The sequence below is a fragment of the Lentibacillus cibarius genome (assembly GCF_005887555.1).
Lineage (GTDB): Bacteria > Bacillota > Bacilli > Bacillales > Amphibacillaceae > Lentibacillus > Lentibacillus cibarius.
Map to the genome: position 1 here is coordinate 2,766,639 of NZ_VCIA01000001.1, position 230,686 is coordinate 2,997,324.

The 230,686-nt window shown below is 42.0% G+C and carries 234 protein-coding genes, 2 tRNA genes, 7 pseudogenes, 2 riboswitches and 1 other annotated feature (2 of these 246 only partly in view); of the genes and pseudogenes, 156 read left to right on the plus strand and 87 right to left on the minus strand.

Annotation, left to right across the window (positions count from 1 at the left end):
- The 12 genes and pseudogenes from FFL34_RS13545 to FFL34_RS13600 form a co-directional block, all read left to right on the plus strand.
- Nucleotides 1-1,197, plus strand: a pseudogene (locus tag FFL34_RS13545) (ABC-ATPase domain-containing protein); it begins 509 nt to the left of the window's first position.
- Nucleotides 1,198-1,223: 26 nt separating this feature from the next.
- A complete protein-coding gene (queG, locus tag FFL34_RS13550; RefSeq protein ID WP_138603881.1) occupies nucleotides 1,224-2,366 on the plus strand; it encodes a tRNA epoxyqueuosine(34) reductase QueG in 1,143 nt (380 codons plus the stop codon).
- 27 nt (nucleotides 2,367-2,393) lie between these two features.
- The gene (locus FFL34_RS13555) at nucleotides 2,394-2,906 is read left to right on the plus strand and encodes a methylated-DNA--[protein]-cysteine S-methyltransferase (RefSeq protein WP_138603882.1); all 513 of its coding nucleotides are present in this window, start codon (nucleotides 2,394-2,396) and stop codon (nucleotides 2,904-2,906) included.
- Nucleotides 2,907-2,972: 66 nt separating this feature from the next.
- Complete coding sequence (locus FFL34_RS13560; protein WP_138603883.1) at nucleotides 2,973-3,821, plus strand: amidase domain-containing protein; 849 nt, start codon at nucleotides 2,973-2,975, stop codon at nucleotides 3,819-3,821.
- Nucleotides 3,822-3,875: 54 nt separating this feature from the next.
- Nucleotides 3,876-4,349: a tRNA (cytidine(34)-2'-O)-methyltransferase gene (locus tag FFL34_RS13565; protein ID WP_138603884.1), complete on the plus strand. Its 474-nt coding sequence runs from the start codon at nucleotides 3,876-3,878 to the stop codon at nucleotides 4,347-4,349.
- Nucleotides 4,350-4,908: 559 nt separating this feature from the next.
- A complete protein-coding gene (locus FFL34_RS13570; RefSeq protein ID WP_138603885.1) occupies nucleotides 4,909-7,776 on the plus strand; it encodes a 2-oxoglutarate dehydrogenase E1 component in 2,868 nt (955 codons plus the stop codon).
- Nucleotides 7,763-9,022 carry a 2-oxoglutarate dehydrogenase complex dihydrolipoyllysine-residue succinyltransferase gene (gene odhB / locus FFL34_RS13575; RefSeq protein ID WP_138603886.1) on the plus strand — a complete coding sequence of 420 codons (1,260 nt, stop codon included), beginning with the start codon at nucleotides 7,763-7,765 and terminating at the stop codon, nucleotides 9,020-9,022. Before FFL34_RS13570 ends, odhB begins: the two co-directional genes overlap by 14 nt.
- A 247-nt stretch (nucleotides 9,023-9,269) precedes the next feature.
- Nucleotides 9,270-10,460 carry a NupC/NupG family nucleoside CNT transporter gene (locus tag FFL34_RS13580; protein WP_138603887.1) on the plus strand — a complete coding sequence of 397 codons (1,191 nt, stop codon included), beginning with the start codon at nucleotides 9,270-9,272 and terminating at the stop codon, nucleotides 10,458-10,460.
- Nucleotides 10,461-10,700: 240 nt separating this feature from the next.
- The gene (locus FFL34_RS13585) at nucleotides 10,701-11,780 is read left to right on the plus strand and encodes an undecaprenyldiphospho-muramoylpentapeptide beta-N-acetylglucosaminyltransferase (RefSeq protein ID WP_138603888.1); all 1,080 of its coding nucleotides are present in this window, start codon (nucleotides 10,701-10,703) and stop codon (nucleotides 11,778-11,780) included.
- Between the two features lie 478 nt (nucleotides 11,781-12,258).
- Nucleotides 12,259-13,266: an ABC transporter substrate-binding protein gene (locus tag FFL34_RS13590; RefSeq protein ID WP_138603889.1), complete on the plus strand. Its 1,008-nt coding sequence runs from the start codon at nucleotides 12,259-12,261 to the stop codon at nucleotides 13,264-13,266.
- A gap of 66 nt (nucleotides 13,267-13,332) precedes the next feature.
- Entirely contained in the window at nucleotides 13,333-14,190 is an 858-nt protein-coding gene (locus FFL34_RS13595; RefSeq protein ID WP_138603890.1) for an ABC transporter permease, read from the plus strand.
- On the plus strand, nucleotides 14,190-15,398 hold the full coding sequence (locus tag FFL34_RS13600; protein ID WP_138603891.1) for a quaternary amine ABC transporter ATP-binding protein: 1,209 nt from the start codon (nucleotides 14,190-14,192) through the stop codon (nucleotides 15,396-15,398). Before FFL34_RS13595 ends, FFL34_RS13600 begins: the two co-directional genes overlap by 1 nt.
- Nucleotides 15,399-15,582: 184 nt before the next feature.
- On the opposite strand, the gene FFL34_RS13605 is transcribed toward FFL34_RS13600, so the two are convergent.
- Entirely contained in the window at nucleotides 15,583-16,137 is a 555-nt protein-coding gene (locus tag FFL34_RS13605; protein WP_138603892.1) for a beta-class carbonic anhydrase, read from the minus strand.
- Between the two features lie 235 nt (nucleotides 16,138-16,372).
- Here FFL34_RS13605 and FFL34_RS13610 point away from each other — a divergent pair, with 235 nt between their 5' ends.
- The 4 genes from FFL34_RS13610 (at nucleotide 16,373) to FFL34_RS13620 (ending at nucleotide 18,843) form a co-directional block, all read left to right on the plus strand.
- The gene (locus FFL34_RS13610; protein WP_138603893.1) at nucleotides 16,373-17,527 is read left to right on the plus strand and encodes an MFS transporter; all 1,155 of its coding nucleotides are present in this window, start codon (nucleotides 16,373-16,375) and stop codon (nucleotides 17,525-17,527) included.
- Between the two features lie 181 nt (nucleotides 17,528-17,708).
- The gene (locus FFL34_RS18950; RefSeq protein ID WP_325053276.1) at nucleotides 17,709-17,882 is read left to right on the plus strand and encodes a hypothetical protein; all 174 of its coding nucleotides are present in this window, start codon (nucleotides 17,709-17,711) and stop codon (nucleotides 17,880-17,882) included.
- Nucleotides 17,867-18,514 carry a S1C family serine protease gene (locus tag FFL34_RS13615; RefSeq protein ID WP_325053277.1) on the plus strand — a complete coding sequence of 216 codons (648 nt, stop codon included), beginning with the start codon at nucleotides 17,867-17,869 and terminating at the stop codon, nucleotides 18,512-18,514. The genes FFL34_RS18950 and FFL34_RS13615 overlap by 16 nt, the downstream gene beginning before the upstream one ends.
- Before the next feature lie 26 nt (nucleotides 18,515-18,540).
- The gene (locus FFL34_RS13620; RefSeq protein ID WP_138603894.1) at nucleotides 18,541-18,843 is read left to right on the plus strand and encodes a hypothetical protein; all 303 of its coding nucleotides are present in this window, start codon (nucleotides 18,541-18,543) and stop codon (nucleotides 18,841-18,843) included.
- 165 nt (nucleotides 18,844-19,008) lie between these two features.
- Here FFL34_RS13620 and FFL34_RS13625 read toward each other — a convergent pair whose 3' ends face one another.
- A complete protein-coding gene (locus FFL34_RS13625) occupies nucleotides 19,009-19,245 on the minus strand; it encodes a YhdB family protein (protein WP_138603895.1) in 237 nt (78 codons plus the stop codon).
- A gap of 163 nt (nucleotides 19,246-19,408) precedes the next feature.
- On the opposite strand from FFL34_RS13625, the gene FFL34_RS13630 reads away from it, so the two are divergent.
- From FFL34_RS13630 to FFL34_RS13660, 7 genes are all read left to right on the plus strand, one after another.
- Nucleotides 19,409-20,104 carry a YhcN/YlaJ family sporulation lipoprotein gene (locus FFL34_RS13630; RefSeq protein WP_138603896.1) on the plus strand — a complete coding sequence of 232 codons (696 nt, stop codon included), beginning with the start codon at nucleotides 19,409-19,411 and terminating at the stop codon, nucleotides 20,102-20,104.
- Between the two features lie 184 nt (nucleotides 20,105-20,288).
- Nucleotides 20,289-20,762: an S-ribosylhomocysteine lyase gene (locus FFL34_RS13635; protein WP_138603897.1), complete on the plus strand. Its 474-nt coding sequence runs from the start codon at nucleotides 20,289-20,291 to the stop codon at nucleotides 20,760-20,762.
- A gap of 463 nt (nucleotides 20,763-21,225) precedes the next feature.
- Entirely contained in the window at nucleotides 21,226-22,596 is a 1,371-nt protein-coding gene (locus tag FFL34_RS13640; protein ID WP_138603898.1) for a dipeptidase, read from the plus strand.
- A gap of 103 nt (nucleotides 22,597-22,699) precedes the next feature.
- Nucleotides 22,700-23,476, plus strand: a complete 777-nt coding sequence (locus tag FFL34_RS13645; RefSeq protein ID WP_138603899.1) for a C39 family peptidase — start codon at nucleotides 22,700-22,702, stop codon at nucleotides 23,474-23,476.
- Between the two features lie 64 nt (nucleotides 23,477-23,540).
- A complete protein-coding gene (locus tag FFL34_RS13650; RefSeq protein ID WP_138603900.1) occupies nucleotides 23,541-24,299 on the plus strand; it encodes a (S)-benzoin forming benzil reductase in 759 nt (252 codons plus the stop codon).
- 240 nt (nucleotides 24,300-24,539) lie between these two features.
- Nucleotides 24,540-25,292, plus strand: a complete 753-nt coding sequence (gene map, locus FFL34_RS13655; RefSeq protein WP_138603901.1) for a type I methionyl aminopeptidase — start codon at nucleotides 24,540-24,542, stop codon at nucleotides 25,290-25,292.
- A gap of 26 nt (nucleotides 25,293-25,318) precedes the next feature.
- Nucleotides 25,319-26,083 carry a cobalamin-binding protein gene (locus FFL34_RS13660; protein ID WP_138603902.1) on the plus strand — a complete coding sequence of 255 codons (765 nt, stop codon included), beginning with the start codon at nucleotides 25,319-25,321 and terminating at the stop codon, nucleotides 26,081-26,083.
- 172 nt (nucleotides 26,084-26,255) lie between these two features.
- Here FFL34_RS13660 and nhaC read toward each other — a convergent pair whose 3' ends face one another.
- Entirely contained in the window at nucleotides 26,256-27,656 is a 1,401-nt protein-coding gene (gene nhaC, locus FFL34_RS13665; protein WP_138603903.1) for a Na+/H+ antiporter NhaC, read from the minus strand.
- A 578-nt stretch (nucleotides 27,657-28,234) separates the two neighbouring features.
- On the opposite strand from nhaC, the gene FFL34_RS13670 reads away from it, so the two are divergent.
- The 8 genes from FFL34_RS13670 to FFL34_RS13705 all read left to right on the plus strand — a co-directional run bounded on the left by FFL34_RS13670 (nucleotide 28,235) and on the right by FFL34_RS13705 (nucleotide 35,473).
- Nucleotides 28,235-29,740: a nitrate/nitrite transporter gene (locus tag FFL34_RS13670; RefSeq protein WP_138603904.1), complete on the plus strand. Its 1,506-nt coding sequence runs from the start codon at nucleotides 28,235-28,237 to the stop codon at nucleotides 29,738-29,740.
- 123 nt (nucleotides 29,741-29,863) lie between these two features.
- On the plus strand, nucleotides 29,864-30,592 hold the full coding sequence (locus FFL34_RS13675; RefSeq protein WP_138603905.1) for an AzlC family ABC transporter permease: 729 nt from the start codon (nucleotides 29,864-29,866) through the stop codon (nucleotides 30,590-30,592).
- On the plus strand, nucleotides 30,589-30,882 hold the full coding sequence (locus FFL34_RS13680) for an AzlD domain-containing protein (RefSeq protein WP_138603906.1): 294 nt from the start codon (nucleotides 30,589-30,591) through the stop codon (nucleotides 30,880-30,882). The genes FFL34_RS13675 and FFL34_RS13680 overlap by 4 nt, the downstream gene beginning before the upstream one ends.
- Nucleotides 30,883-31,000: 118 nt before the next feature.
- Nucleotides 31,001-32,212 carry an MFS transporter gene (locus tag FFL34_RS13685; protein ID WP_234031508.1) on the plus strand — a complete coding sequence of 404 codons (1,212 nt, stop codon included), beginning with the start codon at nucleotides 31,001-31,003 and terminating at the stop codon, nucleotides 32,210-32,212.
- 160 nt (nucleotides 32,213-32,372) lie between these two features.
- The gene (locus tag FFL34_RS13690) at nucleotides 32,373-32,606 is read left to right on the plus strand and encodes an IDEAL domain-containing protein (RefSeq protein WP_138603907.1); all 234 of its coding nucleotides are present in this window, start codon (nucleotides 32,373-32,375) and stop codon (nucleotides 32,604-32,606) included.
- Between the two features lie 237 nt (nucleotides 32,607-32,843).
- Nucleotides 32,844-34,229: a class II fumarate hydratase gene (fumC, locus tag FFL34_RS13695; RefSeq protein ID WP_138603908.1), complete on the plus strand. Its 1,386-nt coding sequence runs from the start codon at nucleotides 32,844-32,846 to the stop codon at nucleotides 34,227-34,229.
- A gap of 266 nt (nucleotides 34,230-34,495) precedes the next feature.
- Nucleotides 34,496-34,702, plus strand: coding sequence for an alpha/beta-type small acid-soluble spore protein (locus tag FFL34_RS13700; protein ID WP_129675953.1), 207 nt, complete (start codon nucleotides 34,496-34,498; stop codon nucleotides 34,700-34,702).
- 408 nt (nucleotides 34,703-35,110) lie between these two features.
- Nucleotides 35,111-35,473 carry a YlbF/YmcA family competence regulator gene (locus FFL34_RS13705; protein ID WP_138603909.1) on the plus strand — a complete coding sequence of 121 codons (363 nt, stop codon included), beginning with the start codon at nucleotides 35,111-35,113 and terminating at the stop codon, nucleotides 35,471-35,473.
- A 57-nt stretch (nucleotides 35,474-35,530) separates the two neighbouring features.
- Here FFL34_RS13705 and FFL34_RS13710 read toward each other — a convergent pair whose 3' ends face one another.
- On the minus strand, nucleotides 35,531-35,716 hold the full coding sequence (locus FFL34_RS13710; RefSeq protein ID WP_138603910.1) for a YhzD family protein: 186 nt from the start codon (nucleotides 35,714-35,716) through the stop codon (nucleotides 35,531-35,533).
- A 211-nt stretch (nucleotides 35,717-35,927) separates the two neighbouring features.
- Between FFL34_RS13710 and FFL34_RS13715 the strand changes: the two genes are divergently transcribed.
- The 5 genes from FFL34_RS13715 (at nucleotide 35,928) to FFL34_RS13735 (ending at nucleotide 42,133) form a co-directional block, all read left to right on the plus strand.
- The gene (locus FFL34_RS13715) at nucleotides 35,928-37,160 is read left to right on the plus strand and encodes a metallophosphoesterase family protein (protein WP_138603911.1); all 1,233 of its coding nucleotides are present in this window, start codon (nucleotides 35,928-35,930) and stop codon (nucleotides 37,158-37,160) included.
- Between the two features lies 1 nt (nucleotide 37,161).
- Nucleotides 37,162-40,125 (plus strand): ATP-binding protein, encoded by a 2,964-nt coding sequence (locus tag FFL34_RS13720; RefSeq protein WP_171046381.1) that lies wholly within the window; start codon nucleotides 37,162-37,164, stop codon nucleotides 40,123-40,125.
- 78 nt (nucleotides 40,126-40,203) lie between these two features.
- Nucleotides 40,204-40,773: a GbsR/MarR family transcriptional regulator gene (locus FFL34_RS13725; RefSeq protein WP_138603913.1), complete on the plus strand. Its 570-nt coding sequence runs from the start codon at nucleotides 40,204-40,206 to the stop codon at nucleotides 40,771-40,773.
- 120 nt (nucleotides 40,774-40,893) lie between these two features.
- A complete protein-coding gene (gene yhaM, locus FFL34_RS13730) occupies nucleotides 40,894-41,841 on the plus strand; it encodes a 3'-5' exoribonuclease YhaM (protein ID WP_138603914.1) in 948 nt (315 codons plus the stop codon).
- Nucleotides 41,842-41,932: 91 nt separating this feature from the next.
- Nucleotides 41,933-42,133 carry a sporulation YhaL family protein gene (locus tag FFL34_RS13735; protein WP_138603915.1) on the plus strand — a complete coding sequence of 67 codons (201 nt, stop codon included), beginning with the start codon at nucleotides 41,933-41,935 and terminating at the stop codon, nucleotides 42,131-42,133.
- Nucleotides 42,134-42,195: 62 nt separating this feature from the next.
- Here the strand turns inward: FFL34_RS13735 and FFL34_RS13740 are convergent, their stop codons facing one another.
- Nucleotides 42,196-43,092 carry a peptidylprolyl isomerase gene (locus FFL34_RS13740; protein WP_138603916.1) on the minus strand — a complete coding sequence of 299 codons (897 nt, stop codon included), beginning with the start codon at nucleotides 43,090-43,092 and terminating at the stop codon, nucleotides 42,196-42,198.
- A 465-nt stretch (nucleotides 43,093-43,557) separates the two neighbouring features.
- Nucleotides 43,558-44,100, minus strand: a complete 543-nt coding sequence (locus tag FFL34_RS13750) for a DUF3267 domain-containing protein (RefSeq protein WP_138603918.1) — start codon at nucleotides 44,098-44,100, stop codon at nucleotides 43,558-43,560.
- A 175-nt stretch (nucleotides 44,101-44,275) separates the two neighbouring features.
- Between FFL34_RS13750 and FFL34_RS13755 the strand changes: the two genes are divergently transcribed.
- On the plus strand, nucleotides 44,276-44,623 hold the full coding sequence (locus FFL34_RS13755; protein WP_234031509.1) for a DUF1878 family protein: 348 nt from the start codon (nucleotides 44,276-44,278) through the stop codon (nucleotides 44,621-44,623).
- Nucleotides 44,624-44,665: 42 nt separating this feature from the next.
- Here FFL34_RS13755 and FFL34_RS13760 read toward each other — a convergent pair whose 3' ends face one another.
- Nucleotides 44,666-45,139: a GbsR/MarR family transcriptional regulator gene (locus FFL34_RS13760; protein WP_138603919.1), complete on the minus strand. Its 474-nt coding sequence runs from the start codon at nucleotides 45,137-45,139 to the stop codon at nucleotides 44,666-44,668.
- A 353-nt stretch (nucleotides 45,140-45,492) separates the two neighbouring features.
- Here FFL34_RS13760 and FFL34_RS18315 point away from each other — a divergent pair, with 353 nt between their 5' ends.
- From FFL34_RS18315 to FFL34_RS13775, 4 genes are all read left to right on the plus strand, one after another.
- Nucleotides 45,493-45,633: a hypothetical protein gene (locus FFL34_RS18315; protein WP_171046382.1), complete on the plus strand. Its 141-nt coding sequence runs from the start codon at nucleotides 45,493-45,495 to the stop codon at nucleotides 45,631-45,633.
- Entirely contained in the window at nucleotides 45,630-46,844 is a 1,215-nt protein-coding gene (locus FFL34_RS13765) for a quaternary amine ABC transporter ATP-binding protein (RefSeq protein WP_138603920.1), read from the plus strand. Before FFL34_RS18315 ends, FFL34_RS13765 begins: the two co-directional genes overlap by 4 nt.
- Nucleotides 46,837-47,679 carry an ABC transporter permease gene (locus FFL34_RS13770; protein WP_138603921.1) on the plus strand — a complete coding sequence of 281 codons (843 nt, stop codon included), beginning with the start codon at nucleotides 46,837-46,839 and terminating at the stop codon, nucleotides 47,677-47,679. Before FFL34_RS13765 ends, FFL34_RS13770 begins: the two co-directional genes overlap by 8 nt.
- A gap of 81 nt (nucleotides 47,680-47,760) precedes the next feature.
- Entirely contained in the window at nucleotides 47,761-48,717 is a 957-nt protein-coding gene (locus FFL34_RS13775) for a glycine betaine ABC transporter substrate-binding protein (RefSeq protein WP_138603922.1), read from the plus strand.
- An 88-nt stretch (nucleotides 48,718-48,805) separates the two neighbouring features.
- Here FFL34_RS13775 and FFL34_RS13780 read toward each other — a convergent pair whose 3' ends face one another.
- From FFL34_RS13780 to FFL34_RS13790, 3 genes are all read right to left on the minus strand, one after another.
- Nucleotides 48,806-49,171, minus strand: a complete 366-nt coding sequence (locus FFL34_RS13780; protein WP_138603923.1) for a YtxH domain-containing protein — start codon at nucleotides 49,169-49,171, stop codon at nucleotides 48,806-48,808.
- A gap of 129 nt (nucleotides 49,172-49,300) precedes the next feature.
- Nucleotides 49,301-49,822: a tryptophan transporter gene (locus FFL34_RS13785; RefSeq protein ID WP_138603924.1), complete on the minus strand. Its 522-nt coding sequence runs from the start codon at nucleotides 49,820-49,822 to the stop codon at nucleotides 49,301-49,303.
- Between the two features lie 127 nt (nucleotides 49,823-49,949).
- Complete coding sequence (locus FFL34_RS13790) at nucleotides 49,950-50,375, minus strand: HIT family protein (protein ID WP_138603925.1); 426 nt, start codon at nucleotides 50,373-50,375, stop codon at nucleotides 49,950-49,952.
- 713 nt (nucleotides 50,376-51,088) lie between these two features.
- Here FFL34_RS13790 and FFL34_RS13795 point away from each other — a divergent pair.
- Complete coding sequence (locus FFL34_RS13795; protein ID WP_138603926.1) at nucleotides 51,089-51,832, plus strand: ABC transporter ATP-binding protein; 744 nt, start codon at nucleotides 51,089-51,091, stop codon at nucleotides 51,830-51,832.
- Entirely contained in the window at nucleotides 51,825-53,039 is a 1,215-nt protein-coding gene (locus FFL34_RS13800; RefSeq protein ID WP_138603927.1) for an ABC transporter permease, read from the plus strand. Before FFL34_RS13795 ends, FFL34_RS13800 begins: the two co-directional genes overlap by 8 nt.
- A 300-nt stretch (nucleotides 53,040-53,339) precedes the next feature.
- Here the strand turns inward: FFL34_RS13800 and FFL34_RS13805 are convergent, their stop codons facing one another.
- Nucleotides 53,340-54,509: a M20 family metallopeptidase gene (locus tag FFL34_RS13805; RefSeq protein WP_138603928.1), complete on the minus strand. Its 1,170-nt coding sequence runs from the start codon at nucleotides 54,507-54,509 to the stop codon at nucleotides 53,340-53,342.
- 201 nt (nucleotides 54,510-54,710) lie between these two features.
- Complete coding sequence (locus FFL34_RS13810) at nucleotides 54,711-55,145, minus strand: ferritin-like domain-containing protein (RefSeq protein ID WP_138603929.1); 435 nt, start codon at nucleotides 55,143-55,145, stop codon at nucleotides 54,711-54,713.
- A gap of 107 nt (nucleotides 55,146-55,252) precedes the next feature.
- Here FFL34_RS13810 and FFL34_RS13815 point away from each other — a divergent pair, with 107 nt between their 5' ends.
- The 3 genes from FFL34_RS13815 (at nucleotide 55,253) to FFL34_RS13825 (ending at nucleotide 56,954) form a co-directional block, all read left to right on the plus strand.
- Entirely contained in the window at nucleotides 55,253-55,888 is a 636-nt protein-coding gene (locus FFL34_RS13815; RefSeq protein ID WP_138603930.1) for a phosphatase PAP2 family protein, read from the plus strand.
- A 129-nt stretch (nucleotides 55,889-56,017) separates the two neighbouring features.
- Nucleotides 56,018-56,446 (plus strand): disulfide oxidoreductase, encoded by a 429-nt coding sequence (locus FFL34_RS13820; RefSeq protein WP_138603931.1) that lies wholly within the window; start codon nucleotides 56,018-56,020, stop codon nucleotides 56,444-56,446.
- A gap of 1 nt (nucleotide 56,447) precedes the next feature.
- Nucleotides 56,448-56,954 carry a thioredoxin family protein gene (locus tag FFL34_RS13825; RefSeq protein ID WP_138603932.1) on the plus strand — a complete coding sequence of 169 codons (507 nt, stop codon included), beginning with the start codon at nucleotides 56,448-56,450 and terminating at the stop codon, nucleotides 56,952-56,954.
- A gap of 62 nt (nucleotides 56,955-57,016) precedes the next feature.
- Here FFL34_RS13825 and FFL34_RS13830 read toward each other — a convergent pair whose 3' ends face one another.
- Nucleotides 57,017-57,511 carry an antibiotic biosynthesis monooxygenase family protein gene (locus FFL34_RS13830; RefSeq protein ID WP_138603933.1) on the minus strand — a complete coding sequence of 165 codons (495 nt, stop codon included), beginning with the start codon at nucleotides 57,509-57,511 and terminating at the stop codon, nucleotides 57,017-57,019.
- Between the two features lie 215 nt (nucleotides 57,512-57,726).
- Here FFL34_RS13830 and FFL34_RS13835 point away from each other — a divergent pair, with 215 nt between their 5' ends.
- The 7 genes from FFL34_RS13835 (at nucleotide 57,727) to FFL34_RS13870 (ending at nucleotide 65,800) form a co-directional block, all read left to right on the plus strand.
- A complete protein-coding gene (locus FFL34_RS13835) occupies nucleotides 57,727-59,856 on the plus strand; it encodes a transglycosylase domain-containing protein (protein ID WP_138603934.1) in 2,130 nt (709 codons plus the stop codon).
- Nucleotides 59,857-59,977: 121 nt separating this feature from the next.
- Nucleotides 59,978-61,012: a uroporphyrinogen decarboxylase gene (gene hemE / locus FFL34_RS13840; RefSeq protein WP_138603935.1), complete on the plus strand. Its 1,035-nt coding sequence runs from the start codon at nucleotides 59,978-59,980 to the stop codon at nucleotides 61,010-61,012.
- A gap of 25 nt (nucleotides 61,013-61,037) precedes the next feature.
- On the plus strand, nucleotides 61,038-61,976 hold the full coding sequence (gene hemH, locus FFL34_RS13845) for a ferrochelatase (RefSeq protein WP_138603936.1): 939 nt from the start codon (nucleotides 61,038-61,040) through the stop codon (nucleotides 61,974-61,976).
- Complete coding sequence (hemY, locus tag FFL34_RS13850) at nucleotides 61,973-63,388, plus strand: protoporphyrinogen oxidase (RefSeq protein ID WP_138603937.1); 1,416 nt, start codon at nucleotides 61,973-61,975, stop codon at nucleotides 63,386-63,388. Before hemH ends, hemY begins: the two co-directional genes overlap by 4 nt.
- Before the next feature lie 937 nt (nucleotides 63,389-64,325).
- Nucleotides 64,326-64,604 (plus strand): hypothetical protein, encoded by a 279-nt coding sequence (locus FFL34_RS13855; RefSeq protein ID WP_138603938.1) that lies wholly within the window; start codon nucleotides 64,326-64,328, stop codon nucleotides 64,602-64,604.
- Between the two features lie 86 nt (nucleotides 64,605-64,690).
- The gene (locus FFL34_RS13860) at nucleotides 64,691-65,257 is read left to right on the plus strand and encodes a hypothetical protein (protein WP_138603939.1); all 567 of its coding nucleotides are present in this window, start codon (nucleotides 64,691-64,693) and stop codon (nucleotides 65,255-65,257) included.
- A 357-nt stretch (nucleotides 65,258-65,614) separates the two neighbouring features.
- Nucleotides 65,615-65,800 (plus strand): hypothetical protein, encoded by a 186-nt coding sequence (locus FFL34_RS13870; protein WP_138603941.1) that lies wholly within the window; start codon nucleotides 65,615-65,617, stop codon nucleotides 65,798-65,800.
- A 244-nt stretch (nucleotides 65,801-66,044) separates the two neighbouring features.
- Here the strand turns inward: FFL34_RS13870 and pepF (FFL34_RS13875) are convergent, their stop codons facing one another.
- Together pepF (FFL34_RS13875) and yhfH are read right to left on the minus strand one after the other, a co-directional pair.
- A complete protein-coding gene (gene pepF, locus FFL34_RS13875) occupies nucleotides 66,045-67,859 on the minus strand; it encodes an oligoendopeptidase F (protein ID WP_138603942.1) in 1,815 nt (604 codons plus the stop codon).
- Nucleotides 67,860-68,048: 189 nt separating this feature from the next.
- The gene (yhfH, locus tag FFL34_RS13880) at nucleotides 68,049-68,177 is read right to left on the minus strand and encodes a protein YhfH (protein WP_138603943.1); all 129 of its coding nucleotides are present in this window, start codon (nucleotides 68,175-68,177) and stop codon (nucleotides 68,049-68,051) included.
- Between the two features lie 111 nt (nucleotides 68,178-68,288).
- Here yhfH and FFL34_RS13885 point away from each other — a divergent pair, with 111 nt between their 5' ends.
- The 4 genes from FFL34_RS13885 (at nucleotide 68,289) to FFL34_RS13895 (ending at nucleotide 71,171) form a co-directional block, all read left to right on the plus strand.
- Nucleotides 68,289-69,032 (plus strand): MBL fold metallo-hydrolase, encoded by a 744-nt coding sequence (locus FFL34_RS13885; RefSeq protein ID WP_138603944.1) that lies wholly within the window; start codon nucleotides 68,289-68,291, stop codon nucleotides 69,030-69,032.
- Nucleotides 69,033-69,095: 63 nt separating this feature from the next.
- Nucleotides 69,096-70,091 carry a lipoate--protein ligase gene (locus FFL34_RS13890; protein WP_138603945.1) on the plus strand — a complete coding sequence of 332 codons (996 nt, stop codon included), beginning with the start codon at nucleotides 69,096-69,098 and terminating at the stop codon, nucleotides 70,089-70,091.
- Between the two features lie 294 nt (nucleotides 70,092-70,385).
- Nucleotides 70,386-70,526: a hypothetical protein gene (locus FFL34_RS18320; protein WP_171046384.1), complete on the plus strand. Its 141-nt coding sequence runs from the start codon at nucleotides 70,386-70,388 to the stop codon at nucleotides 70,524-70,526.
- A 171-nt stretch (nucleotides 70,527-70,697) separates the two neighbouring features.
- Entirely contained in the window at nucleotides 70,698-71,171 is a 474-nt protein-coding gene (locus FFL34_RS13895; protein WP_234031572.1) for a competence protein ComK, read from the plus strand.
- Here the strand turns inward: FFL34_RS13895 and FFL34_RS13900 are convergent.
- Nucleotides 71,068-71,508: a hypothetical protein gene (locus FFL34_RS13900; RefSeq protein WP_138603947.1), complete on the minus strand. Its 441-nt coding sequence runs from the start codon at nucleotides 71,506-71,508 to the stop codon at nucleotides 71,068-71,070. The two genes, FFL34_RS13895 and FFL34_RS13900, sit on opposite strands and share 104 nt — an antisense overlap.
- Before the next feature lie 195 nt (nucleotides 71,509-71,703).
- On the opposite strand from FFL34_RS13900, the gene FFL34_RS13905 reads away from it, so the two are divergent.
- The 9 genes from FFL34_RS13905 (at nucleotide 71,704) to FFL34_RS13945 (ending at nucleotide 84,725) form a co-directional block, all read left to right on the plus strand.
- Nucleotides 71,704-72,366 (plus strand): TVP38/TMEM64 family protein, encoded by a 663-nt coding sequence (locus FFL34_RS13905; protein ID WP_138603948.1) that lies wholly within the window; start codon nucleotides 71,704-71,706, stop codon nucleotides 72,364-72,366.
- A gap of 74 nt (nucleotides 72,367-72,440) precedes the next feature.
- Complete coding sequence (gene lepB, locus FFL34_RS13910) at nucleotides 72,441-72,989, plus strand: signal peptidase I (RefSeq protein WP_138603949.1); 549 nt, start codon at nucleotides 72,441-72,443, stop codon at nucleotides 72,987-72,989.
- A 102-nt stretch (nucleotides 72,990-73,091) separates the two neighbouring features.
- On the plus strand, nucleotides 73,092-76,583 hold the full coding sequence (addB, locus tag FFL34_RS13915; RefSeq protein ID WP_138603950.1) for a helicase-exonuclease AddAB subunit AddB: 3,492 nt from the start codon (nucleotides 73,092-73,094) through the stop codon (nucleotides 76,581-76,583).
- On the plus strand, nucleotides 76,583-80,299 hold the full coding sequence (gene addA / locus FFL34_RS13920) for a helicase-exonuclease AddAB subunit AddA (RefSeq protein ID WP_138603951.1): 3,717 nt from the start codon (nucleotides 76,583-76,585) through the stop codon (nucleotides 80,297-80,299). Before addB ends, addA begins: the two co-directional genes overlap by 1 nt.
- 230 nt (nucleotides 80,300-80,529) lie before the next feature.
- Nucleotides 80,530-80,673 (plus strand): cytochrome c oxidase subunit 2A, encoded by a 144-nt coding sequence (locus tag FFL34_RS13925; RefSeq protein WP_138603952.1) that lies wholly within the window; start codon nucleotides 80,530-80,532, stop codon nucleotides 80,671-80,673.
- A gap of 14 nt (nucleotides 80,674-80,687) precedes the next feature.
- Nucleotides 80,688-81,149, plus strand: coding sequence for a cytochrome c oxidase subunit II (locus tag FFL34_RS13930; RefSeq protein ID WP_138603953.1), 462 nt, complete (start codon nucleotides 80,688-80,690; stop codon nucleotides 81,147-81,149).
- A gap of 12 nt (nucleotides 81,150-81,161) precedes the next feature.
- On the plus strand, nucleotides 81,162-82,841 hold the full coding sequence (locus FFL34_RS13935; RefSeq protein WP_138603954.1) for a cbb3-type cytochrome c oxidase subunit I: 1,680 nt from the start codon (nucleotides 81,162-81,164) through the stop codon (nucleotides 82,839-82,841).
- Nucleotides 82,842-83,511: 670 nt separating this feature from the next.
- The gene (locus FFL34_RS13940; RefSeq protein WP_138603955.1) at nucleotides 83,512-84,150 is read left to right on the plus strand and encodes an SCO family protein; all 639 of its coding nucleotides are present in this window, start codon (nucleotides 83,512-83,514) and stop codon (nucleotides 84,148-84,150) included.
- The gene (locus FFL34_RS13945) at nucleotides 84,150-84,725 is read left to right on the plus strand and encodes a hypothetical protein (RefSeq protein WP_171046385.1); all 576 of its coding nucleotides are present in this window, start codon (nucleotides 84,150-84,152) and stop codon (nucleotides 84,723-84,725) included. Before FFL34_RS13940 ends, FFL34_RS13945 begins: the two co-directional genes overlap by 1 nt.
- A 124-nt stretch (nucleotides 84,726-84,849) precedes the next feature.
- Here FFL34_RS13945 and FFL34_RS13950 read toward each other — a convergent pair whose 3' ends face one another.
- The 8 genes from FFL34_RS13950 to FFL34_RS13985 form a co-directional block, all read right to left on the minus strand.
- Entirely contained in the window at nucleotides 84,850-85,068 is a 219-nt protein-coding gene (locus FFL34_RS13950) for a spore germination protein (protein WP_138603957.1), read from the minus strand.
- Between the two features lie 41 nt (nucleotides 85,069-85,109).
- A complete protein-coding gene (locus tag FFL34_RS13955; protein ID WP_138603958.1) occupies nucleotides 85,110-85,508 on the minus strand; it encodes a spore germination protein GerPE in 399 nt (132 codons plus the stop codon).
- Nucleotides 85,509-85,515: 7 nt separating this feature from the next.
- Complete coding sequence (locus FFL34_RS13960; RefSeq protein ID WP_138603959.1) at nucleotides 85,516-85,689, minus strand: spore gernimation protein GerPD; 174 nt, start codon at nucleotides 85,687-85,689, stop codon at nucleotides 85,516-85,518.
- Nucleotides 85,686-86,240 (minus strand): spore germination protein GerPC, encoded by a 555-nt coding sequence (gene gerPC / locus FFL34_RS13965; protein ID WP_138603960.1) that lies wholly within the window; start codon nucleotides 86,238-86,240, stop codon nucleotides 85,686-85,688. Before gerPC ends, FFL34_RS13960 begins: the two co-directional genes overlap by 4 nt.
- A 63-nt stretch (nucleotides 86,241-86,303) precedes the next feature.
- The gene (locus FFL34_RS13970; RefSeq protein ID WP_138603961.1) at nucleotides 86,304-86,510 is read right to left on the minus strand and encodes a spore germination protein GerPB; all 207 of its coding nucleotides are present in this window, start codon (nucleotides 86,508-86,510) and stop codon (nucleotides 86,304-86,306) included.
- Nucleotides 86,511-86,529: 19 nt separating this feature from the next.
- Nucleotides 86,530-86,745 carry a spore germination protein gene (locus tag FFL34_RS13975; protein WP_138603962.1) on the minus strand — a complete coding sequence of 72 codons (216 nt, stop codon included), beginning with the start codon at nucleotides 86,743-86,745 and terminating at the stop codon, nucleotides 86,530-86,532.
- Nucleotides 86,746-87,019: 274 nt separating this feature from the next.
- Entirely contained in the window at nucleotides 87,020-87,556 is a 537-nt protein-coding gene (locus tag FFL34_RS13980; RefSeq protein WP_138603963.1) for a CBO0543 family protein, read from the minus strand.
- A gap of 734 nt (nucleotides 87,557-88,290) precedes the next feature.
- Nucleotides 88,291-89,487, minus strand: coding sequence for an ornithine--oxo-acid transaminase (locus FFL34_RS13985; protein ID WP_138603964.1), 1,197 nt, complete (start codon nucleotides 89,485-89,487; stop codon nucleotides 88,291-88,293).
- Between the two features lie 384 nt (nucleotides 89,488-89,871).
- Here FFL34_RS13985 and FFL34_RS13990 point away from each other — a divergent pair, with 384 nt between their 5' ends.
- Entirely contained in the window at nucleotides 89,872-90,237 is a 366-nt protein-coding gene (locus tag FFL34_RS13990; protein ID WP_138603965.1) for a YisL family protein, read from the plus strand.
- 211 nt (nucleotides 90,238-90,448) lie between these two features.
- The gene (locus FFL34_RS13995; RefSeq protein ID WP_138603966.1) at nucleotides 90,449-91,942 is read left to right on the plus strand and encodes an alpha-amylase family glycosyl hydrolase; all 1,494 of its coding nucleotides are present in this window, start codon (nucleotides 90,449-90,451) and stop codon (nucleotides 91,940-91,942) included.
- A gap of 33 nt (nucleotides 91,943-91,975) precedes the next feature.
- Here FFL34_RS13995 and yppF read toward each other — a convergent pair whose 3' ends face one another.
- Nucleotides 91,976-92,161: a YppF family protein gene (gene yppF, locus FFL34_RS14000; RefSeq protein ID WP_138603967.1), complete on the minus strand. Its 186-nt coding sequence runs from the start codon at nucleotides 92,159-92,161 to the stop codon at nucleotides 91,976-91,978.
- Between the two features lie 205 nt (nucleotides 92,162-92,366).
- Between yppF and FFL34_RS14005 the strand changes: the two genes are divergently transcribed.
- From FFL34_RS14005 to narI, 7 genes are all read left to right on the plus strand, one after another.
- Nucleotides 92,367-92,783, plus strand: a complete 417-nt coding sequence (locus FFL34_RS14005; protein ID WP_138603968.1) for a hypothetical protein — start codon at nucleotides 92,367-92,369, stop codon at nucleotides 92,781-92,783.
- A 23-nt stretch (nucleotides 92,784-92,806) separates the two neighbouring features.
- Nucleotides 92,807-93,121 carry a hypothetical protein gene (locus FFL34_RS14010; protein WP_138603969.1) on the plus strand — a complete coding sequence of 105 codons (315 nt, stop codon included), beginning with the start codon at nucleotides 92,807-92,809 and terminating at the stop codon, nucleotides 93,119-93,121.
- Nucleotides 93,122-93,137: 16 nt separating this feature from the next.
- Nucleotides 93,138-93,431 carry a hypothetical protein gene (locus FFL34_RS14015; protein WP_138603970.1) on the plus strand — a complete coding sequence of 98 codons (294 nt, stop codon included), beginning with the start codon at nucleotides 93,138-93,140 and terminating at the stop codon, nucleotides 93,429-93,431.
- Entirely contained in the window at nucleotides 93,412-97,095 is a 3,684-nt protein-coding gene (locus tag FFL34_RS14020) for a nitrate reductase subunit alpha (protein WP_138603971.1), read from the plus strand. Before FFL34_RS14015 ends, FFL34_RS14020 begins: the two co-directional genes overlap by 20 nt.
- Nucleotides 97,085-98,581: a nitrate reductase subunit beta gene (gene narH / locus FFL34_RS14025; RefSeq protein WP_138603972.1), complete on the plus strand. Its 1,497-nt coding sequence runs from the start codon at nucleotides 97,085-97,087 to the stop codon at nucleotides 98,579-98,581. Before FFL34_RS14020 ends, narH begins: the two co-directional genes overlap by 11 nt.
- Nucleotides 98,582-99,175: a nitrate reductase molybdenum cofactor assembly chaperone gene (gene narJ, locus FFL34_RS14030; protein ID WP_138603973.1), complete on the plus strand. Its 594-nt coding sequence runs from the start codon at nucleotides 98,582-98,584 to the stop codon at nucleotides 99,173-99,175.
- Between the two features lie 99 nt (nucleotides 99,176-99,274).
- On the plus strand, nucleotides 99,275-99,970 hold the full coding sequence (gene narI / locus FFL34_RS14035) for a respiratory nitrate reductase subunit gamma (protein WP_138603974.1): 696 nt from the start codon (nucleotides 99,275-99,277) through the stop codon (nucleotides 99,968-99,970).
- 242 nt (nucleotides 99,971-100,212) lie between these two features.
- Here narI and FFL34_RS14040 read toward each other — a convergent pair whose 3' ends face one another.
- Nucleotides 100,213-101,073: a DegV family protein gene (locus FFL34_RS14040; protein ID WP_138603975.1), complete on the minus strand. Its 861-nt coding sequence runs from the start codon at nucleotides 101,071-101,073 to the stop codon at nucleotides 100,213-100,215.
- 106 nt (nucleotides 101,074-101,179) lie between these two features.
- Between FFL34_RS14040 and FFL34_RS14045 the strand changes: the two genes are divergently transcribed.
- Nucleotides 101,180-102,022 carry a YitT family protein gene (locus FFL34_RS14045; RefSeq protein ID WP_138603976.1) on the plus strand — a complete coding sequence of 281 codons (843 nt, stop codon included), beginning with the start codon at nucleotides 101,180-101,182 and terminating at the stop codon, nucleotides 102,020-102,022.
- 158 nt (nucleotides 102,023-102,180) lie between these two features.
- Here FFL34_RS14045 and FFL34_RS14050 read toward each other — a convergent pair whose 3' ends face one another.
- On the minus strand, nucleotides 102,181-103,410 hold the full coding sequence (locus FFL34_RS14050) for an IS110 family RNA-guided transposase (RefSeq protein ID WP_138601661.1): 1,230 nt from the start codon (nucleotides 103,408-103,410) through the stop codon (nucleotides 102,181-102,183).
- 380 nt (nucleotides 103,411-103,790) lie between these two features.
- Between FFL34_RS14050 and FFL34_RS14055 the strand changes: the two genes are divergently transcribed.
- The gene (locus tag FFL34_RS14055; RefSeq protein ID WP_171046386.1) at nucleotides 103,791-104,186 is read left to right on the plus strand and encodes a putative periplasmic lipoprotein; all 396 of its coding nucleotides are present in this window, start codon (nucleotides 103,791-103,793) and stop codon (nucleotides 104,184-104,186) included.
- 80 nt (nucleotides 104,187-104,266) lie between these two features.
- Here the strand turns inward: FFL34_RS14055 and FFL34_RS14060 are convergent, their stop codons facing one another.
- The 4 genes from FFL34_RS14060 to FFL34_RS14070 form a co-directional block, all read right to left on the minus strand.
- The gene (locus FFL34_RS14060) at nucleotides 104,267-104,530 is read right to left on the minus strand and encodes a NifU N-terminal domain-containing protein (RefSeq protein WP_138603978.1); all 264 of its coding nucleotides are present in this window, start codon (nucleotides 104,528-104,530) and stop codon (nucleotides 104,267-104,269) included.
- A gap of 191 nt (nucleotides 104,531-104,721) precedes the next feature.
- Nucleotides 104,722-104,922 carry a DUF3813 family protein gene (locus FFL34_RS14065; protein ID WP_138603979.1) on the minus strand — a complete coding sequence of 67 codons (201 nt, stop codon included), beginning with the start codon at nucleotides 104,920-104,922 and terminating at the stop codon, nucleotides 104,722-104,724.
- A gap of 2 nt (nucleotides 104,923-104,924) precedes the next feature.
- The gene (locus FFL34_RS18325; RefSeq protein ID WP_171046387.1) at nucleotides 104,925-105,071 is read right to left on the minus strand and encodes a hypothetical protein; all 147 of its coding nucleotides are present in this window, start codon (nucleotides 105,069-105,071) and stop codon (nucleotides 104,925-104,927) included.
- A 140-nt stretch (nucleotides 105,072-105,211) separates the two neighbouring features.
- Nucleotides 105,212-106,045: a Cof-type HAD-IIB family hydrolase gene (locus tag FFL34_RS14070; protein ID WP_138603980.1), complete on the minus strand. Its 834-nt coding sequence runs from the start codon at nucleotides 106,043-106,045 to the stop codon at nucleotides 105,212-105,214.
- 128 nt (nucleotides 106,046-106,173) lie between these two features.
- Between FFL34_RS14070 and FFL34_RS14075 the strand changes: the two genes are divergently transcribed.
- The 5 genes from FFL34_RS14075 to moaD all read left to right on the plus strand — a co-directional run bounded on the left by FFL34_RS14075 (nucleotide 106,174) and on the right by moaD (nucleotide 108,807).
- Entirely contained in the window at nucleotides 106,174-106,935 is a 762-nt protein-coding gene (locus tag FFL34_RS14075) for an alpha/beta fold hydrolase (protein ID WP_138603981.1), read from the plus strand.
- 145 nt (nucleotides 106,936-107,080) lie between these two features.
- Nucleotides 107,081-107,392 (plus strand): metal-sulfur cluster assembly factor, encoded by a 312-nt coding sequence (locus FFL34_RS14080; RefSeq protein WP_138603982.1) that lies wholly within the window; start codon nucleotides 107,081-107,083, stop codon nucleotides 107,390-107,392.
- Nucleotides 107,393-107,607: 215 nt separating this feature from the next.
- The gene (gene mobB, locus FFL34_RS14085; protein ID WP_138603983.1) at nucleotides 107,608-108,108 is read left to right on the plus strand and encodes a molybdopterin-guanine dinucleotide biosynthesis protein B; all 501 of its coding nucleotides are present in this window, start codon (nucleotides 107,608-107,610) and stop codon (nucleotides 108,106-108,108) included.
- Nucleotides 108,105-108,581, plus strand: coding sequence for a molybdenum cofactor biosynthesis protein MoaE (locus FFL34_RS14090; protein WP_138603984.1), 477 nt, complete (start codon nucleotides 108,105-108,107; stop codon nucleotides 108,579-108,581). Before mobB ends, FFL34_RS14090 begins: the two co-directional genes overlap by 4 nt.
- The gene (moaD, locus tag FFL34_RS14095; RefSeq protein WP_138603985.1) at nucleotides 108,574-108,807 is read left to right on the plus strand and encodes a molybdopterin converting factor subunit 1; all 234 of its coding nucleotides are present in this window, start codon (nucleotides 108,574-108,576) and stop codon (nucleotides 108,805-108,807) included. Before FFL34_RS14090 ends, moaD begins: the two co-directional genes overlap by 8 nt.
- A 137-nt stretch (nucleotides 108,808-108,944) precedes the next feature.
- Here the strand turns inward: moaD and FFL34_RS14100 are convergent, their stop codons facing one another.
- The 6 genes from FFL34_RS14100 to FFL34_RS14125 all read right to left on the minus strand — a co-directional run bounded on the left by FFL34_RS14100 (nucleotide 108,945) and on the right by FFL34_RS14125 (nucleotide 113,564).
- A complete protein-coding gene (locus tag FFL34_RS14100; protein WP_138603986.1) occupies nucleotides 108,945-109,247 on the minus strand; it encodes a metal-sulfur cluster assembly factor in 303 nt (100 codons plus the stop codon).
- Between the two features lie 21 nt (nucleotides 109,248-109,268).
- Entirely contained in the window at nucleotides 109,269-110,513 is a 1,245-nt protein-coding gene (locus FFL34_RS14105) for a hypothetical protein (RefSeq protein WP_138603987.1), read from the minus strand.
- Nucleotide 110,514: 1 nt separating this feature from the next.
- Nucleotides 110,515-110,730, minus strand: a complete 216-nt coding sequence (locus tag FFL34_RS14110; RefSeq protein ID WP_138603988.1) for a DUF2249 domain-containing protein — start codon at nucleotides 110,728-110,730, stop codon at nucleotides 110,515-110,517.
- On the minus strand, nucleotides 110,727-110,978 hold the full coding sequence (locus FFL34_RS14115; RefSeq protein ID WP_234031510.1) for a DUF2249 domain-containing protein: 252 nt from the start codon (nucleotides 110,976-110,978) through the stop codon (nucleotides 110,727-110,729). Before FFL34_RS14115 ends, FFL34_RS14110 begins: the two co-directional genes overlap by 4 nt.
- Before the next feature lie 290 nt (nucleotides 110,979-111,268).
- The gene (locus tag FFL34_RS14120; RefSeq protein WP_138603989.1) at nucleotides 111,269-111,961 is read right to left on the minus strand and encodes a Crp/Fnr family transcriptional regulator; all 693 of its coding nucleotides are present in this window, start codon (nucleotides 111,959-111,961) and stop codon (nucleotides 111,269-111,271) included.
- Between the two features lie 253 nt (nucleotides 111,962-112,214).
- Complete coding sequence (locus tag FFL34_RS14125; RefSeq protein ID WP_234031459.1) at nucleotides 112,215-113,564, minus strand: ISLre2 family transposase; 1,350 nt, start codon at nucleotides 113,562-113,564, stop codon at nucleotides 112,215-112,217.
- 442 nt (nucleotides 113,565-114,006) lie between these two features.
- Here FFL34_RS14125 and FFL34_RS14130 point away from each other — a divergent pair, with 442 nt between their 5' ends.
- Both FFL34_RS14130 and FFL34_RS14135 read left to right on the plus strand, forming a co-directional pair.
- The gene (locus tag FFL34_RS14130; protein WP_138604759.1) at nucleotides 114,007-114,237 is read left to right on the plus strand and encodes a DUF2249 domain-containing protein; all 231 of its coding nucleotides are present in this window, start codon (nucleotides 114,007-114,009) and stop codon (nucleotides 114,235-114,237) included.
- A gap of 146 nt (nucleotides 114,238-114,383) precedes the next feature.
- A complete protein-coding gene (locus FFL34_RS14135) occupies nucleotides 114,384-115,526 on the plus strand; it encodes a TIGR04053 family radical SAM/SPASM domain-containing protein (RefSeq protein WP_138603990.1) in 1,143 nt (380 codons plus the stop codon).
- Nucleotides 115,527-115,635: 109 nt separating this feature from the next.
- On the opposite strand, the pseudogene FFL34_RS14140 reads toward FFL34_RS14135, so the two are convergent.
- Nucleotides 115,636-116,459, minus strand: a pseudogene (locus tag FFL34_RS14140) (undecaprenyl-diphosphate phosphatase).
- Between the two features lie 182 nt (nucleotides 116,460-116,641).
- On the opposite strand from FFL34_RS14140, the gene FFL34_RS14145 reads away from it, so the two are divergent.
- Entirely contained in the window at nucleotides 116,642-116,974 is a 333-nt protein-coding gene (locus tag FFL34_RS14145) for a hypothetical protein (protein ID WP_138603991.1), read from the plus strand.
- A gap of 147 nt (nucleotides 116,975-117,121) precedes the next feature.
- Here the strand turns inward: FFL34_RS14145 and FFL34_RS14150 are convergent, their stop codons facing one another.
- Complete coding sequence (locus tag FFL34_RS14150; protein WP_138603992.1) at nucleotides 117,122-117,301, minus strand: DUF2929 family protein; 180 nt, start codon at nucleotides 117,299-117,301, stop codon at nucleotides 117,122-117,124.
- A 94-nt stretch (nucleotides 117,302-117,395) separates the two neighbouring features.
- Here FFL34_RS14150 and FFL34_RS14155 point away from each other — a divergent pair, with 94 nt between their 5' ends.
- The 5 genes from FFL34_RS14155 to FFL34_RS14175 all read left to right on the plus strand — a co-directional run bounded on the left by FFL34_RS14155 (nucleotide 117,396) and on the right by FFL34_RS14175 (nucleotide 121,749).
- On the plus strand, nucleotides 117,396-117,959 hold the full coding sequence (locus FFL34_RS14155) for a hypothetical protein (RefSeq protein ID WP_138603993.1): 564 nt from the start codon (nucleotides 117,396-117,398) through the stop codon (nucleotides 117,957-117,959).
- Nucleotides 117,960-118,287: 328 nt separating this feature from the next.
- Nucleotides 118,288-119,229, plus strand: coding sequence for a beta-ketoacyl-ACP synthase III (locus FFL34_RS14160; RefSeq protein ID WP_138603994.1), 942 nt, complete (start codon nucleotides 118,288-118,290; stop codon nucleotides 119,227-119,229).
- Nucleotides 119,230-119,260: 31 nt separating this feature from the next.
- Nucleotides 119,261-120,499: a beta-ketoacyl-ACP synthase II gene (gene fabF / locus FFL34_RS14165; RefSeq protein ID WP_138603995.1), complete on the plus strand. Its 1,239-nt coding sequence runs from the start codon at nucleotides 119,261-119,263 to the stop codon at nucleotides 120,497-120,499.
- A 123-nt stretch (nucleotides 120,500-120,622) separates the two neighbouring features.
- Nucleotides 120,623-120,829, plus strand: a complete 207-nt coding sequence (locus FFL34_RS14170; RefSeq protein ID WP_138603996.1) for a hypothetical protein — start codon at nucleotides 120,623-120,625, stop codon at nucleotides 120,827-120,829.
- A 158-nt stretch (nucleotides 120,830-120,987) separates the two neighbouring features.
- Nucleotides 120,988-121,749 (plus strand): YjbA family protein, encoded by a 762-nt coding sequence (locus FFL34_RS14175; RefSeq protein ID WP_138603997.1) that lies wholly within the window; start codon nucleotides 120,988-120,990, stop codon nucleotides 121,747-121,749.
- A 136-nt stretch (nucleotides 121,750-121,885) separates the two neighbouring features.
- Here FFL34_RS14175 and trpS read toward each other — a convergent pair whose 3' ends face one another.
- On the minus strand, nucleotides 121,886-122,887 hold the full coding sequence (trpS, locus tag FFL34_RS14180; protein ID WP_138603998.1) for a tryptophan--tRNA ligase: 1,002 nt from the start codon (nucleotides 122,885-122,887) through the stop codon (nucleotides 121,886-121,888).
- 111 nt (nucleotides 122,888-122,998) lie between these two features.
- Nucleotides 122,999-123,177 (minus strand) — a binding site (T-box leader).
- A 684-nt stretch (nucleotides 123,178-123,861) separates the two neighbouring features.
- Nucleotides 123,862-124,671 carry a nuclease-related domain-containing protein gene (locus FFL34_RS14185; RefSeq protein WP_318279684.1) on the minus strand — a complete coding sequence of 270 codons (810 nt, stop codon included), beginning with the start codon at nucleotides 124,669-124,671 and terminating at the stop codon, nucleotides 123,862-123,864.
- Nucleotides 124,672-124,986: 315 nt separating this feature from the next.
- Here FFL34_RS14185 and FFL34_RS14190 point away from each other — a divergent pair, with 315 nt between their 5' ends.
- Together FFL34_RS14190 and FFL34_RS14195 are read left to right on the plus strand one after the other, a co-directional pair.
- A complete protein-coding gene (locus FFL34_RS14190; RefSeq protein WP_171046388.1) occupies nucleotides 124,987-125,919 on the plus strand; it encodes a COX15/CtaA family protein in 933 nt (310 codons plus the stop codon).
- On the plus strand, nucleotides 125,909-126,289 hold the full coding sequence (locus tag FFL34_RS14195) for a hypothetical protein (protein WP_138604001.1): 381 nt from the start codon (nucleotides 125,909-125,911) through the stop codon (nucleotides 126,287-126,289). Before FFL34_RS14190 ends, FFL34_RS14195 begins: the two co-directional genes overlap by 11 nt.
- Before the next feature lie 54 nt (nucleotides 126,290-126,343).
- Here the strand turns inward: FFL34_RS14195 and FFL34_RS18330 are convergent, their stop codons facing one another.
- A complete protein-coding gene (locus FFL34_RS18330) occupies nucleotides 126,344-126,499 on the minus strand; it encodes a hypothetical protein (RefSeq protein WP_171046223.1) in 156 nt (51 codons plus the stop codon).
- A 301-nt stretch (nucleotides 126,500-126,800) separates the two neighbouring features.
- On the opposite strand from FFL34_RS18330, the gene FFL34_RS14200 reads away from it, so the two are divergent.
- Both FFL34_RS14200 and FFL34_RS14205 read left to right on the plus strand, forming a co-directional pair.
- A complete protein-coding gene (locus FFL34_RS14200) occupies nucleotides 126,801-127,823 on the plus strand; it encodes an asparaginase (protein ID WP_234031511.1) in 1,023 nt (340 codons plus the stop codon).
- 39 nt (nucleotides 127,824-127,862) lie between these two features.
- A pseudogene (locus FFL34_RS14205) lies at nucleotides 127,863-128,009 on the plus strand (molybdopterin-dependent oxidoreductase); the annotation flags it as partial.
- Between the two features lie 40 nt (nucleotides 128,010-128,049).
- On the opposite strand, the gene FFL34_RS18695 reads toward FFL34_RS14205, so the two are convergent.
- Together FFL34_RS18695 and folE are read right to left on the minus strand one after the other, a co-directional pair.
- Nucleotides 128,050-128,334, minus strand: a complete 285-nt coding sequence (locus FFL34_RS18695; protein ID WP_138604004.1) for a phospholipase — start codon at nucleotides 128,332-128,334, stop codon at nucleotides 128,050-128,052.
- Nucleotides 128,335-128,566: 232 nt separating this feature from the next.
- Nucleotides 128,567-129,136, minus strand: coding sequence for a GTP cyclohydrolase I FolE (folE, locus tag FFL34_RS14215; protein ID WP_138604005.1), 570 nt, complete (start codon nucleotides 129,134-129,136; stop codon nucleotides 128,567-128,569).
- Between the two features lie 351 nt (nucleotides 129,137-129,487).
- Between folE and FFL34_RS14220 the strand changes: the two genes are divergently transcribed.
- Nucleotides 129,488-130,864, plus strand: coding sequence for a DHA2 family efflux MFS transporter permease subunit (locus FFL34_RS14220; RefSeq protein WP_138604760.1), 1,377 nt, complete (start codon nucleotides 129,488-129,490; stop codon nucleotides 130,862-130,864).
- Nucleotides 130,865-130,992: 128 nt separating this feature from the next.
- Here FFL34_RS14220 and FFL34_RS14225 read toward each other — a convergent pair whose 3' ends face one another.
- Entirely contained in the window at nucleotides 130,993-131,880 is an 888-nt protein-coding gene (locus tag FFL34_RS14225; RefSeq protein WP_138604006.1) for a LysR family transcriptional regulator, read from the minus strand.
- A 128-nt stretch (nucleotides 131,881-132,008) separates the two neighbouring features.
- Here FFL34_RS14225 and FFL34_RS14230 point away from each other — a divergent pair, with 128 nt between their 5' ends.
- From FFL34_RS14230 to FFL34_RS14240, 3 genes are all read left to right on the plus strand, one after another.
- A complete protein-coding gene (locus FFL34_RS14230) occupies nucleotides 132,009-133,214 on the plus strand; it encodes an MFS transporter (RefSeq protein ID WP_138604007.1) in 1,206 nt (401 codons plus the stop codon).
- A gap of 22 nt (nucleotides 133,215-133,236) precedes the next feature.
- The gene (locus FFL34_RS14235) at nucleotides 133,237-133,662 is read left to right on the plus strand and encodes a universal stress protein (RefSeq protein ID WP_138604008.1); all 426 of its coding nucleotides are present in this window, start codon (nucleotides 133,237-133,239) and stop codon (nucleotides 133,660-133,662) included.
- A gap of 233 nt (nucleotides 133,663-133,895) precedes the next feature.
- Nucleotides 133,896-135,113 carry an MFS transporter gene (locus FFL34_RS14240; RefSeq protein ID WP_234031512.1) on the plus strand — a complete coding sequence of 406 codons (1,218 nt, stop codon included), beginning with the start codon at nucleotides 133,896-133,898 and terminating at the stop codon, nucleotides 135,111-135,113.
- Nucleotides 135,114-135,220: 107 nt separating this feature from the next.
- Here the strand turns inward: FFL34_RS14240 and FFL34_RS14245 are convergent, their stop codons facing one another.
- The 4 genes and pseudogenes from FFL34_RS14245 to FFL34_RS14265 all read right to left on the minus strand — a co-directional run bounded on the left by FFL34_RS14245 (nucleotide 135,221) and on the right by FFL34_RS14265 (nucleotide 140,010).
- On the minus strand, nucleotides 135,221-136,270 hold the full coding sequence (locus FFL34_RS14245) for a homocysteine S-methyltransferase family protein (RefSeq protein ID WP_138604009.1): 1,050 nt from the start codon (nucleotides 136,268-136,270) through the stop codon (nucleotides 135,221-135,223).
- 88 nt (nucleotides 136,271-136,358) lie between these two features.
- Nucleotides 136,359-136,463: riboswitch (SAM riboswitch) on the minus strand.
- Nucleotides 136,464-136,630: 167 nt separating this feature from the next.
- A complete protein-coding gene (locus FFL34_RS14250; protein ID WP_138604010.1) occupies nucleotides 136,631-137,854 on the minus strand; it encodes a dicarboxylate/amino acid:cation symporter in 1,224 nt (407 codons plus the stop codon).
- A gap of 182 nt (nucleotides 137,855-138,036) precedes the next feature.
- A complete protein-coding gene (locus FFL34_RS14255; RefSeq protein ID WP_138604011.1) occupies nucleotides 138,037-138,912 on the minus strand; it encodes a DMT family transporter in 876 nt (291 codons plus the stop codon).
- Nucleotides 138,913-138,958: 46 nt separating this feature from the next.
- Nucleotides 138,959-140,010: pseudogene (locus FFL34_RS14265) on the minus strand (AbrB family transcriptional regulator).
- Between the two features lie 183 nt (nucleotides 140,011-140,193).
- Here FFL34_RS14265 and FFL34_RS14270 point away from each other — a divergent pair.
- Nucleotides 140,194-140,517 (plus strand): DUF4870 domain-containing protein, encoded by a 324-nt coding sequence (locus FFL34_RS14270; RefSeq protein WP_138604014.1) that lies wholly within the window; start codon nucleotides 140,194-140,196, stop codon nucleotides 140,515-140,517.
- Between the two features lie 90 nt (nucleotides 140,518-140,607).
- Here FFL34_RS14270 and FFL34_RS14275 read toward each other — a convergent pair whose 3' ends face one another.
- Nucleotides 140,608-141,522: a LysR family transcriptional regulator gene (locus tag FFL34_RS14275; RefSeq protein ID WP_138604015.1), complete on the minus strand. Its 915-nt coding sequence runs from the start codon at nucleotides 141,520-141,522 to the stop codon at nucleotides 140,608-140,610.
- Nucleotides 141,523-141,716: 194 nt separating this feature from the next.
- On the opposite strand from FFL34_RS14275, the gene FFL34_RS14280 reads away from it, so the two are divergent.
- The 6 genes and pseudogenes from FFL34_RS14280 to pepF (FFL34_RS14305) all read left to right on the plus strand — a co-directional run bounded on the left by FFL34_RS14280 (nucleotide 141,717) and on the right by pepF (FFL34_RS14305) (nucleotide 149,098).
- Nucleotides 141,717-142,937, plus strand: coding sequence for a putative glycoside hydrolase (locus tag FFL34_RS14280; RefSeq protein ID WP_138604016.1), 1,221 nt, complete (start codon nucleotides 141,717-141,719; stop codon nucleotides 142,935-142,937).
- A 296-nt stretch (nucleotides 142,938-143,233) separates the two neighbouring features.
- A complete protein-coding gene (locus FFL34_RS14285) occupies nucleotides 143,234-143,818 on the plus strand; it encodes a GNAT family N-acetyltransferase (protein WP_138604017.1) in 585 nt (194 codons plus the stop codon).
- 391 nt (nucleotides 143,819-144,209) lie between these two features.
- A complete protein-coding gene (gene spxA, locus FFL34_RS14290) occupies nucleotides 144,210-144,605 on the plus strand; it encodes a transcriptional regulator SpxA (RefSeq protein WP_138604018.1) in 396 nt (131 codons plus the stop codon).
- Nucleotides 144,606-145,162: 557 nt separating this feature from the next.
- Nucleotides 145,163-145,858 (plus strand): adaptor protein MecA, encoded by a 696-nt coding sequence (mecA, locus tag FFL34_RS14295; protein ID WP_138604019.1) that lies wholly within the window; start codon nucleotides 145,163-145,165, stop codon nucleotides 145,856-145,858.
- Between the two features lie 164 nt (nucleotides 145,859-146,022).
- Nucleotides 146,023-147,222, plus strand: a complete 1,200-nt coding sequence (locus tag FFL34_RS14300) for a competence protein CoiA (protein ID WP_138604020.1) — start codon at nucleotides 146,023-146,025, stop codon at nucleotides 147,220-147,222.
- Between the two features lie 65 nt (nucleotides 147,223-147,287).
- Nucleotides 147,288-149,098 (plus strand): annotated as a pseudogene (gene pepF / locus FFL34_RS14305) (oligoendopeptidase F).
- Between the two features lie 573 nt (nucleotides 149,099-149,671).
- Here the strand turns inward: pepF (FFL34_RS14305) and FFL34_RS14310 are convergent.
- The 4 genes from FFL34_RS14310 to FFL34_RS14325 all read right to left on the minus strand — a co-directional run bounded on the left by FFL34_RS14310 (nucleotide 149,672) and on the right by FFL34_RS14325 (nucleotide 152,779).
- A complete protein-coding gene (locus tag FFL34_RS14310) occupies nucleotides 149,672-149,854 on the minus strand; it encodes a hypothetical protein (RefSeq protein WP_138604021.1) in 183 nt (60 codons plus the stop codon).
- A 913-nt stretch (nucleotides 149,855-150,767) separates the two neighbouring features.
- Nucleotides 150,768-151,664, minus strand: coding sequence for a ClpXP adapter SpxH family protein (locus FFL34_RS14315; RefSeq protein WP_138604022.1), 897 nt, complete (start codon nucleotides 151,662-151,664; stop codon nucleotides 150,768-150,770).
- A 91-nt stretch (nucleotides 151,665-151,755) separates the two neighbouring features.
- Nucleotides 151,756-152,136 carry a globin domain-containing protein gene (locus FFL34_RS14320; RefSeq protein WP_138604023.1) on the minus strand — a complete coding sequence of 127 codons (381 nt, stop codon included), beginning with the start codon at nucleotides 152,134-152,136 and terminating at the stop codon, nucleotides 151,756-151,758.
- Between the two features lie 58 nt (nucleotides 152,137-152,194).
- On the minus strand, nucleotides 152,195-152,779 hold the full coding sequence (locus FFL34_RS14325; protein ID WP_138604024.1) for a CYTH domain-containing protein: 585 nt from the start codon (nucleotides 152,777-152,779) through the stop codon (nucleotides 152,195-152,197).
- Nucleotides 152,780-152,961: 182 nt separating this feature from the next.
- Here FFL34_RS14325 and FFL34_RS14330 point away from each other — a divergent pair, with 182 nt between their 5' ends.
- Genes FFL34_RS14330 through FFL34_RS14340 form a run of 3 tightly spaced genes read left to right on the plus strand, consistent with a single transcriptional unit; the run spans nucleotide 152,962 to nucleotide 155,291 of the window.
- The gene (locus tag FFL34_RS14330) at nucleotides 152,962-153,567 is read left to right on the plus strand and encodes a GTP pyrophosphokinase (protein WP_138604025.1); all 606 of its coding nucleotides are present in this window, start codon (nucleotides 152,962-152,964) and stop codon (nucleotides 153,565-153,567) included.
- Between the two features lie 12 nt (nucleotides 153,568-153,579).
- Complete coding sequence (locus FFL34_RS14335; RefSeq protein WP_138604026.1) at nucleotides 153,580-154,386, plus strand: NAD kinase; 807 nt, start codon at nucleotides 153,580-153,582, stop codon at nucleotides 154,384-154,386.
- Between the two features lie 23 nt (nucleotides 154,387-154,409).
- Nucleotides 154,410-155,291, plus strand: a complete 882-nt coding sequence (locus FFL34_RS14340; RefSeq protein WP_138604027.1) for an RluA family pseudouridine synthase — start codon at nucleotides 154,410-154,412, stop codon at nucleotides 155,289-155,291.
- 188 nt (nucleotides 155,292-155,479) lie between these two features.
- Here FFL34_RS14340 and prpE read toward each other — a convergent pair whose 3' ends face one another.
- Both prpE and FFL34_RS14350 read right to left on the minus strand, forming a co-directional pair.
- Nucleotides 155,480-156,214: a bis(5'-nucleosyl)-tetraphosphatase PrpE gene (gene prpE / locus FFL34_RS14345; RefSeq protein WP_138604028.1), complete on the minus strand. Its 735-nt coding sequence runs from the start codon at nucleotides 156,212-156,214 to the stop codon at nucleotides 155,480-155,482.
- A complete protein-coding gene (locus FFL34_RS14350; RefSeq protein WP_234031513.1) occupies nucleotides 156,214-157,398 on the minus strand; it encodes an FtsW/RodA/SpoVE family cell cycle protein in 1,185 nt (394 codons plus the stop codon). Before FFL34_RS14350 ends, prpE begins: the two co-directional genes overlap by 1 nt.
- Before the next feature lie 297 nt (nucleotides 157,399-157,695).
- Between FFL34_RS14350 and mgtE the strand changes: the two genes are divergently transcribed.
- Together mgtE and FFL34_RS14360 are read left to right on the plus strand one after the other, a co-directional pair.
- Nucleotides 157,696-159,054, plus strand: coding sequence for a magnesium transporter (mgtE, locus tag FFL34_RS14355; RefSeq protein WP_138604030.1), 1,359 nt, complete (start codon nucleotides 157,696-157,698; stop codon nucleotides 159,052-159,054).
- 87 nt (nucleotides 159,055-159,141) lie between these two features.
- Entirely contained in the window at nucleotides 159,142-159,648 is a 507-nt protein-coding gene (locus FFL34_RS14360; RefSeq protein ID WP_171046389.1) for a CotO family spore coat protein, read from the plus strand.
- A gap of 486 nt (nucleotides 159,649-160,134) precedes the next feature.
- Here the strand turns inward: FFL34_RS14360 and FFL34_RS14365 are convergent, their stop codons facing one another.
- The gene (locus FFL34_RS14365) at nucleotides 160,135-160,590 is read right to left on the minus strand and encodes a CotY/CotZ family spore coat protein (RefSeq protein WP_138604032.1); all 456 of its coding nucleotides are present in this window, start codon (nucleotides 160,588-160,590) and stop codon (nucleotides 160,135-160,137) included.
- A gap of 210 nt (nucleotides 160,591-160,800) precedes the next feature.
- Between FFL34_RS14365 and FFL34_RS14370 the strand changes: the two genes are divergently transcribed.
- The 3 genes from FFL34_RS14370 (at nucleotide 160,801) to FFL34_RS14380 (ending at nucleotide 161,610) form a co-directional block, all read left to right on the plus strand.
- Complete coding sequence (locus FFL34_RS14370; RefSeq protein ID WP_138604033.1) at nucleotides 160,801-161,028, plus strand: hypothetical protein; 228 nt, start codon at nucleotides 160,801-160,803, stop codon at nucleotides 161,026-161,028.
- Nucleotides 161,029-161,114: 86 nt separating this feature from the next.
- Complete coding sequence (locus tag FFL34_RS14375) at nucleotides 161,115-161,306, plus strand: hypothetical protein (protein ID WP_138604034.1); 192 nt, start codon at nucleotides 161,115-161,117, stop codon at nucleotides 161,304-161,306.
- 61 nt (nucleotides 161,307-161,367) lie between these two features.
- Nucleotides 161,368-161,610: a hypothetical protein gene (locus tag FFL34_RS14380; RefSeq protein ID WP_138604035.1), complete on the plus strand. Its 243-nt coding sequence runs from the start codon at nucleotides 161,368-161,370 to the stop codon at nucleotides 161,608-161,610.
- Nucleotides 161,611-161,669: 59 nt separating this feature from the next.
- On the opposite strand, the gene FFL34_RS14385 is transcribed toward FFL34_RS14380, so the two are convergent.
- From FFL34_RS14385 to FFL34_RS14400, 4 genes are all read right to left on the minus strand, one after another.
- On the minus strand, nucleotides 161,670-162,371 hold the full coding sequence (locus FFL34_RS14385) for a YetF domain-containing protein (RefSeq protein WP_138604036.1): 702 nt from the start codon (nucleotides 162,369-162,371) through the stop codon (nucleotides 161,670-161,672).
- Between the two features lie 134 nt (nucleotides 162,372-162,505).
- Nucleotides 162,506-162,931, minus strand: coding sequence for a GNAT family N-acetyltransferase (locus FFL34_RS14390; protein WP_138604037.1), 426 nt, complete (start codon nucleotides 162,929-162,931; stop codon nucleotides 162,506-162,508).
- Complete coding sequence (locus tag FFL34_RS14395; RefSeq protein WP_138604038.1) at nucleotides 162,928-163,446, minus strand: YjcG family protein; 519 nt, start codon at nucleotides 163,444-163,446, stop codon at nucleotides 162,928-162,930. The genes FFL34_RS14390 and FFL34_RS14395 overlap by 4 nt, the downstream gene beginning before the upstream one ends.
- 98 nt (nucleotides 163,447-163,544) lie before the next feature.
- On the minus strand, nucleotides 163,545-164,270 hold the full coding sequence (locus FFL34_RS14400; RefSeq protein ID WP_138604762.1) for an alpha/beta hydrolase: 726 nt from the start codon (nucleotides 164,268-164,270) through the stop codon (nucleotides 163,545-163,547).
- A 224-nt stretch (nucleotides 164,271-164,494) separates the two neighbouring features.
- Between FFL34_RS14400 and FFL34_RS14405 the strand changes: the two genes are divergently transcribed.
- The 4 genes from FFL34_RS14405 to FFL34_RS14420 all read left to right on the plus strand — a co-directional run bounded on the left by FFL34_RS14405 (nucleotide 164,495) and on the right by FFL34_RS14420 (nucleotide 166,762).
- The gene (locus tag FFL34_RS14405; protein ID WP_138604039.1) at nucleotides 164,495-164,743 is read left to right on the plus strand and encodes a hypothetical protein; all 249 of its coding nucleotides are present in this window, start codon (nucleotides 164,495-164,497) and stop codon (nucleotides 164,741-164,743) included.
- Between the two features lie 129 nt (nucleotides 164,744-164,872).
- Nucleotides 164,873-165,550, plus strand: coding sequence for a DUF421 domain-containing protein (locus FFL34_RS14410; RefSeq protein WP_138604040.1), 678 nt, complete (start codon nucleotides 164,873-164,875; stop codon nucleotides 165,548-165,550).
- Nucleotides 165,551-165,711: 161 nt separating this feature from the next.
- Nucleotides 165,712-165,783 (plus strand) — tRNA-Val (locus FFL34_RS14415).
- Between the two features lie 67 nt (nucleotides 165,784-165,850).
- Entirely contained in the window at nucleotides 165,851-166,762 is a 912-nt protein-coding gene (locus FFL34_RS14420) for a tyrosine-type recombinase/integrase (RefSeq protein WP_138604041.1), read from the plus strand.
- An 827-nt stretch (nucleotides 166,763-167,589) separates the two neighbouring features.
- Here FFL34_RS14420 and FFL34_RS14425 read toward each other — a convergent pair.
- From FFL34_RS14425 to FFL34_RS14505, 17 genes are all read right to left on the minus strand, one after another.
- Entirely contained in the window at nucleotides 167,590-168,126 is a 537-nt protein-coding gene (locus tag FFL34_RS14425; RefSeq protein ID WP_138604042.1) for a site-specific integrase, read from the minus strand.
- A gap of 1,222 nt (nucleotides 168,127-169,348) precedes the next feature.
- Entirely contained in the window at nucleotides 169,349-169,555 is a 207-nt protein-coding gene (locus FFL34_RS14435) for a helix-turn-helix domain-containing protein (RefSeq protein WP_171046390.1), read from the minus strand.
- Between the two features lie 133 nt (nucleotides 169,556-169,688).
- Nucleotides 169,689-170,135: a FlaG family protein gene (locus FFL34_RS14440; protein ID WP_138604045.1), complete on the minus strand. Its 447-nt coding sequence runs from the start codon at nucleotides 170,133-170,135 to the stop codon at nucleotides 169,689-169,691.
- A 45-nt stretch (nucleotides 170,136-170,180) separates the two neighbouring features.
- A complete protein-coding gene (locus FFL34_RS18335; protein ID WP_171046391.1) occupies nucleotides 170,181-170,354 on the minus strand; it encodes a hypothetical protein in 174 nt (57 codons plus the stop codon).
- A gap of 218 nt (nucleotides 170,355-170,572) precedes the next feature.
- On the minus strand, nucleotides 170,573-171,859 hold the full coding sequence (locus FFL34_RS14445) for a type II restriction enzyme (RefSeq protein WP_138604046.1): 1,287 nt from the start codon (nucleotides 171,857-171,859) through the stop codon (nucleotides 170,573-170,575).
- On the minus strand, nucleotides 171,837-172,694 hold the full coding sequence (locus FFL34_RS14450) for a DNA adenine methylase (protein ID WP_234031514.1): 858 nt from the start codon (nucleotides 172,692-172,694) through the stop codon (nucleotides 171,837-171,839). The genes FFL34_RS14445 and FFL34_RS14450 overlap by 23 nt, the downstream gene beginning before the upstream one ends.
- Nucleotides 172,695-172,837: 143 nt before the next feature.
- Nucleotides 172,838-173,113: a hypothetical protein gene (locus tag FFL34_RS14455; RefSeq protein ID WP_138604048.1), complete on the minus strand. Its 276-nt coding sequence runs from the start codon at nucleotides 173,111-173,113 to the stop codon at nucleotides 172,838-172,840.
- A 53-nt stretch (nucleotides 173,114-173,166) separates the two neighbouring features.
- Nucleotides 173,167-175,575 (minus strand): phage tail tape measure protein, encoded by a 2,409-nt coding sequence (locus FFL34_RS14460; RefSeq protein WP_138604049.1) that lies wholly within the window; start codon nucleotides 175,573-175,575, stop codon nucleotides 173,167-173,169.
- A gap of 80 nt (nucleotides 175,576-175,655) precedes the next feature.
- Nucleotides 175,656-175,955 (minus strand): hypothetical protein, encoded by a 300-nt coding sequence (locus FFL34_RS14465; protein WP_138604050.1) that lies wholly within the window; start codon nucleotides 175,953-175,955, stop codon nucleotides 175,656-175,658.
- A 14-nt stretch (nucleotides 175,956-175,969) separates the two neighbouring features.
- A complete protein-coding gene (locus tag FFL34_RS14470; protein ID WP_138604051.1) occupies nucleotides 175,970-176,686 on the minus strand; it encodes a hypothetical protein in 717 nt (238 codons plus the stop codon).
- Nucleotides 176,687-176,698: 12 nt separating this feature from the next.
- Complete coding sequence (locus FFL34_RS14475; protein WP_138604052.1) at nucleotides 176,699-176,878, minus strand: hypothetical protein; 180 nt, start codon at nucleotides 176,876-176,878, stop codon at nucleotides 176,699-176,701.
- 107 nt (nucleotides 176,879-176,985) lie between these two features.
- Nucleotides 176,986-177,552 carry a hypothetical protein gene (locus FFL34_RS14480; RefSeq protein WP_138604053.1) on the minus strand — a complete coding sequence of 189 codons (567 nt, stop codon included), beginning with the start codon at nucleotides 177,550-177,552 and terminating at the stop codon, nucleotides 176,986-176,988.
- 74 nt (nucleotides 177,553-177,626) lie between these two features.
- Nucleotides 177,627-178,151, minus strand: a complete 525-nt coding sequence (locus FFL34_RS14485) for a phBC6A51 family helix-turn-helix protein (protein ID WP_138604054.1) — start codon at nucleotides 178,149-178,151, stop codon at nucleotides 177,627-177,629.
- Complete coding sequence (locus FFL34_RS14490; protein ID WP_138604055.1) at nucleotides 178,148-178,393, minus strand: hypothetical protein; 246 nt, start codon at nucleotides 178,391-178,393, stop codon at nucleotides 178,148-178,150. Before FFL34_RS14490 ends, FFL34_RS14485 begins: the two co-directional genes overlap by 4 nt.
- Nucleotides 178,394-178,421: 28 nt before the next feature.
- Nucleotides 178,422-178,661 (minus strand): hypothetical protein, encoded by a 240-nt coding sequence (locus FFL34_RS14495; RefSeq protein ID WP_138604056.1) that lies wholly within the window; start codon nucleotides 178,659-178,661, stop codon nucleotides 178,422-178,424.
- Nucleotide 178,662: 1 nt separating this feature from the next.
- Complete coding sequence (locus FFL34_RS14500; RefSeq protein WP_138604057.1) at nucleotides 178,663-179,346, minus strand: hypothetical protein; 684 nt, start codon at nucleotides 179,344-179,346, stop codon at nucleotides 178,663-178,665.
- Nucleotides 179,347-179,446: 100 nt separating this feature from the next.
- Nucleotides 179,447-179,677, minus strand: coding sequence for a helix-turn-helix domain-containing protein (locus tag FFL34_RS14505; protein ID WP_138604058.1), 231 nt, complete (start codon nucleotides 179,675-179,677; stop codon nucleotides 179,447-179,449).
- A gap of 1,414 nt (nucleotides 179,678-181,091) precedes the next feature.
- On the opposite strand from FFL34_RS14505, the gene FFL34_RS18700 reads away from it, so the two are divergent.
- Complete coding sequence (locus tag FFL34_RS18700) at nucleotides 181,092-181,793, plus strand: alkaline phosphatase family protein (protein WP_234031515.1); 702 nt, start codon at nucleotides 181,092-181,094, stop codon at nucleotides 181,791-181,793.
- Nucleotides 181,754-182,539 (plus strand): hypothetical protein, encoded by a 786-nt coding sequence (locus tag FFL34_RS18705; protein ID WP_234031516.1) that lies wholly within the window; start codon nucleotides 181,754-181,756, stop codon nucleotides 182,537-182,539. The genes FFL34_RS18700 and FFL34_RS18705 overlap by 40 nt, the downstream gene beginning before the upstream one ends.
- A 60-nt stretch (nucleotides 182,540-182,599) precedes the next feature.
- On the opposite strand, the gene FFL34_RS14520 is transcribed toward FFL34_RS18705, so the two are convergent.
- From FFL34_RS14520 to FFL34_RS14530, 3 genes are read right to left on the minus strand one after another with little or no spacing between them, the layout of a single operon-like run.
- A complete protein-coding gene (locus FFL34_RS14520) occupies nucleotides 182,600-182,797 on the minus strand; it encodes a twin-arginine translocase TatA/TatE family subunit (RefSeq protein ID WP_138604059.1) in 198 nt (65 codons plus the stop codon).
- A gap of 47 nt (nucleotides 182,798-182,844) precedes the next feature.
- Nucleotides 182,845-184,602 (minus strand): GMC family oxidoreductase, encoded by a 1,758-nt coding sequence (locus FFL34_RS14525; RefSeq protein WP_138604060.1) that lies wholly within the window; start codon nucleotides 184,600-184,602, stop codon nucleotides 182,845-182,847.
- A 23-nt stretch (nucleotides 184,603-184,625) separates the two neighbouring features.
- Nucleotides 184,626-185,480 (minus strand): gluconate 2-dehydrogenase subunit 3 family protein, encoded by an 855-nt coding sequence (locus FFL34_RS14530; RefSeq protein ID WP_138604061.1) that lies wholly within the window; start codon nucleotides 185,478-185,480, stop codon nucleotides 184,626-184,628.
- 160 nt (nucleotides 185,481-185,640) lie between these two features.
- On the opposite strand from FFL34_RS14530, the gene FFL34_RS14535 reads away from it, so the two are divergent.
- Nucleotides 185,641-185,931, plus strand: a complete 291-nt coding sequence (locus FFL34_RS14535) for a hypothetical protein (protein ID WP_138604062.1) — start codon at nucleotides 185,641-185,643, stop codon at nucleotides 185,929-185,931.
- Between the two features lie 461 nt (nucleotides 185,932-186,392).
- On the opposite strand, the gene FFL34_RS14540 is transcribed toward FFL34_RS14535, so the two are convergent.
- Nucleotides 186,393-187,622, minus strand: a complete 1,230-nt coding sequence (locus FFL34_RS14540) for an IS110 family RNA-guided transposase (protein WP_138601661.1) — start codon at nucleotides 187,620-187,622, stop codon at nucleotides 186,393-186,395.
- 415 nt (nucleotides 187,623-188,037) lie between these two features.
- Between FFL34_RS14540 and FFL34_RS14545 the strand changes: the two genes are divergently transcribed.
- The 13 genes from FFL34_RS14545 to FFL34_RS14600 all read left to right on the plus strand — a co-directional run bounded on the left by FFL34_RS14545 (nucleotide 188,038) and on the right by FFL34_RS14600 (nucleotide 200,818).
- The gene (locus FFL34_RS14545; RefSeq protein WP_138604763.1) at nucleotides 188,038-188,790 is read left to right on the plus strand and encodes a transporter substrate-binding domain-containing protein; all 753 of its coding nucleotides are present in this window, start codon (nucleotides 188,038-188,040) and stop codon (nucleotides 188,788-188,790) included.
- 145 nt (nucleotides 188,791-188,935) lie between these two features.
- Nucleotides 188,936-189,595, plus strand: a complete 660-nt coding sequence (locus tag FFL34_RS14550) for an amino acid ABC transporter permease (RefSeq protein ID WP_138604063.1) — start codon at nucleotides 188,936-188,938, stop codon at nucleotides 189,593-189,595.
- Nucleotides 189,595-190,317: an amino acid ABC transporter ATP-binding protein gene (locus FFL34_RS14555; protein WP_138604064.1), complete on the plus strand. Its 723-nt coding sequence runs from the start codon at nucleotides 189,595-189,597 to the stop codon at nucleotides 190,315-190,317. Before FFL34_RS14550 ends, FFL34_RS14555 begins: the two co-directional genes overlap by 1 nt.
- 313 nt (nucleotides 190,318-190,630) lie before the next feature.
- A complete protein-coding gene (ectA, locus tag FFL34_RS14560; protein ID WP_138604764.1) occupies nucleotides 190,631-191,161 on the plus strand; it encodes a diaminobutyrate acetyltransferase in 531 nt (176 codons plus the stop codon).
- A 4-nt stretch (nucleotides 191,162-191,165) separates the two neighbouring features.
- On the plus strand, nucleotides 191,166-192,446 hold the full coding sequence (gene ectB / locus FFL34_RS14565; RefSeq protein ID WP_411712679.1) for a diaminobutyrate--2-oxoglutarate transaminase: 1,281 nt from the start codon (nucleotides 191,166-191,168) through the stop codon (nucleotides 192,444-192,446).
- A gap of 133 nt (nucleotides 192,447-192,579) precedes the next feature.
- Nucleotides 192,580-192,966: an ectoine synthase gene (locus FFL34_RS14570; RefSeq protein ID WP_138604065.1), complete on the plus strand. Its 387-nt coding sequence runs from the start codon at nucleotides 192,580-192,582 to the stop codon at nucleotides 192,964-192,966.
- Nucleotides 192,967-193,222: 256 nt separating this feature from the next.
- The gene (locus FFL34_RS14575; RefSeq protein ID WP_138604066.1) at nucleotides 193,223-194,125 is read left to right on the plus strand and encodes a selenium metabolism-associated LysR family transcriptional regulator; all 903 of its coding nucleotides are present in this window, start codon (nucleotides 193,223-193,225) and stop codon (nucleotides 194,123-194,125) included.
- 307 nt (nucleotides 194,126-194,432) lie between these two features.
- Nucleotides 194,433-195,866 (plus strand): acylating sulfoacetaldehyde dehydrogenase, encoded by a 1,434-nt coding sequence (sauS, locus tag FFL34_RS14580; protein WP_138604067.1) that lies wholly within the window; start codon nucleotides 194,433-194,435, stop codon nucleotides 195,864-195,866.
- 12 nt (nucleotides 195,867-195,878) lie between these two features.
- A complete protein-coding gene (locus FFL34_RS14585) occupies nucleotides 195,879-197,006 on the plus strand; it encodes an ATP-grasp domain-containing protein (RefSeq protein WP_138604068.1) in 1,128 nt (375 codons plus the stop codon).
- Nucleotides 197,003-197,896: a succinate--CoA ligase subunit alpha gene (gene sucD, locus FFL34_RS14590; RefSeq protein ID WP_138604069.1), complete on the plus strand. Its 894-nt coding sequence runs from the start codon at nucleotides 197,003-197,005 to the stop codon at nucleotides 197,894-197,896. Before FFL34_RS14585 ends, sucD begins: the two co-directional genes overlap by 4 nt.
- Nucleotides 197,897-198,008: 112 nt before the next feature.
- Nucleotides 198,009-199,322, plus strand: coding sequence for an MFS transporter (locus tag FFL34_RS14595; RefSeq protein ID WP_138604070.1), 1,314 nt, complete (start codon nucleotides 198,009-198,011; stop codon nucleotides 199,320-199,322).
- Between the two features lie 505 nt (nucleotides 199,323-199,827).
- On the plus strand, nucleotides 199,828-199,971 hold the full coding sequence (locus FFL34_RS18955) for a hypothetical protein (protein WP_318279687.1): 144 nt from the start codon (nucleotides 199,828-199,830) through the stop codon (nucleotides 199,969-199,971).
- A gap of 34 nt (nucleotides 199,972-200,005) precedes the next feature.
- Nucleotides 200,006-200,818 carry an NAD(P)H-quinone oxidoreductase gene (locus FFL34_RS14600; RefSeq protein WP_318279688.1) on the plus strand — a complete coding sequence of 271 codons (813 nt, stop codon included), beginning with the start codon at nucleotides 200,006-200,008 and terminating at the stop codon, nucleotides 200,816-200,818.
- Nucleotides 200,819-200,918: 100 nt separating this feature from the next.
- On the opposite strand, the gene FFL34_RS14605 is transcribed toward FFL34_RS14600, so the two are convergent.
- Nucleotides 200,919-201,332, minus strand: coding sequence for a DUF4870 domain-containing protein (locus tag FFL34_RS14605; protein WP_171046392.1), 414 nt, complete (start codon nucleotides 201,330-201,332; stop codon nucleotides 200,919-200,921).
- A gap of 678 nt (nucleotides 201,333-202,010) precedes the next feature.
- Here FFL34_RS14605 and tatA point away from each other — a divergent pair.
- The 12 genes from tatA (at nucleotide 202,011) to fdhD (ending at nucleotide 213,978) form a co-directional block, all read left to right on the plus strand.
- Nucleotides 202,011-202,184, plus strand: coding sequence for a twin-arginine translocase TatA/TatE family subunit (gene tatA / locus FFL34_RS14610; RefSeq protein ID WP_138604072.1), 174 nt, complete (start codon nucleotides 202,011-202,013; stop codon nucleotides 202,182-202,184).
- A 42-nt stretch (nucleotides 202,185-202,226) separates the two neighbouring features.
- Nucleotides 202,227-202,883 (plus strand): TorD/DmsD family molecular chaperone, encoded by a 657-nt coding sequence (locus tag FFL34_RS14615; RefSeq protein ID WP_138604073.1) that lies wholly within the window; start codon nucleotides 202,227-202,229, stop codon nucleotides 202,881-202,883.
- A gap of 17 nt (nucleotides 202,884-202,900) precedes the next feature.
- Nucleotides 202,901-205,285, plus strand: coding sequence for a DMSO/selenate family reductase complex A subunit (locus FFL34_RS14620; protein ID WP_138604074.1), 2,385 nt, complete (start codon nucleotides 202,901-202,903; stop codon nucleotides 205,283-205,285).
- A gap of 17 nt (nucleotides 205,286-205,302) precedes the next feature.
- The gene (locus FFL34_RS14625) at nucleotides 205,303-205,881 is read left to right on the plus strand and encodes a DMSO/selenate family reductase complex B subunit (protein ID WP_138604075.1); all 579 of its coding nucleotides are present in this window, start codon (nucleotides 205,303-205,305) and stop codon (nucleotides 205,879-205,881) included.
- Nucleotides 205,882-205,897: 16 nt separating this feature from the next.
- Complete coding sequence (locus FFL34_RS14630; RefSeq protein WP_138604076.1) at nucleotides 205,898-206,746, plus strand: dimethyl sulfoxide reductase anchor subunit family protein; 849 nt, start codon at nucleotides 205,898-205,900, stop codon at nucleotides 206,744-206,746.
- 455 nt (nucleotides 206,747-207,201) lie between these two features.
- The gene (locus tag FFL34_RS18470) at nucleotides 207,202-207,786 is read left to right on the plus strand and encodes a molybdopterin-dependent oxidoreductase (protein WP_199799054.1); all 585 of its coding nucleotides are present in this window, start codon (nucleotides 207,202-207,204) and stop codon (nucleotides 207,784-207,786) included.
- Between the two features lie 48 nt (nucleotides 207,787-207,834).
- Nucleotides 207,835-210,276 carry a molybdopterin-dependent oxidoreductase gene (locus tag FFL34_RS14635; RefSeq protein WP_199799055.1) on the plus strand — a complete coding sequence of 814 codons (2,442 nt, stop codon included), beginning with the start codon at nucleotides 207,835-207,837 and terminating at the stop codon, nucleotides 210,274-210,276.
- Nucleotides 210,277-210,279: 3 nt separating this feature from the next.
- Nucleotides 210,280-211,122, plus strand: a complete 843-nt coding sequence (locus tag FFL34_RS14640; protein WP_138604078.1) for a 4Fe-4S dicluster domain-containing protein — start codon at nucleotides 210,280-210,282, stop codon at nucleotides 211,120-211,122.
- A complete protein-coding gene (locus FFL34_RS14645; protein ID WP_171046394.1) occupies nucleotides 211,115-211,804 on the plus strand; it encodes a formate dehydrogenase subunit gamma in 690 nt (229 codons plus the stop codon). The genes FFL34_RS14640 and FFL34_RS14645 overlap by 8 nt, the downstream gene beginning before the upstream one ends.
- 55 nt (nucleotides 211,805-211,859) lie before the next feature.
- Nucleotides 211,860-212,111: a twin-arginine translocase TatA/TatE family subunit gene (locus tag FFL34_RS14650; RefSeq protein ID WP_138604080.1), complete on the plus strand. Its 252-nt coding sequence runs from the start codon at nucleotides 211,860-211,862 to the stop codon at nucleotides 212,109-212,111.
- A gap of 241 nt (nucleotides 212,112-212,352) precedes the next feature.
- The gene (tatC, locus tag FFL34_RS14655) at nucleotides 212,353-213,105 is read left to right on the plus strand and encodes a twin-arginine translocase subunit TatC (RefSeq protein ID WP_138604081.1); all 753 of its coding nucleotides are present in this window, start codon (nucleotides 212,353-212,355) and stop codon (nucleotides 213,103-213,105) included.
- A 75-nt stretch (nucleotides 213,106-213,180) separates the two neighbouring features.
- Nucleotides 213,181-213,978, plus strand: coding sequence for a formate dehydrogenase accessory sulfurtransferase FdhD (gene fdhD, locus FFL34_RS14660; protein ID WP_138604082.1), 798 nt, complete (start codon nucleotides 213,181-213,183; stop codon nucleotides 213,976-213,978).
- A 384-nt stretch (nucleotides 213,979-214,362) separates the two neighbouring features.
- Here the strand turns inward: fdhD and selD are convergent.
- A pseudogene (gene selD, locus FFL34_RS14665) lies at nucleotides 214,363-215,408 on the minus strand (selenide, water dikinase SelD).
- Between the two features lie 107 nt (nucleotides 215,409-215,515).
- Here selD and selA point away from each other — a divergent pair.
- Nucleotides 215,516-216,910: an L-seryl-tRNA(Sec) selenium transferase gene (gene selA, locus FFL34_RS14670; protein ID WP_138604084.1), complete on the plus strand. Its 1,395-nt coding sequence runs from the start codon at nucleotides 215,516-215,518 to the stop codon at nucleotides 216,908-216,910.
- Nucleotides 216,911-216,944: 34 nt separating this feature from the next.
- Here the strand turns inward: selA and FFL34_RS18340 are convergent.
- Nucleotides 216,945-217,041 (minus strand) — tRNA-Sec (locus tag FFL34_RS18340).
- A gap of 152 nt (nucleotides 217,042-217,193) precedes the next feature.
- On the opposite strand from FFL34_RS18340, the gene selB reads away from it, so the two are divergent.
- From selB to FFL34_RS14700, 7 genes are all read left to right on the plus strand, one after another.
- Nucleotides 217,194-219,089 carry a selenocysteine-specific translation elongation factor gene (selB, locus tag FFL34_RS14675; protein WP_138604085.1) on the plus strand — a complete coding sequence of 632 codons (1,896 nt, stop codon included), beginning with the start codon at nucleotides 217,194-217,196 and terminating at the stop codon, nucleotides 219,087-219,089.
- Between the two features lie 303 nt (nucleotides 219,090-219,392).
- On the plus strand, nucleotides 219,393-219,611 hold the full coding sequence (locus FFL34_RS14680) for a WYL domain-containing protein (RefSeq protein WP_138604086.1): 219 nt from the start codon (nucleotides 219,393-219,395) through the stop codon (nucleotides 219,609-219,611).
- A gap of 2 nt (nucleotides 219,612-219,613) precedes the next feature.
- Nucleotides 219,614-219,787 carry an SUI1 family translation initiation factor gene (locus tag FFL34_RS18345; protein WP_171046395.1) on the plus strand — a complete coding sequence of 58 codons (174 nt, stop codon included), beginning with the start codon at nucleotides 219,614-219,616 and terminating at the stop codon, nucleotides 219,785-219,787.
- Nucleotides 219,788-219,833: 46 nt separating this feature from the next.
- Nucleotides 219,834-219,983 carry a small acid-soluble spore protein O gene (sspO, locus tag FFL34_RS14685; protein ID WP_138604087.1) on the plus strand — a complete coding sequence of 50 codons (150 nt, stop codon included), beginning with the start codon at nucleotides 219,834-219,836 and terminating at the stop codon, nucleotides 219,981-219,983.
- 66 nt (nucleotides 219,984-220,049) lie between these two features.
- Nucleotides 220,050-220,715, plus strand: a complete 666-nt coding sequence (locus tag FFL34_RS14690; protein ID WP_138604088.1) for a reverse transcriptase-like protein — start codon at nucleotides 220,050-220,052, stop codon at nucleotides 220,713-220,715.
- A 430-nt stretch (nucleotides 220,716-221,145) separates the two neighbouring features.
- Nucleotides 221,146-222,342 carry an exonuclease SbcCD subunit D gene (locus tag FFL34_RS14695; protein ID WP_138604089.1) on the plus strand — a complete coding sequence of 399 codons (1,197 nt, stop codon included), beginning with the start codon at nucleotides 221,146-221,148 and terminating at the stop codon, nucleotides 222,340-222,342.
- Between the two features lie 29 nt (nucleotides 222,343-222,371).
- Entirely contained in the window at nucleotides 222,372-225,464 is a 3,093-nt protein-coding gene (locus tag FFL34_RS14700) for an AAA family ATPase (protein WP_138604090.1), read from the plus strand.
- Nucleotides 225,465-225,749: 285 nt separating this feature from the next.
- Here FFL34_RS14700 and FFL34_RS14705 read toward each other — a convergent pair whose 3' ends face one another.
- On the minus strand, nucleotides 225,750-227,324 hold the full coding sequence (locus FFL34_RS14705) for an FAD-dependent oxidoreductase (RefSeq protein WP_138604091.1): 1,575 nt from the start codon (nucleotides 227,322-227,324) through the stop codon (nucleotides 225,750-225,752).
- 340 nt (nucleotides 227,325-227,664) lie between these two features.
- On the opposite strand from FFL34_RS14705, the gene FFL34_RS14710 reads away from it, so the two are divergent.
- Nucleotides 227,665-227,775 (plus strand): YjcZ family sporulation protein, encoded by a 111-nt coding sequence (locus tag FFL34_RS14710; protein ID WP_138604092.1) that lies wholly within the window; start codon nucleotides 227,665-227,667, stop codon nucleotides 227,773-227,775.
- 383 nt (nucleotides 227,776-228,158) lie between these two features.
- Nucleotides 228,159-228,581, plus strand: coding sequence for a YugN family protein (locus tag FFL34_RS14715; protein ID WP_138604093.1), 423 nt, complete (start codon nucleotides 228,159-228,161; stop codon nucleotides 228,579-228,581).
- Nucleotides 228,582-228,833: 252 nt separating this feature from the next.
- Here the strand turns inward: FFL34_RS14715 and FFL34_RS14720 are convergent.
- Nucleotides 228,834-230,176: pseudogene (locus FFL34_RS14720) on the minus strand (Na+/H+ antiporter NhaC family protein).
- A 150-nt stretch (nucleotides 230,177-230,326) separates the two neighbouring features.
- A riboswitch (SAM riboswitch) is annotated at nucleotides 230,327-230,440 on the minus strand.
- A gap of 139 nt (nucleotides 230,441-230,579) precedes the next feature.
- Here FFL34_RS14720 and FFL34_RS14725 point away from each other — a divergent pair.
- Nucleotides 230,580-230,686, plus strand: the 5' portion of a protein-coding gene (locus FFL34_RS14725) for a hypothetical protein (RefSeq protein ID WP_138604094.1). It continues 103 nt past the right edge of the window; only the first 107 of its 210 coding nucleotides appear in the window; the start codon lies at nucleotides 230,580-230,582; its stop codon lies off the right edge, out of view.

Consider the following 230,686-nt stretch of genomic DNA (forward strand, 5'->3'; position numbering starts at 1 on the left):
CGCTGTACAATTGGCTGATCAGCAAGAAGTAATTAGAAAGGAAATGCGCAATAATGATTGGATTGCGTTTATTGCCAATGGGTCTGTGCTGCCAAGGGAGAGCGGTGTTAGCAATAGACCACTAAAAAAGGCCATACCGTTTCACAGCCCTAAGGAAAATGAGGTAGAGATTCAAGTACCGCACCGGGCTGAACCAATAGTCGGGATGGCTATCAAAAAAGGCATTACATTAATAGCCGGCGGTGGCTATCATGGCAAGAGCACGATACTGGAAGCGATTGAACGCGGCGTGTATTTCCATACAAATGGTGACGGGCGCGAATATGTACTAACCGATCCGGACGCTGTGAAAATTCGGGCGGAAGATGGACGGCAAGTTACAGGTGTCAACATTTCACCATTTATCAATAATCTTCCGCACCGGCAGGATACGCACTTCTTTTCGACTGAAAATGCCAGTGGAAGTACCTCACAGGCTGCGAACGTAATGGAGGCACTGGAGGCTGGTGCTACAACCTTGCTTATTGATGAAGATACCAGTGCCACAAACTTTATGATTCGCGATGAGCGCATGCAGCAACTCGTGCATAAGGATAAAGAGCCGATTACACCATTCATTGATAAGATTAAGCAAATGCGTGATCAGCTGGATGTTTCCACTATCCTCGTCATGGGGGATCGGGTGATTACTTTGATGTTGCTGATAAAGTCATCATGATGGAGGCGTATGTCCCTTATGATGTGACAGATCAGGCAAAGTCGATTGTATCAGCCAGTCCGATTAATCGGGAGTCAATGGAGGATGAATCATTCGGCACGATCAGCAATCGGACTTTCCAGCAGCAATCGTTGCAGACGAGGAAAGGAAATAAGTCGAAAACCCAGGCTAAAGGGCTGACGACGATTGTCATGGGGCGGTCAGATATAACGTTTCATGACACCGAGCAGCTTGTAGATGCTTCCCAGACAAGAATGATTGCGGAAATCATCCAATACCTGGACCGGTCTAATGCGCTAGGGGGAAAGACACTTCATCGTCTGCTTGATGATATCGAACAGCAAATGAATGAACAGGGGCTCGCGTCATTCACCGTGTTCAAAGACCAGCACCCCGGTGATATTGCACGTCCGCGCAGGTATGAGATTGCCGCAGTGTTAAACAGAATGCGCACGGCTTCAATTAAACAGACACACTGACATCAAGAGAAAAGGGAGGCAAAACAATGAATACCCAGCAGCTTAAGCAGGAAATCATTGATTACAGCAAAGAAATCGGGATCGACAAAATTGGATTTGCCTCAGCAGATGTATTTGAAGGGCTAAAAGAACGGCTGAAACGTCAGCAGTCGCTTGGATACCAATCCGGTTTTGAAAAGGGATCGGTGGAGGAGCGGACAGAACCGGATCGTCTGCTGCCGGAAGCAAAGTCGATTATATCCATTGCCCTTGCTTACCCTTCCCGGATTAAAAATGGACCAAAAAGTACCAAAGAAGAGCGGCGTGGTGTATTTTGCCGTGCTTCCTGGGGGGTGGATTACCATAAAGTATTACGGGACAAGCTTGAAAAACTTTCCGCCTTCATTGTGGACAAGATACCGGAGGCAAGTACAAAAGTCATGGTTGATACCGGTGAATTATCTGACCGTGCTGTTGCAGAAAGAGCCGGAATCGGATTCAGTGGAAAAAATACGGCTATCATCACGCCGGAATTCGGTTCGTATGTTTATCTCGGTGAGTTGATTACAAATATCCCGTTTGTACCAGACACCCCGCTGGAAGATGGCTGTGGTTCCTGCACTAAATGCCTGGATGCCTGTCCGACCGGTGCCCTTGTGCAAGGCGGACAGCTTAATGCCCAGCGCTGTCTTGCGTTTCTAACCCAAACAAAAGACTTTTTACCGGATGAATTCCGCCCGAAAATCGGTAACTTCATCTATGGGTTTGATACGTGTCAAGTCGTATGCCCGTATAACAAACATGTCGACTTTCACAACCATCCGGAATTTGAGCCGGAGCCTGATGTTGCTAAACCAAAGCTGAAACCGATGCTCAGAATTTCAAACCGGGAATTCAAAGCGACGTTTGGCCATATCGCCGGCTCGTGGCGCGGTAAGAAACCACTACAGCGAAATGCGCTGATTGCACTTGGACATTACAAAGATAAGACGGCTGTCGATGAAGTAATCGCTGTTATGAACAATGATCCGCGTCCGGTGATTCGTGGTACAGCTGCATGGTCACTTGGAAAGATTGGGACAGATGATGGATTTGTTGCAATCAAGGAAGCCATGGACAAGGAGACGGATGAGCAAGTACTAGCCGAAATGGAAAAAGGGCTGGCATTTAAAGAGACGCCAGCCACCTAGCAATTCTGAGGGGAAGCGGTTTTTGTTATGACACTTTATTATGATCAAATAGACACACCAATTGGGACCATGTTCGTTGTTAGCAATGGGAAAGCAATTGTACGGATTGATTATGGTTCATTACGCTTGATGAATAACAAGCTGGCATCGTGGTTAAAACGGTATTTTCCGGATAGCAGGTTAGTCCATAGCCCGGAGCAGGTGAAGCAGGCCAAACATGAACTTCTGGAATATTTTCAAGGTACACGAAAGACATTTTCGTTTCCTTTCAGTTTTTACGGAACACCATTTCAGACACAAGTTTGGCAGGCGCTTTTCAACCTTCTTACGTATGGGGAAACGACTGCGTATAAAGATATTGCACAAGCAATCGGCAACCCTAAAGCGGTGCGTGCTGTAGGGGGTGCCGTCAATAAAAATCCGATATCGATTGTGGTTCCGTGCCACCGTGTAGTAGGTGCGAACGGAAAAATGGTTGGTTACGGCGGCGGACTGGATAAGAAGGAGTTTTTGCTGACGCTGGAAAAAAATCATGAATAACAACTGCTGCAATTAGTGCTTTGGACAATCATTCTCTCCATACATTAGTATTGGAGGGGATTTTTTATGGAAGAAATAAAAGATGTGTGGGTGCAGTTTTTCCAATCGGAGCGCAATGATCAAATGAATTGGTGGCAACGTAAAAAAGAAGTGTACCGGGACCGGGGAGCAGAGATTGTTCGTGTTAGTGGTAAGGGGCAGGCATTCGAAACAATTAGGTATGATAATCGGACAGAATGCCAATATTTGCTGCATATGTCATTTTTGATTAAACAAGGCGATCATTTTATTAGGGAGGAGCAAGTGATTCCGCTTCGATTCCAGTTGGAAGATGGGCAAGTCACCGAACATCGCAGGACTGAAATGACTTCTCCAAAAGAAACAACACATCCCAGTATAAACGCCACGGGAGGTCATCGGTCACAACAGCGGTTTTCCTACGACCGGCGTGCAGCTGTCCAGTATGCTGAACGGTGGTGGAACAGTTACAATCCGGCATACAGGACGTTTGATGTCGACTGCACCAATTACGTATCACAATGCATGCGAGCTGGAGGTGCTCCTATGCGCGGAGCCCCTGATCGTAGCAATGGCTGGTGGTATAAGGATGACAATTGGAGTTACAGCTGGGCAGTGGCACATTCATTACGTTGGTATTTGAGCGGTTCTACTACAGGGTTAAAAGGCAAAGAATTGGAGTCGGCAAGTGAACTTATTCCCGGTGATATTATTTGCTATGATTTTGAAGGTGATGGCAGATGGGATCATAATACGATTGTTGTAGCAAAAGATGCGGATGGCATGCCGCTTGTCAATGCGCATACAAACAACAGTCGCCACAGATATTGGTCATACGAAGACTCACTCGCTTGGACATCAGATACACGATATAAATTTTTCCGGATAGGTGAGTAATGGTATAATAATAGCGTTGCTTGAAAAGTTTAATGAGGAAAGAGGAGAATAATCGTGAGTCTGCATATTGTTCTATACCAGCCAGAAATACCCGCGAACACAGGGAATATTGCCAGGACTTGCTTGGGAACCGGTGCAACGTTGCACTTGGTTCGTCCGTTGGGTTTCTCAACTAGTGATAAAATGGTTCGTCGTGCGGGCTTGGACTACTGGCAGTCCGCTGATGTCCGGGAACATGATTCCATTGAGGACGTATATGCCAATTACCCAAATGGCACATTCTATTATATTGAAAACGTTGGTTCTAATTATTATGCCGATTATGACTTCAGCAATCCCGAAACGGATATGCTGTTTGTATTCGGCCGGGAAGGTTCCGGATTTCCACCGGATTTTCTGGTAGGGAAAGAGGAGCAATGTTTACGGATTCCAATGCGTGATCAAATACGATCATTGAATTTGTCGAATTCGGCTGCTATTATTATTTTTGAAGTGTTGCGGCAACAAGGTTTTCCGGGAATGGCTTAGTTTATCGTGTCATGCAAAAAGGTGAATCCTTTATTAGTGGGGGTTTTTCTACTATTCGTTTCACCTCTTGAGGCTATCATAGGTTTTTTGTTCTATATGTAATAAAGAAGCATCGGCTGATATGCCGATGCTTTCTTATTACCCGGGAGATGATCGATTTCGTTTGGTCTCTTTTACTGGTTCTTTTTAGGTACCCCTGGTTTTGCTTCATATCCTGAAGTGAAACAGGAAACGAGGAAAGTTATGATGACGCCTATTATTAATGCAAGCTTCAAGGAACACCCTCCTTTTTATGCTTCGTAAACGTATGTGTTCACATCTTAGTATGTCTTTATTATACAGAATTATAGCTAGGATGTGAACTACAATCCTATTGTTTGTCAAATTGTCATATTATACGAATTGTTTTATTTTTAAAACTCCCTTATCACTTATTGTTTATGCCCGTAAAATAGAGTATATTAGTTGATGAACATGAAGCAGAGGTCTATAATAAAGATGGATATGAAAGGCCGTTACATAACGGGGATAAAGTTATCTTCTAATGGGGGTTTTAGACGTGGCACAAAGTGAAGAATCCCAAGAAAGATTCTGGGAGAGTTTTCATGGTCCAAACATGGGTTATATTGAGGAACAGTATGAATTATACAAGGAGAACCCGGCAGCAGTAGATTCTTCATTGAAGGAACTGTTTGACAAACATGGTGCCCCTGACCATGTACGTCGTGAAAAGGGATCTTCCCAACAAGTTACGCAATCGGGGCCAGCAATAGGAGATGTCAAAAAGCTAACCTCAGCAATGAAACTTGTTGAGGCTATTCGTCGTTTTGGGCATATGGAATCCGACATTTACCCGGTAGGACGAGACGAACGGGAAACGAATTTAGTCAAGCCGGAGACATATGGATTGACGGAAGCGGATTTACGGAGTATACCTGCTTCCTGGCTTTGGGAGCAAGCGCCAAGTGGTGTTGATGATGGATTAGAGGTTATCGAGCGGCTAAAAGCGCTATATTCCGGTACGATTACGTTTGAATACGACCATGTTAATAATGATGACGAACGGGCATGGCTTCTGGATTATATTGAATCAGCCAGGTTTAATAAAGGGGTTACTGATGACAAGAAGACGGAACTCTTACGGCGTTTGATAGAGGTAGAGAATTTTGAGGAATTTTTGCAGAAAACGTTCGTCGGTCAGAAGCGGTTTTCCATTGAAGGCCTGGCATCAATGGTCCCAATGCTTGACGAGGTAGTTAAAAATTCCATTGATGATAATATCGAACATATTATGATGGGAATGGCCCACCGTGGACGACTCAGTGTGTTGGCACATGTGTTGGGTAAACCGTTTGACAAAATATTTTCCGAATTCCATCACTCGCCTGATAAAGAACTAATCCCTTCAGAGGGCTCAACAGGCATTAACTATGGCTGGACAGGTGATGTGAAGTATCACTTTGGTGCAACAAAAGATGTGAAAGAAGAGAATAACCCATCAGGGACACGGATTACACTTGCCAACAACCCATCTCACTTAGAGTTTGTCAATCCGGTTGTTGAAGGATTTGCGCGTGCAGCCCAAGATGATCGTTACCAGAAAGGTTATCCCAGCCAGGATTTCAAAAAGGCACTGCCGGTACTTATTCATGGTGATGCAGCGTTCATCGGGGAAGGCGTTGTTGCCGAAACATTGAATTTCAAAGGACTTCCGGGCTATCAAACAGGTGGAACACTTCATATTATTGCCAACAATCTTCTTGGCTACACAACTGATCAGCAAGATGGACGCTCCACTCGCTATGCAAGTGATTTAGCCAAAGGGTTTGAAATTCCGATCATTCACGTGAATGCTGATGATCCGGTTGCATGTGTTTCTGCAATAACTATTGCCTATGAATATCGTCAAAAGTTCCATAAAGATTTTTTAATTGATTTAGTCGGTTACCGTCGTTATGGTCATAATGAAATGGATGAACCAAGAGCAACACAGCCGAAACTATATCAAGATATTGACAACCGCTTGACATCAGCAGAAGTCTTTGCAGAAAAGCTGGAACAAGAAAATGTTATTGAAGCGAATGAATGGAAGAAGATGAAAGATCAGGTAACAGCCAACTTAAGAGAAGTTTATGAAAACATGAAAGAAAACGATAGTGGCGACGCCGAAGCTAAACGGATGCCTAAAGCTTTAACAAACGGGCTGGACCAGTTCGATACATCGATCCCATTGGAAAAATTAAAGAAATTGAACAAAGATATGCAAAATCGTCCTGAAGGCTTTACGGTATTCAGGAAGTTGGAGCGAATTCTAAAGCGACGTGAGAATGTCCTTGAAGAAGGGAATAAAGCGGACTGGGGTGCCGGTGAGGCCTTAACCTATGCGTCCATTTTAAATGATGGCATCCCAATCCGCTTGACCGGCCAGGACACAGAGCGCGGTACGTTTGCACACAGACACATGGTCCTCCACGATGCCGAAACAGGGGATAGATACAGCCCGCTGCATGGACTTGAGGACACCCAAGCTTCCTTTGATATTCGCAACAGCCCGCTTTCAGAAGCAGGTGTTTTAGGATTTGAATATGGTTATAGTGTTCAGGCACCTAATACACTTGTTATCTGGGAAGCACAGTTTGGTGATTTTGCAAATGCGGCGCAAGTGATATTTGACCAATTCATTTCAGCAGCACGCGCGAAATGGGGTGACAAGTCCAACCTCGTTATGCTATTGCCGCATGGATATGAAGGACAAGGACCAGAGCATTCCAGTGCACGCCTGGAGCGTTTCTTGCAGCTTGCAGCGGAGAATAACCTGATTGTTGCTAATGTGACATCATCAGCGCAATTCTTCCATCTGATTCGTCGGCAGGCAGCTATGCGCGGTAGAGAGGAAGCACGGCCGCTTGTCTTAATGACTCCGAAAAGCCTATTGCGTAATCAGCGGGTTGCATCGGAAGCGAAAGAATTTACAGAAGGCAAGTTTGAACCGCTGCGGAATCAGCCAAATTTAAAGGTGAGCAAGAAGAATGCCAAGCGCTTAGTTATTGGTAGCGGTAAAGTAATGGTGGATATTGAAGAGGCAATTGCCAATGCGGATGAAAAATTCGACTGGTTGCGCGTTCTACGGTTGGAGCAAATTTATCCATTCCCTGCAAAACAGCTTGAAAAAGAACTAAAAGAGCTTCCGAACCTGGAAGAGATTGTCTGGGTGCAGGAAGAGCCGCAAAACATGGGCAGCTGGAATTTTGTGAATGATCATTTACGAGAATTGCTGCAAGAGGGACAGACACTGCGTTACATCGGTCGCCCGCGTCGAGCATCACCTGCTGTAGGAGAACCAAATGTAGACAAAACAGAACAGAAACAAATTATTCAGAAGGCAATCAACCCGTCAGAAGGAGGAGATTCCAGTGAACGAAATTAAGATTCCGGAACTTGCCGAATCGATTACAGAAGGTACTATTTCCGAGTGGCTTGTTAAAAAAGGTGATAAGGTTGAAAAGGGCGATCCGGTCGTCGAGCTGGAGACCGACAAAGTAAACGTAGAAGTGAACACGGACTACGCTGGCGTTATTACAGAAATTGTTTGTGATGAAGGTGATGATGTGGAAGTAGGTGACGTCATTGCCAAAGTGGATGAAAATGGGGAAGCTGGTGCTGATGCAGCGGGTGCCTCTGATGACACGGCAAACGAAACTACTGAAACAGAACAAACATCGCAACAGGAGAAAACTACCGCACAAGCGGAAGAAAAATCAGCTGACAATACGGATGTCATTGCCTCTCCTGCCGCCCGTAAACGCGCACGTGAACTAGGTATTGATTTAAGTAAAGTCCAGGCTAATGACCCATTAGGCCGTGTTCGTCCGGAAGATGTTGATACGCATGCAAAAGGGGCTAATGAGCAAAAAGAGGCAAAACCGGCTAAAAAAGAAGAACCAAAACAATCGGAGAAAACAACATTCGATAAGCCGGTTGAGCGGGTGAAAATGTCTCGTCGTCGTCAAACGATTGCTAACCGTCTTGTCAATGTGCAGCAGGAAGCAGCTATGCTGACAACGTTCAATGAAGTGGATATGTCAGCAATCATGAAATTGCGCAGTCAGCGGAAAGAAAGCTTCATGCAGAAGCATGATATTAAATTAGGCTTTATGTCTTTCTTTACAAAGGCGGTAATTGGTGCATTGAAAGATTTCCCACTGCTGAATGCTGAAATTCAAGGTAACGAACTTGTATTGAAGAAATTCTATGATATTGGAATCGCTGTTTCTACAGAAGAAGGACTTGTCGTACCAGTTGTTCGTGATGCAGACAAGTTAGACTTTGCCGGGGTTGAACGTGAAATTGGTAACCTAGGCAAAAAAGCAATCAATAAACAATTGTCACTTGAAGAACTACAGGGTGGAACATTTACGATTACAAATGGCGGTACATTTGGTTCCATGTTATCAACACCTATTCTTAATTCGCCGCAAGTTGGAATACTTGGTATGCACAACATCCAAAAACGTCCAATGGTTATGCCTGATGATTCGATTGAGGTTCGTCCAATGATGTACCTTGCATTATCTTATGACCATCGGATCGTGGATGGGAAAGAAGCAGTACAATTCCTTGTACGTATTAAGGAACTGCTTGAAGACCCTTACGACTTGCTGCTGGAAGGCTAATAGTTTTTCACAGTAAATATATAACCTCCGCATTGATGAGCAATCTTTGCGGAGGTTTTTTATTAGTTTTTCTTTTAAAGTTTCCTATAACAGGGAACTACTAAGGGAGATGAAAAGATGACTTTGGTAAAATTTTAATTTGCTGGACGTCTGACAACCTGTTATAATAGACCTCGAAAAAAGACGTAATTTGTAAGCAATTTCATGAAAGATGAAATCGCTTCAAATTATTTGGGAGGTAAATCAAGTGGATATTATTTTTGGTATACTAGCAATTATCATTGTATTAGGACTAGCGTATATCATGTCAAATGATAAGAAGAATATTAATTTTAAAGGCATTTCCGTTATGCTGATAGCGCAATTGATTATTACATGGTTTACGTTCAATACGAATATTGGGCGTACCATTATCGATTGGATTTCAGCTGGATTTAACAAATTGATTGAATTTGGTAAAGAAGGTGTGAGCTTTGTCGTCGGTGGCATTCAGGTAGCAGAAGGTGGAAGTGTTTTCTTCTTTAACGTTCTTCTGCTTATTATCTTTTTTTCGACCCTACTTTCTGTGCTTACGTATTTGCGCATCTTGCCACCAGTTATTAAATATTTGGGTGGAATATTGTCGAAAATCACCGGCTTGCCGAAAGTGGAATCATTTAATGCGGTGAACAGCATTTTTTTTGGACAATCAGAGGCTCTACTAGCAGTTAAGACGCAATTTCACCATTTAAATAATAATCGTTTATATATTGTTAGTGCTTCTGCGATGGGATCGGTTTCTGCATCTATTGTTGGATCGTACTTGCAAATACTTCCACCACAGTATGTGCTCGCTGCATTGCCACTAAATATGTTCAGTGCGTTGATTATGGCTTCGGTTATTGCTCCGGTGCGGGTACCTAAAGAAGAAGATGTCGTTGATGTGAAAGATGTGTCCAATGATAAAAGCATTTTTGAAGCGATGAGTAATGGTGCATTGGACGGCGGGAAAATAGCACTCATTGTAGCATCCATGCTAATTGCTTTTATTGCTTCATTAGAATTGGTTAATTGGCTCATTCAGTTCATTTTCGCGGGTGTAACACTACAGGAGATACTTGGATATATTATTGCGCCTATTGGCATTCTAATGGGAATTTCTCCGGGTGAAGTCATCGAGGCTGGTGGTGTCATGGGTACTAAAATCGTCACCAATGAATTCGTTGCCATGCTTGAATTCAAGGAAATGTTTGGATCAATGACCGAGAAAACAGTAGGTATCGTCTCCGTATTCCTTACAAGCTTTGCAAACTTTTCATCGATTGGCATCATTGCAGGAACTGTCCAGGGTATCGACAGTGAAAAAGCGGTACATGTGTCCGGCTTCGGAATGAAGTTGTTAATCGGTGCAACGCTGGCATCGATTCTTTCCGCGACCATTGCGGGACTGTTTCTTTAGAGGATGTTTTTGCCCACTGTACTCCCATAGATAACTCAGTTCCTGTTTTAATCGTGCAAGAATCGCCTTCATAGTGGGCGATTCTTTTTTTGATAGACAAGGTGAATACATTTTTGCACGGTGTTCATGCATAATTCTCTTCCTTTCTATATAATTTTGCATTAGGATGGAAGAAGCAGTATGAGTCCAAAATTATCATACCGTTTTACATCATGCTGTGAAAGAAGGAGTGCTTGGCAGATGAAACTAAAAAGAATTATGTTTACTGGCGGGGGTACTGCCGGTCATGTCATTGTCAATCTAGCCCTTATTCCAGTGTTTCAGAAACAGGGCTGGGAAATTGATTATATAGGTTCTAAACAAGGTATCGAACGCAGACTGATTGAATCGCTGGATGGTGTTACGTATCATCCTATTTCAACTGGTAAACTTCGCCGCTACATATCAAAGGAAAATGTAAAAGATCCGTTCAAAGTATTAAAAGGAGCGATGCAATCATGGCGCATTATTGGAAAACGTAAGCCATCGGTCATTTTTTCCAAAGGTGGCTTTGTTTCCGTGCCAGTTATCATGGCGGCAAAAGTGCGAGGGGTACCAGCAGTTATTCACGAATCTGATTTCACACCAGGACTTGCTAATAAGCTGGCAATCCCATTTGCGAAACAAGTGCTGGCCACGTTTCCAGAAACAATGGACTATCTTCCGGAAAAAAAGGCAGAATATGTAGGTGCAGTTATACGGGATGAGCTCTTTGAAGGGGATAAAGCCCGAGGATTAGAAATGTGCGGATTTACAAAAACAAGACCTGTTCTGCTTATCATGGGCGGAAGCGGTGGGTCCGAAAAAATTAACAACACCGTCCGGGAAAGCCTTCCACAGTTATTACCCGAATTTCAGATTGCCCATATTTGTGGTTCAGGTAAAACAGATCCCTCCGTTGAACAAACTGGTTACATTCAATTTGAATACGTGAATGAGGAATTAAAGGATTTGTTTGCCGCAGCTGACTTTGTCTTGTCACGTGCTGGTGCAAATGCCATATTTGAATTTCTGGCATTGCGCAAACCCATGCTCTTAATTCCACTGTCCCGAGCGGCAAGCAGGGGAGATCAGATTATTAATGCTAATTCCTTTAAGGAAAAACATTACGCCAATGTACTGCAAGAAGTGGATCTAACGAACGATTCGCTTATTCAGGAATTACATAAGCTGAAAAAACAGGCGCCAGTTATGATTGACCATATGGAGAATTACCATAGTGAAAAGGCGAAAAGTCGTGTGATTGAAATTATTAAGCAAGCTGGCGGACGAAAGCATTGAAATGTTGAAAATGGAATCAGCAAAAAGATTTCAATAAAAGCATAAAAGTGCATTGAAAAATTGTCTCCAATTTATTGGGGGCAGTTTTTTATTAATATCGTTTCATTGTAACGGACGCTCAAAAAAACATTAGTCCTTATGCTAATGTATAAATATTCCAATTATAATAGTTTTGAAAAGTGAAATTGGTAAATATTAATGTTAAATGGAGTATTATGAAAAATAATGCTAGTTTTAGTATGTTATTGTAAATTATTGTTATTATTCCTACGTTAATCGCGATATATCAATGTTTTTGCGGTTTGATGAAAATAGTTCTGTTTATTATGATTAATAGTGTCAAGGTAATCCATTCCACATTGTACTTCTTTTCGTCCATGTCACGATCACCCTTCAGGGACAGTGCTATCCAAGGTGTCATTAGGATACTTTTTGTTTCAGTAATTTTTAAAATAATAAATGACAAAGGGGTAATTAAATGAAGAAAATATTACTATTACTTTCTACTATTGTTTTAGTAGTGTTATCTGCTTGTAGCGGATCCAGCGCTGAAGGTGAATCAGGAAAAGTGGATAAGCTTGTTTTAGCTGATGCAGGCTGGAACAGTATCAGGGTTCACAACTCCATCGCTCAGAAAATCATTGAAGAAGGTTATGGCATTGATACGGAAGTGACACCCGGCTCAACGGCGGCAACCATCCAAGGATTACGGGAAGGCGATATTGACGTTTACATGGAGGTATGGACCGATAACATAAAAGACGTATACGAGGAAGCTATAGAAGCAGGCGATTTTGAGAAGGTATCAGTTAATTTTGATGATAATAATCAGGGATTATATGTTCCTACATACGTCATTGAAGGTGACGAAGAGCGTGGCATCGAACCAATGGCACCGGATTTAAAAACCGTTGAAGATCTGAAGAAATACCCGGAACTATTTGAAGATCCGGCAGAACCGGGAAAAGGACGTTTGATTAATGCACCAAGTGGATGGCAAATCGAAAAAGCAATCACAAAGAAAATGGAATCATACGGGCTAAATGATTCGTTTGTAAACTTTCGTCCAGGATCCGATGCAGCTATTGTCGCATCATTGGCTGACGCATATGGATCCGGTGAACCATGGGTAGGGTATTACTGGTCACCGACTGCCGTGACGGCAAAGTATGATTTAACATTGCTGCAGGAACCAGAATATGATCCTGAAGTATACGAAAAAACAAAAGCAACACAGTCACCGCCTAATGATGTCGTTGTTGCCGTCCATAAAGACATACCTGAAGCGGCGCCCGATGTGGTCGATTTTCTAAAAAACTATGAAACTAGCAGTGCGCTGACCGAAGAAGCATTGGACTATATGAACGACAATGAAGATGCTTCGGCGGAAGAAGCAGCAATGTGGTGGATGAACAAACATGAAGACGTGTGGACTAGCTGGATTCCTGATGACGTGGCCAAAAAAGTCAAGGACGCTATGGAATAATTGTAAAAAGCAGCTGGCCCACTGGCTGGCTGCTTTCCTAATTTTAATAGAAAAAGGTGGGGTTAGATGGATGTTTTTCCGGATATAACATTTAAATTTGGCGATTACATTGAATCCTTTGTAAATTATTTAAACACGACGCTGGATGCGTTGTTTGAGTTTATTTATATCATTTCATCCAATTTTATTAATGGTATTGAACAATTTTTGGTAGGAATGCCATGGTGGTTGTTTATTGTGCTTATTGTGCTACTTGGATGGTATTTCAAAACATTGTCAGCAGGTATTCTTTACGGTGTGTTTATGTTTTTGGTTGGTACGTTTGGGTTATGGGAAGATATGATGACGACAATTGCTATTGTTATGACCGCAGTTATTATTTCTTTGGCACTCGGTATTCCACTTGGGGTATGGATGGCTTTCAGCAAAGGGTTTTCGACGGTCATGCGTCCAATTCTTGATGCGATGCAGACAATGCCGACTTTTGTTTATCTAATTCCTGCTATCTTTTTCTTCGGATTAGGAAATGTTTCCGCCATTTTTGCAACTTTAATTTATGCTATCCCTCCCGTTATTAGGCTTACGGAATTAGCCATCAGGGGCGTTGACCAGGAAGTGATTGAATCAGCCGAATCTTTTGGGTCATCCAGATGGCAAATGCTGTTTAAAATACAGCTCCCACAGGCACTCCCTACGATTATGGCAGGTGTGAATCAGACAACAATGATGGCCCTGGCAATGGTCGTTATAGCATCGATGGTTGGTGCTCAAGGTCTTGGGGAACAAGTGCTGGTTTCCATTAATCAGATTGATATTGCACTTGGTGCTGAAGCTGGTATTAGTATTGTATTCCTTGCCATTATTATTGACCGTGTCTTCGGTGGTCTAGCTGATAAATTTCAAAAGCACAGGAGGGTAAGCTAATGACTGCAAAAGTAAAACTCGAGCATGTATCCAAGATATTTGGACCAAAACCGAAGTCGGTGATTCCCAAGGTGAAAAACGGCATGTCCAAAGATGAAATACTAGCTGAAACAGGCCATACGGTCGGTGTTTATGATGCATCGATGGAGATTTCAGAAGGTGAAATCTTTGTCATCATGGGCCTTTCCGGAAGTGGTAAGTCAACACTTATCCGGTGTTTTAACTTACTGAATAAGCCGACGAACGGTTCCATTTTCATTGATGGAGTAGATATAGTTAAATCCAGCCGTGGACAATTGAAGGAAGTCCGCCAGAAGAAAGTGGCCATGGTATTTCAGCATTTTGGCCTTTTTAATCACCGGACGATTATGGCGAACGTCGAGTACGGTTTGGAAGTACGTAATATTTCAAAAGAAGAACGACGCGAGATTGCCCAAAAAAATATTGAAAGTGTCGGTCTGAAAGGTTATGAAGATAAATACCCAGATGAATTATCTGGTGGTATGCAGCAACGTGTTGGTCTAGCGCGAGCACTTGCCAATGATCCGGATATCCTGTTGATGGATGAGCCCTTTAGTGCATTGGATCCGCTAATCCGACGCGAAATGCAGCTGGAACTCCTGGATATTCAGGAGCGATTGCAAAAGACAATCATCTTTATCACACATGATGTCAACGAAGCATTCAAACTTGGTGACCGGGTAGCTGTAATGAAAGACGGGAAAGTTAATCAGATTGGAACACCAGAGGAGATTATCGAGAATCCTGCGAATGATTATATATCCGATTTCATTCGGGACATCGACCGGTCAAAAGTATTTCAGGCGGAAAACATCATGATCACGCCTAATGCGCTTGTTTCCATGAAAGATGGGGTGCAAGTTGCACGAAAAGAAATGGAGGAAAACGGTATTTCCAGTGTTTTCGTTGTTGATCGTAGTCGTCATGTAAAAGGGATTGTTACCATTGATGATGCGATTAAAGGGATAAAAGAAAAGAAAACACTTCCAGATGTGATGCGCACGGACATCACAATTGTTCAAAAGGATGAGTATGTGAACGACCTGATTACGAAAACACTTGAGTCAAGTTTTCCGTTGGCAGTAGTAAATGAAGAAGATAAATTAGTCGGCTTTATCTTGCGTGTCCACGTTCTGTCGGGACTAGCGGCTGATGATGTTGACGAAACCGTTGAATATCACGGATAATTCTATACAAAAAGCCGGTCTCTAGCAAAAGAGGCCGGCTTTTTGTAACTTGAGGAAGTATAAATTTTCAAAGCCCTTATATAAAGGAAGGAAAAATTTCGATACTTGCTATAAGGCTAGGCTCAAGTTTTTCTACTATACGCTGTTTCATAGTAACGACTACGTTGATTAAGCCAGATGCACATCAATCCCCTCTAGTGACGAGTTCCACCTTACCTGTTTGAGGATCAATGGTTAGCCCATGTACGCTTACGTAGGCCGGGAGCAGTGGATGATTTCGTATTACGGAAACACTTTCTTCTACTGATTTTTCAATCGTGTCAAAGCCTCCGAATTCGCTATCCAGGTCAATTCCGGCATGTTCGATCGTTTGCAGGGTTGCTTCTGATAGACCCTTCTCCATCATTCTTTTTTTGAAGGCATCTGTGTCGATATGTGACATCCCACAATCATGATGTCCGATAACCATGACTTGTTCAGCTTTCAGTTCATAAATTGCCACTAATATACTTTTCATTATACTGTCAAATGATTTGCGAAGAATAGCCCCGGCATTTTTAACCATTTTGACATCGCCATTTTGAATATTCAGTGCCTTTGGCAACAGATCAACCAGTCTAGTATCCATGCAAGTAAAAATGACTGTCCGTTTATTAGGAATATTGTCGGTCTGAAACGGTTCATATTCCCTTTGCTCTACAAAATTTCGATTGTATGTCAGCATTTCATCAAGGTGCATTTTTAGTCCTCCTAGTTATATTATGGTTTCACAATCATGTTAATTTTAACCATGTGTCACATTTATTTCTAATAAAGTGATATAAATCACAAGCGCGATTACGTCAATTGCTATAATGAGCTCACCATGTTAAAAGGGGAAAACATATGCCCTAGTAGCATGTTACTTAAAATTGTTTTTGCAAGCAAGGGAGAAGAATTTGTTTCCCATTAGTAAAGCCAAGGAGGAACGATTTATGGAACAAGTAAAAGGAAGTACTTCCGCATTAGTCTTTTCAACACTTGCCATGATTGTATCATTTACCATATGGTCTATGATATCACCAATGGCACAGGAAATTAAAATGCTTTACAGTCTGTCCGCAACCCAAGTGAGTGTCCTAGTAGCCGTACCAACGATTCTTGGATCCATCATGCGGATTCCATTAGGTATTTTATCCGATAAATTCAGCGGCAAATATGTTTATACATTGACTATGCTGTTTCTGATTCTTCCGCTGCTCGGTGCCAGTTTTGCTGATTCGTATGGCTGGATGCTGTTTTTCGCATTTTTTATTGGCATGGGTGGAACAACGTTTGCGATTGCTATTACATATGTATCAGGTTGGTATCCGCCTGAGAAACAGGGACTAGTATTAGGAATTGCCGGTGTTGGGAATATCGGAACAGCTGTAGCGGGCTTTATTATTCCGGCCATTGTTGCTTCGTATAGTATTGATTGGGCATTTCGAATTCTAGCAATCGCTATTGCCATTATGGCTGTTATCTTCTTCTTAGGGACAAAGGATCGGCAACAAGAAGGCAATAAAACACTAAAAAGTGCGCTGGAACCTTTGAAACATCAACAGACTTGGATGCTTTCCCTCTTTTACTTCTTGACGTTTGGTGTATTCGTGGCGCTTGGTCTATATTTACCTACGCTGCTCCAAGATTTGTATAATTTGTCACCGGTCGATGCCGGACAGCGAGCTGCAATCTTCGTTGTTTTAGCAACATTTATCCGTCCATTGGGTGGAATGGTAGCCGATAAACTTGATCCTAAGAAAATCTTGACCATTATATTTCTTATTGTCGCTATATGTGCAGGGTTCATTGCGTTCACATCGGAAAATATCATTTTATTTACGATATTCTGTCTGATTATTGCTGTTTTTTCAGGCATGGGTAATGGGGTGGTATTTAAAATTGTGCCGATGGTCTCCAAAGGGAATACCGGTTCTGTAACCGGAATTGTTGGTGCTGCAGGTGGTCTTGGCGGTTTCTTCCCACCAATTGTGTTAGGCATGTTCAGGGATATGACAGGCGGCTATTATCTAGGATTCATTCTGCTAGCGTTGTTCAGTCTCGGGTGTTTGGTCGTGAACATGCGCCGCAAAAAGGTCGTCCATTAAATATCATTTTTGCTGGTAAAATGATAAACTGAAAGTGGGATTTTTTGCTTTCGTTGGTTAGAGGCTTATGAATTTTGTTTCTAACATCAGAAAGGATAAAATATGGATGACCTTATAATAAAAACTTCGACATTCGTCATAGGATGAGGCGAGTGTCGAGTTTTTCTTAGGCGGTGGTCTCATGAATAAAGGAAAAGATGATCGCGATATCATTGATGACGATTTATATGAAGAGCTTGATGAAGAAGAACTATACGAACTTGTGGAGCAGGAACGAAAAAGATACATAGAAAAGTCACAACATGAACAGCATCAGAAACCAAAGCGTCCATTCCCGAAATGGGTGGCCTGCTAATTGCCATCGTAATGTTGTTAAATGTTGGCGCCCTTCTCCCAAAGACCTTTTCAATTCCGGCCATTGATTTTTTAATCACATCAGCTCAACTATCGACCCAGGAAAACATTCAGTCCTATAAAGAAGCGGTCGTGGTTGTGGAGACGGATGACGGGAGAGGCACCGGATTTTCCATAACTGCTGATGGGACCATTCTTACTAATCATCATGTCGTCAAGGGACAGAAAACTGTTACGGTGGCATTTCCGGAAGAGGGGCTATTTTCCGGTGACGTCGTGGAAACGTACCCAGATGTTGATCTGGCAGTGCTCCAAGTGGATGGCGAAAATCTATCGCACCTTGATTTGGCAACAGATAAATCGTGGCAGCCGGATAAGCAGCAAATTTATTTCATCGGAAACCCTCTCCGTTTTAGCGGGATTGCTAATAAGGGTACGGTGCTGGATTATATTACCCTTGAAGACTGGGAAAAGCCGGTTGTCATGATGGAAGCACCTGTTTACCGGGGAAACAGTGGAAGCCCGGTGATCAATCAAAACGGTGATGTCATTGGGGTTGTATTTGCTACATTAAAACATGATTCTTACGGCAAGGTCGGATTATTTATTCCTATTAATTATTATCATGACTGAATAAGGCTTGGTACATAAGAGATGAAATGATCGATTTCAAAGAACAACTGCAATCCTATGATCTGTCACTTGTTCAACTGGCCAAAGCCTCACCAAAGCATAAAGATGCCAGACGAACCGCAATAACTGTAGCGAAAATACTTTTTAGGGAGCCTGTTCTAAAGGATTATGTAGAGCGAAAGAAGAAATTGCCGATTAAGAACCTGACACAAAAAGTGCACGTCAGCAAAAAAATACTGGAACGGAGCAGGAAATTTATTCTAGCCACTTTTATCATTTTGACCGGAGACTTTACCTATCTTAGGGAGTATCTCAAGGTGCCTTTATGAAAAAAGTATTGTGATGGAAATCGTCAATACATCCAATTCTTTAATGCTGCGGTATTTCATTCTGAAGAGGGCAGATATGCTTGACTATGGAAAAGTATGGTATTTAAAGCTAAAGAACAGCATAACTAATGAAAAATGCACCAGGAAGACTGGTGCATTTTCGTGCTATATTTCCATGGCTACCGGTGGTGTATATTTCATGGCATGGTCAATATAATACAATAAACTGTCGTGTGAGTCGATAATTTTTGTTTGATCAGGTGAATAATGGTAAGCATGGAGAAAAAGTTGTATTTTTTTGGATAACATATCATCTTCTGTTCGTACCATCAGTACCAGTAGTTCATCCCATTGGCCCCACAACGTATAATATAAGGCTTTGTCATAATCCGGAATTTCCATTTTTGTACCCTCCTCCATTGAAAAGGATCAGTTTATAGTGTCCCCTGAATAGTAATTATATTGTCTGATGCATTGATGGTGTATCTTCCAATTTTTGTGAGCGAATAAATGATGTTTTCTGCTGCATACTAAAAGTAAACCGAAAGGAGGACTTGAGTTTAAAATGAAGTGGAAAATTTTAAGCATTTTATTTGCAGCAGTTTTTGTTCTGGGTGCGTGCCAAGCAGACAATGATGACCCTCAGAACAACAATAATGGTGACGACAATGTGGAACAGACTCGTTATGAAGGTGACCGAGACGCAGACAATAGGTTCGACCGTAACGATAATGTTAATGAATTCAACAATGGCAACCGTACACGGGATAGGGATAACCGCAATAACATTAATAACGGTGAAAATCAATATGAACTGGCCGATGAAGCAGCCGATCGGATAACCGACGAAGTGGATGGAATCAAGAATGTCTATGTTATGAAAACAGATAACAATGCTTATGTTGCTGCAAGATTAGACAATGATAACAATGTGAAAAACAATAACAATGTGAGAAACGATAACAATATAAGAAACAATAACGATACGGCTGATAATAACAACTACACCAATAACAACAATGCCACTAACATAAATCGTGACCGTGGACAAGAGGTTACCGATGAAGTGAAGAATGAAATTACTCGAATTGTTAAATCAGTCGATTCGGATGTTGATAACGTTTATGTATCGACAAACCCTGACTTCTTTGATCTTGCCGGCAATTATGCTGACGATGTTGACAGTGGAAAGCCAGTTAGAGGTCTTTTCGACCAGATGGGTAATATGATTGAACGAGTATTTCCACAAAATAAACGTTAAAATGTAAAATGAATGATAAGCGAGTGCCCACATAAGTGTGAGCACTCGTTTTTTAATAGGACCACATCAGCCACGGTCCCATGCGCATGCGTTCACAAATCCCTCTATTTTTGCTATTCTGAATATAGATTTTATAATGCCCAGAAAGATTATAGTGGGCGAACAGGAAAGGAGCGATCCATCCATGGCAGAGAAAATGAACGTGGAAAGTTTCAATCTTGATCATACCAAAGTGAAAGCACCGTACGTAAGGCTTGTAGGTGTTACCACCGGATCAAAAGGCGACAAGGTTTATAAATATGATATCCGTTTCAAACAGCCCAATAAAGAGCATATGGATATGCCCGGACTGCACTCAATTGAACATTTATTAGCAGAAAACATGAGGAATCATTTGGATAATGTATTGGATATTGGTCCAATGGGTTGCCAAACCGGTTTTTACTTAGCTGTTCTGAATAATGACAGTTATGATGATGTTGTAAAAGCACTTGAAAAAACGCTATATGATATTCTCGAAGCCAGGGAAGTCCCAGCATGCAATGAAGTACAATGCGGGTGGGCGGCCAGTCACAGTCTGCTAGGTGCGCAAACCATTGCCAAAGAGATGTTAGCTGGAAAAGATGAATGGCGGCAAGTCTTCGCAGAGGAAGTGTGATACAGGCTGTTATACACCAACCTTTAACCATGCGCAGACTGTTAAATGCCCACCATTTATCTTAACGTAATATCACAAAGAAGCTATTTGACACCTCAGGTTAAGCCCCACCATAAAATGTCAGGACGCATGAACGGGCTGTCATGCCTTACTTTTAAACGTGGGTAAACCACCTATGTGAAAGAAGGTAGCGGGCAGCCTGACCAATAATAACACGACCTGCACTAGCACGTCCTGTGCGTCGACAGGCTAAGAGCGCGACGTCCTGTCGCAACGCCTGCACTAGCACGTCCTGTGCGTCGAAATTTCCGTTGATTGAATGAGGTTTTACTTTATTTTTTGAAGGAAGCGTTTTACAGAAGGCTGCTTATTTGCGCAACGGTGTTAATTCCTGTGTCAACTGCTCTATTCGTTTTTCTGGCGTAATATGCTAAAATGGAACAAAATGAATGGAGGAATGATTATGAGTGAACAGGTAATCAATTACCTATCCGAAAATCGTGAACAGTTGCTGCAAAAATTGTATGATTTTTTATCTATACCGAGTGTCAGCACCGATAGTGTACATAAAGAAGATATTAAACAGGCAGCAGCCTTTCTGGAAAAGTATTTAAATGACATCGGATTTGAACATGTGCAGCAACAGGATACCGGCGGGCATCCGCTTGTGTATGCTGAATATAATCAGGCTGGAGCGGATGCACCGACTGTGTTATTTTACGGTCATTATGATGTGCAACCTGTTGACCCGATTGATCAATGGAAAAGTGATCCTTTCACACCAGAAGTGCGGAATGGCCGGCTGTATGCTCGCGGGTCAAGTGATGATAAAGGACAGGTTTTTATGCACCTTGCCGTTTTTGAGGCATATATGAAAACGGAAGGAAAATTACCGCTAAATGTTAAAGTATGTATCGAAGGTGAAGAGGAAATCGGCAGTGAACATCTATATGAGATGCTCCATGACAAAAAGGAACAGTTCGGTGCTGATTTTGCCGTCATCTCGGATTCAGGAATGGTTGCCCAGAATCAACCGACGATTTTGTACGGATTGAAAGGGTTTACCGGGATCGAAATTAATGTAACCGGACCTGACCACGACTTGCATTCCGGTATGTACGGTGGGGCTGTCCGTAATCCGGCGATGGCTTTAACATACATACTTGCTTCGATGAAAAGTGAGGAAGAAGTTATTACGGTGGAAGGTTTTTATGATGACGTCGAGCCGCTCTCTGAACATGAACGGGAACTGATTGCGAAAGTGGAAGGAGAAGACTACCGCGAATTGACTGGTGCTTTAGAGACGGTAAGCGAAAAAGGCTACACCGCTAAAGAACATACGATGGCACGGCCGACGTTTGAAATTAACGGTATATTCGGTGGCTATCAGGGTGAAGGCACGAAAACAATTATTCCTTCGCAGGCCGGTGCTAAAATCACATGCCGACTTGTCCCTGGTCAGGACCCGGAACATATCCAATCGTTACTGGAGAAGCATGTTCACGAGGTAGCGCCATCTGGTGTTACGGTCGATGTGAAAAAAGAAAAGTTGTCGGCCAAGGCATATAAGGTTGATCCGGATCATCCATTAATAAGAAAGGCAGCGAAAAGCTATACCGAGGCATTCGGAAAAGAGACAGTTTACGTACGGATGGGCGGGTCCATCCCTGTCGTGGAATGGATTGAAAGCATCTATAACATTCCGATTGTATTACTTGGCTTTGGTACACCGGATGATCGTCTGCACTCACCTAATGAAAGCTTTCCACTGGATAGTTTCGATAAAGGGATGGAAACGCTAGCTCGTTATTGGGATGAAATCAATAAAAAATGAGTGGTGATTAGTCCCTGTCCGACTTAAGACTGTAGATTTTGTATATGGTACAGACCGATAAAACAGATTATATTATTGCTTAACAGAGGTGTACCTTTAAATAATGAAAAAGTTGTTCGTGCTGCTGTTGCTTTCCAGTGTATTGATGGCATGTAATCACACAACGCTCTGGTCAGAAGCGAATGCCGTTCACAATACAAGTCCACGAGAAAAAAAGATGATGGACATTCCGAATATCGAAGCTGTCTCGAAGGTTGAAATGGCATCCCTGAAAGAACTTGCTGAAAAGACACCGGTCAGCACAGAACCTATCGATGTACCGCTGATTAATCAAATGGATGCACCAAAATTATATAATGGCTGTGAAGTCACCAGCCTGGCTATGATGCTAAATTACCATGGTTTTCAAACAACTAAAAATGAATTGGCTGCAAAAATTCCTCGTGTCCCTTTAACGTATGAAAACGGTCAGAAGGGCAATCCGAATAAAGGTTTTGTCGGGAATATGGAGGGTGGTCCAGGGCTCAGTGTTTATCATGGACCAATATACAGCCTTGCAAAGGATTATGCCGGTGATAAAGTTATTGATCTAACTGGTGCCCCCATAGCGTTATTGTATTACTATTTATCCTATGGGCTACCTGTGTGGGTAATCAGCACGGTGGACTTTTCTCCATCAGTGGATTTTGAGACTTGGCATACACCCGCCGGGGAAATTGATGTAACTTTTGATGTACATAGTGCCGTCGTTACCGGTTATGATGAGAATTATGTTTATGTTAATAATCCTTATGGCCAGAAAAATCAAAGAGTCAGAAAGAAAGACTTCAAAACCACGTGGGAACAAATGGGCAGCCAAGCAATCGTTATCACAGAATAGAATTGTTTAACAGACGAAATGAAAAGATACCATCATATTTCAATTTTAGGGGGATCAATTTTTTATGCGTTATGCAGTGGTTACCGGTGTTTCAAAAGGGTTGGGTGAATCAGCTGCCAAACTTTTGTTGGAATCAGGCGTGCATGTGATCGGCATTTCTAGAAGCATTAATCATTCGTTAAATGATTATGCTGAAGCGAATAATGTCTCGTATCAGCATTATTCTTGTGACTTGGGTGATATTGAAAAAACAGAGGAGGTGGCACAGGAAATCAGTGAGTCTGTTTTTTTTCAGGATCCCGAGACAGTATATCTGATCAATAATGCTGCTGTACTCGAACCAATCGATACATCCATGAATGTAAAACGTACTGATTTAGCGTACCATATCGGTGTGAATGCGATAGCGCCAATGGTATTGATGAATATATTTTTACAAAAGGCTACTGAACAAGATGTGCGATTTATTGGGACAACTGTTACATCCGGTGCAGCGGAACGACCTGTATATGGCTGGAGCGCTTATTGCACATCCAAGGCAAGTGTGAATATGTATACGAAAACAGCCGCGCTTGAACAGGATGAATTAAATACCGCAAGCAAAGTCATCGCCTTCAACCCTGGCGTGATGGATACGCAGATGCAGGAACAAATTCGCGCGAGCAGTGAGAATGAATTTAAGGAAGTTGACAATTTCAGGGAATACAAGCAAAATAATATGCTGAAAGACACGGATGTTATTGGCGGGGTACTTGTTGACATTTTAACGGATGAAACGAATATTATTAATGGCAAAGTTTATGATGCGAAAGACTATTTTTAATTGCGGTTAAGCTAGGTAAAAGTCCATTTCCAACCTGTTGTGCTGTTTAATTTGCTGATTATCATCAGTAAAACATATACAGGCGGCTATGGGCTATTACCGTAAATATGCAGGGGATGATTGATTCCTCTGCATTTTCTAGCGAATCAGCCATCGACAGGATAGCTATATATTTGCAGATCTACGGGTGACATGTCTAGCCTCCGCAAACAAACATCAACTGCAGAAAGGAAGTCAGAAATGATTACACGAAAAAGTAAGCGCGAAATTGAAAAGATGCAGGCAGCAGGAGATTTACTCGTCAAATGCCACAAAGAAATAGCCAAAATGATAAAGCCGGGGATTACAACGATGGAGCTTGATACGTTTACAGAGAAGTTTTTGGCAGAGCATGGTGCAACCCCTGAACAAAAAGGTTATAGCGGATATCCATATGCCATTTGTGCCTCCATTAACGATGAAATATGTCATGGTTTTCCGCGGGAGGAAGAATTGGCTGACGGGGATATTGTAACCATCGATATGGTCGTAAACTTGAACGGCGGATTAGCTGATTCTGCGTGGACATACAAAGTAGGAACAGTTGACGATGCGGCCGAACGGCTATTAAACGTGTCCAAAACATCCCTTTACAAAGGTATTGAACAAGCACTTCCCGGCAATCGAATTGGAGATATTGGGCATGCCATTCAGACGTATGCTGAAGGAGAAGGATTCTCGGTTGTTCGGGATTTCACTGGTCACGGAATAGGACCAACCATCCATGAAGAACCGCACATCCCACATTTCGGTCTGCCGAATAAAGGTACACGGTTAAAAGAAGGCATGGTGATTACGATTGAACCGATGATTAATGAGGGTAGCTGGCAGAGTAAGATGGACGGTAATAACTGGACAGCGCGAACAGTTGACAAAGGCCGGTCCGCGCAATACGAGCATACCGTTGTCATTACGCAAGACGGACCTCTCTTGACAACCGATCAGGATAAGTAATCGTATGTTCCGAAAGGGGGGGTTATTTGCGCGTTGTATCGATTTGTCCGAGTAATACAGAAATCATGGCCTATCTTGAGCAAACCAACCTGCTTGTTGGTGTCGATGATTATTCGGACTGGCCGGTAGAGATGCAGCAATTGCCGAAAGTTGGTCGGGACCTTTCCATTGATATGGACAAGGTAGAAGCACTACACCCGGATCTGATCCTGGCCTCGTTAAGTGTTCCGGGGATGGAAAAGAATATTGAGGTACTGAATGAAAGAAAGCTGCCGTTTGTTACAATGAATCCTAATTCGCTCGAGGAAATTGCCGATGACATCGAAACAGTCGGTAATGCACTGGGACTTAAAAACCTTGGGAAAGAAAAAGCGGCAGCCTTCCGTACAGAGATAGCTGCTTTTCGAGAACAGGCATCGTTAAAACGAGAAAGACCTTCCTTATATTGGGAGTGGTGGCCCAAGCCTGTTTTCACACCAGGGCGCCCCAACTGGCTCACAGAAATTAGTGAATTGGCAGGTGCCAGAAATATATTCGACACAGAAAACGAAGCAAACGTCCAAACAACATGGGATGATGTGAAATGGCGTAATCCGGATCATATTTGCATGGTTTGGGTGGGTGTACAGGAGTCAAAAATGCGCCCGGAATTGGTGAAGAAAAGGCCCGGCTGGAGTGAAATGAACGCCATTCAGAATGATCGTATCCATGTACTGGAAGAATCGCTGTTTTGCCGACCATCACCACGGCTTTTGAACGGGTTACGTAAATTGACGGATATTCTAGAATAAAGCTCTCCTTTAGTGAGGAGAGCTTTTTTAAATGAAGTTACTCGGATATCCGTTACTATAGACCGCAATGTTTGGCGTTTTCTCAATGAACTCTGGCGTTTTCATGTTAAACTTTGGCGTTTTTGTCAAAGGATGATTCATATGATGACGCCGATTGCATAAAACGGCAATATTAATTTAGCTTCTCTGACTTTGTCGATGTCCGCTGTGATTTGATGATTGTTTTACCACCAAATAATATGGTTATGATCGGACTAAGCAAACAGAAAAAGGCGAATGGTAAATACGTCAGTACCGGAACACCGAGAACATCTGCAATAAATACACCGCAGACGCTCCAAGGGACAAGCGGATTGATGACAGTGCCAGCGTCCTCTAGCGTTCTCGACAGTGCCTTGTTAGACAATCCGGCTTTCTGATACACGCCTTTAAACGTTTCCCCTGTAAGCATAATGGACAGATACTGCTCCCCGATCAACACATTTACACCAATAGCTGATGCTGCTGTTGACAATATAATTGCTCGAACCTTTTGCAGTTTTTCCTGAAATGCGGACAATATAGACGGAACAATTCCGGTGACAAATAGTAAACCACCGAATCCGAGTGCCAAGATAACAAGAGAGATGGTAAATAGCATATCGTTAATGCCACCTTTTGTCAGGAGGCTATTAACGGGTTCAAAACCGGTTGAGCCTGTATAGCCATCAAACCAGATTGCCCATATCTCCGTCCATGCCAGTCCGCTTGTTATACTGGCAAGGATGGTGGCTGTCATACTGCTTACAGCCAAGGAAATAAAAGCCGGCACTTTGAAAATGGTAGCTAGGATGAGTATGATCAGCGGAATCCAGGAAGTCCAGTAAATCAACCCCGTCTCCTCGAGGCCGGCCATATATTTATCCAGATTTTCTATACCCACTGAGGCATTAGGTGAAAGCATGGCAAACAACAAAAATGAAATGATAAAAGCAGGAATCGTTGTCAGGCTCAAGTGCCGTATATGCTCGAATAAATCCACCTCAACAATTGTTGACGCCAAGTTCGTCGTATCCGACAGCGGTGACATTTTATCACCGAAAAAGGCCCCAGATACGATGGCTCCTGCGGTAATCGCCATGGACGCATCCATGGCAGTCCCCATGCCGATGAAGGCAACACCAATCGTGGCCGTGGTAGTCAGGGAACTGCCGAGCGAAATCCCGATAATAGCGGTGACGGCAAACGCAATCGCATAAAACCAGGTACCACCAATTAACGAGAAACCGGTACTAATGAGCACTGGAATTGTTCCGCTGATCATCCAGCTGCTGATGAGTATACCAATGAGCAGGAACAGGAAGATGGCCCCCATGCCGGATTTGGCACCGGCTATCATTCCTTCTTCCAGATCTTTGAACGAAATTTTCCTGCTAAGCCCGTATATGACGATAAGCATAATAGCAATAAGAATTGGAATATGGGGTCGTGTTCCCAGGCCAATTAGAAAATAACTAATAAGACCGATTGTTAAAAAGAATATGAAAATAGATTCACCAAGAGCAGGCTTGTGTTTTGGTTCGATGGGAAACATCTGAAACAACCTCCTTATGTTTTTTTAGATACAGCCATATAAAAAAGGCTCCATCCCACATAGGGACGAAGCCTTACTCCGCGTTACCACCCTGATTGAAGGGTCACTAAACCATCATTTGTGGTTGACCCCTCCGCTCATGAAACATATCCGCTAAAATCTGAATGTGTAATTCGATCCTTACTTGCCAAGGTTTGCACCAACCACCCTGTCGCTGTTTGCTGCCCGGTAAAAATCTACTGCGCATTCACGGATGCTATATTCGGTTAGAGATTACTACGAATATACACGGTACGGCGGGAAGTTGTCAATATGCTTTTGATAGAGGGGTGAGTTAAATATTTACACGAATTCCCCTTGACCTTTATTGCCTTTCTTTTTAGTTCTTGAAACACGAGAAAAATGTTATAATAGCACGCACCTTGAGTGCAGCAGTCAACTGTATGAATTTGTTTACCGTTTTGCTAATTGGGGTATACTATTGAGGGCTATAACCTTACGTATAACTGCTACCGGTCAGTTAATGATCGGCTCTGTTTTATTGCAATAAACTGTATAAAAGAAAGGTGTATGTCAGTATGAATAAGCCAAATCTACAATTATCGCTTCAATCATTAAGTCTTATTGCGGGATTTATGGTATGGGTATTAATCTCCTCACTCATGCCGATTATTAATGAAGAAGTACAATTAACATCCGGCCAGTTGTCATTCGTTACAGCAGTTCCAGTTATTCTTGGCTCTTTATTGCGCGTTCCGTTAGGTTTTTATACGAATCGCTTTGGTGCGAAAAATATGTTCATTTTGAGTTTTATTGTACTTTTATTTCCTGTGTTCTATTTAAGCATTGCTGATTCTTTCTTTGATTTAATTCTTAGCGGACTCTTTTTGGGTGTTGGTGGAGCAACATTTTCCATTGGGGTTACTTCGTTGCCAAAATACTATTCAAAGGATAAACACGGTTTCGTTAACGGTATTTATGCTTTAGGAAATGCGGGTACTGCGATTACAACGTTCGGTGCTCCGGTTATTGCCTCCTCTATCGGTTGGGAAAATACTGTCCGTTTATATTTAGTGTTAATGCTCGTGTTTATTGTATTTAACTTCTTTTTAGGTGATAAAGACGAGGCTAAAGAAAAGGTCTCCATGGTGGAGCAGTTAAAAAGTGTTTATCGTAACCAAATACTATGGTTTTTAAGTCTCTTTTATTTTATTACATTTGGTGCCTTCGTTGCATTTACAGTCTACTTACCCAATTTTCTAGTTGATAATTATGGATTGACCCCTGGTGATGCCGGGCTTCGTACGGCAGGATTTATTGTTTTGGCAACAATAATTCGTCCAGTTGGTGGATTCCTTGCTGATAAGTTGAATGCGCATATTATATTAATGATTATTTTTCTTGGTATAAGTGCTTCCGGTGTACTATTGTCTTTCACACCGACGATTGAGCTATATACAGTCGGCACATTATCAGTTGCTGTTTTCGCCGGTATTGGAAATGGTACTGTATTTAAGCTTGTTCCACTTCACTTTTCTAAGCAAGCAGGGGTCGTCAACGGGATTGTTGCTGCTATTGGTGGATTAGGTGGGTTCTTTCCGCCCATCGTATTGAGTACCGTATTTAATCTAACTGGTCATTATGCGATTGGATTTATGGCGTTATCCGAGTTTGCCTTAGTAAGCTTTGTTATCGTCGTGTATATGTATTATCAGGACAGGTTAAGTTTAGAAAGGAAAATTATCGAAGGCACTGCTGAAGGGATCATGATTACTGATAAGCATGCCATTATTCAGGATGTAAACCCTGCTTTCACACGAATTACAGGTTATGAAGAAGAGGAAGCAATAGGAAAAAAACCAAGCATTCTTAGCTCTGGAAAACATGATAAATCATTTTATGAAAAAATGTGGCAAACCATTCATGAACAAGGATATTGGGAAGGCGAAATCTGGAATAAACGAAAAGATGGCGAAATATATGTAGAATGGTTAACCATCAGTCAGTTGAACAACGACAAAGGTAACCCACAATATTATGTAGGAACGATGAGTGACATATCAGCTGCAAAGGACGACATTTAATAAAACCGTTAAAGCCCCCTTATCGATGATTAAAAATCACTTTAAGGGGGCTTTTTATGAGTTGACACAGATAAAATTCAAGGTAAGATAAAATAAACATGACCTATAATTGGGGGGTACCAAATGGATACAGAATTGGCCGAGGAACAGCATGCATCCCCAACAATACATATGATTCGAAAGGGTTTCACTGTTGGACTTCCGATTATGCTCGGATACCTGCCGATAGCGATTACGTATGGTGTCTTGGCGAAACAATCGGGAATGTCACTGATGGAATTGACATTGATGAGTGTTATGGTTTTTGCTGGTGCTAGTCAGTTTATGGGAGCAAACATGATTGCCGTTGGTGCTGGGGCACTCGAAATTATCGTTGCAACTTTTGTGCTGAACTTCCGCCATTTTGTGATGAGTCTGTCGTTTATGAATCGATTGCGGGATATAGGCTTGAAATGGAAAGTCCCCTTATCACTAGGACTGACCGATGAAACTTTTGCTGTATCCGCACTGCATACGAAAGAAGCAAGCGCAGAAAAAGGTGCTTACTTTTATGCATCACTTATTCTGACAGCTTATGCTTCCTGGGTTGGCGGATCTTTTTTAGGTGGGCTGCTCGGTGAAATCATTCCAACACAATTAAGCCAGAGTATGGGCATTGCTTTATACGCGATGTTCATCGGCTTACTCATCCCGTCGGTGAAAAAAGAGTGGGGTGTTGGGCTGGTTGCCGTTATAGCGATGCTGATTAATACCATTTTTAATCAATTCCTGAGTGACGGCTGGGCAATTGTAGCCGGCACGGTATTAGGCGGATTAAGTGGCGTATTTCTATTGAAGGGGGAGACTTCATGATTATAGCCATCATCATTGGTATGGCTCTTGTAACGATGATTCCAAGGGTCATTCCTGCATTTATTGTTGATAAGCTGCAATTCCGGGATTGGATGAATCGCTGGCTGAATGCTATTCCATTTGCTGCTTTAGGTGCACTTATCTTTCCCGGAATCATGACGGTTATTCCTGATAAACCGGTGATTGGTCTTATTGGTGGAGCTGTGGCAGTAGCCCTTGCATATTTGGGATTGAATGTCATTTTAGTCGTTGCCGGTGCTATTGTTACAGTATTTCTCTTAACGATGTGATTTTGAATATGGATTATTTGTCTTAATCCACCCTGCTAAAATATGGATGACCCCTGACTTGGATAATTCGACACGGTATGTAAACAGTAAAGGTAGTGTTGATTATTGAGTTAAAGGAATGTTGAATCTTATGGGAAGTCACCTTAAAAAGCAGGAGAAACTATGGATTATCCTTTCATTGGCAACAATCCCGCTGATTATGACGCTGGGAAATTCGATGCTCATCCCGATTTTACCGGTGATGGAAAAAGAACTGGACATATCCAAGCTCGAATCAAGTTATATCATTACAACTTATTCAGTTGTAGCCATTTTTTTAATTCCAATTGCAGGTTTTCTGTCGGATCGATTCGGCAGGAAAAAAGTGATTATTCCTGCGTTGATTATCACAGGTCTTGGAGGATTGGTGGCCGGATGGGCCTCACAAGTAATGGATCAAGCATTTCTCGTTGTCATAGCCGGCAGAGTTCTGCAAGGGATTGGTGCATCAGGAGCGTTTCCAATTGTATTGCCGCTTGTAGGGGATATATTTAAAGATGACGAGGAAGCAAGCTCAACGCTTGGCATTATTGAAACGTCCAATACGGTCGGTAAAGTGTTAAGTCCGATTTTAGGTGCGGCACTCGCGGCACTTGTCTGGTTTCTTCCGTTTTATTCAATTCCGGTTTTATGTATTATTTCTGTTCTGATGGTTAGCTTCCTGGTTAAGAATAAGGGAGGGGAAGAACAGGGGACACATTTCAAGGAATATTTATCGATGGCAAAAGATGTGTTCAAAGAGCATGGTAAGTGGTTGGTGGCAGTTTTTCTCATTGGTGCCATTTTAATGTTCATTTTGTTTGGTTTTTTATTTTACTTATCGAGCATTCTTGAAGATAAATACGATTACAAAGGGATATGGAAAGGCCTTTTACTGGCGATACCTTTATTGGCATTATCGATCGCCTCATTTGTTAGTGGACGGATGATTAAAGGAAAACTGACCGTCATGAAGTGGGTGACATTCATCGGCATTATCCTTGCTGGTGCATCAGTGGCGGTAATTCCGTTTATGGACCATCCAGTTTACTTACTGTCCGTCTTTTTTGTTTGTGGCGTTGGAATTGGCATGTCGCTTCCATGTCTTGACGCACTGATTACGGAAAGTCTGGAAAAGACGGTTCGAGGGATCATTACATCCATTTACACGTCCATGCGGTTTATCGGAGTTGCCGCTGGTCCACCCGTGATTGCTGTTATGATGAAAGGAAATATTATTTGGATGGCCAGTCTATTAACCATATTCGCGCTTATTGCAGGTTTTCTCGGATATCGGAACATTAACCCTTGATGAATTGCAATCAGTGGGGATTCTGACACATCAGTGTACATCCCCATTGATTATTTTACGAACTGAAAATATAGAAAATTTACTTAAATCTGTTAATTACCCCTTGCAAATTACTGAAAAATTTAGGATAATGGAAAAAAGGAACGAGGGGGAGTGTTCCATGAACCGGCAAAAAGAAGGATACCGGTTTTATCGTTACAATGGGAAAACACTTTATGCAAAACGGGAGATTTCTTACGAGTTGAGACTGAATGCACAATTAGTGCTGGATGAACTATGTTTTAATTGGAATAAGTTGAAATTGGAAGAAGCGGTTAATCATTCCATTGATACAGGGAATAAGGAACAATTCCTGCGATTAAGCAAGGAATACAGAAATTTTGTTTGGGAATAAATAAGTCCGATTTTCAGCACAAATGCCTTACCCTAAAGCGGTAGGGCATTTTTTTGAATGAGTCAACACAGCCCTGTTAAGGATATAGTAAGATTTCAGTAGAGAATCCACATAATAGCAGCGACCAGCGACCAGCCGCTTATATTGTGACTAATTCACGCCATTTCTGTTAACCATTTGTGTTGAACTTTTGTTACAATTAGATTGGGTCAAATGATACATAAGGAGGTAATACAAATGGAATATCGGGTGGAAAAAGATACATTAGGAGAAATACATGTGCCCGCTGACAAATTTTGGGGGGCACAAACACAGCGGAGTAAGCAAAATTTCCCTATCGGCAATGAAGAAATGCCAGCTGAAGTGATTAAAGCGTTTGCCATCTTGAAAAAAAGTGCTGCCAAAGCTAACAGTGAACTAGGGCTTTTGGAACAAGAAAAGGCAGAGGCAATTGCCCATGCTGCAGATCAAATCATAAACGGCACACTTGATGAACATTTTCCGTTGGTTGTATGGCAGACAGGAAGCGGTACACAGTCCAATATGAATGTAAATGAAGTGATTGCACATGCCGGGAGCAATTGGCTAAAAGAACAAGGCAGTGAGTTGCAACTGCATCCAAACGATGATGTCAATAAATCACAAAGCTCCAATGATACGTATCCGACGGCAATGCACATTGCGTTCGCATTAAAATTAGAAGATGTGGTGCTTCCTGCCTTGCAAACGATGAAAAATACCTTGCATGAAAAAATGAATGCGTTTCAAGATATCGTTAAAATTGGCCGTACCCATTTACAGGACGCAACACCATTGACCCTGGGACAGGAAGTAAGCGGCTGGCATCGGATGCTTGAAAAATCCGAGCAGATGATCAGCGAAAGTTTACATCATGTTAAACAGCTTGCCATTGGCGGGACAGCGGTTGGAACAGGACTAAATGCGCACCCGGATTTTTCGGAGGCAGTTACAAAAGCTATAAGTGAGGTTACTGGTAAACAATTTATTTCCGCACCAAATAAATTTCATGCACTGACAAGTCACGATGAAGCCGTCTTTGCGCATGGTGCACTTAAAGGACTTGCTAGCGACCTAATGAAAATCGCTAATGATGTACGCTGGCTGGCAAGCGGACCACGTTGCGGAATTGGCGAAATCTCTATCCCGGCGAATGAACCCGGAAGCTCTATTATGCCGGGAAAAGTCAATCCAACACAAAGTGAAGCGGTCACGATGGCAGCAGCTCAGGTAATGGGAAATGATGCTACTATCGGTTTTGCAGCTAGCCAAGGCAATTTTGAACTGAATGTGTTCAAACCGGTCATTGCGTATAACTTCTTGCAGTCCGCTCAGTTACTTGCAGACAGCATTCTGTCATTTGACGAACGGTGTGTACAAGGCATCGAGCCGAATCATGAACAAATTGAGAAATATTTGCGTGATTCCTTAATGCTAGTAACTGCACTAAATCCGCATATTGGTTATGAGAATGCAGCTAAGATTGCCAAGAAAGCATTCGCCGATAATTCAACATTAAAAGAAGCCGCCGTTCAGCTAGAACTATTGACTGAAGAACAATTTGACGATTATGTCAATCCGAAAGAAATGACCTATCCAAAATAATGGTTAGTAACAAAGGCGTAAGCGCCCTTGAAGGCTAAGAACGCGACGTCCTGTGCGGGCGCCTGCACTAGTACGTCCTATACATCGAAGCCGGACGTGGCCTAACTTTGCAAGTAAGGTCATCCATATTTTATACTTCCGACGTCACTAAAAAGCTCACAACCCTACATGGGTCAGTGAGCTTTTTTAAGAAACAATTACCAGCGATAATCTATGATAAGATTTCCGTTTCTGCTCACAATAATGCGTACAGGAGGTGATAACACATGGCAAATAACAACAGTCAAAACTCAAACCAATTAGTTGTTCCTGGAGCAGAGCAAGCGCTTAACCAAATGAAAACTGAGATTGCACAAGAATTTGGTGTGAACCTTGGTGCTGACACTACTTCCCGTGCTAACGGTTCTGTTGGTGGTGAAATTACCAAGCGCCTGGTTCAGACTGCACAGTCTCAATTTAGTGGACAACAATAAATAACTGATGGCTTTAGGGGGGATGAGGCTTCCCTCTAACAATAATAACTGACACCAAAAGGGGAAGTCTTTCATGGCTTCCCCTTCATTAATACTTATATTGGTATTTCTTACATAAATTGGATGTGGTGCTGTTACCAATTCACAGTGGCTAGGACGTTCTGCACGAATAGCCGTATCTGTTAAGGTCATTTCTTGAAGTATCGTGATAACAAATGGCCGAAGAAAAAATTTTACGCAATTGATCAATCATGAAAAAAGCCTCTTCTCCCTTATATTTTTTATATTATAGTAATATTTTTAATACATAAAAATGAATTTTACATGTTTATGCTTAATCCAGAAAGGTATACATGCGGGGATACGTCTGTTATAGTTAGTTTAGCCAAAAATGAAGGAGGATCTATTGTGGCTAATATTTATGATAGTGCGTATGATTTAGAAAAGGCGATTCGTAACAGTGATGAGTTCAAGAACTTACAGCAAGCTTACGAGGCTGTCATGGCTGATCCAAACGCAAAGCAAATGTTCGACAACTTCAGGAATACACAGATGGAATTGCAGGAAAAGCAGATGCAAGGCCAGGAAATTTCCGAAGAAGAAGTAGAACAAGCACGTAAAGTTGTTGAATTAGTGCAGCAGCATGAAGATATCTCGAATTTGATGGAAGAGGAACAGCGCTTAAACGTTGTCATTAATGACGTCAGCCGGATTATTACCAAACCGCTCGAAGAACTGTATGGCAACCCGGAAGACGATTCAAACGAATAAAAAATAAACAGAGTCCGCGGCATAAGAAGCTACGGGCTCTTTTTTTATTACAACTCTTTAACGGTGGAATAGCACGAGTTTTGCATTCGGTGCGACACAGCGGTGGGTATAGTTGTTGTACCCTTTTTCGGTAAGTTTCTGATGACCGATGTTCTTCGCTTCATCATTACTGGAAGCTTCAAATGACTCATCAAGCAGTTTCTCCCCGGTTTTGTCAAAGACAGTCAAATGATATGTCCTCATTATGAACCTCCTTATATTGATTATTGAAGGCTGATTATTCTCAATGTTAAAAGATTAAAACTAATTTTATAATAAACATACCATAAAAAAGGATAAGAGAGAAGGAAAATGTTGTTCAAAATAATAATCAGGCATCATATTAGAACGTGCATTCGTTTCATGGCTTTGGTAAAATAATGGTAAGAAGACGTTCGATAGGAGGCAAGGGGGTATGGGGGAGATATCGTTTATCCATGCAGCGGATTTGCATTTAGACAGTCCGTTCCAAGGGCTTTCACACATTCCGGAGAGCATGTTTGAAAAAGTGAAGAACAGTACCTTCGAGGCATTAGACCGACTTGTACAAGCGGCAATTGATAAACAGGTGGATTTTGTACTGCTTGTGGGAGATCTGTATGATAATGAAAAACAGAGCTTGAAAGCACAAGTCCGGCTGCGAAATGCATTTGAAAAACTAAAGCAACATCACATTCATGTATATATGTCGCACGGTAATCATGATTTTATTGGTGGTAATAGTAACCCAATAACCTATCCGGATAATGTATTTGTTTTTCCCGATGAGAATGTAACCCATTTCACCTATGAAAAAAATAAGGAAACGCTGGCGGTTATCTACGGTTTTAGCTATGAAAATCGTTCGGTCACAGCAGAAAAAGCGCGGGAATATGAGCTGGTATCCTGGGCGAATATTCCATACCATATCGCCATGCTTCATGGTAGTTTATACAGCAATACAGAACATGATGTGTATGCGCCGTTCCATTTGGCAGACCTGACCGCAACGGATTTTGATTATTGGGCACTAGGACACATCCATCAGCGGGAGGTACTTAAATCGGCTCCACCGGTTGTGTATCCCGGCAATATACAAGGGAGAAACAGCAAGGAGTCGGGGAAAAAGGGTTGTTATCATGTTGTGTTATCTGAGAAAGGCACGCAGTTTACCTTCCTGCCGCTACAATCCATTGAATTCAACAAACTGACCATTGATATTTCCTGCTGCAATGAAGCACACCAACTTGAGACAGTCATTCGTGAGGAGATAGAGAAAGCGCGGGGGAATAGTGGACCGGCATTAATACAACTAACATTAAGCGGTGCCGAAAGTCATTTCCGGGAATGGAAGCAAGCTGCAGATGAAATGATACAACTTGTGAATGAGGCGTTTGTGCACCAGAACGACTGGACATACATATACCGCTATACGTTTGACTGGACAGAAACTAATTCATTCCAAGCATTAAAGCGGAGTGGGCATTTTGCCGGGGAATTACTCAGACATGCGAATGAGGCGAACATCCAATCATACTTAGACGACCTCTACCGACATAGGCAGGCGAAAAAATATTTACACGCCATGTCCAAGGAACAGGAAGTGCGTGTGAAACAAAGGGCCAAACAGCTGCTTGTTGAAGGTTTATTCGACAAGGGAGGTGACTAATGTGCAATTAAAAGAGGCGACAATTTTTGGTTTTGGTAAATGGGTTGACTATACGATAGACTTTACGGATCATAACTTCATTTGCATATATGGTAATAATGAATCAGGAAAGACGACAATTCAGCAGTTTCTCTTATTCATGCTGTTTGGCATGCCTCCTAAAAAACGCGCCGACTACAGGCCAAAGACGAGCAGCAAAATGGGAGGAAGACTAACAGTGGAGGATCCTGAAGCTGGTATATATACTATCGAACGGCTGCATGACGTGCGTAATGGCAAGGCGGTATGCTATACGCCGGATGGCAACGAACACGGAGAAACATGGCTGCAGGAGCGGCTGAACGGAATGACGAAAGAAACCTACCAATCCATTTTCACATTTTCCGCTGTCGATTTGCTGGATATCAGACACATGAAAGAAGATGACGTAGGCGAAGTACTACTCGGTATCGGAATGACCGGTTCCAACAGTATTCATACACTGGAAAAGCAACTGGAGGCAGAACTGGGGGATTTGTTCAAACCATTTGGCAAAAAGCCGACCATCAATCAGCAGTTAACATCGATGGATACGCTATATTCATCGTTGCAAGAATATCGGGAAACAAAGGATGAATATCGGACGAAAAGGGAAAAGCTAAACCAATTGACAACTGAGATGGAGCAGTTGCAGGTACAGTTGGATGAAGCAAAAGATGCTGTTTTTCGGCTGGACAAGAAACTACAAGCTTTCCCTGTTCTGAAAGATTATCAAAAAGTGAAAGAACAATACCAGTCCTACCCGGAGCAACTAACTTTTCCGGAAAATGGAATCGAGCGGCTTGAACAACTGAATGAATACTTGATGCCGATGAAAAGCGAATTATCCGTGCTTCAGCATAACTTAGAAGAATATAAAACGAAAAGGGATGCTATCCGGAATGATTTTTATCATAGTGATGTTTATGAACAGCTGGAGACGATTATACAGCGAAAACAGAACTGGCTTGATTGTCAACAAGAGCTGCATCGATATGAGGAAGCTATACAGAAGCTAGCGTGGCAAATCGGAAAAGAACTGAATCAGCTTAATGCTGGCATTTCCGTCGACGATTTAACATCGTTGCAATTGCCTTTTTCTGCTGAGAAGATATGGAATCAGGTGAAACGTGATCATGACCAGATTGTTGTGATGAAGGAACAGCTGGAGAGAGAACACAAACAGCTGCTGAAAGAGCAAGCGTACCTGAATGAGCAAAAAGACAAGTTGCAGGCGTCATTGACAGATGAAGCACAGGAACATGCGCTACAGGAAACAATCCGTCAATACCATCGTGAGGAACATATGCAATGGGACTTAGCCGAACAGACGAATCAGTGGAATCAGTTGAAACAGAGAAAAGAAAAGAATGCTTTAAACTGGCTTGTTGTCGGAATTGGTATGTGTGTTGCTCTGATGGTTGCAGCGGTTATGCAGGGTGCCATGTATCTGTGGGGGATTGCTGGTATCATTTTTTTTGTATCTATCGGGCAGTGGGCAGTGAGAAAACAGTCTTTCCGCGAATTTGAAAAGATGTTTACATCCAAGCATCCACAATCCAGTCAAGTGACCGAAGAAATGAAACGGGAAGCGGAACAACTTCTTTCAGAAAATGAACAAAAGAAACAGGAATTATCTATTGTGCAAGATAAACTACAGTCAAACGAAATGGAGATTTTAAAATGGGAAGAAAAGCAGTCGGGACTGGACCAACGCGAAAACCGTTTGACTAAACAAATTGCGAATCAGTATAGGCAATATCCGTTTTTGGAACGGATTGAAATAGCTTATTGGCCGGCATTTTATCACACGCTCAAACATGTGCTTGATTTGCAGCAAGATAAAGAGCAGCAGGAATGGGAATATGACAAACGACTACAGGAAAGCAAGCAATTTGAAAACTGGACACAACGCACTTTTCGTGATATGAATTGGGAAGATACTGGTAAGTCGGTGGAAGATAAATTAGCAGATATGGAGCATGTACTGCAAAAATATCGGGATGATTTAGCCAGAATGGAACAGTATGATCAATGGATTGCCGAAACAGAAGCTAGAAGGCGACAAGTACAGAAAAAAATGCGTGTGTATGAAGAAGCGTGGACACAACTGATGACCGTCGCCGGAACGGATACCCAAGAGGAATACCTGAAAAAAGGGAAGCAACTGAAGGAAAAGCAGGAATATGCCAATAGAATGTCTGAATTGGACAATCAATTGGCAAGAATATTACCGGGGGATGACTATGAAACCTTCATTACAATGGAGCTGTCTGAAGAGCATGTACTAAAATCAGCATATGAAAGCGAATCAGACCGGATTGACGAACTCGAGCGCACCATTGAAAAAAAACGGGAGTTACGGGCGGATATGAATGCAGAACTTGCCGCGTTGGAGACGTCAGAATCATACTCCGAGGCACTGCACCGCTTTACAATAGAACAAGAAAAACTTGAAAGCTTAGCTGAGGAATGGGCGGTGTTGAAAGCCGCTAAGGAAATGCTTACAGAAACAAAACGGAACTATCGTCGTAATTATATGGGACAAGTTACGGACAAAACGACATATTATTTCCACCAACTTACACAGAAAGCATACAATGCCATTTATCCTCCTGAAGAAAACAAGCCATTTCGAGTTGAAGCCAGAGATGGTATACGGTATGATGTAAACGAGCTTTCACAAGCAACGATTGATCAGTTGTACGTCTCCCTACGATTGGGAATTAGTGAAGTGATGAGTGAAAAACATCGTCTCCCGTTCATTATTGATGATGCATTTGTTCACTTTGACCCTTCTCGGACAAAACAGGTCATAGCTTTGTTGTCGGAGGTGTCCCAGCGACAACAGATTATATTGTTTACTTGTAAGACAAGTGTGGTAGAAGCCGCAACAGATGCGAGCTTGATTGAATCCGACAGTTCTGTTCGCATTCCCTTGCCATAAATGGTAAACTAATTTCAGATAAACGGAAGGCTGTCCGCAGTCATAAAAAAAGAAAGAGAGCATATGGAGGGAATTCCAATGCAGAACGATGAAAATACTTCCAATGAAGCAGCGAAGTATGAAGAAACACTCGAGAAATTTATTCAGGTTATTGCCAAGAACATGAGTTTATACGGTATTACCTCCTCGATAGGGCGGTTGTACGGTGTTTTGTATTTTTCCGATGAACCGATGACATTGGATGATATGCGCAATGCCCTGGAGATGAGCAAAACCAGTATGTCTACCGGTGTTCGCGCTCTGTCGGATATGAAAATGGTTGAATCGACATTTCGGCGAGGCATCCGTAAAGATTTGTACCAATCAGAGGAAGACTGGTATAAATCATTCACATCTTTATTCGCAAACCGGTGGCGCCACCATACGGAAACAAATATAGAAGAAGCAAATGAAGCTATACGCGAGTTGCGAAAAATTGATCGTCGAACAGAAGACGAGGAATTAAAGAGTAAAATCAAGCGTGATATTGACAGGTTGGAATATGCGAAGAATTATTATAAATGGTTGATGGACTTTATCCAGCTTGTAGATTCAGGCAAGATATTTGAATACTTGCCAAGACATGATGAAGAGGAACACAGGGATTGATGCGTTTCGATCAATCCTTTTTATAAGGATAAAATGTATAAATAAAGTGATACAATTTTTACTGGCCAAGCTAGCTACGTCCGGCTCCAGTACCTTTGTTTCAGAGGGGGAGGAACTGTTTTGAAAAAGGGGATAGGACATTACCATATTGGTGACGCATTTGATGACTTTATTTTAATCAAATCATCCGCTAGAGGCGTTGCCAGCAATGGGAAACCATTTTTGACATTAATCCTGCGTGATGCGACCGGTGAAATTGAAGCAAAGTTATGGGAAATTACGAAAGAGGACGAAGAGGTGTTTATCCCGGAACAAATTGTCAGGCTTACTGGTGAAGTGAACCAGTTCCGCGGGAAGCCACAGCTGAAAATTTTTTCTATCCGGCCATCCAACGCGAGCGATGGTGTCCAGGTAGATGATTTCGTCGCAAAGGCTCCGGTGGAAAAGGAAGTACTCATGGAAAAATTGACAGAAGCGATTTTTGAAATGCAAAACCCATCATTGCAACGAATGGTACGGGCGCTCGTGAAAAAGTATCAGGAGGGCTTGCTAACCTATCCAGCGGCGACAAAGAATCATCACGAATATGTATCAGGACTTCTTCACCATATTGTCAGCATGCTGTCGCTGGCGAAAGAGCTGCATACCTTGTATCCGGAAACAAATAAGGATTTACTGTACGCAGGCGTTATTCTGCATGATCTTGGGAAAGTGAAGGAACTCTCAGGCGTCGTTACCACTTCATATACACTGGAAGGGAAACTGCTTGGGCACATTCCTATGATGGTCGAAGAAATCGGAAATATGGCTAAAGAATTACAAATTGATGGAGAGGAAGTATTGATTCTGCAGCACTTAATCTTATCCCACCATGGTAAAGCGGAATGGGGAAGCCCGAAGCCACCGTTAATCAGAGAGGCGGAACTGCTGCATTTAATTGATTTGGTTGATGCACGGATGAACATGCTGAACCGCGCCTTGGATAAAGTAAAACCGGGAGAATTTACGGACCGATTATTTGCACTCGATAACCGGTCATTTTATAAGCCCCTATTTGAAGATAATTAGAAAGGTACCCCCATAATTGTGAAGCGACTGTCATTTTTTAGCCCACGTATTCATATACATAAAATAAAAATGATGGACAAGGGGGCTAAGTATGATTTTCGGAATGCCTTGGTGGGTTTTCATGATAATCCTTTTTATATTTTTGACCGGATATATGGCGTTCAGAGCAATGCGAGCTGAGCGCAAACTGGAAAATTATTATATCGAACAAGAAGGTCAGGTCTATATCGATCGTATCGAACAGGAACGTGAACAACGGCAGAAGCAAAAAGGGCGGCAATTGTCACATTAGCTGCTGTTAAATCTCTAAAAAAAGCTGATCCATAGTTATGGATCAGCTTTTTTTCGTTTAAATTACTTATCTTCTTCTTTATCTTTCTGATTGGATGCTTTTTGGGCGAATATGCCTTTTAAATCTTTTACTTTTACGTCGATATTAGCATCATCCAGTAGCCCATTAACTTTTTCACGGGCTTTTTGCACGTCCATCCGTTGGTTAATAATGTCACGGCGGATACCGTCTTTATTATCTTTAAATGAACCGATGTCTTTTTCCGTTTCACGCTTGTCCGTCACCTTGATAATGTGATAACCATAATCGGTTTTAACGGGTTCACTGATTTTACCTGTTTCCATACTATAAGCCTTATCCTCAAACGCCGGTGTCATTTTTCCAGTGGAGAAATAGCCAAGTTTTCCGCCTTCATCCTTCGTCTTTGTATCTTCTGAGTATTCTTTGGCGAGTTTTGCAAAGTCTCCGCCGTTATCAAGTTTTTTCTTTACTTCTTTAGCCGTCTTTTCATCTTGGACTAAAATGTGCTGTGCCTGCACTTCGGTTTTCATACGCTCATATTTTTCTTTCATTTCTTTTTCTGAAATATCCATATCCTCAGCCACGGCTTCTTCCTGCAGTAGGCTTAGTTTAAGCATTTTACGAAATGCCTGCTCATCTTTAAAACCTTGCCGCTTGAGCGCTGTTTGGAACTGGTTGCCTAGCTGATCTTTAACATTCTGCACTTCTTTGTCAATTTGTTTTTCGGATACATCATATTTGTCGTCCAGTACTTCCACCGTAACCATTTCCCGGAGGACATCTTCACCATAACGTTCCTTTAATTCTTGATAAAATTCATCTTTTGTTACATTGCCTGCATCTGTTTCAGCCACTATTTTCGAATCATCACCAGAGTTACAAGCAGCCAATGTGAATACGCTAGCTGTTAATGTCACTGCGATTGCTATTTTTTTCATAAGTGAACACTCCTAATTCGTTTGTTACTTGTTAAATCACTATTTTAATATAACATAAATGCTTCAAAAAAATGTGTGATAAATGTGTAATCTATATTATGTTATCGCGTTTAGTACTTTCATATAAGAGGATATGAGTAATATCAGGATCATTATATTCGTAAAGCGAAACATGGTAGATTGTTTTCTTTCTTTCATCTCCATTTTCATGCAGAATTGATAAGTGAGTGAGTTAAAAATGAACAATACAAATACTGCGTAAAATGGAAAAATCATCGTCATGCAATTACCCCCTTACAAAACATACGAAATTATCCATTGTTTATACTGTACCAAAAGATGAACAGCATGAACAGAGTAAATTAAAGAAGGGCATAAAAAAATCGGCATTTGTAGCCGATTTACAGGCAGCAATCCGGGAACTTGCGCCTTCACTCAGGGAAACGGTACCCGGATTGCAATTAATTATGAAGATTTTATTAGAATGGCAATTTCATTATTACTGTTTTCAATATAAGCTTCTTTTGGTGCCTTAGCAATATAAAGGATATACAGAAAGTCTGTAAAGGTCATTCCGATGTGAATCGAAGTAAAAATTAAAAAGTATACATAATAGTCACTGAAAAAGTACGCAGCCATCACACCGGGTATAGTGATGAGCAATGTTGGTGCAACTGCGGCAAGCAATGATACTTTTTTAGATACATATTTTTTTGTATAATAATTAATATTAGAAAAGAAAATAATATTCTGTTTGTAAATTAGTCTTGCCTGTTTGTTCATCATAATTAGTGGTAACATGTGCATGAACACGTGTATAAACGGCATGAACAGAATCGCTGTCAAAAGCGGAAAAATGCCGAATTCGTCTAAATTACTCGTTCCATGCTTAATGGATATGGGTACATACAGGAAAACAAAGGCTAAGAGGCCAGTCAAAAATGATTGCAGATACAATCGATTCATTCCGTATTGTTTATGCAAATTAATGATTTTCAAGCAATTCATTTTTGATCCCCTCCTATTATTCATTAATCCATTTTTCCTCTAAGATAATAGTACGGAAAGGCATAAAAAGCAATAGGTTTTCAGGAAAAAATATGATCTTTTTTTAAACAATCTAAAACGCTGTCATACCAAGGGTGGACAGCGCTCAGATAAATGCGGCAGGGGGCTGGTTCAAGTGGGAAATGAAAAGGATAACGCAACAACTGCTTTTCACCTGCAAATGCTAGTGAAAACTTTGGACATGGATCAGTATCCGTTGATCAGAATGGTGATTGAAAATAACATAACTGAGCAAGAATACAATGAACTATTTGCGCTTTTGGAAAAGCTGCACCAACAGTATATGTCGCAAAAGGAAGAAGGTTTAATGGATTTCACATCATTATTGGTCCATTTTGCGGGTATGCTGAATGAAAAGTTGAATCCGGATGCGACAATTATCGCACTAAAAAAAGAAGGATACTATCCTTCTTTAATGGAAATGTTTATGCAGATTTTAAATAAGTATGGAAGGTTGTGCTGATAATGGTTGTCTTAACATTAGGGGAGGGAAATGGCCGAAATGCTATGATTCATCGGCCAAATGGCGAAACGAGGTCTCAACTTGTTTGTGAAAATCGATAATGTCGTTCAGGCTGTTAACGATTTCCAAGGTGTTTTCTCCATTGTTCTGGTCAAGTTCTCTTTGTATGGTTTCAAGTGAATCCTTCTGATGACTGGATGCTTCAATCCATCTGTTTACATAGTTATTCATAAATGTTTTGAACAATTGATTATTAGCTTCATATAAATCTTTTCGTACGCCTTTTCTCCAGACACGGGTAACCAGATTTGCGTCAGACAAGCTGCGTATACTCGTGCTCATCGATGTTTTACTTTTTCCCAGTGCTTCTCCCATATCATCCAGTGTCTGCGGTGTTTCTTGTAAATACAGATAAACAAATAGTCTTGCTTCCACCGGCGTTAAGCCAAACATTTCAATTGTTTTGGCAAATTCCATAATAATTTTATTTGTGATTTGTTCGGTAGATCCACGCATAAAATCCCCCTAAATGTCCTGCTATATAAAGATTACATTAAAATTCAGTATAATAAAAACACGATATTGATGAGAAATATGGCGAAAAACAAAGAAATTAAAAGCATGTATCTATATAATTACGTACAGAACAAACTGTACAAATGAAACGTACAAAATCAACGGTATTTACTATTTGTAATTTATAGCCTTTTCGATATATAGTATTAAGAGTGGATGATGCGAACTAGTTAAATTTGTTTTTGCGGCCAAAAGCATAGATTTAGTTTTGTTTTAAAATTTAATCTGATAGAAAAGTTGCAAGACGATGATCCATGTCGTGCAGCACCGCAAAAAGGAAAGGGGAGAACAGTGTGACAGATAGCTCCACAGTGAAGGATGGAATCTATCAAAGTCAACTGGCAGATATTCCAGTGATATCTATCAACTTGGATACAAACAGAATAGGAAACAGAAAAACGAACAATTTGAAACCAAGCGAGGTGAAAGCATGAGTGAAATTAAGGTGAATCAATTGACTAAGATTTTCGGCAAACGCCCGAAACAAGCAGTTAAACATCTTGAAGAAAATAAGTCAAAAGATGAAATTCTGGAAATGACCGGAATGACGGTAGGTGTTAACCAGGCCTCCTTTGAAGTTCAGGACGGTGAAGTATTTGTCATCATGGGATTGTCCGGAAGCGGGAAATCCACACTTGTTCGCATGCTGAACCGGTTGATTGAACCAACGTCAGGTGAGGTATGGCTTGGTGATGAGAATATTACAGAAATGAACAAAGAACAACTGCGGGATATGCGCAGAAGGAAAATGAGCATGGTTTTCCAAAACTTTGCACTGTTACCGCATAAAACGATTCAAAAAAATGCAGAGTACGGTTTAGAAATTCAAGGTACTGATAAAGAAGAACGTGCGAAAAAAGCAAAAGAAGCACTTGAGCTGGTTGGACTAGGTGGGTATACGGATAAATACCCAAGTGAATTATCAGGCGGTATGCAGCAACGTGTTGGTCTGGCAAGAGCGCTTGCGAATGATCCTGAAATTCTTCTAATGGATGAAGCATTTAGTGCTCTCGATCCACTTATCCGTAAAGATATGCAGGATGAATTGATGGATTTACAGCAGTCCGTGCATAAAACCATTATCTTCATCACACACGACCTAGATGAGGCCCTGCGTATTGGTGACAGAATTGCTTTAATGAAAGATGGAAGCATTGTGCAAGTCGGGACGGCCGAAGAAATTTTAATGGACCCGGCCAACGATTATGTTGAGCGTTTCGTTGAAGATGTTGATTTGGCAAAGGTACTTACTGCCGGTCATGTGATGAAGCGGGCTGAGAATGTTACCGTTGATAGAGGGGCTAATGTTGCTTTAAAACTTATGAAAGACAGCGGAGTATCCACTATTTACGTTGTGGATAAGAAGAAGAAATTGCTCGGATATGTGACTGCAGACCAGGCGGCTGAGGCAGCAAAAGAAGGAAAAGGACTTGAAGAAGTCTTGACAACAGATATACCGACAGTTACCCCGGATACATTGCTAACGGATACGTTTGAACCAATGGCTGATGACAAAGCACCACTGTCTGTCGTTGATGAATCAGGCCGGCTTGTGGGTATTATTGTCCGTGGCTCTGTCATCGGTGCACTGGCCGGTGATAATGAAGTGCTAAATGAAAATGGAGGTGAAGTAATCCATGGATAATTCTGGTCAACTATTCCCGAAACTGCCGTTAGCGGATTGGATTGAATCATTTGTCGACTTTTTAACAACATATCTTTCAGCTTTATTTGATGCCATCTCCACCGTTATTGAGTTTATAACAGAAGGTTTTGTAGATTTAATGGACCTGGCACCGCCGATCGTACTTATCATATTGATTGCGTTACTGGCTTGGTGGGTAGTAAACTGGAAATTAGGTGTGTTTGCACTTATAGGACTTGGTCTCATTAACAATCTCGGTTATTGGCCGGAATTGATTGAAACCATTTCGCTAGTTGTTATATCGGTTTTAATTTCTATGATTATTGGGATTCCAATTGGTATTTGGATGTCTCAGAAAGCTTCTGTACAGGCTATCATAACCCCTGTGCTTGACTTTATGCAGACGATGCCGGCCTTTGTGTATTTGATTCCGGCGGTTGTCTTCTTCAGTCTTGGTATGGTGCCTGGAGTTGTTGCAACAATTATTTTCTCCATGCCACCTACAGTAAGGCTTACCAACCTTGGTATCCGACAGGTCGACCAAGAGCTTATCGAAGCTTCTAATGCGTTTGGTTCTTCGACTGGACAGCGGTTAACGAAGGTACAGATACCGCTAGCTATGTCAACGATTATGGCAGGTATTAACCAAACAATCATGCTTTCACTATCGATGGTTGTTATTGCATCGATGGTAGGTGCACCTGGTCTCGGAACGGTCGTATACAGAGCTGTAACCCAGGTTGCTATCGGACCGGGTTTTGAAGGCGGATTGTCTCTTGTTATTCTTGCGATGTTGCTTGACCGTATTACGCAAGGAGCAAGTAGTAAAAACTAGCGTGTTCACGGGCTTTCTGCATCATTATGATGTAGAAAGTCTGAACATATAAATTATTATATCTTAGGAGGATTGGTTCTTATGTTTAAGAATCTTAAACTATTAGGCCTTGCTGCCGCCCTTCTCTTGGCAGTTACACTCGTCGCTTGTGGCGGTGGAGATAATGAAGGAGAGAGCGATAACTCCGGCGACAGCGGCAACGGTGATGAAGGGGACAGTGCAAGTGGTGTAGAGCTTGGTGAAAAAGAATTGGAGGTTCCATATGTTGCGTGGGCAGGAGCTATTGCCAGGACACCTTTAGTTGAGCAGGTGCTGGAAGACGTTGGCTACACTGTGGAAACAAAACAGGTTGACGCAGGTGCGATGTGGTCAAGTGTTGCTAACGGTGGTTCGGCATTTATGACTGCTTCATGGCTTCCGGCAACACACAAGTCATATCAGGAGAAATTTGGTGATGATGTTGAAGACATTGGCAATTTCGTGGATCAAGCGCCACTTGCGCTGACGGTACCGTCTTACATGGATATTGATTCCGTTGAGGATTTGAAAGACAATGAAGAGCTTGGTGAAGCCGTTGATTGGACAATCACTGGTATTGACCCGGGTGCTGGTATTATGCAGAATACGACAACGGCATTGGAAGAATATGGCCTTGACAATTGGGAGCTGCAGAGATCATCTGAAGGTGCTATGCTTTCCCAACTGCAGAAAAAGATTGAGGACGAAGAACCAATCATTGTTCCAGGATGGAAACCACATTGGATGTTTGCTGAACTGGATCTAAAAATGCTTGATGATCCTAAAGAAGTTTACGGTGGTGATGGTGACCGAGTCGGTGCAATCGCCAATAAAAACTTTAAGGAAGATTCTCCGGCAGCATACAAAGTTCTTAAACGTTTAACAGAAGATTATAACGAAGAAATTGAGAATGAGCTGCTTGTAAAAATTAATGATGGCGCCGAACCAGAAGATGCAGCAAAGCAATTTATTGAAGACAATCAGGATCTTATAGAAAAATGGACAACCGACTTAGAGTAAGTCCTATGGTATAAAATAATGTATAAGAAAAGCTGCCCCGTACAATGGGGCAGCTTTTCTATATATGTGGAATAGAAGGACTTACTGTTTAATAAGACTTATTTTGCACGTTGTCTTCCAATTCCTTAAGGCTTGATTCAATTTGGGACAGGTATTCCTGAATATTTTCCTGGTGTGGTTCTAACGTTTTTTTCCACGTTTCAACGGAATTTTTCATCTCCTGTGTTAATTCCTTAATAAGTACGGCTCCTTCTTTGGTTGTTTGTGTAAGTTGTTCTGTTAACTGAACACTGTCGTTTTTCAGTTTTTCATATAGGTCTTTCCATTCTAACCTCTGATTTTTGACACGATTACGAAGCTCCTGACCGGATTCCGGTGTGCTTAATAAAGCTGTGGCAGCACCAATTGCACCACCGGCAATGATACCAATAATAAATGATTTTCCCTTTGCCATATGTTTCGCTCCCTTCAGTAAGTTTATCTACGTTTTTCCGAAAAGATTCAATTACTTTTTCGACTGTTAAATTGACTTTCGGAAAAAAGCCCCTGACAAGCTTATGCCAGGGGGTATAAAAAGTACGTTTTAGGTTGCTGTCATTGGCTGAGACCGTTTTAGAATCGATTGAACGATTGGGTAGACGACAGTCATGAAAACCGCATTTAAAAGAGCGGCAGGTAAGACGATTGTCGCAAACAGTAGTGGAAAAGCACCGTTCATCAATCCGATGATATAGAGTGCGACTGTTAAAAATACGGACCCGCTAATCATCGTACCGGCTGCGGTCAATACAGGCACATTTATTTTTGTGCTCAACCGGTCTTTCAAAAGAAGTACTAATCCGAAAAACAGTAAGCCAGTGATAGGTTTATCAATCATATTTGCAATTTGTCCCCCGGCAGTCTGGGTTGTCAAAGCTGAAATGACACCGGCTGCAACAGATAAAATAGCGACATATTTCGGCTTTGGAAATAGCATGATTCCCAGAAACATCATTGACAGCAGCATGTCAGGCTTCATTCCGTAAAAGAACGGTGGAATGATAAAATGCAGTACTGCTCCAATCCCCAATAACATGGATAAAAGTACTAAAACGCGTGTATTCATTTTAACCTCTCCTCTTCTCGGCTAAGCTAGTAGTTACCTTCCAACTGTGCGCTCATTGCCAGCTGCGAAAGCTTATCATAAGTATAACATAAAATATCTCGGATAAACAGTAGTAATTTTCAAAAAGCTAAAGGGATGCGTTGATTTTTTGTGCTATTTCCTGTAGATCTGCTTGTTCGTAATCGTCAGTGTGTGTTGTCCAGTTTGACGAAAATCCATCATTTTCACCGTAACGCGGAATCAAATGGATATGTAAGTGAAAGACTGATTGATCAGCCGGCTTCTCATTGTTATTCAACAGATTCATGCCAATAGGTTCATACGCACTTTTAATAGCTGCGGCGATTTTCGGAATGCGTTCGAACAATTTGCTTGCAACTTCTGGTGGTGTTTCATAAATGTTTTTTGTATGTGTTTTCGGAATGACGAGTGTATGCCCTTTGGTTACTTGCGAAATGTCCAGAAATGCGTAAACCTCTTTATCTTCATAAACTTTTGCCGATGGAATTTCACCGTCAATTATTTTACAGAAAATACAATCTTCATGCGCCATAATTAATCACTCCTAACCCATTTTTGTTTATTGTATATAGAAATAGGGGGAGAAGTAAAGCAATCCGTTAGAAAAACTCGGGTGAGTTAAAAGAGAAACAGGCCGGACTCACGGGTTGTGAGCCGGCCTGCCTTAGGAAGCCAGAGGATGTCAAACATCTAACGTTGGGGACTTTTGTAATTTGTTAAATCGCTTATCGCTTTTTAACGTGAATTACAAGAACCGCTTTGTCAGCATCTCAAATGGTTGAGATGGTCTCACAATTGGTTTTAAGCATTAGATGGTGCTTTTTGGACTCGACTTTTGCATCTCTTTAGACGCATAGCCTCGGATCCTTTTACCAATCACCTAATTATCGATCGCCAACACCTCATTTGTGTGCATTGCGAAATTAATGATACGTTGCTAACGACGTACGGCTTTGCCAATCATTTAATAACTTTTCGTCAACACCTCATTTGTGTGCATCACGAAGTTAATGATATTTTGCATCCTAACGACACACGGCTTTTGCCAATCATTTAATTACCTTTCGCCAACACCTCATTTGTGTGCATCACGAAATTACGTGATCATTTTCATCCTCTTGGCTTCATTACGTAGTCTTGCCGGCCTATTTGTTTTTTATACATTTTTTTTGTCGATGAGTTTGTTTTGGAATGATTTGCGAAACATGATAAAATTTTAGCTAGCTAGGACGAGGAGGAGACATTTTGGAACCTTTGCTACACATTACTGATTTGCATGGCGGATACACGCATAAAAATGTGCTTCATGGTATATCATTTGGCGTTTATCCTGGTGAAATCGTCGGACTGATTGGACTGAATGGTGCAGGTAAAAGTACCACCATTAAACATATTATCGGGTTGATGCAGGCGAAACAGGGTAACGTCGCTGTTAACGGGAAAACATTTCAAGAAAATCCTAATACGTACCGAAACCAAATAGCCTATATTCCGGAAATGCCGGTATTATATGATGAATTGACATTATACGAGCATCTAAGGCTAACCGCAATGGCCTATGATATTTCCGAGGATGTGTTTGAAAAACGACTCAATCCGTTACTGAAGGCGTTTCGCATGGAAAAACGACTTAAATGGTTCCCTACGCATTTTTCCAAAGGGATGCGGCAAAAAGTGATGATTATGTGTGCCTTTTTGATTGAACCGCCTTTATATATTGTAGACGAGCCCTTTGTTGGATTAGACCCACTTGGCATCAAATCGTATTTAGAGTGGATGGATGAAATGAAAGCCAATGGGTCAGGTGTATTAATGTCAACGCATATTCTCGCAACGGCGGAACGAAATTGTGACCGATTTGTCATTTTGCATGACGGAAAAATCAGAGCTGATGGGACACTTGCCGAATTGCGACGGGATTTTGCCATGCCTGAAGCATCGCTGGATGATTTGTACGTGGAGCTGACAAAGGAAGATAGCCATGTTTAACGCACATGATCTTTTTAAGCAGCGATTTTCCGCGCATATGAAGGAGACAAGCCGCTATCTGCGTTATATTTTTAATGGACATATCGCTTTTGCAATGCTGTTTCTTATTTCTGCGTTAGCATATTATTATCAGCAATGGCTGGCAGCGCTTCCGGAGAATTTTCCAACGGCCGTGATTATTGGAATCACATTCGGGTTATTAGTCAGTTACAGCCCGGCCCGCACACTGTTGAAAGAGCCAGACCTTGTGTTTCTAATTGCTGCCGAACATAAAATGGGACCGTATTTTAGGGATGCATTGATCTACAGTTTTGTTGTCCAGCTTTATTTGGTACTGCTGGCGGGTGCGGCATTTGGGCCACTGTATGCTGCGACTTATCCGGACAGAGCGGGCAGCGTTTATTTATGGACGCTGGTTGTCGTACTTATTTTCAAAGCCTGGAACTTGCTTGCCACCTGGTGGATGCTGAAAATCAGGGAACCCGGTGTGCGACAAGTGGACCAGGCTGCTCGGACACTATTGAATGTAGCGATATTTTATTTTGCAGTACGTGGTGAGATGTTGTGGGCAGCCGTCACGACGGTATTATTTGCGTTTGTTTTTTTGTATGACTGGCGGGTTTCTGTAAAACAGCCGGGAATTGTGTGGGATTTGCTGTTGAAAAAAGACCGCGGCCGCATGCAGACGTTTTACCGGCTTGCCAACATGTTCACGGATGTCCCGCATTTGAAAAATCAAGTGAAGCGTCGTGACTGGCTGGTTACATTCGTCAAGCGTGTGCCATTTACCAGAACACATACATTTGACTATTTATACCGGATTTCGTTTGTTCGCAGTGCCGATTATTTAGGGATGTACGCCAGGCTCCTGGTCATCGGTGGGCTGTTCATATATTTTGTCCCGAATATGTGGCTGCAGCTTTTGTTTGCGCTGTTGTTTCTCTATATGAGCAGTTTCCAGATGGTTACACTGTATTATCATCATCGAACCGTTATGTGGCTGGACTTGTATCCCGTTTCCTTGGATGTGCGGCAGCGGTCACTAGTCAAATTGTTGTACTCGCTTGCCTTGATTCAGACGGTTTTGTATACTATCCTGTTTGTGGTTATGCAGGAATGGATTGGTGCGCTTGCCATGATAGCTATAGGGATGTTATTTATTTTCGCGTTTATTCGTGGGTATGTATATAGGAAAATCATGGCTTGAATGATAAAGTTCACAGTGAATTCGCTAAAGTTCACAATTAAAATGATAAAGTTCACAGCGAATTCGCTAAAGTTCACAATCAAAATGATCAAGTTCACACCTTCACTTCATTCCAGTGAAAACTTCAGAGGTGCAAATAAGCCATTCGCAAAAACGATCGCAGTGATATTCACTATAGAATTCACTGCGATCATGTTATGTTAAAATGATAATAGAGATTATCCAGGGATGGTGAAACCTTATACTTAAACTAACTGGCAAGTTTATGCAAAAGTTAGGATATATAAACGAACCCTTGTTTTATTGCTTCTGATATTCAAAATAAGCGGCTATAAGTGTTTTGGCTGCGGTTGGGATCGCCCGTTCATCGATATCAAACATAGGATGGTGGTGCGGGTAAGGATTCCCTTCTTTCTGCGCACCGGTAAAGAAATAGGCTCCGGGTTTTTCTATGGTGTAGTAGGCGAAATCTTCCCCGGCCATGACCGGTTTTACTTCTTCGGCCGTATGAATAGCTTGAACGTTTTCGGAAGCTTTAAGTACCAGTTCCGCTTCTTCTGCATGATTTACAAGCGGTGGATAGCCTTTTTCATAGTTAAATGTGTATGTTGCATCATTCGCGACGCAAATGCCTTTGATGATTTTTTCCATTTCCTTCATAACCTGGTCCTGCACATCCTTATCTAAATAGCGGACGGTTCCAACGAGTTTTGCTTTATCCGCAATCACATTGAACGCATCCCCGGCCTCAAATTGACCAATCGAGATGACAGCGGTTTTCAATGGGTCGAGCCGTCTTGAGACAATCTGCTGTAGCTGTGAGACGAGTTGGGATCCGATAGTGATGGCATCTTTCGTTTCGTGCGGATAGCCGCCATGCCCGCCTTGGCCTTGGACAGTTATGTCAAAGCGATCCGGTCCGGCCATGAAAACGTCTTTAGATGTTTGCAGGACGCCGAGTGGTGTGGTGGCCCATAAGTGTGTTCCAAACACTGCATCAGCATCATCCAGTGCACCAGATTCGATGATTGGCTTAGCACCACCTGGAGCGTATTCTTCCGCATGCTGATGGAGAAAGAGAATGGTCCCGGGCAATTCATCCTGAAAGCCTTTCATTGTTTTGGCAAGTGTTAAAAGGGATGCAGTATGTCCGTCATGGCCGCATGCATGCATGACACCATCCATTTTTGATTTGTACGGTACATCTTTTTCATCCTGAATCGGTAACGCGTCAAAGTCAGCTCTAAGCGCAACCGTCTTTCCCGGTTTTCCGCCTGTCAGTGTTGCAATGACGCCGTTACCGCCAATACTTTTTTCATAGGGAATACCTAGTTTTTCATAGTAATCGGCAATGTATTGTGCTGTTTTGGTTTCTTGAAATGAAACTTCCGGATACTGATGCAGATAACGTCGTATATCAACCATTTCCGGATACAATTCGTCCAATTTGTTATGGATCGCTTGAAGCAAAGCAAAAGCCCCCTCTAATCCTTTTTTAATATTATAACATCTTTGGCTGGCATAGTGATATATAGCGGATTGAAAAAGTGAGCGATTGTCAGGAGAAGTGTGACACATCGGTAAGGGTTAAAGGCAAACACCAATTAGTTAGTGCATGCAAAGGAATGAAAAAAAGGACTGCATCTGGTGAACAGTCCTTTTCGTGTATATTTAGTTGACGCGAGGGTCGGTCAGTAGTCGTTCAATTTCTTCTTTGTGACCCGTTTCGTCGGCAATCATGTCCTCCAGTTTAACAACAAGTTCGGTATAACCTAGTTGTTCAGCCTGTTGCTTACGTGTTTCGTATCGCTTAATTGTATCCTTTTCCGATTCCAGTGCAGCCTCTAATAGATCCCTTACCTCTGTTGGCTGTGGAATGTCTGAAGCTTTTGTTGTTGGTGTGCCACCCAGTGATTTGATTTTTTCTGATAAATACAAGGCATGGCCCATTTCATCATTTATTTCGCTTTCGAAAAAAGGTTTCAGCGCGGAACGGTATAATCCGGAAACAACCGAGGCACTGTACGTGTACTGAATGGCAGCAGCATACTCATGTGCTAAATCCTCATTTAGTCCGTCAATAAGTTTTTGTAAATCTTGATCCATAACTCATCCCAACCTTTCGTTATTAATGCGAGCACATAATTATAATACCACACTCTTTCGTTATTAAAACATGAATTAAAATAAAGAATAGATGCAGGGGGGTAAGTATGTTTACAAGACGGAATTATATTGTCGTACTTTTGTTCGCCATGATCCTTATCATTACCGGTATATGGATTGTTCGTATTATAAGCGGGCAACCCTTATATCTTGATGAACTGACGCGTACCTTTGCAAAAGAAGTAGCAGGTACGACTATATATACTGTATTTCGCTGGATAACCGAATTAGGATCAAGCACTTTTCTGACGCCGTTTACTATTATTGTATCAATGCTGTTATGGCGTGCTTTTCGGGACTGGCTGCCGGCACTCGTTTTTGTACTTGGGACGTTATCATCGCACGGATTGAATATCCTGATTAAACAGCTAGTGGAACGAGAACGGCCAAGCATTTTGGTTGCAGCCCATGCGGAAGGGTACAGTTTTCCATCCGGGCATGCGATGATTCCGATGGTCTGCTACGGTTTTCTGGCATACCTGCTGGCGCAAAAATTACATTCAAGCAAAAAAGCTGTTGTCATTCAATTCGCGCTTGCCTTGCTGATTTTATTGATTGGTTTAAGTCGCTATGTGATCAATGTGCACTACTTAACTGATGTTCTAGCTGGGTTTATCTTTGGGTTTATTTTTCTTTTAGGACAGATTTATGTATATAAATGGCTGCGTGCGAAATGGACTTGACGCACCCCTGTGATACCGTGTCGCGCGCATACTTGTCAGATCCCAAAAAACAATAACATTAATTGATTGATTCTAAAATACGCCTTCCTGTATAATACAAGCGTATATTGCCTTGAGGAGGCTGCCGGCATGGGAGATACGAACACGAAGGAAACAATGCTACTGCTTATATGGGCACAGGTGCTTGTTGCCGTTTTGGGTAGCTTGTTTTATTCCGAGGTCATGGGGTACGTCCCATGTGAAATGTGTTGGTATCAGCGGATTCTAATGTACCCATTAGTAATCATTTACGGTACCGCACTTATTAAAAGAGATGTAATAATTGCACTGCCGGGCCTTATTTTAAGTGGGATTGGGATGGTTGTCTCCATTTATCATTACTTCGTGCAAAAACTGCCTGCATTGCATGAAGCCGGCAGTTCATGTGGTGCGATACCATGCAATACGACCTACGTTAACTATTTCGGCTTTATCACCATTCCTTTTCTAGCTGGTACTGCTTTTATGATTATATTTGTATTGCATATGGTTATTTTGAGAAAACACGGGAGGAAATAACGTGAAACAGAAAATGTTTATCATATTAGGAATCATTATCGTCCTTTTTATCGCACTTTACTTTGTTGTGGATTTAAAAAATGAGCAAGCGATTGGCGACAAGGACAATCCTTATGGGAAAGATAGGTTGGATCAGGCGACGATTGATCAGTTGGATAATCCGAACTATCAGAATCAGATTATACCGGATGATTTAGACGAAAAGCTAGAAAATGGTGAGGATATGTTCATTTATTTTTATCATCCTGAATGCCCGCACTGTCAGAAGTTGACACCGCGATTAGTACCGCTGGCGCAAGAAATGGGTGTCGATATGAAAAAAGTAAACCTACTAGAATTCGAGAATGCGTGGGATACGTACGGAATTGAAAGCACCCCGACCCTTGTCTATTATGAAAATGGGGAAGAAGTGGAGCGTGTCAATGGCGCACAACCGAACGAATTGTTTCGGGACTTTTTCAATGAGTATGTTGTAAATTCAAAAGGAAGTGACGAAGGAGCAAGCTAGCGCTGATGCAGCTTGCTCCTTCTGTGTATACGCTCATAAGTCTGAGAACATCCTGCATGTTACTACTCGACTTCAACCATATGGTAGCTCGTTATAAATGGTCTGTCTAAAAAGTATGCCGGTGGTTTCGCGTCACCGCCCTTATGAGCTTGTTTGAATTGATTTGAGTTCTTCCAGTTTTCGAAGTCATTCTCTGATGCCCATTGCGTCAAAACGACATACGTATTTCCGTTCTTCGGCCGCAGTAGACGGAATGCCTGAAACCCAGGCATTGTTTCTACGTCTTGTTGCCGTTGCTTGAATTTATCCTCAAACGTTGCCTTGCCTTCATCGGCAACTGGGATATTATTCATGACAACGAAACCGTTAACTTGCAAATCACCATTATCAATGACGATGTCGTAAGCCCTTCCGGAAGCAAATACGTTTTTTCCTTTCCCTTCGTAGTACACTAACGTGCTCGCACTTTCCTTCATAAAGTAAAAGCTGATATCAGGATGCTGCTTGGGAAGCTTTTTTAAGAATTCAAATGTCCCATTCGTCATATAAGCATTCATAGTAACGCTCCTTTCATTTCACTTACCACTAGTGTAACATACCCGAAAAGCAGGGGCGCTAACCTCTTATCCGGAGTGTAACTTGGTAGCCATCTATTTTAGAGCGCCACTGACTCAATTTCTGTATAAAACACTGGTCAAGTGATAGGGATACTATTTCTTTCATCGATGCGAAAATTGTCGTATACTATTAATGAGGTGAGTTGATAAAAACAATGAAACGATTAAAATGGCTTTTGCTTTCATTCGTGTTTCTTGTTCTTCTTGGAATAATTGGATATGCTGCTATATTGTTCGGCGGCAATTTTGTGGTTGATGAGGAGGACTTGATCCCCGATGCCACCACAACGTTTGAGACACGTGAAGGGGAAGTCATTGGAAAACTGTATAATGAAAACAGAATACCGGTCACAATGGATGACATACCCGAATATGTACAGAAGGCGTTCATCGCGATTGAGGACAGGCGTTTCTATGACCATGGAGGGATTGATTTTCGGTCGGTTGTCAGGGCTGTTTATCGTGATATCATCGCGATGGATAAAGTGGAAGGCGCAAGCACGATTACACAGCAGCTGGCTAAAAATTTGTTCCTTGACAATGATAAAACGTGGATGCGTAAAACCAAAGAAGCGATGGCTGCCATTCATTTAGAACGCAATTTATCTAAAGATGACATATTGGAATTATACTTAAATGAAATATATTTCGGGGAAGGTGTATACGGTGTTGAAGCTGCGTCCCGAAAATTTTTCAATAAGTCGGCAAGCGAATTGACCCTGTCAGAGGGAGCACTGTTGGCAGGTCTTGCGAAAGCACCGAATGGGTACTCGCCGATTAGACATCCAGATAAGGCTGAAACACGAAGAAACGTTGTGCTCAAGGCAATGGTGGATACCGGGAATATTTCGACAGAAGAATCTGTCCAGGCGCAAGGTAAAACACTTGGCCTGGACGTGCAGGAATATGAACCGAAACCGTGGGCAGCCAGCTTCCTTGATCTTGCTGTGAAGGAAGCAGCTGACAAATATCATGTATCCATGAAAGAACTGCGGCGCGGCGGCTATCGGATTGTTATCACTGTCGAACCGGAAGCCCAGCAGATAGCCTATCGTAAATTTCAGAACAAAAATTATTTCCCCGGGAACACGGATGGTGTAGAAGGTGCTTTTGTCATGCTTGAGCAGCAGTCGGGAGAAATTGCCGCAGCTATCGGAGGCAGAGATTATAAGTTCGGTGATATGAACCGTGTAACCGTTAAACGCCAACCGGGATCGGCAATCAAGCCACTTGCCGTGTACGGACCTGCCATGATGAAAGAAGCCTATCAGCCGTACACAATGATCCAAGATAAAAAGCAGGCAATCGATGGCTATACAGCGACAAATTATGACGGGCAGTATGCTGGATCTGTTTCCATTTATCAAGCGCTTGTGGAATCGAAAAATGCTCCCGCTGTCTGGCTTTTGAACGAAATCAGCGTTCCATATGCAAAAGACTATTTAGATCAGCTCGGGATGCCCATTAAAGATAAAGGACTGGCTATTGCGCTGGGCGGACTGTCTAAAGGGGTGACCCCGCTGCAAATGGCAACAAGCTACAGGGTATTTGCCAGCAACGGTGAAAGGATTGATGCGTATGCTATTGAGCAGATTCTGAATCGGGATGGTGAAGTTATGCATGAGGCTAATCCGAATACCGATAGTGTTTTCAGCCCGCAAGTAGCGTGGAATATAACAAGTATATTAGCAACTACCGTAAAGGATGGAACGGCAAGTGCCGGCAATTTTCCGAAAGCATTGGCGGGTAAAACCGGCTCAACGAAACATCCACATGTTAAGGATGCGGTGAAAGATGCTTGGTTTGCCGGTTTCACACCGGAATACGTTAGTGCCATGTGGATGGGGTATGACCAATCGGATGAACATCATTACTTAACAGAAGGCAGTGCGGCGCCGACCCGCCTGACAAAAGCTATTTTAACAGAAATGGATAAACACAAGTCTTTGACCGCAGCATTCAAACAGCCGGAAAATGTTGCGGCATTACCGGAGCCGATTGAATTGCCTACGAAAATAACACTGCAAGGCGATTATTCGTTTGGTGGTATCCCCTTGCTGAAAGGTACACTTAAATGGACAGAAGCAAACGATGAGCGGATAGTCTATCATATCTATCGAGAAGAAAAAGGGGAAGATAAGCAGATTGGTGAGGTAGAAGACGGAAATATGTTTACGATTAAGCGTCTCCCATTCTTTGCCTCATCCCGGTATTATGTCGTACCATTTAATCCGTTGACGAATACAGAAGGGAAAAAGTCAAATACGGTGGAACTATCCCTTTGATTTAGACAAATTGGTGACAATAGCTGTTTTTTCTATACAATCGTACGAGAAATCGATATAGTGAACAGTGGATGAACAGTGCATATTTCTGTGACTAAGGTTAGGATAAAGGGTGAAATAGGTGACAACGAACATTAATGACACAATTATTAAAGCCTATAAAGGTGAAAAAACAAATTATACACCTACCTGGTATATGCGTCAGGCAGGTCGGTCGCAAAAAGCGTACCGTGAGTTGAAGGAAAAATACACGTTGTTTGAAATTACGCACCAGCCGGAACTCTGTGCGTACGTAACCCGCTTACCTGTTGAGCATTACGGGGTGGATGCGGCGATTCTGTATAAGGATATTATGTCTCCGTTGCCGTCACTTGGTGTGGATGTCGAAATTAAAAAAGGTATCGGTCCGGTGATTGATAACCCGATTGCAAACTTCCAGGATGTCGAACGGCTCGGCATGATTAATCCTGAACGAGATGTGCCGTACGTGCTCGATACAATTCGGTTGCTGACCAAGGAGCAATTGAACGTACCACTTATTGGTTTCAGTGGTGCACCATTTACACTGGCCAGCTACATGATTGAAGGCGGTCCGTCCAAAAATTACAGCAAAACAAAAGCATTGATGTACAGTCAGCCGGATGTCTGGTTTGCCCTTATGGATAAGCTGGCAGAAATGACGATTGCCTATGTGAAGGCACAAATTGATGCCGGTGCCAGCGCTATTCAAATTTTTGATTCGTGGGTTGGTGCATTGAGTGCTGCGGACTATCGTTACTACATTAAACCAATCATGAATCGTATTTTCTCAGCATTGCGTGCAAAACAGGTGCCGCTGATTGTATTTGGTGTCGGGGCACGGCACTTGCTGCTGGAGTGGAATGACCTTCCAGTAGATGTGATCGGTCTGGACTGGCGTACATCTATTACTGAAGCACGGAAGATGGGTGTAACGAAAGTACTGCAAGGAAATCTCGATCCGACCGTACTGCTTGCTGATTGGGAAACGATTGAGGCAAAGACCAAGACAATTTTGGATGAAAGCATGCAGGACGGAAATCATGTATTTAACCTCGGCCACGGTGTCACTCCGGATATCAAGCCGGAAACACTGCAAAAGTTGACAAAGCTTATCCAAGCGTACTCAGCGCGATAAACAGAGATGAAAGAGGTGTTGCGAAATGGGAAAGAAGAAATTAGGGCTCTTAGTCATGGCCTATGGGACGCCGTATAAGGAGGAGGATATTGAACCATATTATACGGATATTCGCCACGGAAGAAAGCCGTCGGAAGAGCAGCTGCAGGATTTAAAAGACCGTTATAAAGCAATCGGTGGCATTTCACCATTAGCCAGAATTACCGAAGAACAAACGAAAGCGCTTGAAGCCAAGCTGAATGCCATGCAGGATGAAATTGAATTTAAGGCCTATATCGGGCTCAAGCACATCCATCCGTTTATTGAGGATGCCATACAGCAAATGGCACAAGACGGTATCGAGGAAGCGGTGTCGATTGTACTCGCTCCGCACTATTCCACGTTTAGTGTCAAATCGTATAACAAACGCGCCAATGACACCGCCGAAACACATGGGATCTCCATTGAGTCTGTTGAAAGCTGGTATGATGAGCCAGGCTTCATTAAGTACTGGGCCGACCAGATTAGCGGGATTTATGAAAATATGTCTGCAGAAGAACGGGAAAAAGCAGTTCTTGTCGTTTCCGCGCACAGCTTGCCGGAAAAGATTTTGCAAGACGGGGACCCATATCCAGAACAATTGAAGGAAACAGCTCGACTCATTTCCGAACAGACCGGTATTCAAAACTATGCGATTGGCTGGCAAAGTGAAGGCAATACGCCTGATCCATGGCTCGGACCGGATGTGCAGGATTTGACCCGTGAACTATACGAACAGAAAGGTTATGAATCATTTGTGTATGCACCGGTCGGTTTTATTTCCGATCATTTGGAAGTGTTGTATGACAATGATTACGAATGCAAAGTGGTTTGCGATGAGCTTGGTGTGAATTATCACCGCCCGGAAATGCCAAATACCCACCCGCAATTTATTGCAACCCTTGCCGATGTCGTAATGAAGAAAGTGAAGCGTGAAGTCCAATGAGCCAGAAGAAAAAGATACTTATAGCAGGCGGTGGTATCACAGGATTGACTGCTGCCTATTACTTGCAAAAAGAAATAACTGAAAAAGATTTGCCGTATGAAGTGAAGCTGGTTGAAGCGGGTAACCGGCTCGGCGGTAAAATTAAAACAACTAGGAAAAATGGATTTGTGATTGAACAAGGACCAGATTCATTTTTATCGCGTAAGCAGCCTGCAGTAAAATTGACGGATGAACTTGGCCTTCGTGATCAGCTTGTACGAAATGGAACAGGACAGTCGTATATCCTCGTTAATGGTAAACTGCATAAGATGCCAAAGGGTTCGTTTATGGGGGTTCCTAGACAAGTCCGGCCGTTTTTATTCTCAGGATTGCTGTCTCCTGCCGGAAAATTGCGTGCTGGGATGGATTTCGTCCTGCCACGAGGAAAACAAGCTGACCAGTCATTAGGAGGCTTTTTCCGGCGCCGTTTTGGTAATGAATTAGTCGAAAATTTAGTTGAACCGCTTCTATCGGGTATTTACGCCGGTAATATTGATGAAATGAGCATTATGGCCACGTTCCCGAACTTCTACCAGCTCGAACAGGAACATCGCAGTCTGATTAAAGGACTCCAGTCCACGATGGAAAAAAAGCCGAAACAGAAGAAAAAAGGCAAAACAACCGACAAAAAACAGGGGATGTTTTTCTCGTTTAAAGACGGCCTTGAAACACTGGTCGAACGGCTTGAGGAGTGTCTGGGTGATATTGTCGAGTGCAATGCCGGGGTTGATCACATCGAGAAAAAGGATCATGGCTATCACGTACTACTGGATAACGGTGACGTGTATAAAGCCGATGCCGTTGTAATGACGACACCACATGCCACCTTGCCAAAAGTGTTCAGCCAATTTGATCTGTTTGATGAATTCCAAGATATTCCATCTACATCGGTTGCGAATGTGGCGATGGCCTTTGACGCATCAGCGATTAAGCAGGATATTGATGGAACCGGTTTTGTCGTCTCAAGAAACAGCGATTACCGGATTACAGCTTGTACCTGGACACATAAAAAATGGCCTAATGCTGCACCAGATGGAAAAGCCCTTGTCCGCTGTTATGTTGGCAGGCCTGATGACCAATCTGTGGTTGATTTCTCGGATGAAGAAATCACCGACATCGTGCTGAATGACTTAAATAAAACGATGAATATTACGCAAAAGCCGGAATTCAGTGTTATCAGCCGCTGGAAACGAGCGATGCCACAATACACTGTCGGCCATAACGAACGGATTGCTAACGTTCGTGAATCGATGCGCATGGAACTCCCTGGCGTATTTTTGGCAGGAAGTTCTTATGAAGGTGTCGGCATCCCGGACTGTATCGGTCAAGGGGAACAAGCAGTGGCAAACGTTCTGGACTTTTTGCAGGATTGAAACGAAGTAATGAACGTTCACTGCGATAGATGAATGATGGAAGACTTATAGAATGAAAAATCCGAACTGATTCGATTTGAATCATCGTTCGGATTTTTCTTTATAACGTCAGAAAGTACAAAATATGGATGCTCAAGTCCATTTCGGCCGGCTTCAAGCTCCGATTTGGTTTCGAGACGTGCTCTCAAGACCGTTTCGCCCGGTTCTAAGCTCCAATTTGGTTTCGAGACGCGCTCTCAAGACCTTTTCGACCAGTTTCAAGTCCCAATTTGGTTTCGAGACGTGCTCTCGAGACCATTTCGACCAGTTTCAAGCACCAATTTGGTTTCGAGACGTGCTCTCGGGACCTTTTCGCCCGGTTCTAAGCTCCAATTTGGTCTCGAGACGTGCTCTCAAGACCTTTTCGACCAGTTTCAAGGTTCAATTTGGTCTCGAGACGTGCTCTCAAGACTTTTTCGACCAGTTTCAAGGTTCAATTTGGTCTCGAAACGCGCTCTCGAGACCATTTCGACCAGTTTCAAGTCCCAATTTGGTTTCGAGACGTGCTCTCAAGACCGTTTCGCCCGGTTCTAAGCTCCAATTTGGTTTCGAGACGTGCTCTCGAGCCCGTTTCGTCCGGTTTCAAGCGCCAAATTGGTTTCGAGACGTGCTCTTGATTTCCTTTAAGCAGTTTTGAAGGCTACACACTAATCTTCTGATATGGGGGATATGTTCGGGCGGGCATTGGCATCCCTTCTTATATATCGCTTTTTTTGTTTCTGAATAATGGCTCTGTCCCAACCATGATCTTTAGTAAGACACACCGTTTTAAAAGTTGCCAGTATTCCACCTCTTTGAGTATGATATGTCTAAGAAGTATAATATGGAAAATTTCGACTTCAGTAAACCGAGTCAACTAATAAGCTAGAACGCTTTAAACAATGGGGGGGTTGTAAGAATGGCGATTGCCGTTGGTTATGCTGTTGCTTTGTTAGGTACAGTTATCGCTTATCTGCTCAGTGAAGGCAAGCCGAAAAAAACAAAATATAAAGTGTGGGGCATTGCTCTTATGTTACCGATATCACCAGCTTTGGCTTTTTCGATTGGATTAACTTATGCAGTGATTGTTAAAAACGGCTGGGCAGCATTAATGATGTGGTATATTTTTCCGTTAATTTTCATAATTGGTCTTATCATGTTGTTGGTTGGAATCTTTAGTAAAGAAGAAGCGAAATAAATTGATGTGATAAGACGATCAGGCGCAAAAGACATGCGTTACTTCGGTAATATCTGAATAGATTGGAGAATCAAGGGGGTGTTTAAATGTTAAAAGTTGTACAGTTATCCATTTTAATACCCTTTATTTTTATGGTTGGGTGTAGCGGTCTTTCAAAATACGATGATAATGAAGCAGCAGCGATTGTAAAAGGTCAAGAGATTACAGTAGGTGATTTACGTTTTTTATATCCTGATGATACTGCGTTAGATTATCTTGAATCGGCAATAGAAGTAGAATTGGTAAAACAAGAGGTAAAAGAAATGGACCTTGATATTTCTAGCAATTTAAGTGATGAAAAAAACCGTAATGAATTCAAAAAACTTCCTCCTAAAAATACAAAAAAAGACGAAGGTGGAAAGCAAATTCGTAAGTTTGCCAAAGCTCAAGCTAAAAAATTAGATATGACACCAGAAGATTTCCAAAGAGAATATGCAAATAAAATTAATGAACGAAATGCTTATATCAATACCTATCTCGAGGAGAAATTAGGTGATGCAGAAGCAGATGTTAATGATGAAAATTGGATAGAGGAATTTGGAGAAGAATATCATAATTTATTAGAAAAACTGGTGGATGAGAATGAAGATGAAATTGAAATTTTAATTGATTAATAACTTCAAGAATCGAGCCACTATCGTAAATAAGGGTCAGAAGGAGTTGATACCCTTGGTCATTTTGGCAGACGCATTACGTACGATTTCTTACTTAACTCTTATTATTAGTGCAGGTTTCTTTTTACGACATTTGGACAAAACTAAAAAGCAAAGAAAACTTCTAACCGCTGAATTTACAATGTACATAATCATACAGATTGCACTTGCCCTCTTTGCAATCAGTTTATTGATTTCGATATTTGTTAATTGATTATAAGACTCATAAGTTACACGCAGAAGACCTTTGACCAGGTGAAACAAAATATATATTATCCGTAGTAAAATTCAGTAGAACACAAAAAGGGGATTAATAAAATGGAAGATCAACAATTTATCGATATTGAATTGAAGGAATCTGAATCCTTAGCCAATATGTTGGGTGAATTGCTTAATCAAAAAAGAGAAGAAACCGGGTCGTATAATATTTTTGTTCAAAATGTAATACCGGTGGGACAAAATCATTTTACTGTCATTCTGAATACTGTTGTGACAGGCTACTAATTGAAGTTAAGATTGTGATAAATACTTGTTCATTAATCAGGCGCGGTTCGAAAAAATTTAAAAGTAGACTCCCAGTTGATTGGAGTGAAAGACGGCGACTCCCGCGGAAAGCTTCCGACTGGAACGGAAATCAACGGGGTGTACGTTATTCTATTATATCGAACGGGTGCAGTTCTTGTCCCGAAACCTACAGGAACATACTGTATGCAAAAAGAGCTCCAGTCCCAGCTGGAGCTCTATCCTTCTATTCATAGCTTTTTTCCAATTCATCAACGAGCTGTCCGACATAAGCAACAGCTTCTTTAATAGCGTCTGGCTTGGACATGTCGACGCCGGCTTTTTTAGCTAGGTCGAGCGGCTTTAACGTTCCGCCGGCTTTGAGAACTGAAAGCCAGCGATCCACGGCAGGCTGACCTTCTTCTCGGATTTGTTTAGCCATTGCGGTGGAAACGGTCAGCCCGGCTGAGTAGGTATACGGATAAAGGCCCATATAATAATGTGGTTGCCGCATCCATGTCAGTCCGGCGCCGTCATCGATGGTTACAGCGTCACCCCAGAAGTTTTCCAGTGCTGCCTTCTTCTGTTCGTTCAGAACGGCTGCTGTCAATGGTGTTCCTTCTTCAGCCAAGGCGTATACACGTCGCTGGAACTCACCCTCAAGCAAATGGGTTACAAAGTTATGGTAATACGTTCCAAGCAGCGAACTAATGACCCAGCGTTTCATCCGTTTATCATCCGTGTTTGCCAGTAAATGATCAGCAAGTAGCAATTCATTCATTGTTGACGGTGCTTCGATGAAATACGTGGATGGGCTGGTGTTGACAAGTGACTGATTTTTTCCGGCTAAATAAAAATGTCCTGCATGCCCAAGTTCATGCGCCAAAACAAATGCACCCCGCATGGTATCTGTCCATGTGATTAGTATATATGGATGAACGTCATATGGAGGTGAGCAAAATGCACCGGTTTGTTTTCCGACGTTGTCTGCCCGGTCAACCCAGCGGTTATGAATACCTTGCCGCATAATGTCGCTATACTCCGGCCCCATCACCTGAAGTGCTTCAAGGATGGTATTGGTTGCTTCTTCGTATGTTGTTGCCGGATTGAATGTCGGATCAAGTGGCGCTTTCAAATCGGCAAAACGCATCTCATCGAGGCCGAGCTTTTCCTGTTTTAGTTTGGCAAACCGGCGCATGTGCGGTGCAAGCTCGTTTTGAATGACATCAAGCTGATTATGGTACATGTCCTTAGTCACCTGTTGCGGGTGTAGCAGCATGTCGGTAACCGAATCATAGGAGCGCAAACGTGCCATCGTAACTTGTTTGGTTACTTCGGTTGCATAGGTTGCGGCATACGTGTTCTGGTACTGACGCAACGTTTTCGTGAAGGAGTCATATGCTTGTCGCCTTGCTTCTGTATCAGGAGACAATTCATAGCTGTCCTCATAAAGTGCAGCAGACATCGGCAGTTCGTCACCATTACTGTCTTTGATAGCGTCAAATTGCATGTCTGATGATTTGCTCCGCTCGTAAATCATATATGGTGCGCTATGTACCTCGTCAAGGGCGGCAAGCGTTTCCTCGATTTCCGGAGCGAGTGTAAATGGTTTTTTCTCAAGGATATCTGCAAGCATTTTCCAGTAGGTTTCGAGTGCCGGTTCTACGGATATAAAGTGCTCGATGGCTTCTCCCGTTAATTGCAGCAGCTCATTTTCAACAAAGGCCAATTTGGCGCCTATCGCGGCCATGGCTGATGCTACTTTGGCAGAATCGGCCTGATTTTCGGGGTCGGATCCGTCCGCACTGGATTTCAGGCTTGCATACGTCGATACGCGAATCAGCCGTTTTTGAAAGTTTTCGTATGCTTGCAGTCCATTTAACAGGTTCTGGGCGTTTGCTGTCAGTCTGCCTTTATACTGTGTGACATCACTGACGTTTGCTTGGATAGCTTTCAATTCTTTTTCCCAGTCCTCTTTGGATGCAAATAAGTCAGTTAAATCCCATGTTTGTTCAGCAGGTACTTCCGAACGTGTTTTTCGCTTTGTGGTTGTTGCCACCATGTTTTCTCCTCCCTGTTAACTATTTCGTTTCTCTAACCAATTATACATTATAAATAACCGAAATAATATATTTTTCCGATAATTTTTTGGTGAAGAACTCCATTTGCACAAAAAAATACAGCTGTATGAATAGCTGTATCAATGGAAGGATAGTATGGTTTTAGCGTACACTAGAAATACGTCTCTATTTTACAAAGCTGGATGGTCACAGTCGTCACACAAGTTGCCGTAGCAATCTGCCTTTTCATACATGATATCACCGCATTTGTGGCATCTCTTCTTTGGCAGGTTTCGGAAAAACTCAATAACGTTAATCATATATGCATCCCCCTTTGATTTGTTAAACTTATTGTAATATAACAGTATGCTAAATGTCAATACTGTGTTACAACAAATTTTAAAAGAAAATTTAAAAGGGAGTGAATACTATTGAAACTAACTATAATCGGCTTTTGGGGTGGTTATCCTGGCCCGGATGGCGCTACTTCGGCTTATTTACTCGAAAAAAATGGTTTCACACTGTTGATGGATGCCGGCAGTGGTTCATTGTCCAAATTGCAAAAAAGAAAACATGTGATGGATCTGGATGCAGTGATTTTGTCGCACTATCACAGTGATCATATTGCTGACATCGGTGTTTTACAGTACGCGCGACTGGTTCAATCATATCTTAATGGACCGGTTGATACGCTGCCGATATACGGCCATACAGAAGACAAGGCAGGTTTTAACCAATTAACCCATAAGTGTACAAAGGGTGTTGCGTATGATCCAAAGTCGGTATTGACGATCGGTCCTTTTTCCATCACGTTTCTGAAGACCAACCATCCGGTACCGTGCTTCGGGATGCGGATAACAGATGGAGATGCAACGATTGTTTATACCGCGGATACGGCATTTAAGGAAGAATGGGCGAATTTTGCCAAAGATGCTGATATTCTTATAACGGACTGCAATTTTTATGCGGATCAAGACGGTGCACAGGCAGGACACATGACAAGCGAAGAAGGCGCCACGATTGCAGCTGGAGCAAATGCCGGCGAACTATTGCTGAGTCATCTGCCGCAGTATAGGGACAATCAGGATTTAGTGACAGAAGCTAGTGCGCATTTCTCTGGGAACATTCATTTGGCACGGGAAGGTTTTGTTTGGGAAAAAGGCCATAATTTTTGATTGGAATGGCCGATTCATTTAAACTTGTTGTTGTCGAATCATTTAAATAGAGGAGGTATAGCTATGAAATTTATTGATAATCAGGGAATAACCGATCCAATGATTAACTTGGCGATTGAGGAGTATATTTTGCAAAATTTCGGTGAAAAGGATACATATTTACTGTTCTATATCAATAAACCGTCGATCATTGTTGGGCGGAATCAGAACAGTGTAGAAGAAATTAACACAGATTATGTTGAGGAAAATGACATCAAGGTTGTCCGTCGCCTATCTGGTGGTGGTGCGGTTTACCATGATGAACAGAACCTCAACTTCAGTTTTATTACAAAAGATGACGGGGAAAGTTTCCAGGATTTTGCTAAATTTACGCAGCCAGTTGTTGATGCGTTGAATAAATTAGGTGTACCCGCAGAAATGAAAGGCCGGAATGACCTTGCCGTTGAAGGGCGTAAAATCTCCGGGAATGCGATGTTTTCAACCAAGGGGCGCATGTTCAGCCACGGGACGCTAATGCTCGACTCGGAGATTGAGCATGTTGTAGCAGCATTAAATGTTAATAAAGAAAAAATTGAATCAAAAGGAATTAAGTCGATTCGCAGTCGTGTTGCCAACATTTCCGAATATCTTGATGAAAAAATTTCAATGGAAGCGTTTAAAGAACTGATTCTTAAATATATTTTCGATGTGGAAGATGTGAAGGATGTGCCGCGCCATGAATTGACCGAAGCGGATTGGGATGAAATCTACAAAATCTCGGAAAACCGCTATCAGAAGTGGGAATGGAACTTTGGTAAATCCCCGAAATTCAACGTACAGGCATCACATAAATTTGACGGGGGTCTTGTCGATGTGCGGCTCGACGTGAAAAACGGCATGATCGAAAACTGCACAATTTATGGGGACTTTTTCGGACTTGGTGACGTTAGTGAATTAGAAGACAAGCTGACCGGTATCCGTCATGAGCGCAAGGCAATTGACGAAGCGCTCGCCGATGTTGATGTTTCCTACTATCTTGGCAAAATTTCTAAAGAAGACTTCGTTGGCTTGCTTTATTAATTTTAGAAGAAAAAGGTTGGGCAAAAGGAAATAAATCAACTGGATTTTTGCGGGGGTGCGGCTGATGAGCAAAACACAGTTGTATTTGTGACGGTTTGAGCGGATATCTGGTTAACTTGAGCCGGAATTGTGACAGCTTGACCCAATCAGTAAATATTGCACCCCTTAATCCTAATCAGGAGATATCCGCTGTTTTTATGGATTCTTCCAGCTTTTTTTTCGTATATTCGCTGCACATTTTTGTATTATTCTCCATAACCTGTGCAACATAACGCTAAAAAGGAGTTGGTAGCAATGTATAAAAAGGATCAACCGGAACTAGATACATTCACCTTATTAAATCCGGGGTTCGACATTATGCCCGGACAGGATAGCGACAAACAGAACCCCGTTACACAGCTTCAAAATGTAAATGATCCTAAATCATCCGGCTAAAGTGTTTGCCGGATTTTTGTCAATTTTATTAAGAAAATGAACATTTCTATATCATTTTTGCAATAAATCTGGTAAATTGTAGACAGGCCTCTTTCTTTTCATGTAAAAGAAAGGATAAGTTATATGATAAATAATGTTTACCTTACATCATATGAAGTCACCCCTCTCACAATGGCCATCGTAGCCGATTACGATGATAACGGTGATCCAAGGACGATTGTACTGGAAGAACAGGAAAAATTCATTGTGCATAAGTCCCCCACTAAGATTATTGAAGATGCGTGTAAGTTTTTTGGATCAAGTCTAAAAGGTCGGCAGGAGGGCACTCGTGGTATCTGTGGCATTACCCATAAAGCTCCGATTTCCATTGACCCGTCATGTGGCATGTATTTCTTTCCCACCGCGTCACCGATGAAACCCAAATGCTCGTGGATTGCGCATTCTCATGTTGAACAAATGAATCAGTACCCTCATCGGCAAACGGAATTTATTTTCAAGAACGGCTGGACTATGCTTCTGGATGTTTCCTTTGGGTCGATGCTCAATCAGGTGCAGCGGACGGCCCAGTATCGGTATCTTCTTGATAATCGGCTGAAGTATGTGCAACGGAATAACGCTGATATGGTGGCAGAGCCTTATGCATAAGCTCCTTTATAATTATTTCCACCTTTTTGCGGATGGCCGGGTTAAAGTAATTCCGTTTTTCTTCACGACCGTTACAAAGGAATAAGTAGGAAGAGAATGAATCATTTTTATTTAGCGTAACGACCCGCATGCTTTTATCTCGCATCATTTTCCGCAAATCCTTGCGCTCATTCGTGGCTTCCGTGTTCATCGCCTCCAGCATGTCAAGATATGGTTCCTTTATTTTAAATGTTCCCGCCTGGACATGCTGGATATCCTGCTGTATGACAGTTATTGCCATGGATAGAAATAAAAACCGTGAAGCCAGTTGCAATTCTTCATCATTCAGACAACGCATGTTAACCCCTCCATATAACGAACATTTGTTCTAAAACCATTATATGATAAATGAATAAAAAAATACACTAAAATGACAAGAAAGAGGCCAAGGAATATTCTGCTAGGCAGATTTAGAAGTTTATTTTAAAATGAAAATAGAAACACTAAATACAGTGAAAGAGATGCGTGGAATGAGTGAGGGGACAATGATGCTATGTACTTGCTGAACGTCAGCTTGATGGATTGGAGACTATGGCTTGAGCAGGAGAAAATGGATGAATATATCCTGGAATTACTGAATGAATATGAAAGTCTTGGTCCACTGCCGGGCATTCTTTTGCCATTTATAGAGGCGTTTTTGCCTTTTTTGCCGCTTGTTGTGTTTGTTTTTGCTAATGCAGCGGCATACGGCCTTTGGAAAGGGTTCGTTTTATCGTGGCTGGGGTCGTGTGCTGGCTCGATTGTGGTGTTTTTAGTGATTCGCCGGCTTGGGGACAAGCGCATATTTAAAGCAATGCGCAGAAACAAGCAAGTCCACAAGGTAACCAACTGGGTGGAGCGCCATGGCTTTGGTCCTTTGTTTCTGTTGATGTGTTTTCCGTTCTCACCCTCGTCGGTCATCAATGTTGTATCAGGGTTATCTAAAATAAGCATGCAGCAATTTATCCTTGCTGTCCTAATGGGGAAATCGGTCATGATTTTTTCCATCGCGTATGTTGGGTCAAGCATATTGGAATTTGCCACGAAGCCAGTTAAAACCATTGTTGTCGGGGTGTGCATTTTGCTGTTCTGGGTGTTCGGTAAATACCTTGAACGGCGGCTGAACAGGAGAATCACTGAAAAAGAAATTTCAGAAAAGCGACAGGTTAAAAAGTAAATAACCGGGGTATGCTGTTAAAAAAGCGGAAGCACCCGCTATTTCTACAAGACAGACCCTGGAGGAAAACTGGTATGAGAAAAAGTTATATACGGAGAGTTATTCCAATTATTTTATTGGCTGTTGCTTTGGCATTTATCTTCCGGTCACAGCTGTTTGCAAGCTATATTGTGAATGGTGAATCGATGGAGCCGACCCTTTATGATGGAAATCTGCTCATGGTTAATAAAGTAGTTTACAATCTGACTGATGTTGACCGATTTGACGTTATTGTGTTCCATGCCAATGAAAGGGATGATTATGTAAAAAGGGTCATTGGTTTGCCGGGAGACAGCATTGTTTACAAAAGTGATAAGCTGTATATTAATGGAGACTATATAGGAGAACCATTTCTGAAGTCGTTTAAGAAAACGAGTAGTGTAACACCATATACCGACGACTTCACGTTGGAAGGAACAACCGGAAAGACACAAGTACCTGAAGGGAAATTGTTCGTCATGGGAGACAATCGAAGAAATAGCCTAGACAGCCGCAAAATTGGTTTTGTCCCAATTGATGAGGTTGTTGGAAAAGTGGACATTAAATACTGGCCATTTTCGGATCTCCAGTTAAGTTTTGGCTGAACGAGATAATAGCAAAAGGGATTACATATAACATCAGTGCCATCAAACCTATTCTCTGCTAAAATGAGAATAGGTTTATTTTTTGGTAAGGGAGCGGAAGCGATGGGACTCCGATTCTTATTAGGGCGCGCCGGAACCGGCAAAAACGACAGAATTCTGAGAGAAATAAAAGAAGCGCTGGTCAATGATCCTCAAGGTGCGCCTATCTATTATATTGTACCTGAACAGATGACGTTTCAGCAGGAGTATGCACTATTTCAGGACGAAACAGTAAAAGGAAGCACACGCGCACAGGTGATCAGTTTTTCACGGCTAGCTTATCGCGTGTTGCAGGAAACCGGCGGCGGAACAAGGCAATTTATTAGTTCGGTCGGTACACAGATGATGCTCCGGAAAATCATCGAGGAAAAAGAAACTGATTGGAATATATTTCAAAAAACATTGGAAAAACAAGGATTTCTGGAACAACTTGAGCGCATGATCACCGAGTTCAAACGTTATCGCATTACACCGGACATGCTTTATATGCAAGTAGAACAGATGAAGCAATTTGTTCACCAGGAGCCCGGTGAGGTTGCATTAGCAGGGAAGCTGAATGATTTAGCTTATATTTATGAAAAATTAGCTATGGCACTGCATGGAAAATATGTAGATAGTGAAGATCAACTGCAGCTGCTGGCCGACAAGCTAAAAGATGCGCCATCACTCGACGGTGCAACCATTTATTTGGACGGTTTCCACCGTTTGTCCCCAAAAGAACTACTCGTTGTAGAAGCGCTCATGGAAACGTGCAGTACTGTAACGGTGTCATTGATAACCAATCTTCCGGATGGTGACGCGCCTTCGGACTTGGACTTGTTCTATCAAACGAAAGACACGTATTATACGCTTCAGGCAACAGCGGAGGCGAACGGTATTCCTATTGAAGGGACAGAGGTGTTTCAGGTTGAAGAAGGAAAATTGCGCAACCGTCCATATTTTTCCCATCTGGAACAGCATTTTGACACACGTCCTGCACCGGCTTATAAAGGGGAGGCGCCCATTCAAATTGCTGAAGCGGTTCATCCGCGAGCAGAATTAGAAGGTGCTGCCCAGGAAATTCTCCGCCTCGTCCGTGAAGAACATTATCGATTTCGTGATATAGCTGTGTTCATCCGGCAGACCGAGGTGTACCATGATTTGATCGAAACGATTTTCAATGATCATGACATTCCGGTTTTTATTGATGAAAAACGTACGATGCTTAACCATTCATTGATTGAACTGATTCGGTCCGTGTTGGAAATGGCAGATGGAAATTGGCGCTATGATGCTGTTTTCCGTGTGTTAAAGACAGGCTTCATTCCGTCTGTTGATTCACAATACCCACTGGATAATGACGCAATTGATGAACTGGAAAACTATGTATTGGAATACGGCATTCGTTCACGGGAACGTTGGCTCGGTGATGAAGAATGGATCTTTCAGCGTTTTCGCGGGTTTGATCAGTCAGCCCAGACCGATAAAGAAAAGGAAACACAAAAACGGATAAACGCATATCGCAGCCAGGTGGTTCAGGCATTGCAGGCGTTTGACCGTGATATTCGAAAGGCAAAAACGGTACAGGACCGGTGTGAAGTCGTTTATCTATTGCTGGAGAAGCTGAATGTACCTAATCGATTGGAACAGATGCAGCAAATGTACGACGAAGAAGGGAAAATCGAAAAGGCGCGGGAGCAGGAACAAGTGTGGAATGCAGTGATCCAGTTATTCGACGAAATGGTCGAGATGGCAGGGGACGAAACGATGTCACTGAAAACATTTCGTTCGGCGATTGAAGCTGGGTTTGAATCGTTGACATTTGCCCACGTACCACCAAGCATTGATCATGTTATCGTTGGTACGATTGATCGGTCACGGATAAGTGGCATGAAGTGTTCGTTATTGCTTGGGGTAAATGATGGTATATGGCCAATGAAGCCGGCCGAGGACGGCATGATCAATGAACAGGAGCGTGACACACTGGCGGCGCTTGGGATGCAACTAGCGGAAAGCAGTAAACGCCAGCTGCTAGATGATTGGTTTTATATGTATCTGGCGTTTACGGCGGCGAATGATTATTTATGGGTCAGTTATCCGTTGAGTGATGAGGAAGGAAAGTCTAACATGCCTTCCCAGCTCATTAACCGGCTGGAAGAATTGTTTCCGGCATGTTCGGAACATCTGCTGCTGCAGGATCCCGATGAACTGGTGGATGCCGAGCGATTTATTACGACGCCTGTAAAGACAAGGGCTGCACTGACTGCCCAATTAGCCCGCGTCCGGAAAGGCTATCCAGTGAAAGATGTATGGTGGCATGTCTTGAACTGGTATATAAAACATGAGCCAAAACACGGTACAACTTATAAGATCTTGCAAAGCCTGTACTATCAGAACCGCCCAGCGAATTTGACGAAAGAGACGATGGACGAACTGTATCCGAAACAGGTGAAAGCGAGTGTCTCCAGGCTGGAATCGTATTACCGCTGTTCGTATCAGCACTTTGCAAACTATAGTCTGAACCTGCAGGAACGAAAAACGTATAAGCTGGATGCCCCTGATATTGGTCAACTTTTTCATGAGGCACTGAAAAAAATCACCGAATGGATTCAGGCTGAGGGAAGGGAATTTGCCCAACTGACGAAAAAGGATAGTGCGGGCTATGCACGCCAGGCTGTCGAAAAACTGGCACCAGCACTGCAGCACCAGATTTTGCACAGTTCCAATCGGTATAAATATATTCAGGAGAAGCTGCAGGAAGTGATTACAAGGGCAACATACATTTTAAGCGAACAAGCCCGGAACAGTGCGTTCACACCGGTCGGGCTTGAACTTGGTTTCGGTGATCAGCAGCCGCTTGGTCCGGTTAAGTTATCATTGCCGAATGGGTTTGAACTGATGCTGCGCGGACGGATTGACCGTGTAGATAAAGCAGAGAATGATGATGGATTGTTTTTACGGATTATCGACTATAAATCAAGTGAAAAAGGGCTGAATTTGCTAGAAGTCTATTACGGACTGGCGCTGCAAATGCTGACTTATTTGGATGTTGTACTGTCCGAATCCGAACAATGGCTCGGTGTGAAGGCAACACCAGCCGGGGTACTTTATTTTCATGTACACAACCCGATGATTTCTACCAGCAGACAAATGACCGATGCTGAAATAGAAAAGGAACTGTTCAAAAAATATAAAATGCAAGGGCTATTACTCTCAGATGAGCAAATCGTCAAGCTGATGGATACGTCACTCGAATCAGGCAAGAGCCAGATGATTCCTGCCGGTGTGAAAAAGAACGGCGGATTTCACAGTAACTCTAAAATTGCCGACAGCGACACATTTAGAAGCCTGCAAGATCATATCCATCATCTGATGACACAGGCCGGTATTGATATAACATCAGGCGGTGTCCATCTGAACCCGTATCAATATAAGCAAACAGTTCCGTGCACCTATTGCCCATTTCTGTCCGTCTGCCAATTCGATCCGACGCTAGAGGAAAATAATTACCGGAAGCTGCCAGATATGAAAGACGAAGAAGTGTTGGACAAGCTTCGTTATAAGGGGGAATCGTGATGGCTGCCTGGACGCAAAAACAGGAAGAAGCAATTTATACAGATGGCAGTGATGTCCTTGTTGCAGCTGCCGCGGGATCAGGGAAAACAGCCGTGCTCGTGGAACGCATTATCCAAAAGTTAGTTCGAACGGATAACCCGGTCGACATTGACTCACTTCTTGTCGTGACATTTACGAATGCTGCGGCACAGGAGATGCGCAGTCGTGTCGGGCAAGCCCTGGAAGCCAAATTGGCCGAAAATCCGTCGTCCAATCATCTGAAAAAACAGTTGTCCATGCTGCAGCGTGCATCCATATCAACATTGCACTCCTTCTGCCTTGATATTGTCCGGCAATATACGTATCTGCTTGATATTGATCCAGCCTTCAGGATTGCTGATAATATGGAAACCGATCTGATCAAGCAGGAAGTAATCGATGACTTATTTGAGGAATGGTACGGGGAAGAAGGGCAGGCACAGGCAGACTTCTTTTCTGTTGTGGACCGTTTTTCCAGTGACCGCAGTGATGCAGATGTGGAAAAGCTTATTCTGACATTGTATACATTTGCTATGCAGAATCCATGGCCGGAAGCATGGTTGGATCGTCTTTCCGAAGTGTATGATATCCCAGATAACTGGCGAGAGGATGACCTCGACTGGCTAGCCATCATTAAAAACGAGGTCCGAAATGAGCTAGACGCCATCCAGCAGGAGATGCAGCTGGCGATGGACTTGACGAGAGAAACGGATGGTCCGTACCACTATGCGGAGACAATTGAAGCTGATTTTGCCAATCTGCAGGAAGCACGGGTCCATCTTGATTCTTGGGATGCGTTGCAAACATTTATGGTTTCCAGTGCGTTTGCACGATTATCAGGAAAAAAAGCAGACTGTGATGAGGCGAAAAAGGATCAAGCTAAAAAATTACGGGACCGTTACAAAAAACGCTGGAATGATATGAAGGATAGATGGTTTAGTCGTGATCTGGCAGGGCATGTGCGTGACATGCAGGAATTGGCGCCCGTCATCAGACAACTAACCGAGCTTGTTAAACAGTTTAAGTACCGTTTCACCGAACAAAAACGCGAACGGGCGATTGTTGATTTTTCCGATCTTGAACATGATTGCCTGCAGCTGTTGATGGATGATACATCACAACCCGGCCATGTACAGCCTTCTGATGTGGCTCTCGGTCTGCGTGAGCAATTCACGGAGTTGCTTGTTGATGAGTATCAGGATACCAACCTTGTTCAGGAAACGATTCTGTCGCTGATAAGTGATCAGGACGGGCCCGGTAACATGTTCATGGTTGGGGATGTGAAACAAAGTATATACCGTTTCCGTCATGCTGAACCTTCCTTGTTTATCGATAAGTATAAACGGTTTGCGACGGATACCAATCACGCCCAGCGCATTGATTTGTCCAGTAATTTCCGCAGCCGGAAAGATGTGCTTATCGGCACCAACTTCATTTTTCGCCAGATTCTTGATGAGGAATTAGGTGAAATTAACTATGATGAAGATGCGGAATTAATATATAGCAATGATAGATATGATTTACTCCCGCATGCAGATCCGGAACCTGAACTGGTTATGATCGACAGGGAAGCACCGGATGAGCAAGAAGACACGCCGGAAGAAGCGGAATATAAGGATTTGGAAAAAGCCCAGCTAGAGGCCAGGGCATATGCAGAGAAAATCAAAGGATGGATAGGCCAAAACGAGAATGCCCCGTTACAAGTGTATGATAAAACAATCGATGCGCAGCGGGACATGCAATACCGGGATGTCGTTATTCTATTACGTTCGATGACATGGGCACCGACGATTATGGATGAACTGAAAAAACAAGGCATACCCGTCTATGCTGATCTTTCCACCGGCTACTTTGACGCCATTGAGGTAAAAGTCATGCTGAACTTCTTGAAAGTCATTGATAACCCGAGACAGGACATCCCGCTTGCTTCCGTCCTCAAATCACCGATAGTCGGAATGGATGAGGAAGAACTCGGGCAGATACGTCTCGCTGCTAAACAGGCAACCTATTATGACGCGTTAAACATTTATCACCGGCGCAATACAAGTGAGACAGCCACAAAAGCCGGTCACTTTTTGGAAAACCTTGGTCGGTACCGTCTCGCATCACGCCAAGGAGCACTTTCCGAGTTGATTTGGCAGATTTATAGGGAAACAGGCTATTACGACTTTGTCGGCGGCATGCCGGGAGGACGGCAGCGACAGGCTAACTTGAGGGCGTTGTATGACCGGGCACGTGGTTATGAAACGACATCATTCCGCGGGCTGTTCCGATTTTTACGGTTCATCGAGCGGATGGAGGAGCGTGGCGATGATTTAGGTGCAGCACGTGCACTCAGCGAGCAGGAAGATGTGGTCCGGATGATGACAATCCATAAAAGTAAAGGGCTGGAATTTCCGGTTGTCATCCTTGGAGCAATGGATAAACAGTTTAATATGCAGGATTTGAATGCCCGTTATTTACTGCATAAAGACCTTGGTATGGCCAGTAAATATATCGATCCGGTGAAACGGATCACCTATCCAACGTTGTATTTTCATGCGATGAAACAGAAAAAATTGCGTGAGTTACTAGCCGAGGAAATGCGCGTTCTGTACGTTGCCATGACGCGCGCGAAGGAGAAACTGCTGATGATCGGCAATGTCGCTTCTTTCGCTAAGAAGCAGGAAAAGTGGGAGGAGATGCTCGATCATTCCGATTGGATACTTCCGGCACATGATCGTGTGAAAGCAAAGTCGTATTTGGATTGGGTCGGACCTGCGTTAATCCGGCATCAGATGAATGATGCATTACGAACAGTGGAAGTCACGGATAAGGTACTTGAAGCCATCCGTCTTGACCCATCAAAGTGGAAAGTGACCGTTGTGCATGGAAGTTCCTACATCAATCTCGAGGATGATACCGAAGTGACAGATAGTCAGCTTCAGGAAAAAGTAGTAAACTGGGAGCCGTTGGAGGTAGAGGAAAATGCCTATACTGAAGCGGTGGCCAACCGTCTGTCGTATCAATATCCATACCAGCAAGCGGCTAAAGCCCGTTCCAAACAGACAGTTACCGAGCTGAAGCGACAGCGCGAACAGAGGGATGAGTACAGTGGTGATGCGTTTATTGCCAAGTTTCAGCCGCCAATCACCAGACGGCCGGCGTTTATGCAAAAACAAAAAGAAATTACCGCTGCCGAACGTGGGACCGCAATGCATACCGTTATGCAGCATATTCCACTAACCAAACCGATGCCATCAGACAAGATCGCCGAATTTGTGGAATCATTGGCGGAAAAAGAATTTCTTACAAGGCAGGAAGCGGATGCGATTGATACCGAGGCCATTGAACAATTTTTCACCACAACGATTGGTCAAACAATCATGAACGCGGCACAAGTTTATCGGGAAGTTCCATTCAGCCTGTCCTTACCCGCGAGCGAAGTCTATGCTGATTGGACGAGTGATACAAACGAACAGGTACTGATTCAAGGTGTGATCGACTGTGTCATACCAATGAACGATGGCTGGGCAATTTTAGATTACAAAACAGACACCATTACCGTAGATGTGACCGAGCAGACAAAAGAAACGCTACGCAAGCGTTATGATGTGCAAATGGAACTTTATAAAGAAGCATTGGAACGCATCTGGAAGAAACCCGTAACAGCGGTGCATCTTTATTTCTTTTCCCGACAGCTCGAGTTAGAAATGTAGCCCAGCACTTGTGACAAAATTGTTACAGGGCGTTCCCAGGACTCATTAAGGCCAAATCCTTGGCAAATCAAGGGTTTGGCCTTAATTTTTTTTAAATAAAAACCTCCATCCTTCCCACAAAACAAAAGTGTAATATAAATCACATAAATAAGTGATGCAGTTCACTTCGATAATGACTCTCAATTACTATGATGTAAATGAACTTAGTTAAGAGGGAGGGAGGTTTTCGTATGAAAGCTTCAAAACAGAACGCTCCACAAAATAATTACGATGAAAAATCTTTAAAAGGTACGTTTGCATCGGTTTTAGTTGTAGCAGCTATTATCGTCGTCATGTGGGCCGGTGTATTCGCACTGTATATGGCTAGAGTATAAGGGGGGGAAACAGTATGCATCGTCTGGAAGAGATATGGTTAGCGTTAAGTGGTGGTATTCTTATTATTTTTATGGTGATCGTTGGTTATCAAGGGTTTGCGCTCGGTATGAATCCGCCAAGTAATATGGAAACAATTGACCCGCAAAAGGTCGACGAGATAGAACCTTTTGATGAACCTGGCGTATACAAGCGAGGCGAAAATGAATATGAAGTAATCATGACTTTACAGACATTTTCATTTAATCCTGGTGACATTGAAATACCTGCAGGAGCAGAAGTTACGTTCACGATGACATCGAAGGATGTAACACATGGGTTTCAGGTTGCCGGAACAAACATAAATGCCATGGTTATGCCTGGTCGTATTCAAAAAATTACCCATACGTTTGATGAACCGGGAAATTATCTCGTTTTATGTAATGAATATTGCGGTGCAGGGCATCAGCTGATGTCTACTGAAATTACGGTGAAGTAAAGGAGTGATAGCATGGCAAAGCCGCTAAAAGATGTTATTCGTGATGATCCGAAGAAGATATTTGGATTAAATACTGCCGATGCCAACATATCCAAGGCCTATTTATCAACAGCATTTATTACATTGCTTATCGGCGGTATTCTCGGTCTGCTTCAAGGTCTGCAGCGGGCCGGGCTTATGGAATTACCAGCGTTTCTAAATTACTATCAGGTTTTAACGGCGCATGGTATTCTATTAATTTTAATTTTTACAGCTGCTTTTACAATCGGCTATCTATATGCAGGGTTTTCGCATACAATTGGCGGACTGCTTCCGAAAGTCCGTAAGATGGCCTGGACAGGATTTGGCCTAATATTAGTCGGGGTTGTACTTGTTGTTGCAACAATTCTGTTCAATGAAGCGTCTGTCTTATACACATTCTACCCGCCAATGGCAGCATCACCTGTATTCTATATTGGACTGGTATTTGTTGTACTGGGAATCTGGTCGAACTGTTTCGGTGTATTCATTAACTATAATCATTGGCGTAAAAACCATAAAGGTCAAGTAACACCATTATTCGCATTCTTTACCATGGGTGTGTTCGTTTTATGGTTTTTCGGAAGTCTTGGTGTAACTTATGAAGTGCTGACGCTAATTCCATGGTCACTCGGTTGGAAAGAAACCGTAAATGTGATGGTAAGCCGGACACTATTCTGGAGTTTTGGCCACACACTCGTAAATATTTGGTATATTGTGGCCACATCAGCATGGTATGTAGCAATCCCAAAAATTATTGGAGGAAGACTGTTCAGTGATAAACTGGCAAGGGTTGTCGTCATTTTACTTGTTATTTTAAATATTCCTGGAGGATTCCACCATCAGATTATTGATCCGGGAATCACAGAATCCATTAAGTTTCTGCACGTGTTTATGAGTGTGTCCATCGCATTCCCATCTCTTATGACAGCATTTGCGATGTTCGCCGTCATGGAACGTGCAGGTCGCAAGCACGGTGGAAAAGGATTATTCGGCTGGCTTAAGAAACTGCCGTGGGGCGATGTACGTTTCCTAGCACCGATGATTGCAATGATCGCCTTTATTCCTGGTGGTGCAGGTGGGTTAATCAATACAAGTAACCAAATAAATCAAGTTATTCACAATACACTCTGGGTTGTCGGACACTTTCACATAACCGTCGGCGTGTCGGTTGTGCTAACGTTCTTTGGTATTTGTTACTTTTTGATTCCGTTCATTTCAAAACGCAAGCTGACACCGCAAATGAACAAATTAGGGATCATTCAAACGATTGTTTGGACAGTCGGAATGTTGCTGATGGCTGGTTCACAACATATGGTTGGTCTTTTGGGTGACCCACGTCGGACATCTTATACAACTTATGGTGACCATGAGACAGCACTGAGCTGGATTCCATACGAATATGTGATGGGAATTGGTGCTACATTGCTTCTTCTGGGCATCATCATCCAAGTATATGCCGTATTCAATATGATGTTCTTTGCACCAAAAGGCGAAACGGAATTCCCAATTGGTGAATCTGAAGATGATGCATTACCAACACCACTCTGGACAGAACGTTGGAGTCTCTGGATTATCCTGATGCTGATGGTTGTTGCTATGGCTTATGTCGTACCAATCGTAGACTTTGTCGTGAACGGATCTCCAGGATCACCGCCAATCAAAACATGGTAATATGTTACTTGTAAAAGAGATAGTCCGTTCATTTGGGACTATCTCTTTCCATAAGGCTGTTTTCACACATGATGTTGTTTTTAAGTAGTTGATATCTAATGCGACATAAGTGGTATGTTGATTTCCGTTCCAGCCAGTCGCTTTCCGCGGGCAACGCTTCAGCTTCCTCGGAAGAAAACCGCTTCCTGCGGGATCTTCGACGCACAGGACGTGCTAGTGCAGGCGTTGCGACAGGACGTCGCGATCTTAGCCTGCCTTCCTTTTCCCGCAGGAGTCGACTGGCCTCCACTCCAACCAACCATCAAAATAGAGATATAATTAAGTATCAAGTGAATATTATAAAATCACAACTACAATACCAGCGGAGGAAATACACGGAGACTCCTGTGGGAGCAAAAGCCTAGATGAGACCCCGCAGTGCAACGAGCATTACCTCTACCGAATAAGCTACGAGTTGCGAGGAGTGCTGCATCACTGAAATCACTTCCAACACGACGAGCACCCAGCACGAGGAGGCTCATCAGCTGCCCACGGAAAGCGTAGTGTATTTCCGCGCGGTGGTTTAACACTCATACAAAGTTACGTCGCAGTTTATAAAAATTGTTAAGTAGGGTTTCGTTCTCTAGGGTGAAGACAGGCTTATATTAAAATTCTTTGGGAAGTGATCGTTATGATCAAAAACCGACATAATACAATCGCAGTGGTGGTTGTCATCGTTTTTGGCTTTGTGTTGTTTTATTTTGGTACTGACGGGTTTCACGCATTTACAGCGGAAAGCGCACGCACCTATGACATCTTGCAAAACAAACCTGAATTTCCATCTGTTACGCTGGAAGACAGTAAGAGCCGTACGTACACGTTTGACGAGTTTGCTGATGGAAGGTATGTGTTTGTTACGTTTATGTACACTAGCTGCACAACTGTTTGTCCGGAACTGGAAATGAACATGTTACAAGTCTACGAACAAATACCGGAAAAATATATTGACGAAGATATTGTTTTTTTAAGCATCAGTTTTGATCCAGAACGAGATGACCCTAAGACATTAACAAAATACCGTGGCTATTTTGACAGTGATGGGGAAACGTGGCGAATGGCCAGAATTAACGATAGGGAAGAACTAGATTCGCTTCTTGATGAATTGGGAGTCGTTGTTATTCCGAATGAAAATGGTGATTTCACCCACAACAGTGCATTTTATTTAATCGGTAAATCAGGTCATCTGCAGCAAGTAATGGACTATACGCTAGTTGACGAAGCTGCCGCCAAAGTGAATGATATACTATCGGGACAGGAGGGCGATGAATAATGAAACAGTCATTTTATGGAATGCTCTTGTTTATCTTTCTCGTCCTCCCACCTGTGGCGACCATTATGGAGTCAATTATGATTGTCCATATGCATATGCAAATGACCCTTCTAGTAATCTCCGGATTGCTGATGGGGCGCTTTTTCCAGTTGAAATTCCCTCAGTTTTTTAGTAAGTGGAACCATAACGGCATCCCGGGTATTCTTTTATTCGCTGTTATCTGGAGTTATTGGATGGTTCCGCGGGCGATGGATGAGGCATTGACGATACAAATGGTGGAGCTGTTTAAATTTGTAAGTTTACCGTTTCTTGCTGGCGTTCCATTAAGGGATAGCTGGAAGAAAATTGGTTCAGTCGGACAGAAGGTCGTTTTTGGATTTTTAATTATCGTATTCTCAGTGATGGCCTGGTTGTATATTGGAGCCGACAGTCAAATTTGCAACAACTATCTTCAAGTAGAGCAGCAAACACTTGGCTGGGGGTCGTTGTTTATCGGTGCGTTGTTATTAGTCTATGTGATCCAGTTATTTTTTATCGATACGACTGCTTATGAGGAAGCGGAGCAGTGCAGTTAAATAACCATTTAGAAAAACTTCGGCCCCACCTTATAGCGAGGCCGAAGTTTTTTAGCCTTTCAACATTCATATTTTCTGACGTTATAAAAAAGACGATCTGTCATCTAAAGCACTGACAGATCGTTTATGCGTTGGCAGAAACATTCTGGTCACTGATATCGGGATCCAGTGGGTTAGTTGAACTGACGCCGTTATTCGTACAGATAAAATCACCAGTATTCTGTGATCCCGAGCCGGTGCTTGTTTTGGAGGAGCTTTTCGGTGACAGGTAAAAAGAATCACCAAAATTAACGACACCCCCGCCAACACTATTTATCTTAATTGGTCCTACCATTGATGGCATAATAACACCTTCTTAGGTTGAAATTGATGAACTATGATAGCTTATGAATCCGCTTGGTTCGTGTGTGTATTGTCGTCCATTAATCGGCGGAAATGTTTGATTCGTGCCTCACTGGTCACTTCGCGGATACTGCCTACTTGGAAAATAGCAGCTTGACTGACACCTAATAAGTTGATGTCCCCCACATGGATGGTTTCTTTATGCTGAAGTGTGGTTTTCTGAACGGGTTGTTGTTGCTCCGGTAAATTCGCTTCCATGTCAAATAGGGAATAGTTTTCAAATCGCACGCCATCATCACCAGAGAAAATGGCGCCTTCTTTTTGAACGGCTATTCCCTTGGCTTTTGTACGGGCACATACGGCGTCACCGATATTAAAGATGCTGCTGTATGTTAAGCCGTTTAATTTAATGTTTCGAACGGAAGATGTACGCTGCTGCATGCTCTCATCACCCGGATAAAGGAACAATGGTGCCAATGGTGGCTGCCTCAGGCGGGGTGTCAAAGAAAGACGAGAGCACAAATCGTTCGTTATCACCAATCAGGAACACAGACGATGCTGTTACAGTACCGATGTCAACCTGATCGACACAAAGCTCCCAATTGTGTACTTCCATATTCATCTGTTATCATCCCCTTCCATATATTTGCTTAAGGAGTGGCGAATTTCTTGTTTAATCTGATCCGCAATATACGTTTTCGTCTCTTCCTCATGAAGGTTGCGCTGATTACGCTTAGCCTCTTCCTCATAAAAGGCAATTCGATCAGGCAACTGTTTAGCAATATCCTCTGTAAGAACGGCCGGATCGATGGTATCCGGAGCAATTTGGTATTGTGCTGCCATTTCCCGGATAAGTTGTTCGCCATTATTATTCAAATAACCGTTTAGCTCTGTCAGCAGTTGCCGTTTAAGCGAAGACTTGCCAGAATCAGGAACGGATAGGTCTTCTATGTCTTTCAGGTCATTCGGGGATAGGCCGATATGCAGTGTCCCATCAAGTTTTTCTATTTTCAGTTGGTCAAAATTGTATTCCACTTTTTCAACGGTTTGCTCTTTTTTCTGGTTGTTATCATTTTCGATGACTTGCATTCTCGATTCGAGTGACCGGATGAACTGGTCTTGTTCATCAATCCGCTGATGGAGATAGTAGATGTAGTCATTCCAGTTGTTCATGAGGTGTCCTCCTTTTGGCTGGGCAAAGACCTACACACAACATATGCATATACTTACGAAGTGTTACGTTTCTGGTTTTTGCAAACGGATGATAGCGGACTCGCCAATCGGTTCGGCCGGCTCAGCGGGCTCAGTATAACCGCCTGTATTATAAATATCAGCTTTCGACTGAATGCTGCCAGTGCTGCCAATCTGTAGCACAGATGAATTTGATATCGATCCAACTTTAATGAATTGAATTGAAATGGATTGGTGAATAGTGAGATGCATAAGGGATACCTCCATTCTGTTAGGAAAGGATATTTTGATCCGCCTTATCATTATCCTTTACGTACGTGTTTGACTGTCCAAGCCTAATGTATGTCCCGTCACCGGTATTAAAAGACCCACCGCCAGCATAGGTTTTTGCAGTGCTTTCCGGACACATGGAATAGACGTCACCGATGTTAAAGATGCTGGAATTGCCGATGTTGTTTACTTTAACTGCACCTACTTTTGCTGGCATCGCACTTCCTCCTTTTATGTATATAGTTTATGTACAGAAGCGGATTTTTGAAACCATAAAGCGAGGAATTCTGCTTGCCAGTAGAGACCGCAGTATAAAATTATCCATAGAATTGACACCTTTTTTTTTGTTTGTTCAACCAGTTATTCTTAAAAAGAGCAGGTTTTATATGAACGTATTATGTCAAAATGGACGCAATTATTATAGGTGAATCTTACCAAATAAAGGATAATTTTAATCCAGGGCAATGAACCTATCCCTGTCCTTTCAATGGTTACTTCATCATCTCAATTGAAAAATCAAAATACATGATTATGAATGCCCCAATCGGAATACCTATCAACCATGCCCACAATGGTCTGCTGTGGTGAAGGCGTAATGTAGGGAAAATAGCACAGTTAAAGAGAACAGACCAAGCGTAATTCCAGCCGTTATGATAAGTCCCCAATCCGGATACAATTGAAATATATTCATTCAAATTAAAAATGAAAATCCATAAAAGAATCCAAACTATTTGTGCCATCTTTTTTTGGGGATAATTTGCAAGAAAAATCAATACGACAGCTGGATACATCGAAAGGGAAATAAAATAGTCAGTTAATGTGTGGTTTGGAAGTAAAAGAGATTCTTCATACCTCCAAAGAGGATGCGGGTACATTAAAATACTGCTAAAGAAATCCATGCAAATAATAAATAAAATGGTCGGATAATAATTCCTCCAATTTCTCCAATCACCCCAAATAAAAACAGCTATTAAAAATATTAAAGGTTGTATTATTTGGAGAAAAATTGAACTAAGGATAAATTTCATTGCTAAAATCCACCGCCAAAAACATTATGTTTATTATGCTAAAAAGTTCACCCACAGGGTTAATTCAAAAGGAATCTTCATAATTAATTTTCCAATAAAGAATTGTCTTATTCTAATTACCTCATAGTTACGTTAAAATGTACTATAGGTTAGAGAAATTCCCACAATCGGGCACTTTCGCGGAATAAGTCGTGCGCCTGTGATGCCTTCATTGGGGCATTAATCGAATAACCGAAAATATGATAGGAATTTAGTGTTACAGAGTGTATAAGTAGAGGATGGTTTGCTTTGAAGCTCTGGGAGAAAGTCATTGTTGTAGTAGCAATGACTTTACTGGTAGTTGTTGCAGTAGCTGTTGTTTGGACTTGCAGGTTGACATAGGCGGCGCAGTGAAATCAGGAACATTTTTTGATCCAGATCGGATTGCTGAAGCATATTGGGAACTTTTTACTAAACACGATAAAAAAAGATCCTATATCAGCAGTAAATGGTAATAAGTTTTTGCAGCCTCATTAAAGGGCGCAACTGTGGAGTAAGACAATAAAAACAAAGTAAAAAACGCTTGGATAAGTTATAATCTATCCAAGCGTTTTTAACTCTTTAAATCGAATGTGAAAATAGTTTTTCTAAGCAAAGTCAATTTGTGTGCTATTTGTAATGTTAGTTGCATTTTCTCCGCAGTGAGTGAACTTGCTTAGGCACTTCATGTGGTGGAGCTGCCCTTTTGGTGATGTTTAGCCTGCCAATACTTCTTTAATATGGCCAATTGCCCAGTCAAGATCTTCTTGTTCGATAACGAGCGGTGGTGCAAATCGGATGACGTTATCGTGTGTTTCTTTGCATAGTAGGCCTTTTTCCTTTAGTGCTTCACAGTACGGGCGGGCTGGTTCGGTGAGTTCCACACCGATGAATAGGCCTTTGCCCCGTACTTCCTTGATTTTCGGATTATTGATCTTTGTCAGTTCATCCATCATGTAATTGCCTAGTTTCAGCGAGCGATCAGCCAGTTTCTCTTCCTCGAGTACTTCCAGTGATGCGGTGGAAACGGCACAAGCAAGCGGATTTCCGCCAAATGTCGATCCGTGTGATCCCGGGTTAAAAACGCCAAGAATATCTTTGTTAGCAACAACGCAGGAAATAGGCATGATACCACCGCCGAGTGCTTTGCCGAGAATCAGGACATCTGGTACGACATCTTCCCAATCGCAGGCGAACATTTTTCCGGTTCGGCCAAGTCCAGCCTGAATTTCATCGGCCATATATAGGACGTTGTTGGCGGAACAGACGTCATACGCTTCTTTCAAAAATCCTTCCGGCGGTATGTTGATACCCGCTTCCCCCTGTATTGGTTCGAACAGAAAGGCTGCCGTGTTTTCAGTGATGGCATTTCTTAAAGCATCAACGTCACCATATGGGATAACTTTGATGCCTGGCAGCAACGGCCCATATCCGCGCTGGTATTCAGCCTCAGATGAAAGGGAGACGGCTGTCATTGTCCGGCCATGGAAGTTTCCTTCACAGACAATGACTTCTGCCTGGTCTTCTTGAACGCCTTTGACATCATATGCCCAGCGGCGGGCGGCTTTAAATGCCGTTTCAACCGCTTCAGCACCGGAGTTCATCGGAAGTGCCATTTCCTTATTTGTTAGTTTGCAGATTTTTTCATACCATGGTCCAAGTTGATCGTTATGAAAGGCTCGGGATGTGAGGGTAACGGCGTCCGCCTGGTCTTTTAGCGCTTGAACAATTTTCGGATGGCGGTGTCCCTGGTTTAACGCAGAATAGGAACTGAGCATGTCCATATAGCGGTTGCCTTCCGGGTCACGAACCCAAACACCTTCTGCTTTTGCTATGACAACAGGGAGTGGATGATAGTTTTTCGCACCATATTCCTGTGTTTGATCAATGATCTGCTGACTTGTTTCAGTCATAATATCCCTCCGAATTCAAAAATACATTGCATTTTTATTATAACAGTTTTTGTGCTGTTTTACTTGCTTCTATGATCCGAATTTTAAAGATTTGCAGAAATATGGATTATTCATTAGTTTTAATATTGTTATATCCTGCGGTGGAAAAGGCAAATACTAGTTTTGTTCTTGAATAAGAAACTATAAAATTTAGCGATATAACTTTTACTTGCAAGGTTAGGCCACGTCCGGATTCCAGGACGTACTAGTGCCGGCGCCCACACAGGACGTACCGAACTTAGTTGGATTTCCAATTAACTTTCAAATGAATTTTACAACAGGACATGTTAAGATGGTAATTATGATTAGGTGCTATAGTATGATTGGAGGAGGAACAGTTAAAAGATGAATACGCATTTACATGTAACTGCATGGGTTTTGGCAATTATTCTGTTTATTGCTGTCGTTATACTTAATAAGTCAGGCAAAGCAAAAGGTGCCAAAATCGTGCAAATGATTCTTCGGTTGGATTACCTACTAATATTGTATTCCGGGGGCACGCTGCTTAGTTATTATTTTAATGGTCCGCAAATGGGTGAGGCCATTTTCAAAGCACTGGCTGGCATCTGGATGATTTTTGCAATGGAAATGATTAGTCTGAAGTCCGGCAGAGAAGAAGCTACAAAAAGTTGGTGGATTCAACTTGTCATTGCTTTTATTCTTACATTAATCTTAGGGTTTGGCCGACTTGGTCTGGGCTTGTTGCCATAATATAGCAAAACGAATTGGGCTTCTCCAAATGGGAGAGGTCCTTTTTTGGTTAAATCGTTGAAAAAAGAGTTGTTACCAATATAATCTATGGGAAGAAAACAGCTTATAATAAGTGACTGATTTTCGACAATTTCAGTTTCCTGATTGACTATTGGCATCAATCGTCAATAATAGAAAGGGAATGTTAATTTTACTATGAAGGAGTACATATATGAAAAGAATCGTAGTACTGCTGGCTGCTGTCATTTTCGTGGTTATAGCAAGCCCGGTTTCCGCTGAAGAAAAGGAAACGGTTAATGATGAAATATTTTATAATATTCTTGTCGACCGTTTTAACAATGGTGATCAGTCCCGACAAGCACAGATTGATTTAGATGATCCGCGCGCCTATCATGGTGGCGATTTACAAGGGATTATTGATAAGCTCGGTCATTTCGAGGAACTAGGGTATACGACACTGACCCTTTCCCCGATTATGGATAATGCCCCAGATGGCTACCACGGTTATTGGGTGGAAAACTTCCGGAAAGTTGATCCACAATATGGTACAATGGCGGACTTGAAAAAGCTGGTAGAAAAGGCACATAACCGCGATATCAAAGTTGTGCTTGAATTTGTCACCAATTATGTGTCCAACACGCATCCGATGCTGGATAATCCGAATAAATCCGATTGGGTGCACAAAACGAATCCAGAAGCATCCCAGCAGTGGCTGGATCAGACGAAAAGGGTGAATCAAACGAATCCGGAAGTCCAGACATTTCTCGAGGAAACAGCCGATTTCTGGATAAAAGAAGCAAACATTGATGGTTACCTGTTTCACGCGGCGGATAAAGCAAACAAAGACTTTCTGCAGCAGCTGTCAACACATATCAATAAGCAAGACCCGTCGTTTTTCCAGCTTGCATCTATTCTCGAGCCAGCTAATTATGACGGATGGCTTTCGGACATAGAGACACTGGATGCTGTTGAGGATCATACATTGCAACCGTCCATGGTCGAAACGCTAGCTGATCCCGGAGCACCGGTTGAAGCGATTTATGATACTTGGACTGAAAATGGAAAGAAACAGGGATTGAACTATCTGGATAGCAAACAGACGGAGCGGTTTACAACCAAACTTTTGAAAAATGGCCGAAACCCATTGACAACATGGAAGTTGGCATTAACTTATCTTTACACTGCCCCGGGTGCACCAATGATTTGGCAAGGATCTGAGATTCCGATGGGTGGTGAAAGTTTAAGTGATAATCATCGCTTTGTGCAATGGAACAGTGCGGATGATGATTTGAAAAAATTCGCCGGTCGCATTGCCGCACTCCGCTCAGAATTTCCGGCACTGCAGCACGGTGACTATGAACTTGCCGGATCGGATGGTTCCATGAGTGTGTTCAAACGTTCCTTTGAAGGGGAAACGGTCTTTATTGCGATCAATAATGATACGCATTCACGCTCTATCATTGTCGACGACATCTCGAACGATAAGCAGTTGAAAGGACTGCTTGGTGACAATCTTGTCCGGGCAAATGACAATGGGAAGTTCAGAATAGGATTGGCAAGGGAAACCGCGGAAGTTTATGTCATCCAGAATGATACCGGGTTGAACTGGCTTCTAATTGTACCGATAGCAGGAATTTTTATCATCTTTATCGCAGGGATATTCTATATAAACAGGAAAAACAAAAAGCAGGAAGCTGATGCCTAATGGACAGCTTCCTGCTTTTTGTTCTTGAAGGCTTCACGCATATTCATGGGCGGAGATGGCACCTTGTCGATGTAAGTAATGGTAAATGTTCCGGTAATGACTGATGTCAATATCACCTGTAATATATTTATGCTGATAAAAATCCAACAGAGCATTGATAGACGCCGGTGGTTCGTTTCGTTCCCTCTCAAAAATCGTTATTAGTTCAAAAATGCTCATTCATTTCCCCCCCATTTCGGTATAAGTGGATTTAACAGAAATATATGCTGGGGATAATAGAATCATGATAGTTTATCCTTCCTAACATGAATCTCACTGCGAATAAATTTTTCTGAGCATTTACCACACCTGGAAAAAAGCCCCTTCATTTCCGTATATCATCCAATGATGCAGGTAATAATAGGAAATAAAGGAGAGTGATGAAATGGCAGGACCAGCATTGCGTAAAGCTGACAGTCATGCATCCATTCACGAAGCCGCATTGCAGGAGGCCAGAGAGCTTACCAATGTATATGCGAACTTGCTGAAAAGCGGAGATACAGCTGATGCTCTGGAAACCGCTTTTATTTTGCTGGAACATTGGGAAACGCGCACCCTGGCACATGCTGATGCAGAAGAAAAAGGTTTATATAAAGAGATTGCCGAGCAGTCACCGGAACAACATGATCATATTGTTGCGTTAACACGAGATCATGATTTGATGCGTTTGTTGGCACAAGAGTTAAATAGCATATTGGAACGTGATGGTGCAACATACCATGCGTTGCAACGTTTTCAGGCGCTGATTCTCGTGGATGAATTGCATAACCAAGAGGAAGAGAGAATTTTGCCTGAGCATTAAATGACAAGCTGGAGGTGTACGTGTTGAAAACAGTACAGACAAAACAGAACAGTAATTTGTTGCGTACGATGTATCCGAGTGCGTATAAATGTTTAATCGAGAAGCTTCAGGAACATAACATCCATTCATTTGACGTGCAGGCTACAGCCAGAAAAAAAGATGCTTATGTAAGTGTGTCTGTCCGCTTTGGTGAGCGGTTTGGACAGGAGAAGATACAAGACTTTCCAGAAAAGGCGCTGCATGAAACGGACAGTGACTTTGCGGCTTTTTGTGAAGAAGTACAGAAGACGTGTAAGGAAGTGCTTATAGCAGACTATTTTAAAATGGTCAAACCATAGAAAGCGAGGGGATTGTTTGTTTCAGTATGAACAGGAAGCTGCCATCGAACAAGACCGCGAAGATTTGATTGGACTATTAAAGTTGCGGTTCGGAACGCTGGAGCCACAAGTGATTGAGGCAATTTATCAACTAGATGATTATGAAACCATTGAACGACTAATCTTGGTTGGCGCAAATGCACCTGATTTTAAGACGTTTCTGGAAGAGTTAGAAGAAGGAAAGGGTACATTCCGGATTGTTGGTGAACGATTCAATCCACTCGAATCGATAGCAGGAAATGGTGATACAGATGGAACAAAGCAAAAATAAACTATTTCAGCATTTAAAGTTTTTGAAACCAGGAAAACGTATTAATGACGGGTGGACAGAAGAAAGCCCCAGACAACGCGAATGGGAGAAAATGTACCGGAACAGGTGGGCACATGATAGGGTCGTCCGCTCCACACATGGGGTGAACTGTACCGGCTCATGCAGCTGGAAAATCTACGTGAAAGACGGAATTATTACATCAGAAACACAGCAGACGGATTATCCAACGACAGGGGCTGACTTCCCGGAATATGAACCGCGGGGATGTCCGAGAGGTGCGAGTTTTTCCTGGTATACATACAGCCCGGTCCGTGTGAAATATCCTTACGTTCGCAGTGATTTGTTCCGGCTTTGGAAGGATGAACTTGATGCAGGAAATGACCCTGTTACAGCTTGGAAAAATATTACCGGAGATCCAGATAAACGACAGCAGTATGTCAAGGCACGCGGTAAAGGCGGCTTTGTGAGGGCGGATTGGCGCGATGTGTGTGTAATGATTGCCAGTTCCATCATCCATACCATCCAAACGTATGGACCAGACCGTGTCACCGGGTTCAGCCCGATTCCGGCGATGTCTATGGTTAGTTATTCCGGTGGGTCACGTTTTCTGTCGCTCATAGGCGGAAATATTCTAAGTTTCTATGACTGGTATGCTGATTTACCACCGGCTTCTCCACAAGTATGGGGCGAGCAGACAGATGTGCCGGAAAGCGGTGATTGGTACAACACGAAATATTTCATCATCTGGGGGACAAATTTGCCGCAGACGCGGACACCGGATGCCCACTTCATGGTGGAATCGCGTTACAACGGGACAAAAGTCGTTGGTGTCAGTCCAGACTATGCGGAATATGAAAAGTTTGCTGATATGTGGTTGCCGGCAAGGGCCGGAACCGATGCTGCACTTGCCATGGCAATGACACACGTCATATTAAAGGAATTTTACGTGGATGAGCCGACACCGTATTTTATGAATTACACGAAAAAATTCACTGACCTGCCGTTTTTGATAACGGTTGATCAACAGGACAATGAGTATCGGTCAGGACGCTTCCTGCATGCTGATGACCTGAACGATCAGGAAAAGCTTGGTGAGTGGAAGACGGTTGTATGGGACCTGAATACAAATGAACCCACTGTACCGAATGGGACGCAAGGTCACCGCTGGGATGGTGGGAGCAAGTGGAACCTGGAACTGGAAAAAGACGACGGAACAACGATAAATCCCGAGCTGAGCTTTCTGCATATGGCTGATGAAGAGGTGCAGGTAGAGTTTCCGTATTTCGCTAAGGAGCATGGTGATATCGTCCGGCGGGGTGTGCCTGTGAAATATATAACTGATAAAGACGGGAATAGGCTACGCGTCACGACTGTTTATGATTTGATGATGGCACATACAGGAATAAGCCGTGGATTGCAAGGTGACTACCCGACGGATTACGATGATCCAAAACCTTACACACCTGCGTGGCAGGAGAGCATCACTGGTGTTCGTAAGCAGCATGTGATTCAAGTGGCCCGGGAATTCGCCGATAATGCGAAACGTACAGAAGGAAAATCTATGATCGCCATGGGCGGCGGCACGAACCATTGGTACCATAGTGATCAAATTTACCGTTCGATTTTGAACCTTGTCCTTTTAACGGGGTCTCAAGGTGTCAATGGTGGTGGCTGGGCCCATTATGTCGGCCAGGAGAAGGTTCGTCCTGTCGAAGGATGGCAAACTGTTGCCTTTGCTAAAGATTGGGGAAGTGCACCACGACAGCAAAATGGTACGTCCTTCTTTTATTTCGCAACAGATCAATACCGCTATGAAGAACGAGATGTTTTTAAAGATACAGCCTGGGGCGGGAAATACAATGACATGCATCCGGCTGATATTAATGCGCTGGCTGCACGACTCGGCTGGCTGCCATCGTATCCGCAGTTCACCCAGAATTCCATTGATCTCGCCAAAGAAGCACGGGAAAATGGCGCACAAACGGACCAGGAAGTGATTAACGACATTGTGCATAGAATCAAGGACGGTAAGATTGACTGGTCGATTGAAAACCCGGATGATCCAAGAAATTTTCCGCGTGTGTTCTTTAATTGGCGTTCCAATCTGCTTGGCGACAGTGGAAAGGGCCATGAATTTTTTGTCAAACATTTAATTGGCGGTGATGACCAGGTAATGGCCGCATCAGAAACATCCTGGCGTCCGGAAACCGTCCATATGAAAGAGGAAGGTGCAGAAGGGAAAGCCGACCTGTTCGTCAGTGTTGACTTCCGGATGACCAGTTCCGGGCTGTTTTCTGATATCGTTCTACCAGCAGCAACGTGGTACGAAAAGTATGATTTAAGCACCACGGATCTGCATCCGTTTATTCACCCATTTAATGCAGCGATATCCCCACCATGGGAATCGAAAAGTGATTGGGCAACTTTCCGTGAAATCAGTAAAGTCTTCTCAGAACTCGCCGAGGAGTATTTGCCAGGTGAAACGGAAGAGATTTTAACATCGCCGTTAGGTCATGATACCACCGATGAAATCGCCCAACCAAATGGAAAAATCCTTGACTGGCGAAAAGGGGAAACCGAGGCTGTTCCAGGTAAAACGATGCCGAATATAAAAGTGGTTAAACGGGATTACCCGAACGTCTACCAGAAAATGACGACAATCGGTCCTGCCTTAAAAAAAGGATATGGCATGAAAGGCGTGAAGCTGCCCGGTGCGAAAGTGTATGACGAATTGAAGGAACGTCTCGGTGTATCAAAACGGGAAGGAATCGGAAAGGGCAATCCCGATCTCTACACAGATATGAAAGCGGCCGAGACAATTTTATTGATGTCCGGGGCAACCAACGGCAAACGAGCGGTAGAAGGCTGGGAATCCATGGAGGAAAAAACCGGCCAAGATTTATCCGACATTGCTAAAGGACATGAAGAAACATTTTACACAATGGCTGATCTTACTGCACAACCAAGACAGACGATTTCAACACCGGTTTGGAGCGGGCTCGAAAAAGGCGGACGTCGGTATTCGCCGTTCACAGTAAATACGGAATACAGCATTCCGTGGCGAACACTAACTGGACGGCAAAGTTTTTATCTGGACCATGAAATGATGCTCGACTTTGGCGAAGGACTGCCAACGTATTTGCCACCAGTTAATAAAGGACCGTATGTGAAAGGCGAGAAAGAACCCGAACATGAGGAAAAGTCGATAACCGTTCGATATTTAACTCCACACCAAAAATGGGGCATCCACACGATGTTTACCGAAACATCACCAATGGTTCAGCTGTTCCGGGGCTGGCAAGTTGTCTGGATGAACGAAGAAGATGGTGCATCCATCGGTTTAAAGGATAATGACTGGATTGAGGTTTACAACCGGAATGGGGCCATCGCTGCCAGAGTTGTTCTGACATATCGTCTGCCAAGAGGCACCGCTTATATGTACCACGCACAGGATCGCACGATGGGTGTTCCGGGTACAACGGTCACCAAAAAGCGCGGCGGTACACATAACAGTGTGACACGAATTACGGCAAAACCGACGCATATGATTGGTGGGTATTCCCAACTAAGCTATGGGTTCAATTATTACGGGCCGACCGGAAGCCAACGTGATACGATTGCGGTCATCAAACCGATGAAGGAGGTAAATTGGCTTGAGAATTAAAGCGCAAGTTGCCATGGTGATGCACCTGGACAAATGTATTGGTTGTCACACGTGTTCCGTTACCTGTAAAACAACATGGACGAATCGCCCAGGTACCGAATATATGTGGTTCAATAACGTGGAAACAAGACCAGGTGTCGGCTACCCGCAGGAATGGGAGAACCAGGATTATTATAAAGGCGGCTGGGAATTAAAAAATGGAAAACTCCGGCTGCGCGCGGGCGGACCGATCACGAAGCTAATGAACATTTTTTACAATCCAAATATGGAATCTATGGACGATTATTATGAACCATGGACATATGACTATCAACATTTGATAAATAGTCCGAAATCAGAACATCTCCCGGTGGCAAGACCGAAGTCTATGATTACTGGTAATTATATGGACAAGCCGGAATGGGGTTCCAACTGGGACGATGATTTGGCCGGTGGAAGTGAAGTGGTGTCACGCGATCCGAACGTGAAGGGGTTGCAGGATCATATCGCTATGGAATATGAAAAAACGTTCATGATGTACTTACCACGCATTTGCGAACATTGTCTGAATCCTTCCTGTGTCGCGTCCTGTCCATCAGGCGCTTTATACAAGCGTGATGAGGACGGAATTGTTCTAGTTGACCAGGAAGAATGCCGTGGCTGGCGCTTCTGTATGAACGGCTGTCCCTATAACAAAGTGTACTATAACTGGAACACGCATAAGGCTGAGAAGTGCAATTTCTGCTATCCAAGAACAGAGGCAGGACTGCCAACCATCTGTTCGGAAACATGTGTCGGGCGTATCCGCTATATTGGTGTCGTTTTGTATGATGCTGACAGGGTGAAGGCCGCTGCATCGGTTGAGGACCCACAAGACTTATATGAAGCACAGCTAAACTGTTTTCTTGACCCATTTGATGATGAGGTGATTAAAGCAGCGAAAGAAGATGGCATCAACGAAGAGTGGATAAAAGGCGCACAGGAATCACCTATTTATAAAATGGCGATGAAATGGAAGATTGCACTTCCCTTGCATCCGGAGTACCGGACACTGCCGATGGTATGGTATGTACCGCCGCTCAGTCCGATTATGAATCATATTACCAACGAACAGGAGCTGAACACGGATGGCTATATTCCGGCAGTTGACCAGATGCGGATTCCAATCAGTTATTTGGCCTCACTGCTCTCAGCAGGCGATACATCTGTCATTCGAAAAGTCCTATTGAAATTAACCGCCATGCGTGTACACATGCGATCGATTAATGTTGGCGGGATTGACGAACTGGGAAAAAGCAAATTGCTGGAAGAGGCAGGAACAGATGTAGAGACAATCGAGGAGATGGCTCGTCTTTTAGGAGTGGCCAAATATAATGAACGCTTTGTCATTCCAACCGGGCGCAGGGAAATGGATGATGACCTGCATTATCGTCAGGGGGCGTGCAGTCTTGAGGATCTTGCCCCGCCTGAGGGAATGGTCACCTATCCGTATGAAAGGGGAAATTGAATGGAAGCCTATCAACAGATCGTGTTAATGGCCGCCTCGCGCTTACTCAGTTACCCGACACGCGAGGACTTACGTGATGTACAGGTCATGGTGGAAACAATGGAGGGCCCGGAAGCGGTTAAAAGAACGGCTCGGGATGCGGCAGCGTCCATCTGCCGCATGCCGCTCCATGATTTGCAGGAACTGTACGTAGAAACATTTGACATGAATGAAAAATTAAGCTTGTACCTTTCCGCGCATGAATTCGGTGATAGCCCGAAACGTGGTGCAGCGCTTATAAGACTACAAAAGACAGTTAGCCAAGCCGGGTATGAGCGTGTCGGGAACGAGCTGGCAGATTATATCCCGTTGCTGTATGAACTGATTGCTGTCACAAGCGATGAGATAAACCACGAACGATTGCTTAACCGCCTTGGTGCTGTCACCCAGCGGATTTTTAACCAAGTGCCTGAAACAAGTCCCTACCACCTCGTTTTTTCCATGCTGATGCAGGAAGTGTTCGAAACACCATCGCAATCTGATTTGGAAAAAATGGAACAAGAACGGGAGGAAGCAGATTTAGAAGAATTGCCTTACCCGATTATGTACGGATAATACAATGCATGTCGAATCTGTATGTAGTTTATGGACTTTATATGACGATAAGTCTGTGAAACGTGTCATTAACTAAACATCGAGGAAGGAGGTGGGAAGATGGCAGCTATTTTTTGGTGGGTTATCTTTCCATATATTACGCTAGCCATTATGATTTTTGGGAGTATTTACCGCTTTGCATTTAGGCAGCTATCGTGGGTTGCACCGTCAACGGAGTTTTTTGAGAAAAAATGGCTGAAGATCGGGTCACCACTGTTTCATTACGGGCTACTGTTTGCGTTCATAGGTCATGTGATGGGGATGGTGATTCCTAAAGCGTTTTATCATTGGATGGGTGTGTCAGACCACATGTATCATTTCCTGGCAATTTATGGCGGTGGTCTTGCCGGGCTAATGGTTGTTGTCGGGGTAGTAATTTTGCTCATTCGTAAAATGACGATTGACAGGGTCCGGGTGCATGCTACGTTTGCCGACTTTTTCTCTGTGATTAGTCTAATTATCGTCGCAGGACTTGGTGTCTATGTAACACTCGTTTATAATACAACGGTTGTTGCTTATGAATACAGGGACACAATCGGACCGTGGTTTCGGAGTTTATTCGTATTTCGCCCGCAGTATGAGCTGATGACCGGTGTGCCGTTTGTGTTTCAGTTGCATGTCGTAGCGGCGTTCACCTTATTTGCATCAATTCCATTCACGCAATTGGTCCATCTTTACAGTGCACCAGTCCATTACTTAAATCGCGCGTTCCAGCAATACCGGTCCCGATCAGCTTACAAACGAAGAGGAATTTAGTATGTTGGAAGACGGTCGGGACAAAAGTATTTAAAGCAAAATCCGAACGACGATTCAAAATGTTTCCGATTGATTTGAATCAGTTCGGATTTTTTATTTATGGTAGGCGTTTTGACCGAACCAGCGGATAATTTCCTTTGAAGGGGTGCTGTCTTGCCGATCGGTTCAAGTTCACAGAAATCGGCTCAAGTTCACCATATATCCGCTCAAACTGTCAAAATCCAAAAGCAGACTTTTTGTTCTCATTTATACGGGCTATTTAAAAAGAACAGGGCAAGGGTACCTGGTCCAGCGTGTGCGCCGATTGTGGAACCGACCATCTCAATTAGGATATCATCTGTTCCGAATTTTTCTTTAATCATGCTTGCTAATTTTTCGGCAGTTGCTAAGTCATCACCATGGCTAATGCCGATTGTCTGGTTTGACAGATCGGTGCCTCGCGTTTCCATGATTGCTAGCATGCGTTTCAAAAGTTTTTTGGAGCCGCGTATTTTTTCCAGAGGTACCAGTTTGCCGTCTTCCACGTGGAGAATTGGTTTGACGTTAAGTAGCGATCCGACGAATGCCGCCGTTTTACTGACTCGCCCACCGCGGTACAAATAGTCAAGGTCATCAACAGTGAAAACGTGTTCCATATGGTCTGCGTGATACTTGGCAGTTTCAATAATTTCTCCAGTAGATGCGCCACCCTTGGCAAGTTGGGCCGCACGAAGGATGACAAGCCCGTAGCCGATAGAAGCACATTTCGTATCAATCACATGCAGCTCAGCTTCAGGCCAGGTTTCTTTTACTTCCTGCTCCATCATTTTCGCTGTCTGATAGGTACCTGATAACCCGGATGAAAAGGCTAGATACACTAATGGTTGCTTTGCTTCCGCATAGGATGTAAAAATGGTTTTAAAGGTCTGTGGGGATACTTGGGAAGTTTTTGGGATTTCACCTTCCCGCATGGCTTTATAGACAGACTTCGGCATTATTTCCTGGCCATCTTTATATTCTTGTCCGTTCAGCTGAACCATTAATGGTACCATTTTAATGTTTAATGCTTTATAATGTTCCTCAGATAAATCACATGCTGAATCAGCGAGGATGACGGGATTCATTCTTATCACCTCTTCTATTCGTTGTGTATAGTCTAAATCGGTTTGAAAGGATAGTCAAAAAAAGTAACGAAAATAATAATTAACTTGACATGAAAGGAGGGGAACCATGTTTTTAGTCGAAGCGAAACGGATAATCATTGTCATATTCGGCGCCATCTTAAATGCGATGTCACTGAACTTATTCCTGATTAAGGCCAATGTATATGCGAGTGGCTTCACAGGTGCCGCACAGCTTATTTCAAGTATTTTTAATGACTTTATCGGGATAGGGTTATCTACCGGTGTTATCCTATTTATTTTGAACATTCCAGTTGCGATACTGGGCTGGCTAAAAGTTGGAAAAGGATTTACTATTTACAGTGTCATATCAGTTATTGTTACCACACTTGCCCTGGAGATAATGCCTGTTGTCGAACTGTCTGGGGATATTATTTTAAATGCGGTGTTTGGTGGTGTTCTAGCCGGTGTTGGTGTCGGACTCACACTGAAGCATGGTGCGTCAACCGGTGGGATGGATATAGTCGCAATGGTACTATCCCGAATGAAAGACAAGCCAATTGGTACGTATTTTCTTATGCTTAATGCAATTATTACAGCTATGGCTGGTATTCTGTATAACGCGGAGAACGCATTGTATACATTATTAACACTATATGTGACCACAAGTGTCATTGACGCAATCCATACACGGCATGAAAAAGTTACCGCAATGATCATCACACATAAGGCGGAAGAACTGCAGCATGCCATTCATGATACAATGGTCCGAGGAATTACCATCCTCCCGGCGAAAGGGGCCTATACAAGAGAGGACAAAAACATGTTATATCTTGTTGTCACACGGTATGAACTGTATGATTTGGAACGAATTATTGGAGAAGTAGATCCTAACGCTTTCACCAATATTGTGCAAACAACAGGCATATTTGGCTTCTTTAGAAAAGATTAAATATAACGTAAAGACCTGCGGTGATATGTCAAGAGGAAAATAACTAAATATTCGATTGTCAAGGTTCAATTTTGCGAAAAAAGGCATCAGGAAACTAGACCAGTAAATAAATGGAAATTACTGGTAATCAGTAAAAGGATTTAGAAGCTATTTGTGCTTCATGCATTCACGCTCCTTTTTGGCGTGTAGATTTGGTGATTGCGTAGTAGCACATCCACCAAACGCACTAATTTTCTTGCGGTTAAGACGAGTGCTCTTTTGTGTTGATGCTTAGGTACTTCACTGTATTTTTTCGCGTAATATGCTTGATACTCAGGAACGTGCCGTCTTACCGAGTTGGCGGCTTCAACCAGGTAATATCTGAGGTACTGATTCCCGTTACGCGTAAGTGAAGTGTCGTCAGCTGTGAAGCGGCCTGATTGGTGCTTTCGCCAATAAAGGCCTGCATATTTGGCTATCTTAGTTTCATCATCAAATCGCTCAATTTGGCCGATTTCGGCGATGATTCCCGCAGTAAACACGGGCCCGATGCCTGGGATAGTGACAAGCGTTTGTGGCAGTCCAGCCATGATACGCTCGATTGCTTTATCAATTTCCTTTATCTGTTTTTGGAGTGTGCGAATGACTTCGATAGTTGTACCAAGAATAACATCGATAGAGTCTTCCACAACCTTGTCCAGACGGTAAGAAGAACGAACGGCTTTCTGAATGGATTTCGCAACACATTCCGGGTCACCAAAGCGATTTCTGCCCTTTTCTTGTAGAAAATCAGCTAGATCTTCAACCGGCATTTGCGCAAGTTCATCCAGACTGAACTTCTCGAAAAACAGTTCCATCATGGCATTCCCAAAAACGGAAGAATCGACTTCCTCTTTGAAGGTATTGCATTTAAAACTCAAGTGTTGAAGGAAGTGCTGCTTTTCCTTGGTAACCTGATGAACTAGCTGATACCTGGAGCGTGTAAGCTGTTGGAGCGCAACATATTGGCTCTCTTTGACAACAGACATTGGCAATCGGCCAAAACGCAGATAATCGGCGATGACGAACGCATCAATTTCATCGGTTTTGTCCATGTCGCTATAACTCTTTTTAAAGTTCGCAATCTGTTTTGGATTCATGACAAATACCTCTGCGCCAAGTGCTTTGAGTGCCTCATCATGATGAAGAAACATGGATGGATGAAAACTATAAACGGACGTGGATTCAAGCCCGAATTTGAGCGTATCAACAGCCTGATCACGCAAATATTCCAAAACAGTATCCCGAAGCTCACTAGCACCAGGAAGGTCATTGGAAACCGTGAAGGATTTAACCTTTTCTCCTTCACCATCCAGCAAACAAATCTTGATATCAAAAGAACTAACATCTAATCCAGCAAATAATTTCATGGGGGGTTCTCCTCCTTTCGATTTAGAATCATTGGTACTATTTCTTGGACGCCCTGAGATATCCCTAGTGTGAACGCCGATCAGCAACCTCGTGTATAAGTACTAACCCTGATTCGAAAGCCGCCCTGGGGCTACTAACACCCAGGTTCGAGATTCAGGGTGCACAGCCTGCGAGTAGGAAGGTCCGAACGCACACTGGGAAACAGTCTTTACGTGTGGTCTAGCCACAAGGGGGAAAAGAATTGTCCCAAATGATCCTAAGACCATTATCTAGGAACATCACGGGACGTCCAAGACTTTTGACTATATCCAGCAGGAAAAGTAAGAAAATATGGGCTCAAATGATAGGGCCTAAACATAATATACGAGGGGGAGGAGCCGTGAAGAAATGGGTGGTAATACTGTTTGCTGTCATTCTTTTGTCAGCTTGCAGTAATGCAGAGGAAACAAAAGACGAAACCAAAAAATTACAATTCCGGGAAATGGATGTAACAGTGAACGAAAATACGGTGCAACTAACCGGGGAAGCACAAACAACGGCACAGAAAATTTATTTTACGTTGGAGCAGGGAGATACAACCCTTGCAGAGGAAACGTCAATTAAGCTACAAAAAAATAGCCAAGGCTGGTCGGAATTTAACATAGATATGGAGCTTAACAAAAAAGTGAAAAATGCTGAAGAAGTTCCGATTATCATCCTTTACGGAAAAACAGAGAATGGAAAAATGGTGAATAAGAATCATATCCCGGTTGATTTAAGCTCATCTGAAAAATAATGCCGGGGATAGCTGCAAATAAAAAGACAGCAGTTTTTCGTTACTGCTGTCTTTATGTATGTCCACGAATAAGCCTTTGCTTAGTATCCGTATTTTTCAAGTACTTCCATGACGCGTGGTTGTAGTTCGTCCCACTCCACGTCAAAGTTTTTGTTTACTGTAATAAAGTTTTGATACCCGAAAACATTATCAACACCATTTATTTGCATCAAGTCGTTTAAAATGGCATGTTCACTTGTATCACCCGGCATAACCGAAATACTACTCTCACCCTGGAAAATAAGGCTGTCCGTTGTGAACTTAACTGCATTCGGATTCGGTGTAGATTCAGCTCGTACTCCCATGTTCATTCCCTCCATAATATCCATACTTGCATTAAGTATAGCAAAAAAACCGTCATAACGAAAAGAAAAACCCCTTTATTCGACAATACGAATAAAGGGGTTGCTCGTACGTTATAATTTGCGCAGTATCTTCATTGATGTGCGGTCAAATCAGTAACGCACTTGATTTTTTGTCCGTTCAAGTTGTGAGGTTATTGCAATTGGTTTTTTTGTTGCAACTGCTGTTCGAGTTGTTGGAGCTGCTGCTGTTCTTCAGAAGATGCCTGGCTTTTCGCAGCTTGAATTGCGTTCTGTGCCGCCTGCTTCTCCTGTTGGTTAGCATTGGCTTTGTTATTTGTCAGCGCATTAACAGCTTCTCGTGCACGCTGCATCATGTTTTGTTGCTGTTGCATGTTTAAAACCCTCCCATTGGTTCATTGTTTGACGTTCGTTCGCGCTCTGCTTCAGAGAAACGCATTTTATACGGAAATCGTTCCGCATGTTTCTTGACTGTGTCTGCACTATGCTGTGTGAAACGTTTGGACTTACTTTGTTTTCCCATCGGTACTCCCCCCTAGCCTTTGCGATCTGTGACGACCGGTAGCGCATGATGGAAACTTCGAGCAAAAAAGTAAGGTGAACGCCTTTTGAAGCGCTCACCTATAGTTTGACCTGATTTCGTTTAGCTATGTCAGGAAAAAATTACTTAGTTTTTGACTCGAGTTTTAAATAGTCCTCGAGGAACAGGCTTATCCCATCCTGCTCGTTTGTGTCTGTCACATAACGAGCAACAGTTTTCAATTCATCAATCGCATTGCCCATGGCTACACCAACACCGGCAAAATCGAGCATTTCCAAGTCATTGTCCTCATCGCCGAATGCAATAATTTGTTCTTTCGGGATATGATAATAATAAGCGAGTTTTTCAAGCCCAACTGCTTTATTAAGCCCCTTTTTAACAATTTCAATAATATTCCAAGGCGTCCCCCATTTGCGATGCTCGATAAGTTCCGCATGATAGTGATCCAGGTGGGAACGGATTGATTGGATATTTTCTTCTTTTGGATGGATTAAGAGGGATGTCGGGTCGTCCTTTAATTTATTTTTTAGGCTTCCGATTGTGAAAGGTGAATCCTGACGTGACATTTGGAAGATGTTGATGATACTTTCGTCATATTGATCAAGGTAAACATCGTCCATCACTTCAGCCACAATATTATGTACGTTCAAATCGTAGCATGCATCAATAATCTGATGTGCTGTCAGGCGTGGCATTGGATTATGCAGTACATCCCATTTGTCATCGGTCGGGTGGTGAATCAGTGCCCCGTTGAAATTAACCATTGGTGTGTCCAGTCCAAGTGTGTGGTAATAATCGATGCTGGCACGATGCGGCCGTCCGGTTGCAATGACCACAATATGCCCGTCTAGCATAGCCTTTTGAAGTGTTTTCCTGTTTCGTTCACTGATGGTTTTATCTTTGGTCAATAGCGTGCCATCAAGGTCCACTGCAATTAAATGTCGTTTCGTTTCCATATTTTTTCACCTCGTATTCTTTATAGTTTATATGGCTTGTTTTAATATGTAAAGGATTCGTTTGCATTTTACAAAAACTCCATATTATGATATTTGATAGCAGCTAACCGAAAGAAGGGAAAATTATTATGATTGGGATTGAACATATAACATTGGCATCGATTCCCAGTTTAGTCGTTGCTGACAATAAAAAACGACAGGATGCATTGCCGACACTTACTTATTTACACGGATTTACCAGTGCCAAAGAACACAATTTACCCCTTGCTTATTTACTTGCCGACAAAGGCTTTCGGGTCATTCTTCCTGATAGCATGTATCACGGTGAACGAGAAGCGGAAATGTCCGAGGAACAATTGCAACTATCCTTTTGGAACATTGTACTGCAAAACGTTAAGGAACTGAAAAACATCAAAGAAGCGCTTGCTGAACAAGGACTTTTGCTGGATGGGCGATTTGGTGTAGCCGGGACAAGCATGGGCGGCATTACCGCCGCTGCAACCCTGACACAATATCCATGGATTCAAGCGGCTGGCATCCTGATGGGCACTCCAAAAATGACAACGTATGCCAAAACATTAGTAGACGGTTTCAAAACAGCGGGCAATCTCCCTGTGACTGAGGACGAAATTGTAGAGCTTTATGATCAATTGTCGCACTACGATTTATCTAAACAAATGGATGAATTGCAGGAACGCCCCGTTTTGTTCTGGCATGGGGACAATGATCCTGTCGTACCGTTCGACCATTCGTATACATTTTATGATAAAGCACGCACCTATTATACAGATAAGGAAAAAATAAGGTTTATTAAGGAATCAAACCGGGGTCATAAAGTAAGCCGCCAAGCTATATTAGAGACAGTAAAATGGTTTGAAAAATACTTATAAACTAGAGGACGAGCCCAACTCGCGCGGCCCGAGCCGAAACTACCAAAGAATATCTTACATATTATCCGATATGTGATATAAATCATTTAAAATTGCATCTGTTTTATGTTTAAATAAATATAGGAACAATGAAGGAGGGTTTTTCATGGATGAGGCGCTGAAAGAAAATATTATCGGCGGCCTGGAAAATGTCATTGACCCCGAATTGGGAATTGACATTGTGAATCTCGGATTGATTTACAACGTTGATTTGAATGATGAGGGTCTGTGTACTGTTACAATGACACTTACCGCAATGGGCTGTCCATTAGCTGGACATATCGAGCAAGACGTTCGCCGTTCGCTTTCAGATATTCCTGAGATTAAAGAAATCGATGTCAATATCGTCTGGGACCCGCCATGGGGTAAAGATAAAATGTCACGTTACGCGAAGATCGCACTTGGCATTCCGGACTGATGAAAGCAGAACCAAGGAAGGTTGATTCATGTCACAGTGGATCGGCCTTTTTTATTAGAAAGCTCGGCATTTGTCTCGCCTTATAGCAAGTGCCGAAGCTTCTTATAAGGTTTCCAAAATTTATACTTTCTGACGTATGAGAAAAATAGCACAGGCGTTGTCATCCTTAACTTGCAAAATCGTCTGTGCTTTTGTTATAAGGAAGAGGTTATCTTATGAAGATTTGTCAAATTGCCGGATATAAAAATTCGGGGAAGACGACTGTTATGAACGAACTTATCCGGTATTTTTCCGACAAAGGCTGGAAAGTCGGATCGTTGAAGCATCATGGTCATGGTGGCGAACCGGATATGACTGAAGGAACAGATAGTCATGACCACTTGGGTTCCGGCTCTGTCATTAGTGGTGTCCAAGGGGAGAATATTACCCAGCTAACATTAGCTGCACCGCTGCAACTGGATGAGTTAATCCAGACGTATCGCCAATTTCAGCTTGACCTATTGCTAGTTGAAGGCTATAAAACAGCAACATACCCGAAAATTGTTCTCCTTAAAAGTGAGGAAGATCGCTCGCTTTTACAGAATCTATCGGCTATAATAGCAGTAGGAACATGGGATATAAAAATGACATTTAATCAAGATTATCCTGTGCTTGACATGAACAATTTGTATGAGCTTGTACCAACGTTAGCTGAACGTATAAGAAGGGATTTATGATGGATAAAAACTATTGGATTACTGAAACACCGATTGAACCGAATGACTGTATAAAAAAAGTTGCCCGGAATGAAGCTGGTGCTGTGAATACATTTATTGGCACTGTCCGCGAGTTCACCAAAGACAAGCGAACGCTTTATCTTGAGTATCAGGCTTATGTACCGATGGCTGAGAAAAAACTTGCGCAAATTGGTGAGGAAATCGAACAAAAATGGGGAGATGCCAACACCGCAATCGTGCACCGAATTGGGCGTTTGGAAATAGCAGACATTGCGGTTGTCATTGCTGTATCAACGCCGCACCGTGCTGATGCGTTTGAAGCAAGCCGTTATGCGATTGAGCGAATAAAAGAAATTGTACCCATTTGGAAAAAAGAACATTGGGAAGATGGCACAAAATGGATAGGCGATCAGAAAGAAAACAAATCGTATGATAAGAAAATTCCTTCCGAGGAGGAGATGCGTGATGATTAATGTTCTGTTTTTTGCTGATTTGAGGGAAGCTGCCGGCAGTGAAAAGGTAAGCGTGGAAGCAGATGGATTATCCGTGAGTGAATTGAAAACAAAATTGTTGTCATCGTATGAACTCAATAATCTTGATCATGCTATGGTTGCTGTTAACGAAGAGTATTCCCAAGATGATACGCTGTTAAAGCGTGGAGATGTCGTCGCGTTTATTCCGCCGGTGAGCGGTGGATGATGTTGTTCCCTTACCGTTTGGCTATCCATTCAGCCAGGCGGTTTTTAGTTATTTGTATGATTCAATAGCTTTTTGTAAAGTGAAGTCCGGGGAAAAGTGCATCTTCCCCGGACTTCACTCTTTTGTGCCCAGCAGCTCTAAGCAAAACCTAACATCTCTTGGGCACGCTCACTCATTTTGGCTGGCGTCCACGCCGGCTCCCAGACAAGGTCAATGTTAATATCACCAATACCGTCAATTTGGCTGATGCGACGTTCAACACCAGCTTTAATGCTGTCATGCATCGGGCAGCCTGGTGTGGTCAGTGTCATGACAATATTCACATTGTCCTCCACATCGACAGCTATCCCGTATACAAGTCCAAGGTCCATAATGTTGATACCCAGCTCCGGGTCAATTACTTCAAATAATGCTGCACCAACTTTGTTTTCAAGTGACATATTGGTAGTCTCCTCTCACTGTTATTTCGTTAAAACACGAATAATGGACAATACATACAATAGGGATGTTAATGTAAGTAATCCCTGAAACAGGAAAACAGTTATATTGATTTGCAGAAGTCCGCTTACCGTAAGACCTGCTGTACTAATAATGAAAAGTGTAAACAAGATGACACTTGTCTTTTCATCAATCATTTCTTTTAACGTCGGAACTTTTTCTTGGCCGATCTTGTTTGCGTATTTATACGTCCACCATAGAAAGGGAACAATTTTATATAAATAGCCGAGAATGCTAAATACAATCCATCCCATAACATATAGGAAAATGAGCCATCCCCAGACGGTGATGTTGTGAATGCCGAAAACGCTGAATGCAAAGGCAAGCACATGAACACCGAGACCGTTCATTATGGCAACCAATGAAAAAGAAAAGGGTTTGTCTAGCTTTTTTTTCATTCGTTTGGTAAGTATTTCTCTAATATCGAGAACGAAGAAAAAGAATCCGCCTAACATACCAATCCATCCAATTGTTTCAAGTGTGGCAACTTTTGCCCAAAATGAAGCAATAAGGATAACAAGCCCAGTCATGTAAGTGAAGAATGCGGGTTTGGCCCATTTCATCGAATACCCGTGTGACAGACTGAACATGGGTACAAGTTTATAGGAAAAACCAAAAATCAGCAGTGAAAACCAGCCGGCTACACCAAATGTGATGTGTGATGACAAAATGGACCCATGGCTGGCAATCCCGCCAATGGACAGGTTCCATGCTAGTAAAAATCCGGCCACGATTGTCAGAGACAGGAAAATAATAGCACCTAGAATGAAAGCAGTCATCATGTTTTTCTGTTCCTGTTTGTTGATGGTTTTGACCATTTGTATGATGAACATGAGAACCCCGATTACGGCAATCATTCCACCGTATAATGCCTTATTGGGAGCCAATCCAAGCAGTATGGAAAAGGCTGTAATACCAACTGCGGTAACGATAAGTTGGATAAACCCGAATGTCTGATTCCAGATGGGTGTCAACAATGCTACTGGAACAAGCTGATACATCGCGCCCATCGCAATCATGACGGCATAGCCTAAAAGCAGGAAGTGGGCACCCATCCAGATATCCGGTATGCGAAATTGTCCCATGGTTAGTAAGTCACTGTTTATTAAAAGGACAATCTGTGCAACAACAAATGCTGCTAGCGCATAAAGAATAAACGCCAGTGGCAACTTTATATTCGTATTAGACTGTAAACTCCCACCAACCATATTAATTACCAGACTTCGTTATCGTAATTTTAAAGCTGCCATCATCTTGTGCTTCTGTTTCATGCGCATAGCCGCGGTCATCTAGTTCCTCGTATAAAAATAGTGGGCGGCGATCATTGATGATGGATAGTGACGCTCCATCATTCAGTTTATCGAGTGCTTTTAGCGTGCGCATCATCGGCTGTGGCGGTTCGAGTCCGCGATTGTCAATGATCATTTTGCGTCACCTTCTTGTTTAATGTAGATTACTTTCCAATGCTTTTTTTCTATCTTTTCCGTTTCGTAGGTGAATCCGCGCCGTTTTAATATTTTGTGTAAGGGGAGCGGATTGAATGGTGCGTGGAGGATAAATCCTTCACCATTGTTTAAACTTTTCACCGTTCCCATAATTTTGTCGAACGGTTCTTTTTTCATGGCCAAGTCTTGGCGAACATCCAGTTCCACCATGTTCTCTTGGTTATCCATCACATCACCCCATCTGTAGTAGAAGTTCGTTTGTTTCAATGATAATGATTTTCAGTATAGGAAGTAGTGATGTGTGTCACATTTCGGCTGGCGTAACAATTTTGTCATGAAGGGTTGTGATTTGAGGTCGTTGGAATGGAATGAAAAAGTAACCGGAGACGGCGAACTACTAATGGGAGGTCCACTGGTAGCTTGACACGGTTGAACATGTCGATTATATTTTTTCGATTCAAAGTTAAAAACCTCTTAAAATGAAAAAACAGATCACCTCTTTTGGATGATCTGTTTCATTAAAATAATTCGTCTTCCAATGCTTCGGTATCGAGTACAATGGCACCGTTATTATCGGATGAGAGCAACTTCTGCTTTTTTAGCTGGGTCAGGGTGCGGCTGACCGTTTCTCGACTTGAACCAATCATGTTGGCGAGTTCTCTGTTTGTAAATTGGGTAGTTAGCTTAACCTGGCCATCCTTTGTTTCTTTCCCGTAACTTTTAGCTAATCGCAATAGAAGCATGATAATTTGCTCATAAGTGTTATGAAGAATTTTTTCTTCTAACCGGCCTTGCAAATCAACAATGATGTCTCCAAGTACCCGAAATAATTTAATACTGCTTTCCGGATGTGTAATCAGGAAATTTTCAAATGAAGTGATGGGAATGTAAATTAAAATCGCATCCTCCAGCACTTCGGCATGTGCCGGACAGTCATCCTGTCTAAAAAATCCTTGGTGCGGAAACATATCGCCGGGCTGCAATACGTTGACAATCTGTTCTTTGCCATGGAAATCCGTTTTATAAATCTTTACCTTTCCCTTATGGATGAAGTAAACGTTTGTCAAGGGGTCGCCTTGCATAAATATATGGGTACCATGACGGTACATACGATGTTTAGCCAAATCAACAATTGACTGCATTTCATCGTCCGTCAGATCCTTGAATAAAGGGAATCGTTGCAGCAGTTCTTGTATAGTAGCTATATTCAATCCGCGTAAACTCTCCTTTATAACAGCTTGTGGTAAAAGGCTGTATGTTAACATTAATATGTTCAATCAACTTTTTTTCGTACCTTACAATATATCACTTCCTGCTTTAAATGTGAAATTTTTATAACGTGAGGATTGAGTCAAGTACTTGTGGGAGATTTTTTTCAAGTCCCTTTTTTGTATTGTTTTAGTCAACTTTTGGTAACGGTTTCATGTTTATATCATTTTAATCAGTTGGTGCTTTTTTACTTTTTCAAATTCCCCGTAATCCTTTTAATGCGTCTGTAATTGGTTTCCCGATAGCCTGCCTCAGATAACCCAGATTGTTGCGTGTTGCTTCTGCAGCACTTTCTTTTAGCTTTTCTACAAAGTGTTTAGGCGGCTTTTCTTCTTTGCTTTCCTGTATTAATTCCTGCGTCTGTTCAAGTATCCCCTGCAGCGTTTTTATCTTCAGATTATCTTTGAGGGCAACCATGATATCGATGAATTTATCAAGCCCTTTATCACTCCAACTACGCCCGTTTTTGAGCCTTCTAGCGAACACACTCATCGTTCCCTCTGCACTCCCCATCGGGCGGAATCCTGTTGTATCTATGCCCCTCTCTTTTAGTTTTTCACGGTAATCTCCCAGTGCCTCTGGATATTGGGAAAGCTGGGCAATTAACTCTTCCAGCCGTTCTTCCTTCTTTTCATTTTCAAGCGTACCCACCGCACTGTTTAATTCCACCATGAAACCTTCCCAGTCATAGCTTGCTAGTTTCTTTCGGATGGAGCGGTATCTTGAATGACCCCGAAACAAACGCTGCACATCCCGGGCAACATGAAAACGGTCGATGACAAAGGTCGCATTATGCTGGAAATGATCCCGGCAGGATGTGATCCACTTCGCTCCATCCCCATTAATAACGAGGTGGTGCCTGGTCGGATCATACTCGTAAGTAGCCATTAGATACTGCTCAAATTCTTCCCAGAACGGCAGATTTCCTTCATGAATGAAATGTCGCTTCTCTATCAGCTTTGCTCGTTTACCATTCATTTCCCAGCCCTGATGCACACTGGCAATCTTAATTTCCTTGCCTTTTTTCTTTTTCTCTTGGCTTTTCGTATAAAGCCCGTCCACCTCCACGAATACAACATCCTGTTCGAGTGGCACTGACTCTTCCGGCACAACCTCCGTATTCAAAAGCTGCTGGCGTATACCTTCATGACTGATGACAGGGTAGCCCAAAAGCTTCTCCATTGCCTTCCCAGCCTGTCGATAGGAAACGCCTGTTACAGCCAGTTCAATAGCCAAATCTTGCACCACCGGACTCATTCCCTTTGTGCCGTCAAAAGCTAAATACTGATCCAATAAATAGACATACTTTCCCGTCTCTTTATCTTGATAATAATTTCTTTTCAGTTCCACCTGCCCAAAGACGGACTCAAACTTTAATGTTCTTTTATCCTTCAAATAAAATCGTTGCTTATCCCTTTCTGAAGCAATCGCCTCATCTATTTCCTGTAACGTCTGTGCCATCACCTGAGAAAAACTTTCCTGCAATGCACGGTATGTAATTTGTTCTAATTCTTTCATTGTAAGCGCAGATATGATATCTTTCATTAGAGGACCTCTTTCTATAGTTGTTGTTGTAGCAGACTTAACTATACAAGAAAAGGTCCTCTTTTTCATGTAAAACACCCTTTAAACTACCGCGCTTCGCTTGCTGGCCTCATCTTTGGCGTAGAAGTCTTCCGACTTCAACACCAAAGATGAGGTATATGTTCTCCCATAAACATTTTACTCTAACTAACGTGAGTCGATTTCATCATTCGATGTAGGCAAGTAAAACATGGACGTTATGTTTTCATTCATGCTACCGTTGTCCTTCATGAAAGGTGACACGCTTTCCGCGGGCATGGCCTTCGCTAACCGGGGCATTTTTGCCTTTTGTTCAGTGATAAATATCATAAGCAATTGATGTCGCCAATCACTTCTTTAATGGTTATCACATTATAACATGGAGTTGCTCAACAAAAAGATGGAGGGATTGACAATGAAAGAAATGCAATTCACAGCTAAAATACATGCACCTGAAATTGACCCGCGTAATAGACATCCGAAAATCTTTGAAGTGTTCGATGGGTTGAATTCCGGAGAGTTTATGGAACTATCGAATGACCATGACCCGAAACCGCTTCATTATCAATTAATGATTGAACGAGAAGGGACATTTACCTGGGAATACTTGGAAGAAGGTCCGTCGATGTGGCGCGTATCTATAGGTAAGAAATAAATATAAAATTGTCGCCTCTGGATATTTTTCATCCGGGGGCGAAATTTTGTACTTTTTATGACAAATGGACAATAAGTGAAAAATGTCATATCTATTATCGAGAAAATCTTTTACACTAAATGCAGAAATACTTCAGGAGGGGTAACATGTTTCCACGGGATTACAATGAAAATCCGTTTATCGTTATTTGGGAGCTGACGCGAGCCTGTGAACTAAAATGTCTGCACTGCAGAGCCGAGGCACAGTATCACCGGCATCCGTTGGAATTGACATTTGACGAGGGAAAAAAACTGATTGACGATATTTATGAAATGGATAATCCGATGCTCGTGTTTACCGGTGGCGACCCGCTCATGCGCCCGGATGTGTTTGACATTGCGGATTATGCTGTGAAAAAGGGTGTGCGGGTATCCATGACACCGTCGGCCACACCGAATGTCACAAAAGAAGCCATGCAAAAAGCCAAAGATGTTGGACTATCACGCTGGGCATTTTCCATTGATGGCCATTGTGCGGAGGTTCATGATTATTTCCGCGGCACCTCGGGCTCATTTGATTTGACGATGAACGCGATTAAGTATTTGCATGAACTGGAAATGCCGCTGCAAATCAACACCGTCATTTCCCGGTACAATGTGGATTACTTAGAAGAGATGGCACAAATGGTAGAGGACCTTGATTGTGTTCTATGGAGTGTCTTTTTCCTTGTACCGACCGGACGTGGAAAGGAAAGCGACATGATATCCCCTGCTGAACATGAAAAAGTGCTACGCTGGTTGTATAAACTATCCAAGCGGGTACCGTTCGATATTAAAACAACCGCTGCCCAGCATTACCGGCGGGTGGTTATCCAGGGAAAGATGCGTGAAAGTCAACATTCGGACGACACCATCCGCTATGAAGATGCGCTAATGAGTGGGAAAACGGGACAGATTGATGGATTGGGCCGCGCGCCTAAAGGAGTCAATGACGGTAATGGCTTTGTATTTATTTCCCATACAGGTGATGTATATCCAAGTGGGTTGCTGCCAGTCAAGGGCGGTAATGTACGTCAGACCCCATTGCCGGTGATTTATCGCGAATCGGAAGTGTTTAAAAACTTGCGGGATCCTGACAAGTACAAAGGAAAATGCGGTGTCTGCGAGTTCCGTCATGTGTGCGGTGGTTCCCGATCACGCGCTTACAATGTGACAGGTGACTACATGGAAAGCGAACCGTATTGCGTGTATATTCCCAAAGCATGGCGCGAGCAGCATAAACGTGAACGAAAACAAAAAACGTCCAACTGATGAGCAGTTGGATGTTTTTTGAAAGATAAGAAGCTATAATATTTGGCGATATAACTTTACTTGCAAGGTTAAGCCACGTTCATGCTGCGTATTTGGTTTGCAGGCTCATTTACAAAAACAGAATGACGAGCAGCCCAACCGCGAAACAGTAAAAAGCAAAATATTTGAGATTACCCCGGGCCATAATGTTCATGAACCAGCGCAGTGAATAATAGGTTGCTATAATCGACGCGGCAAATGCGAGAATCACTGGTATGGCCACCACACTAAAGCCACTATCACCACTAATTAGATCTTTTGCCGACATCATGGTAATGCCAAGGCTAACCGGGATGTAGAGTAGGAAAGAAAACCGCAATGCCGTGTCCGTTTTCATTCCGACAAGCATGGCTGCGACAATCGTGGCACCTGAACGGCTAATGCCGGGAACGAGTGCAACTGATTGGGCTAGTCCAACAATAATCGCATCACGTACGGTAATACCACCGTCATTTTTGCGACCGCGCAAGTTTCGGATAACCCATAAAGCAGCCCCGGTAATTAAGAGAGTTACGCCGACAACGGAGACAAAGCTGAGTTTTTCCTCAATATAATCTTCAAACAAAAGACCAATAATCCCAGTTGGAATGTGGCAACAACTAAATAAAGGACAAATTGGAAATCACTTTTTGCATCCGCAGCCCGTGTTGTCATGTAACGTACGGTGTTTTCGACAAGCCGATAAATATCTTTGCGATAAATTACCAGTACAGCAATTAATGACCCGAAATTCACCATAATTTCAAATGAGAGTCCTTCAATGGAAACGTTAAACAATTCCCTCACAATGACAAGGTGTCCGCTTGATGAAATAGGTATTGGTTCGGTAAATCCTTGCAACAGTCCAAGTACAACATATTTTACTAACAGCCAAAATGCATTGATTGCTTCCATGATGTTCCTCCTGTTATTGATTTGTTTATCCAGCTACTAATTCGTAGTAAAACCAATCAACGGATTGAAAACCCCATCGATCGGATGCGCAGTACATTTAAATGAAGTTCCATTATTCTAATCAGTACAAGTCACCAAACCCTAGGCAATTGAATAGTTTAGTTGGAGAGGAGGCTGATAACATGGATCATCATCATCAACATATCTATGAAGAGTGCAAAGATCATATGCACGCCTATGTACTTGTCGAAGTAAGTGACGGTACACAGGTTGATGGTATCATCACTGGTTTGGATAATGAATACGTTTATATGGCGGTGCCTGTTGGTCAGGAATCGGTACACGACAATGATTGGCGTCCACAAGGGTTTGGCGGGTTCGGCTATGGATACGGTGGTTATCCCGGTTACGGCTATGGAGGTTACTATGGTTATGGCAACAGGCCAAGAAGATTCAGACGAATGGTTTTGCCGTTAGCCGCATTAGTAGCGTTAAGTACACTTCCATGGTATTAATCCGCCAAGAGCCGACATAGGAATCCTTAAAATAACAAACCCTTGCCATCACGACCTTGAGGGCAAGGGTTTGTTCATAGTGCTGTGTCCGTAGAAAAAGTTATACCGAAACACAGAACGCATATTTGCATGACGCATACCGGAATTTTAGTGTTCGCCTTTCTGTTTTAATACACCTTCACCAAGTATGTAAACTCCTAGGGTAATGATGATTGCAACCGCTAGTGTACCTGTCATGCTAAATGCATTGCCAGCCATGCTTGTTAATACATATGAAATAACACAGCTAATTAGAAATGCCCATATAAATGACCACAAGAAACGCATAATTCATACACCTCATTTTTTTAAACTATCTTTATTTAGTTTATCAAAACGATAGAAAAAATAAAAGGATTTGTTCAGGAAGGAGCAAGATAGATTGAAATATGCTGTACAAAACTGTTTTCATTGGATTGGTTTTCACATTGTTAATTATTTGCTGGAAAAAGGGTATCGTGTAGATGGGATGGATGACATAACAACGGATAAAAAAGAACATTTATCGATGTTTGTTGGACGGAATGAGCTGTTCCGCCATGTACCGTATTCCCGGGCATCCGGTTCATATGATGTTACTATGCTTGTTGATGATTACTGCTTGAAACTGAATACGCACGCACCTGTTACCATTCAGTTGCCGCTGCTTTTTGGAGAATGGATGCCCATGAATGATAAAGGTATTTTTGTCCAAAATGAATTTATTTCGTTTGATTCGAAACAATTTTTAACACAAGCTGTTTATATAGAACAATTTCTGAATAGTATGCAGCAGTGGATCCATGCCACGAGGATGCCCGCTGAATTAGTTGTAAGGTCAGAAAAAGACAAAGATACAGAAGAGGAGAGACCTGAAAATTTATTGCATATTCGAAGCGATGAAACGGTAGAGGAATATATACAACTAGTAAAAGCCCATTATGCACGCTTCAAAGATCTTTATTGAAATGACGGCTTGATACGTTTACTAACTTAGGGTGAAAAGTTAGAATAAACGTACAAGTCTTTAGGCACTGAAATGGAGTGTAACAAAGGTTAGGGAAGCTGTACGGGTCAAGGATGATGTGATTTCACTTGGAAAGTTTAGTCCGGATGTGTTATAGGAATTCAAAAAGCAAATACAGGAGGGGATAGAGGCATATAAAGAAACAAGACTGCTGCCAAATGAACGGGAGAACTAAGTTTTGATGCTTGCATGCACAGCCGGAATACATTAAAATTAGTACCAAGTCATAAGAATAGCTATTAAAAATAGTTAGCAAGGAGATGGAATAATGAACGCTGGTTTGTTGGGGATTGGTCATTATACACCTACGAACGTTGTTACTAATAAAGACCTTGAAAAGATAGTGGATACAAGTGATGAATGGATTCGGACGCGTACCGGTATAGAAGAACGCCGGATTGCTGATGATAATATCAATACATCAGATATGGCTTTTTATGCAGCGCAGGATGCTTTGGAGTCGGCAAACATGAAAGCTGAGGACCTTGATATGATTCTGGTTGCAACAGTCACACCTGATACGCCTTTTCCATCGGTTGCATGCATGCTGCAGGAGCGGCTTGGAGCACGTAATGTTGCCGCGATGGATCTCAGTGCAGCGTGTTCCGGTTTCATGTACGGGATGATCACTGCTAAACAATTTATCGAAACAAACGTTCACCGGAATATTTTGGTTGTAGGCGTGGAAAAACTGTCTAAAATCACCGACTGGGAGGACCGTAATACATGCGTCTTGTTTGGTGATGGTGCAGGTGCTGCGATAGTTGGGCCAGTTTCAGAAGGGAAAGGGATTCTGTCATTTGAACTTGGCTCGGACGGATCGGGCGGAAAAGATTTATACCAGGATAAGGAAACAGATTATTTGTTCATGAATGGACGCGAGGTATTTAAGTTTGCAGTACGGCAGATGCCTGAATCATCAGTGAAAGTCGTCGAAAAAGCTGGTTACCAGAAGGAGGATGTGGATTATCTTATCCCGCATCAGGCAAACATTCGTATTATGGAAGCCGCCCGCGAACGACTTGGTATTGCAGAAGAAAAAATGGCAACATCTGTAAAAAGGTATGGAAATACATCATCCGCATCCATACCGATGGCTTTATCTGAAGCTGTTAAAAGTGGTAAAATAAACGATAATGACCTGCTAGTTCTTGTTGGCTTTGGTGGAGGATTAACCTGGGGTGCAATAGCCTTACGCTGGGGCCGATAAGATTTTAAAAGTATATAGGAGGAGTATGAAAATGGTGGAAAGAAGAGTCGTTGTGACAGGTCTTGGCACAGTATCTCCCACTGGCAACGATGTCAGTACAATGTGGGACAATGTTGTTGCCGGCAATACCGGTATAGATTATATAAGTCGAATTGAATCGGACGAGCTTCCAGCGTGTGCAGCTGCTGAAGTAAAAGACTTTGATCCGACGAATTTTATGGATAAAAAAGACGCGCGCAAGATGGATTTATTCACGCAATATGCTGTAGCAGCAGCGAAAATGGCTGTTGATGACGCCGGCCTGACTATTGATGAATCGAATGCCTATCGTGTTGGTGTCTGGGTTGGCTCCGGCATCGGAGGAATGGCGACACTCGAGGACCAGCATTCAAAATTGCTGAACAAAGGAGCACGCCGGGTCAGTCCATTTTTTGTACCAATGATGATTCCTGATATGGCGGCTGGACAAGTGTCCATTCAGCTTGGGGCTAAAGGAATCAACTCATGTACAACTACGGCCTGCGCATCCGGTGCCAATTCCATTGGTGATGCATATAAAGTAATTGAGCGCGGTGATGCTGACTTTATGGTTGCAGGTGGAACAGAGGCACCGATTACCAGTTTAGCATTTGCCGGATTTTCTGCTATGAAAGCACTATCGACCAATGAAAACCCGAAAAAGGCAAGTCGCCCGTTTGATCAGAACCGTGATGGATTTGTCATGGGCGAGGGAGCCGGGATTTTAATCCTGGAAACACTCGAATCGGCTATTAACCGTGGTGCACACATTTATGGTGAAATCATCGGGTATGCAGCAACAGGTGATGCCTACCACATTACAGCGCCCGCCTTAGATGGCGAGGGGGCTGCACGAGCTATGCAAAAGGCTATTTCAGATTCTGGTATTTCACCTACAGAAATTGACTATATCAATGCCCATGGAACCAGTACCGAACTGAATGACAAATATGAAACCCAAGCAATTAAAGCTGTATTTGGTGAGCATGCTACAAACCTTGCCGTCTCCTCAACGAAAGGAGTCACGGGTCACTTGCTCGGAGCCGCTGGGGGATTAGAATCTGTCATATCTATGAAAGCTATTAACGATGGAATCATCCCGGCAACGATGAATTATGAAACGCCTGATCCGGATTGTGATTTGGATTACGTGCCGAATGAGTCGAGAAAGCAGGATGTCAACGTTGTGATGAGCAACTCACTCGGTTTTGGCGGACACAATGCAACGCTCATCTTTAAAAAATATAAATAAGCAAGGAATAAAAGCTGACTGCTCTCGCGGTCAGCTTTTTTTGCTGCCTATGTGGACATGCATCATGAATTTTGATTTCGCGCATAAAATGAATTAAAGGACAGGCATGGGTGGTGTAGATTATTGGGCTATTTATTTCTGTTTTTGCTTGGATTTGGACTAGCTGTAACCGGCGGGGTAACAATTATTGCGTATATGAATTTTTTGCCTGTTGGCGTTTCATGGGGAGATTATTTTATTTTCATTGCCAGTCGGCCGGAGTGTTATTTCCTTCCTATTGGTATTTTACTGATTGCTATCGCTCTATTTCGGTATCCAAACCATTTTTAATTCAGAAACATATACTATCGGGTCGTTTGCTAATTAAATAAATCAACATTAATTGTCTAGCAGATATACCCACGCGTTTTTTTCAATGAATCGAATAATTTTTTTCATAATGGTCATAATGTATCCTAAATGATTCATTCAATAAGCGAGGGTTGTTTATGTTATATTTACATGACGTCTGGGTGAATTGGTTTGAAGGTGAGGAGAATGGCTACAATGTCTGTTATTTTCACGAGTGGCGCAAAGATGACGGAATTGAGCTGTTGGATCAGGTTCCGTTGTTATACATATCTGAAGCGCTTTTTGACTACATTGAAAATGATTTGCACGACTTGCCGGATGATATGATGGACAAAATCTACAAACGTGCGTATGTACGAAAAGGTCAGGAAAGAAAACCGCTTGAATTTGCGGCAGTTGTCACAGACGGAACTGATATTATTACATTTGACACCATTGGCTATCAAATTCCAGTCCGTAAAAGTAGGCTGATACCCAGACAAGAGCAGCTTGTATTCGACATGATTAAAACGACAAAGCCGGAATCGTTTGCATTCAATGAAAGAAAAGTGGAAAAAGAGTACCACATCCTATCGATGGAACCGGAACTTATTCATGGGTTGACCCGTAGAGAAAGGAACCTAAAGCAACTCCTAATGATAGCACTTGATCAATTGCGGACAGCGAATAATCCGCAAGAGCTCCGTTACTGGCTGACCGAATGGGACCCGAAGCAATACCCATATATTCGATATATGAATGAAAATACTGTATGGGAAACCTTATATGAAGGCGTCAAATATGGATGGAGCGACTGGCATGAGGATTTATGCACAAAAATGATTAAAGGGCAGCCGTTTCTCGAAAAAATGTGGGAAGCAGAACAGGAGACACAGCAAAATACGTCAAAGCTGAAATAGTTGCGACAAATATGAACCCCATTTATACGAAACAGAGGGGCACATGTTGTCTGAATAGAATCGATCCAAATAAAAAACGCTTGGAAACTTTTGTTCCAAGCGTTTTTCTATGATAATGAGTGGTGTAAATGGTTCTCTATTTTCGTTTTTTCTTTACGCGGCCGAGTCCCATTGCTTTTTTCGCTTTTCTGAGCGTTTTATTAGCGTTGTAGGAAGCTTTATCGGCGCCGGCATCTAAGATATCATCTAATACTTCAGAATTAATCAGCTCATGATACCGGTCCTGGATTGGCTTCAGCACGTCGATGACTGCTTGTGCCGTGTCCATTTTGAACGCGCCATACCCTTTATCTGCATATGTTGCTTCCAGGGTCTCAATGGATTTTCCGGAACAGCTGGCATGGATTGTCAGTAGGTTAGATATGCCTGGTTTGTTTTCTTTATCAAATTTCACAATGCCATCGGAGTCCGTTACGGCACTCTTGATTTTCTTTTCGATTCTTTTCGGTTCATCAAGCATGGAGATAAATGCTTTTTCATTTTCATCAGATTTACTCATCTTTTTCGTTGGATCCTGCAGTGACATGATGCGGGCTCCGACTTTCGGAATGCTTACTTCCGGTACGGTGAAAATGTCATTGAATTTGTTGTTGAATCGCTCTGCCAGATTCCGTGTCAATTCAAGGTGCTGCTTCTGGTCTTCACCGACAGGAACCACGTCCGTTTTATAAAGCAGAATATCGGAAGCCATTAGCGGCGGATATGTTAACAGTGCTGACGATACTGCCTCTTTTCCACCTTTTGATTTATCTTTGAATTGGGTCATCCGCTCCAGCTCACCAATATAGCTTATCGACTGCAGCATCCAACCGAGCTGGGTGTGGGCAGGGACCTCTGATTGAATAAACAATGTTGATTTTTCCGGGTCGATTCCTGAAGCAATATACAACGCCGCCAGCGATCGGATGTTATTTCTTAATTTGAGCCGGTCTTGTGGAACGGTAATCGCATGCTCGTCCACAATACAAAAATAACAATTATTCTCCTCCTGAAGCCCCACAAAATGCTGAATGGCTCCTAAAAAGTTCCCGATCGTTAAGGTTCCGCTTGGCTGAATCCCTGAAAATATCGTTTGCATGAATCACTCACTCCTTGTTTTTTCTAAATGTAAGATCATTAAGCTTATAGTTGACCCTATATGTAAAACGAAGGCTTCCAACAATAAAAAAGATCCATTTATCCCCAGGTCTAAAGGGACGAATGAACCGCGGTGCCACCCTTATTATTCTGCAGTTGTTGCAGAATCACTTTCAAAATAAATTAGCTCGAAAGTCCATTTCCAAATTACCTTGGTACTTGTTTTCACCAGCCACAAGCTCTCTAAAAATCCAGCGGGTAACTGTACTATACCTTTGTCATTGCTAGGAATATTGCGTTGAGTTTTTACTATTATATAAATCCTTTGGTAGAAATGCAAGAAGAAACCCTTGTTTGCGTTGTTGAATGGTGGATGAGTGCCCGATCGAGGCGGAGCGCCGTCGAAAAGGAAACTCATCGAGGTGATGAGTGCCCGAATGAGGCAGAGCGCAGTCGAAAAGGAAACTCATCGAGGTGATGAGTGCCCGAATGATGCGGTGCACAGTCGAAAAGGAAACTCATCGGGGTGATGAGCGCCCGAATGAGGCAGAGCGCCGTCGAAAAGGAAACTCATCGAGGTGATGAGCGCCCGAAAGATGCGGTGCGCCGTCGAAAAGGAAACTCATCGGTGTAATGAGTGCCCGAACGATGCGGTTCGCAGTCGAAAAAGTAACTCATCGGGGTAATGAGCGCCCGAAAGATGCGGTTCGCAGTCGAAAAGGAAACTCATCGGGGTGATGAGCGCCCGAATGAGGTGGTGTGCCGTCGAAAAGGAAACTCATCGAGGTGATGAGCGCCCGAATGAGGCAGAGCGCCGTCGAAAAGGAAACTCATCAGGGTAATGAGTGCCCGAACGAGGCTTCCCACCACCAAAAAAGGCACTCATTGCTGTAATGAGTGCCCGAAGTAGTCGTTTCCTCAACAAAAAAGTCGCTCATTCGTGTAATGAGCGACTAAAAAGCGCAATTCCATATGTTATTCGTAATACGTCCATTGGTGAACACCGACCACACGAAAATGATTTGCTAAGATTCGTCTTATCACCTTTTTTGATGCTACCGCTTGGCACCAATCATAAATCCTGTTCGTCGTCATTTTTTCATCAGGGAAGAGAATTTTATATTCCTTACTGCTTCTTAATATCGCATCATCACGTGGCTCTTTACACCCACATTTCTGGCAGACGCATGTTCTTTTCTCAGTATGCATGGCAATAGAATGGCATTCTGGGCAGGCAATTCCTTTTCGCAGTTGGTCAAAGTCGTAGGCGGGCAGCCGATCGAAAGGAGACTTTGTCATATGCAAAGTTAAAAGTTGGTCTGCAAGCTGCTTGTCGCTTTTTGTTAATTTTCCCGGCTGTGCGTTGAATTGTTTCAAATAACGATTTAGCTGAGACGGAAAAATGATTGATTGATTCATTGGGGCCTGGTATAAGGTGAATTCCGGATTGATGAATACTAAAGAAGTTTCCACTGGAAGGTTGACTCCGAGGTTGGAAAGCAACTGACATAATAAAGATTCACTTCTACTTAATTGGTGCAATGGGTTAATTATTTCTAAATTGGGCTTTTTGAAGAGTTTATCTGCAGTGTAATAATGATCACCTTCAAAGTTCTTCACTTCAAAAGCGTTAATCTTACGCTTGGTGATGATTAAAGTATCGATTTGGAAAGTAGTGTTGGTTACTTCTAGCAGTAAGTCATTTAAGATCAGGCATTCACACTGCAACTTTTCTGTTAAGGAATCAAATCGCTTTTCTCCTTCATAGCCTTTTTTTAAACTCAAATAGCGGTCCCTAAGCCTATTAGATAGCTTCATTCGAGCGTTTAATAATTCAAGGATTCTTAGTTCAGTTGGTTTTGTTCGTGACTTATACAGCACAGCATTGTCCACATCCTTTTTTAAATGCTATTATATACTAAATTTTTATAATTGGAAAAAATATATCATGAACCTATGTGAATTTATTTTGACAAAGCAATACCAACCGTTGCATTTCAAATAAAATATGATAATTTTATATACGTATGAGTGTATATTCATTTATAGCGTTTTCTGCTTTTGATTGATTAAATTTTAATAAGAGAGAAGGCAAATAAATTGCGGCATGTAAATAGACATCGGTTTGCTGTGATTACTGCTGTCTTGACTGTTTTAGCCTTGATTATAGGTAATTTAGTTGTGGCAACTGGCTCCGGGGATGCTTGTGGGACAGATTGGCCAACATGTAAGGGGAATCTCCTTCCTGACTTCCTGGATTATAAGCAAGTAATTGAATATTCTCATCGGCTATTCACCGGTTCATTGGGATTTGTGATTTTAATTAATGCTGTGCTAGCATGGAAACGAAAGTATACAGGTGAGACGTCAATTGGGGTATTGACTTTGCTTACGATGGCATTGTTATTGATACAATCCATGGTAGGGGCATTTAATGTCATACTTGGAACTCCACCTGGGTTTACGACACTTGATGTGGTGGTTAGTCTGTTCCTATTGACAAGTACTGTTTTCCTGGCGGTAGCGCTTCAGCGAGTTGAAGTGAAGTCACATGAGGGCAGGGAGATAAACCATTCTTATAAAAAGCTTTTTAGTCCTGCGTTATGGGTGTTTACGATTTATTTTCTAGAAGTTACGGTCGGGGCTTTTCTTAAACACAGTGGAGCAAGCAAAATAGTAAACAGTATGGTAACTGACGAACTGCTAATCAGTTCAAATTTGCTTTCCAAAGTTATCTATAATATTCATGGAATAAGTAATACGCTGATTGTAATTGGCGCATTATATCTTTTATTTATGTCCATTAGGAAAAGTGTTTTAGTGCCTGCTTCCGCTATGTTTTTTCTATTGATTGTCGTGAATGGCGTCACCGGATTTATGACCCAGTTGTCTTCGCTTAACCAGGTTGCTTCATCTATTCATATGATTGTCGTCGTAATAACGGTATTTCAGGGTGCATATCTTGTATCTAAGGCCTATTTTGGACCTTGTTTTTTCACATGGACAGTGAAGGGGGAGGAAGATGTCAGTTAAATTGCCTGCCATTCCAGTTTATTTATTGAATGTCAGTTACATTATTCTATTCTTTTTAGCAAGTTACATTACGAGCCTGTTTATTGCTGATGTTAAGTTCCAACATCTCATTGTTTTAACTGGCGTCGTTATTATTTATTGGTTCATTGCAAATGCAATCACTGGATTATATAAGAGATCTAAAAACATGAAACAAATACAGATCAAAACGGTCATTAGTTTTTTGATAATAACCATTGTAACCAGTCTTCAACAGCTTATGTTTTTTAAGATACCTTTCACTGCAACCTTTACTTTTTTTGGTATCAGCCTGCTATTTTTGCTTCTACTACATTCCGTGAGCTTTCGGCCTCGATTCAGCACTGAATAAACAAAAATAAGCTGGTGAACAAGTAACACTACTTACCACCAGCTTCATCTTTACTTAATACTCGATCTCCTCAAAGTCTTTTGGTTGGGGCGTTGGCTGTCTCGATCGTAAATCCTCATTTTCTGAAACTGCATTATTTATTTCCTGATACGGTTTTACCTTTCCAGATTGTTTTTCTGGATGCTTTTTGTCTGACTTATTTTTGCGCATGAAAACACCTCTTTCTCCCGTTTTAGTATCTAGTTGTTCTCGATTTCCCCCCATTTTATTTAAAAAACCAGGAAAAAGTCTGAAGTATTTTTAAAAATTGCAATGTGTGCTATTATTATTAAATTGAAAAACTTAAAAAACATATAGATAGGTCAATGTCATCATTCATAAAAGTACCATTGCTTGTACTTCGCGGTCGTAATGATTCCGGGTTCCAATGAGTGGGGATGAACAAAGAAATAGCAGCGTTTTTGGTGCAAAAAATAAACGAAAAACACTGAAATGAGAAAGGACTGACTCGATGATGAACACATTTACAAAGCCAATCCAAGTCTACCGGGGTGCTTATTTGGAAAGTTCGCATGACGTCCATATAGCAGTGGTGAAAGCGAACGGGGAAATGCTGGCGTCCTATGGGGATCCAAATAGGCTAACCTTTGCCCGTTCGTCAATGAAACCGTTTCAAGCACTGCCTGTTACTGAATCAGGCGCGTTGAAGGCTTTTAATCTGTCCGATAGGGAGCTAGCCGTGTTTTGTGCCAGCCATAATGGGGAGCCATTTCATAGACAGGCAGTTAAGAATGTATTGCAAAAAATTAATTTAAAAGAGGCCCATCTTCAATGCGGAACACACATCCCGAAAGATATGGATAGCTACAAACAGTTAATCAAAAATGGAGGTGAATTAACTTCCGTTTACAGCAATTGCTCAGGAAAGCATGCTGGCATGCTTGCAGGCTGCGTACAACAAAACATGGACGTTGCCTCCTATCGTGAACAAACGCATCCTTATCAGCAACAAATCGTTAACGCCATTGCAGATGTGAGTGATTATGACAAAGCTAACATAGCGATGGCTGTTGATGGCTGTGGGGTACCCGTCCACAGGTTACCGCTGTATAACTTGGCGTTAGCGTTTGGCCGGTTAGCTTCACCTGATGAGTGGGAGGGTGGAAGCAAAATGCGACGCGAGTCACTAAAGCATGTTGGCGAAGCAATGGCCAATTATCCTGAAATGGTTGCAGGTACAAACAGATTTGATACGGATTTGATGACGGCTTATCAGGGCAGAATAGCGGCAAAAGGCGGGGCAGAAGGTGTTCACTGTTTTGCTGACAGGCATACCGGCATCGGTGTAGCAGTGAAAGCAGAAGACGGCAACGCCAGGGCAGCAGATGTCGCATCGATGGAAGTGTTACACCAGTTAAACATTGGTAATCATGCAATAAAAGATCAATTACAAACGTATCATCATGCCCCCGTTAAGAATGCTAGACAAGAAAAAATTGGTGAAATCAAGCCAGCCTTTGAATTAAATAGGTAATGCAGGGAACAATCCGGACTTTCGACAGACTGAGAAAATGGTGAGCCTGTACGACAGATTACTCCGGAAATGTATGTCTGTAAATCTGTTAAATGGCTGAATCAAATTGAGCTAATTGAAAATGAACATGTCGACTATTGGGAGAAACGCGGCTATAAAAAGGATGCGTGGGTGAAGTCATGGTAGGCAGGAAAGTGGCCTATAGTTTTGACGGCCTCCACCCGTGTCATCTAAAAAGGCGCCTGATAAATAATTGGAGCGTCATGTACGTATAAATAATTCTAGCATGTCTTCCTTCTTTAGAGGGGAAGTGGGTAAGTGGTTCCAGAATGTAATGAAATAGGAGGTCACATTCATAACAGGGGCCGAAATTTCGATAGCAAATATCATGCACTTGACATGCGGCATCAACGGCATTGATAGGTTGTTCCGGCCCACTGCAGCCTGGTCCACAATATTTATAACCGGGAAAAACACAGAAACGAGGTCGAAAGGTCTTGTTGCAGCACACGTTAATCCCTCCTTTTTCACTATATTCTATGCGAAGAAAGAGAAATTGGCTTGTTCAGATACCCAATGTGTACAAAGGTCTGCTCGGATCGCTAGGAAAAAACGTTAAAAAGGGATAGAAGTTTTCCGGTTTTCCTAGCTGATAATTGTGGAAATAAATAACAAGGGGAGGATCAAAAGGGCTTCTCCGATCAGCTTGAAAATGAACGGGTACACCCTTCTGAGAAAATACATCAGTTATTTCCTTTAATTAAACTGAACACTTCCGCTCGTGATGCCGCGTCTGTTTGGAAAATGCCTCGAACCGCTGAGGTGACTGTTTTTGAACCCGGTTTTTTGACACCGCGCATGGTCATGCACATATGTTCCGCTTCCACCACAACAATAACGCCGTGTGGATCAAGTGTTTCCTTAAGGGAGTCGGCAATTGTAGCGGTAACGCGCTCTTGCAGCTGTGGACGTCTTGTTACTGCCTCAACGGCACGTGCCAGCTTGCTTAATCCGGTAACTCTGCCACCCTTAGGAATGTAGCCGACGTGAGCCACACCGTAAAACGGGACGAGATGGTGTTCACACATGGAATAAAATGGGATATCTTTAACTAGAACAAGTTCCTCGTGATCTTCGCCAAAGATAGTGGCAAAGTATTCTTTTGGGTCCTGGTTCAACCCTTGAAATACTTCTTCATACATACGAGCGATACGACTAGGTGTGTCAATCAGCCCTTCCCGGTCAGGATCTTCACCAATTGCTTCTAACATCATGCGTGCTGCTTGTTCAATTTTTTCGTGATCTACTGCCATGTTATTACCCTCCGTTTATTTAAAAGAACGTCTCTACGTTTTAATAATCATCACCAGTTTACATCATATGACACATTTTCACCATACTCGACTACTTCGTTCCCGTATTGACAATGAGGTGGTACCATCTTTTATACTAAGAAGCTGTGACGGTGACATCAGCTTTTCGGCACTTTTCACTTTCCTTCATTATTGGACCCGATTATACTAAACAATAACGGTTGTTGATTAAAGAATTGTTTTGAAGTCAACCGTTCATGTTGTTGTGAGAAAATGGTGAAGGACTGATTCTAGTTGGCTGATATAAACCAGCATGAAGCAAAAAATAAACAGGTGAAAACGGGGCCGATTATGGCTGCATTACTCATTAGCGGATTTATGGGCATGTTCAGTGAAACCGCTCTAAATATGGCAATCCATGATTTGATTAATGAATTCCATATTTCCGCTTCTACTGCACAATGGCTTACCACCGGGTATCTGCTTGTCCTTGGTATACTTATACCTGTTTCCGGGTTACTGATCAAACGATTTCCTACACGGAATCTATTTATTACCAGTTTAAGCTTTTCCATTGTGGGATTGCTCGTAGCGGGAGTTTCCCCGAGCTTTTCTGTTCTATTAAGCGGGCGAATGATTCAAGCTGTAGGCACTGGTTTACTGCTGCCTTTGTTATTTCATACGGTTTTGGTTCTTTTCCCGCCTGCAAAAAGAGGGACGGCAATGGGGCTGGTTGGTCTGGTCATGATGTTCGCCCCCGCTCTTGGACCGGTTTCGGCAGGGTTCATTATCGAATATCTTAACTGGCATATGATATTTTGGATCATTATTCCATTTCTCGTGTTTGCTATTGTGTTTGGAATCGCTTTTTTACCCAACTTAACAGAGATTAGTAAGCACCGAATTGATATGTTATCTATTGTTCTTTCGACGATTGGTTTTGGAGGAATTGTGTTTGGAATTAGTTACGCTGGAGAAAGGGAAGGGTGGTCCAGTCCGGTTGTATTGATTGCCTTGATTGCCGGTATCATTGCTTTAGCTGTTTATATTATCCGGCAGCTGTCTATCGACGAACCGGTGCTATATTTACAGGTTTTTAAACGTCCAATGTTTACCTTGGGCATTATTGTGACACTTTTTGCCAATATCATTATTTTTTCTTCTAATATTCTTTTACCGCTGTATATGCAAGGGGGACTTGGTTTATCAGCTTCCAAAGCGGGTTTATTGCTGCTGCCGGGCGGGATTATTAACGGCATTATGTCGATGGTTAATGGGCGTATATTTGATAAATATGGACCAAGAGGTTTGGTTATTGGAGGATTTGTCATCAGCACCATCGTTGTTTGGCTTTTTTCTATTATTTCTTCCTTTGACAGTGCATATATCATTATATTCTTTTATATGCTGCTGATGGTAAGCATGTCCATGGTTACGACGCCTTCGCAGACGAATGGAATCAACCAGTTGGATCCAAGCCTGTATCCGGACGGTACGGCAATGGTCAATTCTATGATCCAGACTTCCGGTGCAATGGGTACAGCAATCGCGATAAGTATTTTAAATGGAAGTAAAAACGCAGTCTTAAGTCAGGTGAACCATCCTTCTGGCATCGACCAAGCCGAAGCTATCGTTACAGGTGTCCAGCATGCGTTCGCTTTTGCAGCTTTCGTTTCCCTGGCAGGCTTTATTTGCTCTCTATTCATTAAACGGGTGCAGGTGGAATAAGGGGAAAACGAACGGTTAATTTATCTCGCATGTTATTAGAGGCAAGTTCCTACTTCCATTTACCCGCTTATACCATATCCGGGTCTCATCCCGCTCGGGTATTGTTGCTATAGAAATTTGCAGTCAGGCTAGACCTGATTATTATTTGTATACATCAGAAAACGCTCTGCTGCTTTTGATAAACGGTGATTTTTAAGCCAAATGACAGACGGCTCAATGGAAAAACCAAAATTCTTCATATCAATGGCCACAATGTCGTGATAAAAAGCCTTTTGAATCGCTGATTTAGGCAGGATTGATAGTCCCACACCTGAAGCGACAAGGGCCAGTAAAGTAGAAATATCTTTACATTCCATAATGACATTTGGGGAAAGGTGGTGTTTATGGAAATGCTGGATTATATTCTCATAAACCGCATACCCCTCCATTGGTGCAAGCATTAAAAAAGGATAGTGGACAATTTGCTCAAGTTGAATATCTTTCCTAATTAATTGGGCTTCCCATTGTGTCGGTGTAGCGATGACAAACGGCTCGGGTCCAAGCTTGGAAAAATGGTATGTGTCCAGTTGCATTGGCAGCAGCATGAACGCAATTTCGATGATTCCTTCCTGAAGTAATTCTTCTAAATAAGAAGAATCCCCTTTCCAAATTTTTAAATAGACGTTAGGGTATGCAGCCCTGAACGTCTTGATCATCCTCGGTAAATAGGAAATACATGTTGAGGATACCCCGATCGCCAACGTTCCACGTGCTCCCTGACTAATTTCCTGGATTTCCGTAACGATATCTGCGGACTTTTGCAGCATGATTACCGCACGCTCATATAACGTACTACCTGCTTCGGTTAACTTCCATTGCCGGTTTGTTCGGTAAATTAATGTGGCATCCAGTTCTGTTTCCAAACGCTTTAAATTTTGACTTAGCGGTGGCTGAGCCATGTACAAGGCCTTCGCCGCTTTTGAGATACTACCTGTATCCACGATCGTTTTAAAATAGTACAGTTGTTTCAAATCCATGACTTTCGACTCCTATATCATTTTCATTATACCATTATCATATTATATATATTTTCCATATACAATAACCCTTGTTAGACTAAGTAAGATGTTATTTTTGATACTTATATGGGAATAGGAGTGAAGTTATGGGTCAAACAAATACCTTATGGTCAAAAAACTTTATTTTAATTGTTATTGCCAACTTATTTGTTTATCAAGGTTTCCAAATGTTAATTCCAACATTGCCGGTTTATATAAAAAATCTCGGCGGAAGCGATTTGCAAGCGGGGTTGGTTGTTAGTTTATTCGCTTTGTCTGCATTAGTTTTTCGTTCCATTACAGGAAAAGGTGCAGACACCATTGGACGGAAGCCGTTTTTACTTATTGGATTTTTTATATTAGTTTTGTTTAACGTTAGTTTTTTTGCATTTTCCATTGTAGCTATGTTGCCGCTCTTACGTTTGTTTCAAGGGGTTGGCTGGGGAATGACCTCAACATCCATTGCGACGATTATGTCTGATAACGTTCCGGACGCCCGCCGCGGGGAAGGTACCGGCTATTATGCATTATCCGTTATTCTTGCGACATCCATTGCGCCGATTATTGGTATTTCGGTGTTGAATCACTATGATTTTAATATGATCATCATATTGACAACGGCATTTATGATTATTGGATTCTTGCTAACTCAAGGCATTTCGATTCCAAAACTGGAAAAGCCAGATAAACAGGCAAGCAAAGAAAAAGAATCCCTTTGGAAAAGTCTTTTCGAAAAGAAAGCACTATTTCCTTCACTGCTTTGTTTATTGTTAGCCATTCCGTTTGGCGGTTTAATGAGTTTTATTGCCATATTTGGTGAAGAAGTTGGCATCGAAAATAGTTGGATTTATTTCGTCGGGCATTGTTTGATGATTTTAATCAGTCGTCCGTTTATTGGAAAATTATTTGACAGCAAAGGTCCTGCCATTGTCTTGTTTCCGGGAGCAATTTTAATGCTTATTGGATTGCTGCTTTTATCGTATACGACTACCGTGCCAATGCTGATTCTGACGTCTGTCTTTTACGGCTTAAGTTTTGGCGCGGTTCAGCCATCGCTTCAGGCGTGGGCCATTAACCGATCGGCATCCGACCGAAAAGGGGCGGCAAACGGTACCTTTTTATCCTTTATGGATTTAGGTGTGGCAATAGGGTCGCTAGTGCTAAGTTCCATTGCTGCTGCAACCAGCTATGCGATGATGTATCGACTTTCCGCCATTTGTATGGTAATCTTTGTAGTTATTTATGGTATTTATTTATTGAAAAATCGAAGCCAGAAGCACACAGAAGTTTACGCACAAGCGGCTAATCAATAATTGGGAAAGCTGGTGAATAAGTATGTTTTGTGAAAAGATGGTGTTTGCGTATGATGGTTCCGATGTAGCTAAAAAGGCATTGGAAAAAACAGTGGCGATTGCCAAAACGAATGCATCTATTCAAATTGATGTGCTATTTGCAAGCGAACTGCCGCAAACCCCTTATGTAATAGAAGACGTTTTTGAGGATATGCAGCAATCAATGCATGAACACGGTGACGCAATTCTCACCGAAACAAAAGAGAAACTATCGTCACTTCCCAACCATATAGATTATTATGCTGTGGAAGGGAGAGCACCCCAAACCATTTTACAACATGCGGCCGACCAGGCTTGTGATTTGATTGTGATTGGCAACAGAGGACTGACAGGTATTAAGGAATTTTTAGGGAGCGTCAGTCACTATGTTGTTCATCATTCGCAAGTTCCGGTATTAGTTGTTCGGTAATAACTGTGTGTTAAAAAAGGGATGGTTAGCAGCTTTACTTTGTAGATTTAAAATATATTATCGTTTCCCCTTTGGATGTTTCTCTAAAGGGGTTTCTATCATCAAAAGTGACACGATATCATCTTTACAATCCTACAATTAATCTGTAATATGTTATGAATGTATTTATTTACTTAAGATACAGTGGGTTGGAATGTGTAAATAGTAAAAGTCGTGATTACAGGGGGGATTACATGGGAAAGGCAATGCAAGAACCAATTTGGACGAAAAGTTTTATTGGGATATCGATGACGCAATTTATGGTATTTATGATTTATTATACGTTTTTAACGACGTTACCAATCTATGTCATTCAAAATTTGGGTGGATCTGAAGCACAAGGTGGGTTAATTGTAACCACCATGCTTGTGTCAGCGATTTTAATTAGACCGTTCTCCGCAAACATTTTAGATAAAATCGGGAAAAAGCGGGGACTTATTATAAGTGTGGCCCTATTTACGGTTACGAGTTTTGTTTATGTTGGTGTGGGGTCATTTATCCCGCTATTGATTTTACGATTTGTGCATGGTTTGACATTTGGTGTGGCGACTACTGCAACGGGGGCGATTGCTGCTGATGTTATTCCACCGGCACGACGTGGTGCGGGGCTTGGCTATTTTGCGATGGCGATGAATTTGGCTGTTGTTGCTGGCCCATTTATTGGGCTAACCGTTTTACAATTTGGTACATTTTCATTGTTATTTTTGATAATGAGCGGTTTAATGGTGATCGGACTTATTTGTGCTGTTGTGGTGCATGTGCCGGCTGACTTGGAACCGGCGCATCCGTTTGCATCAAAAAAATTAACGTTAACGGATTTAATCGAACCAAAAGCATTGCCGATTGCCACTATCAGCAGTTTGGTGGCGTTGGTTTATGCCAGTGTTATCTCGTTTATTTCGGTTTATGCCGATGCGATTGGTTTGGCAGCGACGGCAAGCTATTTCTTTTTAGTCTTTGCCATTGTAATGATTTGCACAAGACCATTTTTCGGTAGAACGTTTGATACAAAAGGTCCTAATTATGTTATTATTCCATGTTTATTTATTTTTGCGGTTGGTCTTATTGTGCTTGGTTTTACGTCGACAGCGGCAATGCTGCTGTTATCCGCTGGTTTGATTGGTTTAGGATATGGCACGTTGTTACCAAGCTTTCAAACGATGGCAATTCAGACAACACACCATTCACGGAGCGGTCAGGCAACGGCTACCTTTTTTATGTTATTTGATGGTGGGATTGCGGTTGGATCATTCGTTTGGGGACTTGTGGTAGCAGGTTATGGCTATCAGACCCTATACACGCTTTGTGGCCTGGTTGTGCTTGGCATTACTGTTTTATTTATGTGGTATCAAAAACGGCAGGAAAAAGCGCGCGTGTTGCGAAGGCTTGTGCAGGATTGGGACATTCCTTAGGCTTTGAACTTGCTGGCTTTCATCCTGATGATTATCACGTACTAATCGCGAGCAAAACTATCGGGAAACGCTTTAGCCTCGATAGCGTTTCCCGATGAGATTGTTGGTTAGGCCTTTGTCCGATATGCGACATTATGTTTCTTTAAGGTTTCGTCTTTTCCGAACAGGAAGTGTTTCTCCATATCCGGAGAGTATTTGGAGTTGATTGCTTCTACGCCAACTGCTTCTGCTACAGCGCGCAGCATGGCAGGGGAAGCTCCGCAACAAAGACCGATATAATTCAAGCCGATATCTTTTGCTTGTTTCGCCCATTCGGCTAGCTCATAACGGTTATGGTATAAAGGATCAAGTGCTGTCGGGAATGTGGTTTCTAACGGTAAATGACAACTACAGCCGCCATCAGGCAAATTAAAGAATGTCGGATGTTCGTCGGTTGTCCGGTATGGTATCGGCAGGCCTGCTACATAGCCGTTCACATTTTCCCGGATCTTTTCCAAATATGGCTGCATCGTGTTCGGTCCGCGGAAGCAGTTCATACCAACGACAAGTGCCCCTTTTTCCGAAAGCAGGCGACAGCCTTCTTCTACGGTATAACCATCTCGTAAAATATTTTCACCCATCATCGCGAATGTAATAACAGCTGGTAAGTCTTGTTTTTGGATTTCTTCCAGTGCAATGCGTGCCTCCTCGTAATAGTAGAAGGTTTCGCCGTTAATGAAATCGACCCCTTCTTCCTTGCACCAAGAAACCATTTCGGCAAACATGCTTCGCACAGCATCTTTGGAAGCGGGATCTTCTGGATCGAAAATATTAGTATTTGAGATATTGCCGGCAACTAGCGCTTCTTCTGTGGGGTGCTCTTTAGCCACCTCTTTTGCTAGACGGATGGCATGACGGTTCAGCGGTTCCAGCAATTCTTCTTTACCGATAATCCGCATTTTCTCGCGGTGGGCATTATATGTAAATGCCAAAACGACATCAGAGCCTGCATTCATATAGTCCCGGTACGTTTGTTTTAAAACTTCCGGATTGTCTAGGGCAACTTCTGGCACAAAGGAACCAGCCTGTAAATACCCTCTGCGCTCCAATTCAAATAAATACCCTTCCCCGATAATAACTGTTCCTTCCTGCAATCGCTGTTCCAAACTGCGCTTCATTCGTATTCCTCCTCTAACTTTTATCATATTAAAAAGCCTCTTCTTAAAATAAGAAGAGGCTTAAATATGCACAGTAACCTAGCGTCTCCTCTTATCTTCAAGCATTACGCTTCTGGAATTGGCACAGTACTTTTTGGGTAAGTCTGCTGCCGAGGCTTCTAAGGGCCAGTCCCTCCACCTCTCTGGATAAGAAATCTGAAATATTTTATTGTTATGAAATACATGCTACATCTAATTAGGATAAAAGTCAAGAGGGAATAAGATTGCTTTTGATAGTAATCGCCAATTCGCAAAGTTAATCTACAGGCAGCAAAAACGAGGCACCGGAACGGTTATGAATGTCCCTGGTGCCTCGTTTGTTTATGCTGCACGTTTTCGTTCTGATTTGTCCACGACAGCTGATCCGATAATGTCACCAATCACATTCGACGCTGTACCGGCCATGCCAATAAGGACATCGACGCCAGCAATTAATGCGACAATCTCCAGCGGAAGCCCGAACATGCTTAAGACAGCAGATAACGTAACCAAACCAGCAGCTGGAACTCCCGCTGTCCCGATCGACAACAATGTACCAATTAAAACAATTAGTAAAAAGTCAGCAGGTGCAAGGTTGAGATTCGTTACATTCGCTGCAAATACAAGAGAAGCTCCCATTCTTAACGCGCCGCCATCGGAATTAAAGACAGCCCCTAGCGGAAGCGTGAAGTTGGCTGTCGTTTCCGAAATCCCCGCTTTTTTTGCCGAATCAATAGCAATAGGCAGGGAGGCAATACTGCTTGACGTGAAGAAGGCGGTGACATACGCTTCTTTTGTCTGCTTGAAAAAGTGCCCCACGCGTGTACCTGAAAACTTCAGAAACGCTGAATACACGACTGCCCAAAGCACCGCGACGCCAATATAAAAGACGGCTGTAAATTTCAGTAGGGATTGGAATGTAGACCAGCCTTGGCTCCCGAAAGTGGACGCACTTATGGCGAAGACCCCGATTGGCGCATATAAAAGCACCCCTGACAGGATTTTATAAAACATTTCATTAAGTGCGGCAAAAACAGTATCCAACTGGTTTCCATATTCCTGCATTTTTTTATCACTAGAAAACTTCATATTAGAGATGGCAATCCCAATAATAACGGCAATAAACAAAATGGCCATTAGGTCCCCGGAAGAAAATGCTTCAAAAATATTTTTCGGGACAATTTTTAATAGAATTTCCGAAAAACCCGGTGTATCCGGTTTATCTACATTTGTATCAGGCAATGATAAGTTTTCCCCGGGATTGATCCATAAGGCAAGCCCAAGTCCGATGAATACCGCTAAAGCCGTTGTCGTCATATAATATAGGATTAATTTACCACCCATTCGGCCAAGCTGTGTAACGTTCATCTTATCAACAGCAAGCACCACGGTGAGAAATATGACTGGTATTGCAATCAAGCTGAGCAAGTGAATAAGCAATGTTCCAAGCGGGCGTACGACTTCTGCTTGCTGACCGAAAACAATGCCTGCCAGGATACCAAAAGAAAATCCAATTGCCATTTTAATGACGAAAGAAGTCTGTTTATATTTATTCCATAGCTTCATATTGAAAACCGTCTCTTTCCTAAGATTAGTTTTAATTTATTATATCAAAAAAGACCATAGCTAACCATAGTTAAATGCATAGTAACTTGGGTGGAATTGTCATGAGGGTATGATGAGTGCTGGCCTGTTTCAACTGTAGGGTGTGGGGAGAGTATACATAAAATTAAACGAAGCACCAGCACTTATGCGTTCGTGTGCTGGTGTTTCCTGTGTTCCTCATTATTTTTTAAAAACATGTAGAAGGATGCACCGAAAATGGTGATATAACCTAGAACGCTTAATAAATCAGGAACTTGCCCGAATAGGACAATGCTGATCAGTGCCGAGTAAACGACTGTTGAATAGAAGAAAATTGATATTTCTTTTGCCGGTGCGTATTTATAGGCTACTGTAATACCGAACTGTCCAACGGTTGCAAAGATTCCTGCTGCCAGCAAATAAACCCACTGCTGCCATGTCATTGGCTCATAAAAAATGATGACAAACGGAAGCAGAATCATGGTGGTGAAAAAGGAAAAATAAAAGACAACGGTATAAAATTGCTCCTTATTACCGAGCACGCGTAAAACAGTATAGGCACCCGCGGCGAAAACCGCTGAGAAAATACCGGCAATATATGGAATAGTTTCCACGGAAAATTCCGGTTTAATAATGAAAAGCGTGCCAATGAATGCTATAATAATTGCCATCGTTTGAAAAAGCCTTGCGCGTTCTTTTAAGAAAAGTGCTGCAAAAACAATCGTTAAAAACGGACTCATTTTATTCAGCATGTCTGCATCGGATAATACAAGGTGGTCAATTGCATAAAAATATAATACGATTCCAGCGGCGCCTAAGGCAGAGCGCAACATGAGAAATTTTTGATTTTCTTTTTTGCCAAATAAGCGTTCCTTATAATGTCGGACAAATCCAAAGGCGATGATCATCGAGACTGCATTACGGAATAGTGTTTTTTGCACGGTTGGTACTTCGCCTGACAACTTAACACACGCCGCCATCAGGGAAAAACCGAATGCAGATATTAATAATAAAATGATACCTTTATTTCGATCGCTCATATAATCCTCCAATCATGACTTCATCTGTCCATTCATTTGCTTCATACTAAGATAGCTGTCTCGTTCGTTTGACAAGAAAGGGAACAATCAATGGCACTGCGATAATAATAACAACAAGCCTTGAAATTTGCATTGCTGCGACGATACTGGCATCCAGATCCAGAAGCGCCGCTACCGAAGCCATTTGTGGTGCACCAGCTGGCACAATGGCAAGTAAACTAGTTGTAAAATTCAGTGGTGTCATCAGGTAGAAAATAAACGTCGTTAGAAAAGTAAGGACAAAGAAGGAAGCCAATATTCCTAATCCGGTCCAACCAATATGTTTAAACTCCACTAACGATTCCCGGTCAAAACGAGCCCCAATAATAACGCCAAGTACAGCCATTCCCCCGCCAACCATTACATCAGGCATCGCAGGTAATGAAATGACAAATGAATGAATGAAAAAACCGAGAATAATAGCGTAAATAAACGAGGCACCGGGATTGTCCATTTAACAGCAAGTACTAGTGCTGCGATGACAATGAGGATATATACTGGTATAGCGCCCCACATTGGTATGCTGTTCTCGGCTGCTGTTTCCAGGCCACTATGATCAACTTTGTTTGTATCCAGCAGTGGTGAAATATACCCGGCAATAAGAGGGATGGTAAAGACTAACATCATAATCCGTACGCTTTGAAACGCGGCAACAATACTCAGCTTTGCTTTATACGCTCTGCTTAGAGCAATCATCACGGAAGCTCCCGCTGGCAAGCAGCAAAACAGGGCGGTCTTGGTATCAAGGTTAGAGAACTTATCCAGAATCTTTGCTAAATAAAAGCAAGCAACGAAAAGTGTCACAAGGGCTACAAGCTGTGGTAATAGGAAACCGGCAACTTGTTGAAACATGGAGATCTCGATGGATAAACTAATGCTGACACCAATAATAGCAAGTGCTGTGTCAAAGAGCAGCGGTGGAAACGTTATTTCAGCTATGAAGAGACGATAAATGGCCCCGACAAAGATTGCGCCCAATAACCACCCTGCAGGTATGTGCAAAAGATTGAACAAATATCCGCTTGCAAAGCCAACCAAGATTACGGTAACTTTTTGCATGGAAACCTCACCTTATTGTCTGGTATACGCTAAATGAATTAGCAGGCAATATGAAAGAGTATAGCACATAACCATGACGTTAGACGAATGATTAAGCTACTAGAAAAAGGGGGGAGATGTACTTCCGAACTAAAACGAGTCCAAAGGTGTGTCATATAATCATAAAAAGGGAGGTGAGAAATAATGCCGGAAAAAGATGAACGGATGTTTGCGATGCTGATCTATTTAGTCAGTATATTCTTCCCTGTGCTTGGTCCATTAATTATTTGGTTGTTTAAACGGGACGAATCGGATTTTGTTGATTATCATGGCAAGGAATACTTTAACTTCTTCTTATCGTTTACGGTTTATTCCATTATTAGTGGTATTTTGGTTATATTGCTGATTGGCTTTGTATTACTACCGGTTGTAGGCATTTTGGCATTTGTATTTACCATCATTGCATTATTTAAAGCTAATAATGGAGTACGCTACCGCATACCGCTTGTGTTTCGAATGATTAAATGATGTATTAGAGCACTTTTCCGCCCGGAATGGTGCTCTTTATAAAGTCGCTCTGGATGCCTGACTGGTTGCATCTCATTACACTTTACTGGTTTAGTTGTCACGATCTGATTTAAATGCGGTCAATTCTTTATTATAACGCAGCAGATCAATAAATACTTGCAGTGCCTTTGTTTGGAAGGGTGATGTCGTAAGAATTGAAAAACGTCTTCTATAAGGCAATCCTGTTACCTCGACAATTTGCAGATCACCATGTTGCAGCTCTTTTTGGATAGCCCATTGGGATAATAAACTAATTCCCAGACCGGCTTTAACAGCTTCCTTGATTGGTTGCGTGCTGCCAATGTTCATAATTTTATCCGGTGACATGTTATGGCGCTGAAAAACACTGTCCGCCGCCTCTCTAGTACCGGAGCCGAATTCCCGCAATACCCACGTCTCATTTTCCAAATCCTCCATTGCGACTTTGTCATTTCGCGCTGCCAGCGGATGACCCGGCGCGGCAACAATGACCATGTCATCCTCTGCAAATGGCTCAATTTTGAGTTGCTGTTCCTTTTTAAAATGCCCTTCGACAATACCTACGTCCAGCTGATGATGAATAACAGCATCAGCTATTTCGGCCGTGTTGCCTATAGTTACGGTTGGTTGGACTTCGGGGTACGTTTGCTGCATCTTTGCAATAATATGCGGTAGGACGTATTCACCAAACGTATAGCTCGCCCCGATGGAAAGCGAACCACTTGCTTTATTGGTTAAATCATCCACAAGATTTTGCATCCTTGTATATAAACTGACGATTTCTTTAGCGTGGTGATATACAATTTCCCCCGCTTTATTTAAACGTACATATTTATTGGTTCGCTCAAGCAGTCGGACACCAATGTTTTCCTCAAAGGTACGTATATATTGGCTCACTGCAGGCTGTGTCATGTGCAGTGCTTCTGCAGCTCTGGAAAAGTTTTGTCTTTCAGCCACTGCTACGAAAACGTGTAAATGTTGGTCCATCTTTTATCACCACTGTACTTATTTATTATTTATATTATATCATGTCCCGTATGAACATATAGTGTATTAGAAAGGAATTCATTGTACAAAAAAATACACAATCTGAACTTTTTGTCGCATTTTGCAAAATATTGTTCTATTCATTGTCGATTTCCTTTATAATAGAATTAAAAGGAAATGGGAGATTGATAGAAATGGAGAGAAAATACCTCAAGATAACCGCTTTCGGCATTATTCTCCTGCTCATTGTGGCGATTATTCCACTAACTTCAAAGCCAACCAATGGTGAGGAGACATTGGAAGCCAGTCCGCACGCAGAATATCAAACAACGTTGACTCCAATTGATAGCGAGCAAAAGATGAGGCGATTTACCTATGATTCAGGATTGGATTTCGATTATCCGGGAGCTGTCAGGGGGATTTATGTAACAGGACCATCTGCAGGCGGAAGCAGGTTTGATGAACTACTCAATTTAGTTGACAACTCTGAATTGAATTCGATGGTGATTGATATTAAAGAGGATCATGGTAATTTAACCATTCGTGTACCAGAGGACTCTCCATATGCTGATGCCGCTACTAATTACATTAACGAACCACGGAAAATGCTAAAGGTACTTGAGAAAAAAGGCATTTATCCGATTGCAAGAATTGTCGTCTTCAAAGATTCCGTTCTTGCCAAGAAACGTCCGGATCTGTCCTTTACCAAAAATGGTGACGTGTGGACAAATAATAAAGGGGAAGCATTTGTCAACCCATTCCAAAAAGAGGTATGGAACTATAACATGGAAATTGCCAAAAAGGCTGCTGAACTTGGCTTTCAGGAAATTCAGTTTGATTACGTACGCTTTCCTGAGGGATTTGAGGATTATGATAATGAACTGAGCTACAGCAAGGGTGACTATAAAGACGAGGATATAAGCAATGTAAAACGACGGGTTAAGGCTGTTACGGATTTTGTCCAATACGCGAAGAAAGAACTGGAATATTATGACGTGGACCTTGCTGTAGATATTTTTGGGTATACGGCCACAATTGAGGAAGCGCCAGGAATTGGGCAGAATTTCTCTAAAATAGCCAGCAATGTAGACGTTATATCTTCTATGATTTATCCAAGCCACTGGACATCGTATTTCGGCATTTCGTTTCCTGATAAAGAACCATACAAACTTGTGACGGAATATGCAAAAATGGAAAATGAAAAACTGGGAAAAATTGATTCCGCCCCAACATCACGACCATGGCTTCAGGACTTTGAGGCACCATGGCTTTACAGTGGTGCACCGACCCAATACGGAAAGGCGGAAGTTGAAGCGCAGATTAAAGCACTAATTGAACACGACATCAATGAATTCTTAATCTGGAATGCTGGTAATACGTATACGAAAAATGTGGATTATACACCAATGGATTAATAACTAAGTGGAGCTTCTTTACTTCAGTCGCGCGAAGGAATATACAAATATTACTAAAAAACCGGGCTTTATTGAATAAATCCCGGTTTTTTAATAATAATAAAGAACATACGACGATGATTGGAACTTTAAACAAACTCATGCTCTTAAATCCGATTTAACAAATGGTCCTGCTATAGTTATAATAAGTACAATTAATTATGATACTGTTCAAGAAAGAGAAGGAAAGGAAACTAAGTTGGGCAGTCCTTTTCGGAGACTTTTTTGACCAACTACGAATATGAAGGAGTAGATTTATGAATTGGTATGAAAAATTGAACAAGTACTTCCCTGTTGAAGAAATGAAATCAAAAGAGCACATGGAAACGCTGCTAAAGGAAAAAGGTGATGTTTACCACAAAGATGAAGGCCCCCACCATGTGTTAATGTATGCTGAGTTTGATACATTCCTCTTTATTGACTACGTTTGGGTTTCGTCACAATCAAGAGGGCAGGGAATCGGTCATAAGCTGATGGAAAAACTTAAAAACCGGAATAAGCCGATTATCCTGGAAGTGGAACCTGTTGATTATGATGATACCGATAGTGAGAAACGCCTGCACTTTTACAAGCGGGAAGGTTTTAATCATGCACAGTACATTGATTATAACCGCCGCTCTCTAGCTACAAATGAACAAACCCCGATGGAAATATTGTATTGGTCACCGAGTGAAGAACCGGAAGAAACAATCTATGATAAAATGAAGCAGATGTATGAGACTATTCATACATATAAAGATGAAATGTTTTACGGTGAAGCTTATGAACCAGTAGAGGAAGTACTGAGCTATGATGTGAATCGCAGCACGGATGATATTCTTGATTTAACAAAGAGAGCGTGAGAACTTTTTTGGTTCCGGCCTCTTGCAGCCAGTAAAGCAAGGGGGCGGATTTTTTCAGAATCGAATCGGTCATATTAGGATAACTTTCATCTGACTGGCATTCGGTATGGGTTCAGTTGGTTATGGTACAAAAACTTTTCGACATTTTTATTTAAAAGGTTTAATTAAAAACAATTTAGGGTACGTTAAAAGTGTATAAGAAAACGCGATTAAGAACATTTTGTGAACAATTATATTTTTTACCAATTTTTTTGACATATCCTCTACCTTTTGATTGACAACTATAGTATAATTGTACATATAGGTAATTTAAACTTATTTTAATTTAATAATAAGTTAGGAACTGTTCACAAAATGACTATATATTTATCAGATTGAGGAGTGAAGTTACATGGTAACACTTTATACCTCACCAAGTTGTACATCTTGCAGGAAAGCAAAAGCATGGCTGGAAGAACACGATATACCGTTCAAAGAGCGTAATATCTTTTCTGAACCATTGACACTTGATGAGATCAAGGAAGTATTGCGAATGACCGAAGATGGTACTGATGAGATTATATCAACTCGATCGAAGGTATTTCAAAAGCTGGATATCAATTTTGATCAATTACCTATGAAAGATTTGTTCCAATTAATCCAGCAAAATCCAGGGCTGTTGCGCCGGCCAATTATTTTGGATGAAAAACGGCTGCAGGTCGGATATAATGAAGATGAAATCCGCCGCTTCCTGCCGAGAACGGTCAGAACATTCCAATTGCGTGAAGCCCAGCGCCTAGTTAACTGATTGCGACGTACAGGATGTACTAGTGCAGGCATTGTCACAGGACGTGACGGTTCTAGCCTGCCGACGTGCACGACTGTACTAGACATACTTAGATGGACAGAAATCGGAACTTCACGGTCGGTTGACCCCCACTTACAATTCCTGGATCACCTCGAATTCCCTAAGTGGGGGTTTTCGACGTACAGGGCAGTGCCATGTGTGCAAAAAATAGAAAACGCAGATCCCTTTTCATGCAGATCTGCGTCTTTTCATTTACCGCCTACAAGTGCGTCTTACCTGTTGTGCATGTATTGAAAAAATTGGTTGCTATTTTTTCAATTATTTAGTGACAGTGAGCAAAAAATGGGTTAAAATTAGAAATTAATCATTGATATATAGGCAAATAAGTTTTCAAAAATGCTTGTTCTGTCATACAATGAAGTAAAACGTAATAATGATTATAAACGTGCCATATAGGGAACATAATAAGTGGATGATATATAAGTTAAGCTGTCTCTTCCACCATTTGGATTTGACTTTGAAAGTCCGGATTCTTTACTCGAAGGGAGAGAAATGAAATGGAAATAGAACGGATAAATGAGAATACGGTGAAATTTTATATTTCATACGTTGATATGGAGGATCGCGGATTCCAGCGTGAGGAGATTTGGTATAACCGTGAACGGGGAGAACAGTTATTCTGGCAAATGATGGAAGAACTTAATTATAATGAAGACTTTACGGTTGATGGCCCGCTATGGATTCAGGTACAGGCGTTAGATAAAGGGCTTGAAATTATCGTAACGAAAGCGCAAATCTCCAATGATGGTGAGAATATTGAGCTTCCCGATGAAAATGGCAAGACAGTAGATATCTCCCTAGATGAGAAAATTGATGACATGTTTGATGATAAATTTGGATCGAATAAATCGGCTAATGCTGATAAAGACGAAGCTGATGATGGCACGTTATCCCTAATGGTCCGTTTTGATGATTTTGAAGATATCATTCAATTAAGTCATTATCTGGAGGGCGATGGAGAAGAACTGGAAAACACACTTTACCATTACAAGGATGACTACTACTTGTACGTTGGATTTCCACCAGAAGATGATGACAGACAGGAAGATTTGTTGAGTCAGATTTTTGAATTTGCACATGATACCGACATAACAGTTCATTTCCTTGAAGAATACGGTAAGCGAATCATGGAACAGGATACTTTTGAAAAGATCCGTTACCACTTTCCGGCTACCATTGGACGCTCTGAGTAAGGGTGTCTATTTTTTTGCCATTTTTAACCCTTGGATGATTTGATGCTGATTACTAAGGTTTGTTGATGGTTGCAGCTACTTTTGCTGTGAGCCCATCTGCACTGAAATGTTTTGCAGGAATTTGACCTCTCTTGTCGAATAGATAAGATGGAGGTGATTTTTTTATGCTGCAAGCAAAAACAGAAGATGGAGAGCTTGTGACACTCGCATCATTGACTAGGCAGGAAATAGCCATGATGAAGGCGAAAGGGAAATTCTTTTGTCCGTCATGTAACCAGCCAGTTGTCGCCAAGGCAGGTACGAAACTAATCCCGCACTTTGCCCATTCCTCAAACACACGGTGTCCATCACAAGAAGGTGGAGAAGGCGTGTACCACGAAAAAGGCAAGCTACTGTTGTATCAGTGGCTGAAAAGTCAACAACTGAATGTTTGGCTTGAAGCTTATATTCCGGAAATAAGCCAGCGTCCTGATCTCTTGCTTCAGTTGAAAAATAAAACAATAGCCATTGAATATCAATGTGCTCGAATACCGCCGGAACTTGTTGCTAAACGAAACAGGGGATATGCTCGTGCCGGAATTGTTCCTATTTGGATATTAGGTGCAAACACGCTGAAAAGGTATAACGGACATCAGCTTAAAGTCGACCAGTTTCATCTTTCGTTTATCCATCAATTTTCTTCTGATTTCCCGCGTACGTTGTATTTATTTTGCCCGGAAACACAACACTTCATTTTATTTCAGGATTTATTTTTCACAACACTGCATAGAGCTTCAGGAAAAATGAATATCCGCAAATTGCAAGCTATGAACTTTCTGGACTTATTTCACATCGCCTATTTCAAACAAGAACAGCTTGTTCCTATTTGGAAACGGGAGAAGCGTTCTTTCCGATTGCATATACCAAGATATGCACAGGGGCGGGAGTTCGCGTGGCAACAGTGGTTATATGTCAGAAATACGAACAGGCAATTACTTCCTTCTTTTATTTATCTTCCTATAGATTCACAACATATGATGAAAACCCCGCCATGGGATTGGCAAAGTCGTATTTGTCTTGATATCATCCATCCACTGACGGTCGGCTCAACTTTCCATTATGAATCCTGTACACATATATTGCGCAGTCAAATGCATAAGCCTTCATTTTTCCCACTAATAAAATCAGCCGCAAACCCAATCACACAATACCTGCAAATGCTGGAACAATTGCATATCATTCATAAACAATCGCCAACCACATATAGAAAACAAATGCCTATTCACTTTTATGAGCATTTGGAGGAAGCGCTGGACGGGGACGAACGTTTGATGCGACAATTAATAAAAAAGCATGATTTGTTCATTATTCGTCATACTAACTAAAATGAAGGATTTTTTGTGGGGGATATCGAATTATTATGTATTACGTATGATAGGAGGAAGATACATTGGCAAAAGCAGCAAAAGAACTACCGAGAAGAAGTGACATTCCGGAAGAACGCAAATGGAAATTGGAAGATATTTTTGCAACTGATGATGATTGGGAACAGGAATTGAAGTCACTACAGAATGATTTTCCGTCCATTACCAAATTTAAGGGGAAAATCGCTGAATCAGCGCAGAATCTTTATGATGTTCTTTCGCTTCAGGATGAGCTGTCCGAACGATTAGGGAAATTGTTTACATACGCGCATATGCGTTATGACGAGGACACGACCAATTCAACGTACCAGGCACTAAATGAGAAAGCAGAAAACCTATTGACGATTGCATCCAGCACAATGAGTTTTATTGTTCCGGAGATTTTGGAAATGGATGATAAAAAGATACAGTCTTTTCTTCAGGAAAAAGAAGATTTAAAGCTGTATAAAAAGGTACTTGATGACATTAGTCGGCAGCGCCCGCATGTATTAAGTGAAAAAGAAGAAGAACTGTTAGCTGAGGCATCCGAGCCGATGGGGAGTGCGTCGAATACATTCAGCATGCTGAACAATGCTGACTTAACATTCCCATCAATCACCAATGATGACGGGGAAAAAGTTGATCTGACTCACGGCCGTTATATCGGTTTTCTCGAGTCCAAAGATCGAAATGTACGCAAGGCTGCATTCCAGGCGATGTATAATACGTACGGCAAATTCATCAATACATTTGCTTCCACACTGAGTGGAAATGTGAAAGCAAATAATTTCAATGCTAAGGTACGCAACTATGATTCCGCACGTCAAGCAGCACTAGATGACAATCATATTCCCGAGCAAGTATATGATAATCTTGTCGAAGCTGTTAACGAAAAACTGCCACTGTTGCACCGGTACGTCCGCCTGCGTAAACAAGTGCTCGGTCTGGACGAGTTGCATATGTATGATATATATACACCGCTCGTTAAGGATGCTGATATGCATATCCCATACGAAGAAGCACAACAGTATGTGCTGGAGGGACTGAAACCGCTTGGCGAAGATTATGTAAGTATCTTGAAAAAAGGATTCGAAAGCCGCTGGATCGATGTGGAAGAAAGTAAAGGCAAACGAAGCGGTGCGTACTCATCCGGTGCGTATGGGACGCACCCATATATTCTTTTGAATTGGCAGGATAAAGTAAATGATGTGTTCACTCTGGCACATGAACTTGGTCATTCCCTGCATAGTTATTATACGCGCAAAAACCAGCCATTCCGTTATGGTAACTACTCTATTTTTGTAGCCGAGGTAGCTTCAACAACAAACGAAGCATTGCTAAACGACTATATGCTGAATCAAGTGGAAGATGAAAAACAGAAATTGTATTTATTGAACCACTTTCTGGAAGGGTTCCGAGGTACAGTCTTCCGCCAAACAATGTTTGCTGAATTTGAGCATGAGATTCACAAACATGCTCAAAGCGGAGAGGCATTAACCGCTGATAAACTGACAGAGATTTATTATAACTTGAATAAAAAATACTTTGGTGATGATGTTGTCTCCGATGAAGAAATTGGCAAGGAATGGGCCAGGATTCCACATTTCTACATGGATTACTATGTCTATCAGTATGCAACTGGGTATTCCGCAGCGACAGCCCTAGCCAGCCAATTCTTAGCGGGGAAGAAGGTGCCGTCGATCGCTACTTGAATTTCCTAAAATCCGGCAGCAGTGACTATCCAATTGAAACTCTCAAAAAAGCCGGTGTTGACATGACATCGAAAGAGCCAATATTGGCAGCACTTGATGTGTTTGAAGAAAAACTAAATGAGATGGAAGAACTGTTGCTGAAGTAAAAAAGAGAGAAACTGTCACATAAAAAACGCTTGGATGAATTTCCAAGCGTTTTTTGTATGAGCCCCCTTAACACATGGGATTTTGTCTGGTATGGTCACTCATCGAGGTAATGAATACCCGGTTGAGTCAGTGCGCGGTAGAAAAGGTAACTCATCGAGGTAATGAGTACCCGGTTGAGTCAGTGTGCGAATGAAAAAGTCACTCATCGAGGTAATGAGAGCCCGATTGAGTCAGTGTGCGAATGAAAAAGTCACTCATCGAGTAATGAGAGCCCGATTGAGCCGGTGCGCGGTAGAAAAGGTAACTCATCAAGGTAATGAGTACCCGATTGAGCCAGTGTGCAGCCGAAAAGGTCACTCATTCGCGTAATGAGAGCCCGATTGAGCCAGTGCGCGGTAGAAAAGGTAACTCATCGAGGTAATGAGTACCCGGTTGAGCCGGTGCGCAGCCGAAAAGGTCATTCATCACCGTAATGAGTGCATTTTCGCATGAGATTTAGCCTTATATAATCACTCATTAGCGTTATTCATGGGGGCGGGCCGGTTAGACGAGTGAGTGCCAAGGAGAAGTTCTCATCCTCGCGTATTTCCACGGTATACATTGCGGTGTGTGAATGAATAAATAGTCAGATAAATGGAAACAAATAGTGCCGGCAAGGTTATATACAGCGGAATTAATCGCATTAGGCCGAATAAATTGAGGAATGCAGCAACCACCGTGAGCACTAAAAAGAATAGCGGTAGTATATCCCGCATTGTTATCCCCTCCAATAAAATGAATTCACTGATGCAGCCATCCTGTCGTTAGCCGGCGCTAATACGTGTTAGAAGTCTATGTGACAACCAAGTGAATTAGAACTGTGACATTCCTGTGAATGTGTAAGCAAACGCTTGTTAAAACTGGCGGCAATTGTTATGATAACAATGTGAGATGAATCACAAACAAAAACCCCTTTGTTTTGATCATGAAACTTTCTCCCATCCCCCTTTGTTTATATAAAGACGGAGAAGAAAAAAGATGCACGCTGCCCCGTGCATCTTTTTTGTAACGTCAGAAAGTATAATTTTGGAAGACCTTATAAGAAACAAAGCTTCGGCTACTCGCTATAAGGCGAGGCGAATGCCGAGCTTTTCTAATACTTTAAATGGCGGTACATCCCCCATGCAAAAATCTGTCAATAGAATGAATTGTTGGTACAACCGTCCTGTTGTCTGCCAGCCGGTACCAAGGCGTAACGGTACTTGTGGCCGTCCACAAATTGGACTTTACTTGTATTTCAATTTATGTGACAGCCTAGTGAAAGAGAACTGTGACATTTCTGTGAATGTGTGAACAATTGCTTGTTAAAACCGGCGGTAATTGTTATGATAACAATGTGAGATGAATCACAAACAAAAACCCCTTTGTTTTGATCATGAAACTTTCTCCCATCCCCCTTTGTTTATACAGAGACGGAGAAGAAAAAAGATGCACGCTGCCCCGTGCATCTTTTTTAGTGAATGGAAAACCCGGCATCAAAACGCCAGAGTTGAGGGAAGAAACGCCAAAGTTTGGGTCAAAAACGTCAAACTTAGTACGAGATCATTCGCTGCTGTTACGGACAATAAAAACTTTTTGCTGGACAACCCGTACGCTCTTTCCAAGGGCTGGGTTTCATACCCCTGAGCATTATTTGGCAATATACTTCCAAAATGTCCCATACTTAACAGGGATCTTCTCAATGGTTTGCTGTAGCTTTAATTTCTTTAATTCTCTCTCCGTTTTTGCCGCTCCCCAGTCGTACACAACGGATACTTCCTTTGTGCCGACAACCTGATAATAGCGGACAAATTGTTCAAGCGGTGGCTTGCACGAAGGGACTGGTTCTCTTTGCAAAATTTGTTTTAGTACTTGTACATAAATGTCATATGGGTAGAGACCGGATATTTTAATCCCTTGTTCTTCCGTCTTTTGGTTGAAGAATACAATGGTTGGAATATAGTCAACTTCCATCTCTTGTGTTAGTTTTAAGTCGGATTGAAACGCCTTTTTCGCCGATTGTGAGTAAAGATCATCCTGAAATTCACGTATATCAAGTCGGGCAGTTTTAGCACATTCCAGAAGCACCGATTCATCGGATATATCTTGTTTCTTCAGAAAAGCACTTTCCTGCACTTTCCGTAAAAAGGTTTTACCTGCTTTTTTCCCTTGCAGTTCCGCGGCCTTAATGGCAAGGGATGCGATCCAGGGAGAACTGATGGGGTTATCAATCCATATATCTCCATTACAGGGCATGCCAGTACGCGAAGAAGTTTTTTCCCATATTTCTTTTAATCGTCTCGGTTTATCAAATATATCTCTATTTAATGTGTTCAGGTGTCCGCTCAAGATGGGCTGCAGTGTGAAAAAGCGCCCATACTCGACATGCAGTTTTTTTAAATAGGGTTCCAGCGACCAGCATTCGGGGCATAACGGATCAATAAAGACATAAATTTCAACAGGTTTCTGAACAAAATCGATATAGCTATATTTTGACGATGTGTCTGTTTCGTTTGAGCAGGTGAGCTCAGGCTGATTCCAACGCACATCGATTCTCCTTTCTTACGTGTTTCAAAAGAGCCGGTAGAGAGGTGACATTGGACACTAGTCTCATGCAGCTTCTTTTTGAAAACATCGGCTAATCTGGTGTGTTCATCATATGGTGTGCTGTCATGGTTAACTTTTCAAATATAGCTGAGCGATATGGTTCTTCTATGTCTGCTTCGGTGAGTGCTGCATCCATGCATGCAAGCCATGCATCCCGGCGTTCCGGGGTGATTTCAAAAGGGAGGTGGCGTCTCCGCATCATTGGTTGTCCTCGGTCTTCGGTATACCACTTTGGACCTCCGAAAAATTGTGTCAGGAATAATCGTTGTTTCCTTGCTGTCTCGGTCAAGTCATCTGGGAAAATAGGTGTTAGCTTAGGATGGTTGCCTACACGCTTATAAAATGCTGTCACTAATTGATCAATTGTATCAAAACCACCGATGGCCTCGTAAATGGTTCCAGTTTTCGTCATAAGGTTTTCACTCCTGAATAGTTGTATATATTCTAGCAACCGAGTGATGTGAGCGCAACTAATCTGATCGTTCACCGTTCTTTGCTGCGAAGAAACGGTGTATTTTATTCGGTGTTTTCCGCTGTTCAATCTGGTAGTCATCCAGCAGCTTCCGCATCGCGTTTTGACCGGATTGTTCCGTTGCTGCCTCTAATTCCAGCTCGTAGTCGGTTGTGCCGAGATACGTGTTATAATCCAACACGAGCAGCACATCGTCATATGCAAACTCTCGCCGTTTTGTTGTCAAGCAGCCATAATAGATAAGCTCGTCCACTTCAATTTCTTTGTCGGCAAGTCGGGTGATTGTCTCAGGGGTTGTTGTAGGCCTTCCGTTCAACCAGCTGTCTGCCTCGTCTTTAGTCAGTTGGTCATGTGTTTCTAAAAGTCCTGTTGTGTGTGGCTCTTTCAAGGTTATCGTGAAGGATCCATTCTTTTCCCGTATCCGCAATGCACAACCCTGTTCCTTTAAGGAAAAATCAGCCGTCTCGAAATAGTGGTTCGCCTGGGTCTGCGCTTTTTGCGGGAAGGGAAGGTTTGTTAAAAGCCGATCAAACTCATCCTTAGTCAGCATATTTTTATATTCAATTTCGATTTCCTGTGTCATCGTGATTCCTCCATCTGTTTAAGCAAATCAATGGTTCGGGGCTTGGCACTCTTTAATAACATCGGTGGCTTGTGCAGTAAGGTCTATTGATTTATTATGGCGAATGGTACAAAATTATGCAAAGAAAAGCTGTTTCATGTGTTATGATAATAGGGGAAAGAGATTGACAGGTGGTGTTAAATATGAATTGGGATGCAGTACTTGCCCCGTATGGACAGGCAGTGGAAGAGCTAAAAATAAAACTCAAAGGAATACGCAAACAATTTGAATACGAATCCAAGCATTCACCGATTGAATTCATAACCGGCCGTGTCAAACCGATACCAAGCATATTGGAAAAGTCAGAGAGGAGAGGTGTTCCGCTCGGTCAGATTGAGGAGCTTCAGGATATAGCAGGTGTCCGGGTTGTCTGCCCATTCGTGGATGATATATACGCCATTGTCAGTATGATCCGATCACGTGAGGATTTTACGGTTTCCGAAGAGAAGGACTATGTATCACATAAAAAAGATAGTGGTTACCGATCCTACCATATGATAATTGAATACCCTGTGGAAACGATTCATGGTGTTAAAATCGTGCTGGCAGAAATCCAGATTCGCACGCTTGCTATGAATTTCTGGGCTACGAATGAACATACTTTGAATTATAAATATAAAGGCAAAATCCCTTCTGACGTTCAAGCTCGACTGCAGCGTGCCGCAGAAGCAGCCTTCAGACTTGACGAAGAAATGTCAGCGATTAAAAATGAAGTACAAGAAGCAAAACGGATATTCCATCGAAAATAGGAGGGACGGATTGTGAAATTTGCAATCGTGTCAAAAGGTGACGAGCGGTCCAATAAAATACAGGCCACGATGAAACAATATTTAACCGATTTTAATCTCGAACATAATGTAACAAACCCGGATTTAGTTATTTCTGTGGGCGGTGATGGTACATTTCTGGAGGCATTTCATAAATATATCCACTGCCTCGAGTCGACAGCGTTTATCGGTGTACATACAGGTCATTTAGGTTTTTATGCCGACTGGGTGCCAGGTGAGGTAGAAAAGCTGATTATTGAAATTGCTAAAACGCCTTTCCAAATTGTGGAGTATCCACTGCTTGAAGTGACGATTCGCGGAAAAGACGGCGGGGAAGAAGATCGTTTTCTTGCGTTAAATGAAGCTACGATTAAAACAGCAGAAGGGTCAGTTGTCTTTGACGTGGAAATAAAAGGTTCGCACTTCGAGACTTTCCGTGGTGACGGCTTATGTATATCTACCCCGTCCGGCAGTACTGCGTATAATAAAGCGTTAGGCGGTGGGATTATTCATCCGTCTCTTGAAGCCATCCAGCTGACGGAAATGGCCTCGATTAATAACCGGGTGTTCCGGACAATTGGCTCGCCGCTTATTTTACCGAAGCATCATACATGTATGTTGAAACCACTCGGGAATGAACGTACGTTTATCATTGCATTGGATCATTTCAGTAAAAACTATGCAAACGTCAAATCAATTCAATGTCGGGTTGCCAAAGAACAGGTCCGATTCGCACGTTTCCGACCATTTCCGTTTTGGGATCGTGTGCGGGATTCTTTTGTGGCAGACGATGTTGAATAGTATGGCGAGGCAGGTGCGTCGGGATGAATTGGACCATTACGAAACAGCATGAAGGAACAAAAATCGGGTATTATTTGCAACAGGAATTGAAATTCTCAAGACGGCTGATTAAGCACATTATTCATGGCGGGGGCGAAATCTGGGTCAATCAAACAAAGCAGACACTTCGCTGTATACTGCATGCTGGGGACGTTTTGACAATCACGTTCCCACCTGAGCAAAAGGGGTCACACATGATACCGGAAAAAATGCCGCTTGATATTGTGTACGAAGATGATGCCGTCCTCGTTCTGCACAAACCGGCGGGAATTGTCTCTATCCCGTCGCGTCTGCACTCATCCGGGACGATTGCTAACGGGGTACTCGCTCATTACGAAAAGCACGGGCTTCCTTATACATTCCACGTTGTCACAAGGCTTGACCGGCAGACATCCGGACTAATGCTAATTGCCAAACATCGTTGGAGCCATTCGATTTTATCACAGGCACAAAAGGAGGGGGCTGTATCTCGGGCGTATTATGCCGTTGTTGAAGGGCATCCGGAACCAAAAAAAGGAACCATCAATGAGCCGATAGGGCGCAAAGAAGGTTCCATCATCGAACGAACAGTTACGGCGGATGGTCAGCGTGCTGTAACGCATTATGAAGTGATCAGGGAAATAGAAGGTCACACGCTAGTTGATGTAAAGTTGGAAACAGGGAGAACACACCAGATACGGGTTCACTTTTCTTATATTGGGTATCCGCTCGCTGGTGATGACTTATATGGTGGGGCGGTCGACCGCATCATGCGACAAGCATTACATTGCCATCAGCTACAGTTTTACCATCCGATTACGAAAGAACCGATGCATTTTACCGCCGCCATGCCTTCTGATATAAGTCAGTTGCTTCAACCGGAATGACGGCAATGAAAAATGCCAGGGGAATGATGAGCAAAACTCTGTCAGATTTGTGACAGTTTGAGCGGATATATGGTGAACTTGAGCCGAAATTGTGACAACTTAAGCCAGTTCTCTGTAAACTTGAGGCAATCAGCAAACTTCTGTGCCAACCTCTTTAAGTATAATCGGTGCGGCATTGAGTTCCTTATTCACGTTGAAAACTTTTCTTCCACATAAGGTTGCTTGGACGGGACGGAAACGGTTTCTGCTTCCGGTAGGCGGAAAGCGGTCAATTGATTCCCGAACACGCAGCCGGTGTCAATGTTAATGGTTTGATTGACCATTCGTGGCGCTTTTACCGGCGTATGTCCGTAAACAATCCAGCGGTCCCCGTGGTAATGCTGTGCCCAGTCGCGTCTGATTGGGCGGCCGTGGTCGTCAAACTGACCAGTGATGTCACCATATAAGACGAATGTTTTCACCTTTTTGTCATAGCGACCAATATAATCTTCTTTTATCCCGGCATGTGCCACAACCGCCTCAACATCCGGGAGCTCCAGATAAAGTGGGGCATTTTCATATAGTGTCATGAATTGCTGTCTGATGCGGAATTGTTCCGCATCAGGTAGTTCCTTATATTCCGCTGCCGTCGTTTCCAGACCGTGTTTCAATTGCACGTTGTTGCCAAGAAAATAGCGGTACAGTTTATTGCAATGGTTACCTGGAATATAACGGGCATACTGTTGATCAGCAGCCATCGCATACACTAGCCGAATCGTCTCCATCGACTGTGGTCCCCGGTCGGTAATGTCACCGAGAAAAACCGGTATCCGCCCGTCGGGATGCACAAATCTCCCACGTTCCCATCGATAGCCGAGAGCGGAAAAAAGCTGTGTCAGTTCATCTAAACACCCATGTACGTCCCCAATTACATCGTATTTCATTAATCATACCACCTAGCTTCCTCAAACATATATTCTTTCGTCCGTGAGTGTACGTTGAGTACAATCCCGATTGCCAGCAAATACGTAAGGGTCGAGCTACCGCCGTAACTTAAAAAAGGCAGCGGCAATCCCGTGATCGGTAGCAGCTGAATAGACATACCGATATTCTGGAAAATTTGGTAAGCGAACATACCAATCATTCCTGTAACAAGATAGGTTCCATAACGATCATTACTTTGGAGTGCAATATAAACCAACCGGTAAATCAACAGAAAAAATAGGGTAATGACAATGCTTGAGCCGATAAATCCGAACTGCTCCGCGATGGCAGTGAATATCATATCAGTATGCTGCTCAGGTACGTTAACTTCCATGCTACTGACGCCCTTGCCGAATAGCTGCCCGGACCCGATGGCAAGCATACCTTTAATGAATTGATAGCTATCATCCGGGTTTTCATTCGGGTTAAGCCAGCCGGTAATTCTGCCAGCCACATGATCAAACCCTGTTATATCAATAAATACACTTGCAGCATCGGGGAACAACTGCCACGCTACAAGCCCAAGTAATCCGGCGATAACGACCGTAAGTAACATGGCAAATAGAATGCGCCATTGGATGCCGGAAACGAGTACCAAACTAGCTGTGATTGCGCCAAGCACGAGAAATGTACCCAAATCAGGCTGCACCGCTATTAGAAGCATCGGTGGTGCAGCAACAGCAGCAATTTTCAAAAGGAGCAGCAAATCAATCTTAATTGTTTTTTCGCTATATTTCTGCTTATGTCTGACAATGATATGGGCAAGCACCATAACAAGTATTACTTTCATAAATTCACTAGGTTGAACTGTCCCTATAAGCGGAATTTGGAACCAAGCAACTGAGCCTTTCACTTCAGGGACAATTCCGGGGGGGAATCCAAAGAATAACATCACCAATGACAGCATCCCAATGCCGTATAGAATCCAGGTAATCTGATGGAAACGATCATAGTCAATCAGCATGACAGCTGTTATAACGACACCACCGCCGACATACCATTTAGCCTGTTGCAGCCAAAAATGAATCCCCTCGAACTTTGGCGGCAAGGTGGGTTCTATAATATATAATGTGAGTATACTGATAAGCCCAAGAAGGATTAAAATGGATAATAAGGAATAGTCCATATTTAGTCGATTTTTCATTAGTTTTAACCTTACTTTCTGTTTAATCTCGCTTGCTTTCATCATTTTATCAATAGTGAGCAGTAAAAAAATCCCTAATTCAAAAATTGGGTGAGTCAAAAATGATAAAGAAGGGATCAATTGCCTGTAAGCCTGGCTTTGTTCAATTAACATTAACTATGGGATGAAGATAAATTCACCTTTCTTCAGTTTACACGAAACCAGTCGATAATTTAAGTGCTGTGGGAAAAATGATTAACGTTTTCGGAAATTTACACGGAATGGTATAATGAGTCCGTGTGGAAGGACGTGATTTTTATGGAAAACAAAGACACATACGACCGTCAATGGGAGGAACTGCATGCACTCATTGATAATGATGAAATGGAATCGTTCCGTGAGAAGTACCTTACCATGCATCCATATGACCAGGCTTTGTTTTTTCAAGAACAGCAGGAGAACATTCGGCAACGTATATATACATACCTTTCACCGAATGAAACCGCTGATTTTATGGAACATATTGAACTGGAGGATATCAAACCATTCATAACGGAAATGGATCCACGTTTTGCAGCGATGGTCATCGGTGAAATGGCAACGGATGATGCGGTCGACATTCTAAATGAGCTGGAAAAAGAAATTGTCATCAGTCTGTTGACGATGATGGAAAAAAAAGATGCCGATGAAATAAAAGAACTGCTGCACTATGAAGAGAAAACCGCCGGAAGCATCATGACCACAGAGTTCGTGGCCGTTTATCAGACGAAAACTGTGAAAGATACGATGCAATTCCTTAAAGCTGAAGCACCGGACGCTGAAACCATTTATTATTTATACGTCATTGATGAAGACAAACATCTGGTCGGCGTCGTGTCCTTAAGGGACTTAATTGTTGCCGAGGGGGATGTCCGCATTGCTGATTTGATGAATAAAAATGTGTTTGCGGTATCGGTTGGAAAAGACCAGGAAGACGTATCTCAAGTGATGCGCGATTACGACTTTCTGGCCTTGCCTGTTGTTGACTTCCAACACCACTTGCTTGGAATTATTACATTTGATGATATTTTAGACGTTATGGATGAGGAAGCAAGTGATGACTACTCCAAGTTGGCCGGTGTAACTGATACAGATCGCCCTCAAGATGGAGCTTTTGCTGCAGCGAAGAAACGCCTGCCATGGCTCATTATCTTGTCCTTTTTAGGGATGTTGACAGCGAGTCTAATTAACCAATTCGAAAACACTCTAAGCGAAGTGGCTGTGCTGGCTATTTTTATCCCATTGATTGCCGGCATGAGCGGGAATACCGGAACCCAGTCGCTTGCGGTTGCTGTGCGTGGATTGGCAACGGGAAGTTTCAGTCAGCAAGGCAAATTGAAACTTATTTTGCGTGAAGCTACTACGGGATTAATTACCGGTATAGTTTGCGGTGCGGTTATCACCGGTGTTGTCTATTTATGGCAAACCGACATTTTCCTTGGATTATTAGTCGGTTTATCGATTATGATAACACTCATTGTTGCCACACTGGCTGGGACGCTTGTGCCTGTGTTTATGCATAAATTTAATATTGATCCGGCTGTTGCGTCAGGTCCGTTCATCACGACAATCAACGATATTATTTCGATTCTGATTTATTTTGGTTTGGCAACTACATTTATGCAATTTCTTAAATAAAGCAACTCGGTGATTGATGGGCAAACACACATTCAAAAGTCCATTCATATAATAACGTGACGAATGGATACAAAGGAGCGTGTGGAAATGGGAAAAAAGCAAAGTGCCAAAAGCCCATTACTGTACATTCAGCAACCAAATATCGGAACCCCGAAAGCACCGATGCAGAGCCGTTACATGACACCAAAACAACAGCGATCAAGAGAAAAGTGGAAGAAAGCCAAAAAGAAAGCAACACGCCCTGTAGATCGGGGTGATAGTTCGAAACAAGTTGCAGATGACAAACAAGAAGAAGCCGAACAAATAGAAACGACGGAAATGAACGAAGAAACAGAAGATGAAACCGAACAAGAGAGTGAGGAAACACGTAAGCAATTCAAAGATATGTCGCTCACTGAACGTATTGATTATTTCTTAAATACACCAAAGCATGTCCCGGCAATGCGCTGTGAAATTCGAACGGATGAGCGACGCTACCGCGGTATAATTACCGACTATCAAGATGGCACAGTATTCATGCGGGTAGGAAGACGACCAGCCCCGATGAAAATAGCTTTTGATACGATTAATGATATACGAATGGTAGGGTTTTAGACTGCTCCTAAATCGCATAGTACTAGAAAACTGCGGCATCCGCTTCGTCTAACAAGCGGATGCCGCAGTTTTTGTTATAAATCAACCTTCGCACCAAAAAATCAAGCCCTGTGATAAACTTGAAACGCTTCTAACTATTGCACCCGACAACCTTGATAAATATAAAAGCTGTTTTCTAAAAGGTTATTTCTTGACGCAAAAGATATGAACTGCAACATGATTTTTTATGAATGTTAACCACCGCTGCGGAAATACACTACGCTTTCCGCGGGGGGAGCCTCCTCGGGCTTATGCCCGAAGACACTGCGAAAGTGCGAGATTGAGCAGATGTCGCACTTATGCCTGTGGTGAAAGTGACTGGCTGGAACGGAAATCAACTTAGCACTTTATGTCGCATTATATATAAAATATGATGATAAAATAAGATGCTTTTTAACGTTAGAAAAAAAGCCCCGGTTATACCCGGGGCTATTTTAGTATGCTTTTTTAAAATGCATTCACTGCTGGAAGGCAAGTGACGTGGCAGAAGCAATTCAAGTCAACTGTCATGCAGATTCCAGTCGCGCACAATGGATTAGTATCCTGCGTAACCGGATTGTCAGGATTGTTATTGGTGTCTTCTGGGTCTCTAAGCAGTTCTAAAACTGCACAGCAGTCATCATCCACCCGTTTAACCCGGAAGTAGAAGCTGGCCATCATGTCACCAATATCGTCCGGATTGGCACCGAATCCTTTAAATGGTTCACAGCTGCCTTCACAGTACAGGATGACAGGTACCGTATCCAGACCGTTTCCGGGTTCTGTTTCACCAAGCAAATCGCTCACTGATTGTTCACAGCTAGTAGAGCAGCAATTCTCAACAACATCTTGCTGCGCGTTAGCTATTTCCTTTAAAATATCGCAGACACAATTTCCTGTTTCATGATGCTTTCCACAACCCATGAATAATTCCCCTTTCTTTTCTGTAATTGACATGGTGTCCCTAACAGGGTATGTGTTGATGGGGATAAGGTGTGGGCGCATGTCTCCATTTGACGAATCTCTTTTTGATTGAATGACTTTCGTGGGGTTTGGGGCATATGTCTATACGAAATGAAAGCATTTGCATAGACTGAATTCGAGCCTATTCCAATCGCAAGGAGTGTTTCTGTCATGTCTGATCACAAAAAAGTTATCCATGTAAAGGATTTGGTGATTAAAGCAGATAATGTTTACATTGAACCAAGTCACCCCCGAAGAGATCCGTTTTTTAGACCGCGGGTAACAGAGGAGTATGATGCTGGGAAAAAATCAACAGATACAAAACATATCCATCATGACGAAAATCCCGATGACCGTGATGATGATCATGGAGACCGGCGCCGGTTCTCTTGGATTTAGAACGACTTGCTTTAGAGGTCACAAGAACTAACGTCGGAAAATGGTGTGCAGCAACTAACAGGTACACTAGAGAGAGGGGGAGCCATGTGCATGAACGGTTGATGGATCTACTGGATGAGATGGAGCGTCAACTGGCTGAGAATGAGGATTGGTTCCGTTGGCCGGAAGAAGATATGTTCACCTTTGAGGAAGAAATGCATGAGTGGAACAAGGAATTTATGAAGTGGATGACGAATATAGAGAAGATAATGGAGGAATTTGGACGTAGAATGGAATAATTGTTGCCTTTATAGGGTATAGATTAGTGAAAGGCCAATGTTGTAAAGGGGGGGTTGTTGTATGGGATACCTGTTGCCAGTCAATCATTATCAGTATCGGGATTATCAACGACGTGTAACAAAAGATAAACACAATCCTTTTTACATCGATAAACCAAACAAAACGATTCCAGTCGCGAAATACCAAAATACAGATAAAGGAAGAAAGCGTGATGTTCCACTAATCCTTACAACCCCTACAGATATCGAAGCTATCTATACAGAAATAACCGGAAAAGGTCGCCATATCAACCAGCTGGTATGATATCTATACGAAAGAATTCAGAAACACAAAAAGCGTTCTCGGAAAATAGGCCGGGAACGCTATTCGTCATTAGTATTGGTATAATAGGGCATAACAAGCAACTTTTGCTGGTCCTCTTGCCATTCGGCATAACAAACTTCTTCCACCGATGAAAAATTCTGCTGTTTCAATTCTTGCATGAGCCACTGTTCGGTTAGCTTTGCCTCCTTGAGGTTATCATGGATTACTTCACCGTCGCTAATAAGGGTTCTGGAAAGCTTTACAGGTGATGGTGGGATGTTCATATCAGATTTTGTCGGGGTTTGATAATCTGATTTTTTGAGGACGGATACCTTGCCGTCCGTTTCCAACAAAGCATATTCCACTTCTTCCATAGAAAATACATCTTTATCCCGAAGTAAATGCTGCAATTGATTGATATCCAAGCGGTTCTTTTTCAGCGCATCGTACATAAGACGACCTTGATAAATAACAATGGAGGGCTGTCCTTCCAGAAATCCCCTGCTTCCTTTGTAGCGCTGGGAAATCATTTCGACTATATATAATAATAGCCCCCATAGTACGATAACGAATGCCATCTCGGTAATTCCGGCTTTTTTATCAAACAATGCGTTTCCCACAAATTCACCAAGGATAATGGCTGAGATGAAATCAAACGGGGTCAGCGCATTAAGCTGTGATTTCCCGAGAAACTTCACAAGCAAAAATAGGGCAATGAACCCAAATACGACATCTATAAACATAAAAAAATACTCGCCCAATGCATGTACCCCCTTCTTGATGTTCATTAGTTAGCTTACCCATAGAATGAAAAGTCATGCACGACAAGCAAAGAAGACGGGAGATGCCGGGAAATACGAAAAGCAATCCTTTCGATGTGAAAGGATTGCTCTCGTTAGGTTAATGTTTTGACCATTGTTACGTGTGGGATGCCTGCATCCATGAATTCATCGGAAACGACTTCATAGCCTAGTCGTCGATAGAATTCGATGGCATGTGTCTGCGCATTCAATTTTGCCTTTTTGTAACCATTTTCTTTTATAAGCGATTCCATAGCCTTAATCATTTGAGACCCGCGAGATTTGCCTCGCTGGTTATGAAGGACGCAAATGCGCTCCAGCTTACCGCAGTTATCGGTAAAGCGAACCCGGGAAGCGGCAATCGGCTCATCATTTTCATAGCCGATTAAATGAATTGCAGTCTCATCGTATTCATCGATTTCTATCTCTGGCGGTACATGCTGTTCCTTGACAAACACGATTGTGCGGACACTGTAGGCATCATCCTTTTCTTTGGATGTGGTTGCTTGTCTTATTTTCATACATATTCCTTCCCGAATACAAATGTCTCATAAACTGTCCAGATACCATTGTCAAGTTGATAAACAAGGTTGAAGCGGTCGATCTTATCCTCGAGTTGGACATCTTGCATACTGATGCTGCCGTAAATGTCCGAGTATTCATCGTCTGACAATTTTTGTGCGATCGTGATATGCGGCACGAAGGAGTATGTCCGTTCACCCGGGAATTTCCCCGTATGCATTCTTTCGGACAAATCGAATAATTCCTTGGTCTGTTCTACCTTTAAATAAATCGTATTCGTAACCGGAGCAAATGTGCTCACCTTATTGACATTGATTGAAAATGGATCTGTCTCATTGGCAATGTGCTTCAATTCGGTTATTAATGTTTCAATTTGATCATCATCAGCTTCGAATTCCTCTTTAAGCGTCAAATGTGGCGGGATAAGTGCATAATGCGGATCATAGCGTTTTCTGTAGGAGTTGATCTTATCTTGGATGGGTTTTGATGGAAAAATAACAATCCCGTACTTCATTGCAAAACCTCCTTATTTCATTTGTTATAAGTATACCCCATATTATAACAAAAACTGGGCAAGTTAAGAAAGATAAACGTCCTGAAATTTTTGTTAATTTAATTGAAAAGGGATAAAAAGGCGTGTTGTAAGTCGCTTTGCCAGTACTTCCAAGTGTGATTACCATTTTCTAGCTCGTGATAGGTATACGGGAGTCCTTTTTCCTGCAGCAATTGGTTCAGTTCACGATTCGGCGCTACGAAATCAGCTTTACCGCCATCTGTAGTTGCAACGGCTGTTTCAGCGGTGCCAACGGTGTGATAAATGGAAACTTGCTGCCGCGTTTCAGACTTTTTTACCGCTTCAAGCACTGCTGCATCAACGTATGGCGACTGCATGATTACATAACCGAATGAGTTCGGATATTTCAAGGCCGTCATCAGTGCAAGTGTTCCAGCAAGCGAATCGCCAATCAATGCCCTGGACTGTCCCATACAGTAAGTCGGCAAAAGCTTGTCCAAAAAAGGCACGGCCTCCTGCACAAGAAATTTCATATAGGCTTGCTGTTGACTGCCGGCCGGGTGATATTTTTCCCGTCGGTCATACTTGTCCTTGTAATGGATACCGACAAGGATGGTGTGTTCCATATCTCCATCTTCATGCATCTGGTCACTTAATGTTGCTGCCCGGCCGAGCTGGTAATAGTCATTACCGTCCTGCATGATGCACAGATGGTATTTATAAAAAGGTGTAAAAGCTTCGGGAAGATAAATTTTTACTGTCATGGTTTCATTTAGATGGTGACTTTCAATCTGTTCTTCAAGCATCGTTCCTTTTCGTCCGATGGTGAACACCTCATTTTCCGTATAGTTTTATGTTGTCCGTTAAAATGCAACGCCATGTCTATCATATCACTTTATGGCTTACTTTTTCATCTAGTTGTTTGCATGGTGAAACAATTGCGTAAGAGGAGGCTGGTCTGTTTGGAAATTAATGAGCAGGATAGTTCCGCGAGTATTATCAAGAATAAATGCATGGGGACAATCTTTAGACAGAGGTGATGGTTCACATGAATAATCGTTCAGGTATGATGAAGTCAGTCATGGCTATTGGAGCTGCCGGGGCAGCCATATACGGCATTAGAAAAGGGATGCAGAATGGCACCTTCAAGCGCTTGCCACAGGCTATTTCCAATGCCATGAATAATGTCCAAATGCAAGGAATGATGAATCAAATGCAATCCGGTGGCAATAACATGAATATGCAGCAGGCAGTAAACCAATTGCAAAATACTGCCGGAACGCAGCAAATGCAATAGTAAAGGGATACAGAGAAACATTACAGTAAAATAGATGGCTTTCCACAGGGAGAGCCATCTTTATCAGAATATTTTAATGGGGAAAGGTTCATACTAATCCTTACCAAGGTTTTAAAGGTGAGTCGTTTTATGCTGTTATTTCTAGGAAAATTGATTGCCTTGTATTTCGTGACGATTGTGGCTATCAGACTGATGGGTAAATCCGCGTTCGCGCAACTGACAGCGCATGATTTAACCGGGCTCTTTTTTGTTATCTCATTGGCAGCAGGCCCTGTGGTGTCCAAGAATTTCACTCATACCATTGTTGGGTTGATTGTGATTGGTCTTGTACATATCGGCTTTTCCAGATTAATGCTTATCAACTGGCTAAACAGAATTTTCACCGGTAAGCCGACGATTGTTATTAAACATGGTAAATTAGTTCGTGCCAATTTAAAGGGCTCTAAATTCTCCCTGACTGAAATCCTCTCAGAAGTCCGGGAAAAAGGGTATCCGGATATAACTGCGATTGACTATGCATTAATCGAACCAAGTGGTGGTATAAGTGTCATCCCAAAACAGGGAGCCTCCCCTATAACTCCGGATCAACTGGGTATTGAGGCGGATTATCAAGGCATGCCATTGGCGGTTGTTATCGAAGGAAAGATTCAATATGAGAACTTGGCTCATATTGATGTGGAAGAGCAATGGCTGCGAAAAAAATTAGAAAAAGAAGGATACGCTGATCTGGATGAAATTTTCTACGCAGCCTTAACAGCCAATGATTATTCCCTTATAGTTGACACAGGAAAGGGAGACACCTCATAAGGCCTGCGAGTTATTTGCTGAATTCCAGTGAAAAATATCAAAAACATATTGACATAACCCGCTATATTTTATATAGTAATACTTGTCGACAGCAAATAATATAAACGATTCCGTAGCTCAGCTGGGAGAGCGCATGCTTGACAGTTCTCAGTTGATTTTACGACCCTTTAGTTCAGCGGGAGAACGCTTGCTTGACAGGCAAGAGGTCACTGGTTCAAATCCAGTAAGGGTCATACTCTTATTTCAGTTGCAAAATAGTCTCTTGTGAGTCCAACTCGGTACTTATAGGAGGCTATTTTTATGTTATTAGAAAGCATTACTAAGGAGTTCATGTTGGACAAGAAATTTGAAGGTTTGACAGAGAATACTTTGAGAGCGTATGAGGAGTTTTTCAGAGGGTTCAATAGTTACATGATTGAACAAGGAATAGAACAACTGGAGGACTTGAATAAACGTCACTTGAAACAATATCTCATGTATTGTTTAGAGGAGCTTGAAAACAATCCAGTCACGGTCAATACTAAACTCAAAAGGTTGAGGGTCTTTTGTCGCTGGTTATACGTTGAGAAAATGACTGAGACGTTGTTGACCGACGGAATAAAAGCAATGAGAGAAGACGTTCAACCAAAAATTGTAACGACTGAGGACGTGAGAGCTGTTTTGTCTCACTTGAGACGGTCAAAGAGACGTGAGGACTCATTCACTTCAAGGAGAAACTATGTTCTAATGTTGACTATGATAGGAACTGGAATGAGACTGAGTGAAATAACTCGTCTTGAATGGTCTGACGTTGACTTTTCCGAGTCCTTAATTCAAATAAGAAAGAGCAAGTCAAGAACAACTCAAAGCGTTCCATTAAGTGAGTCTCTTGCTCGTGAATTACTTGAATGGAGGTTGTTTCTGGAGCGTAAATTCAATAAGTTACCTCAAAGTGTGTTTGTGACGGAACAAGGAAAAACTCTCTCATATTCAGCCATTCAGAACCTATTCAAACGATTGAAAAAGAGACTCGGTTTGACTTCAAGGTTTTGTCCTCACGGTCTCCGAGCTTACTTTATTAAAGAATTACTCAAAAATGGTTCCAATTTGAGAGAGTCCCAGTTGTTAGCTCGTCATTCAAAGATACAAACAACTCAAATGTATGTTGGTTATTTTGCTCATGAACTCAAAGAAGGTCTGGACAAACACAATCCATTAAATGACCTCGTTTAATACAACTGAGGAGCTGTCCTTTTATGACAGTTCCTTTTTTTATTACTCAATTACTTAAATGAGTTATTCAGAGCCTCTCTCAGCCTTTTGTTTAATTATGAGACCCATACCCCTCCAAACCCTCTCAGAACGTCTCAGAATGGATATATTTAAAGATATAGCCTTGAATATAACTCCGACCATATTTCACTTAATATATTTCAACCAACTGGACAACAAGAATTGACGCTGTTTCAATCATTTGTAGTGATATGAAGGAAAGAGCTAGAGAGTGAGTGACGACAAAGTGAGAGGGTTCAACAGCGAGGGTTCAAAGGTTCATATATTACTATTCTTGAATTATTTTTGAATTAACTCAATATAGGGGAGCGTTAGCGACCAACCGAGCGAGTGAAACGAGCGAGGTTTACTCTATTTAGTTATATATAATATCTATCTTGTTTTATATACTGTAAAGTTTTTGACCCTTTTTGGTACAAATTTTATACTAGGGTCATTAAAAAATTGTACCATTTTGGGTCAATTTCTTTACTCTGGTGAGCCTTCTCTTATTCCTACAAGTTAGTAAATCGCTGTAAGTTCGAGGATTTGAGGTTTGTCTATGTTCATAATGAAATGTTCATACATAGGAACATATATAGGAGCGTAGTTTGGAACATAAAAAAAAGAACCCTCAACCAATTAAGGTCAAGGGTTTTACAAACTGGACTTACAACGTTTTTAACGAGTCCGACTCGGTAAGACCAGTTTGAACGGAGTTTTATTAAGAGGAGTTATGAGAAAAACCTTGTCATTATCTATTGTAGTTGAACCACAATTTCACAACCCTACAATGAAAAGTCTTTCAACCGTTCGTCCATTTCGTCTTGATTGACTCCAATATAACGGAGGGTAACAGCTGGACTTGAATGGTTGAGGAGTTGTTGAACCGTGACAACGTCCTTTGTTTGTTTGTAATACCAATAGGAGAACGTCTTTCTGAGAGTGTGAGTTCCTATTTCCTCCAGTCCAACTTGTTCAGAGACTCTGTTCAATATCCTATATGCTTGAACCCTTGAAAGAGGTTTGTTATTTCCTTTCCTTGACGGAAACAAAACGTCTTCCTCGTTCATACCTTTGGTATATTCGTTTATTTCTTCCCTCAAAGTCATTGAAATGATTTGTCTTTTTAATTTACCAGTCTTTGACTCAATCACCTTCAAGTGAGTTCCTTTCACGTCTTTGACCTTGAGTTGAAGGAGGTCTGAGACCCTCAAGGCTGTGTTTATTCCCATAATGAATAAGAAACGGTCTCTTTCATTGTTGAAACTTTGTTTCATGAGTTCGATTTTCTCTTTGTCTCGAATAGGTTGAACGAACTTCATTATTTACTCAACTCCTTTTTGATTTGTTCCAGAGCGTTCTCATGGATAACACGGTCTTTCTCGTTGTCGTCAACCAGTAAGTATCCCAGAGCCTTCTTTTGCTCCTCAAGTTTAGTCATTCAATATTACCCCTTTACTTAATTACTTATTTGAGTAATATTATAAAATAAAAAATAACATTGGTCAATAACCAACATTTGAAAAGAGTAGGGTCTCTGTTCGACCCTTCTATTCTGGGAGTAATTCATGGAAGAACTCATATTTTGCTAAAATGAAATAACAAGTTCCTTTGTCTGTGATTTGAAATGGATTACTTTGGAGTGTGTAACAATGTTCGTGAATAACTGTGTTTATTTCGTCTAAAACAACTCGGTCTGTGTCTTCATAATGTTTCTTACATACTGGACAACGTAGTTCATAAGACATGTTTTCCTCTCCTTTCTATTTACATTAATTCGACATATTTTACCATTACCCTTTACGGACACAAAAATGTCATATTTCATTACCCAACTTTTGAAAATTTTGTGTGTCAATTGTAGAGCTTAGAGCTAGGAGAACCAACCCCCAGTCCCCCTTGTGTACCCCCTCTGAGTTAGTCTTTGAACTTTTGAGCGTCTTTTCTTTGAGTCATTCCTTGAGTCTCTGTTTTCTGTCTGGAGTGTTCCTTGAGTCTCTCTGAATGTAACTTATTGTTTCTTTGAGTCGTTGTTTGAGTCATTGTTATGTTACATTCATTGAGTCGAACGTGAGTCAAACCGTTGAGCGACAAGAGTTCCAACGTTTTCTCTTAATGTAACAAACTAATCATTGTGTTAAGTTCGGTTAGTTTTAAAGAGAGTCAGAGGAGAGTGGGGAGAGGAGGTCATTTATAATAATCAGAGTGTTTCCCATGTTGTTGAAGGGTTTGGGTCTCATGATAATACAAAGAGCCTCTGAGCGTCTCTATTTGTTCCTCTGAGGTTAGAACATGAGCTGATTTGAGAGCATATTTTGAAGGTATGTCAGAGCGTGTGAGAGGGTCTTGAGCAATGGAGGTAATTGAGTTTTTGAGGAGCTGTCTCTGTGGGAAGGGTTCAGCGTGTTTTATGTTCATTTTTAATAACTTCATTAAAACAAACCAGTCAAACGACAATGTCTCATTTCCTTGTCCCCCAACGGTTTGACGCTCCTTAAACTTTGTCATAAGACGTGAAAAAGTTACTCACAATGACCTTTAAAACTATTCCACAAGTTCAAAGATTTCATTAAAGTCATTGATTTCAAGAGCTGTCATAATCATTGCTAAGTGTTTATAATTGATTTTATCCGTGTTATTCCTCACTATTGCATTTATTGTTGCTGGTCTTATTCCAGTCATTTCACAAAGTTGTTTTTGACTCATTTTCCTATCCAATAGTATTTGAGCTACTTTCAATTGAACTATCATTTTTACTCTCCTCTCAATATGTACCTTATTCAATATACCAAAATTACGCAAAAAGGAAAACAGCATATAACCGTTTTCCCCTAATGATGAAAATATCCTTTTTCTTTCAATGAATTATATGTCCGTTCTCGAATTACTCCCCCGACGTATCTGGAGTGAGTAAACTTTCAATTTGAGTGTCAAACTCATTCAGAGCTTGTGAATAAACTTGGGTTCTTATGTCTTGAATTTCTTGTTCAGTTAGTGCTGTCTGACCCTCAATTTCTTGAATGACCTCAGCTGTCTTTGAGTCTAGTTGTTCTTGTAAATTATATTCAAAATTACTCTGAACAGTTTGTTTTGTAGAGTTCAACTGTTGTTCAGCGTTTTCCAGAGCGTCCTCAATAGCTGTGGTCTTTGTAGCTTGTTTTTGGTCAGCAACGGACTCAAATTCTTGTTGAATGGAACCTTTTTGATTATCGAACCAACTAGAGACGAGACCTTGAACGTCCAGACTTGCTTGTGTAACTGTTCCACCAACAAATAAGCTAACTCCAACAACTCCAGCAATTGCAACTTTACCTAGTTTAGTTTTGAACATAATTCTAACCTCTCCCCTTAAACGATTTAGTTCAACGAATTGACCTTAATCAAGGACGTTTGTTGCTTTGTGGTACGTTTCAGAGTCCTCGTCGAAAACATAACCGAGCTTTTGAGCGTATTCGTCAATTTCAATGAAACCTAGCTCCATTGTTTCAAATTCTTCTCCCAGCCCGTCGCTCATCATTTCCAGAACCTCTTGTGTTGTTAGTACATTCATTTGAATGACCTCCTTATTGATTAATCGAGTCCAGAGCTTTTCTAGTCCATGACTCCAGCGTCATTTGATTGACGTTGTTAAGAACAAACTCGATTATTATTGTCTTAACTTTAACACGATTACCCTATTACTGTAAAGAGTAATTTTGTGTTTATTTGTCCAACGTGAGAGAGTAAACGTTGTGACAATAAAAATGAGCCAACACATAGTCAGCTCATTTAATAAGTTTCTGGAAGTTCTAATATCCAATTTATCCAACCCATAACAGTTGACGCTCGTCTAAAATATGTACTTTCAGAATTAACATTATATAGGTTGCAACGTTTCATTATTTCTACAACTCGTTCTCGTTCTGGAGGGGAGCTGGTCTGAAAATACTCAGCTAAGACTTGTTTGAATGGTTCATGAGCAAGAATGGACTCAGCCAACTTCAAGAACTTATCTTTTGTTTTCAGCCTCATTATTTGTCTTCCAGCTCGTGTGAGAGTAAACATTACTTGTCTGTTCTCGTCACGGTATCTTTCAATTAAACCTAAGTACATTCCAGCTGTTGTATAATAACCAGTTTGTCTCACGTCAAAGTCATAATTACTTGTGATATATTCTCGACTCAAGTCATTCTCAACAAGTAACCCCAAAAGGTCAACTATCCTTGTGAAGTCGTCAGCTTGTGGGAATGGAACTTCTGGTTCTGGAACGGTTTGAACGGACTGAAACACTTCAATAATGTCGTCAAGCTCAAGTTCCTCGTGTGCAATAATAAAGTCTTTTTGTTCAACAAGTCTTAATGAATTATATCTCATAGGGTCAGTAAATTCATATACGAAAAAGCTGAATATATCATTTGAGTAAGTGAAAAAGACTGGTTTGACTTGCTTTGGAGTCTTTGCTTGCCAAAGTCGATAAGGGTAATATATTTGTCTGACAAGAAAGTCGTCAACAGTCTCGTTCTTTGCCTCAACTATCATAAATTGACTTGGACTTTCATAACCTCCGTCAATTTCAACTTGTGAATTTTTAATTTGTATAAGTCGGTCAGTTCCTTGACGTGTTCTTATATTAAAATCAAACTCTTTTGAACTCATTCTCCCAGAAATAGTCTGAAATGACTCCTCTCCTAAAACACTTTCCATCATTCCAGTAACGTGAGCGCAATGGAGAGCTGAGCTTTCAGAATAAAGGTTAGTAGGGTCAATTGTTGTTATGTCTGGAGGAAAGTCAACTTGTATTGGTTTGATTTTCTGGTTATATGAAACTTTCTCATAAACGTCAAAGTTTCCAATTATATAACTTGAACGTGAAATTGGTAGAATTGACAGTCCGTTTTCCTTAAATAACTTAGGTAAGTGACTGAAATGGTCAAACTTTGCCATTAGTCTTGGTTCACGTTCTTTCCTTATTTCATTTGCTTTGATTTCATGGAAACCATTATGTTGAACGTTTTGTATTATATTATGACGGTCAAATAATACTTCCCATGCTTTATCCGTTTTTGTTAGGGTCATAGTTCATCACCAGCACTTCATCAATTTTTCCTCGTTTTGACGCTACTGAATTAATGTTTCTGGTTGCTGATACTATTTCAATATGAAAATCGCTGTAAATATCTTTAATAAAGTCAGTCGCTGAATTACTTAATAAAACCTTACAACCTCGTTTGTCTAACTCAACAAAAGTGTCTCTCAACCGTACTTGGTCATTCTTATTAAAACCGTCAAGACTGTAACCAGTAAAGGAAGAAGTGTCTGAAACTGGGTCATAAGGAGGGTCAAAATAGAGGAAATCTCCTTTTTTAGCGTCTTGAATAACAGTTTCAAAGTCTTCATTCATAATAGTAACGTCATTTACATTTAAGTAATTATGAACAGCTTTCAACACAATTTCATTTACTATTTGGGGGTTTTTGTATTTACCAAAAGGAACATTGAATTGACCTTGACTGTTTACTCGGAAAAGACCGTTGAAACACGTCTTGTTCAAGTAAATCAGACGTGAGGCTTTTTCTATTGGTGAGAGTTCCTCGTATTCTGGTTGTCTATCTAAATCACGAATAGCATAAAAATAGTCTTTGTCATTCTCATGCTTTTTTAAGTCCTCAACTAACTCCTCGACATTGTATTTTATAACATTGTAAACGTTGACTAAGTCCTTGTTCACGTCATTTATAACAGCTTGTTTAGGTTGAAGGTCAAAAAGAACAGCTCCAGCTCCAACAAATGCCTCGTAGTAAGTATTGTATTTCTTTGGAATATATTTTCTTATTTCTGGGAGTAATTGTCTCTTTCCCCCTGCCCATTTCAAAAAGGGTTGTGTTAGTTTGTTTTTTACTGCTTTTGCCAATTTCATACAACTCCTATATAAATGCGAACATATTTTCTATTCTATAATATCAATTTCTATTATACACATAAACATTAAAATTGACCAAGCTAATAATATAACAAAAAAATTGACCCAAGACAAAAAGTCTTGAGTCGAATGTATCATTTATGAATTTGTTTTTCCTTCAAATAATGGAAAGTGTCTCTGTTGTGTTCAATAAGCTCCATTATTTCATAAACGTTCTTTTCAGCAATTAAACGTCTTGAAATAGCGTCCTTGAATAACTCACTCGATTGAACTTGTGCTGTTTCAAAATCAATAAGACCATTCTCAAAATTTTCAACTATGGTTCCATATTCAACAATAAGACCCTCAACCTTATTTTTATATTTCTTAGGAAGAAACCTTCTTACTTTAAGAGCTGTCTTTTCCTTCATACGTCATTCACTCCTTTAAAATAATAGGGGAGAGGAGTGACCCTCTCCGTGTTTTACTTACGTCTGTTTGTTCGTTTCTGTTTCTCGAAAAGTAAACGAGACATGTCGTCAACCGTTGACCGAGCAACCTCACGTCCGTTCATATAAACTGGAACCTCGACAGTTACTTTCTGAGGTTGAACTTGCTGTGTTGGTTCTTTAGGCTGTAAATGGTCAGCAACAGCAGAGGCAAAAGGTTTCATATACCTTTTATGCTGTATTGGTAAAACAGCCTCAGCACCAGCCTCTCCGACTCCTTGACCTCCACCAAGTAGAGTTGCACCGTTGAAAATTGCTCCTTTAGCGTTCCAACTTACGTCAAAGTCTGGATAAGGAATACCCAAAACCCCTTTTTTCTTTGTAACTGAAATTTTGGGTAACTTTGGTTTTGGTATCTTGAGCTTGAGTCCAGAGAAGAACCCTTTTATTTTGTCAATCATGTCTTTGACCGTGTCTTTTGCTGTTTTAATAGGGTTCGTGATAAAATCTTTAACCTTCTCAAAAATAGACTTAACTCTGTTTTTCAAAGTATTAAAGATTGAGAGACCCTTTGACTTCAAGTTTGTGATAAAACCGACAACTTTGTCCTTTCCGTACATAAATTTAAGAACAATGTCGTCCCAGAGTCCTTTTATCCAAGACCATATTTTCTTAGTGAAACCGAGAATAAGTTTCTTAATTCCACCAACGAATGATAGGTTCATAAGGTTCCAGACAAATTCAATAGCACCAGAAAACAGCTGTTTGACTCCTTCCCACATTTTCGAGAAGTCACCAGTAAAGAGACCAGTAAATATTTTTACTACTCCCATGATAGCGTCTAATGCTCCGTTGATTATTCCTTTAATAGCGTTCCAAACATATTTGATTACACCTTTTATAAAAGGCATAACGAACTCAATAACAGCCTTTATTCCATTAAAGGCATTTTCGACTGCTTTGAGAATTTGTGAACCATTCTCGTCCCAGAATTTCTTTATCTGGTTGAGTTTACTTTTAAGGAATGAACCAACGGTCTTCATTGCTGACAGAACAACTTCCTTAATTTTTGTAAACACTTGTTTGACTGTCTCTCTAAACGTCTCTGATTTATTCCAGAGAACACCAAGAGCGACACCAAGAGCAACAACCCCAGCAATAACAGCTAGAACTGGAGCTGAAATTGCTGTAAATGCACCAGCTAACAACCCAACCCCTTGAACCATAAAACCAATAACAGCTAATAGGGGAGGTAATACTGTTGCAAGTACACCAAAAACTAGAATACCAGCCTTAACCTTACCAGAAAGATTTGAGACCCAGTCAGCCAATTGAGAGAACCAACTAACAGCCTTCTCAATATATGGAGTCAAACTCTGACCTAGTGAAATACCAATATCAGTAATTTGAGACCATAATTCTTTGAGTCGTCCTTGTAAGTTGTCTCCCATTGTCTCAGCCATGTTCTGAGCTGTTCCGTCAGCGTTTTGAAGTTCCTTTGTAAATGCTCCAGTTTCTTCAGAACCTCTATTCAATAATGCTGAAAAACCAGAAACAGCCTCAGCTCCAAACATAGTTGAAAGAGCTTGAGTTCGTTGTTCTTGTGAAAGTCCAGACATTCCTTGTTCTAAGGTTGAAATGATTTCTGGTAATGATTTCATTTGACCCTCAGCGTTGAAGAATGACATGTTCAATTCGTCCATAAGACCCTTAGCTTGTTTTGTAGGACTGGACAATTTCAATAGACCTTGTCTCAATGTCGTTCCAGCTTGTGAACCTTGAATACCAGCGTCAGACATAACTCCAATTGCTGAGGCTGTTTCCTCGACTGATAGACCTAAGTCGTTAGCAACTGGAGCAACATATTTCATAGCCTCTCCCATTTGATTTACGTCCGTGTTAGCACTTGAGGAGGCTTTTGCTAGAACGTCAACATAACGTTGAGCCTCTCCAGCACTTGCCCCAAAACCAGACATAATGTTAGAAACAATGTCAGAGGCAGAACCTAAGTCCAATGCTCCAGCTTTTGCTAGGTTGAGAACTTGTGGGAGTCCTTTCATAATTTGTTGATTATTCCAACCAGCACGAGCAAGGAACTCCATACCTTGACCAGCCTCAACAGCACTATACTGAGTTGTCCGTCCCAACTCTCTTGCTAAACCTTTCAACTCCTTGAAATTGTCTCCAGTTGTACCAGTAACAGCTTGAACCTTTGACATTTGAGCCTCATATTTTGAGGACATTGCAACAGCTGTTCCAGCAACAGTTGTCAAAGGAACAGAAATACTTTTGGTTAGGTTTGAACCAGTTTGAGCCATTGCTTTTCCATTCTTCTTCATACTGGAGCTAACGTCTTTAATTGACTTATCGACTTTACTCATTTTACTTTGAAAGTCTCCTATGTCAGCTCCAACTTTGACCATTAATTCAGCCAAACTTGCCATGTTTTTTCCCTCCTTTTCTTATTCATTTGCTCCTCCCATGACTAAGAGGAACACGCTAATAAAAAAGAGAGAACCTTGTTTTAAAGGAACTCTCCAATAAGTTTGACCTCAACCATGTCTGGAAGTGGGTTCTTAATATTTGAACTAATGAATGAGAACATTTCAGTCAAAGTTGTAGGTTTATCTAAGACAAGAAAATAACGGTCAGCGTTTAAGTGTTTTTGGTCTTCTCCGTCGAACCATATAGAAAATGTTTCAGACCGTTCACGGTCAATTCGATAAGCATATAATTTGAACGGTTTCTCAATTTCACAATCAATTATCTGTCGTTTACCAGCTCCGACCTTAAATGAATACTCCATAATGTCCAATTTCTCCACGATAAAATAACCTCCTAAACGTATTTGTGTAAAAATTTATATTTTCTTTCTGTCACTTCTTTCTCCTCCGTTCGTTGTTCCTCATAAATAGGGGAGGAGTCCATGAAAAAAGGAACAGAGTAACTGTTCATTTCTTGTCTGACTTGACCTTGTTCGTCTCTGTAACGAGAACCAGACTCGACAATGATTTTACCTTGTTCCTTGTATCGTTTAATTTGTGATTTTGCTGTTACTTCAGTAACTCCGAGAACCTTTGACCATTCTTTATAAGAAATGGAATAATCAATGTTTTGTCTCCAGAGCGTATAAATAAGAATTTTGAATAACTTTCCGTCTCCGTCAGCGTGTTCAAATACGTCCTCAAACACTTTGACGTAACCAGAGTAAGTTGAACCTCCAGAGACCGTTGTTTCATGTTCTTGTATGGTTTCAATTTCAATGATAGGAGCTTTTGACAATTCTCCTTCATACTTCATTCTGATATAACCTTTTAACTCCAGAACCTCCAGAGCGTCAATGACTCGTTTTCTTGACCGTTTTTTACTATTAGGGTCAAGGTTCAACATACCGTCTAACATTTCAATATTACAAAATGTTTTTGTTCTATCATGAAAGTTCGATAATTTACCCAAAATAAAAAAGACTAACAAAGCGTCAGTCTCTTTCTTGTCAATGAACCCCTCATGTTCATACGAAAACATTCTCAATGGAAACATAACGTAAAATTCCAACGTGAACTCCTCCTATTTTAGTTTGTCATATTCGTCCAGAGCCTTTTTCAATTGTTCGTCTTTCTCAAATAAAGTGAAGACAATGTCGTCTTGGTATCGTTTAGCTTTTGTGATATATTTCAGACCCTTGACCTCAATCAAAAAGTAAGCAAGTTTCCCACTATAACAGAAAAAATATTTCTCATTCTTCATAATTTACTCCTCCTATTTGTTTGAAATAAAGAACTCGACGTGTTTGTTTTGTCTCTCATTGTTGTGTAAAACATAAAGAGCAAAACAAGCTCCAAACATTACGAACGTCATTTTTGTTCACCTTCTTTCACAACAGCTCCTCCATGTTTCTCCAACAAATACTCCCAGTCGTGATAAACAGCTAACTCTGGTAATTGCTCCATATTGAATAAGACTGACTCAATTTGAGCCTTTTTCTTAGTTTCAAAGCCTTTGACTAACTCCCCTTTGAAGAAAACTCCCCAACGTTTACCGTGTTTCTTAACCTTTGAAATATCCTTGTTCGTTCTTTTACTGTTCCTTGAGTTAGTTTTTGCGACAAGGTTTCCTCTGGTATTGTCCAGAGTATTAAAGTTTTTATGGTCTCCGACAAAGTCTTTCTCGTTCTCAATTCCTAAAATGACTCTGTGTAACATGACTGGAGTCTGTTTCTTACGACCCTTTTTATCTGTCTTATAAGTCGTTGTCATTGCGTAAACTTTCCCAGACCTATTGTCTATCTGTCCATACCATTTAGGAAATTTTGAGACCAATTCAAAGTCCTTTGAGTCAATAACAGTTTTATAGGTTTTCCCCTTTACATTTAAGTCAATTTCAACCTTATTACCTTCAATTTCTCTCCAATTATTTCTCATAACGTAATTTCTCCCCTTTACATAATTTTGTTTACATAAAAAGAACCCCAACTCCTTTACGGTTTGAGGTTCTTCTAATCGTCTGTTTCAACGTCTAAGTCTAGTAACTCCTTTTCCATTTCAACAATTCGTCGTTCTCTTTCTCGTTGAGTCTCTGGAGCGTCTTGTTGTTCAATTTTATGAGTAATGTTTTTGGACTCCTCCAGTTTCCCAGTAATTTGAAAGAATAGTTTCATAGCGTCAATTTTGTTTTTCTCACTTTTTGAGTTCACAATAATGTCTTGTAACTCCTTATAGACTGTTGACGTGAACTTTTTCAATTGCTTGTCAGCGACCAACTCAGCATATTCGACAATGCGAGGGTCATGAGCGTATTTTGAGGCTGTTACTTGACTAATTCCAACAAGTTCAGCCATTTGACCTTGAGTCATTTTGTGGAACGGTTTTGAGGCAATTAAGACAGCGAACCTTTTCTGGTTATCTGTCAGTTTCCTCAGTTGTTTATGGTCTTGAGGATAAGGAGGGTTCTCCAACAAGCCTTCATAGTCGAATGAGTCTTTCATGACTTGTTGAATTTCTTGTTTTTTGTTTTCACTCATTGAAAGTAACCCTCAGCTATCATTTGTTTTCCAGTCACCTTATATAAGGCTTTGAACTCTCTTTCAAACCTATGAAACTCTAATTTCATTTCTTTTATTGACTCAAATTCCCCAAGTAAGACCGTTCCATGTTCGACCTTGTTTCCTCCAATATTTGTAAAGACAACAACATGACCCTTATAAGTGTCATTCAACGTCTTTTCAAACTCCAACTCAAATAATAGTTTTTCATATCGTTTCAATGAAAACACTCCTTTTTTTAAAATTTTATTAGTCTGAGAGACCGTCTTTCTCATTCTGTTTCATTGCTTTGTCATAAGCTGTTCCAAACAATTCTCTTGGAGTAACCTCTGGAGCTTTGTTGTCCTCTTGTTGTTCTTGTTCCTCTTGTTGTTGCTCCATTTTCTCTTTTTGTAACTTCAAGTAACCGAGCCTCATTTTCAAGTGAGTTGGTAACTCTTGTTTTTCCTTTTCAGACATGTTCTGAGCGTTCTTTTCAAATTCGTTCATTTTATTTTCCTCCTTTTCTCATTTTGCTTTGAGCCTCTTTGTTATTCCGTTCAACTTCTCCAGTCATAATATATAATCGTGTACTTGCTGGGACTGTGTGAGGATTGAGTTGACCTTTTTCAATTGAAACAACCTCATTTGGTTCTGGTAGGACTCCAGAGGTCTCTTTGCCATAACGGTTTGTTGCTGTATCTAATTTAGGAACGTGTTGTTTTCTGTCTTTCTCGTCAATCTTAGAAATAATTGCTCCAATTCCGTCCAACTCCTCTTGGAGTTCAACTTGCTTTTGACCAGCGTCATAAACTTTCTTCAAATATTCCAATTTAGCCTCAAACAGTTCCTCGTTCATTTTCTCAACCTCAGCTGAGAACTCTTGAACTTTCTTTTTTCGTTCCTCTTTCAACGTTGCCAAGTCGTCTTTCATGTTTTCCTTAATTTCAAGTTCTTGACGTGTTGTTTCAAGTTCCTTTTTACGTTTCTTTTCTTCAAGCTCCTCAACCTCAGCGTCAATCAACATATGACGTTTTCTCAATTCGTCTCCGTGTACCCCCTGAGTCATGAGGTTTACTTTCTCTTGTTGTTTCTTTCTGATTTGACCGTCTAACTCCGTGACCTCCAATTGTCCTTTTCTGATTTTATCCAACTTACTCTCCACGTTCTTTCTTACTTGTTCAAAATTACTCATTTTACATTCTCCTCCTTGTGTTTTTTAATTTCTTTCTTCAACTCCGTTATTTGTCTTTGGAGCTTATCAGCTAACCTTTGCAATCTCTCTAATTCCTCTCTCATAACTCCAACTCTCCGTCCAGTATTCCGTATAGTGTTTTCTCGTCAATGTAATGAGTTACTACATTGTTATAAATTAGTTTGTTCACTCGTTCTGAAACTGGTTTTTGTCCTAATTCAATAAAACCTATCATTGCTTGACTAACTCCAACAATGTCAGCTAATTCCTTTTGACTTACCCTCAATATTTGTCTAATGACTTTCACGTCTTGACCGTTGAACTGTCTCATAGTTTCAACTCCTTTCTCAGTTATTGTTTATATAACCATATTCCAAAAAGAGAGAAGAACGCTCGGAGAGAAAGAGCGTCCAACTCAATTTGTTCCTCTCGTCAGAGAAACTGTTGTGAAAAAATGTAAATACTACACTCACTTTCAAAACAACCAAAATTGTTTTTTAGAGAAAAGGTCTAAACCCCTCCTCAACCTTTAGTGTGGCTAAGGGTTATCGTAACAACTACTTTTGTAAATTTTTTTGTACCCTCGACAATTTGCCGAGAGTACGTCTCAAGGAATTTTATTTTTGTATCTGGTTGAAGGATACTCGGAGGACGAACCGTCCTTCCAAAAAGGACAATATGTCCTTCTACTTAATAGTGAGGCTGGAGGTTATAATAACAACCACTTTTCAGAAATTCCTTCAACATTTACAACGAAAATGGTTTGAAAGTGTGACAAACAAAAAAAAACCTCATAAGAACAATTATTCTTACAAGGTTTTACTCATAGTTATATATTTGTTTTATTAGTGTGTGTAAATTCTACACACAATGAATTTATGAAGTGTAATATTTACACTCTATGAAACTTGTCACGACATGATTTATTTCTCGTTGACAATAATAGAACTTGTCCTCTATACTATGTAACATACTGGACGTAACCCAGTAAAAAACAACCAAAATACCGTGTTGAGTCCACATGAGACTTATACATTGAAATAACAGTATTCCGTAGCTCAGCTGGGAGAGCGCATGCTTGACAGGCATGAGGTCGGTGGTTCGAGCCCACTCGGAATCATAAGCCAAGTCATACAAAAGCGTCAAAGCGTTGGTTGATCAGCGTTTTGGTGCTTTTTTTGTGTTTGGATCATCTGTTCAGAACGTTTCTAGCGATACTTGTGTGCTAGCATCATCATTTCTATGTTAAACTTTATTTAAAGAATGATGACCACAAATCGGGGGTGTTCGGGTTAGCATAATAGATACGTCCTACTATAAAAATAGCCGTTTTGTTGTCCAGTTGTTGTCCAATTTTATAATGAAGGTTTTTCCTGTTACATAACAAAGAAAAAACACCATATTAAATGGCGTTCATATTACTTGAATAGATTTTTTAATATTTTCCCCGTTACTTTTCCCGATGCCCTTCTGCCAATTCGCCTGCCGATTTTTCCTTTCCTCACAGCGTTTACATCGTTAGAGATTTTCAGTATCTTGTAGATCAATGATTTAAAACTCATAAAATTCCTCCCCTCCTTTAATATAACCTTTACTCAGCATATCTGCAATTTTTCGGCTAACCATTTCAAGGTCCACGCAGCCTGGTTCTAACGCTCTCTCCCTCTAAACAAAAACGTATATAGATGTATTATTAGTATAAACTAATTTTGGTTATAAAACAGGCGAAATAAGGGTGAGCAATTTTGGACAACAAACCGGTTATATTATTAGCTATAGACTCGTTAATGCCAGAACCACTCGAGGTTGCGGCACAGACGGGATATGCACCAGCATTACAGTTTTTAATGGAGAACGGGCGTTATTATCCGAATATGGTTAATTCGTTTCCGACCATGTCTGTCACCATTGATAGTAGTTTATTGACAGGTTCTTATCCAGATCAACATCATATACCGGGCTTAACATGGTTTGATCAAGGTGAAAAGGAAATTGTTAATTACGGAACAGGTTTTACAGAAACGTTGAAGCTCGGCTTAAGGCGATCCATCCACAACATGCTTTATCGATTGAACAATGAGCATATGAGTAATGAAGTGACAACCATTTATGAAGCGTTGGCAAAGAAGGGGACTTCCTCTGCTTCGATTAATTCATTCGTTTATCGGGGTAATACGCCGCAAAAGTTAAATGTTCCCCGACTGTTTAAATCTTTTACGCATTTTCAAGATGGAAAGTGGACAACAGAAGCCCCGCCAGTATTGTCACTAGGTGCTTTTCAAAAAATTTCCCCATGGAATTTCACCTTCCAAATTGCGGCTGGAAATATAAGTTCACCGCTCGCGAACTTCGGCGACTTATTCGTAAAAACAAACTGCCGATGTTCACGTTATGTATTTTTCAGGATTTGGATTTACGTATTCATTTTAAAGGACCGATGGATTTAAAAGGGATTCGTAAAATTGATAAGCAAATACAAAAAATACTTCATATGTATCCGAGTTGGGAGGAGGCTGTCCGTCAAAATACATGGCTTATTATTGGTGATAATGGGCAAGCTCCAATGCATAAAAACCATAGTAAAGCGGTTATTGATTTACGAAAACGTCTAAAAAAATACCGTGTTACAAAAATTCAACGAGGATTACGCCCGAAAGATCAGCTTGTCTTCTGTGTTAATCAAAGAATGGCTTACATCTATCTTGTTGATGAGACAATTACATTCCAAGAAATTATCACCGAACTTAAAAAGGATAAGCGAATTGATATTATTGCTTGGAAAGGAAATGCGGGGATTAATATCGTTTCCGGATCAAAAGAAGGTCATTTCCGATTTGAACCAGGGCACGAGCTAATAGACTGTTATAATCAGTCATGGAATATAGAAGGAGACCATGAGCTATTAGATTTGCAGATGATCGAAAACAATCAAATGACATATGGCGATTATCCCGATGCATTAGCTAGACTTTATGGAGCGCTCCATTCGCATGAGGGTCGGTTCCTTGTTATAAATGCAAAGCCAGGGTTTGATTTTAAAGCGCAATCGACACCACCTCATTTCGGTGCTGCCCATGGATCGTTACACAAACAAGAATCGCTCGTTCCACTGATTATTACTGGCACAGAAGAGAAACCAACGTATCCACGAATCATTGACTTAAAAGAGTTTATAGTACGGATGACTGACTAATTCACATTTCTACATTGAAAAAAGGACTGCCCCAAAATAGTTCGGGGCAGTCCTTTTTCTTTATTTATCCGACTTTTCGTCTTGGTTGGTAGTACCCGCATCCCCGTCTGAAACGAGGTCCCCGGCTGATTGTTTGAATTCGCGGAGTGTTTGGCCGGATGCTTTGCCGATTTCCGGCAGTTTTTTCGGACCGAAAATGATCAGTGCGAGAATGACGACCAGAATCAAGCCTGGAATGCCGATATTTGCTATGCCCATAGGAGTCACCTCTTTATGCGTTTTATATTTTTTCTCTATATGGCTAATTATGTTTTGCTTTTTACCTGATTTCCTTTAACAAGCAGTCCACCGCCATCTTTCAGAAATTGGTCAATTCCTTCAGCTGCCCGATACGCTAATGCTCCGACAGTTTCGGTCGGGTTGTAATTGCCGAAATGCGGGAATGATGATGCACCAACTACAAAGAGGTTATCCATCTCCCACATTTGTGAGTAGTTGTTTACCGCTGATGTTTTCGGGTCATTGCCCATAATTGCACCGCCACCAAAGTGACCGGTGGTAAAGGAACTGTTGAATTCAATATCATCCGTTATTTCATCCTTTTCAACTGTATCTGCTCCCATTTTCTTCATTATTTTTTCGCATACGTCGACAGCATAACGGCTTAAATTACGATCCTGGTCTGTGTAACTATAGGTAACACGAAGTAGCGGATTGCCAAGGAAATCTGTATAAGTCGGATCTAAATCCAAATAGTTATGCTGCCAAGGCAGTGAACCGGATAGTGCATTTACATATAAATTACGATTGGTGTAGTATAATGATTTGTCCTTGAATTCCTTTCCCCACGAGGGTGTACCTTTGGGAACGAAATTGGTTGCAATTGGTCTGTTTCCGGTTGTCTGTATCTGTACTTCAAAGCCATGAAGAAAATCAAGATCGCTGTGATCAATATTATCCCCGCTAAAATCATCTATGGTAGCTCCCAATGCTCCGGCACCCATGAAATTGTTGAATTTCTTATCCTCAAAAAAACCTCTCGCACCAAGGTAGGTCATGTTATTAAAATGTCCGGTAAAGTTTTTGCCAATCACCCCTGTACCGGTTTTGGGATTATACGTTTTGCCAATATCGGAGAGTAACAACAGTCGTGTGTTTGTAAAAATAAACCCGGCCAGTACGACGATATCAGCAGGTTGCTCATATTCCTGCCCGGTTTTCGTATCAGTATACAACAGTCCTGTTGCACGATTGCCATCATGCATGACACGGGTAACTGTAGCTTCATTTCGCAGTTCATAGTTACCTGTTTTCTTTGCCGTTTTCAAAACTGTTATAATCGGATCTGATTTGGCTCCGAAGTCACAACCATATGTTTCACAAAAAGCACAATACATACAGGCATTGATTGTCTCTCCATCCGGGTTTTTATATTGCTCAGAGAGATTCGCAGACGGAATATGATACGGATGATAACCCATTTCCGATGTGCTTTTTTTGAACAGACGAATGGCTGGTGTATCTTTCATTGGCGGGGTTGGATATTTGTCGGAACGATTGGGACCGATAGGGTTTTCTTCGCCGGATATACCCGCCATTTTTTCATAGCGATCATAATACTTTTCCAGTTCATCATAGGTTATTCCCCAGTCCTGTAATGTCATGCCTTTAGGGATTTTATCTTTCCCATATCGTTCAACTGTTTTGCTGTAAATTTCAAAGTCGTACGGAAGGAAGCGAAAGTTCACCCCATTCCAGTGTACCCCGGAACCACCTGTATTCGTACCGAACAAGGCATTCTCATTTGTTCGAACCGGCAATGCCGTAGCATCTTGGTTGTTCCTTGATGTAATGGTTTCTTTGTTCAGGTGCTGCATCATTTCATATCTTCTGGAGAAGCGTAGTTCATCTTTCGTTCCTATGTAATCCTCTTGATCTTTGTCCACGCCTCGCTCCAGTCCGACTACGTTATATCCTTTTTTAGTGAGCTCGGCTGCAATGATGCCGCCTGCCCAGCCAGATCCAACAATCACCGCATCGACCTTATCCAGCTTTTGTGCCATCGAATTACCTCCTTAAGGGGTGATTATCCCTGATAATCGGTTAAGCTAATAGGTTTAATTTTGGCAAATTCATCCTGTGAAATTTTGTTTGTATAAGCGGGTTGTGCTCCGGGAAACTCTTTCATTTTCCAGCCGTCCATATTCTTGTTACCACCATAGAGAGGGTCGGAATATGCTCCCTCCAATGTTGCCACACGCAGCAGTATGAAAAAGTTTTCTGCCGCCACCCCTTTTAATTTCACTTTACCACTTTCAAAATCCTGTAATATCTCGATTTGCTGTTCTTCACTAGCCTCATCAAAGGTTGTATTAAATCGCTCTTGACTAAGCTGATTCATTTTCCGAAGACCATTCAGAAAGATCTCTCTTCTGTTTAGTCGTGATTGATGACGCTGATTTTCCGTGTTCGTTTTCTGGTCCTCGCCTTGAGCTCCCTGTGGATTGGGAGGCAGGTTTTCCGAGTCTTTCTGCTGCATATTTTCAACCTGGTTAAACTTCAGAAAAGGCCGTTCGCGGTAATCTTTCGCATTCGTACCCCAGCTCCCGGCCAACTGTTTATCTATAAAGTAAGGAACACCGAGCCCGATGGCACCGGGTCCATTGTCATCCTCTGGAAAAATTCGTTCCGTAGCTGCTTGCAGTACTTTAAAGTCATTCTGATTGAAAAACATTCTTGCATCCTGCAGATCGGAACTTGTTTCTTGTTTTTTATCAGTCTTTGTTTCCTCGTCCGTCTGGAATTGCGACGTCAGCAGTCCACCAAGCAAAGAACCGCCGACAACGCCACCGGCAACCATTCCCGTATTTTTAATAAACCGGCGCCGGCTCAGTCCATCTTCGTCAAGATTTTTATCATCATCAGAACGCTTATCCGTCATTGGCGAATACCCTCCTTTATTACATATTTTAACCACAGTTTCCATAATCATACATTTGGGTAAGAATAGGCTTAATTGAAGTCCGGATAACGAGCCTTTGTTCTTGCGCTTTTGCATGGTCTCAGCTTTTCAAGGAAAGACTGTTAGCGGGTGATAAAAAATGAAAGCAAATGAGACTGAAACAAAGCGGTTTGATAAAGCGTTGGATGAAATACTTGATCTGTACAACAATCTGGAAGAAGATGAACCGGTTATACAGTTTGAAACGGATGTAATGGAAATGATAGAACGTGCCAAAGTAAAATATGGTAACGATATGGTTAACGAAAAAATCAATACAGTTGTACGTGCGATGCTTTCCTGGCTTGATTTGGACGATGTGACATCCGGCGAAGAGGAGGAAACCGAAACAGCTGAGACAGCAGAAGAAGCTGGGGATGACACGGATTGATAGTTTTTGCTTGTTGGGAAAAATGTTTTCATCTTGCGTTACGAAAAAAATAGTAACGAATCATTACGATATGCGTAGGGCAACATCCGCCGGTTCAGCCAATCATTCTTCGGAGGACGGGCGGATTTTTTACAATCCGGAAACAGCATGAAGAATCCACAGAATAGCGGCGAGCATCAACGTAGCGTTTTTGTAATTGATACCCCAATTAGCGCTACTCCGACGTTATGACTACAACGACTCTACCAATCTTTCGCATATATAGTAATTCCACGCATATACCTGAATTAATGATTGAAATATAGACATTCAAAAGACCTGCGGTGATATGTCAAGAGGAAAATAACTAAATATTCGATTGTCAAGGTTCAATTTTGCGAAAAAAGGCATCAGGAAACTAGACCAGTAAATAAATGGAAATTACTGGTAATCAGTAAAAGGATTTAGAAGCTATTTGTGCTTCATGCATTCACGCTCCTTTTTGGCGTGTAGATTTGGTGATTGCGTAGTAGCACATCCACCAAACGCACTAATTTTCTTGCGGTTAAGACGAGTGCTCTTTTGTGTTGATGCTTAGGTACTTCACTGTATTTTTTCGCGTAATATGCTTGATACTCAGGAACGTGCCGTCTTACCGAGTTGGCGGCTTCAACCAGGTAATATCTGAGGTACTGATTCCCGTTACGCGTAAGTGAAGTGTCGTCAGCTGTGAAGCGGCCTGATTGGTGCTTTCGCCAATAAAGGCCTGCATATTTGGCTATCTTAGTTTCATCATCAAATCGCTCAATTTGGCCGATTTCGGCGATGATTCCCGCAGTAAACACGGGCCCGATGCCTGGGATAGTGACAAGCGTTTGTGGCAGTCCAGCCATGATACGCTCGATTGCTTTATCAATTTCCTTTATCTGTTTTTGGAGTGTGCGAATGACTTCGATAGTTGTACCAAGAATAACATCGATAGAGTCTTCCACAACCTTGTCCAGACGGTAAGAAGAACGAACGGCTTTCTGAATGGATTTCGCAACACATTCCGGGTCACCAAAGCGATTTCTGCCCTTTTCTTGTAGAAAATCAGCTAGATCTTCAACCGGCATTTGCGCAAGTTCATCCAGACTGAACTTCTCGAAAAACAGTTCCATCATGGCATTCCCAAAAACGGAAGAATCGACTTCCTCTTTGAAGGTATTGCATTTAAAACTCAAGTGTTGAAGGAAGTGCTGCTTTTCCTTGGTAACCTGATGAACTAGCTGATACCTGGAGCGTGTAAGCTGTTGGAGCGCAACATATTGGCTCTCTTTGACAACAGACATTGGCAATCGGCCAAAACGCAGATAATCGGCGATGACGAACGCATCAATTTCATCGGTTTTGTCCATGTCGCTATAACTCTTTTTAAAGTTCGCAATCTGTTTTGGATTCATGACAAATACCTCTGCGCCAAGTGCTTTGAGTGCCTCATCATGATGAAGAAACATGGATGGATGAAAACTATAAACGGACGTGGATTCAAGCCCGAATTTGAGCGTATCAACAGCCTGATCACGCAAATATTCCAAAACAGTATCCCGAAGCTCACTAGCACCAGGAAGGTCATTGGAAACCGTGAAGGATTTAACCTTTTCTCCTTCACCATCCAGCAAACAAATCTTGATATCAAAAGAACTAACATCTAATCCAGCAAATAATTTCATGGGGGGTTCTCCTCCTTTCGATTTAGAATCATTGGTACTATTTCTTGGACGCCCTGAGATATCCCTAGTGTGAACGCCGATCAGCAACCTCGTGTATAAGTACTAACCCTGATTCGAAAGCCGCCCTGGGGCTACTAACACCCAGGTTCGAGATTCAGGGTGCACAGCCTGCGAGTAGGAAGGTCCGAACGCACACTGGGAAACAGTCTTTACGTGTGGTCTAGCCACAAGGGGGAAAAGAATTGTCCCAAATGATCCTAAGACCATTATCTAGGAACATCACGGGACGTCCAAGACTTTTGACTATATCCAGCAGGAAAAGTAAGAAAATATGGGCTCAAATGATAGGGCCTAAACATAATATACGAGGGGGAATGTTGTAGTGGTAAAGTTAAATCTGAAAACGTGGGGTGTCATGCTATTTTCATTCGTACTTGTGAGCACGCTCGCAGCTTGCGGAGGAGAAGAGGAGTCTGGGGGAGACGGTGAATTACAGGATACGTATACTGTCGCTAGTGATACCTCGTTTGTTCCATTTGAATTTAAAGAGGATGGGGAATATGTTGGATTTGACATTGACTTGATTCATGCGGTTGCTGATGAAGCGGGGTTCAATATTGAGCTGGAAACGACGAACTTTGATGGAATCATCCCGGGATTGCAGACTGGATCGTTTGATATGGCTGTAGCGGGAATCGGCATTACGGAAAAACGAAAAAAGAAGATTGATTACAGTGATCCTTATTTTGAATCGGGGCTCGCGATTGGCGTACAAAAGGACAATGATTCTATTAAAGACATTGACGATCTGGAAGGTAAAACAATTGCAACCAGGCTTGGTTCAACAAGCTCTAAATATATAAAAGAAAATATCGACAATGCTGATACCAATCAATATGAACAGCTCGATCAAGCGTATTTAGCTGTTGAAAATGGCAGTGCAGACGCCATTCTCTACGATGCCCCAAATGTTAAATATTACATTAATACGACCGGTGACAAACTAAAAGTCGTAGGGGATTTATATAAAGCGGAAGATTACGCGATTGCTATATCCAAAGGGCAAGAAGAGCTGGTTAAAAGTGTTGATGAAGCCCTACAAACAATCAAAGATAATGGGACATATGATGAAATTTATGAAAAGTGGTTTGGCGAAAAATCGGAATAATGACGAACATCGCTAACAAAAACGAAAATCAACTAAGGCTTATTTCCCGTCCTAACGGGGGAGAAGCCCTCACTGCAACTTTCAAAGAAACCAAAGAGAAATGATGAGATTCAAAGTCTTCGTATTATATTAAAGAGGTGAAAGGATGATTGGAAGATTTGACTGGGCTGGGATTGTGGATTACCTGCCACAATTATTTACCGGTTTATATTATACACTGCTTATATCCGTTGTCGGACTTATAATCGGCTTCATTCTAGGTGGTATTTTTGGTCTTGGTCGGATAGCTCAATCCAAAATCATCAATGCTATCTCAACTGTGTACATTGAAATAATCCGAGGAACACCAGTTCTTGTACAAGCTATATGGATCTATTATGCACTTCCACTCATTATCGGATTTGAAATTGATTCGGTGATAGCCGGTATCATCGTCATTGCTTTGAATTCTGGTGCCTATATTGCGGAAATTGTGCGTGGTGCTATTCAATCTATTGATTCCGGGCAGATGGAAGCCGGACGTACACTCGGACTCACCCATAATCAGACGATGCGTCATATTATTTGGCCTCAAGCTTTCAAACGAATGATACCACCGCTTGGCAATCAGTTCATTATCAGTATTAAGGACACATCTCTGCTTTCGGTTATTCTTGTTCCTGAGCTGATTTTTCAGGGGCGTCTGATTGCTGCAAATAATTTTAATGCTGTTGAAATCTACACCACAGTCGGTATATTCTATCTGGCTATTACACTGACATTATCATTCGTTTTGCAAGCCATGGAAAGGAGGCTTGATGTCTGATGATCACCGTGAAGAATCTGCATAAACAATTTGGCGACACCGAAGTTCTAAAAGGGATTGACTGTGAAATTCATCCCTCTGAAGTCGTCTGTGTCATTGGCCCGAGCGGATCGGGGAAAAGCACATTTCTTCGTTGTCTGAACATGCTGGAGCCTGTTACCAAAGGGGAAGTAATCGTTGATGGCCATCATCTGAGCGCCCCTGAAACGGATATCAATACCGTTCGCACGGAAGTCGGCATGGTGTTTCAGCAGTTTAATCTTTTTCCACATAAAAGAGTCATCGAAAATCTTATGCTCGCACCGCGGGTAGTACGAAGAGTTCCTGAAAAAGATGCTAAAGAACGCTGCTTGAACTTGTTGGAAAAGGTCGGACTTTATGATAAGGCTAATGAATATCCGCAGCAATTATCAGGCGGGCAGCAGCAGCGCGTGGCCATCGCTCGTGCACTTGCCATGGAACCGAAAATGATGTTGTTTGATGAACCGACATCAGCATTGGATCCGGAGCTGGTTGGTGAAGTGCTGGAAGTGATGAAACAGCTCGCGAATGAGGGAATGACGATGTTTGTTGTCACTCATGAGATGGGATTTGCTCGTGAAGTAGCCGATAGAGTTTTATTTATGGATGAAGGGGTCATTGTGGAAGAAGGGCGACCTAATCAATTGTTTTCCAATCCGCAATCAGATCGAACAGCGGAATTTTTAAATAAAATTTTATAGCTGCATTGTTTTTTAAAATCGCAGGCTTAATCGGCTTGTTTCCGCCTGAATACTGTCATGTGGATGTTCAAGCGGAAAATAATGATGAACAAGTTGAGGTTAACTTCTTGAAAATGGCGCTACAGTTAAATATTTGAAAGCAATTTTAACGTAAGCGATGTTTGATAAACGAGACAAGGAATGAGTCCGTTTAATCACGCTATATGATGTTTAAACCGTTTTGATTTATAAGATTATTCTATTTATTATTAATACGAATCATTTTTCGAAAAACTTAGGAGGTGGAATCATCTTAAACAGTGACAGTCAAGTCATGACGAAGCCAAGAAAAAGTGAGACCGGTTTGCATTTTCGCAGACCAACAAAAGATGATGGAGCAGAAGTGTGGGAACTGGTAAAAGGTACCGGTGTCCTCGATTTGAACTCATCCTATAGCTATATTATGTGGTGTGAAATTTTTTCGGATACATCCATTGTAGTGGAAAGAGAGGAGCGAATAGTTGGATTCATTTCAGGATTCATCCATCCGGACCAGCCGGATACGCTGTTTATTTGGCAAGTAGCTGTAGATGAATCAGAGCGCGGGCAGGGGCTTGCAACGAGAATGCTGTACCAATTGCTGCAGCGTGAAACTTGTGCAGATATTCAATCGGTTGAAGCGACCGTATCGCCATCTAATTCGGCGTCACAGCGGCTGTTTCTGGGTCTTGCGAGGAAAATGCTAACCAAATGTGTGATTCATGACTATTTTACATCCGATGACTTTCCTGGAGAAGGTCATGAAGATGAACATTTGTTTAAGATTGGACCAATTCAAAAAGAAAAAATTTTAGCGGAAGGGTGACATTTTGACGACTACGGTATTAAATAAGCATGATAAAATGAAGACCTTTGAGGAACTGGAATCGTCCGTAAGAAGCTATAGCCGGGGCTGGCCAGTGGTATTTGAAAAAGCGAAGGGCTATACCATTTGGGATACCGACGGGAATGCGTATATTGATTTCTTTGCTGGTGCCGGTGCCTTGAACTATGGGCATAATAACGACACCATGCAGGAAAAAATGATTGATTACATCCGGCGTGATGGTATTATCCATAGCCTTGATATGGGAACAACGACTCGGGAGGCGTTTCTGAAACGTTTCCGGGATGTGATACTTACACCGCGCAATCTGGATTATAAAGTCATGTTCCCCGGGCCGACCGGAACGAATACGGTGGAAAGCGCATTGAAGATTGCCCGGAAAGTGACCGGGCGTGATACCGTCATTAGCTTCACCAATGCATTCCATGGTATGACCATTGGCTCCCTTTCAGTAACGGGAAATTCCTTCAAACGTCATGGGGCAGGGGTCCCGCTTAATCATTCAGTCTCTATGCCCTTCGATGATTACGTGGAGGACCAGAATACCATCGCCTTTTTGGAACGTTTTTTAGAAGATAGCGGCAGTGGTGTAGCACTACCGGCAGCTATTATTCTCGAAACCGTCCAGGGAGAAGGCGGCATTAATGCAGCCAGCATGGATTGGCTTAAAAAGGTAGCTGACCTATGCAAACGCTGGGACATTTTACTGATTGTGGATGATGTTCAGGCAGGCTGCGGCAGGACCGGCACATTCTTCAGTTTCGAACCGGCCGGCATTGAACCGGATATCGTCTGCCTTTCCAAATCGATTGGCGGCGTTGGTTTGCCAATGGCTATTACGTTGATTAAACCGGAATACGATCAATGGGACCCTGGTGAACATAATGGAACCTTCCGCGGAAATAATCTTGCTTTTCTTGCAGCTGAAGAGGCATTGACCTACTGGGAAACGGATGAATTCAGTCAAGCCATCCAGGAAAAAGGAAGGCTTCTCGGTGATACCATCAAAGGCCTGATTGATAAATATCCCGCTCTTGACGCGCAAGCTCGCGGCAGAGGCTTGATGCAAGGAATTGCAATCGGCAAACCTGAATTGGCCGATGCCATTTGTGCGGAGGCTTTCCAGCGAGGGTTAATAGTAGAAACATCCGGACCAGAAGATGAGGTTGTCAAATTTCTCCCGCCGCTGAATATAGATAAACAAGGGCTTGAAAAAGGGCTCGCTATTTTGGAAGACAGTATTAAGGCTGTTCTTGCCCAGTAAATGAAGAGGTTGTTCAAAAAGTCCGGTAAAAATGGCACATCGAAATTCTTCGTTGGCTCGAAACTACGCCGCCTCGAATTTCTCGGTCCTTTTTATCCTTTTTGAACACGCAATAAAAGAAAGAGGTGCTGAAATGATTGTAAAATCGCTGGAAGATCTAGTGGGAACAGAAGATGAAACGTCTGATGAAAACTGGAGTAGCCGCAGATTTATTTTGAAAAAAGATAATGTCGGCTTCAGTATGAATGACACGATTATAAAAGCAGGAACAGATAATTATTTCTGGTATAAAAACCATATTGAAGCGGTTTATTGCATTGAAGGTGAAGGTACGATTGAAAAACTGGAAACCGGTGATGTGTATGACATTAAACCTGGTACCATGTATCTACTGGATGAACATGACAGACACCGCTTAAAGGCTAAAACGCAAATGCGTATGGTGTGTGTCTTCAATCCGCCGCTTGTCGGAACAGAAACACATAATGAAGAAGGCTATTACCCACTGTTGACAGAATAACAGACGGCCAATCCACCCGAATGATGATCATCATTGTTCGGGTTTTTTGTGCATAAAGATAGAAGGGGTTCTTAAAATAGTTTATGATTAAGAGTTATAGGTCAACACCAAAATCTATGGTTGAAATGAACTGGTAAATATAGTGTCGAAACTAGCCAGCCTAGTGTTTTTCTGAAGTGGTTGCAAAATAACATCCGTACGTAGATAGTGAAAGCTCTATATAAGCTAGATTTACTATAGTTCGGGAGTGATAGCTGTGAATATAGACCATTTAAAAGTTTTTCATGTATTAGCAAAAAATAACAGCTTTTCTAATACGTCAAAAGTTTTACATATATCCCAGTCAAGCGTAAGTAAGCAAATCCGCCAACTGGAAGAAGAACTATATACCAAACTTTTTGACAGGACAACAAAAAAAGTTCAGTTGACTTCTGAGGGTGAAATTCTATTAGAATCGGCCGAAAGAATATTTAAAGAAATAAATCGTGTGAAAAATAAGTTAGCATCACTTTCGGAAACGGTCCATGGAGACTTAGTTATCGGTGCTAGCTTAACCCTAGGAGAGCACATCCTGCCTTACGTGTTAGGGGAATATCAGAAGCAATATCCGAATGTTCATTTAGATATGAAGGTAGATAACTCTGAACATATTATTGAAAGACTTAAAAGTAAGCAAATTGATCTTGCGTTTATTCAATCGTCTTCTTATTATCCGGAATTTGCCCAACAGCTTTTTTTAGAAGATGAGCTCGTGATTATTGCCCCCCAGAAATTTATCTATCCAGAATTTGATTCCGTTAATGAATATATTACGCCCGACATGCTTTTAACCCTGCCAATAATTATCAGGGAGCAAGGTTCAGGTACAAGACAAGTGATTGAAGAACAATTACAGAATAATCAGTTTGACCCTAAGCAACTAAATGTCCTGCTGGAACTGGAAAATACAGAATCTATTAAAGCTGCCGTTGAATCAGGTTTAGGCATCTCTATTATTTCAAAAGCTTCTGTTCAAAAGGAACTCCGTTTGAACACCCTCCGAAGACTAACTGTTCAAGGACTGCACTTAAAAAGAAACTTTTATTCTATTTATGATGAACAAAATATATCACTACCGGGCAGTTCTTTCCTTTCATTTATTCATAACTATTATAACTAAATAAGACATTTATCGACAAACCCCCTTCATACGGGGGTTTTTTTATGTTATAGCAATTATCAATTATTCTAAATCGTAATAAATAATATCAATAATCAGAATATGACTAATTATCAAAATACATTGACGAATCACTCCTCCGGTGCTTAAATGAAATTATCGAAACCAACTTTTGCAAAAACGAGATTTATTTTTTGAAAAGCAAATCCTTTTTAGGGAGGTACAACGAATGTAAGGCGTAACAAAAGCTGGAAACGAACCGAGTAAACGGGGACATAACGCCTAGTATGATTAGGGGAGGATGAACATGCAAATGAATAAAAGTGTGCAGACGAATGAGGAAGTTGCTGCTACCATTTCAATCATGGTGGAAAAGGCGCGAGTGGCTATGGATCAAATATATGATTATAGCCAAGAACAAGTAGATGAACTGGTTCAGGCTGTGGCTTGGGCAATTTATAAACCCGGCAATACAGAGAAATTAGCGCAAATTGCTGTGCAAGACACCGGCTTGGGTCGTTACGATGATAAGGTTACGAAGAAAAGGCGTAAAACGATGGGTACGCTTTATGATTTAAAGGATGAAAAATCGGTCGGAATCATTAATAAGGATGAGGCCACGGGAATTACCGAAATTGCGAAACCTGTTGGTGTTGTTGGAGCTGTCGTACCTTCAACGAACCCAGGGGCTACTCCTGCAAATATTGCTATGATGGCTTTGAAAGGTCGTAACGCCATTATTATTGCACCTTCTCCCAAGGGGCTAACGACGAGTAAATTACTTTTATCGTATATTCATGAAGAATTGACGAAATTAGGTGCACCACTAGACCTCGTTCAAGTATTACCAGAGCCTGTCAATAAGGCGAAAACAATAGAATTGATGAAACAAGTGGACTTTCTGACCGTTACAGGTTCCAGAAACAATGTCAGATTAGGGCAGACAAGTGGCACCCCCAATATTTGTGTCAGTGAAGGAAATGTCGTCTCGATTGTTGATGCAACTGCTGACATCCAAAGTGCAGCCCACAAAATCTTTTTAAGTAAGACATTCGATAACGCTACAAGCTGCTCCAACGATAACTCGGTTGTTATTGAAGCGCCGGTTTATGATGAAATGATCCGCGCCCTGCAAAAAGAAGGCGGTTATCTCTGCAACCAAGTGGAAAAGGATAATCTGCAAGCTGCGATTTGGACGGCGGACGGAAAGCGGAATCCGGAGACCGTTGCCAAGGATCCGGCCGTGATTGCTCAAGCTGCTGGCCTGAAAAATAAGAAGGCAGAAGAGGCAACGTTTTTCATGGTGGAGGAAACGGGAGTTGGGGAAGATTATCCGTTCTCAGGTGAAAAATTGGCCGTCGTTTTAACGGTTTACAAAGCAAAAGATTTCACGGATGCAATCGATATTTCCAAAAATATTTTAAACTATCATGGTCGTGGTCATTCGTGCGGACTTCATACGTCAGATGAATCGCATATTGAAAGAATTGGGTTGGAAATGGATGTCAGCCGGTTATTAATCAATCAGGTGCAAGTATCCGGGAACGGTGGAAGTTTTGATAACGGCCTGAACTTTACGCTTTCCATGGGCGGTGGAACATGGGCAGGAAATAACACCTGTGACAATTTATCATATAAACATTTTCTCAATGTGACAAAGGTTTCAGAAGTTATTCCGGAAGTAGTGCCGACGGAGGAAGAACTGTGGGGAACGTACTGGGAAAAATATGGGCGTGCATAAGGAGATGAAACCATGAAGTTATTTGAATATCAGGCAAAGGCGTTATTTGAAAGCGCTAACATACCTGTCCCAAATCGGGTTACGATAGAGAACGACTCGGAAGTGGATGATGCGATACGTCAAGTTGGCCTGCCATGTGTCATTAAGGCGCAAGTATTGCATGGTGGTAGAGGAAAAGCGGGACTCATTCAGATTGCTGGTGAAAAAGAGGAAGTGAAGGAAAAGGTAAATGAAGTGAAAGCACGATCCAATCATATGCCTTATTTGCTAGTGGAAGAAGCGGTTAATATCGCGAAGGAATTCTATGTATCTATGACGGCGGAACCTGTAACTGGAGATGTCATGATAATGGGAAGTGCTGAGGGCGGCATTGACATTGAGGAAGTTGCCAGAACCATGCCGGAAAAAATAATAAAGACGACTGTAAATGTAAATGAAGGGTTATTACCATATCAGGCGCGCGAGTTTTTGTATGATTTGGGAATAGAAAATCGAATGATTGGTCAAGGTACCAAGCTGCTTCTGAATTTATACGATGTTTATTGGAAACATGATGCTGAATTAGTGGAAATAAATCCATTGATGGTGACAGAAGAAGGAAATTTTGTTGCCGGTGATGGAAAAGTGACGATTGATGATAATGCACTTTACAGGCATCCACAGTTTTCTTTAACAAGAGAGCATTTTGAGGATGATGTGCAGTATGCTGCGGCTATTGAGGGGATACCTTATCTGCAATTCTCCGGTGATATCGGTTTAATGTGTGCCGGGGCTGGTTTGACAAATGCCGTCTATGATCTGGTAAACGATTATGGTGGAAGCGTTGCCAGTTATTTAGAATTTGGCGGCCCCAACTATCACAAGGCGGTCAAATCAATGGAACTTATTATGCAAAACGAGATCAAGGTGTTGCTTGTTGTAACGTTTGGCACGATAGCACGAGCAGATGTCATGGCGCAGGGATTGGTTGATGCGATTAAAGAACACCAACCGGAATTCCCTATTGTCACAGCGATACGAGGAACAGGTGAAGAAGCAGCCCGAGACATTTTACAAGACTTTGGGCTGGAGCCGCTATCAGATACGGAAGAAGCAGTAAAGCAAGCAATCAAGCTAGCAGGAGGTATCCCTATACAATGAGTATTATTTTAGATGAACAGACGCGCGTGTTAGTGCAAGGGATTACAGGCAAGGAAGGAAGCTTTTGGACCAAGCATATGATGGACTACGGTACGAATGTTGTTGCCGGTGTGACACCCGGGAAAGAGGGGCAGATGGTAGAAGGTGTTCCGGTCTTTCATACAGTCAAACGAGCGACTGCCAAGGTGGAAGTAGATGCGTCCTTGCTTTTCGTTCCGCCGAAGCTTGCTAAGGATGCAGTATTGGAGGCGTTGGATGCAGGAATAAAAACGATTGTTGTTTTATGTGATGGTATTCCTCTGCATGATACATTGCAAATGAGAAATGCTGCCAAAACAAAAGGGGCCATGGTCATTGGTGGGAATACCTCAGGCATTATATCGATGGGGAAGGCAATGATGGGATTTTTCCCTCATTGGTTGGATCGCGTTTACAAACCGGGAAAGATCGGGATTATGACGAGAAGTGGTTCATTGACCAATGAGGTAACTGCAGAATTAGTAAAGGCAGGTTTTGGTGCTTCCTCCCTAATTGGAATTGGTGGCGATTCTGTACCATTAACACGATTTGCTGAAGTGCTGCCATTATTTGAAAATGATCCAGATACCGAGGCCGTAGTGATCATCGGTGAGCTCGGCGGAACAATGGAGGAGGAAGTAGCAGAAGCAATGGAAAATGGCGTTCTTACCAAGCCCCTCGTGTCCTTTCTTGGAGGAAGAACGGCTCCAAAGGGTAAAAAGATGGGGCATGCCGGTGCTATTATAACCGCTGGAAAAGGGACCGTAGAAGATAAAATTTCTGCGCTTCATGGGGCTGGGGCATATGTAGCCAAAAAGCCTCGTATGGTAGGTGAATTGTTAAACGACATTTTTATAAAACAGGACATTTAGCCTAAAGGAGCGTTAAGGCTCCTTTAGGCAAGAACAATGATAAATAATCCGAAAAATGTAAGCGCTTTAAATGACTTGGGAAATGAAAACTACCTAACCCGGGAGGCATTGGATGGGACGAAAAAAAGTAAGACGGAGAAAAGTAAGTATCAGTAATAAAATTCTGTTACTGTTATGCGGATTATATTTTATCGCATATGTGGATCGTGTTAATATCGCTACGGCTGCACCATTTATTGAAGACGACCTCAATCTTTCCTCATCACAAATGGGTTTCATCTTATCTGCATTTGCGTACCCCTATTGTTTTTTGCAAATTGCCGGCGGATGGGCCGGTGATAAACTTGGACCGCGTAAAATGTTGTCAGTTATAGGAATTGTTGTCGCTGGAACAACGGCAATTACCGGTGCTATTTCAGGAATGTGGACTGCTATGCTTGCACGTATAGGACTCGGTGTTGGGGAAGGGGCTGCCTTTCCAACCGCAACCAAAGCAATGACAAAGTGGCTGCCCAGGGAAAAATGGGGATTCGGGCAGGGTGCTACCCATGCATCTTCTCGACTGGGTAATGCCATTACTCCGCCACTGATTGCTGCAATTATTGTTTCGCTAGGCTGGCGTTCCTCTTTTTTCATTATGGCCCTTATTAGTGCGCTTTGGGTAATTGTGTGGCTTTGGTATTTTCGTGATAATCCAAAGAACCATCCTAAAATAACAAATGAAGAATTAGCAGCATTACCACCTCAGGCTGACACGAAGGAACAAAAAGAGAAAAAAGTTATCCCATGGAAACAATTAAGTAAACGGATTTTACCCATTACGTTGATTGACTTTTGTTATGGATGGGCGTTGTGGGTGTACTTAACGTGGTTGCCGTCATTTTTATATACCGCGTATCAAATAGATATTCAAAAATCAGCCATATTTACAGCTGGAATCCTGTTTGCAGGTGTTGTAGGAGATGCATTGGGCGGCGGTTTATCTGACAAAATTTACAAGAAAACCAGTAATCTTAAATTTGCCCGAAAATCAATTTTAATCACGGGATTGGCGGGCTCGTTTATCTTTCTATTACCCGCTTTATTTATCCACAATTTAATGCTAATCGCCATTTCACTTAGTCTTGCCTTCTTTTTCCTCGAATTGTGTAATGCTAACTTATGGGCTATTCCAATGGACATCGCACCCAATCATTCCGGTACAGCAAGCGGAATGATGAATACCGGATTTGGCATTGCAGGAATGGTTTCACCCCTATTATTCGGGTTTATGATAGATGTAACAGGCAATTGGCAAGTACCTTTTAGTGCTTCAATCTTTCTTTTGTTTGTTGGTATTGTCGTGACACTGTTAATCGATCCTTCGAAAAAAGTAGACCTAGCTGACTCTGATGAAGAGAATATTAAATCGACAACGTCTATATGAATGGTCGTTTGGAATACCGTTTTGGTTTCGAGACGGGCTCTCAAGACCGATTCGCCCGTTTACGAGTGCTGTTTTGGTCTCGAGACGGGCTCTCGAGACCGATTCGCCCGTTTACGAGTGCTGTTTTGGTCTCGAGACGGGCTCTCAAGACCGATTCGCCCGTTTTAGAGCACCGTTTTGGTTTCGAGACGGGCTCTCGAGACCCTTTCGGCCGATTTCGAGTGCTGTTTTAGTTTCGAGACGGGCTCTCAAGACCGATTCGGCCGATTTCGAGTGCTGTTTTGGTCTCGAGACGGGCTCTCGAGACCAATTCGGCCGATTTCGAGTGCTGTTTTGGTTTCGAGACGAGCGCTCGGTCCCAATTCGCCCGGTTTCAGTCACCGTTTTCGAGGTGTTTTTTGTTTCTGAATAAGATAAGGTAATTAAAAAAGCTGGACATATTTGCTTGTTGCAAGCGAATATGTCAGGATGAAACGAGACGCAAAATTCTTGGGGGGATGAAGCAATGAAAAGCGTTATTGTCAACGATTCGGGTGCTCGGAAACAGCTGGAGGTGGGTGAACGACCCAAGCCGGAAGCAGGGGGAGAAAATTTGCTGATTAACGTGCATATGGCTGCCGTCAATCGGACAGATCATTATAAAAGATGAAAATACGGGCTATTCATCTAATCCGGTTCCGGGGGTGGAAGTTGCCGGCACAGTAGTTGAAGCTGATAGTGCCCATTCTTTTGCTGTCGGGGACCGCGTCATGGGGCTTGTAAACGGAGGCGGTTATGCGGAGTACGCCGTTATGCCTGCTAGCCGTGCGATGAAAATCCCGGAAGCTCTGTCATTTACAGAGGGCGCGGCCATCCCTGAAGTTTTCCTGACAGCCTACCAGACACTATTTTGGATCGGTAAGCTGCAGCAAAAGGAAACCGTCCTGATTCATGCGGGCGCAAGCGGTGTAGGAACTGCTGCCATCCAGCTTGCTAAACAGCTGTCCAATGCAAAGGTTATTGCCACTGCGGGAACAGAAAGGAAACTGAAATTTTGTTCGGAGCTCGGGGCTGACGTAACCATTAATTATAAAGAACAGCCGTTTGACCAAGCCGTTTCGGATGCAACTGACCATCAAGGTGTCGATCTGATCCTTGATTTCGTCGGTGCGTCTTACTGGGACAAAAATCTGGCAAGCATCAAAACGGATGGCCGTTGGGTGCTTATCGGCATCATGGGCGGAAGCGAGTTGGAAAACGTCGATTTAATGGCCCTTATGACCAAACGCATCCAACTGACCGGAACATTGCTCACACCAAGAAGTGATGCGTATAAGACTGAACTGAGCAAGGAATTTGCTGCGCGTGTCCTGCCTTATATTGAACAAGGGACGATACGACCGGTGATTGACAGCACATTTCCGATTGAAAACGTGCTCGATGCCCACCAACATATGGAAGCAAATCGGAATATCGGAAAGATTATTCTGAGTATGGAATCAGAGGCTAATAAATAGGAAGAAAAAAATCGTGCCGTCCTAAAAGGAGGAGGCACGATTTTTTTAACCTGTTTAATGGAGGAGCAAACTTTTTACGGACGTTTTTCGGCGTGAAATATTACTTGATAAATCTAAATGTTAAAGGGAAGTTATAAGCTTTGCCCATGATTGTTTTTATCACACCGATGACCATAACCAAAACCCAAATGGCACTTGATAAAATGAACAATAACACCAACACAATGAATGCTAATCCACCATAAATGACTAAAACATCTGGAAGAATAGAAAGCCAGAAATCTCTAGGTATTTTAGATACGATGAATAGGAGTAAGACTGTGGATATAATGTACAACTGAAAAGTAATGAGAAAATTTATTATCCCTCTTAAGTGTTGGTCAACAAAAGTTGTATGTTCCCGAAAAATAATCCTATAGACTTGTATTGCGACAATATTTAATAATGGGATGGGAAAGAAAAACGCCAAAACATATCCGCCTAATACAATGATTTTTTCATCTTTTGAAACCAATAAAACCCCCCTCAAATTCATTGGACCAAGTAAAACAAATGTTCATAAAATATGTAACTATTTTAACAAACATATAAGTGCCTTTTCATCCTTCCTGTGTAAATCTGTAGCAAATCTCCAGTATACATAGTCGCATACAAATTATATCCAACACACGGTTACAACCATTCCCACGGTGTTAAAAAGGTAAAATATCAGAATTCGTTGAAAATTGTTCACAGGTGTGATGCATATCATATGGTATAATTTAAATAACAAAGAGGGCCACTTTATAACCGACTTACTGGCAACTTGCCAAATCGGGTCTGTTTTATGAAAAACTAGTATCATTAAACGAACTATTCCGTACCTAGGCATAAAGGTCTAAAAATTTTGCAAACCTATGTGAAAATGTTCACAAATAAACTGGACTGTCAGGTTAGGTAGAAATAAATTTTAATATTTACTAGTGGCCTCTTTAAATGAAAGAAAGGAGGACGGGTTGACGCTGAGATGAAAGAAATAAAAGTTCATAGAAAATAAATGGGCTTCTTGGAGGAACAAATCAAGCTGCGCATTAATCAGGAATGGGAGGGATAATCAACCAATACAAATACCATGTTAAGGAACTTGGCAAAGCGTTTATGCCTGTATAAAGAAAAATTAGCGGAGCAATTTCAATAAAAAGGGTGAGTTCTAATGGCGAACATCGGCGTACCTAGTTTAATACTAATTCTGGTCCTTGCATTAATTATTTTTGGCCCTAGCAAGCTACCGGAAATCGGGCAAGCCTTTGGAAAAACATTACGGGAATTTAAAGATTCAGCAAAAGATGTTCTCGATGATGAAGATAATGAGAAGAAGAAAAAATAAAACTCGGGTGCTTATTCAGGAGTACTATAGGAGGGGAGCTTCATGGCTGAACATATGACAGAGAAACAAGATGGTGTACTGGATAAGGATATTTCCGTATTTCAATTCAGACAAAGTATGTATGAACTTTTGCATCTGCTATTCGCACAGCCACTATTGAAAAAAGATTATCTTGAAATTCAACAGCAGGGAAATTTAGAACCAATAAGATCCTTTGGTGAAGGGGGAGAATTGCTTTATAAATTTTTCACAAATAATAATGTAAATAATTTGAAAGACGAGCAGCAAGAATTTTACCGGCTTTTTGTTGGCCCGGGCACCTTGTTAGCCCCTCCTTGGGAATCGGTTTATCGAGGAACGGATAAAATTTTACATGATTATCCTTCGCTAGAAATGTCACAACTATATGATAGGTTTGGTCTTGAACTTATAAAAGAAAATATTGAAGCGGAAGACCACTTGGCACTTGAGCTTGAATTTATCATTTATTTAATTGAAAAAGGTTTGACAGATAATAAATTCATTTCTTTGTTTACAGAAGGACAACGGTTATTAGTATTACATCATTTTTCCAAATGGATTCCCGATTTTTCAAGGGATGTTGTAAAACATACAGAATCAGACCTTTATAAAGGATCTGCTCTTTTATTAGATGAATTTATTAGGTTTGATTCACAGTATTTACAAGAACTAGATTAGTTAAGGAGGTAAAACTTATGAGTATATTTGAAAAAATTAAAGAAAGTTCTGTATCAAGGCGTACTTTTTTAAAATGGTCAGGTGTTTCAGCTACTCCAATTGTATTTGGAGGTGTGGCTACCAAAAAGTATCTTAAGCCAAAAGCGGTAGCTGCTACACAAAAAGACGATGAAGAAACAATTATTCCTACATGTGGAACGACGAATTGTGGTGGGCGTTGTTTAATCAAAACCCATGTTAAAGACGGAAAAATTGTGCGAATTACGACTGATGATGCTGAAGAAGACTCACTTATTTGTCCGCAAATTCGTGCCTGTTTACGTGGCCGTAGCTACCGGAAATTTGTTTATAATCCAAATCGCTTAAAATACCCCATGAAACGTGTTGGTAAACGTGGTGAAGGAAAATTTGAACGAATTAGCTGGGATGAAGCAATTGATACTATTTATAAAGAAACCAAACGCATTACAGACAAATATGGTCCAGCTTCTCGATATAGCACCTATGCCTCTGGTAATTGGGGTGGGATTGCAAGCGGGCGTACCATGTTTAAAAAACTGATGGCATTAACAGGCGGTTACCTTGGTTATCACAACACCTATAGTAGTGCTCAAACATCAAATGCTACGCCATATACCTATGGAACTGGAGCCACAGGTAGTAGTCTTGATTCATTAGTCAACTCAAAGTTAATCATTTTATGGGGGCATAATCCTGCTGAGACTATTTTTGGCACTTCGAATTTTTATTTAAAAAGAGCAAAAGAAGCTGGCGCAAAAATTTATGTTGTCGATCCACGTTATACTAATTCAGGTATTGGTTTGGCGGATGAATGGTTTCCAATCCGGCCAACGACAGACAATGCACTTATGGATGCGATGACATATGTGATTTTAACTGAAAAACTTCACGATAAGGATTTCTTGGATAAATACTGTATTGGTCATGATGAAGACCATATGCCGGAAAATATTCCTGAGGGAGAATCGTTAGAAAGTTATATTTTAGGTAAAAAGGATGGGATTGAGAAAACGCCTGAATGGGCTGAAAAAATATGTGGTCTGCCGGCAAATAAAATCCGTCAACTTGCTCGTGATTATGCCATGGCCAAGCCTGCTGCGCTCTTACAAGGCTATGGACCCCAGCGCCATATGAATGGAGAACAGATAGTTCGTGGTGCGACAGTATTAGCGTCATTAACTGGAAATGTAGGAAAAAATGGGGGATGGGCCTCTGGGCAAGGAGGTTTTAGTCGTACATCCGTTGCTTCGGTTCCACAAGTAGAGAACCCTTTAGGAATTACAATCCCGTGTTTTTTATGGACTGATGCTGTTACTCATGGAACGGAAATGTCCGCAGATGATGGCGTTCGTGGGTTAAAAGATGGTGAAACCTTACCATCAAATATTAAATTAATTTTTAATTTAGCAGGTAATGCATTGCTTAACCAACATGGTGATATTAATGAAACGGCAAAGATTTTAGAAGATGAAAGTCTGGTTGAGTTCATTGTCGTAAGTGATGTTTTCATGACTCCATCCGCAAAATTTGCTGATATTTTACTTCCTTCAAATACTTTTTTTGAACGACACGACATTGGCTTGCCATGGGGTTATGGTGATTATGCAATTCTTTCACAAAAAGTGTCTGAAAACCTATATGAGTCCAAGTCTGATTATGAATGGCTTACTTTGTTGGCAGAAAAAATGGGCGTGAAAGACAAATTTACGGAAGGGAAGACAGAAAAAGATTGGGCACGCTGGGTGGTTGAAGAGACCAAAAAACAGGATCCGAGCTTTTCGACTTGGGAACAAATGCAGAAGAACGGGATTCATAAATGGAAATTTGATAAACCGACGATAGGTTTTGAAAAGCAAATAAGTGATCCAGAAAATAATCCATTCCCGACTCCATCCGGAAAAATAGAAATCTTTTCAAAGGATTTGTGGGACATGGATAATCATGAAGAAATTCCTGCTATACCAAAACATATTGCCGTTGGGGAGGGCCCGGAAAGCGAGTTGACGAAGAAGTATCCACTTCAAATGATTGGTTGGCATTATAAACGGCGCTGTCACTCTATTCATGACAATAATCCATGGATGGAAGAGGCAGGAAAACAAGAGATGTGGGTCAACGAAATGGATGCACAGAAGCGAAACTTAAAAGATGGTGATATTGCTAAAGTATTTAATGATAGAGGCGTGGTACAAATCCCGGTTAAAATAACTAATAAAATTGTTCCAGGCGTTGTGGCTATTCCTCAAGGTGCATGGTATACACCTAACAAAGATGGTATTGATACAAGAGGTTCGATTAATGTATTAACAACACTAAAACCATCACCTTTAGCCAAAGGTAATCCGCAACATACAAATCTTGTAGAAGTAGAAAAAATCTAATAAAGGGGGAGATGCAGGTGACTCAGTTAGGCTTTTATATTGATCAGGCACGCTGTATTGGATGTGAAGCATGCGTAATTGCCTGTAAGGATAAGAACGATAACCCGGTAGGTGTGAATTTTAGAAGAGTTTACTCATTTGAAGAAGGGTCGTTTACAGAAGATAAAAATGGAAGTTTTATTCAAAACATTCAATCCTATTTTTTATCAATATCCTGTAATCATTGTGACGAACCAAAGTGTGTGGAAAACTGTCCAACCACTGCTATGTTTAAACGGGAAGAGGACGGCGTGGTTGTGGTTGATCAGGACAAATGCGTAGGTTGCAGATATTGTGAGTGGAACTGTCCATACGGTGCTCCCCAATATAATGAAGAATTGGGGAAAATGACGAAATGTGATTTGTGTATAGATTTATTGGAAAAAGGGGAGAGGCCAGCTTGTGAGGGGGCCTGCCCAGTAAGAGCTATTGAAATTGGTCCTATTGATGAATTGCGAGCAAAATATGGAAATGTAAGTGAGGTAAAGGGTTTGCCTACAGCCTCAATTACTAAGCCAAATCTTGTAATAAATACACATAAGGATGCTAGTGAATAAAGGGAGGCGGATGATCATGAATGAATGGCCATTATTAATCTTTACGATAGCTATGCAAGCGGCTATTGGTGGTATTTTTATGTTGTGGGTTTACCAGCTAAGGTGTAAAGATAAAGAAAACTTGGATATGTTTAATCTCTTTAAAATCCCACTAGTCATTATTGCTGGTTTTTCTCTAGTCGGTTTGGGTGCATCCTTTGCCCATTTGGGAGCACCTACAAATGCTTTCAACACGCTAAGACATGTTGGTTCTTCCTGGATGAGTCGCGAAATACTTGTGACAGGAATGTTTATTGGGTTAACTTTTATTACGGCTGCTTGGGCATTTTACCGTAAGAAAGTCTCGCCGTGGCTATTACTTGTTACAGCTTTGGTAGGCTTTATTGATGTATATTGTATGGCAGCTATCTATTCTAATTCCTTGATATCTCCTTGGAATTCGATTCACACGTTCATGTCTTTTTACGGAACAACATTCATATTGGGTTCCGTACTTGCTGTAGCTTTGCTCGCAACTGCCTTATACAGACAGAAAATGGAGTTGGAGGCTAAGCAATTTACAAAAGTTGCATTAATAATAGCTATGCTGGGAATCGCGCTCCAAGTGATTGGTACCGCATTACTGCCAGTGACGATGACAGAGGTGAATATGATTGAAGCATCAGCAATAACGGAACTTTTATCGGGTTATACTGGTATGGTTACCTTGCGATGGATTATTTCCATTTTGGGAATTGCATTGCTCTTCTTTTTGGCTGTATCATCTTATAAGAAGTCCTTTGCCGCACTGTCGTTTATTATGTTGTTGACATTTGTTATGTCCGAGGGCATGAGCCGTTACGTATTCTATGTATTAGGATCCTGATTGTTTTTACTTAAAAGATAGATTCAAAAAGCATCATTAAACTAAGAAGCTAGCTACCCAAACGCTCAGATCTACTCTGAGCGTTTCAATGGGTTAGCATTTAATTGTTTTCCACTATGTGGTGCTGTAGAGCACTTATTGATAGTTTTAACATAATTAACGTTCCTATCATTTTCACAGTGTAAAAAGGTAAAATATCAGAATTCGTTGAAAATTGTTCACAAGTATATTGAACGTATTATGATATAATTAAATTAACCAAGGGGATCCATTCTACAACCGATTTACCGGCATATGCCAAACGTTGTAAAAAGGTATGACATAACAAAATCAACCTGTTATTACCTTAGTTTAAATAAAAATAGAAAATAAAATGTATCCCTGAAATGGAGTTAATTGAATTGGATTCTCTTGGGGACTGCACCATTAGGTGGAAAACAATTGGAGGGAACACCATGCCTGAACTGACAAGGCGAAACTTTATGAAGTTTACAGCAGCTTCTGTTGCCGCTGCGGCGGTAGCTGACAAGCAGCATGTTTCTGCTGACACCGGTGATGCTGATAAAGCATTTCCGTTAATGACAGCAGGTGCAACATCGGCTTATGGGCTGTGTCACTTTTGTTCTGTAGGTTGTGGCATTGAAGTGAAAATCAAGGATAATAAAGTCGTTTCAACAGAAGGCTTTCCGGATCACCCAATCAATGAGGGAACTTTATGTCCTAAAGGGCGCTCTATGAAGGAGTTGGCTAACTCTGATTTGCGTTTGACACATCCTTTAGTCAGGAAACCCGGGAGTGATGAATGGGAACCAATCTCATGGGAAAATGCAATGGATAAAATCGCGAATAAAGTAAAAGAGGTTCGCGAGGAAACTTTTTCAAAGACGAAAAATATTGATGGAGATGAGGTCACAGTCAATCGCATGGATGGCATTTTTAGCCTGGGGAGTGCGGAAATCGACAATGAAGAGGCCTATCTTTATACAAAATTTAACCGGGCATTAGGAATTCATAATTATACGCACCAGGCCGAGATATGACACGCTCCAACGGTGGCTAGTTTAGCCCCTTCATTTGGTAGTGGTGCTATGACAAACAACTTCATAGATATGAAGAATTCCAACGTTATTCTAATAGCCGGCAACAATACGGCAGAATGTCATCCGTTAGCGATGCGCTGGGTTCTAAGAGCACAAAAAAATGGCGCGAAACTAATTGTGGTCGATCCCCGGTTTAATCGAACGGCTAAAGTTGCTGATATCTATGCCCCTGTACGGCCAGGTACTGACATTGGTTATTTGAGTGCAATTGTAAAATATATTGTTGATAACGAATTGTATGATGAAACTTATTTACGCGAGAATACGAATGCATTATATAAAGTAAATCCTGATTTTAGTTTCCATGACGGTTTATTTTCAGGCTATGATGATGAAACCGGCTCATATGACAAAGAAAGCTGGGCCTATCAACTAGATTCAGATGGCTTGCCAATACAGGCAGACTCATTGGATGATCCTGATTGTGTCCTTATGAAATTAAAAGCGCACTTTAAAGATTATACGTTCGAAAAGGCAAGTGAAATTACCGGCATGCCAGCTGATAAGGTGCAACTCGTTGCTGAGACGTTTGTGAACAATCGGCCGGGGACTATATTGTACGCACTTGGCATGACACAAAAATCTGTGGGCGTTCAGGGTATCAGAATGTATGCCATTATTCAACTATTGCTAGGTAATATGGGAATGCCGGGCGGTGGCATTAATGCAAACCGCGGCGAGCCGAATGTTCAAGGAACAACAGACTTGGCTTGCATGGCCCACATTTTACCTGGGTATATACCGATTCCGACTGATGCACATCCAACGTTAAATGATTATATACAAGCTGTTGGAACATCTAGTGGCAAGAAAATGATCTCCCTGCTAAAAGCTTGGTATGGTGAAAATGCCACACCGGAAAACGAATTTGGTTATCACCATATACCTAAGCGGGATTCAACAATATCTAATGCTGCTCACGTGCCGATTTTTGAAAAGTTAAACCAAAATGCATTTAAGATGGGCTTTATTTTCGGACAAAATCCGGTCGTTAGCACGCCTACCGTGGACATGGCATTGCAAGGATTAAGCAATCTCGACTTACTGGTCGTTTCTGAAGCCTTTGAAACCGAGACATCTTCATTCTGGCTGCATCCAGATTTGAATCCAGAAGATATACAAACAGAAGTTCTTTTATTGCCAGCATCTATAACCTTTGAAAAGGCGGGGACTATTACAAACTCTTCCCGGTGGATCCAAGGCAAAGATGCAATCGTTCCGGCGCGAGGAGAAGCCAAGCCTGATGCCGACATTATTTATGAATTTATGTTAAAACTCAAAGAAACGTATGCAGGTAGCAATGATCCAAAAGATAAAGCAATTCTAGACTTAACGTGGGACTATGCAACGACAGGTCACGGTCTCGACGTTGAATCTGTTCTTAAAGAAATGAACGGTTATAATTTAACAACTGGTAAGCTATTAAACTCAGGTTCAGAGATTCAGCGTATGGAGCCGGGTAAGTCGTCTTCCGGAGTAGGTGGTTTATACACAGGTGTGATTACTGAATCAGGAAATCACTCGCTGCGCCGCGATAATGCGGATTCGAGCGGTCTCGGCATCCACCCGAATTGGACATTTTCATGGCCCGACAATACGCGTGTACTGTGGAATCGGGGCTCTGTTAATAGAAAAGGACAGCCTCGCGATAAAGATCGTGCACTTGTTTCATGGAATGGAAATAAATGGATAGAGCATGATGTCTTGCACGTAGCTGCGAATGACAAAGCACCGAACACACCTGAGGGTAGTAAAGTGTTTGCAAATACTGAAGGAAAGGGTGCGTTATTCCGTGGTCCATTTACCATGCCACAGGCAGATACACCTGATATTACGCTTGAATCCGGATATGATCCGAACGTATTCAAAGTGGCACCAATAAGTAACGAAGGCGGAATTGGTGATGGGCCGATGCCAACGCATTATGAACCATTAGAATCACCGGTCAAAAATCCAATGTTTAGCCAACAATCCAATCCGACAGCACAACCGCCAAAATTGCCCGAGTTCCAAAAATATGGTGATGGTAAAGACTTTCCACACATGTTGACCACATATATGGTAACGGAACAATTCTTGTCAGGTGGGGTTACACGAAACACGCCGCAATTAAATGAATTGATGCCATCCAACTTTGCGGAAATCAGTAAAAACCTGGCGAAAAAGGTTGGTGTTAAATCAGGCGATCCTGTTACGATTTCAACTGCTCGGGGTAAGGTTACGGTTGAAGCAATGGTCACAGACCGTATGCAGCCCCTGAAGATAGGCGGCAAAGATGTTGAAGTGGTCGGTGTGCCATGGGGTTGGGGCTTTAAAGGATTAGTAAGTGGTGAGTCCATTAATACAGTTACCAATTCAGGCTATGAACCAAACACTGGTACGCCGGAATATAAGGCATGTGCTTGTAATGTGACAAAGGGAGGTAAGTAATTTATGGCTAAAAAAAATGATAAAGCTATATTGGTTGATACGTCTCTTTGTACAGGTTGCAAGGCATGCCAGGTAGCTTGTAAGGAGTGGCACAATCTTCCGGCTACGGAATTTGAAATGGTATCGGGAACCTACCAAAATCCGGCTGACCGTAATGTGAATACACCGATGTTGATGAAGTTTATTGAGCAATATGATGACTCCACTGATACGATGGACTGGCTAATTTGGAAAAATCAGTGCATGCATTGTACAGATGCGCCATGTGTAGAGGTTTGCCCAACCGATGCATTGTTTACGCATGCGGAAGGATTTGTCGGCTTCGAAGGTGATAAATGCATTGGTTGCACATATTGCGCAAAGGCATGTCCATTCGATATTCCACGTTTTGAAACAGATGCATTAACAGGCAACAAACGCATGAACAAATGTGATTTCTGTCAAGACAAAGTAACGAATGGCGAAATGCCTGCTTGTGTCCGGACTTGTCCGACGAACGCACTAGAATTTGATACATGGGAGTCTGCCGTAGAGAAAGCCCATGAACGTGTCGCAAACATTAAAAGCAGATTTCCTAATGCGAATGTATATGGGGACAAAGAGATGGGTGGTACACACTTTATCTACGTCCTAACAGAAAAACCTGAAACATATGGTTTGCCTGCCCAACCAGAAACGAACGATTTGGTTTCTTTGCGCAGGGATGTTTTAAAACCGGCAACAGAATTATTTATGGGAGCAACGGCAGTCGGCTTATTGACGAACTTTGTCATTTCATCGTCAAAATATGCTGATGATGAAAAACAGCAGGATCCCTCGAGCGATGGAGGCGGAGAAAATGAGTAAGCAACGGAAACTGGTAAAACGATACCGACGCTCAGATATGATCATGCACTGGACAGTGGCCGTGGGCTTTATTTTAGCTTTACTCACAGGATACGCCGTATTTTTTGGAGGAACATCAGCCCTTTTGGTGAATGAAGCCGGATATGTTATCAGACTTATCCATCGTATTGGCGGTGTAGTGTTCGTTGCAGCACCCGTTATATACTTTATCTTTTCCAAAAAACGATTCGGTTTTCTAAGAGCATTTAGATGGGGTAAACGTGATCTTGGTTGGTTAAAATCAGCACCAAAGCACTATTTTGTCGGTGGGGGTGGAATGCCTCCCCAACAAAAATACAATTCCGGTCAAAAAATGTTTTACTTATTTGCGCTTGTATTTGGGTTTTTGCTGGTCATTTCCGGCTTTATCCTTTGGTTTGGCTGGTTCTCGGAGACAACTGGATTAGTGATGCTCTTTATCCATGATGTTTCAGCTGTGTTGTTGACGTTATTCTTCTTTGTTCATGTTTATTTGGTTGTATTCCATCCAGTTGAGCGTACTTCCTTCAATGCCATGGCAACCGGATATATGGACAAAGAATATGCCGAACATCATCATGAACTATGGTATAAAGAAGTGGAAAAACAGGCTGGAAAGGGAAATGATGGCGATGACCAGGGCTCTTATAAGAAAAATGCTTAATCAGTTTGCTTGCTGGACGGAAACGAAATAAATAAACAGAAGGAGGAAAAGTACAATGGCTAATATCGGTGTACCTAGTTTAATTTTAATTCTCGTTGTGGCTTTGATTATATTTGGCCCAAATAAGTTACCTGAACTCGGCCAAGCTGTAGGAAAAACATTGAGGATATTTAAGCAGTCGGCCAATGGCGTTTTGGACGATGACGATGATGATGATAGTGATAAAGCGGATCATTCTAAAAAGGTCAAAAGTCAGGAATCTGAATCTGAATCAGAATCTGAAACCAAATCGAAAAGCGTCTCATAGCGTTTTAGATTGATTGTATTCGCATCACTCTTTCTGAGAGGTATCATTCCACGGGAGGTTGAACTTGGTACTGAGTCGTCAACACCTGTATGCTAAGCTTGACAAGAAGACACTTTAGAATGAAATGGCGCGTTCAAGTGTCTTCTCTTTTCCAAAAGAAACTACTTTTGCCATTGTGCAAACCTGTTGGTAACGATCATTTACAGGTGTTGCGCCAGTGCAGTGGAGGGAGTGAAAGAACATGTCGCAAAAAACAAACCTGATAGACGAAGAAATGAACATTATGGCTCATTTATCAGAGCTAAGAAGTAGATTGATAAAAACGGCTGTTTTTTTCATTTTAGGTTTTATTATAAGCTTTATATTTGCTAAAGATATTTACAAATTCTTTGAAAGTGATATTGACTTTGTCCTCAATATTACTAGTCCGGGTGACACGATTTGGATTTTCCTGACGATTTCCGGACTGATGGCTATTGCTGCGACTATTCCTGTTTTGTGTTATCAATTATGGTCGTTTGCAAAACCTGGGTTGAAGCGGTCGGAAAAAAAGGTCTACTTGTCCTATATTCCAGCGGTTTTTCTATTATTTGTGTTGGGACTTATTTTCGGCTATTTTATGTTCATCGAATTGATACTACCTTTTTTACTTTCATTAAATGATGGCTTGTTTCATGAGTTGTTTACAGTTGATAAATATTTCAGGTTTATGTTGCGGGCTGTCCTCCCGTTCGCTATCATATTTGAAATTCCTGTTATAGCGATGTTTCTAACAAGTATAGGGATCATAACACCAAAGTCCATGAGGAAAATGAGAAAATATGCTTACTTTGTTTTGCTAGTGGTAGGAGCTTTTATGACGCCGCCGGATATTGTATTACAAATTTCTGTAGCCATTCCATTATTTCTTTTATATGAAATAAGTATTTATGCGTCAACATTTGTTTACCGCAAGAAGCTGCGCAAACATCGAGAATTTATGGAAGAGATATGACCGCATATACACACTTTCGTCAGGGTAAACGTAGTGGAAGCCATAACATAATAACAAAGAATGAAGGTGGAAAGGATGAATGAAGCAGCTCGCAAAAGCTGGGAAATTGTTCGGTTTGATGGTAATACATCATCTGTAGAAAATGGGATGATCACGGCTGAGTTCCCCTTTACTGTTATGCTGAATGGACAAGAATTTGCAACGATGGTTTGTTCACCAATGAATTTGAGCGATTTGCTTGTTGGCTTTCTGGCATCTGAAGGAGTGATTCGACTTTATCATGATATTGCATCCCTTTCGATTGATGAAACAAAGGGGTTTGCCCATGTTGAAGTCAAAAATCCGCCTGATATGATTCAACAAAACCATTCCAAACGATTTATCGGTTCCTGCTGTGGAAAAAGCCGTCAGTTTTACTTTCAAAGTGATGTGAAGACGGCCAAAACCGTGACAAGCAGGCATACGATAACGGTTAAACAGTGTTATGCACTGATGAACCAACTGCAGGAAAAATCAATGCAATTTAAGGAAACTGGAGGCGTTCATAACGCAGCGGTCGGAACCGTTGATCAAATTTTAACGATGCGAACGGATATCGGCAGACATAATGCCATTGATAAAGTTTATGGTGATATTTTAAAGAATCGAATGCCATTAAAAGATAAAGTCATCATGTTTAGTGGAAGGATCTCATCCGAAGTCCTTTTAAAAGTATCAAAAATAGGCGCTGGAATTCTTTTATCCAAGTCAGCGCCAACTGACCTCGCGCTTCAATTGGCAGATGATTTAGGAATTACAGCAATCGGATTTGTACGCAACGATAAAATGAATATCTATACGCATCAGGAAAGAGTTGTTGAGGCGGGCTATTAGATTGTTTTTAGAGTTTCTTATCTGAATCAATTTCATAAGTGCTGGTTTTCACAAAATACACGAATGTTTATAGTTTATATAGATTTAATTGTTCGAGTTTTATTAATGCTAGTTGTCCGTAATGAAAGGTGGCCGACTCCTGCGGGAAAAGCATGTGTCTGAAGACCCCGCAGGAAGCGGTTTTCTTCCGAGGAGGCTGAAGCCATGCCCGCGGAAAGCGTGTCACCTTTCATGTAGGACAACGGTAGTATAACTGATAATCTAATGTTCGTGTTTTACTCGCCTGCAACGAATTATGAAGTTGACTTATCTTATAAAAAACTTCCTGCTAATCTGTAATAAAACCGAACTATTTCGTTTAAATAGTTCGGTTTGTTGCTAACATTATTTAACATAAATGGATTTGTTTTCTTTTTGTATGACGTCACCGATAACGGTTCCCTGAATGGCATGTTTGTTTCAAGCTTATCAATAAATGGCGCTGCTTCGTGTTTTGGCAAACTGATTAATAACCCGCCGGATGTCACGGCATCACATAAAATGAATTGTTCTTGTTTTTGGATATCTTCGCCGTATTCCACAACGTGTTCCAGCCATTGGTGATTTGCTTTGGATCCACCGGGGACGACGCCTTCTTCAGCAAGTTTTTTCGTTCCGGGAAGAAGCGGAACATTTTCATGGTCAATAACGAAGCTAACATCGCTTCCGTTCGCCATTTCGAAGGCATGTCCGAGTAAACCGAAACCTGTAATATCCGTTACAGCGTTTGGATTAAAATGTGTTAGCGTTTCGGTAGCATACTTATTTAATTGAGCCATAACACGGGAAACGTCATCAATTTGTTCTTTTGTTAAACGGTCCTGTTTGATGGCGGTAGTTTGTATACCAACCCCAATTGGTTTCGTTAATATAAGTGTATCGCCTGGTTGTGCGCCGATGTTTTTCAAAAAATGATCCGGATGAGCAATACCCGTAACGGACAGGCCGAATTTGGGTTCGTGATCGTCGATGGAGTGTCCGCCGACAATCTGTGCACCTGCTTCACTTATCTTGTCAGCAGATCCTTGTAAAATGTTTGTTAGAATGCCAGGATCAAGCTCTTTGATCGGATAGGCAACAATATTTAGTGCGGTTTTCGGTGATCCTCCCATGGCGTACACATCACTTAACGCATTAGCGGCAGCAATTTGGCCGAACATGTATGCATCATCCACAATAGGGGTGAAAAAATCAAGCGATTGGATCAGTGCTATGTCATCGGAGAGTTTGTACACACCGCCGTCATCTGAATGTTTTGTTCCGACAAGCAAATTGGGATCCTCCGTCGCAGCAGGTAAATCACGCAAAACTTGCGCGAGGTCTTGTGGACCGATTTTGCATCCTCAACCGGCTTTTGACGATAACGATGTGAGTTTTACTTGATCTGTCATGGGGTTCACCTTCCTTTTGATGATGAAATTAATATGTCATAATAATAATTATAAAGCATGTTGTTAAAAAAAGCGAACGAACTATATATCCTTGGATGGTGTAAAAAATGAACATACTTCGCCTATTACCAGCTGTTCACCAATTAAAAAGTCATACACGTTTTTCCGAATTAAAAGCTAAGGGGAATGTCTCAGAAGAAGCGTTGATGGAATGGCTGAATGAACAAATTGATGTTGTAAGGAACCAACTTATAAATGATGAATTGAATCATGAAGCATTATCCAGAGAAAAACTCATGGAACATATTTTTAATCAATTAGATAACAAAATACATACAACTACCGCGAACAATCTGCAAGAGGTTGTCAATGCAACTGGTGTTGTCCTACATACAAATCTGGGAAGGGCACGTCTAAATAAGCAGGCACTCGAGCACATAAACAATGCAGCAGCCAATTATTCCACACTTGAGTATCATGTGGCAACAGGGAAACGCGGGTCAAGGCATGCGATTGTCGAGGAATATATAAAACATTTAACCGGTGCTGAAGCGGCTATGGTTGTCAATAATAATGCGGCAGCTGTTTATTTAGTGCTAAAAGCGATCGCTTCTGGGAAAGAGGTGATTGTTTCACGCGGGGAACTTGTGGAAATTGGTGGGTCCTTTCGAATCTCTGAAATTATGGAAGAAAGCCAGGCTGTACTGGTCGATGTAGGCACAACGAACAAGACACATGCCAAGGACTATGAGACTGCCATCACAGACAGGACAGCATTACTCATGAAAGTGCATAAGAGTAATTTCAAAGTCGTTGGATTCACCCAAGAGGTTGACACATATGAACTTGTCGACATGTCCAGGCAATATGCTACTCCGATTTATGAAGACCTTGGCAGTGGAACACTATTTGATTTTCAAAAGGAAGGCATCGGGATGGAGCCGACTATCCAGGAGAAAATAAAATCAGGAATTGATATTCTTTCTTTTAGTGGCGACAAGTTACTTGGTGGACCTCAAGCAGGCGTAATCGTGGGCAAAAAATATTACGTTGATAAATTGAAGGAACATCAGCTTGCCAGAGTCCTGCGCGTCGATAAATTTACGCTGGCAGGATTGGAGGCAACGTTAAAAACTTATATGAAAGGTCAGGAACGAAACGACATCCCCACCATTCGTGATATAGTGGCATCCAGTGAGTCTGTTTTAAGAAAGGCTCGCCAATTCATGGAAAAGATAGAAGCCGGCAAGACGGGATTCAGTTGCGATATTAAGCCGGGATATTCAAAAGTCGGTGGAGGAACGATGCCTGATGCAGAAATTGATACCTATCTCGTTCGCTTAACGCATGATCGTTTTAGCAGTGCAGAACTTGCGGAAAAACTGCGTCAATTTAACGTACCAATCATTGCCAGGGTGAAAAATGAAGCGGTGATTCTCGATTTCAGAACGGTGCATGATGATGAAATGGATATAATTATTGAGGCATTTTTACAGATTTAGTACAGGCGGTCGGTATGTAGTGGTAACGTTGAAATGGCGGGATCGTGTGGGAATCGAACCCACCGGAGACGACACGCGCCTCCCAAATGGTTTTGAAGACCAAGGAGAACACCAGTACCTCAGCCGACCCCATGAAGATTGATTCAAATGTGAAGCAGTATACATTAAACGACTGTATCCACGTATCTATTATAAGGTATTTTGTCGAGATTAGCCAACAATAAATATATATTCTTATAGCGTTTTATAACCAAGAACATACTAAGAAGTGTAGGTGAATGATATGGCCCGTTACTTTACCATTGGAATGGCTGGACATATTGATCATGGGAAAACGGCTTTAACAAAAGCTTTAACAGGCGAAAATACAGATCGATTGCAGGAGGAGAAGGAACGGAGTATTTCGATTGAACCCGGGTTTGCATTGTTGATTAATAATGATCAATTGGAAGTATCCATTATCGATGTCCCCGGGCATGAAAGATTCATTAGGCAAATGATAGCCGGATCGGCGGGAATCGATATGGCTGTATTGGTCATTGCCGCAAATGAAGGTGTCATGCCGCAAACGAAGGAACACCTGGATATTTTATCATTGTTGGGAATTCAAAATGGATTGGTCGTTATGACAAAAGTGGATCAAGTCGACCAGGAATTACTCGACATTGTGTTGGACGATGTTAAAGAAACGATGGACGACACCTTTCTTAAAGATGCGCCGATTCATTTGGTCGATAGTTTGTCTGAAAAAGGCATTCCCGAGCTGAAGCAAGCTTTGACGGAAGAAGTCCTGCATATGAGGAAACCAGACAGGAAAACATCCTTTCGTTTGCCGATTGACCAAGTATTTACGGTGAAAGGTCAGGGTGTTGTCGTACGGGGAACAATCTATGACGGCGATGTCAAACAAGGTGAGCATTTAAAAGTATTGCCCCTTAAAAAAGATGTGCGGGTCAGACAAATCCAAAGACATCATCAACAGAAAACGATGGCTTCGGCAGGCCAGCGTACGGCAATCAATATTGGCGGGGTTTCGCGCAAGGAACTTTCCAGAGGCGACGTATTGGTAACGGATGACTTTTTTTCTGTTACTAATCTTGTTGATATTGTATTTTACCCGTTAAAAGATAGAAAACATAAGGTGAAGCAGCGTCAGCCGATAAAACTTTTTATTGGGACATCGGAAGTCATGGGGAAAATTATCTTTTTTGACCGAAACGAAATCGATGTGAGTGAGAACCAGGAAGTGTTATGTCAAATACAGCTGGATAAAGAAGTAGTAATCACTCGAGGCGATCGGTTTATTTTAAGAAAGCCTACCCCCATCGAAACCATCGGCGGCGGATGGGTTATAGAACCGGACGCAAAAAAGTACCGATTCGGAAAAAAGACAATTGAACAGTTGGAACTTAAAAAAGAAGGATCACCAAAAGATCGGGTTATCGCATTAATGGAAGAGAAAAAGGTATTAACACGAGCGAACATATTAAAAGAGGCATCTATTTCCGAGCGGGAATTGCGTGAAGTTGAAAAGGAACTCTTGGCAATGGAAGACGGGCTTTTCACACTAAATTCAACATTTGTCCATCTTAAAACAAAAATAATCGATTTACTTGAGACATTCCACAACCGCTTTCCAATGCGTATTGGCATTGACAAGGCGGAGATGATGTCTGAATTGACAGAGCACTATCCCGTTTCACTCATTGAATTTGCTATGAAAACATTAAAAGAAGAAAGTGAAATAACCATAAGGGATCAATATGTTTCGTTGGCAAATGTCAAGCCGGCGCTGCCATCTCAATGGAAAACAAGACTTGAATCCGCCGAAAAAGCGTTACAGAAACAAGGACTGGAACCAGGAAAGTGGAACGAGCTGCTTGATCAACATCAGATTCCATTAAAGCTTCAAAAAGAATTTTATTATTATTTACTGGAAACAGCTAGCGCGTATGTGCTGGACGATGAACGATTAATCGCAAAAGACGCGGCAGACCAAGCTTTGAGAAAACTGCAGGAATTTACAAATGGGGAAGACTTTACTATTGGGACCGCAAAAGACCATTTACAATTGACTCGGAAAAACATGGTGCCGCTATTGGAACTCTATGACCAATTAGGGTACACCAAGAGGACAGGGAATATGCGAACATGGGTAAAAAAGGTGCCGGATGGTTGAGTTCCTGGTGAAGCGATATGGGTAATGATTATGTTCATAAGTAAAGCAGCAGTGGATGCATTATGACTGGTGTTGCGTTTTCGTACCTGTTACCAGAAGATGGGGCTGCCCAATGGATCACTTTAGTGACGTTGGGTTCAGCCCTAAATATTTTTATACTCGTCTAATAATTACCTCCTCTTCATGCCTATAGCTCCCGAAAGTTAGCGCTAGTAGTTTGTTAAGAATGGATGCGAACAATTGTTTGACTTTTGTTCGCTTTGTGTAATACGAACAAAGGTTCTGTTAAAGGGGATGGTTAGCATGGATCAATTGCTTTTTCGATCATTGCAAACAAGAAAGAAACTTGAAATGATTTACTTAAGGGTCGATAATAGAACAAGTTACCGTGTGATTCGTGTGCTTGGTATGCATGAGGATCGGGTAATAGCATATTGTTTTACACGAAAAGAAGTAAGAACGTTTAAAAAAGATATGATATTGTCAATTGGACCAGTTCAAAAGGGGAAAATGGGGGCATAGCGATGTGTACAAACGGACGGACTGTAGCAAATTGGACAAAAGAAATACAGCCGGAACATGTGGAAAAGCTTAAAGAAATTTTACATAAATACGATGTAAAAACGAAGCAAGCTTTACAAAATGGATATTTAAGGTCGGATTGCCGGTCCAAACAATTTTTACGGACTGATACATAGAAACCCTTCCGTCGAATCAGACTATGCACATGGAGGTGTTTCTGAAATGGGTAAACGACGTAAAAACGACACTGGAATCAGTGACGAACAAGCGGTAAGAAAAAAGTTGTCGAAGGAATATGATCATGAGTTTGCAAATGAACCGTTAACAGAAAATGAACGGCATAACAATAAGAAGACGAAAAAACGACAATGAATGTGCATAGGGGATGGGTCTTTTTCCCCGTTCCCTTTCAGAAAACATAGTAAGGGTGGTCATGCGGTGAATGTTCGGATGGAATTAGTTTATCAGACACCCAAAGGAACAGAAACAACCTTTACTTCGGAGGAAATGGCAGCCCCGAAGGCATTGTTAATAGCTGAAGACTTACAAAAAACAGGCCGTTTGGACGACATACAATTCATTGACAGCCATGAAAATAGCTGGAATGTGAAGGAATTAAAGAAACAGATGGAAGAGATTAAAGCCGAACCGCATCATATCACGGTTTATTTTGATGGTGGTTATGATCTGCAAACACAGAAGTCCGGCTTGGGATGTGCTATCTATTACGAGATGAATGAAAAAGCATACCGGCTACGGAAAAATGCTTCTGTTGATGAGCTCGAATCCAATAATGAAGCAGAATATGCCGCTTGTCATCTTGCATTACAGGAACTGGAAAATTTAGAAGTTCATCATTTGCCGGTTACGATTACTGGCGACTCGCTTGTTGTTATTAAACAATTGCAGGGTGAGTGGCCGTGCTATGAGTCAAACTTATCCAGGTGGGCAGACCGGATAGATCATCTCATTAATCGTATGGGGCTTGACCCGGAATTCAACATCGTATCCCGGAAAAAGAACAAAGAAGCAGATCAACTGGCGTCTCAAGCATTGGAAGGCACTGAGATTACAAGTACGAGCGAAGTAACCAAGGGAAAATAATTCTATACTTTTTCCTTGGTCAAATCCACCCATACATAGGCGCTTCCACCCATGGATATACGTCGAGTTGCTGTGTATTCGCTCCGGCTACCGGATACCCGCAGCTTGAAAGAATTCATGCAAGATGTGTTTCAGCAGTGCCGTTGAAGATTTAAGTACCCAAGCATTACATAATGAGTTTAGAAATTAGATGCACCTACATACGGACCATAAGGTTAATAAACCGCATAGCCAATATTACCAGTTAAAAGTGGATATCACCTCAAAAACTATCAACCTATTTTAAGTGCAATAACACAACAGCGCCTCACTAGCAGCTAGCAGACCGTAACAGGGCTTAATTTTATCAATTACCCAGCGTTCAAGTACAAAATATATTATAATAGAAAGACAGACGATTAATGAGACCGGAAAGGAAAGGAGCATTCCTATGAAACTATTTCACACAGCGGACTGGCATTTGGGAAAACTTGTCCAAGGTGTTTACATGACCGAAGACCAGCGATACGTGCTGGAGCAGTTCATCCAAGCGGTCGAGGATGAGAAACCGGATGCGGTCATCATTGCCGGGGATTTATATGATCGGGCAGTACCACCGACAGAAGCGGTGCATTTGCTTAACGAGGTGCTAGAGCGAATCGTGCTGGAGCTGAAAACCCCTGTCCTTGCTGTGGCAGGTAACCACGACAGCCCGGGCCGCCTGAATTTCGGCAGCAGCATAATGAAAGAGAATGGCTTTTATATTACTGGCCATTTAAAGAAAGATATGCAACCGGTTGTCCTTTATGACGAACACGGTCCGGTGCAGTTCCACCTTGTTCCGTATAGTGATCCGAGTGTCGTTCGCAATGAACTGGACGACGAGACCATCCGCTCACATAATGATGCTGCTGAAAGAATCATAGAAACGCTCCACGGCCAAATGGATCCGAACAGCCGACATGTTTATGTTGGTCACGCCTTTGTAACCCCATTCGGGGAGGAAGAAGAGAATACGAGTGACTCGGAGCGGCCACTTTCAATCGGAGGAGCAGAGTATGTTGATGCGCGCCACTTTGCTCGTTTTCACTACACGGCACTAGGACATTTGCACCAAGCACACTATGTCAGCAATGAAACAGTCCGCTATTCCGGTTCGATTATGAAATATTCCATATCGGAAGAACACCATCAAAAAGGATTCCATGTAGTTGACATGGATGCAGGTGGAAACGTGTCCATCGAAAAGCGCACGCTGACACCAGCAAGGGATATCCGAACGGTAGAGGCCACGATGGAGGAGTTGCTGCTGCATCCGGTGAGCGAGGATTATGTCTTTGTCCGGCTTTTGGATGAAGCACCGGCTTTATCACCAATGGAGCGGATTCGCTCGGTTTATCCGAACGCCATGCATGTGGAGCGGAAACACTTCACACCTAGCTCCCACGCTGACAATAGCAGCAAGCCGAAAGCGGATCGAACCAACATGAGTGATCTTGATTTGTTCAAAGCCTTTTATAAGGAAGTGAAAGGAATCGATGCGACGGAGGAAACAGAAGCCATTTTCCGCGACGTGCTGGACGATTTGCTAAAAGGGGAAGAAGAACCGGCGCCAACCGACAAACAGAAAGCATCCGTATCGCAATAAGTTAGTGAGCAGAAAGGGGAGAATAGACAATGAAACCACGCAAACTGACGATGACAGCATTTGGCCCATATAAAGGAACGGAAACGATTAATTTTGCTGAACTTGATGCGTACAATCTGTTTGTCATCTCCGGTAATACTGGTGCAGGCAAGACGACGATTTTTGATGGGATTTGTTTTGCTTTATACGGCAGTGCCAGTGGGTCTGACCGGGAAGACTTCCGGATGTTGCGCAGTGATTTTGCAGATGATGACACGCATACCTCCGTCGAATTAGTATTTGAACTGAAAGGACGCACTTACCGTATTCTCCGTCAGTTAGGCCACATCAAACAAGGCAACAAAACAAAAACTGGTGAACGTTACGAGTTCTATGAACAAGTCGACGGCAAGGAAGTCCCGTGTGTGGACAGGCAAATCGTTTCTGAGATTAATAAACAAGTCGAAGCCATTGTCGGCCTGACCCAGGATCAGTTCAAACAGATTGTCATGCTTCCACAAGGTGAGTTTCGGAAACTATTAACCTCGGAAACGGAAAATAAAGAGGCGATTTTACGCCGGATTTTTAAAACCGAATCGTACAAGCATTTGAATGAACTGCTGAAGCGAAAAAAGGATCACGTCCACGAGCAGTTCACACATGAGAAACAAATGCGTGACCATTATATACAAACGATTCCCGCGACATTGCCGGAGCGTGAGGCGTCACCATTGTTTCAAGTTTTAGCAGAAGATTACTATAATACGAATCAAGTGATCACCGCCCTTGATGAGGAAATGCAATTTTATCAGGAAAAAATCACCGCCGATCAGAAACAATACGAAGAAGCATATAACAAGCATACCGAGAAGCAAACAGCCTTTCATCAAGCTAAAGCAGTGAACGATCGTTTTCAGGAACTAGAACAGAAGCAAAAGCAGCTGCGGGAACTTCAGGAACAAATTCCGGTATACAAAGAAAAAAGGGAGCAACTACAAGCCGCTGAACGCGCGGCGGGCATAGAACCTTACGAAAAACAAGCAGCAGACTGGCGCAGGGAAGAGCAGGAAAAAATAAATGCCCATCAACAGGCACAAACGGCAAATAGGCAGGCGGATAAAAAGCTGGAAGAGGCCCGGTCAGTCTATCAGCAGGAAGAACAGAACAAGCAAAAGCGCGAAGACACCAACAAAAAACTGGACCGACTGCAAGGCTTTCTTCCGGATGTAAAAGAAATCAACGAGCGCAAGCAGGAAATGGAACAGCTGCAAAAACAGACCGAACAAACAGCAGCCAATCTGGAAAAACAGAACACAACACTGCAGCAAAAAAAGGAAGCAGCGGATTCCCTGCATAAAGATATCCAAGTGATGGATGAAGCTGTCAGCCAATTACCCGAGAAGCAAGAAACATTAAACAACATGCGCGATCAGGTAAGAGTGTTGATGAAGTATCTTGACCTGCAAGAAAAAGACACCCGCCTCAATCAAGATGTTCAAGGAAAAGAACAGGCTTTTAACGACATGAAACGAACATATGATGAAGCCGAACAGCGCTGGATGAACGACCAGGCAAGCGTGTTGGCAGCCCATTTACACGACGGACAGCCGTGCCCGGTGTGTGGCAGCAAAGAGCACCCGGATATGGCTGTCAATCAGGACAGCGGTGTGACCAAGGAAAAGCTTGGAACATTGAAGAAACAATTGGATGAGAAAGACCGCCTCTACCGGGACGCGGTGGCGAATTTAAAATCCAATCATGCACAGCTGGAAGAAGCACAAGTTGAGCTGAGCCAACACCAGATGCAAGCAACTGACGCAAAAGCCTTAAAAGAGGATTTATCTAAACAAGGCAAGCAGCTAAGTGATGAAGTGGAAAAATTAAAGCAACAGCGGGAAAAACTGTCGAAAGCGAAAGAAGCACATACAAACGCAATGGAAGAAGTAAAACAGCTCGAAGCGGATAAAGAACAGCTAAACAAAACGTATCATGAAAAAAATGCTGCCTATGAAAAAGCTAAGGCAGTCTATGACGAACGACTGCGCAAGATTCCGGAAGAAGTCCGTGTCTTAACAGAATTGGAGCGGCAAATCAAAGAAACGTCTGACTACAAAACACAGCTTGAACAAGCCTGGGAAAAAGCACAGCAGCAATTCCAAGAGGCAAAAGACGAACAGACAAAAGCAGCTGCTAATCTTGCCAATAGTAAACAGCAGCTAGCTGATACCGAAGAAAAACGGAAAACAGCGGAATCATCGTTTAAAGAAGCCTTGGCACATGCACAGTTTGCATCAGAAAAGGCCTACCAGGAAGCAAAAATGAACCAATCCGAGCGAGACAAACGAAAAGAAGAAATCGATCAGTTTAATGAACAACGTGCAGCACTCGAACAGACTGTCACCGAATTGCAGGAACAGCTGAAAGATAGTGCCAAAGCAGACTTGACAGCCATGCAAGCAGAACTTGATCAATTGAAGCAGGCTTATGAAGCAGCACTGCAGCAATTAAATTTATCGAAAAAATATGCGGAAGGTGCAGCTGATTTGCGAATGAATATCTTAGAGGCAAATGAAAAACTGGCTGCAAGTGAAAAAGAACTGGCGACGATTACTGACTTGCATGACGTGCTGCGCGGACAGAATGAGCAAAAGATTTCCTTTGAACGTTATTTGCAGATTGAATACTTGGAGCGGATTATCGATGCAGCCAACGGACGGCTGAAAGACCTCTCCAATGGCCAATTTTATCTGATGCGAAGCGACCGGCAGGAGTCTCACGGTAAACAGAGTGGTCTGGCGCTTGATGTTCATGACGCGTATACCGGCCAAACGAGGGATGTCAAATCCTTGTCAGGTGGGGAAAAGTTTAACGCGTCTCTAAGTCTAGCATTGGGTATGTCGGATGTGATCCAGAGCTTTCAAGGGAATATCCGGATTGACACGATGTTTATTGATGAAGGGTTCGGATCACTTGATGAAGAGTCATTGAACAAAGCGATCGAGACATTAATCGACCTGCAAAAATCCGGCCGTATGATTGGTGTCATTTCCCACGTGCAGGATTTGAAGACAATCTTCCCGGCTCGGCTTGATGTGGTGAAGACGAAAGAAGGGTACAGTAAGACAGATTTTGTGGTGAACTAAGAACAAAGGGGCAAGCGCCCAGGCTAAGAACGTGACGTCCTTTCCTGGCGCTTGCATTAGCACGTCCTGTGCCAATGACGGTGCTGAGGGAGAAGCCTTAGTATGGATTCCATTAATGGTCTTAAGTTAAGACAAAGCAAGCCGATATCCCGGACCAATTTGATGATCCAGGCGCAACTTTTGTAATATATATTCGTGACAACATGTATCAATTAACTTTTGGTTAAAATACCCCTTGTTTAATCTTTGCTTCAACTTGGGGCAAATGGCAGACCATCCGCTACCTTAATATCCGGAATCCTTTGATGTAAGGTTATCCAACATATGATAATCATACCTTTTCAAGGGCGTTTCCGCGGGACCTTCGATGACTTCCCCGGTGTATGAGAACCTAGAACCATGACACGGGCAATCCCAGCTTCTTTCTGCTCCATTCCAACCTACCTCACAGCCAACATGCGTGCAGGTAGTGTCAACAACGTATACATTTCCTTGCTTATCCTTATAGGCGCCTTTTCTTTCCCCTTTTATCATAATAACAGCACCTTCGTCGATAGATAAGTTCTTAAGTTTGTCATCGGGTAATTCTATCTTACCTTTGACCAGCTGACCGACAACATTGGCATTATCAACTAGAATATTTTTTAGGCCAGGTTTTGCGTTGAATCTTAATGGCGTGAATAGATCAGCATAGGTATTTCCATCCCCTGTTACCAGGTCCGTCAGTAATAAGGCTGCTGCCGTTCCATTAGACATCCCCCACTTTCTAAAGCCGGTTGCGATGAGTGTATGTGGTTGATTGGCGGTTATTTTTCCGATAAAAGGAACCTTGTCAAGTGTGATAAGATCCTGGGCCGACCAGCGATAGACAACCTGATCGAGTCCAAATGTTTTTTGTCCAAAGTCCTCCAAAGCCTGGTAATGTTTCATGGTGTCTTCCCCTTGGCCGGTCTTATGGCTTTCACCAACAATCAACACCATGTTTTCGCCATTTATTTCAACAGAACGCAGGGAGCGTGTCGGCTGGCCTACGCTAATGTACATGCCGCCGGGAAATTTCTTTTTAGTTTTTGCTGCCAAAATATACGATCGGCTGGCGTGCATTCTTGCGGAATATAATCCTGTGCCTTCATAAAAAGGGAAATGGGAACAGACGAGCACTTTATCCGCCTTAATCTCTTTTCCATTTCGTGTCATGACTTTGGTCTCTTTATCCGAGTTAATATTGACTGCGGTGGTGTTTTCATAAATATAGGCGCCTTTGGCATGCATTTTTTGCACCAATTTGGATAAATATTTCGTTGGGTGAAACTGCGCCTGATTTTTCATAACAAGCGCTTTTTTTACCTTGATATCTGTTAAGGGTAAGCTGTCAATTAGTTCTCCGTCAATACCAAGTCTGTCGTAAGCCTTTGCTTCTTTTTTCAACTTGTGTATATCTTCATCAGATGTGGCATAAAGGTACGCATCCTGTTTCCTAAAATCACAATCTATTTCCTGTTGTTCTACCATGTTTTGAATAAATTGAAGAGCTTCCAGGTTGGCGCGATAATATTTTTTTGCTTTCTTTTCACCAATATTTTGAATGAGTTCATCATAAATCAGACCATGCTGTGCTGTGACTTTTGCTGTTGTATGCCCTGTTGTTCCATGTAGTAATGTGTCCGAATCGAGCAGAGCTACCTTATATCCTTTTTCAGTTAGTAGATAGGCTGAGGTTATACCTGCGATCCCACCACCAACAATCGCAACATCAACCTTCCTATTTTCCTCTAAACTAGGGAAAGCCGGGAGATCGACACCCTCTAGCCAGTACGATTTCGATTCCTGTGGCAATCCCTTGTCGTCATATTCAGTCATGTTGGTGCCTCCTTATATGTTCGTGGTGTTATTTTTCTCTAATAGGAAAGTTATATGCAGGACATTGGTTTTACACTGGAAAATTGGGTAATTTTAAAGTGTAAAGGCCTTTTATAACCCCAGGCATAATGTCTGATGAATAAGAATCCTATATGGGCTTTCACCGATTACTCCGGGGGCTGGGGGTGGTCCAGCGTATTTTCGTTTTGTCTTTAACCAATCGACAACATTTTCCATAGGGATAAAACACTAGATTTCTTATTATAAGCATATGTCCAATCAACATGAATCTTTTTTCCATAGGATAGAAGTGAATTCGATTAGGAAGGAGGAACAAAAAATGTCAGCAGGATGTGGATATGGTGGGGGATTCGCCCTCATTGTCGTCTTGTTTATACTGTTAATCATTGTCGGTACTTCTTTTGGAGGATACGGCGGATACGGTTATTAATTTGTAATTGCAAGAGGCGTTCTGTTGAGAATGTCTCTTGCATATAAATGCCTAACTTTGACACCAGAGATGCCATTTTTACGATAAAAAGAGTGAGTTGCCATACTTAGCTTAGGCCTAATGGTCGAAGAGGTAACCAAACAAATGGCTTTCTTACTTAGAAAAGGAGTCTTTTTTATTAGTTGATATGCCATTTATACGGATTATGATGTGTCATCCTCAAAAAATCCTAAAGCAATGCCATAATCCATGCAGCTTTTACAAATGTTTTTGGCATGTCTTGAACTCCGCGTTTTTCTAAAATTATCCTTGTTGAGAGGTATTTCATTCCAGTTTTCGTTAAAACTATACATGACACATTTGAAACAAGGAGTGAAAGTGCCATGTTAAAACTGGAAACAGAGATTGAAGGGAAAAGGGCTTTTTTTGGGGATGTTTTCAAGGTATTTCGGTCCAATGGTTATACATTATGTGGGAATTGGGAATATGACCGTGGGAAGTTTGATATGGTGTTGTGCCGGGAAGGCGGCGAAACGATTTATATTCGAGTCCCTTTCAGTGTTTTGGAAGGGGAACTGGACAAGCCTGATGCTTATCTGGAGTTTCGTACACCATATGTAATCAAGCATGTCGTCAACACTGGTCTTGAATGGGATCAAAACGCTTTGTTGACCACCACCGGATTTAGTCAATTTCAAGAACCTCTCGATAAGGATGGAAACATCACGGATAAAAGCAGATGGGAAGCTGCAGGCGAACAAGAGGTGCAGGAAGTCATGCAATACCTGGAACCAGAGATATCTTGATATGCTAAACGGACACGCACGTGGATGAAAGGGAATGGGGAAAAGCGAGTTTAACTAACAAGTTGTATACCCCCACTGCTAAACATGGTTAAACTACATACGTGAAGGTGGGGGTTAAATAATTTGACTGATCATCACACGACGCCCCTTGAAAAAGAAAAGTACTTTTCTTTTTCGGGGGGGATGTGTCGTGGCGCGGTTGTGCGTCGTCCGCCTCTAATTAATGGCACATCGTTTTCCTTTTTAACGATTTTATACTTCCGTTGCGCTATGTTGATCGTGCAATGCTGTGTTGTTTTTCCCAGCCGAAAAACGTGGGTACCCTGTTACGATAGCGATGATTCCGGCGATTCCGAGCAGTATTGGGTAGATACAATAAGGCATGATCGAAACGGGTGATATGGAAGCAACGCCAGCGACCGCCAGCAGTTGGGCGCCATATGGCAAAATCCCTTGAAAAGCACTTCCGAAAATATCCAGCGTGCTTGCCGATCGGCGCAGGTCAACCCCAAATCGTTCGGAAATTTGTTTCGCTAATGAGCCAACACTGATAATGGCGATGGTGTTGTTAGCGGTTGATACGTCAAATACACTGACAAGACCGGCAATACCAGCTTCGGCACCTTTTCTTGAATTAATTCGCTTACTAATCGTGTACAGTAGGAAATCAATCCCGCCATTCACGCGAACGAGTTCAATCAGTCCACCAAGTAAAACGGCTAACAAGGCTAACTCCTGCATACCGGCCATGCCATCGCCAAGCAGCTTCATTAATCCCATCACATCGAAAGTCCCGTAAACAAATCCAACTGCTCCAGCGAACACAATTCCACCGATTAACACATATATGACATTGACACCAGCAACGGCAAAAATGAGAACAGCAAGATAAGGTAGCACCTTGACCAGATCATATGGGTGATCTCCACTAATCGATCCGCCGGCATTCCAAGTCAAGACACCAAAAATGACGGCAGTCACAATGGCTGCTGGAAGGGCAATAAAGATGTTCACCTTAAATTTGTCGCTCATCTTGACAGCCTGTGTTCTCACAGCAGCAATCGTTGTATCCGAAATAATGGATAAATTATCCCCGAACATCGCACCACTGATAATAGCGCCTAAAATTAATGGCGTGCTCATCCCAGTCTGATCGGCGAGACCGACACCAATTGGGGCAAGCGCAACGACCGTTCCGACAGAAGTTCCCATGGAAATCGAAATAAAGCAGCCGATAACAAACAAGCCAACAATCAGCAAGCTTCCAGGCACGAACGTCAGACCAAGATTGACGGTTGATTCAACAGCACCAACCCCCTCGGCAACTGCAGAGAATGCACCGGCCAACAGGTAAATGATGACCATAAGCATAATGTTCGGATGTCCCGCCCTTTGGTCAGGTAATCCAATTTCTCGTTAAAATCTATTTTTCTATTCATGAACAATGCAACCAATACAGCAATAAATACCGCAACAAGTACCGGCAGCTTATAAAAGTCTCCACTGACTACACCGGAGCCGATAAATAGAAACAGAAAAATGATAAATGGTATTAAAGCCGATGCACGTCCTTTGTTCAAATCTGATGTGTTCATTTCTCTTCCCCCTATTTGTTGTATTTTTGTGGATTCAAGGGTTTTGGAAAATAGTAGAATGGTATTCCCGTTACAGATACCTTAGGCTGCTCGGCATTTTTTCATATAAAAATAAAAAAACCCTCCGTTTTGGAAGGCGTTAGTCCGAACACCTTATCTCTCAAAACGCTTGAAACGCGATTTGCTGGAATTGGCACCTTACAATTATTTCTGCAGGTTGCCGGGCTTCATAGGGCCAGATCCCTCAGCCGCTCTGGATAAGTAATATGAAATTAGTTGATTGATAGAAAGTGTACTACACGATAACAGAAATGTCAATGAATAGTTGGTGGTCCACTATTTTATGTTAAATTTAACACAATTTTAAAAATGAGTTATTATTATAATAAAGGGGGAGAGATTTATGGGGATAACGATATTTTACATTGGATTCCTTGCCTCACTCTTCGGTTTTATCAGTTGGAGAAAGTTCCGAAAATGGAAGGCTGAACGTCAGAATCCATCAAAACA

Coding starts and splice junctions, on each gene's coding strand:
- queG (WP_138603881.1), top strand. CDS start 1,224: ATGAATACCCAGCAGCTTAAGCAGGAAATCATTGATTACAGCAAAGAA.
- FFL34_RS13555 (WP_138603882.1), top strand. CDS start 2,394: ATGACACTTTATTATGATCAAATAGACACACCAATTGGGACCATGTTC.
- FFL34_RS13560 (WP_138603883.1), top strand. CDS start 2,973: ATGGAAGAAATAAAAGATGTGTGGGTGCAGTTTTTCCAATCGGAGCGC.
- FFL34_RS13585 (WP_138603888.1), top strand. CDS start 10,701: ATGAAACTAAAAAGAATTATGTTTACTGGCGGGGGTACTGCCGGTCAT.
- FFL34_RS13590 (WP_138603889.1), top strand. CDS start 12,259: ATGAAGAAAATATTACTATTACTTTCTACTATTGTTTTAGTAGTGTTA.
- FFL34_RS13595 (WP_138603890.1), top strand. CDS start 13,333: ATGGATGTTTTTCCGGATATAACATTTAAATTTGGCGATTACATTGAA.
- FFL34_RS13600 (WP_138603891.1), top strand. CDS start 14,190: ATGACTGCAAAAGTAAAACTCGAGCATGTATCCAAGATATTTGGACCA.
- FFL34_RS13605 (WP_138603892.1), bottom strand. CDS start 16,137: ATGCACCTTGATGAAATGCTGACATACAATCGAAATTTTGTAGAGCAA.
- FFL34_RS13610 (WP_138603893.1), top strand. CDS start 16,373: ATGGAACAAGTAAAAGGAAGTACTTCCGCATTAGTCTTTTCAACACTT.
- FFL34_RS18950 (WP_325053276.1), top strand. CDS start 17,709: ATGAATAAAGGAAAAGATGATCGCGATATCATTGATGACGATTTATAT.
- FFL34_RS13615 (WP_325053277.1), top strand. CDS start 17,867: ATGGGTGGCCTGCTAATTGCCATCGTAATGTTGTTAAATGTTGGCGCC.
- FFL34_RS13620 (WP_138603894.1), top strand. CDS start 18,541: ATGATCGATTTCAAAGAACAACTGCAATCCTATGATCTGTCACTTGTT.
- FFL34_RS13625 (WP_138603895.1), bottom strand. CDS start 19,245: ATGGAAATTCCGGATTATGACAAAGCCTTATATTATACGTTGTGGGGC.
- FFL34_RS13630 (WP_138603896.1), top strand. CDS start 19,409: ATGAAGTGGAAAATTTTAAGCATTTTATTTGCAGCAGTTTTTGTTCTG.
- FFL34_RS13635 (WP_138603897.1), top strand. CDS start 20,289: ATGGCAGAGAAAATGAACGTGGAAAGTTTCAATCTTGATCATACCAAA.
- FFL34_RS13640 (WP_138603898.1), top strand. CDS start 21,226: ATGAGTGAACAGGTAATCAATTACCTATCCGAAAATCGTGAACAGTTG.
- FFL34_RS13645 (WP_138603899.1), top strand. CDS start 22,700: ATGAAAAAGTTGTTCGTGCTGCTGTTGCTTTCCAGTGTATTGATGGCA.
- FFL34_RS13650 (WP_138603900.1), top strand. CDS start 23,541: ATGCGTTATGCAGTGGTTACCGGTGTTTCAAAAGGGTTGGGTGAATCA.
- map (WP_138603901.1), top strand. CDS start 24,540: ATGATTACACGAAAAAGTAAGCGCGAAATTGAAAAGATGCAGGCAGCA.
- nhaC (WP_138603903.1), bottom strand. CDS start 27,656: ATGTTTCCCATCGAACCAAAACACAAGCCTGCTCTTGGTGAATCTATT.
- FFL34_RS13670 (WP_138603904.1), top strand. CDS start 28,235: ATGAATAAGCCAAATCTACAATTATCGCTTCAATCATTAAGTCTTATT.
- FFL34_RS13675 (WP_138603905.1), top strand. CDS start 29,864: ATGGATACAGAATTGGCCGAGGAACAGCATGCATCCCCAACAATACAT.
- FFL34_RS13680 (WP_138603906.1), top strand. CDS start 30,589: ATGATTATAGCCATCATCATTGGTATGGCTCTTGTAACGATGATTCCA.
- FFL34_RS13685 (WP_234031508.1), top strand. CDS start 31,001: ATGTTGAATCTTATGGGAAGTCACCTTAAAAAGCAGGAGAAACTATGG.
- FFL34_RS13690 (WP_138603907.1), top strand. CDS start 32,373: ATGAACCGGCAAAAAGAAGGATACCGGTTTTATCGTTACAATGGGAAA.
- fumC (WP_138603908.1), top strand. CDS start 32,844: ATGGAATATCGGGTGGAAAAAGATACATTAGGAGAAATACATGTGCCC.
- FFL34_RS13700 (WP_129675953.1), top strand. CDS start 34,496: ATGGCAAATAACAACAGTCAAAACTCAAACCAATTAGTTGTTCCTGGA.
- FFL34_RS13710 (WP_138603910.1), bottom strand. CDS start 35,716: ATGAGGACATATCATTTGACTGTCTTTGACAAAACCGGGGAGAAACTG.
- FFL34_RS13715 (WP_138603911.1), top strand. CDS start 35,928: ATGGGGGAGATATCGTTTATCCATGCAGCGGATTTGCATTTAGACAGT.
- FFL34_RS13725 (WP_138603913.1), top strand. CDS start 40,204: ATGCAGAACGATGAAAATACTTCCAATGAAGCAGCGAAGTATGAAGAA.
- FFL34_RS13735 (WP_138603915.1), top strand. CDS start 41,933: ATGATTTTCGGAATGCCTTGGTGGGTTTTCATGATAATCCTTTTTATA.
- FFL34_RS13740 (WP_138603916.1), bottom strand. CDS start 43,092: ATGAAAAAAATAGCAATCGCAGTGACATTAACAGCTAGCGTATTCACA.
- FFL34_RS13750 (WP_138603918.1), bottom strand. CDS start 44,100: ATGAATTGCTTGAAAATCATTAATTTGCATAAACAATACGGAATGAAT.
- FFL34_RS13760 (WP_138603919.1), bottom strand. CDS start 45,139: ATGCGTGGATCTACCGAACAAATCACAAATAAAATTATTATGGAATTT.
- FFL34_RS13765 (WP_138603920.1), top strand. CDS start 45,630: ATGAGTGAAATTAAGGTGAATCAATTGACTAAGATTTTCGGCAAACGC.
- FFL34_RS13770 (WP_138603921.1), top strand. CDS start 46,837: ATGGATAATTCTGGTCAACTATTCCCGAAACTGCCGTTAGCGGATTGG.
- FFL34_RS13775 (WP_138603922.1), top strand. CDS start 47,761: ATGTTTAAGAATCTTAAACTATTAGGCCTTGCTGCCGCCCTTCTCTTG.
- FFL34_RS13780 (WP_138603923.1), bottom strand. CDS start 49,171: ATGGCAAAGGGAAAATCATTTATTATTGGTATCATTGCCGGTGGTGCA.
- FFL34_RS13785 (WP_138603924.1), bottom strand. CDS start 49,822: ATGAATACACGCGTTTTAGTACTTTTATCCATGTTATTGGGGATTGGA.
- FFL34_RS13790 (WP_138603925.1), bottom strand. CDS start 50,375: ATGGCGCATGAAGATTGTATTTTCTGTAAAATAATTGACGGTGAAATT.
- FFL34_RS13800 (WP_138603927.1), top strand. CDS start 51,825: ATGTTTAACGCACATGATCTTTTTAAGCAGCGATTTTCCGCGCATATG.
- FFL34_RS13810 (WP_138603929.1), bottom strand. CDS start 55,145: ATGGATCAAGATTTACAAAAACTTATTGACGGACTAAATGAGGATTTA.
- FFL34_RS13815 (WP_138603930.1), top strand. CDS start 55,253: ATGTTTACAAGACGGAATTATATTGTCGTACTTTTGTTCGCCATGATC.
- FFL34_RS13820 (WP_138603931.1), top strand. CDS start 56,018: ATGGGAGATACGAACACGAAGGAAACAATGCTACTGCTTATATGGGCA.
- FFL34_RS13830 (WP_138603933.1), bottom strand. CDS start 57,511: ATGAATGCTTATATGACGAATGGGACATTTGAATTCTTAAAAAAGCTT.
- FFL34_RS13835 (WP_138603934.1), top strand. CDS start 57,727: ATGAAACGATTAAAATGGCTTTTGCTTTCATTCGTGTTTCTTGTTCTT.
- hemH (WP_138603936.1), top strand. CDS start 61,038: ATGGGAAAGAAGAAATTAGGGCTCTTAGTCATGGCCTATGGGACGCCG.
- hemY (WP_138603937.1), top strand. CDS start 61,973: ATGAGCCAGAAGAAAAAGATACTTATAGCAGGCGGTGGTATCACAGGA.
- FFL34_RS13855 (WP_138603938.1), top strand. CDS start 64,326: ATGGCGATTGCCGTTGGTTATGCTGTTGCTTTGTTAGGTACAGTTATC.
- FFL34_RS13860 (WP_138603939.1), top strand. CDS start 64,691: ATGTTAAAAGTTGTACAGTTATCCATTTTAATACCCTTTATTTTTATG.
- FFL34_RS13870 (WP_138603941.1), top strand. CDS start 65,615: ATGGAAGATCAACAATTTATCGATATTGAATTGAAGGAATCTGAATCC.
- pepF (WP_138603942.1), bottom strand. CDS start 67,859: ATGGTGGCAACAACCACAAAGCGAAAAACACGTTCGGAAGTACCTGCT.
- yhfH (WP_138603943.1), bottom strand. CDS start 68,177: ATGATTAACGTTATTGAGTTTTTCCGAAACCTGCCAAAGAAGAGATGC.
- FFL34_RS13890 (WP_138603945.1), top strand. CDS start 69,096: ATGAAATTTATTGATAATCAGGGAATAACCGATCCAATGATTAACTTG.
- FFL34_RS18320 (WP_171046384.1), top strand. CDS start 70,386: ATGTATAAAAAGGATCAACCGGAACTAGATACATTCACCTTATTAAAT.
- FFL34_RS13895 (WP_234031572.1), top strand. CDS start 70,698: ATGGCCATCGTAGCCGATTACGATGATAACGGTGATCCAAGGACGATT.
- FFL34_RS13900 (WP_138603947.1), bottom strand. CDS start 71,508: ATGCGTTGTCTGAATGATGAAGAATTGCAACTGGCTTCACGGTTTTTA.
- FFL34_RS13905 (WP_138603948.1), top strand. CDS start 71,704: ATGTACTTGCTGAACGTCAGCTTGATGGATTGGAGACTATGGCTTGAG.
- lepB (WP_138603949.1), top strand. CDS start 72,441: ATGAGAAAAAGTTATATACGGAGAGTTATTCCAATTATTTTATTGGCT.
- addB (WP_138603950.1), top strand. CDS start 73,092: ATGGGACTCCGATTCTTATTAGGGCGCGCCGGAACCGGCAAAAACGAC.
- addA (WP_138603951.1), top strand. CDS start 76,583: ATGGCTGCCTGGACGCAAAAACAGGAAGAAGCAATTTATACAGATGGC.
- FFL34_RS13925 (WP_138603952.1), top strand. CDS start 80,530: ATGAAAGCTTCAAAACAGAACGCTCCACAAAATAATTACGATGAAAAA.
- FFL34_RS13930 (WP_138603953.1), top strand. CDS start 80,688: ATGCATCGTCTGGAAGAGATATGGTTAGCGTTAAGTGGTGGTATTCTT.
- FFL34_RS13935 (WP_138603954.1), top strand. CDS start 81,162: ATGGCAAAGCCGCTAAAAGATGTTATTCGTGATGATCCGAAGAAGATA.
- FFL34_RS13940 (WP_138603955.1), top strand. CDS start 83,512: ATGATCAAAAACCGACATAATACAATCGCAGTGGTGGTTGTCATCGTT.
- FFL34_RS13945 (WP_171046385.1), top strand. CDS start 84,150: ATGAAACAGTCATTTTATGGAATGCTCTTGTTTATCTTTCTCGTCCTC.
- FFL34_RS13950 (WP_138603957.1), bottom strand. CDS start 85,068: ATGCCATCAATGGTAGGACCAATTAAGATAAATAGTGTTGGCGGGGGT.
- FFL34_RS13955 (WP_138603958.1), bottom strand. CDS start 85,508: ATGCAGCAGCGTACATCTTCCGTTCGAAACATTAAATTAAACGGCTTA.
- FFL34_RS13960 (WP_138603959.1), bottom strand. CDS start 85,689: ATGAATATGGAAGTACACAATTGGGAGCTTTGTGTCGATCAGGTTGAC.
- gerPC (WP_138603960.1), bottom strand. CDS start 86,240: ATGAACAACTGGAATGACTACATCTACTATCTCCATCAGCGGATTGAT.
- FFL34_RS13970 (WP_138603961.1), bottom strand. CDS start 86,510: ATGCATCTCACTATTCACCAATCCATTTCAATTCAATTCATTAAAGTT.
- FFL34_RS13975 (WP_138603962.1), bottom strand. CDS start 86,745: ATGCCAGCAAAAGTAGGTGCAGTTAAAGTAAACAACATCGGCAATTCC.
- FFL34_RS13980 (WP_138603963.1), bottom strand. CDS start 87,556: ATGAAATTTATCCTTAGTTCAATTTTTCTCCAAATAATACAACCTTTA.
- FFL34_RS13985 (WP_138603964.1), bottom strand. CDS start 89,487: ATGACTGAAACAAGTCAGCAGATCATTGATCAAACACAGGAATATGGT.
- FFL34_RS13990 (WP_138603965.1), top strand. CDS start 89,872: ATGAATACGCATTTACATGTAACTGCATGGGTTTTGGCAATTATTCTG.
- FFL34_RS13995 (WP_138603966.1), top strand. CDS start 90,449: ATGAAAAGAATCGTAGTACTGCTGGCTGCTGTCATTTTCGTGGTTATA.
- yppF (WP_138603967.1), bottom strand. CDS start 92,161: ATGAGCATTTTTGAACTAATAACGATTTTTGAGAGGGAACGAAACGAA.
- FFL34_RS14005 (WP_138603968.1), top strand. CDS start 92,367: ATGGCAGGACCAGCATTGCGTAAAGCTGACAGTCATGCATCCATTCAC.
- FFL34_RS14020 (WP_138603971.1), top strand. CDS start 93,412: ATGGAACAAAGCAAAAATAAACTATTTCAGCATTTAAAGTTTTTGAAA.
- narJ (WP_138603973.1), top strand. CDS start 98,582: ATGGAAGCCTATCAACAGATCGTGTTAATGGCCGCCTCGCGCTTACTC.
- narI (WP_138603974.1), top strand. CDS start 99,275: ATGGCAGCTATTTTTTGGTGGGTTATCTTTCCATATATTACGCTAGCC.
- FFL34_RS14040 (WP_138603975.1), bottom strand. CDS start 101,073: ATGAATCCCGTCATCCTCGCTGATTCAGCATGTGATTTATCTGAGGAA.
- FFL34_RS14045 (WP_138603976.1), top strand. CDS start 101,180: ATGTTTTTAGTCGAAGCGAAACGGATAATCATTGTCATATTCGGCGCC.
- FFL34_RS14050 (WP_138601661.1), bottom strand. CDS start 103,410: ATGAAATTATTTGCTGGATTAGATGTTAGTTCTTTTGATATCAAGATT.
- FFL34_RS14060 (WP_138603978.1), bottom strand. CDS start 104,530: ATGGGAGTACGAGCTGAATCTACACCGAATCCGAATGCAGTTAAGTTC.
- FFL34_RS14065 (WP_138603979.1), bottom strand. CDS start 104,922: ATGCAACAGCAACAAAACATGATGCAGCGTGCACGAGAAGCTGTTAAT.
- FFL34_RS18325 (WP_171046387.1), bottom strand. CDS start 105,071: ATGGGAAAACAAAGTAAGTCCAAACGTTTCACACAGCATAGTGCAGAC.
- FFL34_RS14070 (WP_138603980.1), bottom strand. CDS start 106,045: ATGGAAACGAAACGACATTTAATTGCAGTGGACCTTGATGGCACGCTA.
- FFL34_RS14075 (WP_138603981.1), top strand. CDS start 106,174: ATGATTGGGATTGAACATATAACATTGGCATCGATTCCCAGTTTAGTC.
- FFL34_RS14080 (WP_138603982.1), top strand. CDS start 107,081: ATGGATGAGGCGCTGAAAGAAAATATTATCGGCGGCCTGGAAAATGTC.
- mobB (WP_138603983.1), top strand. CDS start 107,608: ATGAAGATTTGTCAAATTGCCGGATATAAAAATTCGGGGAAGACGACT.
- FFL34_RS14090 (WP_138603984.1), top strand. CDS start 108,105: ATGATGGATAAAAACTATTGGATTACTGAAACACCGATTGAACCGAAT.
- moaD (WP_138603985.1), top strand. CDS start 108,574: ATGATTAATGTTCTGTTTTTTGCTGATTTGAGGGAAGCTGCCGGCAGT.
- FFL34_RS14100 (WP_138603986.1), bottom strand. CDS start 109,247: ATGTCACTTGAAAACAAAGTTGGTGCAGCATTATTTGAAGTAATTGAC.
- FFL34_RS14105 (WP_138603987.1), bottom strand. CDS start 110,513: ATGGTTGGTGGGAGTTTACAGTCTAATACGAATATAAAGTTGCCACTG.
- FFL34_RS14110 (WP_138603988.1), bottom strand. CDS start 110,730: ATGATCATTGACAATCGCGGACTCGAACCGCCACAGCCGATGATGCGC.
- FFL34_RS14115 (WP_234031510.1), bottom strand. CDS start 110,978: ATGGATAACCAAGAGAACATGGTGGAACTGGATGTTCGCCAAGACTTG.
- FFL34_RS14125 (WP_234031459.1), bottom strand. CDS start 113,564: ATGAAAGATATCATATCTGCGCTTACAATGAAAGAATTAGAACAAATT.
- FFL34_RS14130 (WP_138604759.1), top strand. CDS start 114,007: ATGCAATTCACAGCTAAAATACATGCACCTGAAATTGACCCGCGTAAT.
- FFL34_RS14135 (WP_138603990.1), top strand. CDS start 114,384: ATGTTTCCACGGGATTACAATGAAAATCCGTTTATCGTTATTTGGGAG.
- FFL34_RS14145 (WP_138603991.1), top strand. CDS start 116,642: ATGGATCATCATCATCAACATATCTATGAAGAGTGCAAAGATCATATG.
- FFL34_RS14150 (WP_138603992.1), bottom strand. CDS start 117,301: ATGCGTTTCTTGTGGTCATTTATATGGGCATTTCTAATTAGCTGTGTT.
- FFL34_RS14160 (WP_138603994.1), top strand. CDS start 118,288: ATGAACGCTGGTTTGTTGGGGATTGGTCATTATACACCTACGAACGTT.
- fabF (WP_138603995.1), top strand. CDS start 119,261: ATGGTGGAAAGAAGAGTCGTTGTGACAGGTCTTGGCACAGTATCTCCC.
- FFL34_RS14175 (WP_138603997.1), top strand. CDS start 120,988: ATGTTATATTTACATGACGTCTGGGTGAATTGGTTTGAAGGTGAGGAG.
- trpS (WP_138603998.1), bottom strand. CDS start 122,887: ATGCAAACGATATTTTCAGGGATTCAGCCAAGCGGAACCTTAACGATC.
- FFL34_RS14195 (WP_138604001.1), top strand. CDS start 125,909: ATGTCAGTTAAATTGCCTGCCATTCCAGTTTATTTATTGAATGTCAGT.
- FFL34_RS18330 (WP_171046223.1), bottom strand. CDS start 126,499: ATGCGCAAAAATAAGTCAGACAAAAAGCATCCAGAAAAACAATCTGGA.
- FFL34_RS14200 (WP_234031511.1), top strand. CDS start 126,801: ATGATGAACACATTTACAAAGCCAATCCAAGTCTACCGGGGTGCTTAT.
- folE (WP_138604005.1), bottom strand. CDS start 129,136: ATGGCAGTAGATCACGAAAAAATTGAACAAGCAGCACGCATGATGTTA.
- FFL34_RS14220 (WP_138604760.1), top strand. CDS start 129,488: ATGGCTGCATTACTCATTAGCGGATTTATGGGCATGTTCAGTGAAACC.
- FFL34_RS14225 (WP_138604006.1), bottom strand. CDS start 131,880: ATGGATTTGAAACAACTGTACTATTTTAAAACGATCGTGGATACAGGT.
- FFL34_RS14230 (WP_138604007.1), top strand. CDS start 132,009: ATGGGTCAAACAAATACCTTATGGTCAAAAAACTTTATTTTAATTGTT.
- FFL34_RS14235 (WP_138604008.1), top strand. CDS start 133,237: ATGTTTTGTGAAAAGATGGTGTTTGCGTATGATGGTTCCGATGTAGCT.
- FFL34_RS14240 (WP_234031512.1), top strand. CDS start 133,896: ATGGGAAAGGCAATGCAAGAACCAATTTGGACGAAAAGTTTTATTGGG.
- FFL34_RS14245 (WP_138604009.1), bottom strand. CDS start 136,270: ATGAAGCGCAGTTTGGAACAGCGATTGCAGGAAGGAACAGTTATTATC.
- FFL34_RS14250 (WP_138604010.1), bottom strand. CDS start 137,854: ATGAAGCTATGGAATAAATATAAACAGACTTCTTTCGTCATTAAAATG.
- FFL34_RS14255 (WP_138604011.1), bottom strand. CDS start 138,912: ATGAGCGATCGAAATAAAGGTATCATTTTATTATTAATATCTGCATTC.
- FFL34_RS14270 (WP_138604014.1), top strand. CDS start 140,194: ATGCCGGAAAAAGATGAACGGATGTTTGCGATGCTGATCTATTTAGTC.
- FFL34_RS14275 (WP_138604015.1), bottom strand. CDS start 141,522: ATGGACCAACATTTACACGTTTTCGTAGCAGTGGCTGAAAGACAAAAC.
- FFL34_RS14280 (WP_138604016.1), top strand. CDS start 141,717: ATGGAGAGAAAATACCTCAAGATAACCGCTTTCGGCATTATTCTCCTG.
- FFL34_RS14285 (WP_138604017.1), top strand. CDS start 143,234: ATGAATTGGTATGAAAAATTGAACAAGTACTTCCCTGTTGAAGAAATG.
- spxA (WP_138604018.1), top strand. CDS start 144,210: ATGGTAACACTTTATACCTCACCAAGTTGTACATCTTGCAGGAAAGCA.
- mecA (WP_138604019.1), top strand. CDS start 145,163: ATGGAAATAGAACGGATAAATGAGAATACGGTGAAATTTTATATTTCA.
- FFL34_RS14300 (WP_138604020.1), top strand. CDS start 146,023: ATGCTGCAAGCAAAAACAGAAGATGGAGAGCTTGTGACACTCGCATCA.
- FFL34_RS14310 (WP_138604021.1), bottom strand. CDS start 149,854: ATGCGGGATATACTACCGCTATTCTTTTTAGTGCTCACGGTGGTTGCT.
- FFL34_RS14320 (WP_138604023.1), bottom strand. CDS start 152,136: ATGACGAAAACTGGAACCATTTACGAGGCCATCGGTGGTTTTGATACA.
- FFL34_RS14325 (WP_138604024.1), bottom strand. CDS start 152,779: ATGACACAGGAAATCGAAATTGAATATAAAAATATGCTGACTAAGGAT.
- FFL34_RS14330 (WP_138604025.1), top strand. CDS start 152,962: ATGAATTGGGATGCAGTACTTGCCCCGTATGGACAGGCAGTGGAAGAG.
- FFL34_RS14340 (WP_138604027.1), top strand. CDS start 154,410: ATGAATTGGACCATTACGAAACAGCATGAAGGAACAAAAATCGGGTAT.
- prpE (WP_138604028.1), bottom strand. CDS start 156,214: ATGAAATACGATGTAATTGGGGACGTACATGGGTGTTTAGATGAACTG.
- FFL34_RS14350 (WP_234031513.1), bottom strand. CDS start 157,398: ATGAAAAATCGACTAAATATGGACTATTCCTTATTATCCATTTTAATC.
- mgtE (WP_138604030.1), top strand. CDS start 157,696: ATGGAAAACAAAGACACATACGACCGTCAATGGGAGGAACTGCATGCA.
- FFL34_RS14360 (WP_171046389.1), top strand. CDS start 159,142: ATGGGAAAAAAGCAAAGTGCCAAAAGCCCATTACTGTACATTCAGCAA.
- FFL34_RS14365 (WP_138604032.1), bottom strand. CDS start 160,590: ATGGGTTGTGGAAAGCATCATGAAACAGGAAATTGTGTCTGCGATATT.
- FFL34_RS14370 (WP_138604033.1), top strand. CDS start 160,801: ATGTCTGATCACAAAAAAGTTATCCATGTAAAGGATTTGGTGATTAAA.
- FFL34_RS14380 (WP_138604035.1), top strand. CDS start 161,368: ATGGGATACCTGTTGCCAGTCAATCATTATCAGTATCGGGATTATCAA.
- FFL34_RS14390 (WP_138604037.1), bottom strand. CDS start 162,931: ATGAAAATAAGACAAGCAACCACATCCAAAGAAAAGGATGATGCCTAC.
- FFL34_RS14395 (WP_138604038.1), bottom strand. CDS start 163,446: ATGAAGTACGGGATTGTTATTTTTCCATCAAAACCCATCCAAGATAAG.
- FFL34_RS14405 (WP_138604039.1), top strand. CDS start 164,495: ATGAATAATCGTTCAGGTATGATGAAGTCAGTCATGGCTATTGGAGCT.
- FFL34_RS14410 (WP_138604040.1), top strand. CDS start 164,873: ATGCTGTTATTTCTAGGAAAATTGATTGCCTTGTATTTCGTGACGATT.
- FFL34_RS14420 (WP_138604041.1), top strand. CDS start 165,851: ATGTTATTAGAAAGCATTACTAAGGAGTTCATGTTGGACAAGAAATTT.
- FFL34_RS14425 (WP_138604042.1), bottom strand. CDS start 168,126: ATGAAGTTCGTTCAACCTATTCGAGACAAAGAGAAAATCGAACTCATG.
- FFL34_RS14435 (WP_171046390.1), bottom strand. CDS start 169,555: ATGATAGTTCAATTGAAAGTAGCTCAAATACTATTGGATAGGAAAATG.
- FFL34_RS14440 (WP_138604045.1), bottom strand. CDS start 170,135: ATGTTCAAAACTAAACTAGGTAAAGTTGCAATTGCTGGAGTTGTTGGA.
- FFL34_RS18335 (WP_171046391.1), bottom strand. CDS start 170,354: ATGAATGTACTAACAACACAAGAGGTTCTGGAAATGATGAGCGACGGG.
- FFL34_RS14445 (WP_138604046.1), bottom strand. CDS start 171,859: ATGACCCTAACAAAAACGGATAAAGCATGGGAAGTATTATTTGACCGT.
- FFL34_RS14455 (WP_138604048.1), bottom strand. CDS start 173,113: ATGAAGGAAAAGACAGCTCTTAAAGTAAGAAGGTTTCTTCCTAAGAAA.
- FFL34_RS14460 (WP_138604049.1), bottom strand. CDS start 175,575: ATGGCAAGTTTGGCTGAATTAATGGTCAAAGTTGGAGCTGACATAGGA.
- FFL34_RS14475 (WP_138604052.1), bottom strand. CDS start 176,878: ATGAAGAATGAGAAATATTTTTTCTGTTATAGTGGGAAACTTGCTTAC.
- FFL34_RS14480 (WP_138604053.1), bottom strand. CDS start 177,552: ATGAGAAATAATTGGAGAGAAATTGAAGGTAATAAGGTTGAAATTGAC.
- FFL34_RS14485 (WP_138604054.1), bottom strand. CDS start 178,151: ATGAGTGAAAACAAAAAACAAGAAATTCAACAAGTCATGAAAGACTCA.
- FFL34_RS14495 (WP_138604056.1), bottom strand. CDS start 178,661: ATGAACGAATTTGAAAAGAACGCTCAGAACATGTCTGAAAAGGAAAAA.
- FFL34_RS14500 (WP_138604057.1), bottom strand. CDS start 179,346: ATGAGTAATTTTGAACAAGTAAGAAAGAACGTGGAGAGTAAGTTGGAT.
- FFL34_RS14505 (WP_138604058.1), bottom strand. CDS start 179,677: ATGAGACAGTTCAACGGTCAAGACGTGAAAGTCATTAGACAAATATTG.
- FFL34_RS14520 (WP_138604059.1), bottom strand. CDS start 182,797: ATGGGCATAGCAAATATCGGCATTCCAGGCTTGATTCTGGTCGTCATT.
- FFL34_RS14525 (WP_138604060.1), bottom strand. CDS start 184,602: ATGGCACAAAAGCTGGATAAGGTCGATGCGGTGATTGTTGGATCTGGC.
- FFL34_RS14530 (WP_138604061.1), bottom strand. CDS start 185,480: ATGACGGATAAGCGTTCTGATGATGATAAAAATCTTGACGAAGATGGA.
- FFL34_RS14535 (WP_138604062.1), top strand. CDS start 185,641: ATGAAAGCAAATGAGACTGAAACAAAGCGGTTTGATAAAGCGTTGGAT.
- FFL34_RS14540 (WP_138601661.1), bottom strand. CDS start 187,622: ATGAAATTATTTGCTGGATTAGATGTTAGTTCTTTTGATATCAAGATT.
- FFL34_RS14545 (WP_138604763.1), top strand. CDS start 188,038: ATGCTATTTTCATTCGTACTTGTGAGCACGCTCGCAGCTTGCGGAGGA.
- FFL34_RS14550 (WP_138604063.1), top strand. CDS start 188,936: ATGATTGGAAGATTTGACTGGGCTGGGATTGTGGATTACCTGCCACAA.
- FFL34_RS14555 (WP_138604064.1), top strand. CDS start 189,595: ATGATCACCGTGAAGAATCTGCATAAACAATTTGGCGACACCGAAGTT.
- ectA (WP_138604764.1), top strand. CDS start 190,631: ATGACGAAGCCAAGAAAAAGTGAGACCGGTTTGCATTTTCGCAGACCA.
- FFL34_RS14570 (WP_138604065.1), top strand. CDS start 192,580: ATGATTGTAAAATCGCTGGAAGATCTAGTGGGAACAGAAGATGAAACG.
- sauS (WP_138604067.1), top strand. CDS start 194,433: ATGCAAATGAATAAAAGTGTGCAGACGAATGAGGAAGTTGCTGCTACC.
- FFL34_RS14585 (WP_138604068.1), top strand. CDS start 195,879: ATGAAGTTATTTGAATATCAGGCAAAGGCGTTATTTGAAAGCGCTAAC.
- sucD (WP_138604069.1), top strand. CDS start 197,003: ATGAGTATTATTTTAGATGAACAGACGCGCGTGTTAGTGCAAGGGATT.
- FFL34_RS14595 (WP_138604070.1), top strand. CDS start 198,009: ATGGGACGAAAAAAAGTAAGACGGAGAAAAGTAAGTATCAGTAATAAA.
- FFL34_RS18955 (WP_318279687.1), top strand. CDS start 199,828: ATGAAAAGCGTTATTGTCAACGATTCGGGTGCTCGGAAACAGCTGGAG.
- tatA (WP_138604072.1), top strand. CDS start 202,011: ATGGCGAACATCGGCGTACCTAGTTTAATACTAATTCTGGTCCTTGCA.
- FFL34_RS14615 (WP_138604073.1), top strand. CDS start 202,227: ATGGCTGAACATATGACAGAGAAACAAGATGGTGTACTGGATAAGGAT.
- FFL34_RS14620 (WP_138604074.1), top strand. CDS start 202,901: ATGAGTATATTTGAAAAAATTAAAGAAAGTTCTGTATCAAGGCGTACT.
- FFL34_RS14630 (WP_138604076.1), top strand. CDS start 205,898: ATGAATGAATGGCCATTATTAATCTTTACGATAGCTATGCAAGCGGCT.
- FFL34_RS18470 (WP_199799054.1), top strand. CDS start 207,202: ATGCCTGAACTGACAAGGCGAAACTTTATGAAGTTTACAGCAGCTTCT.
- FFL34_RS14635 (WP_199799055.1), top strand. CDS start 207,835: ATGACAAACAACTTCATAGATATGAAGAATTCCAACGTTATTCTAATA.
- FFL34_RS14640 (WP_138604078.1), top strand. CDS start 210,280: ATGGCTAAAAAAAATGATAAAGCTATATTGGTTGATACGTCTCTTTGT.
- FFL34_RS14645 (WP_171046394.1), top strand. CDS start 211,115: ATGAGTAAGCAACGGAAACTGGTAAAACGATACCGACGCTCAGATATG.
- FFL34_RS14650 (WP_138604080.1), top strand. CDS start 211,860: ATGGCTAATATCGGTGTACCTAGTTTAATTTTAATTCTCGTTGTGGCT.
- tatC (WP_138604081.1), top strand. CDS start 212,353: ATGTCGCAAAAAACAAACCTGATAGACGAAGAAATGAACATTATGGCT.
- fdhD (WP_138604082.1), top strand. CDS start 213,181: ATGAATGAAGCAGCTCGCAAAAGCTGGGAAATTGTTCGGTTTGATGGT.
- selA (WP_138604084.1), top strand. CDS start 215,516: ATGAACATACTTCGCCTATTACCAGCTGTTCACCAATTAAAAAGTCAT.
- selB (WP_138604085.1), top strand. CDS start 217,194: ATGGCCCGTTACTTTACCATTGGAATGGCTGGACATATTGATCATGGG.
- FFL34_RS14680 (WP_138604086.1), top strand. CDS start 219,393: ATGGATCAATTGCTTTTTCGATCATTGCAAACAAGAAAGAAACTTGAA.
- FFL34_RS18345 (WP_171046395.1), top strand. CDS start 219,614: ATGTGTACAAACGGACGGACTGTAGCAAATTGGACAAAAGAAATACAG.
- sspO (WP_138604087.1), top strand. CDS start 219,834: ATGGGTAAACGACGTAAAAACGACACTGGAATCAGTGACGAACAAGCG.
- FFL34_RS14695 (WP_138604089.1), top strand. CDS start 221,146: ATGAAACTATTTCACACAGCGGACTGGCATTTGGGAAAACTTGTCCAA.
- FFL34_RS14700 (WP_138604090.1), top strand. CDS start 222,372: ATGAAACCACGCAAACTGACGATGACAGCATTTGGCCCATATAAAGGA.
- FFL34_RS14705 (WP_138604091.1), bottom strand. CDS start 227,324: ATGACTGAATATGACGACAAGGGATTGCCACAGGAATCGAAATCGTAC.
- FFL34_RS14710 (WP_138604092.1), top strand. CDS start 227,665: ATGTCAGCAGGATGTGGATATGGTGGGGGATTCGCCCTCATTGTCGTC.
- FFL34_RS14715 (WP_138604093.1), top strand. CDS start 228,159: ATGTTAAAACTGGAAACAGAGATTGAAGGGAAAAGGGCTTTTTTTGGG.